Consider the following 228830-nt stretch of genomic DNA (forward strand, 5'->3'; position numbering starts at 1 on the left):
ACGCCGTGGCGAACAGTGTTATCGCCCAGCTGCTGTTCCTGGCGGCAGAGGATCCGGACAGGGATATTCATATGTACATCAACAGTCCTGGAGGTTCCGTATCCGCAGGCTTTGGAATTTACGATACCATGCAGATCATCAAACCACAAGTCAGCACCATCTGCACAGGATTTGCCGCTTCCTACGGCGCGATTCTCCTGCTTGCCGGTGCGAAAGGCAAACGGCTGGCTCTTCCGAACAGCGAGATTATGATCCATCAACCGCTTGGTGGCGTCCAAGGTCAGGCCAGCGATATTGCCATCACCGCCAAACGAATTCTGAAGACCCGCGAGAAGCTGGTTCAAATTACGGCCGAGCGTACGGGGCAGCCAGCCGAACGGGTGGAGAGGGATATGGACCGCGATTATTTCATGACCGCAGAGGAAGCGCTGGAATACGGGATCATTGATGAGATCGTAACCAAGCTGTAATGAAACACGGTTCGATCAGTGAACAACATGCCCCGGTCCATTGCTCACGAGTCCATGGCACTATAAATTAAAGGAGTGAAGCTCACGATGATGCTGAAGCATTTGCTGAAACAACAGGCGGCCGTTCATTTTATTGACGGAGGCTGCGTTAGCGGAGGTACACTTGAGGAAATCGAGGACACATTCATTAAATACAAGGATGAGTATGAAATGCTGTACATTCCGTTGTCCGCGATCCGATACGTAGCGGTCGATACGAAGGAAAGAGACAAAGCCCCGGTCGGATTTACCGCCTCCTAGTCCTTCCTCGGGCAGTGCGGCAAAGCCTTCTCGTCCAGTTTGGTTTACCTTTAGGTTTTAGTATAGCTTAGCTTGAGAATGCAGAGAACCGCATGAACCCTATTTGGGCTCATGCGGTTTTATTGGCATATTGACTATTTTATCGATCAGGAAGGAACGAAGGCGCTTGCGCTCCGGATCGCTGCCGTTCTTCTTGTGAAAGCCGATAAACTGCAGTGCGTGAACCATTGAATAGAAATCGATGACGGCCAGCTGGTCCGCATCGGCGCCCCATTGGGTGCACAACTCCTCGATATAAGGCATGCCAGCAGGACCAATATCGGAAACAACGGCTGTCTGGGTGAGGCCGATCATATACAGCGGATCTCCGTAACAGACCCAGTCGAAGTCCACGATCCCCTGCAGTTCCCCATCCCGTACGATAACATTCTTGATCGTCACATCATCCAGAAAACAGATCGGCCGGACTCTCTTAAAGTAAGGCTCATAATGCTCCTTGATGGAAGCCAGCCTGCCAATAAGCTCCTGGTCGATGTCATCCAGGATATGAGGAAGATGACGATCGTAATCCCGCTCAATGATTTCGGACCAAGAGGCATACGGCCCCGGCCGACCGATGGGTACCCATCCGTAGCCTTTCCCTTCAGGGAGCTTGGCTGCTTGGTGTTGAAATGAGATGATCTGTCCGGCTAACACGCGCATCTGCTCTCTGCTCATAGCAGCAAGCTCGTCGCGCAAATCCTGTCCGGGGATTTTCTCAAGGATCATGTAAGCCCACGGAACCTGCTTCTTGGTAAGATCGACCGCAAGAACAGCTGGTACCGGCAAGCCGAGCCTGGCGAGAATGCTCAAGTTGTTCCCCGTATATGCCAGTACCTCTGGCTCCGTATTCGTCCGGATAATCAACTCCCGGTGAGCGAAGACTGCGGCAAACACCTGATTGGTATGCCCGAACGACATTGGCGTTATAGAGACAGGAATCTCGCCGGACCATACCGTCACTAGACGAATCAGCTGCTCTTCCATTCTCATATCTACTCCCCTAGGTGGTACGACGTAAATGTACGGTTAATAATAAAATATCTTCAGTCAGCTTCTTCCCTGTCCCGCTTCCTGCAAGCATAGGCAAGTCGGTATAGCTCGGCGATATCGTCCCGTCCATTCTGAACGAACCTTCGGACTGCTTCGTCCAGCTCCACGGTCTCCACAGCGATAACCTGCTCGGCTCCCTCCGGGTTAAGCGGCTCGAATGCGAGCCTCACCTCCCCGTAACCGACCGCTCGAACAAAACGGGGGTGCGGAATATGGGGCCGAAACGGGCCGGGAGCGCTCGATTCGCAGTGAAACTGTCCGATCAGCCGGAAGGATTCCAGCTCTGCGCCCAACTCCTCCCTCACTTCCCTGCGCAAGGCATCCATATATCCTTCTCCCGGCTCCAACGTCCCTCCAGGAAGCTCCCAGCTTCCGTCCGCAACCTGAAAGACGACGCACCGATCCCCCGCAAAGGGGAGGATGGTCACATTGCTGACCAAGCCTTCATCGAGCTCGTCGTCGCACACATACCGCGCCTTTACAACGCCCCAATGAATGTCGTTCGATAGTGCCGGATACTGGTCCCAATCGATGTCCCTTTTCATTTGCTGTCCAACCTCCTCCGATCCATGGCTTACCGTTCAAAAACCATTGCGGGTCTATCCTATCCCTGCCCCAAGTCAGTTCCCGTAATGGCGGACCATCAGCACCTGTTCCATGGACGTGGCAAGTCCCAGCTGCTCAAGAGACTGCACCAACGCTTCTTGGGATGCCCGGATATTGAAGGCAGAACGTCTCACCGCAAGCTCAGGCTGATACACCTCCGACAACGCCGAGGCAATGACCCCCTTGACGTCAGCATGGCCAGGGGCTGCTTCACAACGGAACAGCGTAATCGACGCGGGCTTTCCGCTCGGGTCGAAGGCTCGCTTAAACAAAGCATAGCCCACCATTTCCTTCCCTGCATAGACGAGGACGCATTCGCCGTCCTGAATGCAAGGAAGATCATTCTGCCACACATCGCCGGACCGGTAGAAAGGAACCGCTCTCAATTCTCCCGCTTGCCCGCGGGTAACCGTATAGGCATCCGAGGATTCCTGAGCGTTATCTGCTAACGTGCCTTCCGCGGACATGATCAAAAGTCTGTCGATGACGGTATAGCCTACCCGTTCATACAGCTTAATGGCTGCGGCGTTCGTGCTTATTGCTTCCAGATAGGCGCGTTGAATTCCAAGCTCCTCATAAAGCTCCGAATTTCGCTCCATCATGGACAAGCCAATGCCTTTGCCGCGGTATTCCGGTGCAACGGCCGTTCCTCCGTTCCACGCCAGCTTCTTCCCATCTACCTCCCGGAAGCTGTTCATGACGATGCCGGCCGGGTGCCCGTCCACAAAGCAGGCAAGCGACCTTTCCATACACAGTCCTAAATGGCTTGCTCGGGCAATAAAACGGTCAAGCGGCATGGATGCCTGGACCATATAACCTTCGAACGAGCGATTCCATATCTCGGAGGCTTCCTTCACCGGAAGCTCGCTCAGCGGTTTATACGTAATCATGCGATAAATCCCCCTTCATAAGCAGCATCAGCGATGCCGATGTAATTGTTCTCTATTCAAAGAACATGCAGGAAAAGCAACGAGGCATAGGAAGCCGACCGCTGTTCTCCTGCATGTGTACAAAATTTCTATTAGAGCTTGGTATCGTCCACGCTATCAAGCCAAGCCTCAATGCTGCCGATGACCGACGTGACACAGCCGTCCTCGAACGGCGAGATCAATCCCGCAACCTTCACCAGCTCCGTGAAGGACTTGCTGCCGCCTTGACGGCACAGATGGAGGTAATCCTTCCATGCTTCCTCACGGTTCTCATGCATCTTCTTCCAGAACTGGAATGCGCAGATTTGGGCCAGCGTGTAATCGATATAATAGAACGGGGTGTTGAAAATATGCCCCTGCTTATGCCAGAAGCCCCCTTGCTCCAAATAGGCGTTATCCGCGTAATTGCGGTGAGGCAAATATTTGCGCTCGATTTCGCGCCATGCCTGCTTCCGCTCAGCCGGCGTCGCATCCGGGTTCTCGTAGACGAAATGCTGGAATTCATCCACCGTCACGCCGTACGGGATAAAGATCAACGCGCTTGCCAAATGTTCGAAGCGGTATTTGTCGACTTCCTCCTTGAAGAACAGATCCATCCACGGCCAGGTGAAGAACTCCATGCTCATCGAATGAATCTCGCAAGCCTCATAGGTCGGGAAGCTGTACTCCGGCACGGCGAAGCTGCGGCTCTCGTAAACTTGGAAGGCATGCCCCGCTTCATGCGTAAGCACGTCGATATCCCCGGACGTACCGTTGAAGTTGGAGAAGATGAACGGCGCCCCATATTCGCTGATATAGGTACAATATCCGCCGCTTTGCTTGCCCTTCTTCGCAACGAGGTCCATCAGGCCGTTCTCCTGCATAAAGGTGAAGAATTCCTTCGTCTCAGGGGACAGCTCGGCATACATCTTCGCTCCGTTCTCAACGATCCACTCGGGATCCCCCTTCGGCGTTGCATTTCCCGATTTGAACGCAAAGTTCTCATCATAATACAGCAGCTGGTCTACGCCAATCCGGTTCTTCTGCCGTTCCTTGAGCTTCGATGCTACAGGAACGATATGCTCCAGTACCTGGCTCCGGAAGTTCGCTACCATCTCGGCATTGTAATCGGTGCGGGCCATCCGTGCATAGCCGAGCTCAACATAATTCTTGAAACCCAGCTTCTTCGCGATTTTCGTTCTGACCTTGACCAGATCATCATAAATGCGATCGAAGGTCTCCTCGTTCTCAGCCATAAAGCCGCTCGATGCTTCCATGGCGCGTTTGCGCATATCGCGATCCGTCGATTGCTGGAACGGAATCAGCTGGGACAGCGTGCGTTCCTCGCCCTCGAACTGGATTTTGGCGGAGGCGATCAGCTTCGCATATTCCGTCGTCAGCTTGTTCTCCTGCTGCAGGTCCTCAATCACCTCAGGGCTGAACGTCTTCAGGGAGAGCTCAGCCAGCTGGAACAGCTGACGGCCCCATTTCTTCTCCAGCTCGCTGCGGAACTTGGAGCCGACCAGCGCCCGATAATAATCCGTAATATATTCCTGAACGACCGGACCGTTCTCATCGAAGAAGTCCTGCTCCGCTTTATAGAATTCGTCGTTGGTATCGATCGAATGCCGAACGCTTGCGATCTGCTGGAGCGTATCGAACTCGCTGCGAAGCTTGTTGATTCCTTTCATTGCCTGATCCTGCTCTTCATATGATCCGGCGGATGTGAAGGCATCCAGCAGCTCCTTAAATTTCTGTTCGAAAGCTTTGACGTCAGGCCGCTCGTAGTGATACTCGCTAAATTTCATGACATACACCTGCCCTTTCCATATAAAAAATACAACGATTCATCCATTCGGCATCTAAACGATAAAGTTATAGAACCCAAACGATTGTAATTTCGATACAGGTAGGGCATTATCCTGCTGACGTTCTTCGAAATTATGCGGAAGGTGACCTGGCTTTAATATGGCTTACGAAAGTGTCTTCAGACCGATTGCAGAAACCAGAATCAGTCCGATGAACAAAAGCCGGCGTCCTTCCTTCGGTTCCCCGAAGGCAAACATTCCGAGCAGCGTACTTCCGGCCGTCCCCATCCCTGTCCATATGGCATAGGCGGTGCCCATGGATATCTTTGTCATGGACAAAGTCAGCAGCAGGAAGCTGGAGCCCAAGGCGATTGCCAGAAAGAGATACGAACCGAGCGTGCGGTTAAGGGTTACCCGTCTCAGTGCGATAACGCCAAGCACTTCACACAGGCCGGCTCCGACCAGGGCGATCCATTCCATTACGCATCAGCCTCCTTTCCGCCCGCCTCGGAATCCTTCGTGACCAGCTTAAGCCCAAGCACGCCTGCCGCCAGACCTGCAATGAACAGGAGTTTCAGCGGGTTGGCCTGTTCTCCGAATACGAGGATCTCAGCGATGACGGTCCCTGCCGTTCCGAGGCCTGTAAAAATGACATATACGGTCCCGATCGGCAGCTTGGCCGCCGATTCAAGAAACACCTTGAAACTGAATATTATGGAGGCGACGGTTATCAGCCAGTGCCACCACAGCTCGGAATGCTTAAGCCCCGATACCCACACGACCTCCAGAGCGCCAGCAAGCAATAAAAGCCACCATGCTTTTCTCATCTTTACACTCCCCTCCATCACATGATTTTGAACATCATCGATGCCAGTGTTATGTGATGTAGTGATTGTAATCAAAATCTGGAATTAAGTATAATGATAGATAATTATGGCAGCATCAATTTTATTGATACCACTTGCGGAGGTGAGGACCGTGGAATTAACGGATCTGAAAATTTTTGTGAAGATAGCAGAGGAAGGAAACATATCGCGTGCAGCTGAAGGACTAGGGTACGTTCAATCCAACGTAACGGCACGGATCAAAAAGCTGGAAGCAGAGCTGGGCGTTTTGCTGTTTAACCGGCAGCCGCATGGGGTGACGCTTACGGAGAAGGGGGCGCTATTCCGGGAATATGCGTATTCGATTATTCGTCTTTCAGAGGAAGCGGTGCACGCAATGGAGGACGCTCCGTATCCAAGCGGAAGCCTATCGATCGGGATTGTCGATACCCTTCACTGCGGCAGTTTTATTCGGGCTCTTTCCGATTACCAGGCGAAATATCCGAATGTCAGCCTCAGCTTCATTACCGGAAGCTCGCCGGACCTCATCTCCAAGCTTCTGAATTATCAGCTGGACGGAGCGTTTGTAACCGGAGAATTTCCTTCGGCGAAGCTGGTCACCGAGTACAGCGAGCAGGATGAGGTTCGTCTGCTGACAACATGGAACGCTCCCTCCCTACCCGATCTGTCACGGACTAAGTGGGTGGTGTCTCCCGTTGGCTGCCCCTTTCGCCAGGCGCTGGAATCATGGCTGCGGAGCGAAAGCATCCCTTTAACGAACATGATTGAGGTTTCGTCGCTGGATACGCTGTTAAGCATCGTAAGATCCGGACTGGCATCCACCCTTCTTCCAAGTTCCGTGCTCTCGGAGGAATATGCGGACCTGAACAGTTTTCCGGTGCCGGAGGCGTTCCGCCATGCAACGACCAGCCTGGTTCGTCGCAATGACCGCTTTGGCAGCAAGGCGTTCTCGGCATTTGCCGAGCTGGTGAAGGTTAATTTTGCACAAGGGACGGATTAAGGATGGAATAGATCAAAATATCTTCGAACCGGTCCTTTACCTTCAAATACGAGCGCAGCCTGCCCTCTTGCTTCATGCCGGTCTTCTCCATCACCCGGAAGGAGCCCGCATTGTCCGGATGGCATTTGGCCTCAATCCGTACCAGCTGCAATCGGTTAAAACCGAATTCGATAACGCGGCCAATCGCCTCGGTCATGTAGCCACGATTCCAATAACGGTTCGAGAGAACATAACCTAGCTCGGCCTTCTGACTCCGGTTATCCCATTGGATGAAGCTGCAGGTTCCAATCAAAGCGCCTGATTGCTTGTCCTCGATGCCCCAGGGGCCGACCTTTTGCTGATCGTAGCGCTGCATGATAAATTCGATAAACCGCCTCGTATCATCACGGGATTGATGGACGTCCCACACCGTGTACTTCGAGACCTCCGGCACGGAGCAATAATCGTACATGTCCTCAAGATCGTCCCAGCGGATGCGTCTTAGACGGGTCCGATCCGTCTCAAGTTCCGGGAAAGGCTCGAAAGCATCCTCAATTTTCTTCATAGGTTTCGCTCCTTCCTTATTCAAGGCTATAAACCGGCATCCATCCGTAATGCATCCTCCGTACCTGCTAGCTCCAGCTGCTTCCGGATGTAGCGCGCCACCCCGTCGGCATCGTTCGAATCCACCACCAGATCCGCCAATTCCTGGATTCGCTCGTGCGCGTTCCGCACGGCAATTCGGGTGCCGCCCGCTTCAAACAGCCCCAGGTCATTGAGATGATCACCGAAGACAACTGTGTTCTGGAGCGGAATCCCCATATGATCAGCCCATAGGCGAAGCCCGTCCCGTTTGTTCCCATTCACGTGGCTGAATTCCAAAAAGTAATGATTTCTTATGTAATAGTCCGGCATCATATGCGCATGCACCACATCTCCGAAACAATCGTTGACCTCCCGGCGAATCGGCTCCAGCTCATCGAACAGGCCAATATACGTCAGGGCCAATGTTCGGTGCCCCTCTGGACAATGTAAGGCTGCTACCTCCATAAATCTCGGATCATTCACGCGGCTTTGATAAAATGCAGTCTCTCCCTCCCGGCAAAGCGTTTCATGGAGCACGCGTTCCCGGTGATCGGCATCCAATGAAAAGTAAAAAGGCGTCAGCCCGTGTTTCTTTCCGATCCGGATGATATCGCTCGAAATTTTGTGATCCAGCCAATACCCGTCAATGACCGTCCCATTATGGCCGTTATAGATCAAAGCCCCGTTATACAGGATCAGAGGGTGCTTCCAAGGAATGTCCGCAACAACTTGCATAGCGCTGACATATCCGCGCGCCGTTGCGAATGTAACGACAACATCATGCTGCAGCGCTGCCTCGATGGTTTCCAACGTATAAGGGGAGAGCGTCTGATCCGACCTTAGAAGCGTCCCGTCCAGGTCTGTAATAAATGCTTGATGGTTCAATCGGATAAGCCTCCTTGTAGTAATATGATGATGTCTAAGCCTGAGTCCCAACCATGTGGTGTAGATGGAGACACGCAGGAGTTTGCAGCTTTTTTATGAGATCCAATGAAAAAAAGCTTCCCGAATCATAACCCATATGCTACTGCACAAACGCCATGACGTCCCGAATATCCTGAATGTCCGCCAATGGCTGAACGCCCATGCGATTCATTTTGGAGATATCTCCCCGGTAGGCAATGAACGGTATGCCGGCACACTCGGACGCTTTGCCGTCCACCCATGCATCGCCAACAGAGAGCCATTGGCTTGGAGTGGTATGCGCAAAAAACTCCAGCACCCGCAAGTAGCCATCCGGTGCAGGCTTTAAGGAACCCATCTGTTCTCTTCCCACGATCAGGTCAAAATACGATGCGATTCCGTTCTCCTCCAAAGCCGTCAGGGCTGCATCCCGCGCATTATTCGTAACTATGGACAAATGTAAACTTCCATGCAAATGACGGATCAACTCCAGCGCGCCATCTTCAAGCTCGGCGCCGGCCATCCCCTTGATCTCATGCTGTTTGGCGATATCCCACATGCGCCGGGACAGTTCATCCGTCATATGACCGGTCTGCATCGCCTCCGCGATGACCGTAGAGGTCGTATGGGTGTCCATAGACAGACCTTGCGGGAGCACCCGATGGTCTACAAGAAAAGTGTAAATCGCCCATTTCATGGCGTTAAAGTCAATGCTCGACCGCAGCAGCGTGTTGTCCATGTCGAATACAATGCCTTTCCAGTTGCTATTCATGGTATCACACTCCTGTCATCCGAATGCTACGAAGCACGAAATCTTCCGGCCACTCCTTTTTGTTCATGCGAATAAGCGCAGTAACGTTCGCTTCACCCGGGTAACCCTCGGTTACCTCGTCATGAGATGGCGATAGCTCGATGAAAAGGCTGGCAGGTTGAGCTCCGTCCGCTTCCGCAATGCTCATCGACACAATCTCGAAGCCTTCGGAAGAGGGATGCTTTCCTGCATGGATCATCAAATAAATCTCTTCTTCGGTTTCCTTGAGCACGCTGGCTCCCGGAACGCGGTTGTGCTGCGCTTCGTATTGTTCTTGAATATCCTGATCCACTTGATTGTCCGTCCGAAACTCCCATACGTAATCCGGTGAGGTTTTCGTATAAGCAAGCTGCGCATACGCGATCGGAATGAGCTTGCGGTCATGAACGGCCTCGACCGTTTCCGCTTCGCTAACCGGCGGTTTAGACCGGTCTGAATTTTCCATAATGCAGCCAGTGATAATGAGTGTGACCAATGCGATCATGAGACTGATGTAGGCAGGTTTCCGCATGGCTAACCCCTTACAACTTCCGTGCCTGCAATGAAATCATGAATGGCGCGTTTGTCCTCCCGCAGTGCCACCATCAAGATGCTGGCGATGAAACCAATCCCAAATGTCAATATATACACGAGTCCGGCAACGACATTGCGAAGCAGCATCGTTCCAATGCCCGGCGGATTCAGCGTATCGTATTTGCGAATTCGAATGCCGCATATCCGCTTCCCGACCGTGTACCCTTTCCAGTAAACGGGTACCAGGATGCCGTACAAGGCTAACAAAAAATTGCTGATCGGTTCATTTTCGAAATCGCCTGTCAGTATTCCAAATAGAATGCTTATTGGTAAAGAGACGATCAGGGCATCCAACAACCAGGCCCCAAAACGTATCCAAAAGCCCGCTTCTTCATTCATAACGCATCCCCCTCATCGATCAGGTATCCGCTGTTAAGGATTCCGCCCTTCACTGCCAGATTCATCAAGTTCCTTCCAGTTGCTCTCGATCCGATTTAAATCCTTCTTATACCATTGAACAAATACGAACCATAGACGTGGTATAGCCCGATCGCCAAGCTGATTATGCTCAGTATCACAGGAGCCTTTCCTACGTCTTGTAGAGCTTCATCGAAAAGGATATACACTTGTGAATTTATCGTTATGATGGCAGCGGTCAAATAACGGATTCCGAAGAGCACCACGGATATACCGATGAATACTGCGCCTAGCGTCCGATTATGCACAACATCCCTCCTCATACGACTTTTTAAGGATTGCTATGTGATGTGATCCACTCTTCAACCCGCTTCATCTGGGCATTGAACCTCGTACTCCTGTAACAGCAGGTATCACCATGTATCCTATATCACAATATTTTCCACTCCCTTCATTGTAAACTTCTTCCGTTCATCCAACAACAGGTTTTCCATGATTTCCCACACGGATTAAGCGTACAGGCCAGATTTGTGCATAAAAAAGAACAGCTAACACGTTATCGTGAAAGCCGTTCTGTCATGGTATCCTGATGGACCGCGGGTGGAGGTCTTGCCCCTGCGTGGCAGCTTAATCCACTTATTTGTCATCTGTCTGCACGTCTCCATATGTACCCGATGGTTCGAAGAAGACCGTAGCCGATCATAACGCCGATCGTATTCAAGATCACATCGTCAACATCCAGACTCCCCCGGCGAGTAATGAGTTGTATAAGCTCGAGCAGTAAAATTCCAGGCAGAAAATAAGCGATGGTCTTGGCAAAGCCGGCTTGAATTGCCAGCGGAATGAGCACACCGAACGGGAGAAACACACCGATGTTTCCGGCAATATTGATGAGAGCTTCCATGGAATGAATCGGAATGTAGTGACGGATGGTAGCAAGTGGAATGATATTGTAGCTGTACTCCAGCAGCCGTGTCCTTCCATAACCCCAAAGCATCCAGTAGGCAAGCAGTAAGGAGTATGCGATTAATAAAGGCCAAGACCACTCAATTCGATATCGGGATTTCATGGATTAAAATAAGGCTCCAACTGATGATCCTCGATCAATTCAATATTTTTACGTTCCGTTGCGTATTTCTTAATATGTTGTTTGATGTTGGGGTACAGCACGATGTCATCCAATTGTGAAAGGGGGATCCACCGTACGGAGGATTGGTCAGGATCGGGAATATCAGGCAGCCTGGCCACAGAACCAGCCTGAGGGCAGCATTCCAAGACAATATATAACGTATGGATATTCGACGTATTATTACCGGAATGATGATGCGGGGCGTATTCGTACACAAAGGCGATTGGGCCGGCAACAGCTGTTATCGTAGTCTCTTCATATAACTCCCGCAGCACGCCGTCGGTAATGGTTTCGCCGGGCTCTGCCCCGCCACCGGGCAGATTGTAATGAATCCCGTTCGCATCCGAATACTCGACCAGCAGGATCCGCTCATCTTGAATCACTAATGCCGTGGGCCGTACTCTTATATGGTAACTCATGGAGACACCTCGTTTCGGTTGGTCGGTTCATAGGTATATGCAATACTATCCTTCTGCAAATGTCTTATGTCGTTATACAGCGAACATTCCCAATGGTCGCCGACTTGGGTGATGACGGTTAGAGAAGCGTTATCGATGTAGGTGGCTCTAAAACGATGGGGCATCAGATATTGCAAGGTTAAGCCAATGACCGCGCCATGGCTTACTGCGAGGATGTATTGGTGATTAAGCTTGTTCGATATGTCATTCACGAATCGGCTTCCTCTTGCCGCGACAGCCTCATAGGGCTCCATCCTCAAATCAAGATCCCGCCACTGCTGCCCCCAGGTTTGAATCCGCTGTTCTTCTGTCGTTCCCTCGATCAGACCGCAATCGATCTCGCGGATGCAGTGCTCCTGGATAACATCCCGCACACCTAGCTCATGCGCAATGATTTCGGCCGTCTCCTTCGCCCGAATTAACGTACTCGTAACGATCGCCTCCCACGGCCCGTTCTTCAATCTTTCAGCTAATAATTTGGCTTGTTGTCTTCCTTCACCGTTAAGCGGAATATCGCTAAGTCCTTGGGCGCGGCCCAGTGCATTCCAGTCAGTTAACCCATGACGGACGAAACCAATGGTTGCCAACACAATCCCTCACTTCTCGAGTATTCTGTGTTCAAGGCTGCATTTTCCACCGGATAATGATGTACCGGTTCACTAGTAAATTATTTCCAGCACAAACCGCAGGCCGAGGTTGATCACGGTATACATCCAGTGATCCCCTTATGCTTCGAGCTGCTTCTTATGGTGAATCATGTGCTCGATATAATCATCGAACAGCCACTCCAGCGTAACCTCCGTGCCATCGTCAAGGATGCCTTTTTTGCGGTAATCAGCTTCCCCCGCCTGCTGCATGACACGAACGATCATCCGGTTCAGCTCCCGCCACAATGTAAGAACCTCACCCGGCTGATATTGGTCTTGATACCCCTGAAGACGAACCCAGTCGTCCTGCGTATATCCCTGAATGTGGATTGGTTTATCGGACAACAGAAACCGTACGAACCGCTGATGATTATTCAGCGCGGAGTCGCATAGATGGCCAAGAATTTCCTGCTTCGACCACTTCTCGATAGACGGTTTCCGAGTAAACGCCTCCTCCGTCATGGCCTCAACGAGCTCTGTTACTTCTGTGATCAATGATTTCAATCGATCGAGTGCTTCCATGTACCTTCCGCTCCTTTATTCGAAAATGATGAGCCTTTTCTTGCTATATGTCGCTTACAATCAGCGGTAGACCCAGAAATTTGGCATATCCCTGGGCGGCCGCGAGAATATCCTCCTTCCGTTCTTCAAGGGGAGTAAAAGGCGCAAAAGTGACCTCGACTCCGTTACGCTTGATCTCCCTCCTCCATACGCCGGCAATTCGGCCGTCCACAACGATCATTGGCTGAAACACTCCGTTGCGATATGGCGCGATCTTCGGATCGTGTTCCGGTTCAATTACGGCATCCCGCGCCTTATAGCCCAAGTAATACTCATCGAATCCCGGTAAAAGGTGGACAGCTGGCTGCTCCTGCTGATGCTCCGGTAAGGAAGCCGACATCCAATAAACTGCGTTGTCGAGCTTGATCTTCTGCAGAACATTCGAAACAGACTCCACGCCGCGCTTTGCTTCAGACAGCGAAAGCCCGGTCCACCATGCAAAATCCTGAACCGTAGCAGGACCGTGCCCGGTAAAGTAACGCAGGGCAAGCTCGGCCAAAGCTTCCTCGGTTGTCAGCTCCTTTAATTGACCGACCCATGCTTCGAGCAAAACAAAGGTTTGTTGATTGCCTTCCCGCGGTCCAAAGCAGAGCATGCCGTTCCGGCTCAAATATCCAAGGACATAGTTCCCCAAGCCATTCTTCGTCGAGATGCCGTCTTCCTCCAGAACCGTCATCAAATCCGGGCGTGGTACGGGAGTTCCATCATGCAGCGCTCTTTCGATTAAGCTTCTGCAGCGCTTCAGTATTTCTCCATCGAGTCCGAGCTCCGCCTGTTTCCGCTTGTCATGAGCTTGTAATCGAGGGGCGGTCAGCTTCTGCATCCATAGAACATCCTCGGCCGGCACCATAAAAATCGTTCCCCGCATCGGCCAGGTAAGCACGATTTTCCGCTCAGCAATTGCCAGCTCTACATCCGGCAGCCCGGCGGAAGCCGTTCGCAAACCAACTCCCCAGACCGCCTGGCCGAAATCCTGGGCTTGAACCGCGCCTAATCCTTTTACGACTTGTTCCGGTGTATTAAACTTCTTGTTCCCGATCCCCTGGGACGACAGCCTTAAGCTAGCAATCGTTGGATTTGTCAATTCCGCAACACTCCCTAGACATCAAATAGAACCGCAGGTGCCGTTAAGCAGCCTCCATCAAACGAATGAGCAAGCGTACTTCTGAGCTTGTAAGTGACACCCTGATTTTCACGAAAGTTTGCCTATGATAAATCGGGAATCGACATCCAGGCCCGCTCGTTCTGCCAGCTCACTTCGACCGGCGTTTCGAAGAAGGCGGTCAGATTGCCGCTGGTCAGCATATCCTTGGAGCTTCCCTGGTTAAACACGCTTCCCCGCCGGATTAAAAGGGAATGCGAAAAAATCGGCAATATTTCTTCAATATGATGCGTCACGAACAGAAGCGTCGGAGCATCCGGCTTCGAGGCAAGCGCCGTAATGCTGGACAATAGCGCTTCCCGAGACAGAAAATCCAGCCCGTTGCAGGCTTCATCAAGAATCAGCAGTCTCGGGGATGCCATCAGAGCTCTGGCAATCAGCAGCTTTTGCTTCTCCCCTTGCGAACAGGTTTCATATGTACGTCCAAGCAGATGATAACAATTAAAATCCTTCATCAGCTGTTCCGCTTGCGCCCGGTCGTCCTCATCAATCTTCTGATATAAACCAATGGAGGCGTGCTTGCCGCTGATGACAACGTCAATCGTCGATTCGTTCGGGCGGATCCGCTCCTGGAGCGAGGAGCTCACCCAGCCGATTGATTTCCGGAGTTCTCTTAAATCTACCGTACCGAAACGGTGGCCGAGTACGGAAACGCTGCCGCTTGTCGGCCAGATGTAACCGTTAATCATATTCAGGATCGTTGTCTTGCCTGACCCGTTCAAACCCAGAACGGCCCAATGCTCCCCCGGTTTGACGGTCCAATTGACCCCGGACAGCACAGTCTTCTGCTCCCGTCTCCAGGTTACGTCGTTCAATTCAATTATCGAGTTCATTGCTGCTCCCTCTCCTTTTTCTGCTTCGTTTCTGCTTTTCTCTTTTCAAGGATTATATCAGCAATTACATATTCCTCAATAGCGAAAAGAGGGAACCTCAATTATTAAAAAGCAAAATGGACTATTGCCAAAGCTAGAATCATTATATCACGCCAGAATTTGGATCATATCGGAAGTTTGCCGGCGATTATCCAGCACAACACCACGCCTCTGCCCTCCTAATTCCTACTCAAACAGCAGCGCGTATCTATAACGTCGCGGCATGTTCTTTTTTTGGCGTCGAATCCAAGAAAGATCTTATCTCTGCACTATCTCCCGATCTCATCCTAAATCATTCAATAATGAAAGAATTTGTACATCTATCGCCTACAGGCCTAATTTTCATCAAGATACAATGGGAGCTATCAATAGGCGAGAGGTGATTAATCATGAATGCACAAACGGTGCAGACGCCGGACAAGGCCGGACTGTACAAAGGCATGGAAGCGGTTGCCAACAAAACATTCAAAGGGCGCTGGAACGCTCCGCTAGCCGGTTACCTGTTCATCGCCCCCTGGCTGCTGGGCTTTCTCATTTTACAGCTGTGGCCCATTATTCAGTCCTTCTATCTATCCTTCACCGAATATTCGCTGTTGGAGCCGGCCCGCTGGATCGGTATCAAAAACTTTCAGGATATTGCTCACGACCGGCTCTTCTTCAATTCATTGAAAGTGACATTTCTGTACGTGATCGCTTCTGTGCCGCTGAAACTGTTGGTAGCGCTGGCTATAGCCCTGCTGCTCAACCGGAACATTCGGGGCATATCCTTCTACCGAACGATCATTTACCTGCCTTCCCTGATCGGCGGAAGCTTGGCGGTCGCCGTACTGTGGCGCAATATTTTCGGTCTGAACGGCTTCATTAATCAGCTCGCGATATGGGTCGGAATCGCCCCCAAAAACTGGATTGGCACCCCCTCCACCGCCCTCGGCACCCTGGTACTTCTAACGGCATGGCAGTTCGGCTCGTCGATGATTATTTTCCTTGCCGGCCTTAAGCAAATCCCAAGCGAGTTATATGAAGCCGCATCCGTGGACGGGGCCTCGCCGCTTCGCAAGTTTATCCGGATTACCCTGCCTATGTTATCACCGGTTATCCTCTTTAATCTGATCATGGGCATCATCAACGCATTCCAGATGTTCACATCGGCATTTGTGGTCACGAATGGAGGACCGGTCAATTCAACCGAGATGTTCGCCCTGTTTCTGTACAATAAAGCCTTCGGATCCCTGCAGATGGGCTACGCATCAGCCTTGGCCTGGATCTTGCTCGTTATCATTGGCATCGCCACGGCGCTTAATTTTATCGCGTCTAAATACTGGGTCTTCTACGAAACCGAAACGGAGGGTCGCAAATGACAGGTGCTCATAATAAACAAAACTGGCTGGTCCATGTGCTGATGATTGCATTCTGTTTTGTGATGTTTTATCCCGTCCTGTGGTGGATCGGCGCCTCCTTCAAATCAACACCGGAAATCAGTCTACCCACTCTGTTCCCCAAAGTATGGTTGTGGCAAAATTATACGGAAGGCTGGATGGCACTGCCCAAGTATACATTTACACGCTTCTTTATGAACAGCCTTAAGCTCAATGTGGCGACCACGATCATTCATGTCATTTCAGCCAGCCTGGTGGCTTTTGGCTTCGCTAGGCTGAACTTCCCGCTGAAGGGGTTATGGTTCTCCATCCTGCTGATGACCCTGATGCTTCCGGGACAGGTCACGCTCATCCCGCAGTATACGATGTTCCATTCCTTCGACTGGATCAATACCTATCTGCCGCTGATCGTCCCTTCAGCCATGGGCGGAGCCTTCTTTATTTTCCTGATTGTCCAGTTCATCCGCAGCATTCCGCGAGAGCTCGATGAGTCCGCGAAAATCGACGGCTGCTCCTGGTTCGGCATTTATCTGCGCATCGTAATGCCGCTGACCCTGCCTGCGCTCATCACGGTAACGATATTCTCGTTCATTTGGGGCTGGGACGAATACTTTGGGCCGCTGATTTATCTAAATACCGTGGATAAGTACACGGTCCCGCTCGCGCTCAGAATGTTTATCGACTCCCAGTCAGCCGTTCCATGGGGGCAGCTGCTTGCCGTATCCCTGCTCTCCGTGCTGCCGCCGGTGGTCATTTTCTTTCTGGCGCAAAAGCATTTCGTGGAAGGGATTGCCACATCCGGGCTGAAAGGATAGATTTCAGAGCGGTAAACGGATACTGTAGCGTGTTCTTCCAGCTCTTCTTCAGGCGGCGGCCAAGCCGGACATCTCGATCATCCGGCTTCCGCCAACGTTGGCAATGAGGCAGCAGCGCGTTCAGCGACCTTATGGCTTCCAAGGGGAGGAGAAAACGCATGAATCCGTTTCGCACGTTTCGCATCGATTACGTTTTTTTCTTCAGTTTTGCCGGTTTTATCGCGGTCCTCATCACGATCATGATGATTGTTAGTTATCGCTTCTCGGCTGATGAGCAGGCGAACAGTGCCTCCATGTACCAGCAGGCGGTGCTGCAGCAGCTCAACAAACAGCTTACCGACCAGATGAGCGCTGTGGAGCAAACCTCGCTAGCCGTGTCCATCAACTCGCCTCTGGTGAACTATTTAACAATGAAAGGAGATTATTATGCACGCAAGAAGGCCAGGGACGAGCTGAATCGGGATTATTTGGCGCCAATGCTGAACAGCTCGCGCTCGATGTTTTCTTTTCAGATTTATATGAACGATCCGCTTCAGGTCGATCCCAACGCCAACATTCAGTACCTCCCGCTGGCCACAGCCAGCCGGGAGATCTGGTATCCGGCCATCGACAAATCCGACTTTCTCTGGATCGGCCAGCGTGAGGTCGGTTCGCCGCAGGGGAAACAGCAGGTGATCAGCTTTGTCCGTAAAATCACTTCACTTGACGGTGTGAACCACGGAATTCTGATTATCAATGTCCGGGTCAAATTTTTGCAGGACATTCTGACGGAAGATAATTCCTTGGCCAGCCGGCTCCTGCTCGACTCCGGCGGCCGGATGATCATGCACACCCGGATTGCTCCGCCTCCCGAGGAAATCAGCGCCATCCTGGAGCGGGTCAGCGGAGACACTGGGCATGCGCGTCATCTTCTGACCGCCGCCGGCTCGCTGCCTGAGAAGAACATGCTTACCGTATGGTCCCGGACATCCCCTGGCAGCTGGATGCTGGTGGAGCTTACGCCCTGGAAGGAAATTACTACCGGAGGTGTCCGCCTTGCGTGGACGATGGCTATTGTGGGAGCCGTCGCCATTTTGCTGTCCCTGTTCTTCACATTGTTCCTTTCCCGGAATTTCACGCGGCCGATCCGGAAACTGATTCAGCTGATGCAGGCGTTCAATCCCGGGAAGCGCAGGCAGCCGTTGCCCAACGAATACCGCAACGAATTCGGCAGCTTGTTCAGCGGCTACCGCAAGCTCACCGAGCGGATCGAAACGCTGTATCAGTCGCTGGAGCAGCAGTATAAGGCACAGCGCGAAGCGGAGATTAAGGCGCTGCAAGCGATGATTAACCCCCATTTTCTCTACAACACCCTGGATCAGCTGAACTGGATGGCGCTTGAAGCCGGTCAAGAGAAAATCAGCCGCGTGCTCGAGCTGATGGGGCAAATGTTCCGTATTGGCCTGTCGGGCGGCGAATCCATGATTTCGATCCAGGAAGAGCTTTTGCACGTGGATTGCTATCTGAAAATCCAACAGTTCAAGTGGGGCGAAGGATTGGAATGGCACATCGATTGCCCGAAGGATTTACAGCATCTGATGATTCCGAAACTCACCCTGCAGCCCTTTGTGGAAAACGCCGTTATGCATGGTTTTCATGGCAGACGCCAAGGACGGATCCAATTGACATGTCAGGAAGAGGACCGAGGCATCCGGATTTGGATTCGGGACGACGGCATCGGGCTGCGCGAAGACTGGAAAACACGGAAACGCCATCCGACGGGCGGATACGGCATCCGCAACGTAACGGAACGTATTCAGGTTTATTTCGGTCCGCCCTTTGGCGTTACGCTTCGCAACCGTGCCGATGTGCCAGGCACCGAAGCGGAGATCTACTGGCCGAAGCTGGATCAACAGCAGGATCAGGAAGGGGGAAAAAATCATGTGGACCATTGCTATCGTGGATGACGACCGGCAAGCGCTCGGCGGCATGTCCCGGTTAATCCCTTGGGAGCAGCTCGGCGTACGGCCCGTCGGGGAGGCCATGGATGGCGAAGAAGGACTCCGGCTGATCGAGTCAAGCAAGCCCGATATCGTCATCACGGATATCTATATGCCGGTAATGAATGGTCTCGACATGATCGAACAGCTCCGTAAGCAGCAATATACCGGCAAAATCATCATTTTGAGCGGGTATTCGGATTTTGAATATGCTCGCAAGGCACTGCGGCTTCAGGTCGACGATTATTTGCCCAAGCCGGCCTCACCGGCAACGATCCGGGAAGTGCTGCAGCGCGTCACACGCGAGTTAACGGAGCGCCGAGCGTTGGAGAACAGAGAGCGGGAGCTGCAAAACCGACTCATGCAGTATGAGCCGTTTCTGGAAAGGGAATGGGTCAAATCCGTGCTCATCGGAGGGTCCTCTTCCCCGCTAACGGATTCCTCCCGTATGCTGGACCGGCTGGGATGGAAGAATGCCCAATTCATGATGCTAGCTTTAGAAATTAAACGCCAAGGACGTATGGAAGGGATCTCCGTCCGGGACTGGCACCTGTTCCGGTTTGCCGTGGGCAACACGGTAGAGGAGCTGGCCGGTCAGGACGGTCTGCGCAGCTATTTCCTGGAGCTGCATAGTCACCATATGGCGCTGCTGTTGTATAAGCCCCTTTCGTGGCCGACCGAAGCGTTCCGCTTGGAAGTTCTGGCGCTGGCAGGGCGAATCATTTCGTCCGTGCATCGATTCCTCAGGGTCAAACTGCATATCGGTGTCGGTCTCCGTAAGGACAACTGGCTTGCCATCTCCGATTCCACCGAAGAAGCCTTCCAAGCACTCGCCGAGCGGCGCGAACCGGATTCCGCCCATCCCTGCGTCTACGTATATAATGAAGGCGGCATTCGGCGTTCAGCACGACGGAACATACGTCCGGTGCGGTTTTTCCAGGAGATGGCCGACGCAGTAAGGACCTTTGACGAGCCTAGAGCACTGCTGGCGCTGGAGGACTTCTTCCGCAAGGACAGCGGCGCGGCTCAGCTTCAGACCGACGAACTAACCGCCATCGGAACACAGCTGTTCGCCATCCTCTCCTTTACTCTGTACGAGTCCGGCATCCGGCTCGACGATGAGCTCTCTCTCACGGACTTGACCAAAGAATTGGGGCAATTGGAAGATGCCCAGCAGTGGAAGGCATGGGTAGCGGACAAAGTGAGCCGAATCTGTTCGCGTTACACGCCCAATGAAAACCTCAAGCATAAGGAAACGGTCGAATATATCATCCAATACATTCATGAGCATTACGCCGAGAACATTCATCTTCAGGATCTGGCCAACCAGGTGTATATCTCCAAAAACTATCTCAGTACCATATTCCGCCAGTTTACAGGTGAAACCTTCGGCGATTATTTAACCAGGGTGCGAATGGAAAAAGCCAAGAGCATGGTTATCGAGAAAAAACTGCTGATTGCAGAAATCGCCGAGCGGGTCGGATATCGGAATGTTCCGTACTTTACCACCCTGTTCAAAAAGCATACCGGGCGCAGTCCCACCGAGTTTCACAAAGCCTAATGATCAGTTCTGTTCTGAAATTTCCGACTCATGAGCATCCCGCCTCCTCATTCGATCATCGTAAAATACTGAAATGATTCGTTGTTTTGTCGCCTACGAGAAAGGTCCTGGACTTGGTACGTTAAAGAAGCAGATCAGTTAATTAAGGGAGGTTCATCCGATGAGAAAATCATGGCATCGTCTCGCTTCTGGCGCTGCGGCCGTGTTGTCACTGTCCCTGGTACTCTCCGCTTGCAGCGGAATCAAGAAAGAAGAAGCCGGATCCGCGGAGCCGGCAGACGGCAAGTCCATCACGCTCCGAATCATGTGGTGGGGATCTCAGGCAAGGCATGACGCAACTCTGAAAGCGCTTGATTTGTACTCCGAAAAGAACCCAGGCATCACATTCGAACCGGAGTACCAGTCATTCGACGGGTACCAAGACAAGCTGTCGACCCAGTCCGCGGGGAAAAACACGCCGGATATTTTCCAAATGGATGCCGCCTGGTTCAACGATTGGGCGTCCAGCGGACGGCTGGAGGATCTCTCCTCCATACCGACGGACCATATCGATAAGGCGCTGCTTGAGACAGGCACCTACCAAGGCAAACTGTACGCGATGCCGCTCGGCAACAACGCTTGGGGCATGGTGTACAACAAGACGATGATGGATAGCCTCGGCGTTCAGCCGCCGAAGACATGGGACGAGTTTTTTGCCATGGCGCGCGACCTGAAGCCGAAGCTGGCCAAGGACCAATACCTCACGCGTGACCTGACTGCGGACGGCGCGTTCTACATGTCGTATCAGCTGAGCATGGGCAAAGGCTTTTCCATGAGTAAGGACGGAAAATTCCATTATGACGAGGCTACCTGGAAGGATTGGATGAACAAATGGGCGGAGCTGCGCAAGGACAATCTCGTGACACCGCCTGACGTCACCGTATCGGATAAAGCGCAGGACGCACAAATGGACCTGCTCATTCAGGAGAAGATTCTGCTTCGGGGCGCGCATGCCGCGGAATTCGGCGGAACGGATGCCTTAAAACCCGGCGTGTTGGCGTTAACGACCCAGCCGAGGGGAACGCAGGCAGGCGGCTGGCTGAAAGCCTCCATGTACTGGAGCGTCAGTCCCAACAGTCAATACAAAGAAGAGGCGAAGAAGTTCATCGACTGGTTTGTCAACAGCGAGGAAGCCGGAGAAATTTTGGGTACTTCGCGCGGGATTCCGGTTAACAAAACCGTAGCCGATGCGCTCCAGCCCAAATTTACGGACGTCGATAAAAGCGCCCTCGGCCTGATTAACGAGGTGTCCAAGGACGGAGCCGCGTTTGACCCCGGTCCAGGGAATAAGGGCGGCTGGGCCAACTTCACGAAGGAATACGACAATATCACGCAGTCGATCATGTTCGGTAAAATCAGCATCGACGAGGGCTGGGACCAGATTGTCAAATTGAGCAAAACCCTGGAGTAATCCATGCCGTTAAGCTGTCTGTTTGAGTTTGGTAAAAACCGCCACGCGATAGCGATGGCACTCCGTAAAGCACCCGAAAATACCGGGTGCTTTACATTATGGAGCTTTGAAGTCTCCATAAGGCCTTTTAATTTTCTTCTTTAATTGGATACAACTCCTCTAAGCTGTTCATGTCTTTACTTCCAAGTACCGTTTCTCTGCCATTGGTGGTCATGTATCCATACTGGGATTGGCCTGAATGTGTAGAAACATTATAGAAAAACAACCGATCATTGCTAATTTGTGGATTCGTGAATTGGTTTACACGTAAGGGTATTCTGTTAGTAGTTTGCCCTATTCTTTGTTGACGTCGCTTCCTCGGAAGAATACGTACACGCCTTGGACGACGATAAGGATCAACCAGATCATCGTAACGAATATCCCCGATTCCTCATGATAGAACCAGATCTTCCCCGTCAGAATGGACTCTTGCAGTCCAGGTAAAAGCGGCGTGTCCATCCGCAGCCAGAAATTAACGATGATGTGAACAACGATGAACAAGGCAAGATGCTGCTTGAAATCCTTACGATTACCGAATTCTTTTTCCAGATTCATGTTCCTTGTCACCTCCCCGATTCGTGTAATGATCCATGATGTGATCGATATAGCGAACCACTTCTTCATCCATGCCGTAGATCAGCGGCGATTCCTGACTGGCTGCGTCGATGAAGCGAAAATATTTGGACTGTAGTTCCTCATCGCCGTTAAACCAACTGGATATGCATGCCTTCCATTGTTCGGCCAAATCCTCCACCAGAGGAGCGTCTTCATCGGCTCGCATGCTCTTGCGAGTCTTCTTGATAAGCTCCAAAGCCGTTAACAGGCGCGGGTCCTCGCTCCCGATTAAGGGAAGCTCCCTCAGCGCGTCGATCTCCTCTTCGGTAAATACATCGGCTGGAAACGTGGCCGGAATCTCGTGATCCACAAAATGCGGACTGTCGATTCTTTCGATGATATTAAAAACATGCTCATCATTTCGCCTACCCGACATTTCAATCGTTTGAATTACGCCTCTCAATATAAACTGCTTGCGCTTCAGATCATCGATCTTCTTCGAAGCCTGCTCGATCTGGGCTTGCAATAGTGGAACCCACGGGTCCGCATCCGACTCCGCTTCCGGTATTTGTTCATCGAATAATGCTTTGATTTGTTCCAGCGAATAGTCCATGGATTTCAAGGACAGGATCGTCTGGAGTTTGATGATGGCCTGATCATCGTAATAACGGTAGCCGTTTTCCCTTGAAATCGTCGGCTTTAAGAGTCCGATCTCATCATAATAATGCAGCGTTCTGCGGCTGATCTTGACTTTATGAATCATTTCTCCAATCGAATACATCATGCCAAGGCTCCCTTATCTTCCATATCTCATTCTCCATTAAAGAATACAACATCCGAAGCGTCGCTGATGAGATAGATTCCGGCGATGGTAGCAATTACGGCAAGAGCTTCTTGAGTATACGGTTCGATTTTTCGATTAATTTTAGACAGGAATCCGTTCGCCTTGTCTCCCACTAGATATCGGAGCGTAAGCAGCAAGCACGGCGGTGCAATCATAACCGCACAGTATGCGGCCAGCATGGGCATCCACTCATAAACCTCGAGCCCGCGCGTAGTCATCAGTCCGATGGCTGACAGAAAGGGAAGCATCGTCGCGGCCTCGATCATGGATACCGTGATTCCTAATTTCATCATGGAAAGATACGTATCCTGCGGTCTGATTCGTTCCAGCTTATAGCTCCTTCCTTTCGGTTTTTTGTCCAGCCGCACGCCAATCAGCACGAGGATGACCCCGAGGAATAGCTGAATGTACGATATGGCAGCATGCTCCTTCCACCCGGATAGCCAAAATTCAAACATCGCCCCCGCTCCGTTCATGAGTGCGATGCCCAGCAAAATATAAAAACCGGCTACGCTCAACAGATACACCATGATGCGAAGAGGACGGTAAGCGTTAGATAACAACAAAAAAATCGTCACGACGATCGATGCAAAGCTAAGGCTATCCAGCAAGGCCAATCCCAGGATGGTAATCCACATATCGTCCCTCCCTTATGTCATGATGCGATCCTATATATTCATAACATTGACGTTAACGTGGAAGTCAACGGCAAAAAAACGCCGCATGGTCTATCAGACAACACGGCGTTCTTCGTTCAGGTACATATGATCTATTGTTGAATCTGTATCCGGTACACCAAGCTGTCAAAATCCCCGCGCAGCGGCAGCTCGATCCCGATGTTCATGAGTGCCCTGCCGCTCCATGTACCGGCCACCCCCTCAATGGCATACGACTGATCGGCTTGCAGCCCGGTCAGCCGCAGTCTCGGCAGCGGCTCGCCCAGCTTCTGGCTGTGCAGGAACGCAAACAGCACTTAGTCGCCGCCGTCTTCGCTGCCGTACTGCACGGCTGTTACGCCTTTATGCCGAAGCGAGTCTAGGCGATACTGGCCGTTCCACAAGCCACCTTTAAAAAATGATATTGACACGACACCAAACGGTGACCTAAAATCGAAGTATCACCAAATGGTGTCCAATTAGCAGCCATGCTGCCAATGCCTTGACCGTTTTTATAGGTAAAGACCATGCTCTTTACAGATGCCCGCATTAGCAAAGTAAACTGTTCCAAAATAAGTAAGGGAGTTGGGGATATTGAGCTTTTTTCAAGACATGTTCGCCGTATTCAAAAAGAGAGAGCTGCCATTGATGGAAAGCCGCAAAGAATCAGAAGACGTATATTCATTTCTATTTGAGAAAGATAAGGATTTAACCTGGAAAGCAGGGCAATATGGTTTGTTTAGCATCACGCATAAGACCATCAAAAATCCTACGAAACCATTCAGCCTAGCTGCCGCTCCCGCAGAGAATATGGTTAAAATCACAACTCGTATTGGTGAAAACCCAAGCGATTTCAAGAAAGCACTGCTAGAATTAAAGCCCGGCATGAAAATCAAAATGAGCGGTCCTGTAGGGTCCTTCTATCTCCAAGATAACAGCCCCTCGCTGCTGATCGCAGGCGGAATTGGCATCACACCGTACCGGTCAATCCTTAAGCAGTTAGAGGCCGAGGGGAGTAAAGACGCGAAGCAGCAAAAACTGCTCTATTTGGATGGCAATAAAGCTTATATTTACAAAGATGAGCTTGATAAATTGGCTACCCGCACTTCACTAAATGTAGCTTATCTTGATTCAAGGGATGACTTGCATGAGGAAATTGAAAGGTTTAAAGCCTTACATAACAACAATGGTAAATACTTTATAGCAGGACCGAAGTCCATGGTGGAGTCTATTTCTAGCTATTTACTAAATCAAAATATATCCAAGCGGAATATTAAAAAGGACGCCTTCTTTGGATATTAGTTCATCTTTGAAACCTTTACTTGAAACCATGCTGCAAAGGTGGTGAAATATAAACGGCGGTCCCCTCAAACATCTTTAGATTACTAACAGCGAAAATCAATTCTTTTAGGAGGGTTGTCGTGATAGAGAATCATTCATCAAGGGATGTGTTTGACGCCATCGCAGATCCCACTAGACGCCAACTGATTCATCTGTTGTCACAGGCGGACGAGAAACCGCTTCATGAACTTACGTCGCAGTTTTCAATGGGCCGAACCGCGGTATCCAAGCATTTGACGGTTCTTAAAGAGGCCGGACTGGTGCTTGACCGGAAAGTAGGCAGAGAAACACGATTTAAGCTGAACGCCGCTCCGCTTCGAGAAGTCCAGGATTGGGTGGCTTATTATAGCAAATACTGGACGAACAATATGTTGCGCCTGGGCCAGCTTTTAGAGGAGGAGAAACATTGAGCTTAGTATTATCCCTGGATTTTCAGTACACCACATCGATCGAGAAGGCTTGGGCGGCCTTAACCGATCCCAACAAGTTGGCACAGTGGATCACGGCCAATGATTTTAAGCCTGTCGTGGGGCATCGTTTTCAGTTTCGCCATGAGCCGAACGAATATTGGGACGGAATCGTTGACGGCGAAGTGCTGATCGTGGAGGAACCGACCCGGTTGTCCTATTCCTGGGCTGCCGGTGACGAACGGCATACCGTTACCTGGACGCTGCAGGATTTAGGAGACGGAAGAGTTAACCTTCATCTCGAACAAACGGGCTTCTCCCATGTTCATGGACTCGAAGGGGCTAGATACGGCTGGACAGAATGGTTCGGCAAGTTTGAGCAGGTGCTGGAAGGATAACCGCATTCAGTACAAAAACTTGCCTTGCTCTTCCCATGGCTAAGTTTTGGGACGATCGTTTGAACCCTTGCTTAGCCCGAACAAATAAACCGGCTGCGTGTGTGCGGCCGGTTTATATCTGTAGTATTGGACATGCCGGCAAGCTCTCATTTCTTTCAGGTTTGTAAAACGAATGATTGACGTATTGATCTTAGGAGGGTACAACATGGAAGTTTTTAAAGAATTTTTAGAGCGTATCGATAACCCGCAGCATCGTGCACGAACGGAAGAAGTGATCGGTTGGGTCGCTTCGAAATTCCCTAATTTAGTGCCTAAAATTGCATGGAATCAGCCCATGTTTACCGATCATGGCACATATATTATTGGCTTTAGCGTATCTAAACAGCATCTGGCTGTTTCCCCTGAACGGGCCGGGATTAGTCAATTCGCTGATGAAATTGCGCAAGCCGGCTATGGTCACACCAAGGAATTGCTGCGTATACGGTGGGATCAACCGGTTGATTTCTCACTGCTTGAGAAAATGATCGAATTTAATATGATGGATAAAGCTGACTGTTCGACCTTTTGGCGGTAAATAGGGCAAACTGGATATTCCGTTCATGGCGAGCCGTCGAATCCTGATTGAGACTTTTTTCTAAATGCCGGGGACCGGGTCTCCCGTATAGCCTAAACACATTAGCTTAGCTATATGGTTTAGCCTAACATATCTAATCGCGTGCGATGATACAACAATCCATACCGTCAGGTCCCGTAAACCAGGCCAAGCGGCCCTCCGACTGAAATGGTTTCATAGAACATCCTCCTCCAGACCGCAAAAAAGCGCACACTCCTCCCAAGGAGTGTGCGCTAAATTGATATGAAATTCATATGTTAAAAAAAACATGGTGAATTTTGTATTTCAATTGGTGCTTAATTCTACTGCCGAGGCTGTCTAATGGCACAAATCAGGATAAATAATGGACACGAAAGCGACTACAATCCTCCTCTTGTGCCGATGACGGAAACGGTGCGGTGGGACAAATGAAGATAAGCCCGAAACGCGAAGTTCCTGGCTTTTCTCCATTTCAAGACTAGTGCACTTAATGGCTTAAGGTGTACAAATAATAACCATAGTCGGTAGGCGTACCGGGATGTCCGATTTGTCTAAGCATGGCGGTTACATTGCCCCTGTGGTACGTCCCGTGATTAACCACATGCTGGATATATTCTAGGGATCTGGCTTTAAAGTCTCCGGACGGATAAACGGTTTCGAGATTTTCATGCAACTCGATGAACTGCCGGAATCGCACCGCCAAATCATCCATTAACTGTCCGAGCTCTTCGATTCGCTTTCCTTCCGTTTCCGCAACAAGCCGATCGATCGACTCCTTCAAATTCTCCAGATACGCAGGCGACATTTCCGTGACTCCGCCCGCTTTAAAGAACGACAGCCATCCGGAATCAATGACATAGATGTGAACCATCGTGTCGTAAATGGATGGAAAGACACTGACAATCTTCTTGCGATATACTTCCTCCGAAAGCCCTTGTAAATATTCGCAAACCTTACGGTTTGCCCATACGTGGTAATCATACTGCTGCAAAATCCATGCTTTCAAATCGATATTCCCCTTTGTATAGACGGGGAAACACGCAGTTTAAGGGCAATTATGCGTTAATCCCCATATTGGTTTGCCCGTTTATAATTGTTGTTTTCATCTCAAACGCCTCCTGATCTTAACCTGATCCAATTATAGCACAATGACGGCTAGGTGTTTTCCAAAAAGTTATTTGAAAGAAAGCTAACATCACTTGGTAAACTACCGTTTACAGGATTATAAAATTAAAGCCAGCTTATCGCCTACTACACTTGCCCCAGAAATTGTATCCACCCTGCTTACAAATTTATTTCTTCGCGGAAGCTCCTTGCTTTGTGTACATCATTCCCTGTATCAGTTTGTATAAAAAACATAGTAAAAGCGAGAAGGCAATCATCATGAAATACGTGTTCCAATTAAAGAACTGATTATTCATATGGATCGATAAAATACCGTCCGTAATGGATTCGATATGAGCCCAGTCTGCTTCACCATATCTTGATTCGAATGCCGCTGCTTGGATCTCCCTGTAAATGTCGAGCCTGTGCAGCTGATAGGCATATCCAGCAATGATATAGCCGGCAAGAGCTATGATCAGCAAGCTTGAAACGCTGGGGGCCATCTTCACATTTTTCAGTATACGAATCCATTGATAAACCAACACCGAAAAAAGAATGCCAAGCGGGATGAGCAGGAGTATAGCCGGATTCCCGTTACCTGAACTGACGCCGGGTCTAGGTGTCATCGCATTTCCGAGCAAAACCAGAATCAAGCAGACCAGCGCATTGATGAACAGACCTGCATATCGTTTCATCCTCATTTATCCCCCCTCGCTCAAGCTTACCTGCACATGATAGCTGGCAGACAGCACCCTAGCGTTGAAGATCCACATCAGAGCCGAATGATCTCCTGTACCGTTAAAGAGGAGCAGCGGCGGATTCTCCGGTTTCCCGGCCGTTATGATGTGCATGATACCCTATTGGGTTGACACACCTACTTCCTTGTAGGCTATACTCTATCCGTCTAACAATCGGTCAGAGGATTCATGGATAAGCCTTCCTTGGTGCCTACGGAATCGGTGATCATTACACATCGCAATAAATCCAATCGGTTTACGTTCTTGGTATTGGCGGTCTTGTGAGAATCTCTATGCTTTGCACGAACCCATGATCATCAAAGTTGATAAACAACCACTCGTTTCGGCCATCTTCTTTTCCGGCCCCCAGATTATACACAGCATGATCGGTTTCATTCACGCTCCACATGGCATTATCGTTAGCACCGAGAGCATTCATGATCTCCGCTTGCGTTAATCCGATCAGATCATGCTCCTTCAACATCGCATCGACCATCTGTGCGCGCTGTTCCGGATAACCGACCCATCGGTTATAGTCAAATCGATGCTCCGACTGAGTCTGTGATAAGGCATATAAAGAGAAAAATAATAGAATCACACCGATGCTTGCAGTAAACCACAAATGCTGTTTATGCAGCTTTATCCATGACACCCGAGCGATCATATAAAGCGCAGACCATAGCGTTATGATTGGCAACGAGGCAAACAGTACCGTGCCGAATGTCATTTCGGCTTGAAGGTGGTAGATGAGCCGGATCCCGATTCCATAGGCGATCAGGTAGAAAGCAGTGATAAGTCCGAGCACGAGGGCATGCGGATTCCATCTTACTTGATATTCAGATGACATTATCTCCTCACCCCCATTACATGCTAGCCGGTTCCTCACCGCGCACCATTCACAGCCAACTCAAAGCCTTCTCATTAGCTCCAATCCGAACTCCTACTGCATGCTGCCCACTTTATCCTCACCCGAAATGACCTTGCATGCAAACACAATGGTCAGATACTCCACCTGGTGTCCATTGCCATAGGTATACCGGCGCTCCTCTCCGCCGTAGACCCCGAGAATCCGTTCAGGAATTACGTCAAGGCCCGTCTCTTCCTTCGCCTCCCGGACCATGGCATCTGCTGGCAGCTCTCCTAATTCGATCGAGCCGGCGATTAATCCCCACTGGGACTCCCGGTGCTTACGCCCAAACAAAATATGACCTTGTTCATTCCGGATAATACCTGCCACGCTTGGCATAAAAATCAGCTGGTTCCCAATCTTCTCTCTCAATGCTTTGTAATAATCCGACATTCCCATTGCTGTGTTCAGCTCCTCTTTTGCAAGTTAAGATTTCTCCTCGAAAAACACGCTCAGAATAAGGACGGATTAAACACCGTTAACGGCAATATATTACCAGCCAGAAGGTTGTCGGAAATCTGCCGCATTACCCCCGCGTCCCGATAATCGATGTGTCCACTAGTAAGATCCTGCAGTCGTACCCAGCGGCTATCCTGAATCTCATCCGGAGCAGGCCGAAGAGCCTCCCCTGCCATTTCCCCGACAAAGTGAAACAGGACGACATGACTGTTCAAGCTGCTAATAAACTCATATACGCCGGTGGTTCCCGTCAGCCGGACATCATATCCTGTCTCTTCCTTGACTTCCCGTACGGCAGCCGCTTGAATAGGCTCTCCCTTCTCGATTCGACCGCCTGGAAAGCTCCACTTATGCCTTACTAAAGGTTTATTCTCCTGAATGAGAAGTACCCTGTCTTCATGGACGATGGATACGTTGACCACCATTACTCTCCCGTTGTCTGCCATGTCTGATCCTCCTAGCGGCCTCATACCATAAAAAAACCGCCTATGGCCAAATGTCACGGGCGGGTTCTGAGGTGAGTTTTCATTATAATTGTTCGTCAAACTTCCTAGTTCTAAATAATTGGATGGATATCGCCAGTTTACCTTTAACAAACATGAATCGCAAGCATCCTCTCGATCCCCTATAGGAATCGTACAGCCCCCGCCCCTTCTTTCCTTTCCCCTCAGATCGTCTCCTTCTCACGAAGGAGCATCCACTTCCGGCCGAATGGATCGATTACATCCAAAAACCAGGCAAAGCCTTCATCCCGGGTCTCCTCAACCGCCGCACCAGCGGCTGATAGATAAGTGCGCAGCTCCTCGATTTCCCGATTGGTTTTGAAAATAAATGAAGCCTCGTAGGATGTGGCATTGTTACCCCGGGGAGCACATTCCAAGATCAGATTTGGACTGTTATATAATGTGAGCATGTAAAAGCCCGGTTCTTCCATTAATGTCTTGAAACCAAAGTATGTACGATACCAGTCCGCAGCAGCGTGAAGCTCCGTCTCAGGAAAGGTCATGCGGATATCCTCTAAAGTCTCAAGAACAGGCTCATCCGTTTCTTCCTCCATCGCAGATGACAGAGGGATCGGCTTGAATCCCCCCTCATAGCACAGGGCCTTCACCTCGCCTGCATGAAGCGCTCGATTGTAAATACGAAGATCGTCAATACTGCCCCGAAAGAAGAAGTAAGGTTCGTCCGTCGATTTTCTGCCAATATACAACGGCTCTTGATGACAAGGCGTAAAGCTTCCTGGTCGTTCTGAGCTCAGAATGCCGTTTACGTACATCCGATACCGGGAGACTGAATAGGTAACCACCACATGGTACCACTGATCCTTTACAATCTTGGCCGGGAATGAGAGATCCGGCTCACGCAGGAAGCCGTGTAAGACGATGCCCGTATCCTTCGTGCTAAGCTGAAGAACCCGATTCCGGTTATGCCCGTCCTGAGAGAGGATAGCGCTATGCCAGCCCCGGAACACGGTCTGCTCGTCATAACGACACCACACGGAGATCGAGAATGCTTCCTGAGGAAGAGTCGGCGGCTGCCTAATCTCAACGAAACTTCTCTTCCATCCAAAGTCAAGGCACTCTCTTTTCGACCGAACCGATCCGGGCCGTAACTTACCTCTGACTGCAAACCATGGTGCCCGCCGCCGCTGCTATCCTTAATTTCCTTGTTAAACAGATATTCTAGGATAAGCCCGTTACGCAAATCGATAGGATATTCCAACCTGCCGAATAACTCGTCAATCGTGATGCCGAACAGATCAGCAAGCATTGGAATGAGCATAATGTCCGGACAAGACTGCCCATTCTCCCACTTGCTGACCGCTTGATAGGTAACCCCGAGCCTCCCGGCCAGCTGCTCCTGTGTCAAACCGAGCTGTTTTCTGAGTCTGACAATATTTCCGCTTATCACATTGTACGCCTGATCCATCTTGCAAGACCACCACACTTTCCTTTGATGAATCCACTATAACCAATGCCTAATCGAAGGTGTATAACGCGGAAGTAGAGCAGTCGCTCTCCCCTTCTCAACTTCCGGTTGAACTGTTGCAAACAAACAGCCGCCCACAGGTTCCCTCCTTCACAAGTTCTCATACCTGTTCCAGCAGCTCCGGCAGCATGTCCAAATGCTTCGCAAGCCAGTCCATTTCCCATGCAAAACGGGCCGGGGGCCCTTGATGCTCAAGAATGTTAGCGTTGACCCACCACACGCTCTCCATATACCACAGCCAGCGAATGCCTTGAACGAGATAGCCTTCCGGCACTTCCCGTTCTTCACGGTAGCCTTCCATAAAGGCGGAAACCAAGACTACATCCAGCTCCGAATGGAGCGCGCATGATAGGACGGCGCGTGCGATATCCAGCTGCGGATAATCGTAGTTGAGCCGGTCAAAATCAAGAATGGCCGCCACCCCTGCAGGTCGAAACAACAAATTATCGACCCATACATCGCGATGAGCCCATCCGGGCTGCATGGGGTTCAACTCATCCCGAAACCGTTCCGTTGCAGTATACTGGGTTTCCAGGGCCGTGAGTACTTCCGGGATCTCACTCTCCGCGGCTTGCTCCATGGCTCTCTTCCAATAGTCAAGACGCTCCATGCGGCTAGGGGGAACGAATTGCGGCTTGTCCTTCACTCCGAGCGAGCCATCGTTCAATACCCGATGCATGAGGGCGACCTCTCTCCCCAACGCCCGCATTTGATCGGCATTCGTTCCCCCGGGAGCAACCAGCTGCCCTTCACAGAATTCCATAACCATGAAACGCTCGCCCTGATCCGACTTCAGGAAATAACGTCCCTCATTCGTAAGCAACGCCGGGCATTTCACCCCTCTAGTTCGCAAGCGGATCTGCTGTGAAAACGCCATCAGCAGCACTTCCTCATCATACAGCTTAAATCGATCCCGGTTATATTGCTTCAGAAGATATGTCCCCTGATCCGTCTCCAATTTCCATTTCAGATTCAGCCAGCCCCGGCGAATCGAAATCGCCTCATGAACGACAAGACCCATGTCGCGTTGAATCGAAACAAGTAAATCCTCCAAAATCATCCTATCCGCTTGAACCTGCTCCACCGTTATAACCAACTCCTACCGAGCATGTTTTTTTATCACACAGGACCTATTCTTCATGGAGACGTTCCGCTCCTTCTGATCATTAACGTACCTGCGAAGCTTACAATATATAAAAGCGGTCAAAACCTAAAAAAATGTAAATACGACGCCCCGCCAACATGGGTTATGATAAGGGCGAATAAGAAAGGAGGTGGGCCTTCGTCATCGGAGTGATCGAACGTCCATAAGATAAAAGGAGGAAGAGGATGAATGAAGTGGGCAAGGAGGATAACCCCCATTATGATCGTGCTCATGTTACTTTCGACCGGATCGCTGGCTGCAGCAGGAGAACCGCATGCAGCGGAAGATACAGAAGCTTCATCTGGCCCCTTGCGGATTATGAGCTTTAATCTGCGCTATGCGGCCAATGACAGCCAGCCTTGGGAGAAGCGGCGTCCCGTTATGAAGCAACTGATTTTGAACCAGCAGCCGCACATCATCGGGACCCAAGAAGGCCTACACCGACAAATCGTCGATCTTGAGTCTGACCTTCCCGGTTATGACTGGATCGGCGTTGGACGGGAGGGCGGAAGCTTAGGGGAGTATATGGCGATTTTTTATAACAAGGAACGGCTGAAGCCCCTGGAGCAGTCCCACTTCTGGCTGTCGGATACGCCTCAGATCATCAGCTCGGCAAGCTGGGGCAACCAAATTCCGCGCATGGTCACTTGGGTTCGTTTCCAGGACCTGCGCAGCGGCAAAACCTTTTATATGGTGAATACGCATCTCGACCACCAATCGGAGAACTCCCGCCAGAAAAGCGCTGAGCTGATCATGGATAAGCTTGCAGCCTTTGACAAGGACATTCCTGTTGTGATCACCGGGGACTTCAATACGCGACCGGGCAGCGATACGCATTCGATATTTACCGGCAGCGGACTGATGGACGGCCATCTCAGTGCCAAAAAACGGACCAACGATCACTTGGGAACGTTCCACAATTACAAGGATCCCACCGGTGGAGGCAGCGATAACCGCATCGACTGGATTCTGCACAGCACAGGGTGGAATGTCCTGCACAGCACGATCATCGACGAGCACGAGAACGGCCAGTATCCAAGCGACCACTATCCTGTCATGATCGAAGCCATCCTGCAAAAAGCAAGCAAAACAACCGAGGATACGGTGCCAAAACAGCCCTTGACGACCTCCCTTCACATCACCGAGGTGGTTGCGAACTCGAACGAGCAGGGGAACTACAATTATGTCGAGGTGTTTAATCCGACGGACCGTACCATCGATTTGGAAGGATATCAAATCTATTACTACTACGATCCTGCCCGGCCATTCGATAAATCCAAATCCAATCGCTGGACGATCACGAAGGATCAGTACAGTACGGACACGACCCTGCGCCCAGGTGAAGCCAAGGTCATCTGGATTAAGAAACAGCCCTGCTGTTATGAGCTGACGATGCAGGATTTTCTGGAAAACTATGAAATTACAGATGAGGCGCTGGACCCGTCGCAGCTGCTGGCCGTCTTCACGCCCGGGAATAATCAAGGTTTGAACGGTACGGCTACGAACGGCCGCGCATTAGGGATTGCGTCCCCGGCAGGCACTCATCAGATTGGGATTATGTACAATAACGGAGGGCTCGATGTCGGAGTCAACGAATCCGTAACCTATCTCGAGCCCGAGTCACTGTCAAGCCTGATGCAAAAAGGCGCAACGCATCAGCTTCCTACGCCGGGAACACCATAATCCTCCCGGATACGCCCTGTCCGAAGCAGGCTTCAGCCTTTCCCTTTTTAAAAGGAAAACATCCCTAAACTTTCAATCCCTGCAGGGGAGCTAAGGGAAAGCGGATCCTTAATAAGAGCCTAATAATGACTAAAAAGCAGGCTAACACAAACCTCCCCCTCAGCGGTCGAATCGACCCGCTGCAGGGGGAGATAAGTGTTCCAAGCCATCCTGCCGCCAGCCATTCATTGCATTGTTCAACCCGCATTTAAGGTTTTCATAAAGCCTCGTTTGGCTCCGGCAAATCCGATCGACTCATAGAAGCGATGGGCATCCGCCCGCTCGTTGCTCGAAGCCAGGATCATATAATTGCACTGATGCTCTTCGGCAAAACGCTGCAGTTCCTGCATTAATCCTTTCCCGACTCCTTTCCCTTGGGCATCTGGTGAAACGACGACATTCTCAATGAGCAAGAACGGTTTGCAGTTCCCCACAAGATCTATGCATACGATACCCATGGCAGTCCCGACCAGCTTCTCATTCCGATAAGCGCCGGCTACATAATATTCCGGCTTCGCGGATAGTCGTTCGATTTGCTGCTTCATCGCTTCTATATCGGATTCCTTCCCGACAAATTCTGTGAACAATGCGGATAAAACCGCTGCATCTTCTGTCGTTACCCGATGATACGCTATTGTCATAGTTTCATCCTCATTTCGCATCAATCTAGTTGTCCTTCGATTCATTTCCAGCGCTCAGGCTGCCCGAAAGATCAAGCTTGGCCACAACCTCCCCCATCGACCACGGCATGATTCCGATTTCCTCGAATCCCGCTTGCGCATAGAGTGCGCTGGCATGCTTGTTATCCGGGTGATAGCTCAGCATGATAACATCGGTTCGGTCTGGTTTCGAGCGAATATGATCGACAACCTGCTGGAGAGCTTGCCTGCCATACCCGCGCCCTTGATATTTCGCATCGATCATCAATCGATAAATCCAGTAGTTACCATCATCCTCATCCGGACCATACATCGTAAATCCGACCATCGTCTCTTCCGCATAAATGGCCATCGCCACAAAGCCTTCGAGAAACTGAACCTGGGCAATTGAATAAAGATTAGAGGCAATAAAGCCGGCCTGCTCCGGCTTGGCTTTTAGTTGAATACACGCTTCCCAGTTATTCGCATCCACCGGCCTAAGCTCAATACTCATGAAATCCCCCTTAATCTGTAACCATTGTTTCGGCCGTGCTTAAGTCGATTTATTCCAATGACGGTAAATGGCCTTTAAGCACATCATAGCATAAGGGATCCTATCAAAGCCGGTATCAAACGGTTTAAAAGATACCTAACCTGTGTGCCGGAGAAAGAATTATCCATGGTATCCTTCAACAACAAACCAATAAATCAACATCTGGCCAAAATACATCGTTCCGTCCCTCTGCAGATCTAATATCGTCGTGTTGTTTGTTCATGATATATCCAATTTCCACCCTTGCGTAGCACATCTTCTATAAACCTCTCATTTAATATATGGAAATCCTATTTTCATATATTGAGGTGAAGCCAATGAGTCAAGTCGATGCCGTTCCTCAGCCAGACCTGGTGCTGATCAGCTGGTCAAGAAACCCTCTGGTTCCCGGCTCCGCCCGCCGAATCGTCGCAGCCCGCGTGATCGGCAGCGCTGTCCCTTGCCGCAGCGATTTGAGACCGAATGCCCTGCTTCGTACGGCGCTGGCCTGCTTACTGGATAACGATGTAGGATTTAAAATCGTCTTCCGCAAGCAGACCTCCCCGATCAGCGGGTACCTTCTGCTGCAGCGTGAAGGATAATCACGGAAGGAGCAGCATCATGCTGCTCCTTCCGCTGTTTAAGGCTGCAATCCAATAGACATCCAGGGACGATGCAAAGGAGGTCGTGAGCAACTCCTCCTACCTCAAATAAGCGTTCGCCTCATCAGGCAGAGTCAGTTTAGGAGGCTCGTTCGTAGGCCTAGTCGACATTTGTTCATGGAAATCTCTGAGTTATTCTTTACGATTCAAATCCTGCAGTTGTTGATTCAGCTGGTCAAGCGAACGCTGCATCTGCTCCATTCGGCGCAGCCCGGAATATTGGTTGCTTATGATGCCTGCCAATCCTACGAACAATAAAATAACAATTAAAGTCATCATTTCGCATTCATATCCTTTCTATCAATCGTTTCTATTAAAATACTAAATTTACAACATCATCCAAATTATACCCTTCCATTACATTACATCATATCATACTTCCTTCCCAAATTTGATTCAGATTGCCCAGGAAATATTACGTCAAAAAAAGCCTGCAAGGCTAACCGTTTCAGGTGCTTGCAGGCACATTTTCTCCATTGAAATGGGTCTCCGTTATTTCGTTTTGACAACATGGACCGCAATCTTTTCCAGCTGCGATTGACTTAGGGAGTGATCCGGAGAGCTAATCGTGACGAATCGGTCATCCAATTGAAAACCGAGCATGGCGGTATCGTCCGGGGTATACCATTTTGCCTTCGTACCGTTAGATAAAGTGACCGGCTTGCTGTTATAACCGTGCGAATAATCTCTTGGCGAGATATTGACCGTCATGTGCTCGAACACGAGGTTAACTCCATCTCCCGATGCCACTGTTTTACGATAGGCGTCCCCCTCCACCATTTGGACAGGAGCATAAGCTGTTTCAAATCCATCGAATTTTGCGAACGCGTTCCGGATTTCCCGCAGCTGCGTTTCACTGTATTTTACAGATACAAGCTCGTTGGACTGACCTTGGTCCGTCCCGGTTCCGATCACCACTTGCCGGTTCATTGCATCATACCGAACCGGTACGTCCAGCACATCCGCGATCGCCCGCACCGGCAGATAGGTCGTATTTTTATACGTGATTGGCGTCATATTTTTGCTCGTATCATAGACCTTGCCATCCACTTTGATGCTGATGCTGTGGTTCAAGTACGCGGTAATTTTCTGCAGATTTGCCCCTGCAAATACGCCAGCAGCTCCACTTAAGGTCATTCCCAATACAGCCAGTGTTATGATCGATTTTTTATGCTTCATGATCTCATCATCCCTTTCTGATATAAATACAATCCATATTTTTACATTTTTTTATTTTGGAACGATCATCTAAACTCAACAACCTGTGTCACCAGCAAGCTCTCCTTATCCTCCGTCGTAATTCCAAGTTTCTTTCCGGAGGGGCTCCAGCTGAGTGGGTATACAGGGTGCGCTGCCGGATGAACCGATGAATAGTAAGGGGCCAGCCAAGTCACCTTCCCGGAAGCCGTGTCGAACACATATACGCCATTCATCCCGCTCTCATTCTCGGAATACACATCGAAGGCAAGTTTTGTTGAATCCGCTGACCAAGATACATAGGATATCAAGTTCCCTTTGCCGATCAGGGAGCCCTGCAAGCTGCCGGACGCGTCATAGATCAACAGCTCACTGCCCTGATCCCCGGCGGACTCCGCCGTCGTCGTTACCGCGATATATTCGCCATTCGGGGAGATTTCGAAGCTCCATACATGATCGATCAAATGCACCGGCTCCGTCTGACCAGGTTCAATAACCTTAAGAACATGGTTCATATCCGTATAATAGATCCGCCCCTTGCTTGCACCGAACGAAAGGTAGGATTCAACATGCTCATCCTCAATTTGCATGACCGAATAGGAGCCGTCTGATGCAATGAGCCGGACATCCCCTCTCCCTTGCATTGAACCGGCAGCCAGCACGTACGTATCCGAATCCAGCCAGCCTCCGATCTCCATGTAATTATCGCCCTTGACCGGTATCAGCTCACCCGTTTGCAAGTTCTTGATGAAATTGTCGGCTGTGTACTTATCCCTCCACTTCTGGACGAAGCTGTATTTTCCATCCGGCGACACCTGCTCTTTGACGAGCTGTGATGCGGGCGGCTGTATCTCCCGCTTCGAAAGCTCGCGGCGTTCACCGGTACGTAAATTCACGGTCGCCGTGGTGTACGCAAATTCCGGCTCCTCCGTTTCGGTAGCCGCCTTCACCATTTCCGTCAATGTAATCCGAACCTCATCCTCCGACAGCCAAGCTTCAATGTTGGCAGCTGATATCCGATGCGTTCCGTCCACCTTTAGTTGCTGATCATTTGGCCCGGACGATCCCTCCACGACCGTAAGCTTACGCTCCCCTTGCCTGCCTCCCGAATCCGGTGCGCTCTGCTCTGGAGGTTGACTGCCGCTCGGTTCGACAATGGTCAGCCGTCCCTGCGACTGGCATGCTGCGATCAACGACATGACGACAAACGTGGCAAGCAGCTTCAAACCAAGTGGTCCTACATGACGCTTCATAAGCTGGTTCCTCCTATGCCCTTTGCCAAGGAGCTCGGCGCTGTCCTCTTAATCCGGCAGCCGCCGTATGTTTCCCTGCCTGAGCTTAAGTATAAAGAACGGATATCTCCAAAACATATCCGGCTTGTAACGAACTTGTAAACATCGCTGATCATCCAGCGGTAACGATCCAATAGAGATAAAAAAAGCCCAGACCTTAATACAAGTCTGAGCTAACTTTCGAGCAAATAATCCGGTGCTGTATCGGGCCGGTGAATCGGAAGGGTAACGGCAAAGGCAGATCCTTCAGGGCCTGAATGCATCAGCTGCACGGTGCCGTGCTGTTTCTCGGCCAGGCTGCGTACAAGCGACAATCCTAACCCCGTCCCGCCGCGGGCTCTCGACCGGTCGCTGCTTACCGTGTAGAACGGATCGAAAATCCTGTCCTTGGCTTCCTCCGGTATGCCGATTCCCGTATCTTTGATCGTAATGACCATTTGCTCCGCGCCTTGCGGGTCCACAGCGCGGTGATTGGCAATCGTTACGGTTCCGCCGGGCTTGTTGTATTTCACCCCGTTATCCAGCAGATTCAGCACGATATGCATCAAATTGTCCGGATCTGCCCAAACCGTTCCTTCCGTCAGCGAGGTATGGATGGTCACGCTGAGTTGCTCCGCCTTGGCTTGAAGTCGTTCAGCAGCCTCATGCAGGATGGGCACGATCTGAACGATTTCGGCCTTTGTTTGAAAATCATAAATATCCAGAGACGACAGCTGGAGCGACTTCTCCACCAGGCTGTACAGCCGGCCCGCCTCCTCGCGAATCCGCTCCCTCGCTTCCTCCAATAAATCCGAATCGTCCCGGTACATTTCAAGCAGATCCGCGTATGCGATAATGGAGGTGAGCGGGGTTTTCAGTTCATGACTGATGTTCCCGATAAATTGCTTCTGCTGCTGTTCCAGCTCCTCCAATCTTGCAACGGCCTCAAGCAGCTTCTGCTTCTCCTCCGTCAGCTGACGGACCGAGGAGGAGATTCTGCCGCTCATCTCGTAGATGCCTTGAGCCAGCTCGCCAAGCTCATCCCCCCGCTTTACCGTCGGTTCGTTCAGATACTCTCCTTCGCCGATCTTCTGTGCGGCCCTATTCAGCTTGCCGATGATATGCGCCTGACGCCATACGTACAGATAGCCGATGAGGAATCCGGCAATCAATACCGCCGCTCCGGTGACGACAAACAATCTCTGGATCCGATGATAGAATGCATGCTGCTCCGCAAGGGAGGCGTGAAACTGAATGGTACCGATCTGCTCGTCCATCAGATAGAGGGGGGCCAAGTATAATAGCTGGTCGCCTTCCGTTATGTAAGCCGACCTTCCTTTCGCCGTATAGGTCAACGCATCCTGAACATCCGCCTTCGGCTGAAACGGCAGCGACGTGCCGGCAAGCGTACCGTCAAGCTTATACAGCGTGACCGCCATCCCGCTTCGGGCGCCGAGATCCACCGCCAGCTGCTGGCCCGACAGCTCCATATAGTCGTCCGGCGACCGGTTGGCGTTCACTAGATAGTCCTGATGCGTCCGTACATTGGCCGCCTCCGCTTCCTGAGCGAATGTATGCTCCAGACGGACGCGCTGGTCCTCCCTTATGCCTGCGAGCACCAGCGAGCTCAGCACGACGAGAATCGAGATGAGGAGCAGGGCAAGCAGAAGCGCCGCCTTCCATTTCAGGCCAATGCGCAGCCGGGCTTGGCTCATGACGGGTTCTCCGTGCTTTTGTAGCCGATCCCGTATACGGTCTGAATGACTTCATGCCAATCGCCCAGCTTTTTCCGAAGGCGCTGTACATGAATATCCACCGTTCGCGTTCCGCCCGCAAATCCCATATCCCACACCTGCTCGAGCAAATCTTCTCTGGAAAATACCCGCTCCGGATTTCGCGCCAGCAATGCCAGCAGGTCGAACTCCTTCGGCGTCAGCTCCAGCTGCTTGTCATCGGCCTGAACGGTACGGCTTAACAAGTTAATCGACAGGCCGGCAAGACGGACGAGCTTCTCTTGAGAAGCAGGCGCTTCTGCCGTTTCATGCGCTCGGCTGCGCCGGGACAAGGCTTTAACCCTGGCAATAAGCTCCCGCATATCAAACGGCTTGGTCATGTAATCATCGGCGCCGAGCTCCAGGCCCAGCACTTTATCGACAATGTCATCTTTTACCGTCAACAGCAGGATCGCCGGCCGCTGACGATCGCCAAGCCGCCGGCATACATCATATCCGTTAAGCTTCGGCATCATGACATCAAGCACCATGACATCCGGATCGAACGATTCGACGCGATCAAGCGCCTCCTGACCGTCTCCGGCCGTTTCAACCGTGTGGCCTTCCCTGCGCAATGCATAAGCAATCGCGCTGGCTATACTAAATTCATCATCTACGACAAGTATTTTTGTCATCAGCTTAATGAGCTCCTTTTTACTCGCCTTTCGTTGCTCTATGTATAGCATATTTGTGAGCGGATTTCATCTTTCGTTTGTTACGCATCCTTTGACCCACCAGACAATTCGACATACAGACGGGTTCCGCGTACAGCAATAAGTCCTTTCTCCACACGATCAGGATATCCCCCGTTTTCGGTTGTTGGCATGCTACTCCCCTCCGATATCAAGCTGGCGCACCCAATCCGAATCTTGCCTGGCCCTCTCAATGACGGAGCGGATAAAATCATCCTTCCCGTTCGTATAGCTTACCCGGTCATGCTTAAACTGTGCCTCAAGCTCCTTTTTTAAGTTAAAATACTGTTCGCGCGTCGCAGTATCCTTTTTCAAATACTCCCTAAATAAAAGTTGATCAGCCCAGTGCTTCCCTTGATACCGGTAGATATGCAGATGATGCGTCCCGGCCCGCCACAGGCCCCGTCTAAAAAACATACGCTCAGGGAACTCCGGTTTGGGGACATATTCGTAACCGATCTGCTCCAGGCGCCGAATATAGCGCTCATCCACTAGCCCCAGTTCACTAACGCCTGCCATGATATCAATCGTCGGCTTGGCTCCCAATCCTTGAACCGCTGTACTGCCGATATGTTCGATGCGGACCTCAAGACCTGTCATAGCGGACAATATCTTTATTTTTTCTTGCGCAAAAGCATGCCGCCATTCCGGCTCGTAGTCCATGACTACAACCTCTTCCATATTAGTCCTCCTATATTAAAGAGCGCTTGATTCGATCACCATCATTCTGTGAGCTCCTGACAGCCCAAAAAAATTCTTCACATCCGCCTCCGTCGTATCTTCAACCGCCTCCAGACACACCCTTGGACATTCCCTTGGAACATAATAGTGCGGAGCGTGATGGGCATCGATCGCCCAGGCTCATCGTGCTGGCTGTATAGGACTCTCGGTTCGAACCTCGTAATACCCGAATCCTCACTGAAATGATAAAGCACCTCATTCCCCCTCTTCTTCTGATTGCTCTTCCTGCTATTTTAAATCGTACGCTTTAGCTTCATTTCAAATGACGGCTTCGTTATGTATTCCATATAAGCGATCGTACCGGTAAACTCCAGATAAGCTTGGAACCGTGTACGGATCGCCGGTGCCGTTATGTATTGGAGAACGTCCGATTGCGGTACCCAGCGGCAGTCCGATGTCTCATCCGATGTGCACAATTCCCCTCCGCTATAGGTACACACGAAATCCATCATGACTTTTGTCGGTACCATGTCCACCCCGTTGTATCCCGGGTAAGTTGACGTATTGGAATACACACCGATCAGATGGGAAACGGTGATATCGATACCGCTCTCCTCCTTGATCTCCCTCATTAATGCTTCGATCAGATTTTCTCCGACTTCGACTTGCCCTCCGGGAAAGACCCAGCCATTTCGGACCTTGACCAGCAAAATCTCGCCTTTCTTATTCTCAACGATTCCGCCAACGGCAACAATATGGGTTGGCATGATCATGGCATTCGCCTCCGCTCGTTATTCTTGCTTATCATCAGCTTTTCGAGGAATAAACCTCATTGTAATTCACGATGGCTCCAGGGGAATGCTCTTCATCTAAAATGCGAAGCAGATGTTCTCCAATCTCGGCAGTAGACAGCAGCTGCCCTGATTCAAAGGCCTGGGAAAATGCACCGGCCAGCTCAAACTGCTTCTCATCCTGTCCTCTGGCCATGCTCTGCATTTCCGTATCCACCATGCCGGGATTGACGGCAATAATCTGAACCGGGTTCTCTCGGCTTGCTTGCTCTGCCCCTACGCACTGCGTGAACATATTCAGCCCGGCTTTTGCGGTACAATATGCGCTCATGGAAGGAGCGGGGTATACCCCCGGACCCGAAGAAATATTCATTATTTTCCGCCGTGCCTTATACCTGTTTGTTTGGTTCAAAAAGCAAGAGGTTAGAATCATCGGCGCAATAAGGGTGATTTGGACATTCTTCGCAATCTCGGCTGCGCCGCATTGTTCAATTTTCCCGAGTGGTTCCAGCATCGAGGCATTATTAATGAGGTAGAGCGTATCTGTATCCGCAAGCTCAATGCTTCTTATGATATTCTCCATGAGCTGCTCGAGACCCGAGGGGTCACTCAAGTCATACACATAATGAGTGTAACGCTCATAACGATCCAGTGTCATCGAATGGTTTCTCGCAATTCCGTAGACGGCATGTCCCTGCTGAAGAAGCATCAGTGCAAGCTGTCCTCCGATCCCTCTCGACGTGCCCGTTATAATATAGTGTCTTTGGCTCATCTTTCGCACCTCCATTTTATCTCATCCAACCGCCTTGCATGCTTTTCATCAAACATGTTGCCCTCGCGCTGGATGGAGACCTTCTGATTGGATGAATATTCCACACCATATGGATTTCCAGTTTCAATTGCTATTCTCCTGCCTGTGGCCTTCGTAGATTTCGATGTCGCCCTTAATCTTGGGCACCCTGCGAGATACATTCTTAGCAATTTAGAAGAAACCGCCGTGCTGCGGCTATGGTACGATGGGATCAGTAGAAACCCATTCCCGTAGATTCGAAAGGAGCTGCATCTGATGAATCCCACCATTCAGAGGATATCGCCAAACCTGTGGTTCAACAACGAAGCTGAGGAAGCGGCACGTCATTACGTTTCAATCTTTAACGATTCTAAAATTACAAGAGTTACGCGTCACGGGTCGGAGCAGAACGAACATCACCCGGTGGAAGAAGGCAGCGTCATGACGGTGGAATTCCAGCTGGAGGGCCAGCAATTCGTCGCTTTGAACGGGGGGCCCCAGTTCCATTTTACAGAGGCGATTTCATTTATCGTCCATTGCGAGAGCCAAGAAGAAATCGATTATTATTGGGAGAAGCTTGGGGAAGGCGGAGATGAAAAAGCCCAGGTATGCGGCTGGTTAAAGGACAAATTCGGCGTGTCCTGGCAGGTTGTCCCTGCAAATCTGAGCACGATGATCACCAATCCGGATCGGGCGAAAGCGGAGAGAGTCATGAGCGCGCTGCTGCAGACCAAAACCAAAATTGACCTGCGAGCATTAGAGGAAGCTTATGAAGGGTAAGCGATGAGTAAAGGGTGCCGAGCGGCACCCTTTACTTTTCCAGATCATATTACGGAACGCCTGCAGCTGGCAAACGGCCCATGGCTTGTCATCGATTATAAGTTTCGATTGTGTAGAATCGGTTCCCTTCACTTTGAAAATATTCGCAAACGAGAGCAATCGTTCCGCATCAGCCGCTGTAATCATCTTGTCTCTGTCCTCCCAGCTTAAGGCAATGGGTAATGTTCAAGTGCTGCGGAGATTCTGAGAAACCCAAGCTGATGTAGAAATCCCCGGCCTGCGTCTGATCCGTTCGCAGAACCAGCCAGCTGTAATGATCAGCGGCCGCTTGGATGACTGCTTGCATCAGCATTCTCCCGACCCCCTGTCTCCGAAATTCCGGCAGCACATACATTCTCCGCACCCTGCCGGTGTCCCCGCCCGAATCGGGCGTTTGATTCAGCCCGCAAATGCCGATGATTCGACCTTCGGATCTGCATACGAACAATGCTTCATGATTGCGGTCAAACCGGTTAACACCAGAGATATACTCATCCACGAGCCGGCGGATATGCCTGAAACCTTCCCTGCTGCTTTCGGATACCAGCTCATCTAATTCACCAGGATGGAATCCCTGAACTTGATAGACCTGCATCTGCTTCCCTCCTCTAATCAGCCTTATGTAACCGTCCATGGTTCCGCCCCCTGTTCCATCTTGATCTGCAACGGTGAATCATCCAGAGCACACGTGTATACGGTATTATTATACTTCTTCTTTAATTACGAAATGGCTTCCGATATCACTGCCAGGTCAATCGCTTGTTTTTGAAAAAAAACTCCTCCAATAAACCTGGCGGGCAGCCCACGTTTATTGTAAGGAGTGCTCTTCATTTCTTCCGGTCATAGCCGGATCTTTAGTTCATGAATATTCTTCCGCAGCCATCGCGGCTGCCTTCGTCTCATGCACGGTGCCAAAGGGATGCTCCGGAGGCGCATAGATTACATAGACTTTCAGAGGCTTATTGCCTGTATTTGTTACGTTGTGCCACTTTCCGGCCGGGATCATGATCGCATCATCGTCACGAGCTTTCTTCACAAAGCTCAAGTTGTTCCTCGTATCCCCCATTTGGACAAGCGCTTCGCCCTCTTCGATTCGAATGAATTGGTCCGTCTTTGGATGGACCTCAAGACCAATGTCACTGCCAACATCTATACTCATCAAGGTGACTTGAAAATATTTCCCCGTCCATATCGCTGTACGAAACGTGTCATTTTGTTTTGTAATTTTTTCAATATCGACAACGAAGGGTTTCATGCCCTGATCCGTCAATACCTCCTCGTGCATAGCCCCAAACCGTTCCGCATACTCGATCTCACTGGTGGCAGCGTGCACAAACACCTCTTGAATAGCAGGGTTACGATAGGATGATCCCTGCTCCTGGTATGTTTTATACCCCTCGATTCCCGACTCGTACGCCATGTTCAACCCTTCTAAATAATGACCAAACGCAGCGTGATTAATGATCTCGCCATCAGGCTGATTGCCGGTAAGCGCAACATAAAGATTCATAAATTGATTTAGCTGCCTGTTTCTGTGCTGTAAAGCCTGAGCAATCTGCCTCTTATGGTTGGGAGTCGGCGCTGCTTCTGCCAATTTCGTATACAGGTCAATCACGGCGCGCTCTCTTCGTACACTCGAAAGAATTGCCTCCGATATTTGATAGAGCTGATCGGATTCGATTTTATTCATAATGTGATTAATTCATTCCTCTCCGCGGGTGTTCATAAACCCATCGTATGCCTAGTTTTTGCAAATGTTCCTTGAATTTCAGGTTCCGACGGGCATGGCCATCCATTAAACGGTTGAAATTTGTATTTTCATACAGAATGTTTGTAAAATTTCGCATAGTCATGTACTATAGGCTTGATTGCCAAAAAGAGAAAACAAAGGAGGTCTTCAATGGACGACATGATGTTTGAGGTTGGAACCGCTTTAATTTTGGTTGCCATCGCCTCCGTTATTGCCGGAAAGCTTAAATTTTCCATCATCCCCTTCTTGATTGTTCTCGGTATGCTGGTGGGTCCGCATGCGCCGACCATCGGTATCCTCGACTTCAAGTTTATTGACAGTCAAGGCGTTATTGATTTTTTAGGACAAATCGGTATTTTATTTCTATTATTCTATCTGGGACTTGAATTCTCGGTTCAGAAATTAGTGAAATCTGGGCGAAACATTGTGACTGGAGGAACAATCTATGTCACGTTAAATTTCGTGCTGGGGCTTGCTTACGGTTTTTTGGTCCAAATGCCGCTTTATGAAACGCTGATCATCGCAGGGATGCTCTCCGTTTCTTCCACGGCGATCGTCGCCAAAGTACTGGTTGATTTGCGCAGGACCGGTAACGCGGAGACGGAGCTCATCCTCGGCATGATTTTATTTGACGATATTTTCCTCGCTGTGTTCTTGTCGGTCATGTCCGGCTTATTGCTCGGGGGAACGGCTTCGATCGGAGCCACCATCTTGTCCGTTGGCATCTCCATCGGATATATGCTGCTGTTCTTCGTGATCGCAAGGAAAGGACCGCCTATCCTAAACAAATTGCTGCGTATTACATCGAATGAAATTTTTATCATTGTTGTTTTCTCGACCATGATCTTTATCGCAGGCTTCTCGGAAAAGCTTCACGTTGCAGAGGCAATCGGCGCGCTGCTATTCGGGCTTGCGTTATCGGAAACGGAGCACAGTGAACGGATTGAACAGCTCGTCGTTCCGTTCCGCGATTTTTTTGGAGCGATATTTTTCTTCAGCTTCGGGCTCAGTATTGATCCGTTATCATTAGGCAATGCGTTCTGGCTTGCGATCGGCGCCGTGATTCTAACGATTATCGGCAACCTGATTGCCGGAATGATCGCCGGGCGGAAGGCGGGACTGTCGCATAAATCTTCGCTTAACATTGGACTCACCATCATGGCGCGCGGCGAATTCACGATCATCGTAGCCAATTTGGGTGTGGCCGGCGGATTATCTGCCTTGATCAAGCCATTTTCCGCACTATATGTTCTCGTTCTCGCTATTTTGGGACCGCTCTTGACGAAAGAATCGAAGCGGATCTACCGCGGCGTAAACCGGATATTCAAATGGAGCGAGCCGGTGGAGAAAGGGAAGAAAAAGCATTCCAGCGTGAGTGAGGTCAGCGAGGTCAGTGAAGACTCGAAAATCAAACTGGATCAATAAACATGGAAGGAGGAACTCCATATGAGTTTCATTCGTGAGTCCGAACTGCCGGGCATCGGGAAAAAGTTTCTCATTCAGACCCGATCAGGAGATAAATTGGCTGTCATTATTCATAACGACGGCCGAAGAGAGATGTATCATTTTGAGGACGATGATCCTGAAGAAACCCTCTCCCAGATTTCTTTGGACGATGACGAAGCAAGACAAATCGCTGCGATCGTCGGGGGGATGGTTTACAAGCCGAAAGAGCTTGAGACTATTGAAGTGTCGCTTCAAGACCTGATCATCGAGTGGATCCGCGTAGAACCGCATTATCAAGGAGCGGACAAATCGATTGAGGAGCTCGAAATACGTAAAAGGACGGGGGCCAGCATCCTTGCGATCGTCAATCGCCACCAGCAAAAAATAAACCCCGGGCCGGAGCACATCCTTTCCGTCGGTTCCACGCTCGTACTGGCTGGAGAAAGACAGCAAATCCGGCAGTTCAAAGAGCTTCTGATGGGCAAACGAACCGGCGAGCCCGATCAAGTATAACATCTGCACTCATTCTATATGATCATGTAATAAGGAATCTTCCTTAATCTAAAAAGCACCCTTCGGATGGACACCGGGTAATCCCAGTCGTGCATCACGTAAGGGTGCTTTTTAAAATTGCGGGCTTCAATCCAAACTTGCTTTTCCCTGCATCAGGCAGGCTATTGTCCCCGCGCTGTAGGCCCTGATCTTGATCAGCTAAGCTCAGCTCCAATGCCCTGAGCCTCAAGCAAAGGTGCAGCTCCGCCTGCCGCCTGCAATCATATTATGCATGTGCCTATATCAGCTTTTTGACGATAATATCCACGATCATGAATACCAGTGCGGCGCCGACACCAAACGTCCAATACAGCAAATGCTCCGATTGACCGAAGTTTACGGAAGCATCGGAAAAGATCAGCATCGAGACGAGCAGGCCGAGTACGCCATACAGCGCCACCGTTATCAACGCCCGAACGATGGCCTTCCGGGGTCGTATCCGTTGCAGAATTAGCTCGATACCAATCGAAATCGGGACCCCAATGAGCAGCATAATCATTACGCTGTAGATGCCGACGACAACAATATAAAAGGTAAATCCGTAATGTAGGTTCATCATGACAAGCGCCATCACGGATGTAAAGATAAAGGACGCAGCGATCCCCGAAATGCATTTTTTGATCAGCATACTCAGCATTCTATCGCTCCATTCCTTCATGAATATCGGCCTATCCTTCAATTGGCTTCATTTGCAGCCAGGTTACCGGCTTCCATCGCTCCGTAAATCGTGAGCGCCTTCTCCATCTTCTGAATGTACGCTGCCGAGCCGCCGGAGCACAGCAGCTTCACATCGTTCCGTCCGCTGCTGCCAAGCAGGCCGCGTTCTCTCAGCACCTCGACTAGTCGTTTGACGGTCCCCATGCTGCCGTCGATGATCCGAATGTGCTTCGGCAGCAAATCGCACAAGATGTTCCTGTAAAAAGGATAATGCGTGCAGCCCAGCACGACGGTCCCATATTGCGACAGGTCGAACCCTTCCAGCTTGCTCCTGAAATACGCCTTCATGACTTCCGGGTCAAAGTTCAGGGCCTCGCAGTGCTGGACGAGCTCAGGGAGCGGCAGGGAATCCACGATATGCCTGTCGTCCACGCGATGCACGAGCTCCCGGTATTTGGCTTCCTTCAATGTAAGCGGCGTCGCCAGGACTAGGATTCTTTTCCCGGTGTCCCGGTTGATTTGTACGGCCGGTTTGACGGCAGGCTCCATGCCGATAATCGGAATGTCGTATTTCTTTCTTAGATCTGAAACGGCGAGGCTCGTCGCGGTATTGCACGCAATAACGATTGCTTTGACCTCTTCTTCCATGATGGTTTCGATGGAATGCTGTATATAGGTCTTCACGTCTTCCGCCGCCTTCGAGCCGTACGGTACATGAAGCGTGTCGGCATAGAACAAAAAATCCTCCTGCGGCAGTCTCTTCATGGCCGTCGATAATACGGTCAATCCGCCCAGCCCCGAGTCAAAAAAAGCAATTCTCATGATTTTCACCTTCGGTATGTTCGTTGTGTTCGTATCGCCACCTGGTCGAATACGTTCTTAAGTAAACCATATTCGCGGGCGGTTTGAAAAGCCAATTGGCCCAGGTCCGAGCGGAAAAGTAGCCATACTCCAAAAAAATCTTCTTCCCTCGAAGCCCGTTGACAGCTCATCTATGCGAATGAAGACATGAACAATCCTTGTTATGTGAACGCTCTGACATCGTGGTCTCCCGACCTTTGTTGCCACATTTACAGAACCATCTTTTCGATCAGACCGCCGCTCTGGAATACAGCAGGGCACCGCCGGAGCCGAGGATCACGAAATGTTTGCCGGATGGGGAAAATCCGCACCTCACGTTTCCGTCCAATCGGTTCAGATCCAACATGACGGTGTCCTTCAAGTACTCGTAACCCTGCCTGAAGACGTTGTCCAATACGACGGAGGACCTCGGCCACCATGGATAGATGACCTCCAGCATCCATCCGTCATTCGTAAGCCGAATGCCGTCCCCGGATTCGAATCCGAATATCGTGATCAGCTGCTCATCATGCGGAATGCGGAAGGTCAATCCATCCGGACCCATTCCTTCCTCCGTTGCATTCTCATCCCGGTTTCGATGAAGCAGCTGCCCTGTTCCTGGCTGCGTTACGCTGTAACCCGAGCTGCTGATCAGGACGAGATTTTCTTCCTGATCCCAGCCGCAGGCCGTACAGCCTGAAGCAGGAACGACGATCTCGGCTGCCCATGGGTGCGGAGGCTTTGCAGGCTCCATGGCTTGCGCGCGCTGAAGCAGCTGAAGCTCATAAGATGTGCGGATTTCTTTCTGAGGACTTCTTCCAAATTTCATGCATGATTCTCCTTCATTCGGTATGATAGGCACCTTTCCCTCATTCCCTCAATATAGTGTAAAAGGGAAGGACGGGATGAAGTATGGAACTGAACTCGGCGCAAGCGCAGCGGGCGATTTTTCTGGCGGCCGTCTGCAGTCAGACGTATGCGCAATTTTCGAATCCGGACGGATCGTTTGTGCTTCCGGCGAATTACTCGCTCTACGATACCATTGAAGCCAGATCCTTACTTAGCGTATGGGAACGGTTCGGGTTTATTCTTGAGTCGGACGAAGAGATCGTCATTGCCTTCCGGGGAACCAGCTCGACAAGCAACTGGATCGCTGACGCGATCGCCTCCCAAAAACGGTTCAGCTATATCAAGGACGACGTCCTCGCCCACCGCGGGTTCACGGGTATCTATTCTTCCGCCCGCAAGCAACTTACGGCTGCGCTTCGGCGGTTGGATCCTGACAAGCCCTTGTTCCTGACCGGGCACAGCCTGGGTGCAGCCCTTGCAACGTTATGCGCAATAGACGTCGCCGCGAATACGGAACGCGCTCCCTTCCTGTTTACGTTCGGGTCGCCGCGCGTTGGGGATCACGCTTTTTCGAAAGCCTTTGCCCAATATGTGCCGAACAGCTACCGGATCGCCAATCTGCTCGATGTGGTAGCCCATGCCCCGCCTCCTGTCTACAAGCTTCCGAAACGGAACAAAACCTATGACTACAGCCATGTTCCCTCCCCCTGCGCGCTTAACTTTCAGAACGGCTCCGTATCCGCCAATCATATCATCGGGAATTATTATGCCGAGCTTGCCAAACGGGAGCCTGAATTTGCCGGGTTATTGTCTGAGACGAATCCCGGCTTCTGCCCGGGTACGGAATTCATGATCCCTCAAATAGCGGGGAACTAGTACGCTGCATCACGGTATCCGGCCATAGTGGGGCATCAATTCTCCCTAAATTTGCATTATGGTCGCTTCCGGTTCAGGGGAGTGATTCCTCGGATGGCGTCAGCATCGGAAACAGCCGCTTGATTTCATCCGCGCTCGGCCTCCTGCTATAATCCGCTATCTCAAACGGCTCTGCATATTGGATCTTCGCGGCGTGCTTCTCACCGTACCCCTCCACAATCGCAGGGATCATCTCATCCGACACGCGCAGGAAGGTTTCCCAATGCTTCAAAATAAATTGACGCTTCTCCTCCCAGCGCTCCGGAACATCCTGCAAGAAGCCTCCTTGCCATGGCGCAAATTCATAAAACTGGGAGGCATGCGCGTCACACGCCAGCAGCTTACGCTCCATGACATCCCCGGCGTCGATAACGATATCCGGCTTGTACGAACGCCTTGCCGCATAATCCGGCATGAGCAGATATAGGGGCGACTTCGTCAGCGCCGGAACCTCCGGAACGGCGTTAGGCACATTGGCAACGAAATCCGCTGCATCCCGCACCGCCCTGCCCGCATTCCGATTGTCCGCATGGCCGGGACCTTCCGGATGGAAGGTGATGACGATATCCGCCTGCCACCCCCGGATCAGTCGGATCACTTCTTTGCGCACCTCTACGGTCGGCATCAGCTCCCCGTCCGGGATGGGAAGCACGGTATATTCCTGAACACCGAGATGTCTGGCCGCTTCCTTTGCTTCTGCAACCCGGCGATCGATGAGCGCCTGCCCGCTCATTTCGTGATGACCGCAGCGGCCGTCGGTTAGCGTCACGAATTTCACCCGATGCCCTCGATCCGCGAAAGAAGCCGCAAGCGCTCCGGCATAAATTTCAGGCTCGTCGGGATGGGCTGCAATGACGATGACTTGAATGGGATGAGACATATTTCTGGTTCGCTCCTTCTGCTTCAGCGTATTGTTCAGCGGATCTTTTGGATTATACACACAAGGCTACTTCGTTCTTCTCATAAGAGGGTGATTCTCATTCAACTCCAGCAAGTCCCACAGGTTTCCGTAGAGATCCTTGAACACGGCCACCATTCCATAAGGCTGCTTTTTAGGCGGCCGGACAAACTCGATTCCCCGCTGAACCATCTCCTCGTAATCCCGCCAAAAATCATCGGTATTCAGAAACAGAAACACCCTTCCTCCGGCTTGATTGCCGATAAAAGGCTCTTGCTCCGGCTTGGATGCCCTGGCAAGCAAAATGGTCGTACCGACCGATCCCGGCGGAGCAACAACGACCCAGCGCTTATCCTGCTCCGGCTGGTATGTGTCCTCGAGCAATGTGAAATTCAGCTTACGGGTATAGAACTCAATAGCTTCGTCGTAATCTTTTACAACAAGCGCGATATGTACGATGGATTGGATCATATTCAGGGGCCCCCGTTCGTTTTTTAATGAAATTTTTTATACATAGTCTTTGTAGCTGCAATGCTCGGCCTGCCACATCTTGGGCCAAACGTTTACGATTGAACCACAAGGTTTCGCTCCATTAGTCTTCATGCCTTGTTCAAACGGGTTGGGAATATGTCTTCAATCGCTGCCGGAACACGTTACCATAATGCTCTATGGTTTTGGGATAAGCGGTGTTGTCGATCAGCTTTTGCAAAATATATTGCCCTTCTTCATAGTGAATAAAGGTATCGCTGCGGTCGTACAGCTGTCTAACCAGCTGCCGAACGACTGCAACCTTCTCCTTCGTGCAGCCGAATCCGATGCGAATCAGATCCAGCTGATCGACGGGATCCCTGTACGTGTCCAGCACGACAAAATGATCACCATGACTACGGGAGGCATACATTAAGACGTCGCCGGAATGAACCGGCGCATCAAGGTATCGCTCGTAAATCGTGGTGACCGGAATATCGATATCCAGCGCTTTTCTAAGGTCCATGAAGACGGGATCCTCCACATATTCGTCGCTATCATCGTCGATGTAGGTAACCAGCTCGGTTATCGGGATCGTCATTAAAAATTGGTAGGTTTGCATGCGATTTTCACCTCGTTGAATCGGGTCGTTTTCATGTGGAGCATGAACCAGGCCCGACATCTGTTCCTATGCTCGGCGCTCTAAGCTTCGCCGCTGCTCCTCAATGTAGTTATACACTTTGCGTATTTCCGGCTCGTAATGCTGGTCAATCTCGAAATACGGGACATCATGTTCGGCACATTGCTGCCTGAAACGCTGATGTTCACTGATATGCTGGGACACCGTACGGTCTTCCGGATAAGCACGTGTCTCAACCACATTGCGATGCGTAATAATCTTGGAATCGAAGTTATCCTCGATATAACGTTCCGAGAAACCCAGAAACACCGGTATGACATGCTCAGCATATGTCTCCTCCAACTCCTTCACATGCCGCGGCAGTACATAACAGCCTTCAATGATCAGATGCTGTCGGTTTTCAATGGCCGTCATGATCATCCCTTTCACGATGGGCCATAGTTTGCTGCCGATCTGCTCCGTGCTGTCGAGCGGTGTAAATCCGCAGTCCGGATTCCCCCGATATAACCCCATTTTCAAATGATCGATTGATACATAAGGAATATGGTACGTCTCAAGCAAGGTTTGGGCCAGCAGCGTTTTTCCGGTACAGCTGCTGCCGCTGATCAGGATGATCATGTTATCGTTCCTTTCCGCTTATCCTAGTAAATCAACCGTTCGTATGACTGACCTGGATCGGATCAAGAGGCTTCCACTGTTTTCAAAATTCAAAATATTCCCTGTTCATTATACCACTCTATCAACTGACGAGCGGCTCTCTATTCGAAATTAAAATCGTCTTTAAGGCTTCTTAGCTTGTGATCCCGGTTTCGAAGTGTTATTTTTATTAGGATAACATTTGGTTATGAATGAGATGAGAGAGCAGGAGCGTTTATGTCAAGAAAAGTATCGATCCGGGTCCTCGCGGAGGAGCTCGGCTTATCCAAATATGCGGTTTCCCGGGCGCTAAGCGGAAAGTCCGGAGTCAGCGAAGCTACGCGGCAGCGCGTAATGGAACTGGCTAAAACGCTGGGATATCAGCACCGGCAGCAAGCTCCGGCCTTGCAGATCGGGGAACGGGAACAAGCATCGTCCGCCCCGTACATCCTCGTGTGCATGAGTCATGCCCATTCCGCCAACGCCGTTTATTGGCAGCGGGTCTTGAACGGATTGCTGCGCAGCTGCGACGAGCTGGGATATCCGACGATCATCGTGTCCCCCGAGCCGGAACCGGCCCGGGCCGACCAATCGCCGCAGCAAGCGATCGCTCCCCATCTCGATTGGTCCCGGTGCGGCGGCATCGTGGTGATGGGCAACCTTCCCGAGGCGGTTCTCAGCCTCATCGCCCGCGCGGAGCGTCCGTACGTGCTTGTTGATCATACAGATGACCTGACCTCCTGCGATAAAGTAAACAACGATAATATCGAAGCCGGAGCGGCTATCACAAGGCATCTGCTCTCCCTGAAATGCAGGCATATCGCCATGATCACGGATGAGACCTGGTCGCCCAGCTTCGAGGATCGCCTTACGGGTGCCAGGATAACGATAAGCCGCCAGCCCGAAGGGGCGGTCAAGCTTACCGAATGGAGAATCCGTTACGGAGCTCCCTGGGAGCAGTCATTATATGAAAGGATGCTGGAGCTTGGGCCGGCATCGCGCCCTGACGCGTGGATCGGCGCTAATGACGATATTGCGATCCGCTGGATGCGCAAGCTTCAATCGGAAGGCCATGCCATTCCAGCGTTTACACGGATCGCCGGCATCGATAACGTGGAAGCCGCAACCCTTGTCACGCCTTCGTTGACTACCGTCAATCTGTGCAAGGAGGAGCTGGGACAGCGGGCAGTCGAAGCGCTGATACGCCGCATGGAGCGTCCCGGCGCTCCTACGGAGACGATCCATCTATCGACCCGGCTAATTGTCCGGGACAGCGCCTGAATGTTCTTGAGTAATGTAAAGGTGCCCGTCATCCCATGACGGTTGGGCATTCCTAACATATGCTTCAACAGACAAAGAAACCCGCTTCAAGAAGCGGGTTTCTTTGTATTAGTACTGGTCCATTCGGAGCGCCCTTCGTTACACCAAGCCCTTCTTCATTCCTTGCAAAACAAGCTGCGCAAACAGGCTGTTGGACCAGGCAAACCAGGAACGCGTATACTGATCCGGGTTATCGGCGTGGAAGCCTTCATGCATAAACCCGGTTCCTGCATCGGTAGTCTCCAGCATATCGATCATCGACCGGAGCTCCTCATCCGTCGAAGCCGTTAATCCCTGCATGGCGAGGGCCATATGCCACACGTATCCGGGCGGCGTATGCGGACTCCCGATCCCCTTGGCGGCTGATCCTTCATAATAATAAGGATTTTCCTTGCTCAGGATGAAGCGGCGTGTATTTTGATAGATCTCGTCGTCTTTGTCCGCGAAGCCCAGATATGGTATGGAAAGCAGGCTCGGTGTTCCGGCATCGTCCATCAGGCAGTAATTGCCGTAACCGTCCGTTTCGTAGGCGTAGATCAGGCCATATTCGGGATGCCGGTAGGTGCCGTATAACCGGATTCCGTGCTCCACCTCTTCTTCAAGCTTCGAGATGGTGTTAACCAGCGCTTCGTCGCGGAACACCCATTTAGCGATGTCCTTCATTTGCCGCAGGGACACGACCGCGAACATATTCGCCGGGATATTAAAATGGAATTCGCAAGCGTCGTCGCTGGGCCGGAAGCCGGACCAGATCATTCCCGTATAATTGACCGGCATGCCCATGCCCTCGTTCCGGAGCGTATCGATCGACGGGCAATTCCGGCGCTCGAAGCGGTAGGCTGAACGCTCGAAATGCCGCTGCTCAGTCTGCCAGAGGCGTATGATGCCTTCCATGACCCCCTTGAACCGCTCGTCGAAAATATCGCTCCGTCCCGTTTCCTGCCAGTACGCATAGGCAAGGCGGATCGTAAAGCAGAGGGAGTCGAGCTCGAATTTACGCTCCCACACCCATGCCGACATCTCGGTCTCGTCATTGGCATCCCAATGCCAGCCGTTGGCGGATTCGTTAAATGCATTCGCGTACAGGTCATGGCTTGCATACATCATATGCCGCTTCACAAGCCCTCCGATGATCCGCTGCAGATCCGGATCCTCCTTGGCCAAAGGCACGTAATGGATCACCTGCTCGACGGAATCGCGCAGCCACATCGCCGGAATGTCGCCTGTAATAACGAATGTGGTGCCGTCATCCATCAGCTTCGTTGTCGTCTCCAGGGTGTTCGAGAAGCAATTCAAAAACTGCTGCAGCAGCCTTGGGCGATGCGCCAGCTTGACTCTGGCCTCCTCCATCGTCGCCTGAACAGCAGCCGGCAGCTTCATGTCCGGGATGTCAATCTTCGGGAGTTTGTATTGAATCAAGGTTTGTGATCCTCCTCGTTGTCATAAATTTCTTCCAGTCGCTAGCCTTCAACCCGTAAGTTCACGGCTTCTCCCCGCTTCGAATCGGGACCGACCCGAATGCGGAATTCTCCCGGCTCCACAACGGCCTTCATGTCGGGACCGATCAGCTCCAACTGCTCGGGTCCGACCGTGAATGTCACCTCCCGGGATTCCCCGGCTTTCAGGAACACTTTGCTGAAGGCCTTCAGCGCCTTCTCCGGCCGGGTTACCGACGCGGCCAGATCGGAGACATACAGCTGAACGACTTCAGCGCCATCCCGAGGGCCGCTGTTGGTTACGACGATCCGGACCGCAGCGGAGCCGTCAGCCGGAATAACGGCAGGCTCTACGTTCAAATTGCCGTAATGGAAATCCGTATAGCTTAACCCGTAGCCGAACGGATATCTCGGCTCCAGATCCGTTTCGAGATAACGCTTGCCACGGGTCCGCTTCGCATTGTAGTTGATCGGCAGTTGGCCGACCTCCTTCGGAATGGTCAGCGTCAGGCGACCGGACGGGTTGACGTCACCGAACAAAATATCCGCGATGGCGCTGCCACCCTCCTGACCGGGATACCATGCTTCGAGGATCGCCGGAATATGCTCGTCGATCCACGGCTCGGTAATCGGTCGGCCGTTGATATAGACGACCACCACCGGTTTGCCGAGCTTATGGATTTCCTGCAGCAGTTCCAGCTGCACGCCCATTAAATGCAGGGTGGAGCGGTCGATGCCTTCTCCGCATTCCATATCGCTCTGGGCAAGCCCGGTTACGACCGAAGCGCCGGTTCGGAGATCGATCGTGCCTTCCCCGAAATCTCTCGCGCTGGAGCCGCCGATCGCCATCACGATGACATCGGCCTCCGCCGCGCATGCCAGCGCATGGGAGAAGCCCTCTCGGGAATCGCCTTGGATTCGGCATCCGGGCGCGTACAGAACGCGCGTGTCCGCATCCTCGCCAATGTATCTGCGGATCCCCTCCAGCACGGTTATGATCTGACCCGGCGGCTGCGGGGAGGTATAATCGCCGAGCTGGTTGTATGGCGCATTGGCGTTAGGTCCGATGACCGCGATTTTACCGGTCTTCGGGTTCAGGGGCAAGACGTTGCCTTCATTTTTCAGCAGGACAATCCCCTCGGCCGCTACGCGGCGGGCTAACTCAATATGCTCCTCGCACCCGATGACCTTCTCCGCCCGTTCAGGGTCCGTATAGGGACGGTCGAACAAGCCCAGCCGGAATTTCATCGCAAGAACTCGGCCAACCGCCGTGTTCAGGTCGTCCTCGGTGATATGTCCCTGCTCCAATGCCTGCCGGAGATACACCCGGAACATCGATCCCGACATCTCCATATCGACGCCGGCCGTGAGAGCCTGTGCCGCGGCTTCCTCCCCGGAAGCGGCTGTATTATGGCCGCTCTTCAGCATGTCGATCGCGCCGCAATCGGTGATGACGAAGCCGTCGAAGCCCCACGCTTCGCGCAGCACGTCATGCAGCAGGTACCGGCTGGACGTGCACGGCACTCCGTCGATTTCGTTATAAGCGGTCATCACCGATTGCGCGCCTGCTTCGACGGCTTTCCGAAACGGCAGCAGATCGATTTCGTGCAGCTCGCGAAGCCCCATATGGACGGGCGCCCCGTTGCGCCCGCCTTCCGAGGCGCCATAGCCCGCGAAATGCTTCAGCGTAGCCAGCAGGCTGTCCTCCGCATCGAGGCGGTCGCCCTGCAGCCCCTGCACGGCTGCCACCGCAAACTCGGCTACCAGATGCGGATCCTCGCCGAACGTCTCCTCGGTGCGGCCCCAGCGGGGGTCACGCACAACGTCCAGCACCGGCGAGTACGTCGCTGCGCCGCCTTGGCTGCGGGTTTCGGCGGCAACGGCGCGGCACATGCTCCGGAACAGCTCCGGATTCCAGGTGCTTCCGATCGTAAGCGGAAACGGAAATACGGTCGCGCCGATCGCCATATGCCCGTGGGAGCATTCTTCCCCGAACAGAATCGGAATGCCGAGCCGCGAATGCTCGATGGCATAGCGCTGGATCACGTTGACCGCTTCCGCCCCTTCCCGCGGGGATAACCCGTTTTCAAGCGTCACTTCGGTCCATGGATCCGCCCGCAGCGTTCCGTATAAAGAGCCGATGCCGCCTTCCGCAAGCTGCTGCTTAAATTCGTCCGTCACCCGAATCGTACCGTCATCGCTTCGGGTATAGGCTTTCCAGCCGAACGGCTGAATGAGCTGACCGATTTTCTCCTCGACCGTCATTCGCGCAAGCAAGTCTTCCACACGCCGCTCAATCGGCAATGAAGCGTTCTTATAATTCATCGGGCACCTTCCTTTTTCATGAATGATTGAATGTCATCATAAGAATGTCTTAGTTGCTATCGTTATTTTTGTTAGGTTAATTTGTGATAACGTTATTACCGACTAGTCTACGTTCTTTTTTATCAGCCGTCAATGCGGGATTTATAATAGCTGCACCTCAAGCAAACCAAAGCTTGGGAGCATGAATAAAGAGGCTCGCCGGCACGAGCGAATCGGCCGGCGAGCCTCCCTTAGACGACGGACAGGTCTTTAGCTGCCGAAGCCGCCTCCCCTATCTACAAAAAGCCCCCTCATCCCGATTAATGGTATAGCATGGGCATGCGGTCCAGGTCTAATATCAGGCCTGTTGATGCTGCACGATCCGCACCTCTTCCGGACGATATACGGTCTGTACCTGCCCTTGGGAGTCGGCCGTGAACATAACGGTTCGCTCCCGTTCCAACGGAAACCGATAGGCCGCTCCGGAATCAGGGTCTCGTACCTCGATATCCGTTGTAACTCCATACTCGGAGATGAAGATGTACAGGCTGCCCCGTTCAAACGCCAGCTTGCGGCCATAAATGCCCGGCAGCCCGCCTCCTTTCAGCCATTCCAGCTCCGGCGAAACGGCGGCCGCTTGAATCGCCTCCGAATACAATGCCTGAATCGGCTCCCAGCGCTCGTTCAGCTCGACCGGCAGCGGACACCAGATGAACCGCCCTGACCCTAATGGAACCGTAATCGGCGCAAGCTCGCCGTCCGGATGCCCTGCGGGGCGATCCACCGCCAATGTGCCGATCTTCCGCTCGCCGAACGAAACGGCATAACGATCTCCCGCCAGCTGCAGCGTCTCTTCCCGAAGAACATTCGCATGAAACGTCTCTCCAAGCTCCGACTGCAGGCGCTCCTGTGCCGTTCCCCAGTACGCATCGGTACGGAGCGGCCCGCTCCAGAGAACGGTGCTGCCGGCTCTTGCCAGCTCGAGCAGCTCCTCGAACGCCGCATCGTCGAAATTATGCGCGCTCGGCACGATGATCAGCTTGGCCGGATGCCGCTTCAGATCGGCCAGCTGATATTCGCCGGTGCCGCGCGGATGCACATTCATGCCGAAGGTAAGCGTACGCATGGCTTTTGTCGTTGCTTCATACGCCAGCTTGCGGCTCGAAAAATCGTTCGAATACGGAAATACGACCGCGATCTCCTCCAGCTGCCGGTTATCGTCGAAGATGCCCGCCGCTTCGTTCATAAAGCGTCCGAAATCATAGGACACGTCAGCCTCCGGCTTCTGCGTGCCGTCTGCCCTAAGCGCTCCGATGTTGGATTCGTTGGCGTTATCCATGAAGTAATTGATATTCCAAATCCATTGCACGGCCCCCGCTCCCCCGGTCGAAAAAGCGTAGGCATATTTGCGCTCCAGCATATTGCGCAGCTCCTCTTCCGTCCGCTTGGCAATGCCGTCGGGACGCTGCACGTGCATGATACCGGTCTCCTGGACCAAATTCGGCTTGTCCGGCGTCTTCGTGAAAATGCCGTCCCATGCAAGATGATCGTTCTGCCACCAGGAATGGACCGTCGTGTAATCGACGACGGGGCCGTAGAAGGACGGCGACGGACGCTGGGAGCAGATGCCCTCATCCTGCCCGACCGTAACCAGCTGGTTCGGATCGCAGCGGCGGATCGTCCCGATCAGCTCGGAGGCCCAGCGATTATGCATGTCCATCGTGAACAGCGTGAAGTCCAGCCACGGCCCCCATTTCTTCGGCTGCAGCACGCTGTTGAACAGCTTGTCGTCCGGACTCGGAGCCATAGCTGCTTCGAACGAAGGGAGCTCGCCCGGCGTCATGTTCCAGCGCTCCTGGAGCAGCGCAACATCGCTGCCGTGCCGCTGCCGGAGCCACTCGGCCCATGCCTTCCGCTCGAACCGGTCTCCGATCGTGACGGGACCTTCAAAGATCCGCTTCGGATCAAATAGCGACGGCTCGTTGATCAGATCCCAATGCACGTTGGTCGTCCCCCGGTGTCTTGTCACGATGGAAGCTACGAATCGCTTCTGCGCCTCTACCGAGCGCGGGTCCAGGTAAGGGTTCACGCCTTCCCATGCTTCCGGTGCAAACGAGAAGAAGGTAAAGGTCACTTCCAGCTCATGCCGTTTGGCCGTCAGAATAAAAGCGTCGATCGCCCGCATCACATCCTCGGCCGCATGGCCGTCGGCGAACATGATCATCCGGTATCCCGTCCATATCCCCGTCCGGATCAGATTGATGCCGGCCCGCTTCATTTCGGCCATATCCGCATCCCACCGCTGCACGTTCGGCAGATGGAGGAACTTGCGCGCAACGTCGGAGGTCATATACGTCATACCGACGATGGGGACGGTTCGGCCTCCCCGGCGGAAATAGTCGCGTCCGCACTCCAGCCGATCTCCAGCCTGCAGCAGGGAGCGGTCGACGCCCCATACCGCCTGGGTCAGATTGCGCCGTTCACCGGACTCGGAGACGGCTTCGCACGTGATCCGGTAAAGGCCCGGTTCCAGCCGCACGGGGATGGATAAGCGAAGCTGCTGCAGATCCCGCTGGGGCGCGCCGGCTTCGGACCTCGCCTGCCCGGACCATACGGGCTTACCGGAACCGTCCTTGATGAGGCGTACCTCGAACTGCCATGCCTGAGCCGGAACGGACGTCCGCGACAGCGCCTGCAGCTGAATCGTCACTTGCGGCGATTCGCCCGGCTCATATGCGGCATAGTTCGGCTTCAGCCAAAGCTCGGTCACGCCTCTGCCGGCATATTCAGCCAGCTCCCGCAGCGCGGCCGCACCTTCCGCTTCCCAGAATATGGCCTGCAGCTGCTGGTTGATCAGAATCCAGCGGCCCCCGGCATAATCGCCCTTGTGCTGCTCCAGCATCACCACCGGAGCGCAGCGCTCCCGCTGATCTCCGTCCTCGCCGATCAAGAGCGGCGAGATAACCGCGTCCATGGGACCGCATGCCCCCATCTCGGCGGGAATATCGCTTGCCTTGGTTGGATGCAGCGTCAATCCCCACGTCGGTTCAATGCCGAACAGCTCCTCACGCCCCTGCAAAATCGGAAATTCGGCAGATGCCTTCAGCTTCCTTACCCGCGACACATCCACCGCCAGCGCGTCGTGAATATCCATCCGCTGATGATAGGCCAGCTGCTCGCGTTCGGCATGCCACGATCCGTTCAGCTCGCGGACCGGCCGCCGAAACGGCACGCCACCCGCATGGACCAGACCGCCGCCGTCCTTCAAATGGGATTCGATCGCCTCCCAAGCCGCTTTTGGAAAATACGGCCCGTGAAGGTGAATCAACGTATCCCAGCCGCCTTCCGATAACCGACCGGCTAACGTCTCGGCGCTTGCGACCTCTGTCCATTCCATCATCCGCTCCAGCGCGTCCGCGGTTGGCCGCTCGCCCGGATACGGGAACTGCTCGTCGTAAAATAACAGCGTTCTCATCATCCTTTACTCCTTTCCGGCTCCGTCTCTCGGCTGGCCGTCGGCGTAGACGGATGTCCCGCGCGTTCTCGCCCAATCGGCAATTCGGGATGGATCTCCCGTCCACAGACGCTCCCGTCCCCACTGGTTCGTCTCGGGCCGGCTCTCGCATTCGATGCGGATGACCGGGAACAGCTCGGTCGGACGCTCCTTCGGCAGTCCTTCGATCCAGAGCACGTCACCCTCCTGCCGGAAATCCAGCTCCTGTCCTGTCGTGAGCAGCGTTACCCGGTTTACGGGCGTGATGAGATCCGCCAGCCGCAGCACCGGTCCTCCGTCCCAGAACCGGATAATGAGATACAGATGATTGTCCTTCATGGTCTGCCGTCCGTAGGTAATAAACTCGGTCAGGTTTCCGCCGTCCGAGCCATAAATCGCCTCGCCGTGCACCTCCAGCCATTGCCCGATCTTGAGGGCACGCTCGACGAACGCAGGAGGCAGCTGCCCATCAGGCTGCGGCCCGACATTGAGCAGGAGATTGCCGCCCACCGTGCCGCCCTTCTCCGCGCACTCGCACAGCATGTCGAGCAGTACATCGGCCGGACGCCAGCGTTCGCCGTTCGTATAGCCCCACAGCCGCCACGTCGTCACCTGGCTGGACTCCCAGAGCCGCTTCTGGTCCGGGACGATGACATGCTCGGGAGAACCAAAGTCGCCCAGCACCTCGGAATCCCCGGATCCGCCGCCTCCGTCGGCATGCAGCTTCTCCTCCTCGGACAGCCCTAGACGGTTATTCACCAGAATGTCGGGCTGAATCGACTTCATCCGCTCCACCAGCTTCACGCTGTCCAGGTCCTCGGCCGTTCTCGGCCACACCCCGTCGAAGAAGAAATGATCGATGCGTCCGTAATTCGTAACGAGCTCTTCCACCTGGGTATGCAAATAGCGCTTCATGACCTCCCAGCCTTCCGGATCCTTCTCCGGTCCGTCGAAATAGGCCGGGATCCGCCAATCGATCCAGGAGTAGTATAAGCCCACCCGAAGCCCCTCCGCTCGGAAGGCGTCGGTGAATTCCCGGACAAGATCCCGGCCGGGAGCCTGCTTCGCGCTGGAGTAATCCGTCGTGGCTGTATCCCATAGGCAGTATCCGTCATGATGGCGCGTCGTCAAGCATGCATACTTCATGCCGGCCTTCCGGGCCGTGTAGGCCCACAGCTTGGCGTCAAAAAACTCCGGATTCCACTCGCAGGCCCTCCGTGCATATTCGTTCTGGTCCAGATGCTCCCGGAACAGCACCTGCTCGCCGCGTCCGTATTGGGCATATGGCCCGAAATGAATGAACATGCCGTACCGGCTTTCCGTAAACCATTTCCACCCTTCCCGGATGGCTGGCGCCTGATTGGTCATTCTTCATGTCCTCCTTAAGGCTGATCCGCCGCTTGGCAGGTCAACCGCGATTATGATGGGTTCGCCTCGATAAAGAGGCTTGGTATGAGCTTTACTCTATCCCGTAGAGGCCTGTCTTGAACACTTTACTTTTGAGGGAAAACTTCGAAAATGGCCAATATCGATCGATTGAAGTCTCATTTCCAGGCAGCCTGCTTCATGATTCGCACCAACCAAAAAACAATCCCTCGTCCGGCTGAAGCCGGGCGAGGGATTGCCTTGTTTCTAATGGATGTATCGCACCCCAGGTGAGGAGCGATTATTGCTGACTCGCTCTCCATTCATCGAATTGCCGCTTGTATTCCGCCACGACCTCGTCAAGACCCGCAGCCTTCATGGAAGCAAGCATTTTGTCGTAACCGTCCTCGTATTTCACAACCCCGTGCATGACCGGATAGACGCTCGTCTTCAGCTCGGCAATGCAGTTGGCGTACTGGGAGGCGACATTCGTCGGATCAAAGGTGAAGCCGATCGTAATACTGTTCACGGCATCGTCCGCGATGGTTGTACGGCGTTCCAGGCGCGCCGGGTCGGTATTCGTCGGATACCGGTTCATCTGGACGTGACCAAGCAGCCAGTACGGCAGCTCGTACGTCGGAGAACCGTTCTCGTTCTTGGCGAGATAATCCTTGGTATTCTTGCCGGTATCCTTCCAATGCACGTCCTTCACGCCGCTCTGCACGAGATCCATGTTCTCTTGGCTGCTGTATACCCAATTCAAGAACTGAATGGCGGCTTCCGGGTGCGGAGACGTTGCCGATACCCCGTTCGAGTTCCGGATCGCATACGATCTGAACTTCGGCTGGTCAGCCAAATAGTAAATATCCAGCTTGGCATCCGGGAAGGATTGAAGGATGGCGTCGCTCAAGCCGACATCCCCCGGACGGTACAGATAACGTCCGGCCAGCTCTTCCTGGTTGATGACTTCCGTAGGCGTCGTCAACAGATCGCTCATGATCAGTCCGCGCGCATAGGCTTCGTTCATGTACTGCACGTCTTTTTTGAACTCCTCGGTCTCAAGCCAGGACTTCACGATCCCTTGCTGGTCGATGTAGATCATGTTGTCGGCCACCGTAAACGGATAGGTGTCGTAGGTCGTGTGCAGGAAGTAGGCAGGCTCCTCCAGCATTTTGATATATACGTTCTTGTTGTCCTGCGGCCAGTTCTTCTGCAGCGTCTCTGCCGCATCAAGCAGCTCCTCCGGCGATTTCGGCGGCGTCAGGCCATTGGCCTCAAGCAAATCGGTCCGGATCGTGAACATGCCGTCATTATAAGCGGTGTCCGCCCAGAAGTTCGGCACGTAGGTGATCTTGCCGTCGATTTTCGCGGATTCCCAAATCCAGTCCGGCATGGAGGCTTTCAGCTCGGTGCCGTATTGGTTCAGGAGATCGTCGATCGGAATGATCCCGCCCGTCCCGGCAAGCACGGTCGGCCCTTTCGTATCGTGCATGATGGCGATCAGCTCGAATTCTTCGCCTGTGGACATCATGAGGTTGGTCTTCTGATCCCATACGTCCCATGCGATGTACGTCGGTTCATACGTAAGGTTCAGACCGTCGGCCTCAAGCTTTTCGTTAATCGCTTTAACCGCGGTATCCAAATCCTGCGGCGCGGTGCCCGGGAGCAAGTACCGGACGGGCAGCTTCTTCTCTCCGCCGCTCTCCCCGTTTGCGGAGCCCTTCTCCCCGCCGACATCTCCTCCGCCGGAGCAGCCCGCGATCACGGAAATGATGAACATCGCGGCCAACCACATTGCTAGCGCTTTCCTTTTTTTCATGCCTGTCTCCCCCTGACTTCATTTGGTTTGGTCTTGCGGTACGATTCCTATCTTAAGGAGACATCGGCGATTGCGTATACTTCAAAATGATCGATTTCGCCATTTTAAAACGCTTGAAGAGAGGCTGTTCAATAAGTCCTCTATCCATCATGAACCAGGTCAGGAAGCAGCCTGAACTTCAAAATTTGAACACGCGTATTAACTTTCCGTCACTGCGCTTTTTTCGTCTCAATCGCATGCTGGCTTCGGAACTGCGCAGGCGAGATTTGGTAATGCTTTTTAAACAGCGTATAGAAATAAGTCGTATTCAAAATGCCCACCTTCTCGCTGATCGATTGCACCGACTCCTCGGTGCTCACGAGAAGCTCTCTGGCTTTCTCCAGGCGGACGGCATTCAAGTAATCGTTGAACGACAGCTCGCAATGCGCCTTGAACAGCTTGCCGACATAGCTTCGGGACAGCTTGACCTCGCCCGCCACCTGCTCGAGCGACATATCCGGCCGTGCATAGTGCTTTCGCACGTACATCTGAATGAAGTCCACGACCTCGGCATGCCGCACCGCGCCCGACTCCTCGGACAGGCTGCAAAGCCGCAGGGCGAGCTCCTTCAAGGCATCCGCGGTTTCCTGCAGCGTCTGGAAACGGGTAATGCGCCGCGTGAAGCCAAGGAACAGCTCCGCACTCTCCCGGCTCTTCACCGTGTGGACATTGAGCTGCTTGTACAGACCGCCGATGAACTGATTCATGAAAAACATTACTTCATGGTAGTTGTAATCCCGGATCTCCTTGATCCACAGGTCGATTTCCTTCTCCAGCTTGTCCCGCTGCTGCAGCTTGATGGCCTCGATGATCCGCTTCTCCCGCTTGTCCGGATACTGCGCATCCGACCGCTCCTTCTCCGCGGCGACGACCGGATCGCAATGGAACAGCCTGCCCTTGCCTTCGAAAAACCGCTGCCGGAAGCAGGACTGCGCGTAATCGAACGACTCACGCAGCTCCTCGTACGTCTGCGCGGCCGTTCCGATTCCTACCGTGACGGATACGCGGAGCGTACGGAGCATTTCGCCCTGCAGCTCCTCCAGCATGCCGGTTACCCGGATCGGCGGACGGTTCTGCTTGATCGGCAGAATAACCGCTACGACGCCTTCCCCGACCGCGGCCACCCACGCTCCCTCCGGCTCCAGCATCTGCTGGGCAGCCCGGGCGACGGCGGCGCAGGAATACGATTGCAGCTCCCCGTCCTCACCGCCGGGCGAGCCGTCTTGGCTATCGAGAAGGAGGGCTGCCGCCAGGAAAAACGGCCCCTTGCCGTCTCTGGCCAAGCGCCGGAATGCCGTCTCATCGCCGCCGCTGAGCAGCTGCAGCACCTGGGCCTCTCGGGCGACCGAAGCTTCGGATTCCATCGACCGCATTCGTTCCGTCATCTCTGCGTAGGTCGTATCGAGGATAGCGAATTCGTTGATTTGACGGCGGTTTTCCTTCATTTTCGGAAGGGGGATCATTTTCTCCAGCAGGTGGCGAATCGGATTGTACGCATGATGGGTCAGCCAGATCGACAGGAAGATGCTGACGACAAAGCAGGCCAACGCAAGGATCAACGCAGTCGTTCGCAAGGTCTGCATGTTGAACAGCAGATTTTGATATTGGCTCACGCTGATAAACGTCCAATTCATATCCTTCGATTTGACGTAGGTGACGATGCTCTTGCTGCCGTCGATGGAGCGGGTGAAATAGCCGCTTTCCGAGGTGGAGGACAGAATGGACTGCACATACGATTCCTGCGAAATATCCTCCATGAAGCGGGCCCGGTCCGAATGTGTAATGATCGTTCCATGATCATCAATAACATACAGCGAATCCACCGCTTCGTTCCGGTATCCGCCAATGAGCTCCTGAATGGTGGAGGTGCTCATGTTGATCACAATGGCGCCTTTGGAGCTAAGCGGCGAATAGTAGCTCGGAAGAAGGACAAAGGTTAGCACGTCTTCGCTACGGCTTGGCGAACTGGCGACCGATATCCTGCGCGGGAAGAGGTGAAAATACGTCGTATTCTTGCTGTTGATCTCCTCAAGCAGCTCCTTCTCCTGCTCCTTGGTAATCCCTTTCGTGTTGAGATACGTATTGTTCGAGCCGTTATAGATTCCAATGGAATGAATGAACGGGTAAGTGGACTGAATTCGGTTCAGCGTGCCGAACACGCCGTACTGCTTGAGCGGATCGGCTTTTTTATCCAACAAGGCGTTCACGATCTCCTTGTCGCTGAGCAGCAGGTTGCCGACATTATAGATCTGATCGCGGATGACGCTGGATACGGCGCTGTTCTGCTTCAGCATCGACTCGGAGATTTTCCCGACCTCTTTCGCGGTGCTCCAGGAGAACATCGTAAACAGGACGACGGTTACAAGGGCAATCATGGCTGCCGTAAGCAAAACAAAACTGAGAAACATGTTGCGGTACACTGCATAACGGAACAATCGCTGCCGGATCATATTCTCCCCCCTTGCCATTTGTCTTTTATGAAGCATCGCTGTCATTATATGTAATATCTATGTCAGATTATTGAAGCAATCAACCCACCGGATCGCTGGGTTCGGATCCGCATTTTACTCTCATCTTACATTTGCAGCGTGCATTCATCAATATGAAAACGCATTCTTATATTTCAAAGCTTTCCATTCCATCTTTGGCCTCCCTACTCAAACCCCTTATAAAATCAGGCTTTTACCGCTATTCTTTCAATCTGGAGGCGCAGACCTGAATACGAAAATTCGAAGTTTTTTCCCGTTTTTAAAGTCCGCTTCTTGCCTTCCAATCCGCTCAAACCCCATTTTCATAGTTTACGGGTCACGGCAACTCTCTTTACACTCGAAACAGAACTGCTGACGCTTGCAGCCCCATCATAAACGAAAGGACGTGCCTCCTATGAAAAAAAGCCGCTCCGGCTTTCTGCGTGAAATCCGCTCGAACGGCTCCGCGTATCTGCTCATCGTACCGGCCGCCATCTATACGCTGGTCTTCGGCTATTTCACGCTCCCGTACATGCTTATCGCGTTTCAGAAATTCAACTTCAAGACCGGGCTCTTCAACTCGGACTGGGTCGGCTTTGACAATTTCAAGTTCTTCTTCTCGTCGCCCCGGGCATGGGAAGTCACCTTCAACACCCTGAAGCTCAACTTCTTGTTCATTATCGTCGGCACCATTGCCGCTATGGCGCTGGCTATCCTGTTCAACGAGCTTCGCAGCCGCTGGTTCTCCAGGGTGACGCAGTCCACGATTTTGTTCCCCCATTTCTTGTCCTGGGTCATTGTCAGCTACATTATTTACAGCCTGCTGTCGACGGACTACGGCATCCTGAACCGGATCCTGGCGTTCTTCCATGTCGATCCCGTCAACTGGTACGCATCGCCGAAATATTGGACCTGGATCCTCACGATCGCGGCGGTCTGGAAGGACCTCGGGATGAACCTCGTCATTTATTTGGCCGCCATCACGGGCATTGACGACAGCTATTACGAAGCCGGGCGGATCGACGGCGCTACCCGCTGGCAGCTCATCCGCCATATCACCATTCCGCTCATGCTGCCGACCGTGTCCATTCTGACGCTGCTGGCGCTTGGCAAAATTATGTACGGCAGCTTCGATATGATTTATGCCATCGTAAAGGACAACGGCCTCCTGTATCCGACCGTCGATGTCATCGACACGTACGTATTCCGTTCCCTTCGCACCATCGGGAACCCGGCACAGGCGATGGCTGTCGGCCTGTACCAGTCTGTGGTCGGCTTCATCCTCGTGTGGGGCAGCAACAAAATCGTGAAGAAGGTGAATCCGGACCATGCGTTGTTCTAATACGAGCCGGAACCGTTCGGAAAGGAGCGAATACCGATGACGTCCAGACCTAAATTGTTCAACACCGTAAACGCCGTTCTGATCGGCATCATCTCCATCCTGTGCATCTTGCCGATGCTGCTCGTGCTCATGGTGTCCTTCACCGATGAAGCCAGCATTAAACAATTCGGCTACCAGCTGTTTCCGACCGAGCTGTCGCTCGATGCCTACAAATTGCTCCTGTTCGGCAGCACGCCGCTGTACCGGAGCTATATGATCTCGATCTTCGTCACCGTGGTCGGCACCATCCTGGCCGTAACGATCACGTCCATGGCCGGATATACGCTTGCCGCCAAGCACATCCGTTACCGCAACCGGCTCGGATTGTTCTTTTTCATCACGATGGTATTTAACACAGGGCTTGTCCCTTGGTACCTCATTAACCTTAATCTTGGATTGAACAACACGATCTGGGCGCTGATCATTCCATCGCTGGTATTCAATCCGTTCAACCTGTTTCTTGTGCGCAATTATATGTCCCAGATCCCGGCATCCCTCACGGAGGCTGCGAAGATCGACGGCGCCAGCGATTTCTATATCGCGTTCCGGATTTTCTTTCCGCTGTGCATGCCCGTCCTTGCGACGATTACGCTGTTCTACGGCATCGCCTACTGGAACAACTGGTTTAACGCCATCATGCTCGTGGATAACGAGAAGCTCTACCCGCTTCAGTACCTGCTGTTTAAACTGAACTCGGAAATCAGCATGATCCAGCAGATGCAGAGCAGCGGTGCCATTCTCGGCACCCAGACGCTGCCGCAGGAATCGGTCAAGATGGCTACTGCCATTTTGACGATCGGTCCGGTGGTGCTGTTCTATCCGTTCCTGCAGCGGTATTTCATCAAAGGCCTGCTGATCGGCTCGTTGAAGGAATAGGGCAGTGATTGATACAATGCTGCTCAGATGCAACAATAAAGAGGCTAACCGCTATAGCGGTTAGCCTCTTTATGTCGTATTGAATGAGACGGGATTGAACAGCGAGAGACGCCTCATCCTGTTTCGATCTCATTTCCGCACTTCGGACAATATTGGTACAAATCATTGTCGATGGATCTTCCGCAATAAGGACAAAAGTTGAAATCACCTTGGGGAACCGGCAAGTCGCCCTTATGATCCTGCCTCGAATCTTGACCAACATATCGATCGAAGGGATCTGGTTCGTTATCCGTAATATCGTACACCGACATGCGGTTAGCGCCCGTCGCATTTTTATAATGGAAAATCCCTTGCACAATTGCGATGCCGACAAAGACAATCCCGAAAATGACTATGAATACAGGAGCCCCCATGTTCGCGGCCGAGATCGTCCAGAACACGCCGAACAGCCCAACAACAACGCTTCCAGCCGCTCCCATGGCTGACGGCCCACGTCCTGGCTTTATGCTCCGCATCTATCTCCCCCCCTCTCATCGACACGCCTCACTTCATTAAAAAGACAAGGTAATCCGTCATTACCCCCTGATAACCGAAGGATCGAAGCATGGTCGTTATATTGCCTCTGTGATAGGTTCCGTGATTCACGACATGCTGAAGGATCTCGGCGATTGAATTTTCCATTTGCCGTCCACTTGCCATCGTATACGAGACCTTCTTCTCCGCATCGGTCAGCGATGATACGTAATCGCGAATTTGCGACTGTAATTCGTCCATCTCCTGGCGCGCTTCCTTAAGATCCGTGAATGCTTTCTTTGCGAAGGTCGAGACCTGTTCTTCTTTGATTCTGTTTAACCATATGTTATCCGCAGAGACGAGGTGACTAACCACTTCGGCAATGGATTTAAACCCTAGATCGACTTCCCTTAAGAAGACTTCGCTTGGCAGCGTGTCAAGATGATCCATCACTCGCTCGTTCGCCCATACGTTGTAGTCATATAGTTGGATCAGTTGTTTGTTCATCACTATCACTCCTTGGTGAGAAACTATTAACATTCCAATCATTACCAAACCACCCCGACCTTAAAATGCCCTTATCTTGGGCGGAGGTGGTTGTGGTTAGAGCTTCTTCCATGATTATACATCTTGAAGGGCGCCGAAGTATAGACAGTGGAACATGGACTTCTCACAAAAAAAGACCAGGTAAATCGGTTTCTTTCTACTACTTCTATTAAGCAAATCAGCCATCGTTAAAGAACGAAGGATGCTAAAGTCTAAGCACCATCCATTCCTCATCAAAGTATTGGCCTTCGAACTTAAGGGCATTTCGCTCTAATCCAAACGTCTGAAATCCGATGGACTGATATAATTGCTTAGCAGGATGATTATCGGAGACGACCGTTAAATTAATCTGTTCGATCCCTTCCGCCTCCCTGGCTCTTCGAATCAGTTCCTCCATCAATTGTCTTCCGACCCCCATTCCCCGCTTCTCGGGAATCACATACATTCCAAACACTATGCCCTTATGTAACGTCTTCATGCCGCTCTCTCGCATAAAGGTTACGATTCCAACTAGTGATCCATCCTCCTCAAAAGCCCCTAAAACAAATTTATCCCGACTCGGTTGTATTCTTTCCGTTACCGTTTCCAGAGAGAACTTCACTTCCCGATCGTAGGTGGAGCCAAACGCATGGGGATCCCTTCTTAGCCCGTCTAGTCGAACCTCTTGATATGAGGGAGCATCCGCTCCATTTAACACGGAAATCTTCATGATCTTCTGCCTCCTTGCTTTCTACTTCTCGCAGCGTATTCCAGAAAGGATCGGCTCTACTTGATGGAGCCATTGATGCTTATTGTCGGCAAGTAGAGTGTTCCAGCCGAGCTTTATAGCGGGGATCAGATTCTTTTCTTGATCATCGATATAAAGAACCATGGGATGGGAGGCGCCATAATCATCAAAATATTGTGCTACATGGTGATATATTTGGATGTCTGGCTTCGATAAGCCTACTTGATTAGAGATGGTGATGCTTTTGGTATGAGGCTCGATTTGGTCAAGAATCGGTTCCAGCCATTCCTTACAATGATTGCTTAAAACATGAATATCTGCGATCTGGCTCCACTGCCCTAAGGAGTGAATGGCAGGAAGCGGCTCCAGTGACTGAATCAGCAGCTTCCGGGCCTCTTCTCTATTCACCCATTTGATGCGGTTGCATAACCAAATCCAAAAATCGCCCTCCCTGAGCTTCCCGGTCCAAAGATCTTTTCGCACTTCGTCAAATTGCTCCCGAATACGCTGAAATGAAAGTCCTGACTCTCCGAATATCGCTGGCCAAAAAGTCGATGAAAAATTGCTCACCAATACCCCCGCTAAATCTAATACGAGCTGAGGCTTACCATTCACGGTTTCTGCCCCCTTTATTTTATATGTAACCTTTGAAAAAGATTGGGGGGCATGGAGCCTGCTAATCTTCGCCTCCCTCTAGTTCCGCTGCATTGCGGTCTAACTATAGTCCTCGATGACCCTTAGCTTGTCATCCTGCACAAGAAACATTGATCTTCCTGTAAGTTTCAAAGATTCCCCGGCTTTCATCCCATTCGGCAGATCCACAGCCAATACCCCTTCGTAATCCACCTCAATCTCAGCTTTATCACCTGTAATCGTGATCTGCTTCATGGTCTGGCATCTTTGTGAGAATATCGTCAGCGACTGTTCAGCTAAGGCACGAAATTGCTCGATTCCTTTCGTTTCCGTATCCACTACACCGTTATTGACGTTTCGAAATTCAATGTCATCATGCAAGAGCCTGATCATTCCTTCAATATCAAAGGAGTTATAAGCATTCAAATAATTTTCAATGAGCGATTGAATTTGTACGTCCCCCATAAGAATATCCCCTTCCCCTATCAAATAACATTTGGAATATGTTTCGTTCTGTGGCGGAGGCGGAGCCCCCATTGGGCACCTTCCTTAGAGCTCCAGCTTTAATGCCTTATAATTATTTCTCATGTACATATATCCTGAATATACGGTTAAGATAGCTGCCATGAGCATGATCGTATAATCAACCCGAAAGCTCGTGATGTATGTAAATGGATCATTGCGTAACAGCACAGCTGCAATTCCAATAACCTGAAGGACTAGCTTGAGTTTCCCATGCTGATCAGCGGCGAGCACGATTCCTTTCGCAGCAGCCATGATGCGAATCCCGGAAACAAACACCTCTCTCCCGATAATAATCAAAGCAATCCATGCCGGGATCAACCGCTGTGCGACCATCACGATCAAGGCAGCTGATACTAATAGCTTATCTGCGAGTGGATCCAATAATTTTCCTAGATTCGTAATCTGGTTATATTTGCGGGCAATATCCCCGTCTAATTTATCCGTAACCGATGCAATAATAAATATGGATACAGCCCAGTAACCCCCATACTCGTTCAAATATTGAAAGACTACGGATTGATTCACCAACCAGGAAGGATACGGCTGGCAGGCCAAGAAGAACAGAGGGATCAAGCCAATCCTTAATAACGTTATTTTATTGGCAAGATTCATGTCCCAGCCTCCACTTCAACGATGCCAACGGCCGAATAAGGATAGTCAATCTGCTTTTTTACCCTATCCGCAGCTTCCGTTCCAGCGAATAATTCAATGACATAGACCCCTAAATCGATAGATGTCGCTACGCCTCCTGCTGTTATAACTTTACCATCCTTCACAATCCGGGACTTGACTACTTCCAAGCAGTAAGGTTCCAGTAGGCCATAAACATTAGGATGGGTGGTGGCTTTCTTATTCTTCAAGAACCCTGCTGCCCCCCACAACAAGGATCCGGTGCATACCGAGACTTTGTACTCAACGGATTCGGCGGTCTTGATCCAATCCATGAAATCCTTGTCATGTATGAGCTTTCTGGTTCCCATTCCTCCCGGAAGGAATACGAAATCATATTCAGATAAATCAGGCCTGATGACATTCACCTTTACCGTCATTCCAAGTTCATCCGTAACCTCCTCGGTCAAGCCGCAAATATCCCACGTTGTTCCTTGGGACGAATCAAACTGATTAAGACGATAAATCACGTCATAGAATCCAACAAAGTCTAGAAATGTAACGCCGTTAAATAACACTAAGGCGATTCTCATCATTCCCACCCTCTCTTATCGTCCGGCTGCCGGAGCAGACCAAGGCCATATGGATTGCTTTTGAACACATCAGTGCCTGGAATCTAAGCTTCATCATCCTGCATTATTTAATGGTGTCATATAAATCAACTTCAATATCACTGATCCGATCATGTCCCCATTCATCTGATATCTCCAGATGCCATGCCCGATGAATCCGCTCGAACTGATGATCATTGATCCATCGATGCAGCTGCTCATAGGTGCTTCTGATTTGATGATTGGGTCCTTTATGAGTGATAACAGCATATTTTTGTTTGGGGACCACTAAAGAAACCATGCCTTCAGGGATCTCTTTAACTTCACTTACCTCGACGCATACCCAGTAACCATCTTCCTCTTCGGAGTAATCTCCAACAATAAAAGCCCCTACAAGTTTCGCCGGATGAATAACTTCCTGGATTTCGCCCACTGTGCTTGAGCATAACAGAAGCTTTGGGGATTTCATTGGCATATTGATCACCAGGACAGACTACCCGTATTCCTACCAGCTTTTTTTCATCGAGCTCGACTACTTTCATAGAAATGACATCTCTCCTAAACGTATTGTTCAACCGGACCTTTTGCCTGATCGATCATGTACATTCCTTATTCCATTTCTATATTCTCGTAATGTTCAACGACCGGGAAGGGATCATAATAATGGTGCAGCAATGCTTTCCATTGTTGGTATTCCTGCGACTCTCTAAAACCAACGGTATGATCCTCCAAGGAATCCCATCTAACGAGCAATATATATTTGTTCTCCACTTCCAGACATTTTTGAAGCTCGTGATAGATATAGCCTTTCATACCAGAAATAATATTTGATGCTTTTCTAAAATCTGCTTCGAAATCCGCGCTGAGTCCTGGTTTTACGTTTAACATAGCTACTTCAAGGATCATACTATCCCCCCCTTTTTACTTCATTGGACCTCGTTTATTCACTTCAGGAAGCCGTTAAGTCGCTCATTTTATTGTTCTTCACAAAACATAATCCGATTTCCTTCACTATCATTGACCGCAAAGAACCTTGGACCATTAGCTCCTTCAATAGGCGAAACAATATCTACTTTCTTGGACTTCATAAACGCATAAGTTGCTTCAATATCATCCGTATCGAAGAAGAATAGATGATTTTCGCTTGGCTTGATCTCATCCCGATGTATGCTGTCGAGCAACAGGCTCGTATTTCCTAATGGAATCGAGTAGATCGTTTTTACATCAGGATCCGTATTCCGGGTATACTCCTCATCTTTGGGTAACCCCAGGATTTCCCGATACCATTCAACCGCTCTAGGCATATTATGTACAATGACAAATACCGCTCCAATTTGTTTTTTCACCGGACTCAAGGTCTTCATATTTATTCGCTCCCTATGTACGTTATTTAATAACTGTTCCCTTAACGCGCCTTCTCACCACACTGCAGCTAATCCAATTGAATGTTTTCTTTTAATTCTTCGTATGCATCAGCCAACCAAGGATGAATCACCTTCAAGGTTTCTTTTCGTTCCCATAAGTAATTGATATATGTAAATGCGCCGTGTGTTAGGGATTCCTGTAAATTCTTTTTCAGTTCATTTAGATAAGGAGGCGTTCCTTTCTGATCCCAGGAGATCTTGTCGGCGACAAACAAAACCTGGTCAAGCAACGTGGAGTTGGACCTCAAGGTTGTATGGCAGCCAACTGCATTTAATATTTCCTCATCTGTAACATGAAAGACTTGTTCCGCCATGACCTTCGAGATTTTCTGGTGAATAATCATCGGATATTTTTCTTCTTCAGGTAATACGTCAATGGCTAATTGTCTAGCTGCATCGATTCTGGCATGGTTCGGAAAAACTACGCTAATGTCATGCAACCAACCTGCCGTCTCGGCCGCGACCGGATCGGCATCAAACAATAATGCAAGCCTCCTAGACTCTGCCCCAACATCCGAGCAATGCTTAGCGGTTTCTGAACACTGATTGAGTGTAAGGAATTGCTGAATATCTGTCTTCAAATTCCCTGTAAAATGGATATGTTCCGTCAATGGCTTGAAAATAGAATGCATCGTTGGAATCCCTCCCATGGTTTACTTTGTCCAACAGACCTGATGTGTTTTCCTTCGAATAAAGCATTACCAGAAAATCAATCTCCTGACCCGAAACCTTACTCTTGAAGGACTGGCCTTTAATGAACCCAACACGTTCATACACTTTAATGGCTCGTTCATTGAACGCTACTACAACTAATTGGACATCCGATTTATCATATTCTTCTTTGATAAATTGAAGACTGCTCATTAAGAATTGTTCACCGTATCCCTTCCCCGTCAGTTCCGGTTTTAGACCTAAGCCCAAATCGATGTATTGCTCGTCATTATAGATGCCAATTAGGTAACCTCCCGGTACACGTGCCGAGTTTCCAGTGCATATATATCCTACTAATTCATGTGTGTCATCTAATGCATAGTAGTAGTCGCCATTCATAAGCTCGGATATATCGTCCAAACCTCCCTCCATGCTGTATAGCGAGTAAGGTTCTTCATATGTCCACCCTGCGATTAATGCGGCGTATTGCTCCGTCATTTTAAAATACTGAAATGATGACATGATTAAGCTTTGCTCCTTCACATATATTTCCTGATTACTATTACTTCCTCATCCCACACTTGCACTTCAATATATCTTTCCGGCCCTTTATCTCCATCTGGATTCCAGGCTTGGGGTAATCCATATTCATCAATGATTTTCATAATTTCATAAAATGTATAAATCTGCTCTCTATACGGTTTACCATCTTTATACCTCATGGTAGGAAACAGCTATTTCTTGAATCATAATCCCTTCGATTTCCCTAATCATTGAAATTTCTACTCGATCTGTCGTTGTGATAAATCCTAACTGCTCGTGGGCTGTCGTCAGTAACCATACTTCTTTGTTCTTAAAGAAGCATAAATCCTCTAGCAAATCAGGATGTCTCCATCGATATAGTCCCTTCGCTTTATTGATTAACAGTTCTTCCAATTCAGGCTTGCAATTGAAATAATATATGTCCGCATGGTGTCCCAATAATCGCGTTCCCGGCCATTCCTCTTGTTTCTTCACCGTATTAACGTATGGCTTTAGTTCTTCGATTAGTATTTTCGTCTTCTCCGTTAACTCCAGTTGCTCTCTTTTAACTAAAATGAACTCATCACATATTTTAAATGCCAATGATATAAGCTGCTTATAAGTGCTTCCAACGGGTTCTTCAAGGATCTGTATCATTTCAATATCTCCTATGATCTTAATAAAGTTGTTACTTGTTGCTTTAGGTCTTCAAATAAAGGTCTTTGTACTGTGCTTATTTCTTCAATTTCAATGTCTTCTATACTTTTAAATTCTAATTGTAATGATTCTTGGTTCTGGTCGTGATAAATTAAGGTTTTATTGTCCGAGGCAATTCGCCATTTGAAATCTACTTCTGCATTAAAAATGAACATTACAAATACAACTTCATTCCCGTCTGGATATTTATATTTCATGCGTGAGCCACTATAAATCGTATAAAGTTCATGTCGTCTAACCTTTAGTCCTGTTTCCTCAAACACTTCGCGGATCATAGTTTCTTCAATGGATTCACCTGCTTCCATTCCACCTCCTGGAAGCCCCCAGTCTCCATAATCTGATCTTCTTTGAAGCAATATCCTGCCTTGGTTATCTCGTATGATGGCTCCTCCAGTTACGATTATCCTCAATCTCGCTACTCCTTTCTCAGATGTTTTGTAGAAATACCGACGTAATCTCCTTTTTACATAGCTTCCTCACCTAGCATACTTTGTTTTCTTGTATCAAAAAAATAACCCAGCCATAGATAACTCATATCTTAGGCTGGGTCATTGGTTGACTATAATTCTTTTAATTATACATCTGACTTAACTCATAACCAAGCGTTATAACAACAAAACCTGGATGCGTGTAATTTCCACAGTTACTACGTTTGATTTGTTGGAAGACAGGATTTATTCTAACCCCAATAATCTTCCATTAATTTCTTAGACCATTCCGGCTGCTTCACCTCGCGGTGGGGAAGAAACTCCTTCATAACCGGTTTAATATCAATGATGGGCGTACCATCAATTGCATCTAAATGTTTTACGATCAATTTTTTATGATGATGCTCCAGCAGTTCGACTGTAGTCAAACCTAATTTATTGGGTCTGTTCTTTCCACGCTGGGCAAATATCCCCACCATGGGAAATTCCTTATTATTTCGTGGATGTCTCGCCTCATATTGAATTTTGTCATCCGCTACTTTATCGAAGTAAAAAATAATCTCCAAATGTGAAAAATCGTCTATTCCTTCAAGCGATGACCCATTTAAATCATCTATCAGCTCAATTTCAGATACAATGGAGCCCCATTGATCATCTTCCATTTCCGTTCGTGAATTACGTACATAGGCAATTGGTTTAATGATGAATTCCATAAGTTAGCCCAACCTTTTGATTTGAATTGAAATGATTATACCATGTTTTGGAATTCCATATCGACATCGTTTCAGCTTATGTACTACGGCACCGAACGGATGGTCTTTAAGATTCCAGTGTCTCGAACACGCTATATTTCTTGAAATCATTGGCAATGGGATGCGGCAGGTAGTTCCTGAGCTCAGAACTGGTTACCCACTTATAATCACTATGTTCGTCTGAGAGTTTGATTTGATCATCTGTTGTCCTGCACAGATAGGTAAGAAGCACGATCTGTCTGAGCGGGTCTGTAAAAAAAGTAGTTGCAAACAATAACTTCTCAACGTTCACTTCAATTCCGATTTCTTCTTTCACTTCACGAATCAGGGCTTCTTCCAACACTTCACCAAATTCAATTTTCCCGCCGACCGTTTCCCAGCTTCCCGCATCTACCTCTTCGGTTGATGATCTTTTTACGATCAATGCCTTGCCGTTTTTAGCTATCACGCCTTTAACTACAACGATGATTTTATTCTCCAAGCTGCCCCCACCTCGACCATTCCCTTTCTTATGCACGATTTATGCTAGATCTCTTGGCGAAATATATAGATAATACATTAAATTCAATATGAAGCAGACAAGACAACAAAATCGAATGCGTCACGTCTGTAATAGCGCCAAAGAATATCCCTCCGATAAAAGCAAACATCATATATCGAATACTCTGTGAAGATAGCTTGTAGTATTGCAAATGAGAAATCGCAAACAGCAGCGCTGATATAACTACCGGAATCGTTACGGGCAAAAACATGACTTCCATAATTTCTGCGGAATGAACGGATTGCTTCAAGATCGGAAGGATCAGCCCTCTAAAGAGAACTTCCTCAATAATCGGATAAGTAATGGCGAAATTGATTATATTGTATCTACCGATTGGATGATATCCCGAATATCGTGAGAATATATAATTTCCAACCAAAAGAATGGCAAACACAGGCATTATCGCAAATATATTTACTGGCGGGCTGTAAACATTATTTTCTGTAAAAAATGGCACTGCGATTAATATGCCGACTGCCCAAAAGTATAAACTGTACTGTCCCAGCTTGTGAGATTGAAAAGTCCTGAACAAGATCTCCATGATCTTATAAGAGAAAGATAAAATGAATGATAACCCTAACGATAAGAACATCATTAAGCTCCTTGTTAATAGAATTTCACTTCATGAAGCCTAATAAAACTCAACATAGGTTATACCTCTATCCAAAATCGATTGACGATGTTTCCATCTTCTTCAATATAATCATGATCTTGAATTCCGCCGTTCTTCATAATCGTTTTCTTGGAAGCAATATTATCGGCATCACATACGACTAACACTTTACGTATTCCCAGTTCTTTGGTTTTCTCTAACGCTAAGGATAATAATTGGGTTGCGTACCCTTTACGACGTTCAGAAGGCCGAATCCCATATCCAATATGACCGCCACAATTCAATAGCTTCTCATTTAGCTGTATTCCGAATTAGCTGTCTATATTCCCAAGCTTCCGCTTATATTTTCGTTATAAAAAGATTATACCATGTTTTGGAATCCTCCCTTCTTCAGCATGTAAAGTGACAAAACGTTTGAATAGCGGGGCGATGGACAGCTGATAATTTAGGACTCAAAGGGCTCGAATACGTTGTATTTCTCACAACCCCGAATCTATCACCGCTTATCATGGATTTTAGATATCATAGTCGTATGCACAGTTTTATGCGTAGGATGCGAACGGTTCGACTCAGATAATCGTCAATTAAATAGAAGGAGATCCTAACAACAAGGAAGTGACAAAAGTTGGATGACAGGCAACTGTTTGAAACGTATAAGGAGACGGTGTATCTATTTTGCCGCTATATGGTGCAGAGCCGGGCGGATGCCGAGGACCTCTGCCAGGATGTTTTTTTCAAAGCGATGATTGCTGACCGGACAAACGTGCAGAACACGAAAGCTTGGCTGCTACGGATAGCGGCTAACGAGTGCAATACGTTCCTAAGGAGGAGACAAAACGGGTGGGCCAAGGAGCTCCGCTCCTTCATGTTGGGTATGCCGCTGCGGACCCCAACCGTCGAGGAGACCTTCGAGCATAGGGAAATGGTACATACTCTGCATCTGCAGCTGGACAAGCTGCCTAAGAAAACCAAGCTCGCCTTTGTGCTGCATTATTCCGCTGAGCTTTCGCTGCCGGAAACAGCCGAGGTGCTTAATGTGCCCCTGGGCACGGTAAAATCTCGGATTAACCGTGGTCTTAAGAAAATGAGAAAAATGCTGAAAGAAGACCCATCGGGTAATTGGAAAGGAGAGGAGACGCATGCCGGAGCTAAAGGATGATTTTGTAAAAAAGCTGTCTCGCTACCCGGAGGAACAACCGGATTTCGAAGCCATGTTTCATACATTGGAGGAGCGTAAGAGGAAGTGGAAACGAGAAACAGGAGGTCAGGCTGTTCACGCGGAGATCCCATCCTCCAAGACTCGTTACAGGCCGGCGGTTCTACTGGCGAGTGTGCTGGGCATTGCTGTACTTGGCATCACCGCGCAGCAGGCAGGACTGTTGAACTCACTGCCGCAGATGATAAATTTTCAAAATGCGGCCGTGGGACAAACGTTAAATGAACACACCGAACAAAGCGGTGTCAGCTTGCATTTGAATCGCGTCTTTAGCAGCCCTTCGACGTTGAAAAATGATCTTACTGATCTGGAATTCCATCTTTCTCTGGAGATTCCCGATCGTTCCGGCTACGATTATGCATTTTTTGACACCGGAACCCTGACCAATCTGGATACTGGAGAGAAAGAAGCGTACATTGCCAACCAGATCAATTTTACTCAACGTGAAGGTAAGCTTGCCTCTTATTTCGTAGCCCAGGGCAAAGAGCCGTCCAGCATCTCGGGGCGCTATCAGCTTGAGCTTCAAGACCTGTATTTGCGGAAAACAGTCAAAATGCCTCTTAACGGGAAGCTCGATGAAATGAATGGAAGGGCTTATGATTTGAAGGGAGATCGTTTTCCTTCCGTAACGATCAAGTCCTCGGCACGTGTAGGCAATGATTGGGTCGTTCGTTATTCAATCCCTGGGAGTATGAATTCACACAAGGAATTCCTCAACGAATGGAGAAATTCGACCGAGCAGGACAATTATCAGATGGTGCTCGTGACAGGAAATAAAACAATCGAGCCTACAAACAGAGGAACCGCTTCGGGGCTGCGTTCAGAAACCTTTGATATCTCAGGTCTCGACGACCGGGAAATTGCTGAAGCAAAACTGTATTTCACCTTTCCGGAAACGGTAAGGATGGTTGAAGGTGACTGGGATCTGACGTTTACTGTTGATGAGAATCAGGCTTCCCAGCCTTTGAGCACCATTCCCCTTCAGATCGATCCAACCAACGTGAAAGGGTTTGATTTTGTACCGACAAACTTGATTTACACGCCAGCCAGCATCATTGTCCAGATTTCAGGATATTCGGCAGAGCCCGTTTCGGGTCGGTATTTGCTTGATGATGTCAAGCTGAGCGTCGGAAATGTTACCCTCAATGGATTTGTGGCAGACAATAATCGCCTGATGTTTATGCTGGACCAGCCCTATCAGGACTATTCTAATGAGCCAGTTATGCTTGAACTGGATAAAGCCCGGATTGTTCATGAAGACCTGTCACAGAATTGGACACGGCTGAAGGAACCTTCAAGCCAAGGAGCAAATTGCGGAGTATAAGCTGGATGCTAATCAGGTGATTCAGTATAAATATTACCGGAAAGGCGATGGGTTAATGGTCATAACGAAGCTAAAGAATGGCAGTACTTTCAGTTTCCTAGGAACAAGTCTTAAAATTAACGGATACAAGATTCAACCTTCTGAAAATCAGTCAAGGAACTCCGGAGAAAGCAAGCGATTTGATTATTATGACAACATACCGGAAGGTGCCGAGCTTGAGATTAATCCAGGCTTGTATATCGTTGAAAACGACAGCTACTCACAAAAAATCAAACTGAAGTAATCCTTCTGGTTCAAGGATGATAGCACTAGGGACGTTCCTCATGAGAGGAGCGTCTTTGCTGTTCTCACTCACACTGCTCATCATTTACGGAAGTTCCCGATGCAGAAACGGAAATATGCGATCCTTGGTTTGCAATAAATTCACAGAACAAAGGAGCCCCAAGAGGAGCTCCTTTGTTCATGACTTAAGTATCATCATATATCAGGTGTTACGTCATTTCATTGCTCAATCCTAAAGCCGGAGAAAACGCCTTTGGAGTTGAAGTAACCTGTTACAGTTGGAGAGCCCTTCTTGGTAAAGATGACGGCATCATGAAAAGCAGATGGGGCTCCGCTATTTTCCTCACGCGCTGCTTGGTACCCCGATAAATCCAGATTCATGATCTCCTTGGCCTGCTTTACGGCTGCTATTTTTAACTTGTCCAGGCTAAATGAATTTACCTTCTCGCGAATGGCCTGCGTTTCTTTCTCAGGATTTTCCACGCTTACTTCGGACAGCTCTTTAACCAGAGATAAAGCTTGCAATTTGATCCCGAGCAGTCGATTGGTTGATTCTTCAATTTCAAGCTCAATATTCCCTTTATTCGTCTTGTACTCTAACGCATACACTTTTTTCTTGTTCAGCTCGATCACGAAGCTTGCTCTCGGGTTATCTTTACCTTGTTTCGCTCCAACTCGGGAAAGTGCTTGGGCTGCCGCTTTTTGGATCGGAGCTGGGACCTCTTTCAACTCCCCTCCGCCACGAGCCGCCTTCCCATCCACAAGGTTAACAAAATCATTATTACTGTAAGCGATGATATCCGTAGAGCCGCCTTCTTCCAGATAATGAACATTCAGTCGTGTATAACCATCTGCAGATTTATTAAAGATCTGTTTCCAGGCGGCATTCAGCTTGGATTTTGTGGAATCATTCAGTTCTACGAGCTTCGGATTCACATAGAGCTTCACTACTTTGCCGTCAGGCTTTACCAAGACCTCGCCGGCCAAAGTACTCTTCTTCTCCCAGGAGAAGCTGATCACTTCACCACCATAGTCGACGGTTTCCGCCTTACTGAAAGAAACAGGGGTCATAATGAACTCCTTTAGCTTCGCCTGCGCGGCATCAACCAGCTTCTGATCCGATGTCAGCTGGTTAACTTTGTTCGAACTGACCGCATTCCCAGCCTGTTCGACTTTACCGCCCTTCCCCGCCTGAACCGCTCCTACTGCTCCTACACCGGCTAGAACTGCAGCCAAGGCTGCCGTGCTTACTACTTTGTAAATTTTGTTCATACCTATCTTCCTCCAAAAAAACATTTATTCGTGTCTAATCCCGAAATATGGGCGACACAATAATATTGACTAATAACAAGGAGGAAGAGTTCCCTATTTTAATCCTCCCTCCAATTCCTTGACCGCCTTTGCTCATTCATCATAGCCTTCACGTTCCTCCTTATGCTCTTAAATTCAGATTCATCCAGGATCTTTGCCAACGCCTTGAACGAATTTAAATCTGTGGTTAAGTTAGTATAGGTTTTAAATGGATAAGGCCCTTATCTGCCGAGGTTTCGATATATCCGACGATTTGGTCAAACGTAAATACATGGAGCTTTTCATCTAAAGCGTCCTGATCATACTCCATATCGCCCAGAGCGGAAGGAATAAATTGTTCAACTTCACTTGCCTTCACTTCCTGCAAATCCATGATGGTCGGTTGTATGCTAAGCCAATTCCTTAACTCATCCTTGACACCATAGTATTCTAGTAACTTCCCGTTTAGTAATCGAAAATCATGATGGTATAACTTATACAATCCTTCATCTGCTTCCATTCTATTTTTCAGCCAAGCAAGATTAAATCCCTGCAACCAAATATCATCGGCGATTAAATGCGTAAAATATCCTAGTACATAATAACTTTCTCTCTGTGAACGGTATGTATGTAAGAACCCTTGATAATCAATGTATCTTGTATAATTTTGAACTTCGCCTTTGAAGAAGTGGGATGTGTCTTTGGCGGGGACCGCGTCAGGAGCTATGCCACCTATTAAAAAGGACGCCTTATCTTTAATTGCTAGACTGTCTGCAATTTTATTAGCAATAATCAAATGCATAATTCTAGAGCCCATGCATCCACCACCATGTATTTTTTGTTGGAGCTTAGTTACGGAAATAACTAGGCTCTTAAGTTAAATCTTTATATAGAAACTCTCTGTATTTCTTAAAACCTTGCTTATGATAGAACCTTCCAGCAGTTTCGTTGTTGACCCAGTAATCAAGCTCAATTTTGGGGATTCCGTGTTCAAGCGCAAATTCGCATACTTTATCCATCAGAAGCGTACCTAATCCCTTACTCTGAGATTCTTTAATTATGCTTAATTGGTGCACATAAATAGATTTGAATGATTTCTTAAAAGCACTCTCATGATACTGTTTTATTTCAAACAAAATGTACCCTAATGCTTGACCACTCTCATGAAGAAGATAAAAGTAATGATTCGACGTGTTATCTGCCATCAATTTTTGAAAAAATTGATTAATTTCTTCGTAATTGTATGCTTTAAAATACTCAGGAAATAAAGAGTAATGTAGATCATGAACGGCTTTATTCAGACGAGCGATCGTACTAGAATCTGTAGACCGAACCACTTCCATGTTGAGTTCCTCCATCTTTACCTCAGTAACATGCGCAAATATTTTTTTGTTATAGGAACCGGATTCCTCCACTACTCCCCTGCCCCTAATGGCTTCATAAGTAATCAAAGCTCTCCATACGAGCGATACATAATCGTACTCTCCTTCAACTCTTACTTCTCAATCAGTTCTTTAATAAATTCCGATATGCTGGAGAATTCATAATCAGGCTTTATTAAAAACTCGCTGCTATGAGAATTGTCGAGCCAATTCACTCCTACAGTCTTCACCTTGGCTCTAACTCCAGCTTCAATATCTGCCTGACTATCTCCGACAAATAACGTTTCTTGAGGTGAGCATCCCAATAGCTTCATTGCCTTTATAATCCCTTCCGGATGAGGCTTTGGATCAACAACATCGTCACCGGTTATCGACACTTTGAACAGATCATCTGGAAATAGATGCTTTACGGATATGTCGTAGCTTCTTCTTGCCTTTCCGGTTACGATACCTGTCGAGATCCCTTTGTGGTGAATGTGATTTATCAATTCGAGGATTTCTTGGTTACCGGATACCATTCTGTCGTGTTCTCTTTCGTAGTGCAAATAGTAATCATCAATCGCTTCATGAATCCGATCTTTACATCGTAAATTCTGCTGAATGATACCAACCTCGGATGGTCCGAACATGGCAACAATATCTTGATCCGATAATGTTCGCTGATCATAGGTAGCAAAGACCTTTTGAAACGAATAAAAACAAATAGGCAATGTATCTGCCAATGTACCGTCAAAATCGAACAAAATTGCTTTATACTTCAAAGTGGTCACCTCAATTAAATCTATATTTTAGATCCGTTATTAGTCTTAAGGTTTTTTCTCTTGTTATTTACGACTCCAAATGGAACATGATTTTCTGGCTACTCCCTCGATATGACCTACTTGATCGTCAAAGAATATATGTGGCATAAAAACATTCAACACCCTTATTTTTTCGACTCCTCCAAGAAAAAACGCTTCATCCACTCGAATATCAAGCTTTCTAAGTGTAGTAATCATTCTTTCATGGGCAGGCGCATTCCTTGCAGTAACAATAGCTATTCTAATTCTAGGTTTATAGGTGGGATCATTTTGGTTCTTATGTATCTCTCGTTGCTGAAGTTTGGAGATTTCTGTGAAGAATCTTAATAGCGGCCCCGCAGGCAAAGGCTCACTAGCCATCTCCTTCTCATGTGAATGAAATTTATCTAAAGCACCACTTTGAAATATAGACTCAGCCGAGTCATCAGCAATGATACCATCGAAATCAAATGCTAATCGTATTTCATTATCCTGTTCATCATCGACATAGTCCGAAGGATAGATACATCCTGCAGGGTACCCATGTTCAACAGCTTCTTTAACGTCATCTGGATTACCGGATAGAAAAAGGGTTGCATTAAAGGCTGCCATATATTTAAAGGGATTGCTTCCTGCCACAAAAACAGCTCTACTAATGGTTAATCCATAACGTTCGATAGACTTGAAAACGCGCAAACCCGTATCAGGATCATTTCGAGAAAGAAGGATAACTTCAACGATTTGATCTTGAGGAGTATTTATGCTTAATAGCCTTTTTATTAGCGGATATGCAACACCAGGCATTAGTATTTCATTCTCATGTTCTCTTTGGTACGCTCGATAGGCTTCTTCTCCTTCTTCGCTAAATACACGATGGGACTCTGTTAAATCAAACAATGCACTTGAAGCCACCGCAATTACAAATTTACTCTCAATATCAAATGGCATAGTTCTTTCGCCCTTTCTGCTTCCTGCTGTAATACTAAATTTTTTTAATTTTATAATCGCTTGCTTGTGAAATGATAACTGGTCACCTACTTCATGGGTTTAATCCCAAAATTCCATTGCTCTATGATTCTCTCGATCTCGAGCAAATCTCTGACCATTCCATCATAATCAACCGGCTCTGTATAAAAACCATCTTTCTTCCAGATCCCTTTCATTCCCGCGTTCTTGCTCGCAGCAATGTCATTCCAGGATGATCTCCTACATAAACGCAGGCTTGAGGTTGTACCCCCATCCGTTCAGCTGCCCTAAGAAATATGGCTGGATCGGGTTTTCGAATGCCTTCGATCTCGGAAATCAGAATCACTTCAAAATACTTTCGAATGCCAAGAGCCTCAATATTACTTGACTGGAAGTCCCCAAATCCATTCGTAATGATTCCTAGCTTAAAGCCATAGTTTTTAAGTCTTTCCAAAACCTCGTGCGTATTCGGAAAGGGTACAGCATGTTTACTGAATCCACTCGTATAATCAGCTAATAGTTCATTCCAATCCAGCGGCAGCTCAAACTCCTTGATCAACTCCTGGTAGACTCGATCCTTCCACACATAGCCGCGATGATCTAATTCAATGAATCGGTTTGTATATCGCTCCATTCCTATACTTTTAGCGTTATGTATAATTCTCGTATATTGATCAACAACAAAGTGATATAGAGAAGTGCTGCGGTCTAGCAATGTCCCATCAAGATCAAAAATAACAGCTCGAATCATAGGATATACCGCCTTTCATAACGATGACCTAAGGACCTCTACGTTACCGAATTACATGCTCTTGATGTCTTCCTTTATTCTGTACTTTTCGGTTTTATTCGCTCGATAAAATAAACTAACGGTGGACACAGAAAACGTGTGGTTATTTTCAAAGTCAAGAAGGATATCCTTTCTCATCTCTTCAATGGTAGCTTCGGATAACCTTGATTTTCGTGCTACCGTAATATGAGGCTTATAAAGCTCTAGTTCAAAACATTTCTTAATACTTTCCTCGTTTGGCTTAAACACCGACACAAGTTGTTTATGCAGCTCAATCAGCTCATCTGACTGAACATCCAGATACAATACATCTTTATCTCCAAAATATCTCGGCCCACCAACAGTAATCTGTAAGTCCCGAAATCCTGAAATGACCTTCCGGCATGCCGGAAACCAGTTCATATCCTCTGTTAATCCACACGAAGCTTTGACGGTGATATGAGGGTCCGATCCATCGAGATATTTATATTTTTCTCTTACGTTCATGACCTTCTCATAAATATCCCCTTCGGGAACAATGCCAAAAAAGAATTCCATTTGTCACGGCCTCCTTCGCTATGCAGTTTCTTTCAGCGGTCTTCAAATGTACTTTCCCAGAACGGTCCTTCTTCTTTATTAAAATATCTCTGAATAACCTCTCTTACGGGGTATGGCTGCAGATTATGCTGCTCCATGTCATTCATTCGAATCCAGTAAAACTCCAAATGGTTCTCTTGGGATTCAGGGTTTATTGAATGATCGATATGTGGCAACTCGACTCGAAATAAATGATTGAGTTCCTGATGGTAGGTCGTGGGAAGCTCAAAATCAGCTTCAACACATCCTATATATTCCCCCACGATACTCTCTTGTCCAAACTCCTCTTTAATCTCCCTGGATAACGTGGTTCTCATGCCTTCCTTAAACTCTACGTGACCGCCTGGAAGAAATGTGTTGTCCATGCCCTTACAGTGCGCGACTAATAGGTTACCATCCGAGAGAATAACCCCTCTGGCGAGCACATGATATTTTTGATTGTTGATATCCCTATATTTCATAAAAAATCATCCTTATCAATTGGTTTGAGCCTCATTATTTCACCAGTTTAGCCCACATTCCTGTTTAGCCCACATTCCTGCGTTCTTACAGGACTTATTTAGCTCTGAGGTGTTCTTTACATTTCTTAGGTTCTCTGTAATCTATAGAAATGACCCAGCCACAGATCGCTATTAATCCTAGGCTGGGTCGTTGGTTGTTTATAGCTTACTTCCTGAATTATACATCTAAATGTCAAAAGACGGTAGATTCATAGGAAAGGACTCCTCCATCTAGGCATCTATGATTCTTGTTACAAGTCGGAAACATTTTAGATATTATTTCGACATGTTTCTCCTATATACTCTATGTGTAATGGGATCAGGAGGGATACAGCATATGAAAAATAGCAAATTAACGTCGTTCATGCCGAAAATCGTCATCGGTTCCTTGGTCGCAAGCTTGGCTTTAACCTGCATGCCTTTTCCAAAGGGAGCTGATCAAGCGATTGCCGCTGCATCGCGCTCGTCGCAGAGCTTCGCGAAATTTATGCAGATGAACGCTCCGAGCCGGACCGTGAAAACCATAGGCGGAATTCAAACGGTCACGAACCTTTCCAGCACGGTTGTACTGGTAAACAAGCAGAGAAATCTACCTTCCACTTATGTTCCGAAGGATCTGGTCGTTCCCAATGTTCCGTTCAGCTTCTCTGGGCCAAGCCCTAAGAAGCAGTTGAGAAAAATCGCGGCCAATGCCTTGGAGGATTTATTCGCTGCTGCTAAAAAGGACGGCATTGAGCTCAAAGCTGTCTCCGGCTACCGTTCGTACGCCACGCAAAAATCGATCTTTGAACGCAACGCCAGCATCAAAGGCGAAGCCGTAGCGAACAAGACCAGCGCGCGCCCGGGACAGAGCGAGCATCAGACCGGTCTAAGCATGGACATCTCCAGCGCCTCGGTTGGATATGCACTGGAGCAAAGCTTCGGCAGCACGAAGGAAGGCAAGTGGCTGAAAGCCAACGCCCATAAATACGGCTTCATTATTCGTTATGGCAAGGGTAAGGAAAAGCTTACCGGTTATTCGTACGAGCCTTGGCATGTTCGGTATGTCGGCGTTTATATTGCGGGAGAGATCACGAGACAGAACTTGACGCTTGAGCAATACTTGCAGAAATCCATCTGACTTTAAGAACGGGCAGCCCTGCTGCCCGTTTCGTGTTAAGCGCCTCTTAGACATGAACATCATCTAACTCATCAGGACAAATAATAATGTATTATTCCATTTCATATTGATCATAGTTCAATTCCGATAGCGTAGTATGGAAGCTTTCCCTTTCTGCATCGAAAATTTCTTTCTCGATGATTTGAAAAATCACAAAAGCAGCCCATCCTCTAATGAGGAGTGAGCTGCTTTTCGTTGACCATGAATCCTACATCCTAAATTACACGGTTCCATAATGCTGATGCATATTGCCAACCAAATCGAGAGTTCCCTTTTGCAGGAATTACTGTCTTATGATGAGGATGTCTCTAGGCGGTCTGCCTGTGCTTTGAATTTGAGAAATTTCAGCATCCGTAAGATTTCGTCCTACCAAAATGAGCGAAGATGTTACATTATCAAAATTGCCTAAGTTCGCTACATTTTGGCTTCCCCGGAATACACGGAATGATCCCTGAAAGTTAATTCTCGAAAATAGTACAAGGGTTACTTGAGAGCTTTCCACTACATTTCTAAGCCGAAAACTCGAAAGGATGTTGTCAAATCGAAATGCTCCAAGATCGCGAATTGCAACACCTCCGCGTCTGAAGAGAATCCTACGAACAGAAAAATTAGGGCCAGACCAAAGAGCAAGACGTAAATCGCTGTTTGCCATCTATACCACTCCTTTTCTTGGGAATGATATAGTATATTACCAAGTTGAGAGAATGGTATAAGGCAAAAATATCAGTTTAAAAGTTTGTTTTTTCGTATAAACATAGATTTCGTTATCCTTAAATCCTCTCAAGTCTATTTACAAGATTCATAGTCATCGATTTAACTATTTAAGGAAATCCGGACAATACAACAACAGGAACCTTTCTCACCCAACTTCTGATATCCCAAGTTGTTATGGGTAACTCCTTACATGTGCTGCTTTCCGCTGCATGATACGAGGTGAACTTATCAAAACGATATTGTAACCTCAACTTTGACGAGGACTGGTTCCATGAACAGCTTGCTGGTTATGCGGCTGCATAAGCTATTTCCCTATTTACGCTAAAAGACCTCCCAGCTCTAGACATACGCCCGTTCCAGCTGAGAGGCCTATTATTTTTTTATCATAGACTTTCCTTATTCCAAAGTCTCTTCCTTCTCAAGTGCTTGGCAGCCTTCGCATAATCCATAAACCTCAAAGCGATGCCGCAAGACTTTGTAATTCCCGGGTAATACCAAACCGTGGTCCATTGGACAGTAATCAAAGGGAAGTGTTTTTTCGCAGTTAACGCAAATCAAATGATGATGGTGGTGGGTCGTGCAGTTCTCTTTGAACTTTAATCCCCCGTCCATAAAATAGAAATGCTCCAAAACCCCCATCTCACTTAACATGCGAAGATTACGATAAACCGTATCCAGACTCATGCTCGGGTAATAGACGGACATTTGATCATATACATCTTTGGGTGATAAATAACCGTCGTGGTCAGCGAAGATCTGAGCTAACGTCCTTCTTTGTTCCGTTACTCTCCATCCATTTCGCGCCATCGTATTCAGCATGTCTTTCACTTTGGCTTGGCTGTTCTCCTTCATTACCATACGTTCCCTTCCTGAGTATACAAAACATCCTGCATAATACCGTCTCCATGTTTTGAAAAAGATTTATCCTTGTATTTTATCAAGAATGAAGGGAAATGTCATATATGGCTACTATCATGAAATGAATGGATGTCAAACAATGAGTACGTTAGCCCTCGCCCTCTATCTTTACTCAAACGTGCGTCTTACCAGCTGGACTTCTTGATACCTGGAATTTGTCCTTTGTGGGCTAGCTCGCGAAACACGATCCGCGACACGCCAAACTTGCTAATATAGCCTCGGGGTCTGCCGGTCACCGCGCAGCGATTGTGAAGTCTTGTCGAATCTATTCATTTAAAGCAGCCTGCAGCGCTTGGAGATTTTGGCGCATGATCGCAATATAATCAAGCTGTTTGGCAATATCCTCTTCCGTCAACCCTTCAATCGGATTTAATACAGCGGTGGTTGCTCCGATTTCAGCGGCAATCGTTTCTGCAACGTTTGAAGCGACAAGCGTTTCAAAGAAAATGGTGTTTACGTTATTTTCCTTAGCGAATTCAATAATCTTGGCCATTTGCGATGCCGATGGCTCCTGATCAGGGGACAGGCCTGCTATCGGTACCTGGGTTAAGCCGTATTCTTTGGCCAAGTAACCGAACGCAGCATGCTGGGTGATGAAGTCTTTTCTCTTGGAATCCTTCAAGCCTTCTTTAAACTCCTGATCCAACGCCTCCAGCTTACTTACGTAAGAATCTGCATTCGCTTTGTAGGCATCCTTATGCTGAGGATCTGCTTCGGCCAAGCCTTGTTCAATATTACGCACTTGCTGAATAGCAAGAGCAGGTGAAAGCCACACATGGGGATCAAGACCGCCGTGATCATGATGGTGCCCGCCTTCTGCGCCATGGTCATGGGCATGTTCATCTTCTTGGCTATGTTCACCTTCTGCGCCATGGTCATGCGAATGGGAATGCCCTTCGCCTTCCATGATCTCTATTCCTTGGCTTGCCTCAATTACCTTCAGATCGCGATCTTTAACGCTATCCAGTACCTGATCAATCCAACTCTCCATACCGGCACCGTTATACACAATCACGTCAGCATCAGCAATGCCTGCCATATCCTGCGGCGTAGGTTCCCAGTCATGCGGTTCAACCCCTGCCGGTACCAAATTCTCAACATCCGCCAAATCGCCGGCAACTTGGCGCGTAAATTCATACATCGGATAGAAGCTTGTTTTAATCTTTAATTTTGCTGCTGTTGATGTATCTGTTACTTTGCTATTTGTTGTATTCATGCTTCCATTGGATTCACTTGGCTTGGCAGAACCGCAGCCCGCGACAGCCAATGCTGCGGATAATGAAAAAGCGGCAAAGATTCGTTTATAACTCTTAATCATGATTAATAACTCCTCTTACTTTCGGTTTGTTTATTTGTACAGATCTTCGATTTCGCAATTGCAATAGCTTCTGAATGAATACAGCTATGAGCAAGAACCCTAACAAAATGAGAGCAATCGTGCCACCTGGTGGTGAATTCAAATAATAGGAGGCGGTTAGCCCCGAGAAAATGCCAACCCATCCTGTAATGACGGCTACGCCCATGGCAGCTATAAACCCGGGAGCAATCCGGAGTGCGATCGAGGCTGGAAGCACAATAAGCGCCGATACTAGCAATACGCCAACGATCGGCATGGAGGCAGCGACCGTCATGCCCGTAAACACGGCGAATGAAAACGAAAGAAGCGAAACCCGAGTTCCTGAGATTGCAGCAGTCTCCTCATCAAAGGCGAAGTTATACAGGGGCCGGCGTAAGGCTACAAAAAACACCAGCCCTAATGCGGCTACGATGGCAATCAAAGCGAGCTGTGTATCACTGACCGCAACGATGGATCCAAAAAGGTAGGAACTGAAGCTTTTGTTCAAATGCGGATTCACACTCATCAGGACGACGGCCACTGCCAGTCCGGACGTCATGATAATGGCTACCGGCACCTCGGTGTAGGTTCGGTATACCCTTCGAAGCTGTTCAATGACAAGCGCTCCGATGATGGCGACGACAAATCCGCTTATCGTCGGATTAAGATGCAAGAACGATCCTAATGCCACCCCTGCCAGCGAAACATGGGAGAGGGTATCAGCCATAAGCACCTGCCGACGAAGCATTAAATATACGCCGAGGATCGGAGCGATTACACCGATCAGGCCTCCTGCCCAAAAGGCACGCTGCATGAATTCGTAACCGAGCATCGCCATCCCGTATCCTCCTTTCGTTCCAGATGGACGACCCGGTCCAGGTAAGGATCGATTTCCTCCAATGCATGAGTAACCATGATCACCGTTTTTCCTCTTTGTTTCACATAGCGATCCAGCAGCTCGTATAACTCTTTACGGCTCGCTTCATCCAGCCCGGTTGTTGGCTCATCAAGGATCAGCGCCTCCGGCTCCTGAGCCAATGCTCTTGCAATACAAACCCTCTGCTTCTGACCGCCTGACAATTCACCAATCTTATGGTTGCGATATTTCCACATTCCCACTTCCATCAGGCTTTGCTTGACGGCCTCATGATCGCTGGCTGCAAACCGTTTGAACAACCCGAGACGATGATAACGGCCTGAACGAACAAGTTCGATGACTTTGCTTGGGAAACCGGCATTAAACGAAGCCACAAGCTGGGGAACATAACCAACCGTTATTGGTGATCCGTCCTCCGATACACGATTCATTTCAATCGTTCCGCTCCAAGGCTTGGTCAAGCCCAGCATCAATTTCAGCAGGGTCGATTTCGCTGCACCATTGGGACCTGAAATCGCGATAAATTGCCCGGTATGGATATCCAGTGACAAGTTCTGGATGACGGTTCGATCTCCGTATCCAAACACGACGTCGCGCATGGAGGACAAAATCATTTCAATCTCTTCCTTCCTCATGACAGAACATTCAACACTGTCTTGCGTAATAATTACGATTAATAACGCTGCTTATATTAACGTGTCTCGCGATGCAGCGTATATCTTTTCAATCTAGGGCAATACTTGCGCATTTCCAAACGCTCAGGATGATTTTTCTTATTTTTGGTTGTCGTGTAATTGCGATCTCCTGTTTCGGTGCATGCCAGGGTAACGATGACTCTCATATTTTGCACCCTCCTTATTAGTAATGTTTACGATTAACAATGCTAATCTCTATGTGTATCCTTTGTCAATCCCCAATCGGATGATGACTTCTATTAATAAGCAGCGACAATTATTGGTTTATACTCTTCAATCGCGTTCTGCATATGCTTCATCTGAAGAGGCATTCGCTCAATAATCGCTTTACGTTTTGCTTTTAGCACAATCTGCTCGATATCAGCAAAGCTGCACCTTGCAAGCTGCCGGCAAGTTTCAGTGAGAATTGACGGATCATATTCAAACTCGCCAATGAGAATTTCAATGTATAACTTCCTTTGCTCCTGCTCAGGCACGGTATAGATTAACTTCGTATCGAATCGGCGCCATATCGCCTGATCCAGATCTTTTTCCAAATTGGTAGCGGCCATAATAATGCTCCGGTCTCCAAAGTCATCCAAGCATTGGAGCAGCGTGTTTACCGCACGCGCCATCTCCTTGACTTCATCATTGTTATCTCGAGTCCGGGCAATGGCATCGAATTCGTCCAGAAACAGAACGCACGGGAACGCGCTGGCATAATCGAATATCTTACGGATATTGCTTCCGGTCTCCCCCAAATGACTGTGGATGATCGCATCCAAACGAACCAAAACAAGTGGAAGCTCAAGTACCTTAGCCATGTAAAAAGCCGTTAACGTCTTTCCTGTTCCGGGAGGTCCGTACATGACAATTTTGTTTGGAACCGGCACGCCATGCTGTTCAAACTCCTCCCTCATCCCTAAAATTTCAATAAATTCTTTCACAATTCTTTGATTGACTTCTGACAAAATGAGATGCTTTGCCTTTTTGGCACAGTCTTTGGGTGAATATAGATTTGCCATGTCAATTCCCTTCGCACGGGGAAGACGCTGGCTCGCATTACTTTTACTCATGAATGGCTGCTGCTCCTTCAGTGTATATAATCAGTTATGCAATCCAAGGCAATGGATTCTCAAAGCGCGCCCAATTCAAGCTCATTTCCACATCGGTAAGCAGACACTGATCCAACGCAGCCTCAATATGCTCTCGGTCCATATCGATCCCGATCATCACCAACTCGGTTTGCCGGTCTCCCCAATGGGTGTCCCATTTCACCCGTACATCCTCCTCGGTTCGTAAAATCTCCTCTCTTTCGGCTGCAGGAAGCGCGGCAACCCAATATCCGGCGGGTCCAAACTGAATCGAAGGGCCAGCTTGGCTTAAGCTTGCCGCAACATCTCCATCTGCAGCCAACCACACCAGTCCTTTGGCTCGAACAACCTGTTCAGGCCATTCCCCCATGAATTCAGCCAACCGGGATGGATGAAAGGGCCTTCTGCGGCGATACACGAAGGAGCTGATTCCATACTCTTCGGTCTCCGGGACATGCGCTTCTTTTTGCAATTCCTGGATCCATCCGGCTGACAAACTTACACGTTCAAAATCAAACAATCCCGTATTCAAGATCTCCGACGGATCGACCTGTCCATGCAGGGTACGAATGATCTTGGCGCTTGGCTGCAGCTTTCGAAGGACAGCTTCAAGCTTGTTCAATTCCGCGTCATCCACGAGATCACATTTATTTAGGAGCAGTACATCGCAGGTTTCTATCTGATCGATCAGCAAATCCACGACATCACGATCATCTTCGCTTCCCGCGCCCTGATTGCGGTCCAGAAGGCTCTGACCGGATGCGAAATCCTGCCAGAATCGATTCGCGTCCACGACGGTGACCAAACAATCGAGCTTGGCCAGATTCGTTAAATCGATCCCTGTCTCTTCGTCGGCATATGTAAATGTTTGAGCGACCGGGATCGGTTCGCTGATGCCTGTGGATTCAATCAGAATGTAATCAAACCGTTGTTCGCTCGCGAGTTTTTCGATTTCCTTCATTAAATCATCTCGCAGCGTGCAGCATATGCATCCGTTGGACATCTCAACCAGCTTCTCTTCCGTGCGGGATAAGGACGCCTCTCCCTTAACCAGTGCTGCATCAATGTTAATCTCGCTCATGTCATTTACAATGACAGCGACCTTCAGGCCTTGCCGGTTATTCAGTACGTGATTTAATACCGTCGTTTTTCCCGAGCCTAGATACCCGCTGAGTACCGTTACGGGGATTTGTTGTTGTGTCATTGCATTCTTCTCCTTGTGACTTGATATTGGACTTAAAATAGACTAATCCATCTTATTCGTAATGATTACGATTTATGACAACCCTAATATAATTGCTTTTATTCAAAATGTCAAACGTCCATATTTCGATACGGCAGTTCGTTAGGATCACAAATCATCTTGGCTCCAAAAAAACCACAGCGAATAGACCAAAGATGATCATGGATCCCTGGTCTACCAGCCCTTGATTTTGTAAGCGTTGAGCAATTCCTCATCCTTCACGATGAACGACTGAATGGGGCAGGAATATGGGCGTTCCCGCCACAGGATCCTTCAACACCGTAGCGTGTATTCCGAACACTTCCTGCAGCACAGCTTCAGTCAGCACTCGATCCGGCGTACCATCCCGTACAATCCGCCCGTCCTTTAGAACAACCATGCGATCCGCGTATCTCGCCGCCTGATTCAAATCATGAAGCACAACAATGATCGTAGTCCCCCTCTCCTGGTTCAGCCTCCTAACGAGCTCCAGTATCTCCAACTGATGTCGAACATCCAGAAATGTCGTGGGCTCATCCAGCATTAACACGGGAGTCGACTGCGCGATCGCCATGGCAATCCACGCTCGCTGCCTTTCTCCCCCCGAGAGAGAATCCAGCGGCCGCTGCTCGAAAGCTTGCATACCGGTAACTTCAAGCGCTTCTTCGATCGCAGCATGATCCTGCTTTTTCAACATCCGCAGCGGACCTACATGAGGATACCGTCCCTGCTCTACCAGCTCTCTGACCGTAATGGCCATCGGAACCTCCGGTGACTGAGGGAGTATCGCCATCTTCCTTGCCAAGGACCTCGGAGATTCTTTTGCAATGGCATGCCCATCCAGATATACACACCCTTTCTGCGGCATAAGCAGCCGTGCCATGGTTTTAAGCAGCGTGGATTTGCCGGATCCGTTGGTGCCCAAGAGCGCAGTCACACCACCCGATAGGATATCCATAGACAGCTCTTTGAGGATGGGTTTGTCGTTATATCGCAGCTCTATGTTCTGAGCTTCCAGCAAGGGTTTTTGGGATTGATCTTCTTTCATCTTCGTCTCTGTCTCCTTGTTCGTTGAAACATTCAATGTGATTTTCTTTTTTGCTTAATGAGATACAGAAAAAAAGGAGCCCCCATAAAGGCGGTAACTGCCCCTACCGGAAGGGAAACTTGCGAGCTTAAACCGAATACATGCAGCTCGAACGATACGGCCTGGGCAATGACATCGGCGCCGAGCAGCAGCACGCCTGTGACAACCGTACTGAAAGGGAATAATCTTCTTGCATCTTGGCCTACCAGTCTCCTTGCAATATGAGGACCGATAAGACCAATAAATCCGATCGCGCCAACAGCTGCAACCGCTCCTGCGGTCAGCACTGCCGCCAGGATGAGCATCATCCATCTCATTCGACGAACAGACACGCCCAGACTAGCCGCCGTAGACTGCCCCAATTGCAACGCATTCGCAGCTCCAGCGCTAAGAAGACCGAGAGGGATGATGACTAATGCCCAAGGCCAAAGCATATCCCAATGCACCCATACCCGGCCATTAAGGGAGCCGATCATCCATAACAAGATGCTGCCGACCGCTTCCGTATGCCGGAGCAGTATCAATGAGGTGCAAGATTGCAATACGCTGCCCGTTAGTATTCCGACTAACGCAAGCCTGGTGATATCCATTCCCTTGCCAAGACTTAATGCGTTAACAAAAAGGACGGTGCCGATGCCGCCGGTCCATGCAACCAAAGGAAGATACCTCGTCGCATCCCCTAAACCGTCAGCAAATGTGATCCAAATGACGATCATCAACACCGAGCCTGCCGATACGCCGAGTAATCCCGGCTCTGCCAACGGGTTGCGGGTTATGGACTGAAGAATCGCTCCTGCCAAGCCCAGCATGGCGCCCGCTACAAGCGCAATCAAAGTCCTTGGCAATCGAAGCTGCCATATGATTTGTCGATGGTGTTCCTCTTCTTGTACGTTCGCCAAAGCACGCAGAATATGCTGCGGTGAAATCACCACTTTGCCAAATGCGATATGCATGACACACAGAATCAGGACAAGCAGCAAGGCTGCCAGGAGTCCGATCTTATATGTCATCTCATAGGGATTGCGATTACGGATCAGCTTGTTCATTCTGAAGGCCGCCCCCCAAGCTTACGCAAAAATAATGCGATAATAACAGGTCCGCCGATTAGAGTCGTCCAAAGCCCGACAGGCACTTCCCTGGGCATAAACATGGTTCGTGCCAGGATATCGGCCGTTGTTAACAGGACGGCTCCGAGCATTGCCGAGAATGGAAGAACGAACTTTGCGTCATATTGCTGTGATAAGCTCCGTATCAGGTGTGGAGCGATCAAGGCAATATAGCCAATAGGTCCGCACTGGGATACAACCGCTGCCGTCATCGCGCAGCATACGATGAGCAGATAAATACGCACCCGCATGAAATGAAGTCCCAGTCCTTCGGCCGTCTCGCTCCCCAAGCGCAGTACGTTCAACGATCTGGCGAAGCTTAAGGAAAGGGGAATCGTAACGAGCGCCCAAGGCAACAGATGACCGACATGAGTCCAATTGCGGTTCGCCAAATTCCCCATCAGAAACGTAAACAAGAGGCTCGCACTATTGGATGACCCCATCGTAATCACCCATACCACCAATCCGTTCATGATCGCAGTGACAGCAGCGCCGATAAGGATAATATGTATGCCTCCATTTCTTCCCCCGGCTGCCAAAATAACCACAGCCCCGCCTATAAGTCCTCCAAGAAGGGCAAACCATGGCTGCATGCCATAGGAGACGGGAACATGTAAAACCGTAACAAGAGCCATCATAAACGAAGCTCCCGAAGAAACACCTAACAACTCCGGACCTGCTAATGAATTTCGAAGTCCATCTTGCAGAAGAACGCCGCATAACCCCAGCATCGCTCCGGCCATGCATCCTAATACGATTCGGGGAAACCTGATCTCCAGAACGGACACCCTCTCGAGTTCGGTTCCCCCGTTAAAGAACAGCAGCTGCTGCAAGCTTGACCAGGATATTTCCGGGTAGCCATGCTTCATGCCTATTGATATCACAGCAGCCATCATGAAAAACAATGCAAAAAAAGGGGCGCTCCCCCTATTTTTGCTCTCTTGATTATGGTGGGATCGGTACGCTGCAAAGCTATTCCACCGCTTTCTTATAAAGCTCGGGATACATGTGGCTCATCGCTTCGTCTAAAATGATGCCGAGCGAACGCGTTCCCCTGCCGCTGGCCCATACGGATGTGCGCATCTCATGAACCTGTCCATTCTTCACCGCGCGGAGTCTGGACCACAGCGGGTTCGTCTTGAATTGCTCGGATAATGGCTGTGAATCGGGGCTGAACGTGAAGGTCTCGACAAAAATATAATCCGGATCGTTCTCAAGCACCTTTTCCAAAGAATAAGCCATCCCCCCTGCTTGATGGCCGCCATCAGCCTCGGGTGCAGGCCATGGGTATTGCGTGACTTCCGCCAGCACTGAGCCCACAAGCGACCCGGCCGTATCGATCCCGAAATTTACATCAGACCCGTACATCACCAATGCGGTCTTATCCTTCGGACTGTGTTCCTTGTAGTAATTGAATTTATCCAGCAAGCGCTTCTCGGCCGCTTCGGCTTCCGTTACTCTTCCGGTCAGCTGGCCCATATGCTGCAGGAACTCGATCGATTCTTGCATACTCTTGGGCTGGACGATGTACAGCGGAGCAATGCCGGCTAAGCCTTCCCGCAACCCTTCATGGGTTCCTTCCAATCCAATGACAAGATCCGGTCCCGCCAACGAAATATCCTCCAAATTGGGTTCAAAGAAGCTTCCTCCGATTATTCCGAGGCTTGCTGCTTCCTCACCATAAAATTCCGGTTCTGGCGCAAGTCCTCCCGCCGTTACCGCAGCAGGTTTCAATCCCAGCTCAACCAGGGCATCTACACAGATCTCTGTTAAACACGCGACCTTCTCCACCGGCAAGTCAACGGATATCTCCGTTCCGGTTACATCCTTGAATGTCGATTTGGCGCTTGTTCCTTCCTCATTTGACGCTGTCTCCTCAGCATTTGACGCGGCCCCTTCACCATGTGGCGCCGCCCCTCCAGCATTTAGCGTTGCCTCTTCATCACTTGGCACTGCCCCTCCAGCATTTAACGCTACCCCTTCAGCATTTGGATCCATTCTGTCCGTTGCGGTCTCAGTCGCCGTTTTTTGAGGAACACTGCCGCAGCCAGAAATGAGTGCTGCAATTATCAAAAATACGATACCTAGACGTTTGCGCATATGGTACATCCCCTTACCTATAGTTGTAATAATTACGAATTAGATGCATGAAATCACTGAACTGCCCATGAAAATGATATGTATTCCCTTCTTAATCACATTGATCTCCACCACCTAAAATACATTATCGAGGTAATTAAATTGTAATTATTACTATTAAATTCGAAAGAAATATAGCATGCCGCCATGAAATAGTCAACATATTTTTCCAAGAAGATTCGTCGCGGAATTAGACAAAAATCCCGATCGCTTACATACAAAAAAGCCGCGGCAACGCGGCCTCTTGGACTAATATGCTATTGTCTTCTCACCGTTACCGATCCCTCGCCTCTATTAAAACTTCCTTCAATTCTCCATTCTTCCGACCCGCCGACATCAGTGGCATGCTGATCCCGTTGTCCTTATTGATCTTGCAGTTTCTTTCCAATCGGATCATTCGATAGAATTACCTGAATCGATAAATCGTTAATTAATTTGATCTTAACAAAAGAGTCATTCGCCGAATGGTTGATCCCTGACACATGTACGCTTCCTTTACTTCTCGGGTCATCGGGATTATAAATAAAGGAAACTTCATAATCGGAAGCCCCTTTTTTGTACACATAGTTATACACGTATTCATCTGTGTCATTATTGAATGAATGAACAAAAAACTGCCCCTCTTTCCCGCTTTGTCTAGCTTTAGCCAACCAATCACGGACCTGCTCACTATGTTCAGGTTCAACTTGATTTAACTCGTAAGAAATAATCTTAGACATCCTATTGTCCAGATCAGGCACGTTGGCTTCTTTGCCTGAACATCCCGTCATCAACAGCATCAGCAAAATGAAACCTATAATGTATTTCATCGCTCTCCCTTTCATCCTTTGATTCCAATTGTTTTCCCGAAGTCGCATCTTGGTGCAAAAACAGCCCGCCCCCAACGTAGATTAGCTAATCTAATGTCCGGGGTCGTGCCTTTCCAGCACGGAACCATTCACCTGAATGTAAAAAGTATTGAACCCAACATAGCTTTAATGGTGTTCATTTCGTTCAGTGCCGTTCAAACCTAAACACCGCCCAGCTCATACTTAAACCTCAACTCGGACAGGAGCAGGTTCCCTCAAGTTTCTCCGCTCATTCTACCATACTATAACGGATCTTGGGGAAATTACCATTCAGTAGCAATCGGAAGCACCTTCCGTATGCGGAGTGATGAATTACCTTCACACTTCGAAGCTACACCTGCACTCCCCACTGAGCAACCTCCACTCAGCGAAGCCTGCACTTGCACGCCCCGCTGAGCTACCTTCACGCATCGAAGCCCCACCAACAGCACAGCAAAAAGCCGCTCAGGACGTGTACACCTGAGCGGCTTTCCCCCTTCCCCCACTGATATGGGGGAAGGGCCGCTTCCACCAACGGTTGGCCTCGAACGGTAAGACTTCAACGGAGCAGGCGGAATGGGGCTGGAGAAACGAAGTGGTCGCCTTTGTCTCCGGATTTCCCCATTTACCAATCCCATTCAAGAAATCCGGTGACAACAGCGATCGGAGGCACCATCCGCATGCGGAGTGATGAGCTACCTTCACACTTCGAAGCTGCACCTGCACACTCCCTGGAGTGCCCTTAACGCTTCGAAGCTGCACCTGCCCCCCACTGAGCAAACCTTCACGCATCGCAGCCCCACCACCAGCACAGCAAAAAGCCGCTCAGGACGTATACACCTGAGCGGCTTTCCCCCTTCCCCCCACTGATAGAGGTGAAGGGCCGCTTCCACCAACGGTTTGGCCTCGAACGGTAAGACTTCAACGGAGCAGGCGGAATGGGGCTGGAGAAACGTGAGTGGTCGCCTTTGTCTCCGGATTTCCCCATTTACCAATCCCTTTCAAGAAATCCGGTGACAACAGCGATCGGAGGCACCATCCGCATGCGGGGTGATGAGCTACCTTCACGCATCGAAGCTGCACCTACACGCTCCACTGACCCTCATACTTCGAAGCTGCACCTGCACACTCCCTGGAGTGCCCTTAACGCTTCGAAGCTGCACCTGCCCCCCACTGAGTAAACCTTCACGCATCGCAGCCCCACCACCAGTTCAGCAAAAAGCCGCTCAGGACGTATACACCTGAGCGGCTTTCCCCCTTCCCCCCCACTGATAAGGGGGAAGGGCCGCTTCCACCAACGGTTTGGCCTCGAACGGTAAGACTTCAACGGAGCAGGCGGAATGGGGCTGGAGAAACGAAGTGGTCGCCTTTGTCTCCGAATTTCACCCATTTCCCAAACTCATTTCAAGAAATACGGAGACAACAGCGATCGGAGGCACCATCCGCATGCGGAGTGATGAGCTACCTTCATACATCGAAGCCTGCACCCACACTTCCCACTGAGCAACCCTAACACTTCGAAGCTGCACCTACACGCTCCGTTTGAGCATCCTTCAATAGTTCAGAGCCTGCACCTTCACACATCGTAGCCCCACCAACAGCACAGCAAAAAGCCGCTCAGGACGTATACACCTGAGCGGCTTCCCCCCTTCCCTACCTTGATATGGGGGAAGGGACGCTTTCACCAACGGTTAGGCCTCGAACGGTAAGACTTCAACGGAGCAGGCGGAATGGGGCTGGAGAAACGAAGTGGTCGCCTTTGTCTCCGGATTTCCCCATTTACCAATCCCATTCAAGAAATCCGGTGACAACAGCGATCGGAGGCACCATCCGCATGCGAAGTGATGAGCTACCTTCACACTTCGAAGCTACACCTGCACGCCCCACTGAGTTCCCTTCACGCCTAGGAGCATCACCTACTGAAGCACCATCCGCATGCGGAGTGATGAGCTACCTTCATACAGCGAAGCTGCACCTACACGCTCCGTTTGAGCATCCTTCACATTTAACCCGCAATCTTCTTCCCACGCTCAAGCCGGACAATTTGCTCTTCACCGCTGTCAGCCAGCTCTCGGAACTGATCAATCGTCTCGCGCATCTTCGGAAGGGCCTGCTGCTTAAAGGTGCTGATGGCCTCCATCGCCTCGAATGTATCGGCAAACGCCTTCTTCAGCACATCCACCGAAACACTGCTGTTAATGGCTTGCTTCTGGATGGCCACCCCTTGGGATTTCAACATCTTCGCCGTACCTTCGATGAAGGTGTTCGTCGTCTTATTCAGCGCTTCAATCTTCTCTAGCACAATCTTCTGATTGTACAGGGCGCTCGCGACCGTGACCGCGACACGCAATGCCGACACGGTAACCGTCTTCGCCCGATCTACCCCGCGAATCAGCTCCTTATTGTTGCGGATCAGAACCTCAAAGGCCAAATAGCCCTGTTGATTCACCGCAAGCATCTGCTGCATATCCATCAAACGCTGACGCAGAGGGAAGAGGACCTCTTCCGAGATAAAACGAACCTTCTCCGGATCGCCGCCGCGCTCCTGCTCCAAAGTCAGCTCCTGCTCAATCCGCTGGTCCATGAACATTCCGAGCTGAATCTCCTTCTGAAGCTGTTTCGTAAGATCGCGAAGAAACTGCTGTTCAATCTCAAGCGTCGTGTTATCGTTTTTGAGGGTCGCCTTGCCTTTATCCAAGGTTTCTACGATTTCCGAAATGACTTCATCCGCCTTCTTGAATTTCACAAAGTAGGCACGAACCGGATTAAAGAGCTTTCCGAGAAAGCCTGTTTTGAGAAAATCTATCCCGCTGGGATCCAGATCCTTCAGATGGAGATGAAGCTCCGTGAGTCCCTTGGCTACAGGCCCGCCTTCATCGCCGGCCTTCGACAGCTTACCGACGGTTACTTTGAGCAAGGAGTTTTTGTCAGAGGACTGGCGCATCGTGCCCATCCCGAAAGAATCGATGCTGGTCAGAATACCTCGGCGCTGTTCAAGCGAGTCCAGGTCAATGTCCATCAAGGACTTTACATTGGTCTCGGCCTGCGTCATCAGCTGCTTCATTTCTTCATCGACAGGAGCGACTTGTTCCTCCAGCACCGTCTTGATTTCATTCTCATTTGGTACAGTCATTGTAAAAGTCATACAAAAACCCCCTTTAACCGAATATATAATGTGTTACATTTGCACATTCAGCAATTGGCCGATCTTATAGACAACGTCGTCGGTGTCGGCATTGATGCTTGCAGCTTCATTGATGCTTGAAATCTTCTGAAGGGCTTCAATGTCCGCGTTGTAGCCGATCGTGTAAATCGGAATTTTAAACGCCTCAATCAAGCCTTGGACATCCTTTAGCTTACTGCCCCGGTTCGTATCCCCGTCGCTCAGTACGAAAATGACCGGCTTCGTATTCGGATTCGCGGCGATTTCATCCTGCAGCAGCTTCATGGCTACGACAATCCCGTCAAATGTAGCGGTGTTGCCCTCCGGAACCAGGTTCTCGGCGGCACCGACGAACAGGGACTGCTGGTTCGTGTCATACTTCCCGATCGGGAGGTTGATGGTGACATCATCCGAATAGGAGACAAGACCGATGCTGTTCTGTGAACCCAGATACTTCTGACCTTGAATCAAGGATTGCCGTAAGCGATTAATCGGTTCACCGGACATACTGCCCGACACGTCGGTTACAAACACAGCCGTAATGGAGGCTCCGCCATTTTTCTTGTCCTTCCAAAGCTTCTGCGCCCGGGAAATGGTTCCGCCGTTCACGACTTTGGCTTCCGGTTTATAGTCTGCCAGCTGGTTAAAACCGTATTTGCTCGCGCTCTTTTGATATTTATCCTGAGCGGCAAAGTCGGCAAACTTCTTCAAGATTTGTTTCTTAAGCGCCGGGGTATCCCCAAGGGCATACAGCGGGCTGTCGTGTCTTACGCCAAACGGAACGAATTCATAGGCTGACCGAAGCTCGGCTTCATTAAAGAAGGTTTGATATTCCAGAACAAAAGCATCCAATCGCCCGGATTCGGCGGCTTCCCTCATCTGCAGTGTGGTTAATGCAAGGAATGGGACGTTGGCCTGGAATTTTTCAAATCCTTCGACGGCCTTGTCACTCAGCAGATTTTTGCTGTCGAACGCGCTAAGCGCAGCGACCAGGAAATTGAGTCCGGTCGAGCTGGCAAACGGATCCGTGTAGCCCATCGACAGCTCGCTGGCTGCAATCGCTTCCGTTACCGTTTTGATGTTAACCTCTCCATACTTGCTCTTCAGCTCATCATATTTTCCTTTATCGATCACGATGCCCGGAACATTCCCGTTCAGGCTCTTCGAGATCCGTTCGGTCTTAATACCGCCCGATTTGATCATCTCCATCCACAATTCATTGGATGGCGTAAAGGCATCCGGCACGTATTTGCCGGACTTTATGTAGTCTGCCGCAGTTCCCGAGTTAATGCTTCGGATCATCACAGACACAGGCTTTCCATTGACGGTGACTTTGGCTTTATTGAAATCCGTCGCCACCTCATTCAACCATCCGTCGACCCCTGACCCTGCTTTCTCGGGTGAAGAGAAGATTTCAACGAAATGAGGTGTGGAGTTTTTGACCGAGACCGGGAACTTATCGATGTCGGGCAGGGATTCCGCCACGTCCACCGGATTTAAATCAATCTGTCCTTTAATGGGCTCTGGTGTTTTGACTTTAATCTTACTGTACAGCTTATCAAGCTTCTTCGCGGCCTCCTCAGGTGTTAGCGGCTGAGCCCCGCTCCCGAGATTCGAAGTGGCACTGATTCCGAAATAGACGACTGCAAAAACGACAACTACAATTGCGGCAAGAAAACCAATGACTTTACCTCTGCCGGACATTCCATGACCCCTTTCAGTCTTTGTACAGTTTGGTTTGGCTGATCAGAGCATCGATTTCTTTCATGCAAGCCATGTTTTCAATGCTCTCTAAATCCAAGCTTCCTAGACGAGCAATCTCAAGAAGGAGCTTATCTAGCTTTAATAAAATTTCTTCATTCGTATTTAAGGATTCATTCACAAAATTAAGGTACTCATTGTAAACCTCGATCTTCTCCTCAATGATTCGCGCTGAGAGCTTTTTGTTCTTTCGCAAATCCGCAATCGCGGCAAAATCAGAGACACTGAACACGCCAAGCTTATTGAGAATGCTTTTGATATTCATGTAAAACAGGTTCTCGACCTCATGGATTACGGAATTGAACTTTTTATAGCTCAATTCGGACGCATCAAATCGCTGCTCCAATACCTCCAGCAGTTTCAGCTTCCGGTTCTTCATCCGGTCCAGCTGATTTAACGCAAGCTCTACATCTTGCTTAAGCACCGCAATGGAACGGTAGCGGCTCATGGCCTCCACGTAGTCCTCATGCGTAACAACCTCTTTCTTCGTCTTCACAACCGGCTTCGGTTTAAACAGGTATGTATAACTTCCATAAACTAAAGCGATCAAGCTCGCTGCAAGAAAAGCAGCCCCGAAAGCAACGATCAGGGGACTCTCGGCTTTAAGAGATACCCCAAGAAAGCCTCTGGACCAAACCAATATGTTTGTGACAATGACGATTGTGATCAAGAGGAAGAACTTTTTGAACTTAGGCTCGCTCAATACCCATCACCAACTTCACGCATCGTTATAAAACCACCCTTTTGATGTCCTGTTTTGTTAGCAAATTATACCATAGACAAGCCTACTTTTCTTTGCATTTTAATCGAGAATTGGAAGAAGTAGTCACTTTTTGGGGAGAAAACTCGAATGAACCTCTCCGCATTTACCAATATTATACGGTCCTCCTGCCCGGAGGTTTCCTGTTAGTTTCGTAATGGAAGGAAATCCGTCTTAACGGTATAGAGGAACCGCAACAATCTCCCAATAAAAATATAGAGCTGCACCCACCTGATTCAGAGGGCACAGCTCTATTTCATATTTAATAAATTCAGCTATCATCAACGCCGAAGATGATTGGCAAGAGCAGCTAAGCGATAATATGCCGGCTTCGGCCTGTGCCGCTCATCGAACAGCAGCGGCCAGTTTTTGCGCCCACGTACCGGAAAATCGCTGAGCCAGGTGTGGTCGTCCGCAGCTCCCCAGAACGTCACCGCGCTAATTACATCGCTGTATTCCTTAAGCAGCTTGAACACGGCTTCGTAGAATTCAGCCTGCTGTTCCAGCATTCCCGGTTCAGGCTCGGTCAGATCGGCCCGCTTATCTTCGAAACGGAATACCGACACATCCAGTTCCGTGAGCTGGAGTTGCAATCCTAGCGAAGCATATTTTTCGATGGCTGCCCGGATGTCATCCAAGGACGGGTTGAACAGATTCCAGTGTGCCTGCAGGCCAATGCCGTGAATAGGTACTCCCCGGTCCAGAAGAGACTTGACCAAGGTATAAATTTTATCCCGTTTGCTTGGATGGGACTCATTGTAGTCGTTGTAGAACAACAGCGCATTCGGGTCGGCAGCATGCGCGTATTCAAACGCTTTGGCGATGAATTCGTCCCCGGCGATTTCCGTCCAGCTGGAGGTACGCAGCAACTGATCGCCGTCATCGGCAATGACCTCGTTCACAACGTCCCAAGCGTAAATATCGCCCTTATATCTGCCTACTACCGTTTGGATATGCGAACGGATTCTTTCATAAAGCACGGCTTTGCTCACGAGCTGATTCTGCTCGTCGCGGAACAACCAATCGGTGGTCTGGTTATGCCACACCAGCGTATGTCCGCGGACAGCCATCCCGTGTTTGCGCGCGAAGTCCACGATTTGATCCGCTTCCTCGAAGGTGTAAAGCTCTTCCTCTGGGTGAACGCTGGCGAACTTCATTTCGTTTTCCGCCGTAATGCTGTTAAAGTGATGCGTAAGCAGACTCTCCTGCGACTTGATCGTATTACTACTGACCGCCGCACCTATATGGAAGTCTTCCGCGAATATGTCTTTAAGTGCGGACTCGGCCGGTACCGATACATTCATATCTCTTCCTCCTTACCAATCCTGGTCTCAAACCAGTCAAAGCTGGCTGAGCCCGAAGCGGGTTTCCCATTACCGCTTGCGTAGAATCCGATAAGCACTCCGGTAAAGCACATTTTGTTTACGAAATCCTCCGGTGACAGCGGCTTGGCGGCTCCCTTGCCGAGCCGGATCCACTCAAGCCCGTCCAGCGAATAGGACAACGAATAGCCGGTTACGTCCGAGCTAATCTTTAAATATACCGAGTCCGCATGGACCGGTACTTCCGCCGCCAATTTGGATTCGCCTCTTACGGTCAGTCTGGCGCCGATCATCTTCCGCCCATCTTCCTGCTTTAGAAAAATTTCATAATGGGCGTCCTCATCCCTTCTCGCGCATATCCCCGCTTCCTCGCCATCGCGGATCGCACCGAATTCAAGCAAAGTCCTCCATTCCGCCCGGACATGTTGTTGGCGTCTGCCCACAAAAGCAACTTGACCCACGTCATTTAAGCCGGCGGACTGTCCTCTCAAGGTAAGCCAGCCTTCTCGCTCGGTTAACGACCAGCTTCCTTCCGCCGGGTTCCGAAGGAAGGTCCAGCCATGCCGGAGCTTAGGCTCATCAAAATCATCCTTGCCTTCGAACAGGGCCATCGGCCCGGACTTTATCCTCTCTGGCGTCCCCGGTAACCGTTTTACGCGCATATCGAGATTTACGGTGCCTTCATTGTTGTCGATCATCGGCCATCCCTCGTCATTCCAGGTTACAGGAGCAAGAAATGTCTCCCTGCCGAGTACGCTGTATCCCGAATCAACAAGTCGAACGCCAAGAAATACTGCCCACCAATCACCGTTCATATCATCCACGAGGTCCGCATGGCCTAAATACTGAATGGGATGCTCGATCCCCCGGTGTGTCAGAATCGGATGCGGATACAGCTCGAACGGCCCATAGGGACTCGCGCTCCGTCCGATAATTTCCCGGTGATCCTTCGCCGTGCCTCCGGAAGCGGACATGATGTAATACATGCCGTTTATTTTGTACAAGTGGGGCCCTTCCGTCCATGGACCGCCGTCCCCCCTCCAGATGACTACCGGCTCGGACAACGCTTTTCCGGTGGCAATGTCAATTTCGTACTGGATGGCATGGGAGTCGTAATCAGCACCCTGCTGGGCGGTCACATATACTTTGCCGTCATCGTCGAAGAACAAAGAGGGATCGATCCCGCCATACGGGACCAGGATCGGATCGGACCATGGGCCAGCCGGATCCTGGGTGGTTACGTAAAAGTTCCCAATTCCATATACATCCGTTGTAATCATATAAAACGTTCCGTCATGGTATCTTAGCGTCGGCGCATAAATTCCGTCCGAGCTTCGCCGTGCCCTCAGATCCAGCTGGCTGTCCCGGTCCAGCACATGCCCGATTTGTTCCCAATCCACCAAATTGCGGCTGCGAAAAATCGGCACGGCCGGGAAATATTCAAATGAGCTGCAGACCATATAAAAGTCATCCCCGGCCCGGGTGATGCTCGGGTCTGGATAAAACCCCGGAAGAACCGGGTTTGCATAACCGATTGCATGTATCGTCATGGTTTACTCCTTAACGCTGCCGACATTCAGACCGACAACAAAATACTTTTGCATGAACGGATAAACGAGCAGAATCGGAACGGATGCCACGACCGTTACGGCAGCGCGAATTGAAATCGGCGTTACCATGTTCACCGCAGCGTCCTGCGTCATCCCGGCTCCGGCAGCCACTGCCGGGTTGCTGTTCGCGTTCATACTGGATGACAGCAGCTTCATCAGCTCATACTGCAAAGTGCTCAGCTCTTGGCGGGAGGAGGTATAGATGAATGCATCAAACCAGGAGTTCCAAGCCCCCACGGCCACGAACAGCGCAATGGTTGCCAGCACCGGCTTACACAGCGGGAAGATGATCCGAATGAAGATTTTAAAATCTCCGGCTCCATCAATTCTTGCCGATTCAACCAAGCTTTCCGGAATCGTTCCGATATACGTCCGGATAACGATCATATTGAATGCGCTGATCATCGACGGGATCACATATACCCAGAACGAATTCAGCAGGTGCAAGTCCTTCATCAGAAAATATCCAGGAATCAAACCGGCGTTAAAGTACATCGTCAGAATAAAGATCAAGGTAATCGGCTTGCGGAATACATATTCCCGACGGCTCAGCGTATACGCCAGCATCGTGGTCAAGACCAGATTCAGCAGCGTTGAAAGCACCGTTCGTGCCACGGAAATCCAGAACGCGTCATATATCGTTCCCGAAGCGAATACCGCCTTGTAATTCTGCCAAGTAAATTCCCTCGGCCAGAGATAGATTCCCCCCCGGATCGTATCATTCCCCGCATTCAGGGAAACGACGATCGTGTTCAGGAACGGATATAATGTGACAACGACAAGACCAATCATAAACAAGGTATTGAACGTATTAAAAAGGATCGGCTCTACTCTTTTTTTTCTGACGGATTTAGGCGCTGCGGCAGCAGTTGCTGGCCCAGGGCTGATTGTTTGATTTGCCATTATAGCAGCCTCTCTTCCCCTAGCCGTTTCGCGACTCCGTTTGCAATCAATAACAGCGTCACACTAACGACCGTTTTAAATATACCGGCAGCCGTTGCTAATGAGTAATTGCCTTGGGCAAGCCCGTACTTCAGTACGAATATGTCAATCGTTTGCGACCAGTCGACAACAAGACCGTTGCCCAGCAAGTATTGAACCTCGAAGCCTGCCTCCAAAATGTGACCGACCTGCATGATCAACAGAATGATAATCGTTGGCTTAATGCCCGGCAAAGTGACATGGAACATTTTCCGATAGCGGCTTGCCCCGTCCATATCGGCAGCCTCATAAAGCGCCGGGTCGATGGATGCCATCGCAGCCAAATATATAATCGTATTCCAGCCGACTTCTTTCCAAACATGCGACGCTCCGACGATTCCCCAGAAGTATTTGCCTTCACTGAGCCATTGGATCGGCTCCTTGATGAGATGCAGCTTCATAAGGACATCATTGATGATTCCGTCTGAAGCCAAGCTCGTCGCCACAATCCCGGTTACGATGATCCAGGATAGAAAGTGCGGAAGATAGGAGATCGTCTGTACGGTTCTTTTCCAAAATACTTTCTTGATTTCATTCAGTAATAACGCAAGAATAATTGCAGTCGTAAAGCCGAGAATCATATTGATAACACTCATTGCGAGCGTATTGCGAAGCACTTGCAGGAAACTATCATCCTTAAAAAGAAATTCAAAATGTTTAAATCCTACCCACTTCTGTTCACTAAAGTCTCTAGCCGGCTTGTAGTCCTGGAAAGCCATGGTCCATCCCCAGATGGGAACATAGGCAAACAAGATGATGTAAGCCATCAGAGGCACTGACATATAGATCAACTGTCTCTGTTCTTTGAGGACGGCCCAGGTGATTTTCTTGTTTTTCTTAGGCTTCCGGACGGCAGAGTCTTTGACAAAGGTCTCTTCCATAAGTTTGTTCTCCCCAAAACCCCATATTTCGTAAACAAGGAAGGCATGAAGCCTTCCCGTTTCCGATTCATGTATCTTCCGCTGCCTTACTTAACAGACCAAGTGTCTCTTCTCCATTGCAGCACTTCATTAATCCGATCTTCATAAGCCTTGATGTTGAGCTTGCGGATTTCAGTGACGTACTCATCCCAGACGCTGTCGAATTCTTCCGGTTTAGCTAGAATGGCTTTCGGTAAGTACTTCGTGGACAACTCATTTTGCTTCGTATTCACGATTTTCGCTTCAGATCCGTCTACCAGGTCGACAGACCATGCCGGGTACGCGATGTCGTTCTCAGGAGCCGGACTGAAGAAGTCGACATAGCTGTTGAATCCGTATTGGGCGAGGAAGTTCTTGTCATACTCTTTCATGCCTGCCAGAATTTCTTCAGGCTGGGCAGCCGCATCTGTCGCGTTGCCGTCCGAGAATAAACCTTCCATTTTTGGGGCTTGGCCGTAGAAGGAATCGGCTTTATTCGCGAGCTTCCAGGTTGCATCGGTAAACTGGTCGCGCTGCTCTTGCGTTTTCATGAATCGGCCGTCTTTAACGATGTAATCTTCCCCTTCGATCCCCCAGGCCAAGATTTTTTGCCAATCTTCTTGAATCAGCGTATCCAACAATTTGATAATTCGGATAGCCTGTTCTTCGGATGCATTGACCGTAATCCCGAACCCGTTATTGAGGTTCAGAGCCGGGCGGTCTTTGTAATGATCCCGGATGCCTTCATCAAAGACAAGCGGAAGACCGACATATGTTCTTTCATCTTTCTTCTGGGTAATCAGCGCGTTTTCAGCGCTTTGGAAGTTCCAGTGCTGGTCAAACATACCAAGGACTGCGCCGCTGGAGATTTTCGCCATATACTGGTCGAAGTTTTGAGTGAACGTTTCTTTGTCGATGATGCCCAGGGCATTCATCTCGTTCAGCTTTTTATAATAGCGTTTGGCATAGTCCTTATCGGCAAAAATTTCCGCCTTGCCGTCTTTAACGACTACGCCGCCATCGTTCGGATGACCGATCAAATGCTGAGGAGCATTGAACAGACCCCAGTTTTTCCAGTCATAGTTCAGAATTTCAAAGCCGATCGTCGGCGTACCGTCGATGGTCGGATGCTTTTCCTTGTATTGTTTAATCAAGTCAAAATATTGATCCAAGGTTTTAACCTCTGGATATCCCGCCTCTGCCAAAACGTCCTTCTGAATCCAGAAGGCTGGGCCCGAATACCAAGACGAGGTAACGTCAGCATTCGTTACGCCGTAGTTTGGTAGATTGTAAATATGACCGTCGTTCGGGTCTTTCATCATGTTCCAGTACTTCTCATAATGCTTCTTCAAGTTTGGCGCATGCTCTTCAATCAAATCCTCGAGCGGGATAAAGGCACCGGCAGCTGTCAGCTTTTGATTCGCTGTCATCATGTCCGGATAATCGCCCCCTGCGATCATAACGCCGAGCTTCTGGTCAATATCGCCAGCTAGGAACTCGAATTTGAAGGATGCCCCTGTCTTTTCTCTGATTAATTTATAAATCTTGTTGTCAGGTGTTGGTTGCTGGTCGGGCTGACCGATGAAAACCGAAATTTCAAACGGCTCCACTCCATTCGCGACATTTTCCCCGGCTTCCTGTCCGTTATTATCGTTCTTGGCGGCTCCCTTGTTGTTACCGCCGCTGCAAGCCGATAGTACGAGACCGAGCGAAAGCAGCAGCACCATGCTGAACCGGAGTACCGACTTTTTCTTTCCCCCCATTTAAAGCACCTCCGAAATGATATGGTTACTTCAAGGACTGTAAGCCCTTTCAATAACTTATCTTTATTGTAAAAGCGCTGCCAAACGCGAACTATAACACAATTAAAGCTTTTCCCCTAAAAACTTTAGTTCCTGTTTTTGTATTCATTGGGGGACATACCCAATCGTTTTTCGAATTGTTTCAGAAATTGGCTGTAGTTCACATAACCTACCCTTTCCGCGATTTCGCTGTTTTTATATTGGTTTAGCCGAAGCAGCCGGGTGGCCTCCTCAATCCGGAGATTATGCACCCATTCGTTAAATCCGACACCGTTCTTCTTCATGAGCAATTGCCCAAGATACACCGGGTGCAAATAAAAACGCTCGGCCAGCTTCTTGATCGTCAGTCCCTCCCGGTAATGTTCCCGGATGTATTCGTTGATCTCCTGAATGATTCCCTGCGATTTACGAGCCTGCTCCCGGCTCAGCAAATCAATGCACTCGAGGCCGAAGTTAAGCAGAAGATCAAAAAGATCGTTCAGATTCATCACCGAATCGGCCAAAGCGGATACATCATATTTCGCCAGCACATCCGAAGCCTGCTCGCCGGATTCCTCCATATACTCTTTCATTTTGTACATCAAATGAATGACAGTCTTTTTCACCGTTTCAGGGGCGAGCCGCAAGTTGCGAAACCTCTCCGCTTCCGCAGCGATCGTATCTTGATAACCGGCGGCATTTAGAAGATTGAACGCCTCCATCACGCTGTCCACCAAGCGTATCGAGGCGTAACGATATTCCAGCTTTCTGTTATCGACCGATTCGTAAGAAATGACCCCGGCATAATCGGGGTCATAGAACTTATGCTTTATCGCCTCTTCCGCGGTGCTGTAGCAGCTGGCAAGACGCATGATCGATTGTTCCGGTGAGCCCACGGCCATAAACACCCGGTGACCGGCGAATCGGGCAGACAAGTCAGCAAGCATCCGGAGCGCGGGATCCTCCTGACCGTCATCCGGCGAATACCCGAGAACGATGCCGAAGCGGTTCTTGTCCAGGTCAATCAAAAACATGGCACTTTGCTGCTCAACCAGGGAGCTGGCGATTCCCCTCAATTCCGCGTAACTCGTTGGCTCCGTTTGAACCAGGCAGATGTTCCATGCGTCCCGGCTGGCTGACAAAGGCTCCAGACCGTCCGGTCCGTCCCTATCCGGAGCCGGACTGTGCCCTAGCAGCTGACGGATCTTTGAAACTTGCTCTTCCCGGGAAGCAATACTGCTCCATTGTTGCTTCTCGGCTTCATGCAGCAATTCACGATAAATCTCGCGCAGTACGTGAGAGGCTTCTTCCGCTTCAATCGGTTTCAACAAATAGTGCGCGATTCCGTAACGCATCGCTTTTCTTGCATACTCGAACTCGCTGTATCCGCTAACGATGGCGAAGCTGATTGCTTTGTTGCCGTTCTTCTGCCACTCCCCGATCATTTCAAGGCCGTCCATGAGCGGCATATGTACATCGGTGACCACTAAATCCGGCGCAAGGGAAGCCATCAATTTCAGCCCCTCCGCGCCGTTGGCGCATGTGCCGCATATGTCAAAGCCAAGCTCCTCCCAATTGATCCATAATTGCATGCCTTCCAAAGCTCCGGGTTCGTCATCGATCAGCAGAACTTTAAATCTCAATTCCGTTCCCCTCCTTGCTCGTAATCCTGATGATCCAACAGACTGACGGGAATCTCGAAGAACACCGTCGTTCCCTGATCCGGTTTGCTGTAAATATCAAAGCGGACGAGGTCGTTGTAATATAGCTCAAGCCTGCAATATACATTGCGGATTCCGATGCTGGTGCCGGACGTATTCTCGTTGCGCATGGAAATAAGAACCTCTCGAAGCTTTTCCGGGACCATGCCTTTGCCGTTGTCCTGCACGGATACACGAAGGTTGCCGTCTATTACCGTCGCGCTGATTTTGACCACGCCTTTCCCATCCACAGCCTGAATGCCATGCTTGCACGCATTTTCCACCAATGGTTGGATACTCATCTTCGGTATTTTATAAAGCAGCGCTTCCCGGTCGATATCAAGCTCATACTCAATCTTGTCCCTGAATCTGAATTTCTCGATCTTCAGATACATTTCGATGAACAAGATTTCTTCCTCAAGCGTGACGATGTCCGCTTTCCAGCTAAGCAATCTGCGAAGCAGTCTGGACAGGTTCTTGATGATATCCGTCACGTCGGAATAATTGTTTTTCGTACAGACGACCAATATGGCATTCAGTGTGTTAAACAAAAAATGCGGATTCATCTGACTTTGCAAAAAGTTCAGCTCTGCCCGTACCCGCTCCATCTCCAGGTTCTTCTTCTGAATTTCGAGCTTGTACACATTGTTGATCAAAGAGTTAATCTCGGCTGTCATCCTATTGAAATTCTGGATCAAGCCACCGATCTCGTCCCGGCCCTCATCCATTCGGATCAGGTCGAACTTCTCGTTGGTAACCTTCTGCATATGTCTGGACAACCGTTTAACCCGATAATTGTATGATCTGAGCATGATGTAAATAAATATAAACGAAAACAGTGTAATGACAGCTGCGATCATCCCCACATAAAGCTGCATTTCGCGCATGGCTTGGGATAAACGGGTTCCCTGCGTCACGCCAACCAGCTTCCAGCCCTTTACGTAACTTGCCGTTCCGATGGAGACGACATGTACGTCTTTGTCCTTGTCGTGATCAGCAAGCTGAAACACAGGATAAGCATCGGTGACGTCCCGCTGGTACCCGCTGTCCGCAGACATAATGATTTGGTTATGCTCATTGACCAGATAGAGATTTAAATAGTCCTGCTCGCGCAGGATGACATCGTAAATTTTGTTTAAGTCAATATCGATCCGGAGCAATTTATCATACTTGCTATATATGTCAAAATAGTCCATTTTTTCGATAACACTCAGATAAGGGACCGTAGCTGTGCGGTTATTTGCTTCTGTCGCCCTGTAAGCCGCTACCATAACAGGGGACGTCGATTGTTCCCACAGCCGATACCAATCGCTATTCTTCGCATTGGCATCGAGCACTTGATAATTCCCGCCGGGCATGATCGTATCATTCTCCGTAAATATGCTGATTCGCTGAATCTGATTGTTGACGGGAATATAACTGGTCACCCGGTTTCGAAGCTGTTCGTCGAACGTTTCGTAAAACTGGATCGGACTTTCGTAAGTTCGGTCCAGCGTTTCATACAGCAGCTTGTCCGTATTGAGCGCATGACTGACCGCTACACCGCCGTCAATGAACTCATGAATATCTTTTCTGGCCCGCTCCAGCGAGATCTGGAGGTTTTGTTCCTCGCGGTCTTTGATGATGCCGGTCATCCGGTCCATAAACGCGATATTGATAACCGCGATCGGGAGCAGCACGCCAATCACGTAGATGAGTATGAATTTATAGTTCAGCGGTATATCGTTAATAAATGATCGGAATCTGAAACGTTTTTTCATGATTTTGGCACCGTCCCGCCGTTCAATCAGCCGGCTCCCTCTCGGTTTTCTGCTTGTACGCCGATGGCAGCACTCCTGTAAGGCATTTAAATTTGATGATAAAATAGTCCGTATTCGGATATCCGACCTGAAGCGCAATGTCCGAAATTTTCATTTGGGTGCGTCTTAGCAATCGCTTTGCTTCCTCGATTCTTTTCTCGTTAAGATAGTCGTTAAACGGCTTACCGGTCTCTTTTTTGAACAACTGGCCCAAATAGGCGGTGTTCATGTGAAACATTTTGGCCAGATCCTGCAGCTGAAGCTTGCTGCGGAACTCCCGGTCCACATATTGAATCACGTGAAATATCGTATTGTTCTCGTTCTTGGCCTCAAGCCTTGCCAGGATATCGGCCGCCTCCAAGCAAAGTTCAAGGACATAGGTTTTCAGTGCGGAATAGTTCCCGAAACTGTCGATGGCGCCATGGCCGTCGTGAAGCTTTCTCATCAAAGCATCCGGATCCCCGTTCATTTCTCCGATCCGCCTGCAAAGACTCCACTCCAGGTCAGCCACATGGGAAATGGCCTCTTTCAAATCAAGCATGCCTTCCAACATGGAGTCCAAAGCGGCTTCAACAGCGGCATGAATCTTGTTGATTCGGGACGCCGTCACAAGCTCCGTAAGCTCCTTGAATTTCTCCTTTGCGAGCTCCTGCGATTTTCCGCCTTGCCTTAAATCCCTATAAAGATACACACCTTCTCTGCCTTGACAACGTTTGCATTTATTAACCTCCAACGCCTGTAAATACAGCTCTCGAATCGACTCGATCCCTTGCAGAACGCCGCTGATCGTCACGATGACCGGCTGGCTTGACGGATCCTCAAGCTCCCTGTGGAGCTGCACGCTGAGCTCATGTACCCGGCAAGAGGGGAATTCATCATCAGGCAGAATCACCCCGATCCTCCCCGCGCTGTCCTCGAAAATACGATCGGGTTCCTGCTTGAAATATTTCTTAACCCGTCCGGCCAGAGCGTCGGATGGCCCGGAAGCTTCAACCACAACGCACCGCAGCTTCGAATCCTTCTGCAGAAGAAGGGCCTTTGCAGCCTGCAGCTTAAGTGATTCGTTGTCTTCGCCTTGAATTAAACGGATCAATAGATTGTTGGTAAACAAAAATTGCATGCGGCTATGGCATTGCTCCGCTTTAAGCTCCTCTTGAATTTTCGTGCGCAGGCGTATCAGGACTGCCTCAATTTCTTCTTCGTCGAATGGCTTGAGCAAATATTCCGTGACCCGCTGCTGCATTGCGGTAAGCGCATAATCGAAATTATCGTAACCGCTCAATATGACGAACTTCGGTGGTCTTGCCAGCTTTTGGTTCGAGCGCTCGATCAGCTCCAATCCATTGATCACCGGCATATTGATATCCGTCAGAACCAGCTCCGGTTTAAGCTCTTGAATCATACTGAATGCTTCGGAGCCGCTCGAAGCCTCGCCGCATATCTGGAAACCGAAATTTCTCCAATTCACCATCGTGCGAAGCCCCTCGATTACCCACGGCTCGTCATCCACCAAAAGCACATTCATCATCGATATCGCTCCCCTGAAGTTGGACTATATTGCTAATTTGTAAGCGCACTCATGATTTAGGCTAACTTATGACAACTCAAGAACAGGGAAATCTGTATCCTCAACCTATATTAGAACTTACGTAATCGTCTATAGCCGAAATAAAGGTCATACCCGGTAAATTTTAGTTTTCGCCATCATTTAAGCGAGCCTATTGCTGCTGCATACCGAACAGTACAGGCTTCATCCTATGGAATAATTGATGCGAATCTACCTTTTCGTAATTCCATAACATGATGATTCGTAAATCACTTGCAGGGTAGTACCAGATTTCTGAGCGAAATCCCGGGGTACCTCCCCCGATCAAGCGAAAGTCCGTCCCCAAGAACCAACCATATCCATAATTGAGGTTCGGGTCAAAGCTTGTAACATAGTAGGGCGTGAACATCTTATCCATAGTTTCCGGTTGAAGCAGCTCCCCCTTAAAAAGGGCCTCGCACCACCTGTCCAAATCATGAACCGTAGAATACAGCTCTCCCGGTGCTTCAATACCGCTTAATTTATCGTTGTCGGCATTGGCGATTTTGCCGTTCTCCAACGTGTGTCCGTATGCTCGTCCAAGGGTTATCTTCCGCGGGTTATCCAAGCTGGTGGAGCTCATCTTCAGCGGGGCAAAAAACCATGTATGCAATACTTCCTCATACTTCATCCCTGTCACTGCTTCTATTATATATCCTAACATGATAAACCCCGTACTGTTGTAGCTCCACTGTTCACCCGGATTAAACTGCTGCTTAAGGCGCGTTAAATAATCGATAAAATCTTGGTTCTCCACTTGCAATCGACTCATCTCAAAACGCAAATTAGGCACGCCATAAATATCTTGCAGCCCCGACGAGTGGCTCAATAAATGGTGAATGTTAATCTTCGGGTGAAGAACGTTGAATTTTTCAACATATTTGCCAGGATGATTTTCAAGATCGATAAGCCCTTGCTCATAGAGCTTGAGGATGGCAGCGGCAATAACCATCTTCGTTACGGATGCAATATGGAACTTCGTATCCAGCATATTGGGAACCCCTAGTTGAATGCTCGCCTGACCGAAGGACCGGCTAAACTCCTCTTTTCCCCCTCTTGAAATCAATAGGTTGCCCGATACATAATTTTCCTTGCTAAACGCTTCCACGATTTCGTCTACATTTTTTAGCATGGAGCTCCACCTCATTTTTTTATTTTCTAGTTCACATTCTCTCTTCACCATACGGATAAGCCGGTTCTTGTATCGTTTGCATCCGTTATGTACCTTATATGATCGTATCCTCGATGCTGCGCATTCTTAAATAGGTCTTCTATCAACTTATTGTTCTTGCAGTAGATACTGACGAAGCAGCTATCAACCACCAGAAGCACGAGCTGACAATCACTATTTAGGAATTCCTCATATGTTTTTACTTCTACGATGTCTTTTCCTTGAGGAAAGGCTTTCAAGTCCTGGAAGATGATATAGTATTCGTTATCCTCCAGAAGCTTTTTTAAGGTTATTCCATCCCAAATCTCCCCCGCCCCTGCAAAGAGCGCTTCCTCAAATTGACCGTCAACGATGAAATAGGCTTCCTCACCACCAACAAGCCAGTTATACTCATCGGTTTCAAAGGGCTTTAATATTTCTCCAAGGAGCCTGCCATGCTTATTTGGTATTTCAAAGCTAATTCCTCTTATCATGTGGCTGTTCCTTCTACTCTCTTAGCCATTAAAATATCTGGTTTTCCCATTCCATTTGCATCCGGTATAATCCCGACAATGACATATCCCAACTTGAAATAGAAATTTGCGGGATGATCTTCACTTCGAAATTCTTTAATGAACGCAGGAACATCTGTATAGATATTCCGATTCGACAAGTTCGTTTGATTATGTTCGTCATCCGAGCCTAGCATGATCGTAACTCCGCCTCTTTGGGCTTTAGTCAGATCCACTATTTTCATTCACAAGTATCCTTTCATTTTAAATTCTAGCCAGCTTCGATTGGAATTTAATAATATATGAATGTTTTTGAAAAAATCTCGATAATCCCATAAATAATAATCCGCTCCGGGTGTATTGTTTTGAAACAAACAGGTTTTAATACCTAAGAGCTTTCCAGGGATAATATCAATTTCCCGATCACCGATAACAAGGTCAATTTGATTTCTCTTATGCAAATACAGGTAAGATTCCGGATCTGGCTTTCTCGCGAACCCATCATCACCTGCAACGAGATCTACAAAATATCGTTCCCACCCATAATGCTTAATAATAGACTCCACTTCCCTCCGAGGCTTATGAGTCATGATAACGCTCTTATTAGCCGCTGATAGTATGTTCTCTACATGAGGAAATGGCGGGGTTTGTTCAGGCAGGAGCCGTTCTTCTCTTCTAAAAATTTCCCGAATTTGCGATTCGGATAATTTAAAGTGCTTCACAGCATGGGTGAATGATACTTTTAGATAGGTCAGAATCTCCTCTTCCGCCTTGTCTTCTTCCATCACGTCTTTAAAAATAGCGGCATAAGCAGGATAAGTATTGAATAAGGTCCCGTCGAAATCCCATAGGATATTTATGATCGCACATCCCCCTTATAAGTAGTGGATTTATAGAAGCGGAAGCCAAGGGCCATCAATTCATTGTTAATTTAGGCCACTACAACCATATAGTTAGTACATCGTAACCCTTAAGCCATTCAACTTTCCATTATTATACATCCCATTGGCGAAGGGTGATAGCATTGTATGCATGAGCATAATGTGTACATGGTCGTTCCTCTCGATCACGATAAAAAAAGGATTGGGTAACGATCGGAGTTCAACCCGATGTCCCAATCCTGTTCTTGTTTACTTCACGATAACCTTGGCAGCAGTACTGCGGTTTCCAGCAGCGTCTGTCGCATAGACGGTTAAACTTTTCCCTGCCTTCTGTGCCTTGATGGACACAGTAAAATTGCCACTCTTATTCGCAGTTCCTTTGCCAATCAGCGTTTTTCCGGAATATACCGTTACAGTAGAAGATGGCTCGGCCTTGCCCGTGACCTTGGTTGACTGGCTTTTCAGTGCATTCACTTTAGGTGCTGCCGGCGGAGTCAATTCCTTCATTCTCAGGCTATAAGCTCCGGTGTTAGCGCCGTATTTTTTCACCTTGACATAATACGTGCCTGGTTTAAGCTGAAGCTTCTGTACGACTTTTTTCGGCTGATCGTCACTAGCGTAGTACACATCATTTTTATACAGTTCTGTCACACCATCGTTTGCAAGGAGATAGACAAGGACTTCGTTAATCTGTGACGTGAAATCCAACTGAACGGGTCCGGTTTTCGGTACCGTAAATTTGTACATATCCACATCATCCGACCAGGAAATCCAGCCTTTCACCAGTTGATTGGTCAATTGGATCGACTGCGCCATTTCCTTCGTATCATTCGGCTCAGCATCATGTCCATTATAGGCTTTATAGTTCGCTTTTAACGTATATTTTCCGGTGTTGCTGCCATATTTCTTGACTTTGATAAAGTACGTACCGGCTTCAAGATCAAGCGACTCGTTCCACTTTTTCGGCTCTTGATCACTACCATAATACAGGTCGGCTTTATCAATTTCGGTCGTACCATCAGCGTCCAGTACATAAATTAACACTTCTCTAATCTGAGAAATGGCCTCCAAATCGATTTGCCCTGCCTTTGGCAGCTGGAATCGGTAAACATCTACGTCGTCGGATTCGGAAATATAGCCAGTCTGCGCTTTGTTGTTGGTCTGGAGCGCCTGCGACTGTTCCGTGTTGTTGTTCGGCTCCGCATCATTTCCTTTCACCGGAGTATGATTCGCTTTAATTGTATATTTTCCGGTGTTGCTGCCATATTTCTTCACTTTAAAATAATAGGTTCCCGCTTCCAAATCGAGGGATTGCGTCCATTTCTGCGGCTCGTCCAGGCTTCCATAATACAGGTCCTGCTTTGTGATTTCCGTCGTCCCGTCGCCATCCAATACATAGAGTAAAACCTCTCTAATATATGAAAATGCCTCCAAATCGACTCGTCCAGCCGACGGCACATCCAATCGATAAACATCAACCGAGTCGGACTCGGAAATAAGGCCCTTTTGAACGGTTCCCTTTAAATTCAGAGGCTGTGCTGCATCAGTGCTATCATTTGGCTCGATATCCTGGCCATTGGCCGGTGTGTGGGTAAGTTTAAGAGAATAGGCCCCCGTGTTCTTGCCATACTGCTTAACCTTGATCAAATATGTACCTGCCTCAAGATCTAACCATGTGTCCCATTTCTTCGGCTCGGATTCACTGCCGTAATAGAGATCTTCCTTAGCAAGCTCCGTTGTACCGTCGGGTGCCATCACATAGAACAGCGCTTCTCTGATTTCAGAGAATACTTCTACATTTACTCTTCCTGCTGAAGGAACGACAAATGAATACTGGTGCAACTCATCACCTGCATTCGTGATCGCCCCCGTAATCTTGTTGTTGAATGTCAGCACTTGGGAACTGTCTGCCGCAACGAGCGAGCTTGGGAATAAGCTGAAAACTAATAATAAAGATAAAATTAAACACCATGATGATTTCTTCATCTGACTTCTCTCCCTTGATGTAGGATCTTGCCTTTCGAATTGCAAAAAAAGTGCTGACAGATCCCCCCTTGAGAATTAGATAATTCCTATCCTGGTAATGAAAAATAACAGGCAATTCCAAAATGATGGGTACCTCGCGACCACTCATGTTCCTTAGCAGAATATTAGAACTTTCAGCCCGCTTCTTATGGCACAGTTTTCATTTCACAAATCATCATTTTGATAGTTTTTTCCTAACTTTAGATAGGACAAAAGAAATACATGAAAATTATAGTACGAATTCTAAAAAAGAACAATTAAAATAATTCATCAAGCTTGCCCCGAAAATAATGAGTTCTATTTTTATGGATGGATTCTTGCAATTCTGTAATTGCACGCAACAAAAATGGCCCAGCCTGTGAGCGCAGACTGGGCATTTATGGTTTGTGCTGTTTTCCTTGACTAAGCGAAAGCTATTCATCGTAAATACATTGTTATATGAAATACTACATCTTACTAAACCCACCACTTACTCTGTCTTAACAGTTGAACCTCCACATTCATTTCATGCTCGATCCATTGCAGCATTTGGGTTTTCATCACAAAAAACTCAGAGGCTGCGTGGGATAGACCAATCAATGACATTTGAGTCTCCTCAACATATTCCTTCATCCGGTTATATTTGCTCTTTCCATAATCATTATGAATGTGGCAATGGATTTCTCCTGTCACATATGCTTGTGCCCCTTTGCGCTCAGCCTCTTTCATATCGGAAACAACATCCCCACATCCAGCAATGATGGCAATTCGCTGAATCCGTTTATGGTTTTTCCCTTCAAAATCAACATAGGGTATCTCAAAAAGCGGAAGCAACCTACCAATCAATTCATCCGTGGTTGTTAAAGCAATATCGCAAATCACCCCCGCGTATCCGTTACCGTATGGGCAAAACTCATCTACGATCTCGCCTCCAAGTGCTTCTGAAATCGAAATACTTGTACCAATCTTACGATTATAATCTAATGGCGCATGACAAGTGTAGATCGAGAGATGTCTTCGTGAAATCTCATCTAGAAGAGACGGGGTTACTGGTAAAAAACCTCTCCCCCACTCTCCTTGAGGATCACCGCATTCCATTGGTATGGGATGATGCATTAACAAAAGATCACCTTCATAGGCTTCCTCAATAAACTGTAATAGGATCTCATCCGTCGGAAAAGAAGCTAAAAAAATCCGCTGGAGCTCCGGACTTCCCTTCATCATTAGACCATTAAAGCGCTGCGTAAAATCTTCTTCAAACTTCGCTTTCCAGTCAAAACCAATTGGATCATATACCATGGGGATAAATCTGCTGAAAGCAGGATCTTTATCTAACTGATAAATGTCAAAGAATAAATCAAGTTTCCTTTGTACATCATGTAGTAATTCCACTTTTTACAGCCCCCCCCTTTTTGTTTTGTTCATAACTTAGACCGACCCTTTTACTCACAAAACATGTTTTCCATTGGTTCTTTACAATGCTGGTATCCATGTTTCTTGTAAAAATCAACACCCTCATCACTAGGCCACACAATGATAAATTCATATCGGTTTTCTTTTGCCCATTCATTGATTTTAGATATCAACCGACTACCAATGCCTTTTCCTCGAAAATCTGGCTTTGTATAGACATTCGTCATATAGGCAAATGGATAGGTGATTCGTCCAGGTCTTGGTACCTTGTGAATAAGTTCTATGTACATATTGGAGACTAGCAAGCCGTTTTCTTCAGCAACCCATATATACCAATTCCCGCTTTCAAATGCATCTAATAAAAACTCCATACACTCATCGTAGAAGTCATCATATTTTTCATTTTTCAAGTTGCCATCCACATCGTCTTCAAATGTAAAATCCCATCTCATGCGAATAAGCTGATCCATATCTTCCTTCGTTGCAGTTCGAATTATCATGAAAATCACCCCTGTTTAAAAATTACAGCCAAGCTTAGTCCATCGCTTCTTCTTCGTCCCAAATGGCATACTCGCCATAGCCTAAATACTCGCGCACCTCAAGAACTTTGCTGCCCCGTATAATGATCTCCATGCCATTTTCAGCGTCCCATTCGGTTCCTCCACCCAGAATGGCTCCGAATGTATCATCACTTCGGTCGTAAGGGTTTCGATAAAGCTCAACATCCCCTACGGACATAAAGGCCAATATCTCTCTCCCACTGGCTTCAGCCAAGCCGGTCGGATAATCAGCCGTATCACTGGACATTTTTTCATTTTTCCACTCGCATGCTCGCTCGCATATTTCATCAATCGTTTCAGCCGACAAAGCATTCAACACGGTATCAATATATGCTTCTGCTTCCTTCACACGCATATCTTCCGTATTAAAGTGATATTCGACTTGGCATTGGAATAAAGCAAGCTGCCCAAACCCGGACATTCTGCATTCATCTTCTGGATCTTCTGATCCAACTTGTTCTAAATGAAATCCTTCCGTCATAATACGCCCTCCTCCATAATCTACGCATCCCAGTACACAGTGATAACCGATTCACCACGCCTTCAGGCGTAATATCCTCCATGCGTTAAATATTGGCCTGTTTTCTTGTAGTGTTTAAAAATTTTACTGAACGCCCGATTGGCCATTGCCTGACTTTGCTTATTATTTAATAAGATAACAACCTGTTCCATGGGTGTATCCCATGTAATCTCTCCGCTTACCAGCTTTTCAAGATCGACCTCAAAAAGGCCGGTCAACTCGTTCAAACAGCTTCCAAACCGATATTCGGCAGCTGATCCCTTCAACTCTACTAATTCGAATTCAATACATATCGCCATAGAAAACGTCCTTTGATTGTATTCTCATGTTTTAGATCCTTCTTGTAAAAACAAATTTAGAACCCTTTTTAGTTATGGTTATTCAAGAAACACCCAAGCCTCTAATAGCTCTTGTCTTTGGCTTGGGCGTTTGTAGTCTGAGCATTCTTCTTATGGATTTTCCTCTTTAAGCTTTTTCATCTCGTCTAACGTCATCTCATTACATTGCTTGATGAACTTCAGTATAAATTGCAGCTCTTGATCCGTATATTGACCCATGATCTGAAGAGTCGATTGCATGAGCGATTTAAATACAGGCGCAACCTGCTCGGAACGTTCCGGAACGAGCTTGACGACGACGCGTCTTCGATCATTGGGGTCCTTGTCCCTGATGACATAACCCGCCTGTTCCAGCCGATCAATCACACTGGTAACAGCTCCTGTCGTAAGCCCCGTTAATTGAGCCAGCTGCCCGGCCGTTACAGGCCCAGCCTGATTTATAAAGTCCAGGCATTTATGATCGGTAGCGTTCAGACCCATTTTCTCAGAGATTAAATCATGCAACATGACCGCACGTGCGCTGTTCTGGCGCAACTCAAGCAGCAATTCCTGCTGCAAGGACGAAACATCCGGTAAAACATTGTCTCTTGACATCGTGAAACCTCCGCGGTAAGATAAAAACATCTTGATTGATCAAGATATTTAATTCATTAAGATTATTTATCGATCAAGATTTTATTTGTTCACAAGTATAGCACAAGGGTTCTGTACCCGCCAAACCAAATTAACTATGGAGAGGACTGGTTCAAATGGCTAAACAAGAAGAACTGAAAGCGATCAGTGATTTATTCGCAAGCTTAAGCGAGGCTTGGAACAAGGGCGATGGAGCAGCTTACGGGAATTGTTTTACCGAAGACGCCGATTATGTAACATTCGCCGGCCAGCACCTGAAAGGAAGACAACAAATCGCCGACGTCCACCAAATGCTGTTTAACGGACCACTGAAAGGCTCTGTCCTCGTGTCCCGTTCGTACACGGATCTGCAGCCGCGTTTTATTACACCGGATGTAGCGATCGTTCATGCGATCGGGGAGGTTCAACTTGCCGAGCCTGATCAAGATCCGAATGACCGTGGGTCACTCAATTCCAATGTGATCATCAAACAAAATGGGGAATGGAAAATAACCGCCTTCCACAATTGCCGCATTCAAGAGATGCAGCAGGGCAAACCGGCGTTCATGCAAGGCTAGTGCTTGCTTGCTCAAACCTCCATCATCAAGAAGTCTCATAGATGAGCTGGCTGCTCGCTTCAATTCGATTAAATAACATGTAGTTATACAGCCACCCGGCCGGGGTATCGCCTGTGTATATACCCGATGCGCACGCAGGCGTCCTCGTCGACGGCAAACTTAGACAGAACCAGCTCGTTTACATCCTCGCCCGGATGCGCCTTAGCAACGAGCTCCAGCGCAAGGTCATTCAGTTCGTTCATACGCTCCCACGCCTTCTTGATAGCGGCGACAGCCGCTTCATATCCGATTCGACCGACACATCCGCTCTCGCCGGAATCTCTATCTTTTGTAGACGCACATCCCCCTCCTTTTTCCCACATGATCCCTATCATTTAACTTAGCCTTGGTCTCTCATTTTAAAGTCAATTACGCAATGGCTGACGGGAGGTTTCCCGGTTTTTCTACGGTTTGCTGCGCTGATATCAATATTGCCCCCCGTACCGGATGCGGCAATTGAAGCATATGAATTCGTCCTTCATTACCTTATATTACGATTTTGTAAGGAAAGTGTAAGGTAATTCAATTCCGATATCATCCAGCGAAATGTATAATGTTCATTCGTACCGAATGTTACAGTGACGGACTCGTCCCGATGGAGATCATCTGTTAAAGTGCTGTGGCACTGATTTTATGAGGTTAGGATGGTTCTAGAACGATGAAAAAGAAATGGTTAAAGATATTTTCGAGCGTATTGTTACTTAGTGTGGTAGCCGTCATATCGTATTATCTCTATTCGATTGTCCACTTCACGAACAGCATCTCCATTGCATCGAACCGGCCGCCAATAGCAACGTCGTCGAATTCCTCCACGGATGGTGATCAGACCATTGAGATCCCGAAATGGGAAGGAAAAGAGCGTATCAATATTCTTCTGCTCGGAGGAGATTCCCGCGGGGAGGATTCCGGGAGATCGGATTCGATTTTGGTGGCATCCATCGATCCCGTTTCGAAAAAAGTCCATCTATTTTCAATTCTCAGGGATACTTACGTAGACATACCGGGACATGGAAAAGGAAGATTAAACTCGGCGTTTGCCTACGGCGGTACGAATCTAACGAGACAAACCGTCAGCGAGCTGCTGGATATCCCGATACATAAATACGTCTATACCGACTTTGTCGGCTTTATTGCTCTTGTGGATGCACTTGGCGGGGTTGACATCGAAGTAGAGCGAGATATGCATTACACAAGCAAAGCCGATCAGCACCTATACGACATCGATTTGAAAAAAGGGTACCAGCATCTTGACGGTAACATGGCCCTGCAATACGTGCGTTTCCGGAAAGAGGCAAGGTCGGATTTTGCGCGTACGGAGCGTCAGCGCAAGCTGATCTCTGAAATCGCTAAGAAAATGCAGTCAACCACGGGTCTGATCAAGCTTCCCGGTATTCTGGAATCCATCAGCCCCTACATCGAAACCGATTTATCACCAAAAGAAATGCTGAAGCTGGCCGCTTTAGGTTTCGATCTCGATCTGGACCATATTGATGAGCAGCAGATTCCCCCTTTCTCGTTGTTAACGAATGAAAAGGTAGGACATGCCCAGGTGCTCGGCGTGAATAAGAGCAAGCTCCAAGCCTATGTTAAGGAATTATTTAATGCGGATACGAGCGCGAACGAATAATGGGATAAGGACCTTACATTATAAAAGGTTCTGTTCAATCACTGCAGCAGTGTTGTTGGGGATTGACAGGGTATTCCTTTGGGTGATGTGACGTATGATTCCTGTAATGGACAAAGAAGCTTAGGGATTCCCTAAGCTTCTTACAGTTTTCCGCGATGTTCTGACCCTTGTGATCAGCAAAGTAATCCCTCGCGAGCTCAATCGCTTGAGTATTCTTCTAGTAACTTATTAATGAAGGATATCGATCAATTTATTTCGTTCATCCTCATCTAATAACAGCTTGTAATGCCCATTATCATCATGATCCACAAATAAATCTTCACCCTGATCCAGCCATAACGATAGCTTCTTCGTTTCTCCATTCTTCATTGCCATTTCAACCACATTATCCGCTGGACCAATATCAAGCTGTCCGATCTCGTATACGCCACCATGAATTATATTCATAAAATCCTGCAACTCTGTTGGGGACAATGTTCTATTTGCTTCATCCTTATCCTTTATGATGATATCAATTATATCTCCACTTCTAATAAGATGATTACTTCCCCAGTTATCATCTTTAGTGTCATTGTTCTGACAACCCAAAAATAAGAAGGCCATAAGTAGAAACATCACGGAGATCTTCTTCATGATTCACCTCGATCCGCAGCGTTTTGAAAATCTTTTTTTTAACGGCTACAAATATTTTATCTGGAGGCCTATTCTCTACTTATACATGCAGCTGAACCCAGCGGGCATTAACTGGCCTTGCAGCACGAACATCACTAGATGGCGTTATAATGAATGTTTTTAATGTAAGTATAATCTCCATACCGAATCTCTTTGGGATAATCCCCGCTGCAGGTCTCAAGCTTGAGCAAATCATCATAACTTTCAATGAATTTACTCGTGAGCTCTGCCTGGGAGTATATCTGGTATAGCAGGTTCCTGATCTTCTCATCCAGCTTACTGTCGCAACGAACCCCTAATTTCACCATGTTATGCTGATCGGTAAAGCCGTTAAATAAATCAATGAATATAAAGCTGTCCCTATCGTCTTCCTTGATAAATACAAAAATATCTCCTTTTCCTGCCCCATAAGAAAGATATCGCTGATATAACGCGGTTATATCGAAACTTATATGCAGCTGCCCCATTAACTGTTCGAATTGGGATCCCTCATCGGGATCATCGATCAAATCAAAAAACGGCAGGTAAAAAGAAAATTCAGTATATTTCTTCATTCGTAATTCCTTTCATGCGTTCGTTTTACATGACTAAGCGGCTCTTCAATCGCAAGATTATGACCAGTACCTTTTATAAAGTACCTCTTATAGCCTATCTAAGTGCGTATCTTTAAAATCCGTTGTATATTTCAATCCATACCCCATTAGTCTATCAATTCCAATATGTGCGGTCCAAATGATTCCTAGCTGAATCAAAATATCGCTTTTCATTATGATCCCTATTACTAAAACAGATCCGCTTAATAAATATGTATGAAAAAGATTGTAGGTTACAGCACCTGCTTTGTTTCCTTTTATATATCCGATCATGGATAAATCCGGAAATAGCAGAAGTACAAAAAACCAAATTAACTTATAATCATTAAGAACAAAAGCATAAATACAAGCTAGAAAAACCAATAATCCTTCAAGTCTTATGATCTTCTTATTCATATTGTCCCCCCGCAAATAGTTTCACTTGCTTCGTTCTGTCTTAAAACGTTTAATGGCATCCACGACGAGACCCGACCATAGATAGCTCTTATCTTAGGCCGGGTCGTGTGTTGTTTCAATATTCATCTGTCTCTGAGAATTTTTCGAGTACAATGTACGGCTAAAAGGGCGGTTGGCTAGTCTCCATGAAGGGAGGTGATGCCCATGGAGGTCTATGACACACTTTCCTTAATGTTCATGTTCGGCATGTTCATTCTGGCGCTCCTAACCTACATGAAAAAGAAATAGACCGCCCTCCCTAAGGTAACGGTCTATTTCGACCACCACTTAGCGGCCGACTGCTCTTTATGCAGTTATTGTACACTGGAGTCGTGTTCCCGCACGACTCCTTACTTTTTCTTACCTCAGTATACTTCATTTTATAACATATTTATAGGGGTTATTTCTTGAGTTAATTGTCCATTTTATTATCACAATCCGCCTTAATTCCCTTATTCCCCTTCAACCGATGACAATGAATGCGCCGTGAAATGGTAAAACGCCATCGCATCCTCTTCAGTGGCAAAACCGGCCTGCGCCATGTTGTCGCTTCCTCCGCCTTTACCATTATAATTAGCTAGATGCTGCTTGAAGAACGCACCGCAGGCGAGCTCGCGCTTTCCCCCTTTAGCAAGAAGCACCTTGTTGTCTGCATTGGACACAAAAAGCACGATAACGTCAGTTTGGTCGGTGAGCTTGGCCGCCAGGTTCTGCATATCCTTCAGAGGCTTGTCCGCAAACACATGCTTGATCAGGCCGCTTTGACGTCCAGCCAATAGCTTCTCGGCCAGGTAGGCATCATTCTCGGCTTTCACGGCGTTTAATTCCGTCTGGAGCTGCTTTTGCTCTTGATCCCATTTTGCAATCCGGTCCAGAATCTCTTCCTTCGAGGTATTGAACCTAGCGGATAGGCTGCTTAGAATGTCCATTCCGGCATTGAATTCCTTCAACGCACGATAACCGCATTTAAAATAAATGCGCAAATGTCCCTTCTGCTTCTCTGCTCTCAGCAGCTTGATCATGCCGATCTCACCTGTGGCTGAGACATGGGTGCCTCCGCATGGGTTATATTCGATCCCTTCAATTTCAACGATCCGGATATCCTCAGATACCTTTGGCTGTTTCACCAGCGGGAGGACGGCTGCCTGCTCACGGGTCACAAAATAACTCGTCACCTTGCGGTTCAGGTATATCTGATCATTGACTTCGAGCTCGAGCATCATCAACTGGTCCGGAGACAGATCCGCTCGTGCGATATCAACGGTGGCGTAATCCTGGCCCAGGTGGAAGCTGAGCGTCTCCGCCTCGCAAACCTCCAAACACATGGCGGACAGCAGATGCTGACCGCTATGATGCTGCATGTGGTCAAACCTCCGGTCCCAATTTAAACGACATTGAACCTCTTCCTTCTCAGGGAAACGCTCCACTTTATGCAGAATCTCTCCTTCTTCAAGAACGACATCCAGCACCGGGATGGCATCGATCCATCCCAGGTCACACGGCTGCCCTCCGCCGTGCGGATAAAATGCCGTCGCCTCCAAGACCAGATAAGCTCCATCTTCCCGCTCCCATTTGCGCGTGATTCGCGTCCCCCACTCCCGAATATAGGCTGATTCGTAATATAGCTTCTTTGTCATCTTCTATGTCCTCACTATTCTGGATGATTTATTTTAGTATGATTTTCTTATTTAAAAGTACAGCGCTTCAGTATGTACGGACCCAATATCTATACCCATCTAAATATTTTCCCGCGAATTACAGCAATTCCATTTTCACGTGCCCACACTGTTAATTCCTCTAGATTAGTCTCTTCCTTATTTTTGAACCTGAAATGTAAATCCATTAGAATTAACCTTTTGCCGTATCGCTTGATACCAATGCTCTGTGTAAAAGAATCGTCGATGATGACCTTTTCAATGTCTTCCTTAGAGACTTCCTTCCGATTGATCCGAATTTTATTAGGGGTAATTTCCAGCTCACTGTTTCTTCTAAGCATTCTTGGGATTAAGACGGCTATTCCTCCTACTTGAACCGAGATCAGGAAAGATAGAAATACCGCAAGGAAAAATGAATCAACGACGAATACCAGCTTAAACATCAACAATGAAACTATACTATAACAAATGACTTGAAGATACATCGATAAGGGAAATTTGATTTCATACTTCTGGTTCATATCCGCTTCCAAAACACCCTCCCCCTCTTCCTGTTATAGACAAACATTTGGGATTCACAAAACGGCGACTCTTATCATTGCTTTGGTCAATTTGATAACATCGATTTTGCATGAAGAATATTGCCGATAAGATACGAACACTCATGAATAGGTACGCCCTGTTGCAACTCATCACACAACCATACTGTCGTTTCGATATATAGACAGATCTTAAGGATGCTACAAGGAATATGTAGTGATTTTGCTAATGCGGATATAAAAGCTTCAATTTCCAGGTATAGATCTATAGAGAAGGTATCATTAAACTCATTAAGGATGAAACGTGAAATATCAAAGACAGGATCACCGGTTACTCCTTTCGGGTCGATGATGATGTATTCGCCGGCATGGTTGGAAAGGATATTTTCATGATGAAGATCACCGTGTAGCAGCATGTTTCGTGCATACTTCTCAGTGATTGACGAAAATAGTTCCTGCGCTTTTTCTATATGGGGAAATAGATCCGTACAGTCTTCTCTTCTGCTAATGTAGTTAATACTCCTGATTACCCAGTCTTTATAGGTTGGATAATGGCCGGGATTTTGTGGAGGAATGTGCATATCCTTAAATAAAGAGCTAAAAATGGAAATTCTTTGATCACGCGAAGTTCCATGGAATAAGGATCGTCCCGGTTGTATTTCCTCTTCAAGGATCACGCCGTTTGAGATGTCTGCATCGTACACTTTACATAGACGCCAGCCATCGTATTCACGCAAAGTATGGTATTCGGCGGTTACCGCTCTCTTCGATCCCCCAATTTTTAAAACCGCATTACCATAATATTCTGAGTAGCATTTGAATACGCAATTCATCGAGTACGAAGGTATAAAATCAACATCTTGTAATTTCCATCGACTAGAGTAGATATTGAGATGCTCCACCAATTTCTCATAATAACTCTTGCCGAAACAATCGATAATTTTCTGGCGATCTTCTTTTCTTAAATAATCATTCATGACTGTCGGGCTGCCGACGAGAATGTTTGTATAGGACCTTCCCAACCCTCTTCTCGTATTTCCTGATAGTTTCCGTCTGTATAACGGTCAATTGTTTTTCTCCAGAAGTCTTGAGCTGGTTGATTCGCCTCAATTTGAGCAACTTTCCAAATGCCGCTAAAGCGATTAAACAACTCATGTGCAACGGTTTGTCCGACTTTTTGTTTTCGATATTTCTTCATGACAAAAAACTCGGCCATACTATAAATGTTTTCATTTAATTCAGTACCATGCATCCGTACTAAAGCAAACCCCGCCAGTTTATCATCGACCTTGATGAAAAATGGGTATCTTCCGTCTTCCGTCCAATAATGGTCCAAGTATTTATATTCATATAATCCATTGGCATTCAAGTCATCTTCTGGATCAAATTCACTAAAGTCGTATTTATATAATTCGAGGAGATTGCGTAAGATGGACTTTTGTTCGTATTCAATTTCTTGGATTGAGATCATAGAAATTCTCCTTTATACGCACACAATTTTCTTCCATTTTCTGATTTTGGTTCGAAAGCTTTTAAACGGAGCAACAGAATTAATATGAATCCATTTGCATATTGGCCAGTTTGCGCTGGTGGCAGCCCACTTTCGTTTGCCTGGGGAGAAAAGTTCTTCATCTTCAAGCTGCTCAATCCATTGACATACCTCTTCTACGCGTTGTTGGAGTAGAGCGCGCAGTTCATGCAATGAACTACCGGCATAGGTATCGTAAAAGTGCGCATACAACAGCCCTAACTGGTTCCACTTATATAGTGGGGACGGGGTGATCACTTCCAGGCCAGCGAATTCATCCCTTTCCCAGCTTAATAATAAGGTCAGCCAGCCTACCTGATAGGCAAGCATTTCATGAGGAGTCCGGTCTACCTCTTCGACTCGATAACATTCACGATCTTTAGGCACGGCGTCGAACTCTTGATCAAGTAAATGATAGGTTCTCACAATTTCATCAATAAGCGCTTGTTTATTTTCATATGTCGGCATCCTAAAACTCCTTACACCTATCTTTGGTTCTATATCCCTTCTACTCTCCAAATCAACTTCCATTATTACAAAGTATACATCCATGGCAACTTAAATAGATATTATGTTGTTCACATTTAGGGTATCCTCTTGGGATCGTGGGGTTATCGTCACCCTCTTCAATTTCTGCCCACTCTATATAATTGTTCATGCTCACATCTTCTTGATTAAACGCCTGAATCATGAAGTCAAACTGCTTCAAACAATGAACAACCTGGTCTTGACGTGGTTCATAGCTTAATTTCTCCCACCCTAAGCCTTTTGCCGCATGCGAAATCGTTCGCATCATAAAATCCTTCTCACTTGCAAAGGAATTGACCGTCCAAGGCATTTCATCGATATCAAAACCAACGGTCCCTATTCCAACGACGGACTGATCCCTTTGTGCTAGCCAGATAATCAGTTCTTTTTCTCGATTTGTTCCAGCCAGCATGGAACCGCTAATAACTAAAACCTCAATAAACACGGAGGTTAATCCATTTGACATACTTATTGGTTCAACTACATCCTTGAATCTTGGGGGTAGTGAAATCGTGTTTCCCATACCGTCCTCCAGTACTTGTTGCTTCGTTCAATTTATCAAGCAGCTTGCCTTTTTTCCGTGGGGGAAATAAAATCCTACCTTTCTTCAAACCACGCTTTATCTATTAATTCGTCCCATTCCATAATCAGTTTCTTGTATTTGATAACCCAATATCCAAAATCAGAATTGTACTTTTTTGAAGTTGTTCCATCAAATCTATGAAATAGATAATTCCCCTCCTTATTGAGTACCTCATCCTTAAGCACTTCAAAATCAACTAACAAATCAGAATAATGAAGTTCCCTCTTTTGAGCATTTATTTCTACAACAATTCTTCTCTTATTCTTCACTTCTGAAGTATCAAATAAAATGGACTCCACAATTTCAAAATCCACAAAAGTTAACGTTGCTTCTCCAGAATACATAGCCATCCCCGTGTAGTTAAGAGGGTGATCCGATAAAACATCTATGTGCTCAAATGTTACCGATAAATTCTGCCCTTCAGTTGAGGTTGATGCAATGATGCAGTCATGCAACGAGATATGGGCAATCGTGTTCTCTGATTTATATTTAATAGGTAGCCCTCCTTCCGTTACAGTATAGTCTCAATGAACACTCTCCCACATTGATGTTTCTTTAAATCGACGCCTTTAAATTTTCCTTGCGACCGAGAGTAGATCGAGGCAGCTCCGAAGCGAGAATACATGTCAATTGCAAGTGAGTCGAGTCCTTTCTCTCTTCTGAATATTCGCCGAAACAAAAAAATCCCAATGAAGAACAACAATGTTAAGAAGTAATCACGGACGAAATCTGGTGCCGTATATGAATACCAATATAAATAAAAGGCATCAGTGATATCTGTATTTATAACGATCTCTTGACCGAATAGATTTGGATCGTGATTTTGTTTTGAATTTTTTATGTTCGTGCTGATTTCTAAAAAACCAAGGTGAATGATTGGAACTAGCAAGGACACACAAGCTGCAATTAGATAGCTCTTACCTTGTTTCATCGTAACCTCCAATCGAAAGCAAAGGATCGACTCTGCCGCCGATCCCTCATTGAATTGCTTTATTCTTTATTCTCGATGGCAAGTCCAAAAACCTTTCTCCGGCAGCGGACAGATCCTTTACGATCCACCTCAATTCCGTCAAATTCATTCTACCCATCACGCATCTTCGTTGGCAGCGAAGGCCCTCATAGATGGATCAGTCATCAGACGCTTTCCACCTCGACGATCAGAAATCAGGGCAAAGGGGATCCCTAGCAACAAAAACCATCCGCCCGCATGGAAAGTCCGACTGAAGGAGGCAACGAACGCATCCTGCAAATCCGTGCTCACCTGGGATAATTGCTGCCCCAGCTCTTGCCGCTGCTGCGTGAAAGCAGCTTGGAGCTCCTGCTTTACCGATTCATCCGCCTCGGACAATAGAGCCTTCTCCATGGTATCCAGTTGAAGGAGGATCGCCCCCTCGGCGTTCTTAGCACCGGCTGAGGACTTCTCTTGTACCATACGCCCCACCTGCTCCAGGATGACCTCCTTGGCCTCCGCCGAGAGGTCGGCGCTGCTCTCGATTTGCAGCTTTATTTTGTTCACAGCCTCCCCACTGTAATGGCTTAACGCCGTATTTAGCACAGAAACCAAAATAGCTACGCCCAGAACTGAGCCGATCGCTCTAGACATATTCATGATACCCGAGGCGATGCCGATCTTCTCTTCCGGCACGTTGCGGATGGAGGCGCCCATAACGGGAGCGACAGAGAGACCTATGCCCACACCTGTCAAGATCAGCCGCCAGACCACGCTCCATTCGGTGGATGCCGCATTCAGCGATCCATACAGATAGAAAGACAGAGCTAATATCCCCATTCCCGCGGTGACAAACCAGCGGCTGCCATACTTGTTGGACATTCCTCCGGCTATTGCGGAAATCACCATTGAAGCAAGTGACATGGCAGAGATGGTGATCCCTGCTTCCAGGATACTATTGCCCAGAATCCCGGTCAGAAAGTACGACATCAGGTAGGTTGAGGCAGTAATGCCCGCACCAATCATCACAAGTGTGAGCACTGCCCCGTTGAAGGGGAGTATGCGCAGCAGCCACAAGGGCAGCATAGGCACAGACGTACGAAGCTCAACGATTAAGAAGAGAACTATAAAAACGAGAAAAGCAGCCATGTACCCGATAAATTTCAACGAATCCCAGCCCCATTCGCTCACGTTAATCAATCCGTAGGTTATGCAGAACATCGCGGCAGAAAGGGTCAACACGCCCAGCCAATCGATCTTCCGTCCCGCGGAAGTGTCGAAGGATTCACGGATCAACGGGATTGCCAGGCAGATTGCAGCTATCCCAATAGGGACATTCACGAAGAAAATAGCTTCCCAACCGATGGAATTGGTTAAAATGCCACCCAAGGTAGGTCCGCTGGCAGCAGCCAGACTGGAGATGGCCCCCCAGATGCCGAGGACCATGCCGTGTTTTTCCTTCGGAAACAAGTCAGCTGCCAAGGGAATCGTAACCGGAACGACAATCGCTGCAGACATGCCCTGCAAGACTCGGTAGAAGACCATCGTTTCGACAGAGGTTGACAGTCCGCACAGAATCGAAGTAACGACAAACAACGCTGTACCGACGAGGAAAAGACGCTTACGACCGAACTGATCAGCGATTCGGGAAGCCGTGATCAAGAAGACGGCAAAGGCCAGGTTATAACCATTGACGATCCAGGACATATCGTCCATGGCGGTGTTGAATTGCCGGGTCATCTCCGGCAAGGTGACGTTAACGATAGTCGTATCCAGGAGTGCCATGAAGTACCCCAAGATAATGGCGGCAAATGCAATCCCGCGGCGGATACCGGTAAGCTTAGACAAAGTAACCCTCTCCTTTTTAACATGAACTTTAGTTCACGTTTTAATCGGATTATATGAACTAAAGTTCATTTTTGTCAATAAAAATGTGAACTATGATTCATAATTTCGTTGACTTTGGATAAGGAGGAGAAATACAATTAGGCGTAGGTGATGAAAATGGCAGAGAAAGATCAGGATAAGACCCGCGTGCCCCAGCAGCAGCGAAGCATGGAAACGAAACAAAAGATCGTTGCGGCGGCCATGAAACTCTTCTCGGAGAAAGGCTTCCACGCCACGAATACAAAGGAAATCGCGAAGGAAGCGAATGTAGCTGTTGGCAGTGTCTATTCCTATTACACTGATAAAATGGAAATTTTCAAAGACGCATTGGCTCTCTTCCATGAACGATTCACAGGGATTCTCCGAGGTCACGGCGCTCTTCAACTGAATAGCAGCCAGAACAAACGGGAACTGATCCGGGACGTGATCGAGATCATGATTAAGGCTCACGAGGTGGACATCGGTTTTCATCGGGAAATGGACATCATGGCGCTGTCATATCCTGAGATTAAGGACATGGCGGACAAGGAGATGCGGTTCTTCTATAAGTTTACGGCCCGACTTCTTCGCTCCTGGCAGAAGGAGACTCGAATCAAGGACCCGGACGCAGCGGCGACGGTCCTTATTCTTGCAGCGCATGGGGTGGTTGAAGCCGTAGCTTTCGGCGGTACGGGCATCAGCCGGGAGCGTTTGATTGAAGAAACGATCGATATGCTGCACTCTTATTTGTGGCCGCAGGAAGCTCTGCAAGAAAGGCAGAACGAAGAGCTCGGACTATCTATGGAGGAGTAGCGAGGAAATTCCTCTGGAAATAGGAAAAGCTGCCCGCATAGCTGGGGGCAGCTTTTATTGGTTCAAAGAATAGACAATGTTCGAAACACATAACTTCATCTTTAGATTCAGTTTAGCTCCTGTTAGATAATACTTTGTTATCTGCTGTTCCTAGCCATTGTTGGCTTTGCCCTCTTCGATCTAACTTTATAAAGCAGCCACGTCTTTAGCAAGGACTCGTTATCCTTATGGGTTGAAACCTTATCCCGAAAATAGAAATCTTCAATTCCAACTTCCAATCGGGCTATCGGCTTAACATGCTCGTGTGAAACCCACTCATTAAAATGAACTATATTGTTATCAGACTTTTTAAATTTGTCTTGTGGTAATATGTATATCGTTCCTTTTGTCCAAGGGTTATTCAGCATTGTCGATGCGTTCAATGAATAAAAGTGATACTTTTTATCTTGAAAATTAAACATCCATTTCTAAACTTCCGTCTTGTTTACTTTTATCAAATACAGCATGAATATAGACCATGTCGGATCGATATCAATTTGTGAGTTATTTGATCCGTGAAACAAAACATGATTCTTTAAAGCTAGATACTTAAGAAAACGATATTTAGGATAAATTGAGTCATAGCCAAATTCACCGTTAAAGAGCCTAGGTATCATTCTTTCGTACTCAATAACCTCTAGTTCAGTAAAATCTGAATTTGGTGAAGGGCTTAATAGAAAATTCAACAGATGTTTTATCATCTTCTATTTTGATATCCCCCTTGTCTTACCTTGTTGTCCTTATTCTTTTTATTGCATCCAGGCTTACTCAACCATTATATAAGTAGCATGAAAATTCCGAGATGCCTCCTTGACGAACGAGTAGCCGTGAGGATTCAATGCGAGAATAGACTGCTAGCAGAGGTTGGTGACTTCCTTATCCAAAACAATCTTTTATATTGTCTCTATCTGCCGTAATCTTACTGCATCGTAATAAATTAATTTATTATTCTCAAGGATACACTTATGTTCAAAACATTCAGCGCTGCTTAAGACCTTCGGTAGGAATTGTGGAATCATCTCCCCGACCCCCAAATTCCCTTCCGACAATATCCACTCAATATCCTTCCAATCTAAAATACCTTCATCTACTTTTTTGGGCGTAATATATTGATAATCATCTGGAATTACTGCTATAAAAACATACATCCCACCTGAATAACTTGCATCTGCAATCCAACTGATAACGCCTTTATACGCTACATTCTCTAAAACAATTCCAGTTTCTTCAAAGGATTCTCGTATTACACATTCAGTTGGTGATTCGTTCCCTTCAATTTTTCCTCCTACTCCATTCCATAATCCTTTTGTCGGAGCTGAATCTCTATTCAACATGAGTAATTTACTTCCTTTTTTTATGAAGCAAAGTGCATACTTGTACATTTAGCCCCCCTATATATATTTATAAAAACAACCTTGAATCTTTTGACTTTTCAGCAATTTCACCTAACAACTTATTCCCAAACTTCATTACAACTCCCATATTACGTGTATTCCCGTCCCTAGTAAACACCCCTAGTAATAGACTTATGCCCCATCATCCAAGCCTCTTTATAGACTTGATTTATCCCCTTCAGTTTGTATGGCTTGCTCTCTAAGGAGAAAGCCTATCTCATCCCCATCTGAACCCCAAGCACCAGCAACCCACCGATCTTTCGAACTACTTGTTTCATTCCAAAGCAAAATGGGTATTGGTATTAAACATATTATTGCGGGCATACGGACCTATTCCTAAGGGACAATTTGCTAGCTTATGCATTTTGCATAGATCCATTGGGGCTGGGGAAGGCAGTTGATTAGAACATAGCTGCCTGACTTCAGGCATATCAGAGATTCATGTATGAGACACATACTTTCCCGTGTACGACCAGGGGGTCACAGTCTTGGCATACATTTTCGAATGGGTGTAATAAGGGATTATACTGTTGGGACAACTACACTGCAGATAAAGGTGGAATTTTTTCGATATAAGTCAATGCCGTAACGAAGATTATTGGGCTTACATTGTTAGTCCCCTCCGGGCTTCCTCTTTGATTCTTTCTCCACCATTAAAAAAAACGCGTCTAATCCTATCCATTTTGAGGCTTTTGCTAACTCGTTCGCTTCATTTTCTATGTCTACATAACAAGGCTGTCGCCATCTAGAGCTCTGATACTGAACTTCCCCCACAACGAATTTGGGATCCCCGTGGATGATATGCCAAATGCTCCGCATAATATGGATACTGCTTGTAAAGGGGCGATTGAATGATAGTACTGGAGCATGTAAACAAGGTTTATGAAAATGGCTTTCACGCGTTGAAAGACATTAATCTTGAATTCAAAAAAGGGGAAATTACCGTCCTCATCGGACCGAGCGGCTGCGGCAAATCGACAACGATGAAGCTGATCAATGCGCTCAACACGCCATCATCTGGCCGAGTACTGATTGACGGCAAGGATATCTCCCGATTGAATCCGGTTGAACTGCGGCGCAATATCGGCTACGTCATTCAAAGCGTTGGATTATTTCCGCATATGAATATCGCCAAGAACGCGGGAGTGGTTCCGCGTCTGAAGAAGTGGGATAAAGATAAAATCGAACAAAAAGTAAACCAGCTGCTCGACATGGTCGGGCTTGACCATACAACGTATGGCACACGCTATCCATCCGAGCTAAGCGGCGGGCAACAGCAGCGTGTGGGCGTCGTACGTGCGCTTGCGGCCGATCCGGACATCATCCTGATGGATGAGCCGTTCTCTGCTCTTGATCCCATCAGCCGTGAGCAGCTTCAAGATGAGCTGATCCGGCTGCAGCAGGAGCTCAATAAAACCATTATTTTTGTGACGCATGATATGGATGAAGCTATTAAAATTGCGGATACCATCGTTCTGATGAAGGATGGTGAAGTGATTCAAACGGGCAGACCGGACACCATTTTACGTCATCCCGCAAATGATTTTGTACGTGACTTTATCGGCTCGAAGCGTCTGCAAAACGAAAGCACCTATGAGATTCCGCTTGTAGATGAAGTCATGATTACGAACCCGGTCACTGCATTCCCGAGTCGAGGATTAGCGGAAGCCATCAAGATGATGGAAAGTAAGCGGGTCGATTCGCTGCTGATCGTAGACCGTAACCGGCAGCTTCAAGGAGCGGTTTCGATCTACCGGGTGCTCGACCAATACGGCGAGGAAGGCAAAACCGTAGCGGACGTTATGCATCCCGTTCGTTATTCGGTGGCTTCGGGAAGCACGCTTGCCCAGGCTATTGAGATCATGGACAGCCATCAGCTCAGCAACCTTCCCGTAGTCGACAGCAATAACCGGTTCCTCGGACTCATTACAAGAGGCAGCGTCGTTAAACATCTGGCAGAGGTATATCCAACGATCGTTCCTCCGGAGCAGAACGGAGAGGGTGAGTGATATGAACGCATTTTGGAGTTTCATCACGGATCGTTATCCGGATATCCTGAAGGCTTTGCAGGAGCATCTGGTCCTCTCCTCCTCTGCCGTGCTTTTGGGGACGGTCATTGCCGTACCGATCGGCATTCTGCTCGTGTATAACCGGGTAGGCTGGATCAATCGTTTCGTCTTTTTTATTGCAAACCTGTTTCAAACGGTTCCCAGCCTGGCGCTTCTCGCGATTCTGATTCCGCTGCTCGGCATCGGCATGAAGCCGGCCGTACTAGCCCTGTTTCTATACTCCCTGATGCCGATCCTGCGGAATACCTACGACGGATTTCACTCCGTGGATAAAGGCGTGCTTCAATCGGCCAGGGGGATGGGATACAGCACTGCTCAAACGATTTTGAGAATTCAGCTTCCGTTATCGCTTCCTTACATCATGTCCGGCATCCGCATTACGACGGTGTATATCATCAGCTGGGCAACGCTGGCTTCCTTGATTGGCGCTGGCGGGTTAGGCCATCTTATCGTATCGGGACTTGGGGTGAACAAGCCCGAGATGATATTCGTCGGCGGCATCGGTGCGATTCTCCTGGCACTTGTAGCTGACGCGTTGCTTGGCCTGCTTGAGGGCTGGCTTAGCAAACACTACCATCAGAACCAGACCCGGGACGCTGCGGTATGAGTCACATCAGCCGTAGGCAGCAAACCGGACGGAACAAGGAAGGCGTGATGAATCTGAACAAGCTGAGATGGATCCCGATGTTAGCCTGCATGTTGACTTTGGCTGCTTTTACCTCCGCATGCGGAATTCAAAGCGACATGACAATCGGGACTCAAACCTATACCGAAACCAAGATTATTGCCGAGATGTACAAAGCCCTGATTGAAGACCAAACCGATCTCAACGTGGATATTATCCCGGATCTGGCATCCAGTTCATTGGTCATCAATGCGATGAAAGATAACGATGTTCAAATGGCGACATTATATACCGGTGAGATTTTCAACAACCATTTCCCGATCAGCGGCAGCAAAGACCGTGCCAAGGTCTTGAAGGAAGCGCAAGAAGGATTTCAGGAACACTTCGGATTCACTTGGATGAATCCTTTGGGCTTTGAGAATACGTACGCATTCACGGTAAGAAAGGATCTTGCCGAAACCAATGGGTATACCAAAATTTCCGATGTCAAAAAAGACATGGCCAACATGAAGCTTGGAGTAGACACCACCTGGCTGGAGCGAAGCACCGATGGATATCCGGCCTTCTCCAAAGCGTATGGCATTACATTCGGACAGGTTTTCCCCATGGAGATCAGTCTGGTATACAGCGCGGTAGCCAATCAGCAGGTGGATATCGTGCTAGCCTATTCGACGGATTCCCGGCTGAAAGCCTACGAATTGCAAACCCTTAAGGATGACAAGCAATTCTTCCCTCCTTATGATGCAAGCCCGGTATTGCGCTCAGACCTATTGAAAAAGCATCCTGAAATTGAGGAGGCAATTGCGCCTTTAATCGGTCGCCTGGATGCGGATACGATGATATCGCTTAATTATCAGGTGGACATTGAGAAGAAAAGCGAGCGGGAGGTCGCCATCGCGTACTTGAAAGAGCAGGGTCTCTTGAACAGCTAAAGGAGGGTAAGCATGGAAAGTGAACATTTAACATTTGCAGACTTTTTGTCGTATATATCACGAAATCAGGGGTTGCTCTGGGAGTACTTCCTCCAGCATATCATGATGGTCGCTATCGGTCTGGGACTGGCATTCATCGTCGGCGTGCCGCTGGGCATCCTGTGCTCCAAAAGCAAATGGGCAGCCAAAATCATTTTGTTTATCACCAACATCCTTCAAGTGGTGCCGAGCTTGGCCATGTTAGTGGTGCTCATGTTATGGATGGGTCTCGGAACGACAACGGTCATGGTTGGACTCTTCCTGTACTCATTGAATCCCATCACGCGCAATACGTATGTTGGGTTACAACAGGTGGAGGCCAGCTACCTAGAATCGGGAAAAGGCATTGGCATGAGCCCCTTCCAACTGCTGGTCCAGGTGCGTTTTCCGCTTGCACTGACGTATATCATGTCGGGACTGCGCATTGCAGCCGTCATTGCCATCGGCGTAGTCACGATTGCTCCCCTCGTTGGAGGAGGCGGGCTGGGGCGGGAGATCTATGCTGGGCTGAACAGCAATAACTCCCTGCGAATCTTTGCAGGCGCCATTCCTGCCGCGGTGCTGGCGATTGTCGCGGATGTTGTGCTTGGTATTTTGCAGCGTAAAATGGATCTGTCCAAACGAAAGTCAGACGGTGCGGCTCCATCTGCTGCGAAAGCACAGAAGCCGGCCTAATGGTTGATAAATGTAAAAGCGCATTACTACTGCACGGGGTGTCCTGAAAAGATCTAAGATCTTGCGAGGTGCCCCGTCTTTCGGGTGTCGGATGCTCCGCTTGGGTGACATCACTTGAAAGTGATATCAACAGATTGAGCATGTCATAGTGATGGCTCGGACCCTTCAATGAGTTCAGAATATTGAACGGGAATTGTTCAACCCTTGCTAAGGATTCAAACAAAATGCTACAATATACCATATAAGCACACGTCGACTATAGTCTTTAGAACGCTTAAAGAGCCATTCTTTGAGCCGATCTAAAGGCTTTTTTTGTTGTGTCTGCATGTTTGAACGCTAGGGATTATAATGGAATGGAGATGATGGAGATGGAAAGTTTGCCTTGTAAAGGCTGTAAAGGGATGTGCTGCGGACCTGTTCCGATTACTCAACAAGAACGAGTGAAAATTAAAAAGGCCATCCGGAAAATGCCTGCTAAACAACGTTTGGAATTACGGAACCAGGAGCGTTTTCCCGGAACATGCATCTTCTTTGACGAACGACATGATCGATGCGGCATTCATTCGGTACGGCCATCCATTTGCAATGCATTCGGTTTTTATAACAACTTGGTCTGCTTTAAAAGCCCCCAAACGGCCTCTGCCCAAAAATACGAAGCTAACGAACGGCCGATCGGTCTATTAAGCGTGGATTTCACTTGGAAGGATTTTGATTGAGGCGATTCCATAGTGCTGTTATCGATACTTCGACCAAATTGCGAAGCTCCCCTTACGGCACCAGGTTTTATTATTTCTATCGCCGAGGGGAGCGAATCACGATCTTGCGAGACGCCCTTTTCTTTCGGTTGACGCTCCGTGCTGGGTTGGATGTCCTGATTAGTGGTTAGCATCGAGTGACTTCAATTTCTTGAAATATTTCCTCCAGCCTCGTCCAGTTCTCTCCTATCTTCAAGTCGGGGATTCCTTCAACCAGTCATTTAAGCCATTGGTAATCACTTATACTGCTTTAGCTTAAATTCTTCTATAATTTCAATATTTCTCTTGTTGTTCACATAATCCCTAATATGATCTTTAATGTTTGGATAGAGTACTATATCATCTAATTTATCGATTTGAACCCATTTAACGTTGGTCTGGTTATGATCTGGCTTCGCTGGTAAAGCTGGGCTTCCGGACGAAATTCTGCAATCAAACATTAAACTCAAGCTATGCCCTGTTCCATGATTATAAGCGTTTAAATGAGGGGCATATTCATACACGAAAGCTAATGGCCCCACTTCAACGTCTATATTTGCCTCTTCACGCGCTTCTCGCTTGACGGCTTCAACTATGGATTCACCTGGTTCCGCTCCACCTGCAGGTAAATTGTAATGAACGCCATGTTCATCATTAAATTCAACTAATAAAATCGAATCATTCTCAATGATTAGTGCACATGCTCTAACTCTTATATGGTGCATGTTTTTCTCCTTCGTGTTATATAGCTTCGCCTCAGCCGGCAGGCAGCGTAAGCCATTGTTATGGATGTTTATGCCTTACATCAAATTGTCTATGCCTCATCTCGAAATTGCAACACATTCCCTAACGGTTCTTTCAAGTACCTCGATGACTTCTTTCAAATCAAGAATCTCTAATTCTTGCTCCTTCGCCTCATCTTTCTTAGCAAAATCAACTTCAATATCCTTAATTAAATCTGGGAGGTATCTATAATCAATCTCTTCAATCTCTATGGGCTTTACTTCCATCGGTCTATAAGAGACGGAATAATGGTCAATCAGTTTTCCATTTAGTCTCCAAAAATCTCGATAATACTTTAACTGCGCTTCCTTCTTTTCCGGTTGAGGCAGCCACTTGATTTTCTTGTTATAAATGTCTTCGACCCAAATAACATCCGATATTAAATGATAGAAGTATCCGCGGTAAAATGGTTCATTCATAGAACTCAGGTACTTATCTTTGAATCCAAGGTAATCTGCTGTAATTTGCCCGTCATTATTAGTCTTCACAAAATGAGAAATTGCTTTTGGTGTATTCATATTTTTATGTACATCTGGCGCGATCCCGCCTAAGTAAAATTGGTCATCATCAATCTGTAACTCTTGAGCAAGACGTGCAGTTATACAATAATGCATGACTCTAGATCCCATGGTTATCTCCTTTGCATAGTTTTTCTGAGAGCGTTTCTTACCCTTCATGAATCTCCGATTTAATTGAAAATGTATCTTTAAACTCAAAGTAAAAGTGAAGCAACTCATATTGAGTTGGTTCAGATCAGCTATTGAGGAATACTGAACTGCTTTTTTGTACATTTTATTCAACACGACACCGCATTAAGTATACCGTTTATATTTATTTTAATTATGTAATGGTTCTATTTTTTATTAATTTATTTCGTAACTAATTACCCAATAAAGCTGTTACTAATAATAAGAGAAAGGAAAATCAATGATTTAAATTATTGAAATTATTAACGATTGAAAAATCTACCGAATTGGATTATTGCCAACAATATTATGAAAACCTGATGTAATGTAGTTCAAATTAAGCCCAGTGTGTCAAATAAACACCATGAAGCACATGGATTAGACTTTTTATTTAAAATCATTGTATCTAATATACTCAAAAAATAGTTACTAGTTATAAAGTGTTTACATTTCCAGCATTGTTTGGCAACATTTAATGCATACTAACGCTCTTTCCCCCATATAAGGAAGGATGTGTAATTTTATTAGTTTCTTCTATATATCAACTTGGGACATTTACAACTAGGGAATTAAATTGAAATATTTCAAGTTTAAATAGTGGAGAAAAATTACTCTAATATTAGTAGTACTTTGTCATAGTATTCTTAGGTAGTATATACAATACTTTGAATTTCTGTGAACTAGAGGTGAAAATCAGCTATGAAAAATAGAAACATAACAGGTATTGTAGTGGCCGTAATTTATTGTATTGTCCTTTATGCGATTTTAATTGATGCACCCCCTGGTGAAGTTCCAAATAATCCGCTATGGGTATACTCATTGATTCCACTTGGAGCTGTTGTAATTACCTCTCTTTTTGATTATGTGATTAAGTTCGATTTCTTCAAAAAAAAGAAAAAGTGAATGGAGTTTAAAAAATGACAAAATTGAAAATTTGCTAACACATTTTTGGCAGCAATTCTACTCTCTACATCTATTTCAATCCCAGCTTTCGCTCAAGATCAGGAAAACTCACCATATTCTTTGCCAGTATCACAAATGGATCAATTTGTGAGTTTCTCAGACTTAGTTAAAAGCACAACCAGTAATTCTGTTACTTTTACAGATGGTTCTAAATTAGTTCAATACGACAACTACTATATTGCAACAGATTCAAATGGAGAAGAAGAGTTCAAAATCACAAAAGTTAATGATAATAAAGTAAAGACTGAAAACCTGCAAACCGGCGAAAGTGAATTATGTAATTAAAGAAGTTGAAACCATTCAAGAAGATCTCAGTTCCTCTCCACAAGTATTAGCAGCTGGTTTTGTATATAAAGGAGCGAAAAAAAATTCAACCGAACTACAATATGCCACTGCCTCTGCGGTAGCAGGCATACTTGCTTCCTTTATAGGGGGACCTTTTACTGGACCAATAATGGGGATTCTCGTTAGTTTTGGTGGTTATTACCTTTCCATACATGCACCAAGGGCCTATTGGATAACAAAAACATACACTAAAGAAGAAAGGGTAACTGATGCTTATGCGACTCTAACCATTAGGAAAGACCACCACTATTATAAATATCATGATCATACTGGTTTTATTGATACTGCTTCCACAATTCAGGTCTGCATGCCTTATGGTTGTGGTCCAGTCGAAGAATATTAATATATAAATCTTTGTTTCTTATTAAGGTCGGCGGGCTCATTTTTCTGGCTCCTTTACATTCCATGATTGGAAAACAACGATCAAATGCTATTTTTTGATGTCCACTATACTTTGTTCGCACATCTGTTCTACTTTCTAAAGTTTTCTTGCCTTGATAACGAAGGTTACAGGGAACATCTTCGCTCTTTTTACGAAATTATTGTTTTCATCCTGCATTTGTATGATTTCACTGTCGGTTTCTTCAATCATTTGTTCAATGACAAACCCTGCCTTCGCCAACGCATTGATATAGGTTGATAGTTTTCGGTCAGATAAGGTTAGGTCCCCTTGGCAAAAATCAGGAGATACCGGATACCACGATTCATCGAAATAACGCTTATTCAAAACAAATCTATTATTTTCTTCAACAACACATTTATGTATAGGATGAGACCAACTGAAGATAAAGACGCCTTCTTTTTTTAAATAAGAAGCGATCCGACTAAACGTGCCTTCAAGGTCGGTTGTCCAGCCAATGGCATAGATCGAATAAACGAAGTCAAAATAATCCTCGGGTATGCCGCATTCTTCTTCCATCGGAGAACGGATCAAATTTGCCGAAAGTCCGCATGCCGTCAAATGCTGCTTGGCCTTTTCAATCTGCTTTTCCGATATATCTATCCCCCATAGTTCGGATGCTTGGCGTTCCCCATGATATTGCAAGGATTGACCGTTTCCACAGCCTATTTCAAGCATCTTTTTTCCTGAAACATCGCCAAACAGCTGGCATTTCTCTTCTGAAAGAGGTATTAACCGACCGGACATGATGCTAAATACTTTAGCACTTCCTTCAAAGAATACTGTTTCGTACTTTCTTTTGATATGCAAACCATCCTTGTTCTCTCTATATCTAAATCGGTCGTATTCTTTTTGTGGGACTTCCGTATACTCCTCTTCATTTATGTTATAGGTTACTTTATCTTTGTAGCCCTTTAGATTTTCCCTAATTTCCTTCCACTCATTAATATTGAACTGTAATGAATGATGGTACAGCACTAAATCATTATTAGATGAATCCCAGAACCATCGCTGTAAATACTCGGTTAACGGGTTATCTCTGATCGGTAAATATAATATTTTATCAACATTTCTACTAATTAAAACAAGCTTAGAGGCGAGCATTTTTAATCCATGCCCGTTGGAAAAGATCATAAAATCATTCTTTCGAAACTCCCCAACATACATGTGATTCAATAAAAACTGGGGGACTAGAATCTGATAAGCTCTATTCCCTATGGTGATTTGTTTTGCATAAAAGGATAAAGTCTTCATATACCTCTGCTCAGCCCTTCCCTTACAATTCGCATTAATTCTTCTTTATGATCTGGGTGGCATGCGATTAAGTAAGGCTCCTCATTCATTCCTGTAAATAAATTTCCTTCAAAATCGATCACGACACCTCCGGCTTCCTGTACCATCAATACGCCTGAATATAAATCGTCTCCTTCAGAATTAAAAAGTACAATTCCATCAATATCTCCCTTAGCGAGCATGCACCATTGAAGGGTTGGTGCCCATAATCTCATCATCCTTTTAAATCGGACATCGATGAATTGCCTTAGCTTAACCGCTCTTGGATCATTTTGCACTTTGTGCCCTTGAATCCAACCAATGTTTCCTTTGAATAGATTGGGCTTAGACTTCACCTGTATTGGTTTATCGTTACAATAAGTGCCTTCACCAATAACCGATACGAACAATCGATCTGTCATCGGTTCATATACCACACCAAGCACCGGTATTCGCTTGTACATCAACGTAATCGAAGTCGTAAAGACAGGCAGGCCAATTGCAAAATTATTAGTTCCGTCTAAAGGATCAACCAGCCATAACCAGTCGTTCTGCAAACCAATAACCCCAGCCTCTTCGCTATGTATCTGATGAGTTGGAAATGCAGCTTGAATCTGTTTAATAATAATCTCCTCAGCCATATGATCGACTTCCGTCACTACATCCCCAAACTCATCTTTGGATCTCAGCTCAATAAAATTATCAAACCTGTCTTTGGCTATCAGGCCCGCTTCTCGAATCATTTTAATCGATATTTCTTTTGCAAGTTGGATAGTCTGCTGATCCATTTAGCACCTCATATTTTATTAATTGGATAACACTCCTGAATTCATGACGTCTATCGCAATCGGATATCAGCACTCCACATGTGGATTGTTCTTACGATCTCTGTTGCCCTCGGATTTCGTTGAATTCCTGAGTTCCTATGGTGAAATCCGAGGACAAAGGAGAACGCTTCGCTTCTTCAGAACAATTCCGCCTGCTCCGTTGAAGCTTTCCTGGTGGGCAAGTCCCTTTTGGGACTTGCTTGCTTCTTTGCCTGGCAGCCCAATTTTTTATATTATTGTTCGGGGCATCCCCGACACCTACTCATAGTTTTTTGTTGTTAATTCAAGCATTTTGGATTCATAATGAAAACCCAGAATACTCAATTCTTTAATTATATATTCATTTAATTCTTCAGTACGATTTGTCATAACACCTGTTTCTTGAAGGTCAACGATACATGCCAGCTTATTTTCCACACTTGCTTCTCGAAAGTATCTTTGGACTTCATTGATTAATTCTCGATAATCAACATCTAGATCAATACTATAGACCGGTCCCAACTCCTCCGACGAGATTCTTTTAATACCAATTCCATTTATGGTTTGAAGGGCTACTTCTTTCGAACGCTTCTCTAACATATCTTTACGATATTTTTGGGGATCCTTTGCTGAAATCCCTAATCCCTCAATTAACTTTTCTTTAACATATAATAAGTGAGGATCTTCGGAAGGATCCGTATTATCATCAATATCAGGCTCATCGTCCAAAAAGAACAAACTTGTTAAATCCCTATATGAAAGAAAAAGTCCTAAAAAATCAATAATATTATTTGCAAGTAGTGTTACGTGATATTCTTCGAAAGGTAATGCTTGTACAAAGACAATTGGAGCATCTTCTAAATCATCAATAGAACCGAAATCGGTCAAAAATCCAAAATGTTCCCCGCCAATTGCCGTTAATGCAAAGGGGATGACATCTAGCGGGTGACCATTATAAGCAAATTCAGGATCTTGATTGCTAAGATCATAATCGATATAAACATGGAGGATATCATCTAGCTCCACACCTAAATCGCTGCTTACCTGCCTATTAATTTCTTTCAATTTCTCTAAGGTTTTTGGGATCGGGTATCTTCGGTCGCCTCGTCCAAACATTTGGTTTTCCTCACTTTTCTTTTCATCTGTTTATTTTCTTGCTTATTCTTTGTCTTCGCGCTGATTTCCCATAACGTTTTTGTAAATAACAACTAAACAGCTGTCAGGATTTGATGCGAGAAGGGCTTTCCTCCTGTCATGAACACAATACCTATCTGATCCTCATGGCTTCAAGAGAAGCTACCACACCTCTTAATCCTTCGAAAATATTCTTCGATCTGAAATAATGGTTCCAAGCACATATCTAGAATCATATTTTATTTTGACTAAAATCTCTTCATCTTCTTCACCCTTAATACCAACAATATGTAAAGGGCCTTTGGAATCCATGGAATCGGCAGAAAAAACAAACGTTATTTCAAACGCTTTGTAACCCTTAGCAAATACATAGTCATACCCGTATCGCTGTTGGTCATTCGAAATAGAATGAATACTGATCGGATGATCACTAAGTCTTGATTCACTAATCCATTTTGTTATTAAATCGTTATGTTCAGACTCTATGGAGTTATACTCATACGAGTAGATGTCATGTAAATCAAAACTTTCATCGGTTTCAGCATTTCCATTACAGCCAATGGTAATAAAGAGTAGGCCAAAAATAAGATGAATTTGCAAAGATTTTCTCATGGATTCTCCTTCGAACTTGAGATTCAAAGCGTCCTTGACACGACACAGCCTTATATAGCTCTTATCTTAGGCTGGTTCGTTTGTCGCTTGAGTAATATCTGTACTTGATACCTGGCAGCCAAGGGGCGAATGCCCGCTAGGTGCGTGTTGTTTTATTGGACAGCTGAATCTCCTTTTTATTTAATCTGAAATCGTTTTGCACCAAACAAACATCTTTCCTAACTCATGAAATCCGACTTTAGTGTAGACGCGCAACGCATCGTCCGGCTCAGGATCTAAAGTCCACATTCCCCCGTGATTTATATAGAGCTTACTTACACCTAATCTCTTCAACAAATGCATACATTCATATAACAAATTGGTAGCTAAACCTTTTCTTCTATGGGTTGGAGCAGTTCCAAACGGCTCAATAATTGCAATATGGTTATGGGTGTCATGCCATATATTTGCGAACCCTACCACTTGGTTTAGTTCATCAACAACTACTAAATCTAATTCCTGCCTGTACGTTGGAGTAGTCATTAATCGGTTGTATATGTCCATGTTGGGCTCGGTTAGTCCAGCTGACCCGCTCATGATTATAACCTTTTGATATAGATCACTCGATTGAATTGCTCTTACGGTATATCCTTCGGGAAAATGCGGCTCCGGTATGCTGGATGCAAGATCCATTACACCGGAATACATATACCATGTATGTTGAACAAATCCCCTGCTCCTCAGAATCATTGATCGGGCCTGATCTTCTGGATAACCCCATATGTACACTTCTTGCCCACTTCGATCCTCAAGCGATGTGCCATAGTATGTTGTTTCTGCCCATGCAAAAATCTCATCCTCAAGATGCGCATACCTAGGGCAGGTAACGCAATATAAGATCCGGTAATATCCTGGCCATATTGCACCGATTATTGTGTTGTCCTCTATTGCGATAATTACTAACTTTTTGAAAAATTCCTCACCGCCAAACGAACGGTTGTAATCCATGTCACCGAGACTCGGATAGAATCGTCTGTTGGGTTCTTCAAATTTTCGGACGATGATGTCGCGTATCGCCTCATAATCATCTTCACCTGCATAAGGCCTGAACACAATACTCATATCTAAACCACCGTCCCTTGGATTTTTAGAGATATTGAATCTATTTTTAGGACTCCACGCGATACAAAAGAAGCCAAGGGCCAACCCCTCTGCAACGTAAATAAATTGTTATATCTAGTTGGCGCCCCCAAGAAATCCTTAAAAGATCCCTTCGACTATGGGCACTCCTTCTTCCAATCTTTCTTGGCTCTCAGCAATGTAAGTACTAGTCCAATCATCTAAATTTGAAAGATCAAAACTCCGGTACATTCCGATATAAACGATAAACTCCCTTAGTCGCAGAAATAAACTCAAATTATTTAATGATTCATCATCAATATTTCTGTATCGTTCATATCCTTTAAGAAAACACTTTAAAAATTTCCTGGCCTGTTTATTCCGTTCCGGTATCGAATCATTAAGCACCACATAAACCATGTAAAAAATTTGAATTGCGATATCTTCTTCGTACCAGCTATATTGGCATTCATCAAAATCAAAAAGCGTCATTTTATTATGATCGATAAAGAAGTTTCCTACATTAATATCCCCATGAATAAGTCCATATTTATCTTCTTTTTTTAAATTATTTATCTGACTAGTGAGTTGCTTGAAACTTTCAAACACACGATCCTGATTCGAGGGAATATATTTCTTTATATCCTTTAAATAAGAGTTCTCCGTCCAATCATGACTCATGAATTCTTTTCTGCTTGGTACATATGTTCTTGATAGTTTATGAATTTGTCCTGTTAGTTCCCCGCACATCTCTGAGAGGGGATCATTATTCATACACTCAGGGTAACAAATCTTCTTTCCCGGTGCCTTCTCAAACGAAGTAATAATGAAATAGGAGTTATCAAGTTCCAGAACCTCAACATATCTGTCAGCTTTGGACGCGATTGGTTTACTTACAGACACTCCATTATTATAAAGATATTGGACCCACTCTATTTCCCCACATACATGATTTGAATGCCTGTGGGAACTATGCGTTATTCTTAAAATATATAGCTTATCCTTCTTAGGATATTCATAGACAAAGTTTTGAAAACCACCGATATACTTTAAATCTGACAAATCTATTCCAAAAAACTTCGCAGCATCCTCAAGTATATGCTCATTCATCAGTTCTTTTATATGTTGCTCCATTGCGCTCACCACCAAAGAAATTCTGAACACTAAAAATAACTTGTGCTTCGTGAATATATTGTTAGATGATGCCTCCGAGAGTTCATCGAATCCCCCTCATCATCTACAATTCAATATTGCATCCCTCAAACGGCATATCTCTTTCGATGAACTTAACTGCTTCAGTAATAGCATTCTTTTGAAATATAGATAGATTATCTTCATTCCCATCCCAGTGACCAAGCCACCAGAAAAAAGAACTGATATTTCGATATTCCATAAATAAAGGAATTCTTCGAATCCAATCATAATCTAAATTGTTATTCTTCAAGTAACCCTCTAAAAACGAAGATAGAAAATGCTTGGCAAAATCATTTTTCGATCCCCATTCTTGGTAATGTGAGCCCCACCATACAGCGTGTGCAGCTGCGATTCCGATATCAAGCGCAAACCAACCGTGCAATGAATCATCAAAATCAAATACCGTGATATCCCCTTGATGAATGAGAAAATTATAGGGATGAAAGTCATTATGAATTAATCCATAGGAGTCATTGTTCTTAGACAGAGACGCTAATTGTTTTTCAATGGATAAAAGTTTCCCAAGAAGTAACGAATAGTTACCTTTATGTAAATGCGGGTTATTGATCTCCGCTGGTCTCCATTCCATCCTTTTTAGCTCTGGTTCACCTGGGTCATACGATCTTGTTAATCTATGCATGAGTCCCATTGTCGAGCCCCATCTATAAAGCAAATGCGGTCCCCATAACTTCGGGGACTCATTAAAGAACTTTCCAAAAGCCCCTTCAAACACAACTGCTATAAAGCATTTTTCATGATCTCTGCAACTTGTCGTTAGGCTTCCTTCTAATGTTTGGATTGGTAATGAGGCGCGAACACCATTCTCAGCCAAATACCGAACCCAATGAACTTCGGACTGAATCATCATTTCGTATTCGACTGGTTTTTCCGACAAACGTAGAAAGTAGCTCTTATTGCCTTTAATGTATTTGTATACCTCGTTTGTTGAGTTACTTACAAACTCTAATGAATGCATATCAAATCCGAAAGCACCAGCCGCTTGCGAAAGTATTTCATTACTAACCAATGCGATCCCACTTCCTTCTCTCCATAGCCGCCTCCAAACTCAGCTGCAGCCCCTCGGTTACTTCCGAGGTTGAATTTTACTTATTTCTATGAACTCGCTCGGTATAGCAATGCCTTCCCCCAGCCTTACAACTTGAACTATCGGGGCATGGTGTTGATCGATGTATTCATGTATATCGATATAGGAATTCACATAGGCTTGTGTGCATTCTCTACCATTACTGCAGTCATATTCAAAACCAATCCCTATCCCTTTTTCTTCCTCAATCATTTTACATTCAAGGATATGAGCATAGTCAGCAATATATATTGGGAAATCCGCCATTGGAAGAGAAATCTCAAGCAACACGTCCCCAATATATTTTCTTGTAAGCTCGTACCCCAAATCATTGTAATATTGGCTTTCGGTTAACCATGCCGGCAGAGGATCAATAAAACCTTCAACAAGATGACATCCGAATAACTCTTCCGGTGGATCAGGACAAGCTACTTCACGTCGTGCCCACAGACCTTCAGCCATGATGTTTGGGATATTTCCTTCATAAGTATAATGATAAAAGGTAAAATAGCCCTCTGTACTTACATTTAATTTTGCCTTGTCGGTAGAATAATTTAAGTCTTTTAAGGTCCTTTTTCTGTTCTGCAAAAAGGTTTGGCCCAATCTCAAAACGTTCACTCTCCTTACGAGGGGATTACAGTTTCCACGAAAAGACCCAGCCTTAGATACTCTTACTCTTATCTTAGGCTGGGTTGTTTGTTGTCTGAGCTTCTTCCATGATTATACATCTGGCAGTCAAAGGGCGATAGCCCCTTAGCGTGATTATGGTACTATGCAAGAACAGCGGTGACCCAAAAACATATGGCCGTAATCACGGATAACGGTGTAAATATGTACTTCTCTTTTTTACTTTTAGATAAAGCGTTCATTACGGAATTGATGGATAAATATACGGCAAAGAAGAAACATAGCCCTTTTGTAATTCCACTTGAGAATATGAAGGGGATAAGTCCTGCTGTTTGTAACAGGATCAATATTGCAAACCATTGAATCAATACAGAAAAGGCACACATATATCTCATGCTGGTCGGCATAATTCTATATTTACCTCCCATGGCAAACTCTCCATAGGGCAATCCTAATGCAAGAAGAATATATAATATGGATGCGATAAAAAAAGCCACACTTCCTATAACTGCTGCTATCATACGATCCCTCCAATCGCTATAATATCTATTCGCATTGAACGTTGCGTATTCACAAGACCTGGCAAATGCCAAGGTGTCTGCTATGAACGCCTCGCTCCCGCCTCTCAGAGTCCATCTGTCTGATGCCTTTTCCAATGCGTAAATTCCTTTATTTAGTACAAAGGTCAATGTGCCGTTTTAGAGACATCATGATCCACTATAACTGCATTCGTTTGTTTAAATATTTGTTTTGCTCATGTTGATTTTCCTGATCCCGGAAACCCTGACATTTGTAAAAAGAACATAATGTTCCTCCTCACAAAAAATAAATGTGTTCAGGCATTAAATAGGTATCAGATGATGCTCCGGTCTTCCTTGAAATTCTATAAAATTTCCCCTAAATATGTTTTTATGTGGGTTCCTTTACTATAAGAATTAATAAGACTTCTGATTCCTACAGGAAACAACGGTTCTTCCATTATGTTTTCAATTTCTATCCATTCAATTCCTATCTGATTCTTGTCCATTACTGCCCCATCTGTTACACCAGATTCTTTCAGAATCCCACTAAATATAAATTCAACTCTATGAATATCTTCATCTAGAAAGCATTCCCTAACAAATAGCAATTCATGGACCTCTATTTCATATCCTGTTTCCTCTGTACATTCTCTGACCAGACATTCTTTAAGCATCTCGCCAGGTTTTTGCCCTCCTCCAGGCAATAAATAAAATACTTCATTCTTTTCTTCTAGCTTGGTTACAAGTAATTTATTATTATGTATGATTAGCCTTGGATGAATTCCTTATCTTCATTGAAATCTCCCTCGGTATATTTACTAAATTATTAGAAGAATGTGTTAATAACATGTTAACTGAAGCAATCCCCTTTTCGAATCACCCATCTAATCATTTGGATCCGGATAAACGGATTAAAGGCTTATGCCTTTACTGGACCAGATCCATTATTATGGGAAATTCCGTACAATTGATTCAACCCGCTGCTCAGAATACTGGTAATCATAAGTGCAATGGTTCGTGGAGATTGCTGCATTCCAGTTTCGATCCAGTTCAGAAGAATGCTGAGATTGGAGGCAGCCAAGTAAGCAATCATATAGTCCTTCGGAACGATCGTGTCGGCCAAATCAGGTCGGATATCGAGGATTTTGGAGAGATGGTGTTCTTTCAAAAATTCCTTAATTCGAACGGCAAACGCAGGATCTCCATTAGGACCAAGGATAACCTTGAAGAAATCGGCGTGCTCGCCGTAATATTCGATAACCTTCACCATTGCGGGATCAGGTTCATTTTTGACAGCGTAGGAGAGATAGTTGTAAGGATTCAGATTCTTCATCCTCTCTGACAAGCCCGCCCATATGTCAGCCTTCACCCGTTCGAGTAAATCGATTGCATCTGTATAGTGTAAGTAGAAGGTGCTGCGGTTTAAACCGGCATTCTCCGTTATATCACTAACGGTAATACGGGAGGGTCCTTTTTCCTCCAGCACCTTTATGAGAGCTTTGTATAATAGTGCTTTTGTTCTTACCTTTCGTCGATCCATTTTCTCAGCCATACCGATCCACCTCTGATTTTTTTTGAGAAAATCTACAGTTCTTATCGCAATTATCGATTAAGCGACAGATCTGAATATTATCAATGATTGAATAGGTCATTAATTTTTTTTAATATACAATCATACAATATGTTATTCAACAGTTTGTCGATTAACTCTGATCGATTTCCTAAAAATTCATGAATTGGAGGCAAGACTGACATGGGCGTATGGGATTACTTTACACCTGAGCAACAGGAAAGACTTAGTAAGAGAATAGAACAAGTCAAAAATGAGTTGGGACTGGAGGAATTTAAGCGATTAAGAAGGGAGTCAAATGAAGTCGTCTCCAAACTAATCAAAGGATTTGAAGAGGGAGTCCCTCCCGAAAATGAAGAGATTATAGCTTTAGCCAAACGTTTAGATGAAAGTCAGGCTATATTCAATGAACGAGATCCTGAGATTGAAGGAACGATTGAACGATTTCACATTGAAAACCCCGATGAGAAAGATCATGGGATGGATTTGAAAATCTACAGATATATTGAGAAAGCGAAGTCTTACATATAATAAGAGGCCGTCATGCCTCCTCTAGAGCATCCCATCATCAGAGTAGCTCCAGTGCAGCGGTGGCTGACGACCTTTTTTTCTATATAGTCACACTCGAGTCTGTCAGTTCAAAATACCACTCTAGAAAGTAGTTAAAGCTTTTCCATTGCGGATCCAATGTACCAGCAAAAAAATCCGCCATCTGCTGGCCTAATCCTAAGCCTAACACTGCGTCAGTGCTCTTATTATAAAAAAAGCCAAACTCCCCTTCAAAGTTATCTAACGGAATATACTCTTGAGGCAGCTTTAAAACAACATGAGTTCTCTCCATGCCTAACCTATAATCCGAAGAATTGATCATAAACCAACAAATCTGATAGATTTGACGTCGTCTACTTAAGAAAGTCGGCCCATCCTCTGCATGCAAATAAAACGCTGCAAAATCTGAATCCAAATCGATCCCTAACTTTACTAATGCGTGTTCATATTCCTCTGTAGTGTCTTCAAACCACCAGTTTTTGCTTTTGCAATAATTGATCACTTTTTCTGAAAGCATCTTCACTGCTCCTTCGATAATGTTATCGTTTATAGCCAGGCTGTTCTAATGTTATAGGCGTTGGATTGTTGAGCACCCAATGAACTGCCAGCTCGCACAATCTTGCAGGTTCATCATTTCCATTTCCGCTTTGAAGCTCCCTTGCTAATGTTACTGCCTCCTGAAGTGAAGCGGGATTTAACGGTATACCCAGGCTAAAGTAATGAATCAAACTACTGAGCATTTTACGAAAATGATTATCCCAGTTTATACCGCCATTATCTAAAATTTCGTAAGACACCTTACCCGTAATCCGGATAACTTCACCTTGTACGGTTGCCGCGTGGCCCTTTGAAGGTATAAGTAAATTCCAAAGTTCATGATGCTGCGCCTGCCATCCCTTGGTTGATACGGTTATCGTAGAGACGCCGTCATGCGTCTTTCGCTTCTTTACTGGGGGAACATCAAATAACTCATATAGTCGTAGAAGTGCCTCATCGGTCTGACTCAAATATTCTTTATTAAACCCTTCTCTGTGAAATTCAAAGTCGTTTCCGATTCGCTTAATCGAATCTTTCATTTCCGGCGTTACCGTTGTTCCAGCGTTCAGCAAAAGCTCGGCAACCTCCGCCATACTGACAATATCCGCATTCCTGCACGTTGCCAAAGCCTTTTCTAGTGGATTCTGTCTCATCTTATTCTTTGCGTTAATGTTTGCACCTTTAGTAACCAACGTGTGAACCGATTTGGATTTAAATGAACCGGCGGCTGCAAATAAAGGGGTCTCGTCTTGATAATCAGCGGCTTCTATGTCTGCACCCAAATCAATAAGCAATTCAGTATTACCGTTCCAGCTCATGGCATGTTTATGTAAAGCCGTTCTTCCGTAATTGTCCCTAGCATTTAGATCAGCCCCCTGTTCCACGAGCCATCGAACCAATTCATCCGGAATATTGAAAAAGCTCAAGGCCGTTGATTTGCTGTAGCCGCCGCGGGCATCCCATTCGCATTTGGTAAATACCTCTTTTAATGCCGCTATATCGCCTGCATCGATTAGCTCGTCAAAATTTCTTGGTAAGGTTTTTTTCTTCTTGCCCAATATGCTTTCTCTCCTTACGTCAGAGTTTATATATTTTCTTCATCACCATATAAACCCTACATTTTACCATCTTTTTAATTTATGTAGTATTGTTGTATTAAATATAAGACTTCATCTTCCTTATCAAAACGCAAACCAATGCAAAATTTTAGTTATGATCATTCCTTAAAATGTTCATAACGGACATAAAACGCTCTAATATAAATGCACCCTATTCTTGCTTTTCCATCAGGCTCAATAAAATAATCAACTTGAGCTTTGTCATAATGTGGGGTCCAATCGTAGCCCCCTTCAAGATACTTTAAGATGAATGAGTCGAAGTCAAAATGTATACAAGCACAGTTACCATCATCTATTGTTCCATGCTTTCTTATGTACTCAAATAATCTGTCTTTTTCTTCCTTAGGAATAACTGCGATAAAACCATAATCGAGTCCCATCAACTATCCCCGCCTAAGTCATTTTCTGAAACAGACATTTCTCAAAAATTCTGTATTCACGAAGCGAGCCTGCCTTAGATCCCTCTATACTTCTTTTGTGAACTAACACTATTTCCAGCCGTTAATTAAGTTATTTGTTTGATTTTCCTTGTGTAGAAAAGTAGATGATCGGATTGATTATCCCCATACCTGTAATTGCTAAAAAACTATAAAATAAAGCAGGGTCTCCATTTAATCCAATCTCGTCAACAATGATCCCACTACTATATAAAAGTTGGCCAGAAACTAGAATCGAAATCGCTGACAAACTAAGGACCGTGAAACCGTTAATCATTTTATTTTTTTGTTTAAGGATTATCATTATAAAAAATAAAATTAGGGATGCAACCAAAAAAGAGATAAAAATAGGTATTAGCATAGTGAGAGTTCCAATAGTTTCAATCGATTTATGTGTGTACATTTCTTCTACCTCTCTTCCAATACATATTCTTATACTTCAATTTGCTCTACCACCAAACTTATTAATGGAAGTCAAAGCGCTTTATCGAAGCAGTATGAATCTTTGTCATAACCATTATGTTCATAAAAGGCATGGGCATCTGTGCGTTTGAATCCACTACATAAGATGATGCTTGAAATTCCTTTTCTTTTGGAATATTCCTCAACATATTTAAGTAATTTTGTTCCTATTCCTTTATTCTGAAGCCCTTCTTGCACAGCAAGGCCCTGAATGTGTAAGTAACCAAATTCATCTCCAATTGATAACGCGTGTACCGTTGAAATAAAACCAACCACTTTATTTTCAAATAATGCTACAAATGTCTTATAGTTCCCATCTCTATTCATTTTCTCTAACGTCACTGAAAAATTATCAATATTAACCTTGCGGTTTCCTAACACATTAATCCATAACGATACTACCTCAGGATAATCACTTACTTCAATTTCACGTATTAAAACTTCCATATTCACACCGCCCAAAATATTAATAATAAAGGTTGCGAAGAATAATAATATACATTCTGGCAATGGTTATATTGTAGTTGAACTAGTTTCTTGAGATCTGGTATGTAAACATTTTAATCCCGGCATCCCGTATTCACGACGTTCCACCGATTTAAGCACCACCAGGGTCCGGCCACGGCGCAAATGTATCCCCTGAGCCTGCTTCTCTGACGATCGCTACAAGCAGACCGAGGAGTCAAAAAACGCGGATGCGTGAATATAATGTTAGGCGAATTGACTTTGCTTTCTATCTAATGCACTTTATAGTCTTTCTTAAGAAATGCATATATGACATTATCAACAAACCGATTCCTCCAAAAATAATGTTCCTTCAATAACCCTTCTTCTCTAAAACCGACTTTCTCTAATACCGTTCTTGATCCCACATTCTCTGGTTCTACAAATGCTTCAATTCGGTTCAATCCTAGATCATTAAATCCATATTCAATTATCTTTTCAATTGCCTCGGTCATAAAACCTTGACGCCAATATTCTGGCGCTAATTCATATCCTATTTCAGCTTTATAATGGTTTTTCTTCCAGCCATGAAATCCACATGTTCCGATTACTCTGTTTAACGACTTCAGAGTGATACCCCAACGAATGGCTTGACTTCTTTCAAATCTTTCATTCCATCTTTGAATTAGTTCTTCTGCTTGTCTTATGTTCGTAAAACTCTCCACATCATAAAATCTCGTTACTTCATCCAATGAAAAATATTGAAACATATCTACGGAATCATTTTTTGTTATCTGTCTTAGCACAAATCTTTCTGTTTCTAATTCAGGAAACTGAGGCATAGAACTTTCTCCTTTAGTGGTTTAGGTCACATCATCTATCGTTCCTGTATTCACGGACCCAAGAGTCTACAAGGAGCAAAACGACTGGGACGTATTCCAGGAAATCCAATGGCCGAACGGTCTGAAGCGTGAATACGATGTTATCAATTGCTAATACTGTCTCTGAGATACCTGGAAATAAGATTAAAATGTTTTATAGTGTTCTTTAAAATAGTGTTTTCCATTGGTTCAACTTCTTTGATTAAACCTGTCATCACATGGTTGGCCAGAATATATTCATCTTCTGTGATTTGATTGTTAGTTATGGCTTCTTCTAACTCATCCTCATCTTTTATACAGAAATCACCACTTGGAAAGACAATTAGATCTAGATAAAGATCATCCCAGAAAGGTATACCTCGCTCATTAATCCCTACGTTCTTGGATATATCGAAATACCATTGAACGATTTCTTTTTTCTCATTGAGCATTGTTGTAACACAATAATTAGAGCCAATAGGAAAGTGTTGCATCCAGTAGTACCCATTATCAACCAGACAAACTTCTTGGCCGCCTATTCTTCTTACTAGAGGTTCCTTTACCTCGTGAATACGAATTAATGATATATGCCCTTTAAAATCCCCGTCATCGAAAAACCTGCATATATAATCCCTCTTTAAAACACGTTTCCAATCTAAACGGTCAGCATATTTTCTCTTCATCTCGCACCTCTGAATTAGTTCGTCTCATTCTTGACTTACATTAATTTCTGTTAGTGTTCCAAGCATCTATGAACCTAATTACAAGTGCATTAGCCATTTGTGTTTTCCATTAACATGATTATACATCCGCGGCATCTCACAGGTATATGTTCTTGTATTTCAATAATTTGCCAATTCAGCTTTTACATGTATGTTCCGATAAACAAATCAAACAGCCTGCCACAGCGGCAGGCTTATTTGTCTGTTTTAAGCTTTTTGTTTTCAAGTTATCTGACTACTATGAAGAATAGTTAATAATTATGCCTTCCTGCGTACCTTCATCGTAAGCAATCCACAACTCATCCCCCACCACTACACCATATACTGGTTCAATAGTCTGTTTAATGTGGTAGGTAATTCCGTCTATTTCTGCGGTAATCATGGCCAATGGCCGTTCCCCTTGCGTTCCGTCATAATGAACGGAGAGAACCTTAGCCGCACCTTGCTTGCCTTGAAGTAAACGGGTTTCTCTCTGGAAATCTTCCTTCTGCATGTTAACCGGAATGACGGCGCCCACATTCACCGACAAATTTTCAGGTACAAAGAGACTATTGGCTTTACGGATTCGGTCTGCCCCTCTAGAAATCATGACTTCCAGAAGCATCAGCTGCTTATTTTCAATAATGATCGGCATTTTCTGCACATGGATCACTTCGCCCTGAAGAGAGAGTTGGTCCGTTTCCTTTACTGTGCTCCCATTGCCGCCGTACCTAAAGATTCTCGCCATTCCCTGAATCAAAATGAGTTTCGCTCTTTCACCCGTACGATATTCAAATCCGAAAGGTTGAACGACCGGTACGGTATAATCCCGTCCTTCGGCTGTGAAGTAAAGCTTAAGGGCTTGCCCCCGGTTCACTTTCCCATGTGGTTCAATACGAGTAAGTATCGCATTTTCAATGATGACCGGTTTAGACGACTGCGCTGCATGTTTAAGATCCTCCTCTGTGATAAATACAGCTTTGTGCTTCTTTCGGTCGTAACTGATCATTACGGTGTCTCCAATTTGAATAGGACTCAGATAGGAGATGACCTGCTTGATTTCAACCTCTTTCATCCGACCTTCATCCTCGAACTGAACGATAAATCGGACCTGTGGCTGTTCATTCACATATAAGCCTGATTCCTCCATATCTATAATCCGGCCCTGAATATGCTGGCCATCTCTCATTTTTTTCATTCTTGATCCCGCCAACATGCGAGGGGCGACTGCGACGCTTAGGAATGTGAGTAGAATGATGAAGACCCAGACCGACCAGTTAATAACAATCGCTCCGCCTTGCTTATAATAATTCCAGAAACTTTGAATCGAGACTTTGTTTTCGGCTTCTGTGAGCAACCATTTCTCGACCTGATCGCTTGATAGAACCTTAGCTTCCTGGAGTTCCATCTCAACATAACCTGCCGTTCGATCTCCACCGCGATAGTAAAGGACGTCACTACCTAAATTCTTATAAAATTCAGTATCGCTATTTTTCAAATTCTCGTAGGACAGCTGCTCCAGAAGAGCAGAGGCATCTTGAAATTGTCCGGATTTCTCATTGAGAACATATCCAATAACGGATCCATTTAATTCATCTTCTACAGTAGATCCGGCAATCAGAACTTCTTCGTCATTCAACAGGAATACGGAAGCTTGATATACCGGCTTTGGCGTTGGAACCGCAGCTCCCCAATGATTCTCGTTAGCGTTATAAAATGATGCTTCTTCAGGATAGTTCCCATTTTCGCGTACCAACTTGGCGTTATTGAACCCAAAGACTTTGGCGAAGCGGGCGCCAGCCCGATCCTGTGCAGCAAACGTCCCTTCATCCTTGTTCTGAAGCAGCACGGATAAATCACCGTTTTTGTCTAAAATCCCGCTGACAAATGCCGTTCTATCGTCCTTTAAATCCACTGTAAATACGGGAACTGCCTGGTCATTCTCAAAGCTCCCGTGCACTTCATCTATTCGAACTGGTCTGGACGGAAGTTGATCCTTCTCGCCTAAATTCACTTTATTCAGCTTTCCGTCCTTCACCTGAGCTATGTACCATTCTGAATTTGGCGATTCCCCTGCTACAATGAGTCTGCCACGCCAGGCGTAAACATTTGAACTCCATGAGGGTGGAAGGTGCATCGTACCCTGAGCCAACTCTTCAACCTTGCCAGTTGAATGGAAGTAATTGATTTGCAGCCCGTATGAATCGTCGTAGGTCGGGATGATGATTCCATCTTGCTGATAAGTCGCCGGCCCCAGCCCGGCTTGGAAATTGGTATGTATCGTAGTATCTGTAATTAAGTTTTCCTTATCGGGATCAAAAAGATAAACATCATACTGCTCTCCAACCGGGTGTTTTGCCAAGCCAATTAATTTCTTCCCCTCATCCAGCATATAGATGCGCTCAAAGGAAGGTTGATACTCATCAATGTATCTCTTGTAATCATTCCACATGAACACACTTAACAAAATGACTGGAATCAAAAATACCAAATTGCCGAGAGATATCGCTCGCTTTTTATTCAATCTGTTTCTCTCCTTTTTATATGTCCGTTGTTATTTGTTATGTAAAGACCTAATAATCGCGATGGTAGATACCACATTCTTATCCTGGTTCTTATGTTATAGCCACTTATATGAAATTGTTTATAAGAAGACAACCGTATTTCTCTTTGGGCGGGAGTATGTGCATGAGTTCGGCAAACAATAAAATAACCACTGATCAAACTTCAGTGGCTTGATGAGATTCATTCTATAATTGCCTTGATTCAATTCTTTACCATACCTGCTCCCTGTGAAAGCCCTATTGTTCAGAGTTTAATAAGATTCTCTATTATTCTACAACAAATTCCATATTTAAGGTATGGAGATACTTTAAAGGCATTTGGGTGCTTCAGATAGGTTTTCCATATTCACGATGTCCATTCACCCTTATCTGCATGAGACGTGCGAACAGGAAGACCTAAGCTGACCAAACCGTTTGAATGAGTAGGTTGTCAACTATATCTACCGCCATGATAGCAACCTTCAAAATGTACTTACTGAATGTTCTTAATATAAGCCCCAAACACTAAACTTATCAGAGAACTCGATAATTACTTCAAGTCATCAGGTATATACCGAAGGACAGCGCGGCTGGCCCAATGCGTGAGTTTGTTGTTAGAAGATGCTACTGCCTTTTATGAGTTGCTTCCGAGAATCCATATCACTGCTTCTTTAAGATCCCGTGCAATGTAATTCGGCTCAGTTTCTTTCCATTTGTGTCTATACGCGTTTAAGGATCCTTCGCCCCACCCGGTTCTTACCAGTATCTTACTTGCTCCGACAGCATGTGCTGCCAGCATATCGGTATCACCGACGTCGCCTATCACTATACATCTTGTTAAGTCCAATTTATATCTCTTTGCAGCTGCGAGGAGCATTCCAGAGCTTGGCTTCCTGCAATTACAACCATCATCAGGACCATGAGGACATATAAAGGAGTCATCGAATCCAAATGAATAAAACTGTTTTCGGAATTCATCGACTGTCGCTTGTCCACGTGATATCCTATGTTGATTGGTAAATGCAAATACCTTAAGACCTGCATCTTTGAGCTTATTGATCGCTTCTTGAGCCCCTTCAAATAATGTAAAATCTCGTGGATGCATGAAATGTCCTGTACCACCAATGGTTCCATCCCGATCGATAAATACAGCTTTCCATTCTATCAACATTCATACCTCCTCGAATGATTTTAATAATACACTTTTTTGGATTTCGCCTAACCTTACTGTATTTCATGGCACGAGTCAGCCTTAAATCGCTCTTTTCTTAGGCCAGCTCGTGTGTCGTTAAAGGTATCCTCCATAATTGGGATCGGACGAATCAAGGGGCATAAGGCCTGCTGCGTGAATATCCTTTATCTCCCCTCAAATTCTCTGTCTAGTATTCCATCAATATAAACTTTATATTTTGTCTTCCTAAATCCAGCCAGTACCAACTTTCTGATTTTTTCAACCTTAACTTGGTGTTTTTCTTCATTTCCAACTTCGAATTCATAGGTTTTAATCAATTTAAATGAGAACGTTCTAAAATCATTGATTCTATCGTTTCCGTCCACTTTAATACTCAGGTTTCCTAAGAATTGATTAAATTCAAACTCCACAATATGCTTTTCTGAATGTCCAACTTCGAATGAAAATTTCATTCAGCCACCTCTTCCCTGGATATTGATTTAATCTCCGAGATTTCAAAACACGCTATTTCCTGCCTCTATTTGGAATTGTATCCCATTCTCCTTCTTGTTTCACTTCTTAGACTTTGTTAAACAGCTTTATTTATTTTTTTCATTAAGATAACTGGCAGAATAGTTCCATGGATTGCATGAATGCCGCATGCGAAAGACAGAAAAAACGATTGACATTGGAGTTTACTCCAATGCTAATCTGAAGATATGGAAAAACAATATTCTATACAAGAGGTTTCACGAATGCTTGGTATCCCGAAGGATACGCTGCGGTATTATGACCGGATTGGAGTCGTATCACCGTCTCGGGGACATAATTCTTATCGCAAGTATTCGAGGGACGATATCGTCGATTTGATGAATATTCAAATCATGCAGTATGCGGACTTTTCACTAGAAGAAATCAAGGGGAAGTTTCAGTTCCACCGAATGCAGAGTATAGATCCTGCGTATTGTGAGGAGGTCGCTGACTTCCTTGAAACCAAAAAGGCAGAAGCACTCAAGAAAATCGCACATCTTGAAAAGGTCAGTGAGTTACTCGACGTAGCAGCTAAAACACTAAGGGACTTTAACCATGAAAATGACCAGCAGCTGGCAGTGTTCGTTCGGGAGATTTACCGGGATCTTCACAAGAAGGAACCTGAAATAACTAAGGAGGATTGTGATGGACATCAAAATTAAAAATTATTATTGCTTGATTGCTGGCGTTCTTGCCATACTTTTTGCTGTTACGCACGCATGGAACGGGCAATCCGTTGTACTGCCGACGCTCTTGGTAAATGATTTAGCCTTGAATGCACGGATAACATTTACGTATATCTGGCACATTATCACCGCTGAAAATCTGGCTTTCGGCATAGTATTCATTATCCTGTCATTTCAAAGCGAGAAATCGAAGATCCGGTTTGCTGCGTTAATTTTGGCGTCACTTCTACTCATTCGTCTGTTGGTCATTCTCGGTGTAACGGCATTTTACGATACTTCGGCACTTACGAATACGTTAATCGATTCAATTGCCATCTTAATCTATGCCGCTTTCATCATACTGGGCACAAGAATAAAGAAAAAAGAGTAAAGGGTAAGAAGGTTAATATTTGGATCTAGCCCCATGCAAACAAGATAATTTAAGTAATGCTGTTTCTTGTTTGACTTACTGAAACTAAAGTTGTACTTATCTGTCTTACAATGCTCTTTCCGGAGATTTCATCTAACGTTTCTTGTATTCACGACGTCCATCTCCTTTAGATGGCTCTTATCACAGGGAGATGGATGTGTTCGGGTGATTTTGCTTACTTGCTTATTCACTCCCACCGGCCCGAGAGCCACTAGGTTCGAAGCATGAATATGTTGGTTATCTTATGGATCGGCCTTCTTCGAATTATCTAAATTCACTAATAACTTTTATTTGTTGAATAATTTCCATGGTACTACTGGAGTCCTTAATGTCAAATAGATAATTCGCTTCATCTTTACTAGGTTGTATTAATGTCGAATTTTCTTGTCTCTCCAATACTTCCAAAAAGCTCGAAGCACTTCTAAATATAGCTTTACTTCTTTGAGTTTTTATTACACGTTCTTTCAGTAAATCTGTTGGTAGATCAAAGTAAACGATAATGCTTTCAAATCCTTTGTCCTGAAAGTGTCGGAGTACATTTGTTCTTCCGGATTTACTTAAATTGGAATTACTCAAGATAATGTGGAAATTGCTTTCCTCAATAGCGTACTTAACAATCGCATTAGTTACAGAGAACTTTAAAGTGTTAGGACCCTCTATAGGGCGAAGTTTCTTATAATGGCTATTAATAAATTCAGCATGATTATCTTGATCAATAACAACGGCTTGTTGTAATACAGATTCTAATTCTTTAGCAAAAGTGGTCTTTCCACTATGCGTTTTTCCAACCGTCATGATTACCAGGCGCCTCATAAAATACTCTCCAATCAATGATCTGATGAACACTATAATGTTTTTGCCAATCTTTCAGATAACTTCTTTGAATCAACTTTCAAGACTGTCATTGGGTGTCAATTTATTTTTAAAATAAATCTAAAATACAATAGAGTATGTAGGTTCACCATACGTAAGAGTGTTTTCTGAAGTAAATCCAAGCTTTGTATAAAATTTTATTCCGGCATCATTGTTAGGATGCACTGTTAATCTAATGCGATGACAATTAGGATGAAATTCTTTAATGAAATTAATTAGCGTGTTTATCGTTTCTGCTCCTATTCCCTTTCTTTGAAACCTTTGATCAATAAAAAAATGAAAGAGCCAATAATCTTCTTTACTAGCAGGTGTATAGTGCAAATTGAAGAAGCCTACCATTTGATTTTGTTTGTAGACCCCATAAGGTTCTACTATCCTACCATCCGGTCTGATATAAGCCTTCGCAAGAGCAATTGCAGCGGGAGGTGTTACCGAAGCAACAAATCTTTGTTGTTCCACACTTACAGATAATTCAATAGCTTCTCTCCAGTTCTCAGAAGTAATCTTTTTTAGTATGACTTGAGACATGACTGTTATCCTCCAATAATAAAACCACAGTTGGGTTATTCATATTATCGTTGCGCTGATTACCGATAACCTAAAAACCTTTGATCAAGATTCCAACTCTATTTTTCACTTTGGTATAAAAACTCAACTTCACCATCTAGCAAATATCGATATTCAAATAATTGCATTGTTCTTTCCCTAATTCTCTCCCGTATAACCCTGCCTAGGCTTACCGATCCTTGTGATCCAAGGTTACCATTATTAATAAATGTCTTCTCTACAAATTTTGTTTCCCTTAAGTGATACTGTAACCATTCTTTTTGCGATTCAATTAGTGCTTTTCTTGGTTCTTTATCCAACTTAGAAAGAAGCTTCTTATATATTTGATTCAACTCTTTATCCCAAGTCTCTGCATATTTGCTTTCCAACGCCCCCCATCCCAATGTTGTAATCTCTTTGGAATTTTGAAATTCATTAAATTCCACTTCATAATCATGATCTATAGGATTTCGAAGCATTTCATCATAAAATTCCCCAGTCAATTCATAGTTCCCAATGCTCATGGATAACAATTTATTGTTAGCAGGATCTGATCGACCTTCAGATATTTTTTTTGATTCTGTTTCATTACCTGTACTCACCACATCGGAAGGCAGTTCAGAATTCTTTATTGATTTAGTTTCGCTGTTCAAGGTAGTCGATTGACTAATATTCTGACAAGATGAAAACACGATCGTAATAAAAAATAATAAGAGTATCTTACTCTTCATAAACGATCTCCTTAAATATTATCCATAATATTTACCGGTAATGGCGCATAACGTCCCTGTGTTCACGACCCCTCACCGACTTAAGTGACCGCAGGGAACGGCCGCGATGCGCTTCAATAGAAGTTGAGCCGATATGATCTATTCGAATAGCTAGCTCGCCAAGTGCTTGTCGAATCTCTAAACCAATACTTTTAAATTCTTCTTTCCAAGAAGGATTATAGGGTACTACAATAATCGGACCTGACATAATAACCTCCGCTAAGATTTGTGGACTAGTTCCGCTTAGTGCAGGGTTGTCCACCTGATTCACTTCCTTGATAAACCCCGGGCGGCCCCAGGGAACGAAGGTGCCGCAACGTAAATACGGTGTTAGACGGAGTTAACGCTCCTTTGCGGCTGTCCTCAAATAAGGGGTGATTATCTAATTTTTTACCAGGTTCCGCTTTATTCGTTTATGTATTTTCCAGGTTCACTTCTTTTTCCAATTGTGTTATCATACTTTTAAAGATGCCGAGTGCGGCAAACACTCGGCTTGACAATTGGCTTGGATGGGACTCCCCTTCTGAGTCGAATAGGAACAAAAACCCACCTGGGCGCTAACTTTTGGTGGGTTTTTACTTTTTCTTGTTGTTGGAATTGAGGTATGTTAAAAGGGCAAGAATAAACGATCCAAATAGAAACATGATCGTCAGTGCATCCTTAACTTGCATGGATTCACCTCCTTTCGAAGGGAAACCATGCCCACCCAAGATTCAATTGCCCTTCCTATTGTACCATTATCTCCCAATGGGGTGAAGAACAATCGTTCGATATTTTTATGGTTTAGATGTCGTTAATTTCTGATAACGTTTCCGTGTTCACGACCTCCCACCAACTTAAGGCTGAGCCAGCAGCGGCCGCGATGCGGTTAGTCGGTTCGGATGTGTCCGCTGAATCTACCACCCTGCCGATACTTCTCGCGGACGGAGGAGTCACAGGTTCCGATGCGAGATTATATTGTTATATGATGTATGGCGCTTCTTCGAGTTACTTAACAAATTATTGTTTATTATATGTATATAATTTCCCGTTTCTAGGCTTTATATCTACCTTCCCCTTATACCCTCTGCGATCCAACTCTTTTGTTAAAGTTTTAATAAATGCTCCGTGACTTACTATTAATACATTTGTTTCTGAATATTTTTGTTCTATTTCATCTAATATCAGCTTAGCTCTACTAAGAGTTTGTAACTTGCTCTCTTCTTGTGACTTATGCGACAAAAACCAAGCTATTCGAGCTAGGATCAGCCAAATAGTGAGATGAAGTTTTATTTTTGATTTACTTACTGCTGTAATTCCTATTTCTCTTAGTTGATCAGTAATAATAATTTCACCATCAAAAATTACCTTGGCCGTTCTAGTTGCTCGAGATTGGTTACTACAATAACATACATCCCATTTCCTATCGTTACTAATATTATTTGCGATTTGTATTTCTGCTTTATCATATTCTTCTACCCAATTATTAAATTGTTTAGCTGTCATCCATTTGTTCTCAGGTTTATATGTGACCTTAAAATGCCTTACTATTCCAATCATTTCAAGTCTCCGTTTTGATTATTTATCTCGCCACCGCATCTATGACGCGACCCGGCCTGAGATAGTTCTTATCTTAGGTCGGGCCGCGTGCTGTCTGAATATACGCCTATGGGATTGCTTCTGGCAACCAAGGGGCTAATGCCCCGCAGCTTAGATGCATTGTTAAGTGATGTTTCTGCCTTCTCTGTATTACATTCTCATATAAGTTTTACAGATATATTTTTTCTTATGTATTCTAGTTATTTATAGTATTTTAGTAGTATTTCATCATGTCCTCTATGTTAAAATTCTCTAGTACAATTTACGGATTTAAGGGCGGTCGGCTAATCTCCCAGAAGGGAGGTGATGCCCATGGAGGTCAAAAATGCATTTTCCTTAATGTTCATGTTCGGCATGTTCATTCTGGCATTGCTCACCTACATGAAAAAGTAATAGACCGCCCTGGCTAGGATAACGGTCTATTTCCGACCCATCTTACGTGGCCGACTGCTCTTTATGCAGTTATTGTGCTTAGAAGTCATGTTCCAGCATGGCTCCTTACTTAATTCTTACCTCAGTATAACTCAATTTATAACGCTTTTATTGGTTTTGTTGAATATTTTTTATATAAGGTCTGTAATGTTGATTGCAGTAATTTCACTTAACGTCTTATGCATTCACGAACCCGAGAGGTTTAAGCTTCCACGGCGATAAAACGAAGTGGTCGCCTCGCCGGGTCGAAGACTTCGCCTCGCAGGTGTTGTCCGCTGAACTGAAGCTGCTTCCCCGAAATGCCTCCAGTGGACCGAGGGGGCGACAGCGTGAATGGCGTTGTTAGGAGATGCCGCCCTGAAATACCCTCATTATATCTTTTTTACTGGACAATATATCTTGATTTCATTCTTCTCATTATCATTTTCTATTATTGTTTTCTCATCGTATTTCTCAAAGTAATATGCCACATCATCATACGTATATCCATTTTTATGTATCCATCTTGAAGTATACTCATATGCAGTTTCTGTCTGACTAATCGGACCAACGTAGTGTGTTAATGAATAAGTTCTAGGAAGTAGATGGATATGTACCATCTCATTGGGCAATTTACTGAATGGCTCAACTTCATAGCAGCAATAGAAGTCCACCAGTCCCTGGTTCTCTTTATAGTTAGGCGGGGTTATTCCAAAGGTGACATTCGGATTCTTAACGTTTGGTATTTCTTCCCTTCTTCTCGTTAATTCAAGGAAACCTTTATTTATATTCTCTCCCAGCATAGAGATATAGGCAGTTGCTCGAATCCCAACATATGTCGTGATATCTTTTGTTTCTATGATTTCTACCTTCATTGTGATCACCTCATCGTTATTCTTCTGGCGGTTTCGCCTAACGTTCCTGTATCTACGAACGCGAGAGGCTTAAAAAGGGGCGCCAGCGACTGGGTCGATTGGACTTAGCTTCGAAGGGTTGTGAGCTGATTCGGCATCCTTGCTTACCACTTCTAACGAACCAAGGGCGTGGCCCGCAGCGTAGATATTGTGTTATAGGATGTTAGCGCCTTCTTCGATCAACTTTCATTAGATTTATTGAAATCATCTTTATAGAATCTAAAATAGTTAAATGCTATTTTTTCATCACAGTAGTTCTTAAGTTCCTTCATCCCATTATTTATAAAACCAGCTTTTTCAATAACTTTCAATGATGGAGTATTATCTACCGAAATTGTGGCCACTACATATGGAAGATTAAAGGTTTCTATTGCCCAATTTGTTAATGTTACTGCTACTTCTGTAGCATACCCATTTCCTCTATGCTGCTTTGATATACCATAAGCAACTTCAGTCTCTTTCAATTCATCAATAACACCAATATGACAATGTCCCACGAATGTTGAATCTTCCAAAAGTTCAATGGCTAAAGGGACCATATCATTGATTACGTCAAAGCGTTCGTACTTGTTGATCTGCCAGTCAAGAAAATTAGAAGCCTCTTCCTTACTCATATTCCAGCCAGAAGGCCAATCATTTGTTTTACTCTGAAGACAAAGACTATAAATATTATCACAATCTTCTCTAGTCAGCTTTCTAATCCTAAGTCTCTCTGTTAATATAGGTAACTTGTATTGGTTTCATAATATTCTTCACCTCAAAGACATCATCTAAGAAATAATTGTTTTATTACGCGCTGATTTCCTATAACGTTTCTGTATTCACGACGTCCATTCACCTAAGCTGCACGAGTCGTGCGACCAGCACGATCTCGGACTGCCGCGATGCGGTTGGGTGAATGGATGTGTCGCCTGAATGCACTTCCCCGACTTATCTCCTGGCGACCGAGGCGGCTTGTCCGACGATGCGTGAACATATTGTTATGTGATGCCCCTGCCTTTACTGATTTACTTACAACATATCTTTATAAATCCGATCTTATTGCGTGATATTAATTCCTTGTTCATCAAAACTAAGAGTAAAAAACTTATTCTGACCCCATGACTCGTATTGTGCATCAATTTCAATTTTGTACTTGCCAAGATCCGTCAAATAAATATCCTCAATTATTTCTTCTTTTACATGTAAGTCAATTTCTTCGTCCAATATTGTTTTATTCAGCTTTTCAGTTTGTTTCCCATCATGAAGAGAATAAATTTTATATTGAAGTTCTACATTTCTGTGCAATTCAGTATTCCTATTCACTGTCATTATCAATTTTATAAATGCTTCCTTATTTCCTACGTCAACTGAATAAATACTAAGTCGAGCACTTAATTCGATCGGGAAAGGATCAAGAGGCATCGGTTCAGACGGTGTACTATTATTTGGTTCTTTATTCGAGCAAGAACTGAAAACAAAGACTGAAAGAAAAAGTATAATAAAAAGATGCCTCTTCAATCTTTCACCGCCTTTATCAAGTATTTAGCAGGGGTTTCACCTAACGTTTAGGTATCTAACGAACCCGAGAGGCTTAAGGCGCATATGCGCCGGGTCCAGTGGACCTAGTCTCGCAGGGTTGTGAGCTGATTCAGCTTCTCCGCCCACCACTTCTTGCGAACCAAGGGCAAAGCCCGCAGCGTAGATACTATGTTAGGCGATGTATCTGCCTGCTTTGATTACACTTTCCTAATAATGATCCCTTCTTCAAAATCCTCTATATTATTAATGTTTATCCAAATCTCCTCTGATTCTCTTAATCTATGAAAACGTAAAATTGTGTCATCGTCATGATAAGTTAAGATAAGTATAAATCAGGTATCCATGATAACATGCTTGCATGAATTCTTTGTTTTTGTTTGAATTCTCCTTCAGTTAAATGCCCATCAGTAAACCGATCCTCAAAATGTTCTAAAGGATATTTGTCGATTACTCCTTGTATAATTTTTGACTGAACTAATGGATCTGCTTGAGATAATATTGCTATAAATTTTTCTCTTGTTGTTCCACTAAATTCACTAGGATCAATATCTAAGCCACAATATGCAGGATAGAATTCAGCGTGAGAGGCGTATGAAAAGTTTCCTAAGTAGCCACCGCTGACTCCAATATAAGCGACCACACTATTCACTTCTTTTCCACTCAATCTTTCCATAATTGATCAACTCCAAAATCTCTATTTATCGGATTGTCGAATTTCAACTAACGTTTCTACATTTACGAACCCGAGAGACTTAAGGCGCGTAGCGCCGGGTCGAAGACTTAGCCTCGCAGGGTTGTCTGCAGCCACAACTTCCTCGCCTTATCTTCTGCAGACCAAGGGGCCGTCAGAGCCCGCAGCGTGAATGTGATGTTATCTGCTGTTCCTCACTTCTTCGACTAAACAGTAAGTAAGTCTTTCATTAACCAATCGTTGTAGTTTCCATCCTTCGAGACAAACCATACATTCGTATATTTACTTGGCTTATATATCAAGTTTTTTTCTCTTAGAAAGCAACTCATTCCAAATATAGGGGAGGCATTTCTAATTAATAGTGTTATTGGATATATAGTTTCGTACTTAAGTATCTTCTTTTCTTTTTGTTTTAGTAGTCCATTTAGTGTTTCTATATAATCTTTGGAGTTTTCTAATCCATGTATTTCGTTTGTAGATCTGCCTAGTATCATTTTTGCTTCTTCGGAATTATAAAATAAGTGAGCTACTTCAAGACCCATGAAATCGCCTTTCTCGTTTTTTAGTACAAAATCCGGACACTCACGTCTTTCTGCTATTTCCAACTTATCTTTGTGGTTTAGATTATATAGGTTCATATATATGCTAACTGCTGCTTCTTCTAATGCATATTTCTCATCATTATGATTGTTCATATCTTATAGTTCCTTTTATAGGTTTTGAGGAATTGCAGATAACGTTTCCGGATCTATGACGCGACCCGGCCTTAGATAGCTCTTATCTTAGGTCGGGTCGTGTGTTGTCTGAGTTAACGTCTATGAGCTTGCTTCTGACAACCAAGGGGGAAATGCCCCGCAGCATAGATGCATTGTTAAGTGGTGTTACTGCCTTCTTTGTATTTACATTCTCATATAAGTTTTACAGATTTATATTGTTTCCTATGTATTCTAGTTATTTATAGTATTTTTATGGTATTTCATCATGTCTTATATGTTATAATTTTCTGGTACAATATGCGGCTTGAAGGACGGTCGGCTAGTCTCCCGGAAGGGAGGTGATGCCCGTGGAGGTTAAAGATGCTCTCACCTTAATGCTCATGTTTGGCATGTTCATTTTGGCGCTTCTTACCTACATGAAAAAGAAATAGACCGCCCTCCCTAAGGTAACGGTCTATTTCGACCACCACTTAGCGGCCGACTGCTCTTTATGCAGTTATTGTGCTTAGGAGTCGTGTTCGCGCACGGCTCCTTACTTATTCTTACCTCAGTATAACTCATTTTATAACGCTTTTATAGGTTTTGTTGATTATTTTTATCTATAGGGTCTGTAATGTTGTCTGCAGTAATTTCGCTTAACGTTCTTGTGTTCCTGACGTCGATTCCCCTTAGATAGCTCTTAACTTAGAATCGATGTGTCTGCCTGATTATGCTTCCTTGAATTCCCTCGGGCAAACCGAGCGGCGTAAGCCGCGAAGCTGGAACACGTTGTTATCCATGCCCCTGCTTATTTGAGTCGCTAACATACTATTTACGACTATTTATTATTTTTGAATAATGATTTGATAATAATTTCTGCACATTCTTCTGGCGTATTCAAACTCGTATCGACTGAACAGCTATAGCGAATGTTCTTTGACATTATTTTATTTTGCTCATCTGATTGATCTTCTCTTCTGTCACCACGTTCTATACTTCTCTTACGACAAAGATCTAAAGGACAATACACCTCAACTATATCTAAAGGATACCCATTAAAAATATCTTTGACCTTATCGTAATGTGGATTTAACTCAGGTCTTTCAACAAGTATCCCATCGATTAAAACATTCTTTCCACTATCCGAAAATAATCTTGCTGTGTAATACATCATTATTATTACTTCACTTAAGTACTTCCAGTAATCTTTCCGCAGATGTTTATCACCAATCGTATTTTCAAAAAAATCATTGGCAACAACATAAAAAAATGGTTCAGAGTAAGTTTGCATAGCTTCTACTATTGAAGTTTTACCTGAACTTGTTACGCCATTCAAAAATATAATTCTCCCTTTATCCATATTTCTCATCTTCCTTTGTTATGTTTTATAAGATTTCGGGGGTTTCTGATAACGTTCGTGTGTTCACGAACCCTCACCGGCTTAAGCCCGTAGGGCGGGTCGTCAGACTTAGCCGGTGTCTTCATTGAATAAACTTGCATAATCTTGTTCAATTATTAGAGCACCTTTATCTATCATTATTGTTTTGTATTTACTCTCTAGTCTTTCCAGCTTTTCAAAAGGCTCAGAGCCTATTATTGAAAATGGATCTGTTGATGCTAGCTCTCCCTTTAAAATCCTTCTCAAATTAACCGGGGCACCCAGTTCTCTATATGTTTGTACAGTATTGACTCTATGTTTATTCCAAAGTCTTATCGAAAGTTGTAATAAAGGGGCAAGTTGTGACCCATCAAATCTCCAAGTATTATCATTTAACTCAACCTCGTCTTCAGGTAATATCAGGTGTAATGTAATTTCGTTTGAGTGATAAATCCAAAATAATCTCAAATGACTATATTGATCAGAGTGCAACAACATTTGTTTGTAATCATTTTTTACGTGCTGATTGAGCCCCAACTTAAATTTTTTAGACAGTAACTTAGAGTTCCACGATATGATTTCTTCAAGGCTGTTATTCTTAGATTCCCAATAACCCGATTTAAAAGGGAAGAACTCAAATATAGTTTCATAAACATTCTTCGTAAAATTACTGGAGAAGTAATCATAAGGAAATGAATAGTGCACTGAGAAATATGGTGGCATTGTTCCTCCTGGTTTTACATGTTCTACAGATGATTTCACATAACGTTCCTGTATCTACGAACCCGAGAGGCTTAAGGGAGCGTCAGAGACCGGGTCCGACGGACTTAGCCTCGTAGGGTTGTGAGCTGATTCCACTCCTCTGCCTTATTCAACTTGCGAACCAATGGCCCTTGGCCCGTATGTAGATACGATGTTATGCGACGATCTACGCTTCCTCGAAATACTTGCTATGACTTCTGAAATTTCGCCCTTTTAAGCGCCTCTTTATAACTCGTAATTATCCATTATCCAAGGAACATATAATACCTGTTCAGGTTTTATTAGTCCTCGTCCGCGAATCTCATCATTCGGTTGAATATCATCTAAATGAATGATATTAGACCAGAAGAATACCATATAGTTCTTAGGAAAAGGGTATTTGTAATTGTCTGGTTTCTCTCCGAACATTTCAATTTCCACAAACCCCAATAGCCTCAGGTCATGTATCTTTGCTCCTGTCTCTTCGTATAGTTCTCTTATTACTGCTTCTTCTGCAGATTCTTCTCGTTCAATGTGTCCACCTGGTATATCCCAGCCTCTAGCATGCAAATCAGTTAGAATAATTTCTTCATTTGAAAATGCTAGAACGAATGAACAGGTTATTAAATGCCTATCAGGCATAACGTCAGATATAATCGTTGTGATCTGGTTAGGTTTTGGAAGCCAATCAATGTCTTTATCTATTTTAATTATGCGCATTCAATATCTCCTTCTTTTATATATTAGTAGAACGTCGTATAACGTTCCCGTGTTCACGACGTCCCACCACCTTAAGCCCGAAAGGCGGCCGCGATGCGGTTAGGTGGTGTGGATATGTACAGTAGATTCCGCTTCCCTGCTGCTGAAATGCCTCCTAGAATCCCATCTAACCTCTGACGGACCGAGGGCAAATGCCCGAAGCGTGAATATGTTGTTAGGTGATGTCCCTGTCTTATTCGAGCTACATCCCTTCTCTTTATCTATAATCTGCACACAGTGATCTCAATAGATTATTTTTTTTACTCTTCCCTATTGTAATTTGTCAGACCACATCGAATTTCTGGCATTGCTAATTTATTTAAACTGGCCGGCCCTGCCATTGAGATCTCGTTAATCCGAAGCCTTCTTTATGTATGAACCGACGATTGGCACTACTGAGTTAATAGGATATACTTCACCTTATAAAATAACTATAAAAATTTTTTCTCTGATGTCATTTCTCATACAAGAAACAGAGGTGTACTTATGAGTAGAAGACTAGTTTACTTTAGCCTTTCCTTAATGTGTATTATTTTCTGTATACTTATAGTTTTGCTCTTTAGTGAAATGCCGTTCATAAGAGGATTGGTTGGGGATGTTATTATTGTAGTTTTTATATATTATTTTATTATGACTCTGAAAGATTTTAATTCGATTTATGTTGTAATCTTTACTCTTGTATTGGCTTTTATCACAGAAGTGCTGCAGTATTTTCACTTTGCTTCAATTCTAGGTCTTCAACACAATAAAATTGCACAGCTAATAATTGGTTCTATATTCGACCCTATGGATATGATCGCATATACAATTGGAGGTATTGTTGCTTTCATCATCGATACGAAAATAATTAAGAAGCCGAAAAACACCCATATCCGCACGTACTAAGAATGCAGCAAGTATCAATTGAGTTGTACAAGAAGTGCGACTATAGAGAGAGACTTCCTTACACGGGTCTTTCTTTTAGTTTTCACCCTACTAAGGGGAAACATCAATCCAAGAAGTTATACTTCCCCCGGCTCAGTCAAGAAATAAATGGAGCTCCGCAAATAACCACCGCGGTTTTGCATCCGCAGAAATAATAATGAGCCAGTTAGTATTCCTAAGGCGTAGTAAATAAGTTTTTCTTGATTTCTATTAACTCCATCGAATTCACTCTATCATAGTATTACTGGGATTTCACCTAACGTTCTTGTATTCGCGACGCCAACCACCTTAAGTCCCAACGGGACGGCCTCGATGCGGTTAGATGGTGCGGGTGTGTCCGGCTGAATATGCTTCCTTGCTACTGAAATGCCTCTCCGAATTCACTTCTAACTCCTGCCGGACCAAGGGCCGAATGGCCCGAAGCGTGAATATGGTGTTAGACGAAGGTCTCTCTTCTCTGAATTACTTTCAAAATTGCTTTAAATTATCTATCGTATTTCTAAGTTTTTCATATGCATTTAGAGGAAATTCTGAATTCCATCTTTCTTGGAGTTCCTTAAATCCTAGATCCTTCATTTTGGTTAGTTCTCTATGTATTATTCTAAGTGGCCTAATTGTTTGTAATTGTTCTGTTATTAATAGTTTGCCTTCTTCATTTAATTCGCAACTAAAGTTATCACTCATTTCATATGCCTGAAAATTACATAACGAATTTGTGATTCTCGTTATTTTGAACCTGAATTCACCTGGTTCTGTCTGCATTGTAATTATGACTTCATTGAAATCCTTATCCAGAAGGGAGGACTTATCGGCTAATTCATGAATTGAATCGGTCAAAAATGAAACTGGAATTTCGATTATTTCACCTTCACTGGAAGTTATCGATATATCTAACCAACCATGGGGTTGAAGATTCATTATGATATCCATGAGTTCCCCCTATTTTGAATGTATTTAGAGACTTTCGTATAACGTTTATGTGTTCCTGAACCCGAGAGGCTTAAAGGAGCGTAGCGACAGGGTGGCTCCGCCACTTAGCCTCGCAGGGTTGTCTGCCCTGATTATCCTCATCGAAAATCCTCTGGCAGATCAAGGAGCGGACGCGACGCAGCAGGAAAACGATGTTATACGCTGGTTCGTTCTCCTTCGAACTCACTATCATTGAATGTTTCAAGATGGGGTTGTACAATGAATATATAAGTATTTTCGGAGGTGTTCATGTATGAAATGGAGCCATATCCGTGAAATCTACCCTAATCGTTGGATTCTAATTGAAGCTCTTGCCACTCATTCAAATAACCATATAAGAACAATTGAAGAAATGTCAGTTGTTGCTGATTATGACGACCCTAAGCGTGCATGGGCTTCATATAAGAAACTTCATATGTTAGAACCAACTAGAGAACTCTATGTTTTTTACACCGGAAATGAATGTATTGAAGTCATCGAGCAACCCTTTACCGGGATTAGAGGCCTTCGATGAAAATCCATCTTGTAAATGGTTTGCCTATTGTTTCTCTCCCTTTATCTTACAATAATAAATCAACTCTTCTGAATAATGTACTCTTGGATACCGGATGCTCCACAACTATTTTTGATACTGATGTTGTTGAACCAATTGGGATAGATATAGACTTTATCAACGGAAAATCGGTACGGATGTATGGAGTAGGTGGTTTAAGTGAATTATGTTATCAGCAAATTATTTCAGATCTCTCTATTGATAACATTGTGCTTAAAGATTTTACTATCCAACTAGGACTTACCAAAGAACCATATGGCTTCGATGCAATATTGGGTGTCGACTTTCTTTACAAATATGGTTTAAAAATAGATTTCGAGAAATTAGTTATTTCATAAAGGTTTAACGAACTTGCACATAACTCCAAATCTACGCACTTAACTTGCATATAACTCCATATCTACGCACTTCGCTAATACTACCATAATATGAATATTACCGTATTTCGTAAACACCTGAATAGTTGCAGAATTAGCGAAGCTATTGCATTAAGACAAGCCACGCCAAAATTCAAACATTCTAAATCCTAGTCCTTCCTCTCCCTACAGATCCAGCGGACGTTTAGATTAACATGTATCGTTCCGTCGTGCGACTGCTTTCGTGACCTAGAAGTTCCTGAATGTAACACAAGTCCGTGCCTGCCCAAGCAAATGGGTTGCAATCGAATGACGTAGTGTGTGCAGGCTGGCCTTTTTTTGCAAGTTGGATTGCAGCAATGCTTGTTCAAACACCTTTTGTACCATTCTTTCCGTTATGTGCTTTTCTTCGGCTTGGCCGGGAAACAACCATTTCTGAGGAGGGTGTTGTTCAATGTATTTCTGAAGAACATCAAGCGCAGATTGCGAAAGTATAGTATAGGGGTCTTTTTTTCCTTTTGCCTGCCTGTCCTTGAGTAAATAACGCTCCACGTCGATGTCTCCTGGTTTTAAACGAACCACCTCACTAACCCGTAGGCCGGAGGAATACGTCAGATACAATATGGCCTTATGTTTCAGGTTGTGTACGTGTCCCAACACCTGACGAGATGGAACAGCAAAAAGGCCGTAACCGCAAGGATTACAGCCTGCTCATTTTGTGGGCCCCGCACATAACGGCATACAATTTATGCAAACACCGTTAGCAGCACCCCAACTGTGTTGGTCAACCCGTGAACGATTATGCCGGGGATCACGGAACCCGTTTTTTCATACGTCCAGGCGAAAATCAGACCGCTCGCAAAATTGAGAGGAAGCGTGTTATAAGTCGGGATGTGGGCGATCGTAAACAGTGAGGAGCTAAGGAAGAGGGCCCACCCCGCCCCGTAACGCGTCCGAAACCAGCGGTAGAGAAAGCCTCGATACAATATTTCCTCATAAATTGGCGAAATGATGCCTCCGACCGCAACTGCGATCAGGATGCCAAGAACATTGGCATGGGTTTGCAAATTTTCGGTTTTGCTGTTTTCGTATCCGCCACCAAGCAGCGTCATCAGCAGCAGCATAACCGTCCCGAGCGCCAGCACCGCAACGGACCACAGCAGAATGTCCCTCCAATACTTGCGCGGAAAAGAACGAAGCCCCACCTCGGACCATCCGGCTTTATCCGGATAAAGCGCTATAAAATAGAGGCTTGCCATGTACACGATGCTCAGGACAAATCCCATTAGCGTACCCGCATACAACGCGTTGCCCAGCCATTTTTCCAGCAAAGCGTATAATTTGACTTCGACCAGCCATGGCACCAGTACAAAAGACAATAAAACCATGATGATCAGCTCTTTGGCTGACCAAGGATCTTTTGCCCAAACTTGATTATGGTTTGCTTTCATTTTGCGATTCCCCCTAATTTATCCTTCGGTTAAAATGTAGTCTACAAGGTTACGCAACGTAACCTGCAAGCACGAATTTTAAACGATAAGAAAGAGGGGACTGTACGCTATGAGTCAAACATGGACCACCGGACAAGTGGCCGCAAAACTAAGGGTGTCCATCCGTACCATACGCTATTACGACCAGATCGGGCTCGTAACTCCTGGCAAAAAGGAAGCAGGCGGCCGACGGCTTTACACCGAAGAGGATTTATTGCGGCTTGAAAAAATATCGCTGCTGAAGTCCTTGTCGCTTCCGCTGGATGAGATCCGGCAAATGCTTGATGAACTATCCATCGGACAGATTCTCGAGGCTCACCGAAAGCATTTGAAATGCCAGCTGGAACATCTGCAGGAAAGTCTGAATAACACGAATGCGTTGCTGAATTTGCTTGAAGCCGAGGGTAAACTCCGGTGGGAAACGCTGCTGCCGCTGGTAAAAGGATCGAAGGAGCGTACCGTAAGCTGGGAACATTTTTTTGAAGAGGACGAATTGGATGTACTGAAGACGAAGCTGCCTCGCCTGGAGGACAGCGATGATCTGACGAGCAGTTGGATACAGGTCATTGCCCGGGTCGAGCAGTGTTTACGGAAAGGTCAGAAACCGGAATCCTGTGAGGGAAGAGCAATTGCCGAAGAAATCGAGCGGCTGTCCGTGCTTACCTTCGGCGGCGACCGGAAGCTGATGGATAAGTTTTGGGAACTGCGCAGGGACCCAGCCTCGGCGAAGTATGGACTCGCCCCGATCCGGGAAGAAGTGCTTATTTTCGTGGAGGCATGCCTTGCATCCCATGATGACTGACTTCCATTAGCCATCTCCATAAATCGCAGCAAGGAACCTCTTCTTGAAACAGAAGGGAGCGAAAATATGACTGGTAGCGCGCGCGGGATTTTGTAGTAACGGTGCGGGGCAGTAACAAAACCAGCACAAAAACAAGTACCCCGCCGCAGGCCGGTCCTCAGACTCAGTTACAGAACCAACAGCACTGCAGAAAGACGTGAAGATTACACAAAAAAAGACCCCCAGCCCATCATTTCCATGACCGGGCTGCAGGCCTTCCGTGCTTCGAAGCCTCTGCTTGTCTATATAAGTTGAACTATTGTTTGGATGCGATAGGGCAGCCGTGTGAAATGTTCTTGCGATCGCTGTTGTTCCCGGATTTCTTTTGATTGTATTCATTCAAAATCAGTAGAAATCCGCTCACAAGACGACCACTACCGTTTCTTCAGAATCATTTTCCACTCTTCCTGACTCGCTCCTTTCTTTAGTTCATCTTATTTAGCTTACATGATGATCAAAATAGCTTTCCCATTCACGAAGGAAACGATATTGAAATTGGAATATCCCCACGTTTCAATGGTTTTTCCACCGCCGGAGGTAATGTCTTTGGCAGCCGGGTTGCCCCATGACAGCTGTACCTGCTCCTTCGTCATGCCGAGGGAAACCTGTCCGGCCTTAATCTGCTTCCAGATGGACGCGGACCATTTGTATTTTTTATAAGGGTCGTAAGTTAATAAGGAGGAACGGTCTGCGAACAGCTGCGTCACTTCCGAAGAGCGCATTGGGTAGCTTTTTACCGTTTTCCCTGATGCCGTCTTGAAGATGACGTTGAATTCACCCTTGTCGTCAGGCAAAATGTCGGTTACCGTCAATTTCGAGAAGCGTTCCAGGTCCTCGAATTCGTTCACCCAATACGTCCGGCCGATGAATTTAACCAAATTGCCTTGCATCGTTTTTTTGATCAATCCAGCCGTTTCGCTGGAAACCACGGTCATGGTCGCATCCTTGCCAAGGGAGATATGCGCTTGCTTCCACTTGGCATCCCAGGTAGTTTTAGCCCCCAGCGCGTCGGATAATACCGAGGCCGGGATGAGCAGCTCGCCCTTGTCGTTCATGGGCGCAGCTTTGAGACGGATGAAGCTTTCATTCAGCTTGGCCTGGCTGCTGCCTGCTTTGAACGAGAGCACGGTCTGTCCGAACTTCGCCTCCACGCCTCCGCTTTTGGCCGAATAGGTTCCGCCCAATGCTTGGATTACGGATCTCGCCGGAACCATGACATTGCCATTGACCTGTTTCGCGTATTTCAAATTGTTACGCAGGCTGGACGACACCGTTACCGATTTGGACTGGCCGCCCGATGTTACCGTAATCTGCGTCTTGCCGACTCCGGCAGATTTCAACGTGCCGTTCTTCTGCACGCTCAACAAATACGGCTTCTCGATCTCGATGCTTGCATCTTTAACCGGCACCTTGATCTTGGCCCCGTTGGTGTAGTTCTCCTGGATGCTCACTTCCAGCGACTCTCCTACATAAGGGGTCGCATTGGATATCGCAACGGATAAACTTTTAACCACCGGTACATCCACATTCTTGTTCTGCCCATCCTTATGGTGTACCCAGCTACCATCACTTCGCTGCGCATAGAAGCCTTCCGACAAATCCTTCGCATTCCCGTAAATGGATGTCCTTACGATCCCGCTAAGCCCCGAGATCTGCTCCTTGAGCTTCCAGCGGTCTTTATACGTTCCGGTGGTCCACACGGTTCCGTCCTGGAGTGTCACGATCAGAAGATCCGTCGGCTCATTCGATACATAAACGATATGAGCTGCCTGTTGAGCCACGGTAACCGGGATGATCCGCCCGTTATCGTCGAAGTTGGACGTCTCATATACAACCACATCGCCGTTATCATGCAGCAGGGCAACGCGTCCGCTGTGTACGGTCATGGATTTAACGGAAGCCGGGCTTTCCACGATCCCTAGCTTTTTAAATTGATCGTTCTTGTAGTTATCCTCGAGCAGCAGTTCTCCGCTTGAGGACAATGCAGCCAGCTCCTGATCCGCATTGGCAATCAGCAGAATGCCGCTGAGATTGTTTACTTTTACATTGCCGCTCCATACGGTACCATCCGACTTCAGCCAGTAGGAACCCGAAATCTGCTTCACGTCGCTTGTTCCCGAAACGACCTGGGGTCCCTTGCCGATGCCCCATTCCACTAAGCGGCCATCCTGCGTCATCCCGATGCCTCCGTACTCATAACCGCTAATGGCTGCGACACTACCTGGCGTACGAATGCTATGGCGCCCGTCAATCAGGGACCACATGGAGCCGTCACTCATCAGATAGGTATTCTTTCCCGCAATGTCTTTGATCTGGAGCTCGGCCCCTTCGGCAGAGACGCTGCCTTGGTTCGTCCCCGCCAATCCGAGTCCCACCAGCAAGCTGAACAAAACGAGAACATACAACGTTCTTTTCACTTCCATGACCTCTCTTCACTGTCCAAATAGGAATATTTTTCTAACAACCTCGATTGATTTCGACAAAATAGGTATAAATTCCTGCATGAAACAGCGGGACATTAATTAAAAAGCACTAAAAAAATAACGCTCCCTTTTGGGGCGTTTTGCAGATTACGCAAGATGCATGTGGGAAAGTCTGCATGTGTTCGAATAAGACCACTAACTAGAAAGTCCGGAGCAAAAAAGGGACGCAGTCCCATCCAGTATTCGATTCGCATTCAAGCTAAACGAAAAAGCCAGCCACCGGTTAGATACCGGCGACTGGCTGCTTAAATGTGACGATAGTCTTTGTTTACTTAATAAGGGAGCATGCCGAAATCGGCTGCTTGTTCCATCATTTATAATAGCGAGGTTGCGAACTTCATCTCGGGAAAGCGGCTATCCGGTCCTTTCATTAAGTTTCCGCCTTGATTTTTCAGATACATGTCAAAGAAATCCAGCATATAGGCATTAATAACGGTGCTCGCTCTTTCAGGTGCAGTTTTTCCCGTAATGCCCAGCAATTTGAAAATAGGAGAAATGAACTGGACATCGGTAAAATTCAAATGCTCCGTATTTTCAATATAGAGGACTTGTCCCCCTTCGCCGACCGTTTCGCGCATCCGTTTAAGCTCCAGCTTTTTATCTTCCGTTACTTGATCCATCCACTCTCTTGTTGAGCCCATACGGTCAAGCTCTGCATCCGTGTAAACCCGGTCATCCCTCACCATTTTTAATCGTTCATATTCGGTTTCCGAGTGGATGAATAAAAACGGCTTTTTCAGCCCCTCTCTGTCACGCAGTCGGTAAAGGCCTCCGTCCAAGTCTATTCCAGCCGTGATTCGCGGATCGAAAGCAGCGTCATAGGCCGTCGCTCCGCCGATGGAATGACCAAACACCCCGACATGCTTGAGATCCATTTTCCCTTTAAAACGACTTGGAATCTGCCCCGATTGGATAAGCTCGAACTGGTCCAGCACAAAGGCCACATCATCTGTTAAAACTTTTCCCAATTTGTCGCGATTTCCGCTTTCGGTTCGGTAATCGTGGTCGGGCGAAAATAAGTCGTTGGTTGTGCTGGTCGTAATTCGACCGTCCGGAAACTCTGTTGCAAATGTATTGAAGGTATGGTCGATCACGGCGACGATATATCCGTGACTCGCGAGATTTTCGGCTTGCGACGTATGGAGGAACCTGGAGGAGCCAAAGCCGGGATTCGCAAGGATCAGCGGGTATGTAGTCTGTGCTGAAGAGACTTCGGCCTCGGAATAAGCATGACTGGATACGTACTTCAAGTGTTGAAAAGTAAACCCGGGAAGGCCGTAGTTCGCCGCCATGTAACTTAGAATCCGGGTATCAGGGATAAAAGGAGCGTACTGCCCGGTGCCGGCTTGAGCCGGATACCATACCTGAACCATCAATTCCCTCTTCCCTGTCGCGGTTGTACCGAATGTCTCCTCCCGGCTTGAATCGATGAAATGAAAAGCTTGCGTGCCTACCTTAAACTCGCCGGTTGGCTCCGGAAAGCTGAATACGGGAAACACATACTGAAAGCACGCTGTCGCGATTAACCCCATCCCAATAAAAAGGCGGCCCAGCATCCCGCGGATTCTCGAAGCAGTCTGAACGACTGCCGGTGCTTTGAAAGCGTCGATCAGTGAAAGAATAAGCATCAGGAGCGTAAATCCGTATAAAAACAATAGCTGAACCCTGTATCCTTCGACAAGCAAATGGATCACTATAAAAATGGAGCCTGCTCCGCTTGTCAGGAGCAAAGCTGATCTTCGGATACGTGGATTGACTACGAACTGGAATGCCAACAAACACGCACTCGAAAAGAATAGCAGTATTTCAAAAAACCTCACGCCAACTCCCCCTTAATAATAATCCTATCCAGGGAGTATTTTAGAGGAGCCGCCAGGTTGGTACCATTGATTTAGGTGACATATCCCTTACACGCTTGTAAGGATGCACGATGATGTGCGGGAAAGGCCCGGATCATCCATGGATATTAACGCCGATAAGACGTTCTTTAGTCATTAAAATAACCCGCGCAAGGCGCGGGTTCCAATGGACGATTTCCTTGTCTATCGACAGTCTTGAATGCGTTCGACGAAATGCAGAGGCATCCACGAAGACAAGGATACGTATAAAGATCGGTATTTGATCGAATACATTCTTAATAAAACGAAAAATAATCGGCGCTTGGCGACCCGCTATGACAGGTCAGCGTTTCACGACCCTTCCCTAATCAAAATAAACGGTTTTTCCTGTTTCCGCCGATATATATACCGCTTCTAATATTTGCGAAACAATCATCGCTTCCCTCGGTTTAACCAGGGGCTCGGTATCGTTCACGATACTGTGAATCCATTGTTTGGCTTCATATTCGAAATCCGTTAATTCTTCTCCCCTGAACAGCTCTCTTGCATTCGGATTCACCTCGATTTTATTGAGGAACAAGCTTCCGTCCCGCTCGCCGTTGATCCGCAGTTCATTTTTGGCAAAATCCGCCCCGCCCTTCGTTCCGCACAGCAGGTTGCCGCCGCTTTCCGCAATGTTGAGGGCCCAACTGGTTTCAATGATGACCGTCGCACCATTTTTAAATTTCACATACCCGAACGCCGAATCTTCGACCTCGAATTCGCTCGGATCCCAGGATCCCCATTCGTTCGCGGCATTTTCGGTAAACTTCAGCTTATGGAAGGTACTACCGACGACGCTCTCCGGCTCATAGTTATCCATCAGCCACAGGATCAGATCCAGGGAGTGGGTTCCAATATCGATCATCGGACCGCCCCCCTGCTTCTCTTTATCCAGAAACACGCCCCAGGTAGGCACGCCTCGTCTTCGGGTAGCGACCGCTTTGGCAAAATAGATATCCCCAAGCTCCCCGTCGGCGATCATCTTCTTTAGCAGCTGGCTCTTGGCGTTGGAACGGTTCTGGTATCCGACGGTGAGCTTCTTGCCTGTTCGCAAGTGGGCTTCGTACATCGCTTTGGCCTCGGCGCCTGTGACGGCCATCGGTTTTTCGCACATGACATGTTTGCCGCTTTCGAGCGCATCAATGGAAATTGCCGCGTGTGAGCTGTTCGGTGTTAGCACATGAACAACCTCGATCTCTTCCATCGCCAGCAGATCCTTGTAATCCGTAAACACCTTTGCGTCTGGCGTGCCGTATTTTTGGGCGGCTTCCTCGGCTCGTTCCGGCTTCAAGTCGCAGAAGGCCACCATCTGTACGTTATCCAACTTGGACAAACATGGCATATGCTTCCCGCCCGCAATCATCCCGCAGCCGATAATCCCGACTTTTACGGTTCTCATGGAATCCCCTCCCCCGCGTTATTTGAACTCCACCGTTCGGTTTTCCTTATGTGCGATGTAGGCCCCTTCCAGCAGCTCCGTCAATTTCGTCCCGTCCTCCAGTCCGAAAGGCATCGGCTTGTCATCAAGCAACGCATCTGCCCACTGGATGATCGGAAGCGGCTGCTCTTTAGGGAGCTGAGTCGGTGAGATCCATCCCGAAAAAGGTAGCTCGAGCTTCTTCGAGATGACTCGAACGGAATCATCCGAGATCATCAAGGTGCCCTCCGTACCGTAAATCTCAAGGGCCGAAGGGGTTCTGTACGTCACAAGGCTCGTTTCGACCAATGCGACCGCGTTGTTGACGAACTCAATGGAGCACTGCGCGTTATCCTCTACTGCCCGATGGGTGAAGTAATGGAACATGGATGTGATTCTTTTGGGCTGACCCAACATCCAACTGGCTAAGTACATCGGATGACATCCCAAATCCATCATGGCTCCGCCCCCGGTTTGCTTCTCATCATACCAGTAGTCGGGGAGCCAATTATTCAGAGCACCGTCGTGGCCGTTTCGAATGCGCAAAAGCGTCACGTCCCCTAATACATGGTCATCGATCAGCTGCTTCGCAAACAATTGGTGCGGCCTTGTACGGGCGGGAAAAGAAATGCAGAACTTGACGCCTGCTTTGCGTACCGCCGCAGAAATCCGATTGCATTCTTCAACAGTAAGAGCCATCGCTTTCTCGGTAAAAATATGCTTGCCGGCCTCCGCGGCAGCGACCATGACGTCGGCGTGCATGCTTGTAGGGGCATCCACCACAACGCCGTCGATGTCTTCCCGCCGTAGCAGCTTATCCAAATCCGCTTCAAAATCCGCTCCCAATCGGGCAGCCCATTCCCTTCCGCGTTCAGGCTGTTCGTCCCAGACGGCCGCGAGCTTCACGTTACCGTGAGATTGCAGCTTTCTTGCATAATCCTCTGCATGCACATGCCACTTACTTAGCATCGCAACGTTCAACATGCTTCTTCCCTCCGTAACCGTTTATATTTTTTCACCGAATTTTACACACTCAAAGGGAGGCGGCGATATAAACAAGGTTAAGAAAGTGATTGGGGATGGAGCGGCACCATCCACACCATCCCGCAATCTTCCTTCATTAGAACCCTACATCATCCCGTTCCGCAGCTTTTTGAGCCACGAACTCCGCCATTTCCTCCACGCCGGCCGCTCTGAATTTTTCCTGAACACTATGAAGCATATTTAGAGCCTCTTCATCGGACGCCGCAAAAAAGGCCTTCTTAAATTCCTCATCAAAATTCAAACTGCTGGTTTTATCGATATATTCCTGATATTTAGGCCACTCTCTTGCAAGGTAGCTCACGCTTACTTTATCTATGATTTTGATCGGCATTCTTGCTGAGAAGCTCTCCTCCAGCTTTTGCCACTCGGTTTTTTGATCCTCAGGCGTAGGCCAAGTGACTTCCGAGGAGAAGGCCCCGATAAATCTTCCCGGAAGATAATTGAGCCCTGCGTCTCTTTTCAGATCCGGGTTGTCATCGAATTGCTTTTTCACATCCGGAATCCATTGAGGGATCCCGTTTTCCATCGTGTAGTGCGTTCCTTCGATCCCGAAATACGCAAGCAATCGGCCCTCTTCGCTGTTGACATAATCAATGTACCGCAATGCCGCATCAGGATCTTTAATGTCCGCGCTTAAGAACAGGACAGGGAACCCGGAACGGCCCGGCTTTTCCACTTGCGTTCGAATGTTTCCGCTCTTGTTCTTCATCGGTCCGAGCAGCTCATATTGCATTTCCGGATTCGTCTTATACAGCGTTTTTTGTAAATCCGCCAGCATCGGCTGGGCTCCGAATACGGCAAGCTTGCCGGTCGTCAGCTTTTCATTCGCCGTTGTGCTCGTATTGTTAAAGGCTTCAAGATCGAACAAACCTTCCGTTATTAATTTTCTCATGTATAACAGTCTGGCTTCATGATCCTTGGATTGCGTCCAGTGGATCAGTTTTCCGTCGACTTCACGGTAGTCCGAAATCGTGTAATCCGTCCACCCGGCAAGGAATTGGCCGTAATCCCATCCATTCCACATGGTTCCGGCCGGGATAACCGGCTTTCCGCCAATATCCTTGAAACCGCCATCCCGGATCTTGACCAATAGCTCATATAGCTCTTCCTGCGTATCAATATCCTCCGCTTTCACATTTAAGGCTTTCAGGATATCTCCCCTGGCAAACAGGCCGTAGTTCCAATTATGAATGCTCTCCGGGGTTCCGTCCGGGGTCTCCGTAGGAATGAGATATGTCTTGCCCTCAAATTCGGGGCTGTTGAGATCGAACTCGGCAAAATCCTTCGCAATCCCGGTCGTCACAAGTCTTTTTACATTCGGGTATTTATCGAGATAAGGGGTTAAATCCAGAAGCTGTCCTTCCGTGGCCGCCTTCTTGATGACTTGTCCTTCTCCTCCTGTCGTAGACCAGAAAGGTGCGTTTACGATATCCGGAACCGTACCGGAAGCAAAGATGGTGTTCAGTTTCTCGACTTCGCTCGTTGTAATGGATTCAAGTTTTAATGTGACCCCGGTTTTCTCCCTGATCTGCCCGGCAACGGGATTATTCTCCTGGTCCTGCGGGAAACCGGCTCCGCCGCCATTCCAGGCACTGAGGAAAGTCAAGGTGACCGGCTTTATTTCTTCAGTCCCTGACTCTTTTGGACCCGGTTCATTCGTGCCTGCTTCCTCTTTACCGCCCGATCCTGTGCATGCCGTCATTGTCATGAAAAGCAGCAAAGCGATTAGTGCCATGCCAAGAACACTCCTGCGCTTGTTCTTTCTCATCCTACAATCCCCTTCCATTGGAAGTTTTATATAAGAGGCTTAGCCTTTTATACCAGCTACTCCTTAAGAGAACCGACCAACACGCCTTTGACAAAATATTTCTGAAGAAATGGATACACACAAATGATCGGGGTCGTAATAATGATGACGAACGTCATCCTCAAGGCTTCCGGCGTTACGCCTCGCAGCTCCATCTGGGTTTCGGTCATGTTCTGAATCGCAGATCCGCTATTTCCCGACGACGACGTCATCGACTGGAAGGACGCTTCGCTGATCATCTTGTTCAGGAACGTGGCGGCAGGCTGCAGGTTCTCATTCTGTATGAAGAACTGACCGGTAAACCAGTCATTCCACACGCCCACCCCGACAAACAAGGCAATGGTAGCAAGCACCGGCATCGAGAGAGGCAGGATGATTCTTGCAAATACGGACAACTCGCTTGCTCCGTCGATTCGGGCCGATTCCGAGAGCCCCTCCGGGATCCCGTCAAAGAAGGTTTTCATAATAATCGCATTGAAGAAATTGTATAACGATGGCAGCACCAATACCCAAAACGTATCCAGGATGTGGATTTGCCGGAACAGGATAAACGTCGGGATAAGACCTCCGCTGAACAACGTGGTGAAGAAAAAGAAGAATACGATATATTTTCTTCCGGGCAGCCCTTTCCGCGAAAGCGCGTAGGCTAATAAGGCCGTCAGAAATACGGAGACTACCGTTACGACAACGGTTCGGGTAATGGAAATGAAGAACGAATTCAAGATCAATGAGTTGCTGAACGCTTTCGCATAGTTCTCTAATGTAAACACTCTAGGAAAAAAATAGATTCCGCCCTTCATCGCATCGTAGCCGTCATTGAAAGATAGGGCCAGGAAATAGATAAATGGATATAGCGCCGTAGCGCAGAATAAAAACAGCACCGTATAGTTGAGCGTCATGTACATTTTATCTGCCGGCGTCAGCCTCCTCGCACCCATACACACACCTCCTTATCTTGAGTACCAGCCTATTACCATAGCGATACGTTACTCACACGTCTGGATATATTGTTGACAGCCACAATGAGCAGCAGCGAAATCGCGGACTTGAATAATCCTATCGCCGTGGAATAGGCGAGTTGCCCCTGCTGGAGGCCGGTTTTTAAGACATAGGTGTCCAAGATCTCCGAGACGCTTAGCGTTGCCGGGGACTGCATCAGCCAGATTTGGTCAAAGCCGGCGTTCAGGATTCCGCTGAGGGAGAAGATCAGCAGTATGCCGATCGTTGGAGTAAGGCATGGCAGCGTGATCTTAAATAGCTTGCTCCACCTTCCTGCCCCGTCGATTTCGGCTGCCTCATACAAATGCGGATCGATATTCGTTAACGCGGCTAAATAAATGATCGAACCCCAGCCTACACCCTTCCAGATGTCGGAGATGATAACCAAGGGATAGAATAATTCCGGCTTTCCCATAAAAAAGATCGGATCCAAACCCATTTGGAATCGAATGTCATTGATAAGCCCTACGTTCGGAGACAGGATTTTTTGAAGCAAGGTCACGACAACGACCCACGACACGAAGTGCGGCAGATAGGAAATCGTCTGAAACACTCTTTTGATTCTTTTGTGCATGACGGCATTGAGCATTAAGGCCAGGATCAATGGTGCCGGAAATCCGAAAATAAGTTTCAGGGCGCTAATGGATAACGTATTTCGGAGCACATCGTAAAAGCTGGAATCGTTCAAAAACTGTTCGAAATATTTAAAGCCTGCCCACGGACTCCCCAAGATCCCCAGATTGAATTTGAAGTCTTTGAATGCGATTAAGATGCCGTACATCGGATAATAGGCAAACACCAGAAACCAGATAATCGCAGGAAGCAAAAACAAATAGATGTGCCTGAATTGCCAGATTTTAGAGAGCTTCTTATTCTTTTTTAATTGCTCAAATCCAGGGATAACAGCACCTTTGGGTACCACTCTCCGAACACCTCCTCTACCTTCGTCGGATCGGATGGTTACGAATCCATTCCCGATCGATTGGGAATAGAGCCAATGTCATTGGCTTCGATTTTCGATTATATATATCGACTGCCCCCTCCTTACTGCAAGCGGTTTCATTAAACGTTAGTTTAAATATATTCAATATACTGTTGAAATCATTCCATAATTTCTTCATTCCGGTAAAAGTATTTTTTGGCCGATAAAAGTACGGGTGGTTTCGTTGATTAATAATCGGGGGTTACATCAAAAAGAAGCTGCTGGTGGCCTAGAGTGACCTCCTGTTCTTTAGGTTATTGAGAAATGGGGGGGGGTCTCCTTCTCCACCTTTCAGGCATTCCTTAAGCGAAGGCACATTATATTCAATATATCCACATGAAATTGTGTGATCAAAAATGTGGTACGAAGTCAAACAGACTGGACATGGTTGGGAGGGCTTCTGCTGAATTTCTTTATGGAGCTAGGACTTCTTATGGGAGGATTTCATGGGATGGAGTTGCAGATGACCTAGTAGAAGAGTCCGGGGAGCCGTCGCTTCCATGGTCAGATTCGATCGAAAGCGCGTCGGACTCGTAATTAGGTTCCTTTTATATAGAGGAGACGGGGGTTGATATCACAAAGCGGAGAAGACGTTTGTTCCCGTCGTCTCGCCAATCACCAATTCCGGCTCCACGAGGGTTTTGAAATATTTTCCTTGATGTCCGTCATCGCCGTTAATGACCTCAAGCAGGGTATAGGCCGCACGGTAGCCCATGTCCCGTTCAAACTGTTTAACATGCGTAAACGTGCTGTAGCCTTCGATGATGGAAGTCGGATCGTCAAAGCTGATGATGGAAATGTCCTCCGGCACCTTCAATCCAACCTGACGCGCAATCTGGTAGATTTTTACGGCAAGACTTCCATTTAGCGTAATATAGGCCGTTGCCATCCGGTTTTTGATATAGCGGTACAGCGGATGGGTTTCTGCTTGCTCCAGACTTCCAAGTTCAAAGCCGGTTACGATGTGGGCTGGGTTAATGAGTGCTCCCTTTTCCTTGAAGGCATTCATATATCCATCGATCCGCTCTTGGACGGTAACGGTTTGTATGGGCGAATCGGAGCAGATGGCGATTTCACGGTGCCCCAGCTCCCACAGGTAATTGACCGCCATGTTAGCGCCGAGCCTGCCGTCTGATGCTATATAGTGCGTTTCCACCCCGGGAAGATAACGGTCAATGAGAACAAACGGAAACCCCGCAAATTTCATGCTTAGGATTTCCTCGTTGAATAATTCCTCATCAACCGGGAAGATCAATAAGCCTTCCACTCCGATGCTACTGCATGTCTTGATCGCTTCTTTTTCCTTATCAATATCGCCCTCCGACAAATAGATCACGCAGCGGTAATCGTTCTCGTTGAGTGCTTGCTGAATGCCTTGTATAAGCCGAATCGTAAAATAATCATAGATGCTGGGCAGAATCAGGCCTATTAGCCGCGTCCCCATTTCTCCGCTAGCTTTATCGACAGGCTTCACGGAGTTTATTGGAGAAGTCGCCGACATTTCAGGTTCAGGCTCACTTACAAAAGTCCCCTTCCCGGGCACCCTGGTTATGATTTTTTCGTTAACCAGGCCGGCCAGGGCATTAACGACCGTAATCTTGCTGACTCCGAAACGCTCCATGAGGTCTTTTTCCGTAGGAATACGGTCTCCAACCTTCAATACATTCGACGATATCAAGTCGCGTATATACTCTTGAACCCTCTGATACAAAGGCATTCTTTCCGTAGAGCTCAATCGAATCACCACATTTCATTGAATATGTTTAATATATACATTACGAATGGCGCAAGCGTTTTATTCCAAGTCACCATCAGCTTGATAAGCTGCTATTGGTAATATCATTATGGCATAATCTGTAACATTTCCTCAATTCTCCCGCTTCTCGAAACTCAGGCGAATCCTGATTTCGGCTAAAAAATTTCAAGAAAATGTAAACCTTTTTATATCTTACGTCGTCTAATTATGCAAGGCAATAAGTACGAGCTTAGACAGAAAGGCGTGATTGTACTGAATCATTAGGGTATGATTTTCATGAAAGTGTAAAGGCGCTTTTCCTTATACGTGTTCGAGAACCGCTGCCTGCCCAGTATGATCTGAAGCAGCTTGAAGCTTCGGGCACAAAGGAGCTGGAACGTTTCGGCGAAGTATCCGATTTTAGCGGAGAGCTTGTCGAGCATCCTTTGGGTTCCGCTGAGCTCTATCTCCAAGCCTCGAGCGGTGGAGGAATCAGCGATTATAGTGTGGCGGTCAGACACAGGAGACGCTTTCCTGTTCCGCCTCCACAATCCCAAGGGTGAGGAAGCTGGGATTTCGCCGGTCCGGTCCTCGTTTCGTTATCTACGGTGCAAAGCGATTCAAAATAAAGACTTGCGCATTAAAATATCCCATGGATCAACTTTTACTGTTAATGCACCTTCTTAGTTGCATCCTATAATCGACTCTTCACTCCAGGGTTTTAATCAGAACCACCCGTCAAACGGGTGGTTTGCTCTTGGGGTATAACCCCTTGTTGCCAAACTGCGCCTAAAGACGCTAGCCTGACAATAAAATTGTTCAGGCTCAGTGTAATTTGTCACTTTCACTTACCAGTTAAACTGGTTTACTTCTTCTTGCTACTGTTTTTGCTGAATGGGTCTTCATACTCTTTCACACTCAGTTTATCAATTGCCTGGTCGTGTGCTTCTTGCTCACGGATATATTTGGCCACGGTGGCTTCATTCAAGCCCACTGTGCTGACGTAGTATCCCTCCGCCCAAAATTTTCGATTACCATATTTATACTTCAAGCTAGCATGCTTCTCGAATATCATGAGTGAGCTTTTCCCCTTCAGGTATCCCATAAATGATGATACTGAGATTTTTGGGGGAATTGCTACCAACATATGTACATGATCGGGCATCATGTGGCCTTCGATTATCTCCACTCCCTTGTATTTGCATAATCGTTTGAAAATTTCGATTAAGTCTTTCCTCACTTGATTATAAATCTCTTTCCGTCTATACTTCGGGGTGAACACAATGTGGTACTTGCACATCCACTTCGTGTGAGCTAAACTATAGCTCTTGTTTGCCATCTAAGACCATTCCTTTCATTATTGAGCCTGAACATCTCAATTTTATCGGAATGGTCTTGTTGGTCAAACCCTCGATCCCTCCACCCGCATAGCGGGTGGTTTTTTGTTTCGCACGCTTCGCGAGCTCAACTGGCTAAAGCCATAATCAAAAAAAAGACCAGAGCAACAGCAGCTGTTGTCTGGTCTTTTTCTCTGTATGTGTATGAATATTAATTTTACAGCTTCCTTACACCCTTACGAGCACTTGCTATACCCGCAGTTCCCGCAAGTCTTACATCCCTCGATGTTGATCAGGGACGCGCCGCCGCAGGACGGGCACAGGTCCAGCGACATCGAGCCGCCGGCGTGAGCGCCGTGGCCGCCGTGGCCATGGTCGGCTGCTGGTGCGCCGTGGCTGGCAACCGCAGGCTCGGCCGGAGCCATGGTGGCCGCAACCGGCGCAGGATCATGGTCATGATCCGGTGCTCCGCTTGCCACATGCGTCTCGAGCGCCTTCGCTACGGCGTCCGCGATGGACTCCACGCGGTTCGCGCCGAAGCCGATCGCCCCGGTGCCGCCGATGCCCTTCAGATGCTTGATCAGCAGCTCCACCTTGTTGCCATGGTCACCATACCGTAGGAACAGGGAGCAGACGCGTCCAAGCGCCTCGGCCATCGCGAACACGTCCGAACCGGCTTTGCCGACGTTCAGGAAGATTTCGCTCGGGATGCCGTCCAGGTCGTTGATCGTAATGTACGCCATGCCAAATGGCGTGTTCATTTTATATGTTGCGCCGCGCAGCACCTGTGGACGCTTCTTGTACTGCTTATCGAGTCCGCTCTTGCTTCCAACCGGTGCCGCAGGGGCAGCTGCTGATGGCTGTACGCCGGCGGCATCCTCTGTTGCTTGACCTGCCGCGCTTTGCTCTAGCGCCGTTTCCTGGGAAGACGCCGTTACAGCTTCCGCTGCCTTGTCTTCTTTCTTCTCGGTCTGCAGCACTTGGATGTCGCGGCTGCCGTCGCGGTAGATCGTTACCCCTTTGCAGCCAAGGTCAAAGGCCAGCTCATAGAGGCGCTTCGTATCCTCAACCGTGAAGTCGGCAGGGCAGTTGGCCGTCTTCGAAATCGAGCTGTCCACCCAGCGCTGGATGGCAGCCTGCGCCCGGATATGATCCTCGGCGGACAGATCCATCGCCGTCACGAAGTAATCCGGAAGCTCCTCACCCGGATGGCTGTCCAGCCACTCCTGAGCGATCGGCACGAACTGCTCGTCGAAGCCGAGACGGCTTTGACGGAAATATTTGAAGGCGAAGTACGGCTCGATCCCCGTCGAGGTGCCGACCATAGTGCCGGTACTGCCTGTAGGGGCTTGCGTAATGACCGTAACGTTCCGTGCGCCTTTGGCACGTACAGCCTCAGCCACTTCCGGATAAACCTCCGCCATATTTTTCATGAATCCGCTCTGCAGGTACAGCTCAGCATCGAACGCTTCGAACGAGCCTTTCTCCGCCGCGATGTCGGCGGATGCCAGATACGCTTCGCGGGCGATGAAACCGTACAGCTTATCGAGGAATTCCAACGATTCCGGGCTGCCGTAGCGAATTTTCAGCTTGATCATCAGCTCGGCGAGACCCATCGTTCCAAGGCCGACGCGGCGTTCTTTTTTCTGATTCGCCTCGTTCTCCTCAAAATGGTAAGGCGTCCGGTCGATGACGTTATCCAGGAAGCGAACGGAGTAACGCGTCGTTACCGCCAATTCGTCCCAAGCAACGTCGTGCTTCTCCTCGTCGTAGAACTTCGACAGGTTCATCGCAGACAGGTTGCACACGCCCCAGCCCGGAAGCCCCTGCTCGCCGCAAGGATTCGTGCAGATGATCGGGTTGAAGTACCAGCTGTTCGACATTTGGTTGTAGTATTCCATGAAGACAACGCCCGGCTCGGCCGATTTCCAGGCCGATTCGATAATCGTATGCCACACTTCGCGCGCTCTTACCGTACGGTATGGAATGACCTTTCGTCCGGCCTTTTTCCATTTGTCCAGATCGCCGTCCCACACCTCGTCGTAATCCGGATCGGTCGTGTCCGGGAATACCAGCTCCCACTCCAGATCCTCCTTCACGGCCATCATGAAGCCGTTGCTGACGCATACCGACAGGTTCGCGTTGGTCACCTGGCCCATCGTCTGCTTCACCGTAATGAAATCCAGCACATCCGGGTGCCAGTCGTTGATCATGAGCATCAGCGCGCCGCGGCGGCTTCCGCCCTGCTCGATAAGTCCTGTCGTGTAGCTGAACAGGCCGCCCCAGGATACGGCGCCACTGGAGGAACCGTTCACGCCCTTAACGATCGCGCGGCGAGGACGCAGCGATGACAGGTTAATACCTACGCCGCCTCCGCGGGCCATAATTTCGGTCATCTCGGTCAACGTCTCCATAATGCCCCCACGGCTGTCCTTTGGAGAAGGGATGACATAGCAGTTGAAGAGCGTCAGCTCATCGCTGGCTCCCGCGCCTGCTGCAATCCGGCCGCCCGGAACGAGCTTCCAGTCATCCAGAATGTAACGGAACTTCTCCCGCCATTCCTCCTGCAGCTCCGGTGTTGCCTCAACCGATGACATCGCGGCCGCAAGCCGATCCCACATTTCCTCCGGCGTCTTCTCGATGGTCAGCGTCAGCTTCTCCACCTCCGACTCCACCAGCTCGCCTTTGCGCGTACGAACCGTTACCTTCCGTCCTTCACGAGCCACGATTTCGCCGACTTCCTTCGTCGGGAACTTCGGGTCGTCCTTCGTCAGAACGAGCACCACATCGCCGACCTTCGCATTATTGGTGTCCGCATCCTTCCACGCATACCGGTCCAAAAAGATCTTCTCGCTCAAACCTTCCAGCCTCTGACTTTGCATCGTACTCAAGAGCAACTCCTCCTAATTAAAATATAACGATTATAAATAAAACGTTGATCGACGTTCTCTAAGAAGACAGACCGCGTTTAAAAACGAACCGCCCTGAGCGGTTATCCTGCGTCGATATCAGATGCCGTGATCATGTACCGATCCGGGCAAATTCCGATAAGACTGCCAAAATTTCCGCAGTTATGCCGCAGTAGTAAGGATCCCCGTGCAGCTGCCGCTTTTTCACGAATACTGCTAGCGGGCTCACCATCAACATAACCTCATATGTAGCGGATCAAACATACAAAACGCCGAAACACACCATATATAGTGCAATGAATTCATTATACTACACTATATATAGTAAAACTATGCCGATAATGTGAAAATTAAGGGCGAAACCCCATGCTTGTCCGCTCCTGCTTCCGCTTTCTTCGTCCCGCTCTCTTTTTCACTTGTCTCCTATGAAAAACACGTTGAAAATTGCCAATTCCAGCAGCCGTGCGCTCTCTCCGCCCTTTCGCACCCCATAAAGGGAGGTGCAAGTTATGAAGACTTCTTTTTTCGTCCATACTACTCATACACCGCTGTCCGGAAACTTTCATAACAGGAGGGGATCACCATGAATCATCAGCCATCCACTGCCGGTCCAGACATGACGACGGATCCGCGCCTGCCCGTACCGCTTCAGATGGACCGTTCCTGGCTGGACGATCTCGAAGGGCGCCTTGAGAAAGGCGGTCCGTGGGGGGACTTCAGGCTGTCTCAGCTAGCCGTTGAGGGCGAGCAATCCCGCCTGGTGACGAGCTTCGAAGAGCTTCAGTGCCTCAAGCACCTGGGTGATTTGTCCCCGCTTCCGCATCAGACCGACACCGCCAAGCGGGTGCTGTTCGAGATGTCGGGCCGGGCGATTCTGGCCGATGAGGTTGGACTCGGGAAGACGATTGAAGCCGGTCTTATTTTAAAAGAATATATTCTCCGCGGGCTCGTATCCAGAGTGCTGATTCTCGTACCTGCTTCCTTGGTGCTCCAGTGGGTCCGGGAGCTGAACTCCAAGTTCGGCATTCCGGCCATTGCGCAGAAAAAAGCCTATTCCTGGGCGAATGACATCGTCGTCGCCTCCATGGACACCGCCAAACGGGATCCGCATAGCGAATATCTCCTGAATCAGGAATACGATATGCTCATCATCGATGAGGCCCACAAGCTCAAAAACAAGAAAACATCCAACTACCAATTCATTCAGAAGCTGCGCAAAAAATACTGCCTGCTCCTCACCGCTACGCCTGTACAAAATGACCTCAGCGAGCTGTTCAACCTGATCACGCTCCTGAAGCCAGGCCAGCTTGGCGGCCAGGGGCAGTTTGCGGCCAATTTCGTTGTGGATAAACGAAAGCCGAAGAACCAGGAGCAGCTCAAGGACGAGCTGTCCAAGGTCATGATCCGAAACCGGCGGGGCGAAGGCGAAGTGAAGTTTACGAAGCGTTCCGTCCGCAATGTCGGGCTGACTTTATCGCCCGAAGAACAGTCATTATACGACGGGGTCACGTCCTTCGTCAAAGATCAGTATCAGGCAGCAGGGGGAAATTTAAGCAGCATGCTGTCCCTCGTCACCCTCCAGCGCGAGGTGTGCAGCAGCCGGGATGCGGTCTTTGTTACGCTCGTCAATCTGTCCAAGAAGCTGCCGGAGGACTCCCCGCTCCGCGATAAAATCTGGGAATTGGTGTATCTGATCAAAGCGATTAAAGCCAATACCAAGGCCGAGAAAACGATCGAGCTCATCCGCCAGATGAACGAGAAGGTGATCGTGTTCACCGAGTACCGGGCCACCCAGGAATATCTGCTTAACTATTTCCGGGATCACGGACTCATATCGGTGCCGTACCGGGGCGGCATGAACCGGGGGAAAAAGGACTGGATGATGGACCTGTTCAGGGGGAGAGCTCAGGTTATGATCGCAACTGAAGCCGGGGGCGAAGGAATTAACCTGCAGTTTTGCCACCATATGATCAATTTCGACCTGCCCTGGAATCCGATGCGAGTGGAGCAGCGGATCGGACGCGTGCACCGTCTCGGCCAGACCAACGATGTGCAAATCTTCAACCTGTCCACTGCAGGTACGATCGAGGAGCATATTTTGAATCTGCTGCATGAGAAGATCAATATGTTCGAGATGGTTATCGGAGGACTGGATGTCATTCTGGAACGCTACGAGAAGAACGAATCCTTCGAGAAGAGCCTGTACAAAATCATGCTGGAGTCCGGCAACGACGAAGAGATCCGGAGGCGCATCAATACGCTCGGCGACTCGCTGCACCATATCAAGCAGGATATCGAGCAGGAAGCGAGCGGAGAAACCTTAAGAGAGGAAGAAGCCTGATATGACCATGACGCCGCAGGAGGTGCAGAAGCACTTCATGGCCTATTTGGAAGCCACCGAATGCACCGTCATTGAAAAATCACCGGAGCATGTTACCGTGAAGCTGTCGCCCCAAGCCGACAAAATGCTCACCAACCGCCCTTACTACTGGAGCTTTGTGGAACGTACCGGGGCGCCGGCCGAGACTCTCTCCTTCCAGTTCGTGTTCGATCCGGAAGCCTACGACGAGCGGATGGCCAAGGCCAAGCTCGCCGAGAGCAAGGCGCAGCTGTCCGCGCCGCAGCAGGACCCGCTGCTGGCCCGCTTTTACGGCAACGCTCCCGTGCTCCCCGTGCTCGGTCCCGGCCGCATCCAGCGCGAGAACGTCAGCTACGGAAGCAGCAGGCTGGCTCAAATCTGGAACGCGGCCCGAGAGGAAGGCAAATGCGTGTATCTGTTCCAGCAGCCCGTCACGGAGCCGCGCCCACGGGCAAGGTCAACGCCGTACGAGCAGTGGCTCGGCGTCTGCTTCAAGGTAGAGTTCAGCTGTGATCTGAAGCGCGAGGAGCTCCATTATGTTGGCATCTCGCTGTCCACCCGGAAGATCGTGACAGATTTCCCGGCTGTGCTTAATGGCCGCGAGCTGACGCCCCGCCTGCCCGAAAGCGTGCACGTCCGTCCTGCGGCCGTTTCGCTGCGCGAGGCGGCGGGGCTCCTTGAGGAGCATCTGATCGTCAGCTTAAGCAAGCTGGATTATACATGGGCATCCAAGGCACGCGAACGACTGGCGGAGGAACTTGCGGTGATCGACAGTTATTACGAGGACCTGCTGAAAGAGCAGGATGAGGAAAAGAAAGCTCAAATCGAGGAACAATACCGGAACCGGAGGTCGGAAATGCAGTGGCAGTATGAGCCGAAAATCAGCTTCTCCGCCATAACCTGCGGCCTCTTTCACCTGTGTTCGCCCGTGAGCGCGTCCTCTTGACGCTCCTCTACAAAACAAGGCAAAAAAAGAACCGTTCCCTTCTGTCCTGGCGCGACACCTTGCAACAGCGTTTGCACAGCTTGTCCGATATGATAGAACCACCATATCCCCCATCGCTTAGGATGGCGGGAAGGAAAGGCGGTTGATCCATTTGTTGCATTGGCATAAAAATAACGTCCTCCATGGAGGCTCTTTCAATAACGAAAACGACAGCCGGTCCAATCGATCCCGCGCAAGGTCTGCCCTGCTGCTGGCGGCCATATGTACGGCGGCCCTCATCCATCCGCTTGCGGTCGCTGCGGCCGGCAGTGAAGCGGCGATAATCACTCCCGCTTCCGCCGATCCATCCCTCTCCCTCGCGGATGACAGCTCCATTCGGAAGTCCGCAGTCTCCGCCGCGGTTCCGCAGAGCTTGCTCCATTTCACGGAGGACACCGTGGAGCAGCTCTCGGCCCATGTGCCGTTTACAGCCTGGAGCGAGGCCGAGCTGGAATACACCCCGCTCGGACCCGGGACGCACGGCTGGCTGGTCACGGTAACCGATGAAGGTTTGCCTCAAGGTTACCTCATTATCAGCGCCTCCGAGGATGGAGGGTATGTGCTCAGTGAATATGGAATCGGCGGTACCCTCCCCTTCAGCTTGGGACCGCTGGAGCAGCGTCTAGCCGCCGAGGGGCTTACCGATCCCGAGGGATCTCTCCCGCAAGGCAGCTTGATTCGTAAACGATATACGGGAGCTCCTGTATGGGAGGTCACCCTTCCAAACCAAGATACGCTTTATATCAGCGGCTTCAATAGCGAGCTGCTCCCGAACGTCTCGCTGGCCTCCGGCACATTGGACCGCTCCGGCATCAGCAAAGGAGTTGTTGCAGCCGGATCTGCACATGGATGGTCGGCGGACGCTCCGTCCATCACGGAGCATCGTCCCGACCCGTATGATAATCTTCAATGGCTGACCTCATCCAGCCTCACGGCCCGAAGCAGCAGCGAGCTCAGAAGGCTGCTGCAAAAGCACCCTTCACTGGTGTTTAAATCGAAGGGCGATGGCAATGCCGCTTTCGGTGCCCCGTTCAGCTTGACCGGATGGCAGCGCTGGTCATCCGTCTCCGGCAGCGCTGCTGATGCTGCAGCCATCTATGTAGCGATTCCGCTCCGGAATACGGACACTACCCGGTTTCTGCCGGCACCCCGATTAGTGGGTCAAGGCAAGTTCTATGTTTATCCGGGAAAATCAAATTAAAGACATGAATGACCGAAGATATGCCGGTTTCTTATCGAACAATAATCCAGGCTACATTCAATTTCAAAAAAACAAAGACGGAAATTATAGGTGGCAGCATATAGAAGTAAACGTTAATGAAGCATTTAGCGTCTTCGCCCCAGAACCTCTCTTGTTTTTGATTGTCACTAATGAAGAAAATAAAATAGCGAAAATGCAGGTAAGCGTAAATGGACAGGAAATAGAACAAGAGTTTACGCCTTATAAGGCCAGTGTCACCTGGATGTCTCCCCCTAAGACTGGAAAAAGTCATTATTCATATAAGTATTACGATAAAGATGGAGAGCTAATTTATTATTTTAAATAAGATGTTTTCAAACATGCTTGCGGATTTAGGTAAATCAGACAAAAACAAACACCGGAAAAAGCATCCATTCCGGTGTTTGTTTCTTTGTCATGAGGGTGCCGACGTCTCATCGTGTGCTATTAACCATCCTTTGGCCTGGTCACGTCACCCTATTTGGTTTTTCGCTTACGCTTGGATGACATGTCCTCTTTCCACAGCGATACGGAGAACGGAATCATGCCGAACCATTTCGTTGTCCACGATTCCTTCACCTTGGACTGGCGGCGGATCTCCTTCGGTGTATCTATATAGGTTACGAATCGCTCCGTAATGTATTTGATCAGTTCATCTCCGCTGGCCATCTCATCATCTCCTTTGGATCTTCTTAGGGTTTATCCGCATCCCGTTATCAGTTTGCTCCGTTTCAATCGTTTCTAGACTCACAGCTTTAGGAATCGGGATGATTTTCCGCAAATTGCACATTCTAAAGAAGTCGAAATCCACGAGAAAGAAGGAGTCCATCATGGTTAAGGCAGCAGGAATATGGATGCTTCTCCTGGCATTGGCATGCCCGGATCATATGGCAGCAGCTTTCCATTCGGAGCATGTTCAGGCCGTGGGCCAGGCCGCAAGCCACAACAATCGCACACAGGCCGCCGCCCGCAGCCTGCATATAGAGATCCCAGAATCCCCTGTCTCGTCAGGCCGGGAAAACAACCAGCATCACACACGCCACCTACATCCTTTTGCCCAGGACGTCGTACTGATCGATGCGGGGCACGGCGGCATCGACGGGGGAACCTCCCATGGCGATATTTTGGAAAAGGATATCAATCTTGAAATATCGCGCAGGCTGTTTATGCTGCTCCGGCAGCAGGGATATCCTGCCGTGCTCAATCGCGACGGCGATTACGCTTTAAGCGACGACAACCGGTGGCACAGGACGTCCTCCAGGCATCGGCGCGACCTTTCGCAGCGCAAGCAGCTTAGCGAAGAGATCCCGACCAAGCTTGTAGTAAGCATCCATGTGAACTGGGGCCGAAACAGCTCGAAACGCGGCGGCATCGTGCTGCATCAATCGGAAGGGCGCAGCAAGGCTCTGGCCGATGCAATCCAACAGCAGTTGAATCAAGTATACCGAAACCGCAACCAGATCATGGTCGGCAAGCCGTACTATTTGCTGAATACGACCGACGTTCCCGCCGTCATTGTGGAGACCGGCTTCATCAGCAATTCCGAGGACCGGCAGCTGCTGACGAGCCGCAACGGGCAGATGAAGCTGGCCGAAGCAATTGCGGCAGGCATTGTCCATTATTTAACAGCCCTGTGAGTCGGCCCGGGGCCTGCCTCATGACCATGGGCCGAACACGATCCAGCAAAAATAGACCGGCGCCCGCTTAAGCGGTACGCCGGTCTGGTTCATGTCATTTCTTTATTAAATCATCCAGCCGGACGGTGTGCCCCTTGGAGACATTTCCGGAATGGTCCACGGCTGTGAAGGTGACGGTATGGTTCCGGGGATTTCTCACCTCCGGCAGGAGCGCAGTCTGAATCCCGCGCCGTACCTCAAGCGTATCGCCCACCTGCTTTTTGTTCTTGAACAGGCGGATCTGTACAAGCTTGCCGTCCATATCGTACGGCCCATCCCAGTACAGCCGGATGTGCCCGTTCTCCCGAAGGGCCCGGACGTTCTCCACCTCGCCCGGAGGCACATCGTCCGGCACAGGCGCCGGCAGAGTAGTCGGGGCCGTAAATAAGGCCGGATCGCCGAACGTAAATTTGTCCAGGTTATACAGCCAATCCGAGCCTTTGAAAATCAGGAACACGATATGTTTGCCAGTGACGGGTGTCGCAATGTTCGCCGAGAACACTTCAAAGTTATGCCAGCCGCCGGTGCCGTCGACCTTAGCGGCGGCAATCAGCGGGCCGTTCATGCTGTCGATTCGCACTTCAATCGTGCCGCCGCCCGTATCACTGGCCGCATGAACATGGAACTGTTCCGGGCTCGTATCGCCAAAGTCGACGTAGTTGTACATCGCGTAAGGCTGGTTAGGGCCGAACAGCCCCGCCAGATACGTCTGCCCTCCGCCCTGCTCTGTGCCGAACCCGTTGCCGATCGTATAATGCTCGGCTTCGAGCTTGCCGAAGGCATCCCGGCCCGTGCCTTTAACCGTCGTGAAATTGAACCAATCGAGATTGCAAGGATAATCCTGGCCGTCCGTCCCGTGAAAAACAAGATACACGTCATGAATGCCGACAGCCTGTTCCCCATCTACGAGCGCCATCAGATCGACCCAGTCGTCCCAGCCGCCCAGGGCAGGAATCCGGGCAACGCCGACGGTCGGTCCGTCCAGACTATCCAGCTTCACCTCGATCGAGCCGCCTTTATGGCCGCTGGATACGCGCATCGTTACGCCGGATGCACCGCTGCTGCCGAAGTCGATATCCCGATAGATGGCATGAGCGCCGTCCGCAATTCCCTCCAGGTAGCCGTGTTCGGCGTTAACGCTTAAGCCCGAGCCGCCATCCAGCTGACCGGCCCGCAGCTTGGCATAGGCATCGGTTTGTCTCGGATCGTTCTCGGTAAACCGAAACCAGTTCAAGTTAAACAGATATTCGTCGTTGACTTGGTTAAACACCAAATATACGTCATGCGTGCCAGTTACGGTCACAGGATTCCCCTGCTCATCCTCAAGCACGCCGACTGCATCGATAAATTGATGCCAGCCGCCGGTGCCTTCCACGCGGACCGTGCCGACCCGCGGTCCATCCAGCCCATCCAGCCGGATGTCGATATTGCCGCCGCCCGTCCCGCTGGCGGCCCGGGCAATAAACCCGATCGCGCCGTCCGTTCCGAAGTCAACGTTCTTATAGGCAGCGAAATGGCCGGAACGGATGCCGCCGAGCTGCAGCGTGCCTTCCGGGCTCCCCTCCAGCACGAACCCTTTACCGATATTGTATTTTTCCGCTTCGATTCTTGAATAGGCGTTCCTAACCGGATAACGCGGAGCAGCCTCCTGCGGCTCCACAACCGTAAGTGCTTGAACCGCGCCCGCGGACGACCAAGACTCATAGGTGCCGGAGAGCAGTTGTCCCACCCAGTTCCCGTCAACGATCCCCTCTTCGCCGCGATGACTCCAGGCCGTAGCCGTATTAAAGGCCAGCCAGGCGTCGAATTCGCGCTCAAAATCGTCATAGGCGCGGTCATCGAGATCGTCCAGCGTCTGCTGCAAATAAGCCAGGTTGCGGATCAGAATCGTTTTGCCGCCTTTCAAATCCCCGTTCGGCCCTTCATAATTGAGCAGCCGGTTGTCGTCCACCAGCCGGTCCATCGTAAACCGGGCACCCTTCACGGCATCCTCCAGATACGTCTCGTCCCCGGTTGCCCGGTACAGCCCCACCGCCGCACCGACGAATGTCCCTTGATTATAATGCGTGGAATCCGGCACCGGACCGCGCTCCAGCTCGATCCGGTCGAACACTTTGCCGTTCCCGTCCGTCAGCATCGTTTTTCCCCAGCTGAAAATGCGGGTCGCCGCCTCAAGATAATGCCGATCTCCCGTAATTTCGTACAGGAATACAGCCGCCTGGGCAGCCGGGAAATTAATGCAGGCGTTCTTCGTGTTGTGCTCGCTGTTCAGCCACCAAATGCCGCCGCCCGCAAACTCGTCGTCCCACTGCGTATCGTACACGAAGTCGAAGTAATACTTGGCCTTCTCCAAATATCTGGCTTCGCCGGTAATCTGATAAGCCCGCGCGCTGCCCATTGCCCACCACATGATGTCATCGTTAAACGGATTGTTCGTCCAGTCCTCGCCGTGCTTAGCCACCGTGCCGTCAAAGATGTCGTCGATCTGGGTTCGAAGCTCGGCCTTCAGCTTCGGGTCTGATGTGTTCAGATAGGCGTCCATCACCATCTCCCACAGCTCCGCTTCGACCCAGAAGCTCTGGTAATTGTCGCCGCGGTTCGAATTGGCCCAGAAGTACTTCGCTTGCGGGTCCCAAAACTTGGCGTTGAACGCTTTAATCGCCGCGTCCGCGTCGGCCGGTCCGAACGAGGCGGCACGGACCGGGGCGGCCCCGATAACTGATGTCAGCAGAAGGGCCATGATCAATGGCAATGCAGTCAACCTCAATAACGACCTTTTTCCCGGATTCCCTTTCACGACATTACCTCCGTTTCGATTTGCTATTTCAAAACTATCGCATTTTGATTTCCAAACCGCACAGGCTTAACACAAATTCAACGAACATGGCGTTGGACCAGGAGAACCACTCCCGCGTAAATTGCTGCGGATTATCTTTATGGAAGCCCTCGTGGACGAGCCCCGTATCGGCATCCGTCCGCTCGAACATGCCCAGAATCTCCAGCTTCTCCGCTTCCCCGGTCGCCGTGATGCCCTGAATGGACAGGGCGATGTGCCAGATGTAGTCCTTCGGCGTATGCGGACTGCCAATGCCTCTCGCATAAGTCCCTTCGTAATAATAAGGATTGCGGCGGCTGAGGATCAGCTTGCGCGTATTCACATAAACGGGATCGTCTTTGGCGCAATAATCGAGATAAGGCAGGGACAGCAGGCTGGGCACATTGGCATCGTCCATCAGATTGACCCCGCCAAGTCCGTCAACCTCATAAGCGTAGACCTGACCGAACTCCGCATCCTCAATCAAGGCATGCTCCTCGATGCCCTGCCGGATGTCCTCCCGCAGCGCACGGACCTCCTCCGCAAACGCCTCGTCCCGGTAAAACTGCTCGTTTACCTCCAGCAAATACCCCAGCACCACGACTGCAAACATGTTAGACGGCACCAGATAACCATACTCGCAGGCGTCATCGCTTGGGCGGAAGCCAGACCAGGTCATGCCGGTATAGGCGGTTTTCCCTGCCAGCGTATTCGTAGGGCCGCCACCCGGCCGTTCAAACGTATAGGGAGACATTTCCTCATGCCGCTGCTCCGTCCGCCACGTGCGCACAATCAGCTCGGCCGCCTGCTTGAACGCTGCCGTGAAATGCTTTGTCTCTCCGGTGTTTTTCCAATATAAATAGGCCAATTGAATCGGATAGCACAGCGAATCGACCTCATATTTGCGCTCCCAGATCCAGCCGGACATGTCGGTGAGATCGTCATGGTGGCCGTGGAAGTTCTCGAATTCATTAAATGCATTGGCATAGGGATCCCGCAGGATGCACTCGCACTGTCTTTTCAGCACGCCTTCGATAATCTCCCGCAGTCCCTCGTCCCCGGCTGCCGGAATCAGATACGGCCGCAGCTGATTGACGGAGTCGCGCAGCCACATGGCCGGAATATCGCCGGTCAACATGAATACGGTGCCGTCTTCATGACGGCGGATCGTCGTTTCCAGCGTATTTTCGTAACAGCGTTTAAACATGTCTACAATCTTCGGGCGATGCCCCATCGTTTGTTCAACCAGGGCGATAATCTCGGTTTGACTAAGGGGTTTGGTCATGCTCATTCTCCTCTGCTCACTTCCATTATTCTTTTACCGACCCCAATACGATGCCATGGATGAGATACCGCTGCAGAAACGGATAGATCAGCATAATCGGAATCATCGACACAAGGATTTTGGCCGAGTTCAAGGTCGTATTGGAGCACATTCATCATCCCGCCATCTCCTTTCACGGTTGATCACTCCCCGCCTCCAGCGCAGCCGCTGCCTCCAGCAGCATCAGTCCGCTAAGCTGGACGCTGAGCTGCACCGGCAGACGCGGCGGCTTATCCCAGCCAGGCCCGCACATCAGCGGCGAAGGCTGCATGCCTTCGCGCCACAGGCGCTCCGCATTGGCCGCGATGATGCCGCGGACCCGGGGAACCTCCGGGTCGAGCCGCAGCAGCTCCAGCAAATAGCGGATCAGGATGCCCTTGAACAGCCCGGTATCGTCGATCCCTTCATCGGGCAGCAGGCCGCTGTCCGGATCGGCAAGCTCGTCAAAACAAGCTTGCGCGGTCCGCCGGGCGTCCTCCAGATATTGCGCGCTGCCGGTACACTGGTACAGCTCGACCCCGGCACCGATGAACACGCCCTGGCAGTAGGTGAATTTCCAGTCCTTGTCGATCCGGCCGTCGCCCAGCCGGTTGAGGCCGTCCCAGACAAAGCCTGTCTCCGGATCGACAAGATGAGCCTTGTTCCAATCGTAAATGCGCTTAGCCCAGGACAGATCCGCTTCATCGCCGAAGCGCCGGTAGAGTCTTGCCGCCAAAATGGCGGCCGGGGCGTTGGCCGGGGTGTTTTTGTAATCGAGCTGGTCTTTCTTCCAGGCCATTCCCCCGCCGCAATGCCCGTTCCACGCGGTTTGGATATCCGCCCACAGCTCCAGTGATTTTTTCTTGTACCACGGGTCGCCCAATGCGTCATAGGCCCGCAGCAGCGCCAGCGCCGTCCATTCCATATCGTCGTAATAATTATGCTTGAACGTACCGCCGTTATAGCTTTCCAGACTGCGGCAGAACCGCCCAATCCGCTCCGGCAGTGCCGGATCGCCGCTGCGCTCATAGGCGTCCACCAGGACGTCGAGGACATGCGCCTGCCACCAGTAGTAGAAGTTGTCGCCAGGCCGGTTCTCCGAACGGGGATACCATTGATCGAGAATACCGGTCTCATCGTTCATATAGCAGGCGAACATGTCCTGATGCATCCGGGCCGCCCGCTCCGCCCAAAGGGCGGCCTGCCCGGCCGCCAAACGCCCGCTTCGCTGTGCTTCCATCCCTTTCCCTCCTCTTCCTATCCCTGCAATCCGGGCTTCAGCTCCGCTGCCGCTTCCAGCAGCATCGCGCCGCTAAGCTGCGCGCTAAGCTGTACCGTCTCGTCAGGCTCAGGCCTGCGCCCCCAATCGGTGCCAAAGAGCGGCTGCTCCTCCGCATCATCCTGCGACCGCCAGGCCGCCTCCGCCTGAGCCGCGATGAACGCCGCAACGTTCCCCGCTTCCGGCGCGGATCGGGCCAGCTCTGCCAAATAACGGATCAGGATGCCTTTGAACAGCCCGGCATCCCCGCCGCCTTCATCGGGCAGAAGACCGGTCTCCGGTGCGGTGAATTCGCTTTGCACCACACGGAACGTCCGCATGGCCGCCTCCAAATAGGCGGGCTGCGCGCTTTCCCGGTACAGCTCCACCGCAGCCCCGATGAACACGCCCTGGCAATAGGTGAATCTCCAATCCTTGTCGATCGCTCCGTCCCCGGTCCGGTTCATGCCATCCCAGACGAGTCCCGTCTCCGGATCGACGAGATTCGCTTCCTGCCATTCGTATATCCGCCGCGCCCATGCCAGATCATCCGGATTGCCAAACTCCCTATGCAGCCGCATGGCCAGAATGGCCGCGGGGGCGTTGGCCGGGGTATTTTTATAATCCAGCTGCGATTTTTGCCAGGCGATCCCGCCGCCCATCTGCTCGTTCCAGCCGGTCTTGATGTCCTCCCATAACGTCTTCACAGCTGCTTTGTACTTCGGCTCGCCGGTTGCTTGATACGCCCGCAGCCAGGCAAGCGCCATCCATTCCATATCGTCGTACAGCTCGTTGGGCCAGACGCAGCCGTTCCGCGCCAGAATACCCTCATGGAAATTCCGCAGCCGCTCAGCGTAACGCTGATCCCCGGTGCGCTCAAGTCCGTCGACCAGCACATCGACCGCATGGGCCATCCACCAATAATGAAAAATATCATTGCACTTCCCGCCCTCGCACGGCGTCTCAATGTTGTACATACGGATCGACTCGTTCCAGAACCGCTTATCGAGCGCCCGCTGAACCCGGTCCGCCCGCTCTTGCCATACCTCTGTCATCGCTGCATTCATCTTGATCTCTCCTATCTCCTAACCCTTGATTCCGCTAAATGCAATGCCCTGGATAAAATACCGCTGCAGCATCAGGAACAGAACCAGGATAGGCAAAATCGCCACCAGCGCCCCCGCCATCATCGGTCCATAATCCGTCTGATAATTGTAAGAGAACGCCTGCAATCCCATCTGAATCGTCGCCTTGGCCGGGTCGTTCAGCACGATCATCGGCCACAGGAAGCTGTTCCATCCTGCCTGAAAGGTGAAGATGCCCAGCGTAGCCAGCGCCGGCTTCGTCAGCGGCAAATAAATTCGCCAAAATATTTTGAATTCGCCGCAGCCTTCAATCCGGGCCATTTCCATCATGTCCTTCGGCAGCGTCAGGAAGAACTGGCGCATGAAGAACACCGCAAACGTCCCCGAGGCTCCCGGCAAAATAATGCCCCAAAACGAGTTCATCAGTCCGTGACCCCCGCTGCCAAACAAATCGTTACCGCCGACAAACGGAATATGCCGCAGCACGTACACGCTTGGAATCATCGTCACAATCCCTGGAACCATCATGGACACCAGCAATATCCGGAAGAACGGCTGGTTCATCTTGAAATCCAGTTTGGCAAATGCATAGCCGCTCAGCGAGCCGAAGAACAGGTTGAGCAGCACCCCGGCTGTCGCAAGCACAAAGGAATTCCAGAAATACAGGCCGAACGGGACCGTTGTAAACGCATTGTAGTAATGCTCGAACGTGATATTGGTCGTTATCCATTTGATCGGCATGCTGAACATCTCGTTGTCCGGTTTAAAGGAGGTAAGCACGCTCCAGTAAAAAGGCAAAAACATCATTACGGCAATCACGCTGCTGATCAGGTAAAAAATAAAGTTCAGCCCTCTCTTTCTCGCCGGCGCTCCCAGCCTTTCAGTACCGGGCCGGGGATGCCCGTTCGATTGGGGAACATGTTCCGCCATCATCGCTTTCGACCTCCCTTCCGCTGCTGGCTCATACGATCGGCTCCTCCGCTTTGGTCAATCTCATGCTGATGATTGAAAACACGAGGATCGCCATCGCCAGCACAAATGCCTGTGCCGAAGCATAGCCCATCTGCAATTGGTTGAAGCCCTGCTGATAGATCAGGTAGACCGGCGTCTTGGTCACGTTGGCCGGACCGCCTTGCGTCAGGACGAAGGCCTGGTCAAACAGCTGCAGTGCACCGATGATCGCCATGACGCTGACGAGAAACGTGGTCGGGCGCAGCTGCGGCCAGGTGATGTAGCGGAAGCAGGCGAACCGCGACGCGCCGTCCAGACGGGCCGACTCGTACAGATAATCGGGCACACCCTGCAGGCCGGCCAAATAAATGATCATATTCGAGCCGACCGATTGCCATAGCGTCATGACGATGATCGACAGCATGGCCGTTTCCGTCTGCGATACCCAGGCTGGTCCCGTAATGCCAAAGTACCCCAGCAGCCCGTTGATCAGGCCATATTCCGGGTGCAGCATCCAGATCCATACGGTCGCGGCAGCGACGGCCGAGGTTAGCGTTGGCAAGTAGTAAAATGTGCGAAACAGCTTGACCCCGGCTTTTCTTTTGTTAAGCAGCATCGCCAGCAGCAGGGAAATCATCAGATTCAGCGGCACAAACACCACCGCGTAATACATGACGTTCAGAAACGTCTGCCACAACAGCGTATCGCCCGCCAGCCGCCGGTAATTATCCAGCCCCACCCAATCGTGACTGCTCAGCACGTCGTAGTTGGTGAAGCTGAGATAAAGGGCCATTACGACGGGAATGACCATAAATACGGCAAACAGCAGCATCGTTGGCGTGATGAACAGATAGGCCATTCGGGCTTGATGCCGCCCCAGCTTATTGACGGATGCCATAGTTTCCTCCCCTTTCATCGGCCCGTTTTATTCCACGGACGCATTGTCCGCAAGCAGCTTGTCGCCTTGCTCCTGGGCTTTTTTCAGCGTATCGTCGAGGCTTTGCTTGTTTTGCATGAACAGCTCCAGATTCGGGATCACGGCGTTCTCCTCCATTACGGAGTAGCCCGGATGCGTCGGACGTGTCTTGGCAAACTCCAGCGTCTCCGTAAACGGCTTCCACAGCGGGTCCTCCGTGAAGAACGGATCCGCAAGCGCCGGCTTGAAGCCCGGCATATTCAGACTGGTCTTGGCCCACAGCAGTGCATTGTCCTTATTCGCCGTCCACCATTTGATGAACTCCCACGCTTCCTCCGGATGCTTGGAGCCTTGCGGGATCACCAGGCCGAAGCCGCCCATTACGCTGCCCTGATCTCCGTTCGGCCCGCTCGGCGGCGGCACGATGCCGTAATCCAGGTCCTTGCCGTATTTGTTATAGGTGCTCATCATCCAAGGTCCGGTGTACAGCATCGCCACTTTGCCGGTAACAAATGCGTCGTTGCCTTCGCCAAGCCCTTCCTCAAAGCCGATTTTGTAAACTTTGTCCTCGTTCAGCAAGCGCTGCCAAAACTCCAATACTTGCTTGCCCTGCTCGTTGTTGAAATTCGTCTTTCCGTCCTCGGTCAGCATCTGGCCGCCGGCCTGCTGCAGATACATGTTAAACAGTCCCGGATCGCCCATCGAGAAGCCCGCGACCTCCAGCTTGCTGCCATTCCATTTCGTCAGCGTCTTGGCCGCCTGCTCCAATTCGTCCCATGTTGTCGGCGGCTGTAATCCCGCGTCCGCAAACATCTTCTTGTTATAAAACAGCGCGCGTGCATCAACCGTTAACGGCAGGCCGTAGAGCTTGCCATCATGCGTGAGCTCCTTTAACGATTCCTCGTAAAAATCATCCGGGTTCAAACCATCCCTGGTCATGTACTCGTCAATGGGCCGCAGCACGTTCTTCGGGGCGTACAGCGATGTTCTCCAGCGGTCCCAGAACAGAATATCCGGCGCGCCGCCGCTCGTTGCAGCCGTCAGGAACTTGGTGACCATATCCTGCTGCAGCATGTATTTGACTTCGATTCGGTCCTGGGACTTGTTGAACGCATCCACCATCGTCTCAAACTGCTTCTGCCCCTCTCCGCCCCAATCGCCCCAAAAGGTCAATTGAACCTTACCGCCGCTCTTACCGTCGCCCCCGTTGTCGCCGCCGCTGCTGCTTCCGCCGCTTCCTCCGCAGCCGGCGAGCAGCCCTCCGAACATAACAACCGTCAGCATCATGATCAGCCACTTTCTCATACATAAACCTCCCCTTTGATTTAAGTTCATCAAGTTGATTATAAAGCGCTTTCAGTAAATATAGTATATTAACCTCATATCATTATGTCAATAAAGAAAAACGGGGTTGTCCTGATATGGAATATATAGGATGAGTATGTCATTACGTCAGCCTATATATTTTTTTTGCTAGCTTCTGCAAACGTGATGGAGTTATTTTCGATAAATCCAACCTGAAAGTCCCCTCTGAACCCTTCGGCAGGTCCATATCATGTTATGTAAATGATATAGGTTAAAGGAAAACGTAAAACGAGCGAATGTGTGACGGAGAGGTGTGTCTGTAGAAAGCTCCGAGTAAACACGATAACCACACTTAAGAATGGTTAAGGATGGTTAAAAATGCGCAGGACGGGTGGCAGTGCTTAATAGGTACGATGATAAGGGTGTGTGGGGTGGAACTATTTCTTGCTCTGTCCATAACTAACTCTTAGGGTAACGTTCCAGTCTCCATTTAAATTTCGGAAATGAAAAGGGGGACTTCACATTTCGAAGTCCCCCTTTTGGCTTCTGCTATAGGATCTGTTAACCACGTGCACGGTATGGTCGAATAACCGGCTATGCGTGTCCCCCTTATTTGCTACTTCCCCACATCGCGGGCAGGACCGGTGGATTCCCCGTGGATGAGCTGTGCAGGAAGCTTGATTTTGTTCGCGACCGTTTCCTGCTCCATGATCGCCAGCACGTTTTCTACGGCCAGCTTGCCCACCTCCTCCTCGCTTTGTCGCATATGCGTGAAGGCATACCCTTCTCCGATGCGGAATTGCGGGCTGTCAAAGCAAATAATCGAAATATCTTCCGGGATGCTAAGTCCAAGGCGGGTTACCGCTTCTTTCGCCAGGAGCGCGATATAGTATTCGATGGCAAAAATAGCCGTAATCGCCGGCTGCTCCTGCAGATGCTTCATAATTCTCCCGATATCCCGCTCGATGTTCTCGTCGTTGAACGAGTTGGGCAGCGTGGAGGTCAGATCGCAAATCCACAAGCTCCGGTCTGCGGCCACGCCGCGACCGGCATGGGCCTGGACGAAGCCCTCAATCCGATCCTCCACCGCAGACGTATCCACCGGAGGCGGGGACAATAGGGCAATATGGGTATGCCCGAGATCGAACAGATGCTCCGCCGCCTCCGTTGCCGCCTTCGTGTTGTCGGTGCTGATCGACGCCGCGGCCACTCCCTTGATCTCACGGTCGATCAGGACAAGCGGGAATCGCTCGATCACCAGCTTAAGGATCTCGGCATTAAAGAACTCCCCTTGCGCGGGAAACACGATCAGTCCGTCCACCCCAAGCTGCAGCAGCTTGCGGATCGTGTCCTCCTCGTTCTCCTGAACGCCGAATGTCCGCCGCAGCACCAGAAAGCAATCCCGTTCCCGCGCGGCATCCTCCATCCCGTAGATCAGCCGGGTGCCGTAGCTGCCGGCAAAATCGGTCAGCACAACGCCGATCAGCTTCACGGTCTGCTCCTGGCCATGCCCGTTTACTCCCCGGCTTCCGTCCTGCCGCCCGGGCGCTGCCGCCTCCTGCATGCCTGTCTCCGGATCGGCGACAAACGAGCCGCGCCCCGGCTTCCGCACAATCATCCCTTCGGCTGCCAGCAGCTCCATCGCCTTTTTGCTCGTGATCCGGCTCACATTGTACGCTTCGGCCAGCTCCTTCTCCGAAGGAATCCGGTCCCCGGGTCTATAGCTATTGGACATAATTTGGTGCTTCACATCATCGAATATCTTCTCGTACATCGGTTTGGACGAGGTCGTTTCATTCATGACAATCCTCCCGTGTTTCCTCCAAAAGAAATTGATATATGTTATAATATATCATGATATATTATCGTTGTCGAATCGTTGCGAACAGCCAGCCGTATCTCCCATGTTAGTGATAACGCGGCGACAAGGAGTCAATCTTGCAGGAACATCGTGTGAAAAAGAAAGAGGCCCGTGACTTGGCTGAACCTGTCACAGACACTCTTGTTAATCCCGTGCTGAAGCCCCCGAGCTGTGGCGCTTATGCTCACTCTGGTCGAGCCTTAACTTCATCACACTCCGCTGGCATGGTTATCAATACTACAGTACAATATAGATGTAGTATTTTTTGGAAAAGCTATAAGAATTGAAAGCATTGCTTAAGAATTGATCATGAATTAAAGGGAGAGATGTATCATGTATGCAACCGTCGAACAATTTCTGAACGATTGGAAACAGGAAGCTGATCTTACTCTGCAGGTGCTGGACAAGCTGACAGACGCCTCATTGAGCCAGGCCGTGTCAGAGGCACAGCCGCGTACGCTCGGCGAAATCGCATGGCATATCACCCAGAGCGTCAGCGTATTCTTTAATCAAATCGGGCTGGAGCAGGAGATCCCGGCAGCCGAGGGAAGCTCCGCGGCGGCCATCGCCCAAGCTTACCGCCGTACCAACGAATCGTCCATTGCGGAATTCCGCACGAAATGGGAGGGTCAGGAGGACAAGCTGCGGGAGCCTGTTAAGCTGTTTGGCTTCATCGACACCACCAATGCCGGCGTATTGGACAAAATGGTGCGTCACCAGATCCACCATCGCGGCCAGCTCACGATCCTGATGCGTCAAGCCGGACTGGCAGCGCCGGGCGTGTATGGACCGAATGAGGAAGAGACCGCAGCGATGAAAGCGGCAAGAGAGCAGGCTTAAGTTTTGTCGCTGTGGCAGGAGCAGTGCTCACTGCTTCGCTGTTTTAAACGGATTGCTATATTAACGGTGGGAGAAAAAAGGGCTGCCTGGGGGGCGGCCCTTTTTGTTGTTGCTGCAGGGGACATGGAACATTCCGGTGGGGAATAGTTAAGACATTCGGTGTATTACCACTTGCTTCTGTACTGCAATTTACTGCAAAACTGCGAATCACACAAAAGATAACCAACAGCTTTATGTAAAAGCTATTAGTTGGATATTGGAATAATAAGCGCAGGATTGCCGCTGTTACAAATTGCAGTTGTTCCTTCGGCGGGAGTGCAATCGTCCTAACGGAGCTCAATCCTCAAGCGCTTGAATCTTCTTTCGCTCGGTTTCCAATTCGTATACTTTACTGCTCCCGTCTCCATAATGAAGTGTAAATTCAAGGACTGCCGAGATCTCATATATCCCCGGATTTTTAAACCGATAAGAATGCTTCTCTACTATTACCTCTTTCATATCTATAGTCCGTACAATTCCGATATCCGTTCTGGCAACCGTATTTATAGCCTTGCCCGTGCTGTCCCGAATAATATAGTAAAACACTGGATCTCCAGTAGTAATTTCAAGCATTTCATCCGCTGTATTTTTAATTTCCGCATTCATCGTAAAAGACTCGTTAACCCCCACTTGCTCCGGAACAATAACATCAACCGCAACTGGATACTGCTCTGCTTCTGACGTAGATGAAGGAATGGTCTCTGCTTTATCAGCCAGGGATCGTTCGGATTCAACAGACTGACAACCGAGTATAAACAACAGGAAGATCATAGCGAACTTTTTCAAGATTAAACACCTCCTAATCACACTGACGTAATAAGAGGTGCTTTTGTTTTCAATTGGAATATAAAAAACAGATATTTGTTATAGTTTGGGTAATCCCCTTCGAAGAAGCTGACAAAGAGCCTGCCTGGAAGGCAGACTCTTGGATCAGATTTATGGATTCTGAGATTTACTCGATATGATGCTCTCCGCAATCGATACGAGCGCTTCTTTCGTCAGAGGACTTGTCTTATAGGTAGAAATCTCGTATTCCAGCCCTTTTTCCGGGTCCTCCCATGTTAACTTCGTGGAATAAAGAGCGTTCGAGTTCGTAGCGTATAGAGCATCGACCCCTTCTATGCTCAGCCTTTCAAACTTCTCGCCTTTCCCGGGCACCCGTGTAATTTCGGTAACGAACGGGTATATCTTTTTGGCGCTGATGCGGATGATATCTGAATCTCTCGAGAAGAGGAGAGCCGCTCCCCCTGCTTCGCTCCATTTTACTTTTTTCGCGTAATATTTCTTTCCTTTCGCTTCGGCCTTGAGTTCCTTTAGCATATCTTGATACGGTTCGCTATAAGAATCGTAGTATGGAGGGACGATATCGCCGGATTGAAAAGCATACCCTTCCGGAAGCCATTCCGGCTGCTTTAACGCCGGGGCTTTGTATTTAGACACCAGCTTCGAATAATCATCGTAATCCGTGCTGGTTATGGAGTAAAAGCTAAATGAAAGCGTATTGTCAGTCCCATCATACATAACGGTTAACTCGCCCGGCTTCTTCGCTTTGGAGTGTATGGCAAATGCTTCTTTTTTTTGCAGCTCGAGACGCTCCTTACTCGAAGCGGTCTGGGCTTTGGACGCTTTCTGCGGTGCGGCGGCGGCACCCGCCGTATAACCGCTTGCCGAGCTCAGCGCCAGCAGGAAACCTGCAGCGACAATAATCGTTTTTTTCGTAAGATTCACGGGTAAATCTCCTTTCGGCCAAAACAGGCACATGGTTTTATTTCCTTCGGGTTATTTGCAAAACCCTTACTTGTATAACACCTGTACCGCCTGAAAAGGGACACTTTGGAATGATATTATTGCACCATGCTTGCTGCGATCCGGATGAAATCGGACTTGGACAGAGTGCTGCCCTGATTATCGAAAACGCTATAAAAGACCTCACCCTCCTCATCAAGCCATTCCAGCTTATGTTTATAGTAAACTTCGTCAACCGATGCAGCTGCCGATGCCTCCATATAAACCATCTCATGCCCGCCTGCCGTCAGCTTCTCAACGGACACGCCCTTGGGATTCCTGGTTACTACCGAGGAGGGTTGTTTTTTCCGTACGAAGGCGGTTATATGGATCGTATCCTCCCCGTTGGTATAGCTGACATTCGCACTGCCCGCTTTATTCCAAGACAACTTCTTGATGAACAATTTGGTGCCGTTGGAGGAGGATTCCGCCATCCGGATAAATTCCGGCTCCAGCTTCTTCAGATGATCCAGATCGGCCTCCCCTTCCGTAATACTAGGAAATAACTTACCTGCTGCAAAGGTGTAACCTTTTGGCAAATATCTGGGCTCAGGAAGCAGCGGCCCAGCCGTGTTTTCAAGCTGCTTCTTCAATTCCGCATAAGTTTTGTACACAATCGGTTGGTATACGGTCTGAACCCTATTGCCTGTATCGTAAGCATTCAGTGTTTCGTCATGGACATAATAAGCCGCCAGTTCTCCCGGTTTGAGCTGCTTCAGGACATCCTCTTTGTATGCGGACCGCATCTTCATATACGTCTTGGCATGCGGCGTATACTTATCTTCTCGAATTTCCTTCGTTTGAACGACCACTTCCCCTTTGGAGTTCAAAATTTGCACATACCGGGAAGCCGCGTAGCCGGTTAAGGAGGTCAGCACAAGAACGAGACAGGTGATTGTAACAACAGCTCCAGTCCGGTGCCGAGCCTTGTTTTTGCCGCTGCGCCGCTCATGAATCTCCCGAACCCGGTCCATCACGTTTAGGCGTACATCAATGGGTTCCGGCTCCCCCCGAACGAGAAGTCCCTTGATCGTTTCATCTTGAAGTGTAGCTTTGGCCTTGCGCATAACCTGCTCCTCCCTTCTGCTCCATCAGCTTCAACCGGCCGTATTTTTTCTTGACCGCTCCCTCACTCTTCCCCGAAATTTCTCCTATCTCGGCAAAAGACTTCTCTTCAAGCGCCCGTAAGATCAGCAAGCTGCGCTCCTCCGCATTTAACGAGGTGATGGCGGAAGCCAGCGGTTCCCCGAATAAGCGTCCGGTTATCGTTTGCTCTGCGCTTTCGGTTATTGTATCCTGCCGGAACCAACGCTGGAACTTGCGCTGAACGCTACGCTTACGAAGTAAATTCAGACAATGGTAATATGCGATTCTGTATAACCAGGATGAAAAGCTGCCTGTCGGCTCATACCCTTCTATTTTTTCAAACGCTTTGATCAAAATGTCCTGCACTGCATCCTCCGCCTCCTGCCGGTTCCCCAACATCCGGGTGCAGTAGCGGTACAGCGGAGCCTGGAATGCTTCCACGATATGTACATACTTCTGAATTTCGCCCGCTTGGACTTCCATTACGCATTTTTCCGCAGACTCCATGAAGCCGCCTCCTTCCTACTATAAAACACTTCAGCGGCAGCAAAAGGGACACTTATTCCCGCTTTCGTTATTTCATGAACGATGCTTCCAATAGACGCCCCATAGGGAAGCCATGCGGACAAACGCGATGACCGCTTAACCGCGCAAAAAAAGAGACGACCCTCCTAATGCATGGCCGCCTCTTCTTCATCCTTTGATGTAACTATGCTTTGGCCCAAAACCGAAATCCTTCTTCTTCCAATTTAGTTCGGAATATGGATTTCGTCAACAAATTAGCTATCTTCGTTGATTCCCATCTCAGAATTAGCTAATATTTCATTAAATTAGCTAATTCGAGGTGAAATGTATGCGAGTGCCTTCCACCGATATGCAAAACCATTTCGGAAAATATCTAAAGTTTGCCGAGGCGGGCGAGGAAATCATCGTGACGAAGAACGGCAGAGATGTTGCCAAATTAACAACCTATACCGACGCAAATGAACTTGTACTAAGGGAGGGAGCTGCGAGGTATACGGCTGACAACGACAGAGTCACCTACGAGGAATTTCTGGAGCTGACCGAAAGCTCGGAACAGCGCTACGAGCTGATCGACGGGATCGTCTATAACCTGGCCTCCCCTTCATACAAACACCAACACGCGGTCACTGAACTGCACGGCAGCTTTTACAACTGGTTTAAAGGAAAACCCTGCACTCCCCTGACTTCTCCATTCGATATTACGTTAGAGAAGGAGAAGACAAACATCTGTGTCGTGCAGCCGGATCTGGTCGTCATTTGCGACAAAGATCGGATCGATGAGAGGGGAAAATATATGGGCACGCCTGATCTCGTCATCGAGGTGCTATCCCCGTCCACGCGAAGCAAGGACATGATCCCGAAGCTTGATCTCTATCGGCAATGCGGCTTGAAGGAGTATTGGATCGTCGATCCGATGAAAGCTCTAGTCACGGTGTATTCCTTGTTAGACGGGGAGATTGCGGATGTGAGCTATTACGCGGGGGCCCATGATCCTTTTGTGGAATCCGCACTTTACCCGGGCTTACAGGTTTCAACGCAAGATTTATTTGCTTGAGCTTTGCATATAAAAAAAGCAGGGGCCCCTTCGGCCACCTGCTTCCTAGCTTATGAAACCGCCGCTACACTGCGATAAAAGATTGGTGCTGAGGCTGGTAAGCGAAAACGCCGGTTATTGCCGCCATATTCGCAGATCTGTACAAAAGGGACCAGCTTTCCCTTAAGATCAGTTAACTGCTCGGTTAACTACCTTCCGGAATCAGGCATACCTGCTGCTGTTTACTTGGATAAATCTTGCATGAGGGCGTTTTGGTCTTTCGGCTGCGCTTCAAACCATTTCAGGAAAGCTTCGGCAACCACCGCACCCGCAAGCCCGTTCGGATGCGGATCATCGGAAGAGCTCATATACTTCGGCTCGATCTGATGCTCCTCCGGAGCCGGGCAGGACAGGATCTCCGCGATATCGAACACGGCGTCCACGCCTTCCGGAGGACGGGTGCGAATCACTTCATTGACGGTACGCCATACCTCTTCCCTGTCTCCGGTAAAATTGAAACGGAGGTACAGTGAAGAGGATAATCCGCGGTTTCGTCCCGTCCTCCCTCTGCTTTAAGCGTCTTACAATCGCGGACAAGTCATCCAGCAGTTCCCGGGAGCTTCTCGCTCCGATATCGATATCGTTGACGCCGAGCGCGATCGCAACAACGTCCCCTTTCGCTGCCTTCGCGAGCCACGGGCCATCTGCCGAAGCGTCATAAGCTCTCGCCCAGCCGGAACCCAGATTCCATACGCTGTAGTCCGGCGATAGGCCATCCGCAATTCGGGCTACCCAGTAATCGTAGCCGTCTTTAGCCGTTCTTACGCCTTGGGTAATGGAATCGCCCAGGAAGATCATCCGCTGCTTGACCGGTCGGGCGTATCCTATAAATGCTGGCATGACCAAACGGTTCTCTGCCGGCATGAACGCTGTTCCAAGCTCGTCATCCGTCAGGTTTCCCTCAGCCTCATAAGCTGATACGAGCAGCCCCTCCGTATTGTACGGCACCGATTTCCCCGGGGAGAGCGTCCTAATCGTCCACGTGAACGCCAGATCATGTCCATCGGGCAGTTCGAGCTGTACCGGATCGCTCCAGAACGTCTCGCCGGGAGCCACCTCCTTACCGGACTTCCCGTCAAAAGTAATTTGTACGCTGGTTCCAGGTACAACCTGTCCATCTCGGCCCATGCCGCCATCGGCAGCATAAGCCGCTTCAATGCGCCACGCTCCCCCAGGCATGCTCCCTTTTGCGACCGAACCAACATCCCAAGTAGAATCGACCGAGTTGCTATGCCAAAATCTCAGCTCCAGCTGCCCGGACTCTCTCGGTTTCATATAGGTTCGATATGTACGTGTACTTCCATCCCCTTGCTCCATAATAAAATTGGTTGCCGTTGATACTACCGTTAATGATGCATATCTTCCTCTCACAATGTCTCACCCTCAGCTCTATGATCTTGGGAATCTGCGGGAATCGTTTGCAGTTCCGCTTCTTGCTTAATCTATCGTCGGCCTCGTTCCCCACCGGCATCGACTGCTGATAATCGGCCGATGCTCATGGCCGCCAGTTGTCCTGTTATCCGGCCTAATGCTCATTGTAGATCAATCCGGTGGAATTGTGTTCATTTTTTTACGCATCATGATGCTAACAGCTTGCCCGGCGCCTCCTGGAACCCAGCAACCAGTTTAAGGCTTTTTTGGGAAGCACACAAAAAAGCTCTTGAACTCCCACAAGGGAAATTCAAGAGCTTCTTCATGGTAAATAAGGTATGCGGTCGAGAGGACTCGAACCTCCACGGGGGTTAGCCCACACGGACCTGAACCGTGCGCGTCTGCCAATTCCGCCACGACCGCGTATCATGTTCTTCGCTATTCGGAGACAAGCTCTTATCAGCGGCGACAAGATATATAATATCACGGTAATAATAGGGAGTCAACACTTTTTTTAAAACTTGATTAAACCATGGATGTTCGGTTAAAATAAGAACATAAGTTCGTATAATATATCCAATTTCTATATAAAGGCGGTGAAGTTAATGGCCATACCGGCTGTTACCTCAGAGGAGCGGGCGTTGATTAAGAGCTACCTGCTTCTGATGTTCATTCATAAGGTGTTTGAGCGGGATTGCCGAATCATTCAGGAGAGCGGTGTCTTCAAGACCCCGCAATTGT

Annotated in this window: 247 protein-coding genes, 1 tRNA gene and 7 pseudogenes (2 of these 255 running past the window's edge); 55 read left to right on the forward strand and 200 right to left on the reverse strand. The window is 47.7% G+C overall.

The genetic code is table 11. The annotated features are described in order from the left end of the window. Together clpP and J2Z18_RS11705 are read left to right on the forward strand one after the other, a co-directional pair. Positions 1-470 carry the 3' portion of an ATP-dependent Clp endopeptidase proteolytic subunit ClpP gene (gene clpP / locus J2Z18_RS11700; protein WP_007127988.1) on the forward strand. Its footprint begins 112 nt before the window's first position, so 470 of the gene's 582 nt are visible here — the last part of the coding sequence; the start codon falls outside the window, past its left edge; it ends in the stop codon at positions 468-470. 87 nt (positions 471-557) lie between these two features. Continuing rightward, a complete protein-coding gene (locus J2Z18_RS11705; protein ID WP_007127987.1) occupies positions 558-770 on the forward strand; it encodes a hypothetical protein in 213 nt (70 codons plus the stop codon). 99 nt (positions 771-869) lie between these two features. On the opposite strand, the gene J2Z18_RS11710 is transcribed toward J2Z18_RS11705, so the two are convergent. The 6 genes from J2Z18_RS11710 to J2Z18_RS11735 all read right to left on the reverse strand — a co-directional run bounded on the left by J2Z18_RS11710 (position 870) and on the right by J2Z18_RS11735 (position 6011). Continuing rightward, entirely contained in the window at positions 870-1802 is a 933-nt protein-coding gene (locus J2Z18_RS11710; RefSeq protein WP_007127986.1) for a phosphotransferase family protein, read from the reverse strand. Positions 1803-1855: 53 nt separating this feature from the next. Continuing rightward, positions 1856-2407: an NUDIX hydrolase gene (locus J2Z18_RS11715; RefSeq protein ID WP_007127985.1), complete on the reverse strand. Its 552-nt coding sequence runs from the start codon at positions 2405-2407 to the stop codon at positions 1856-1858. A gap of 75 nt (positions 2408-2482) precedes the next feature. After that, positions 2483-3358 (reverse strand): GNAT family N-acetyltransferase, encoded by an 876-nt coding sequence (locus J2Z18_RS11720; RefSeq protein ID WP_007127984.1) that lies wholly within the window; start codon positions 3356-3358, stop codon positions 2483-2485. Positions 3359-3489: 131 nt separating this feature from the next. Then, positions 3490-5184 carry a M3 family oligoendopeptidase gene (locus J2Z18_RS11725; protein WP_007127983.1) on the reverse strand — a complete coding sequence of 565 codons (1695 nt, stop codon included), beginning with the start codon at positions 5182-5184 and terminating at the stop codon, positions 3490-3492. A gap of 165 nt (positions 5185-5349) precedes the next feature. Continuing rightward, positions 5350-5664 (reverse strand): DMT family transporter, encoded by a 315-nt coding sequence (locus J2Z18_RS11730; protein WP_007127982.1) that lies wholly within the window; start codon positions 5662-5664, stop codon positions 5350-5352. After that, positions 5664-6011 carry a DMT family transporter gene (locus tag J2Z18_RS11735; protein ID WP_007127981.1) on the reverse strand — a complete coding sequence of 116 codons (348 nt, stop codon included), beginning with the start codon at positions 6009-6011 and terminating at the stop codon, positions 5664-5666. Before J2Z18_RS11735 ends, J2Z18_RS11730 begins: the two co-directional genes overlap by 1 nt. A gap of 151 nt (positions 6012-6162) precedes the next feature. On the opposite strand from J2Z18_RS11735, the gene J2Z18_RS11740 reads away from it, so the two are divergent. Further along, entirely contained in the window at positions 6163-7029 is an 867-nt protein-coding gene (locus J2Z18_RS11740) for a LysR family transcriptional regulator (protein ID WP_007127980.1), read from the forward strand. On the opposite strand, the gene J2Z18_RS11745 is transcribed toward J2Z18_RS11740, so the two are convergent. The 11 genes from J2Z18_RS11745 to J2Z18_RS11795 all read right to left on the reverse strand — a co-directional run bounded on the left by J2Z18_RS11745 (position 7004) and on the right by J2Z18_RS11795 (position 15027). Beyond that, positions 7004-7573, reverse strand: a complete 570-nt coding sequence (locus J2Z18_RS11745) for a GNAT family N-acetyltransferase (RefSeq protein WP_007127979.1) — start codon at positions 7571-7573, stop codon at positions 7004-7006. The two genes, J2Z18_RS11740 and J2Z18_RS11745, sit on opposite strands and share 26 nt — an antisense overlap. 26 nt (positions 7574-7599) lie before the next feature. Then, positions 7600-8478, reverse strand: coding sequence for a Cof-type HAD-IIB family hydrolase (locus J2Z18_RS11750; RefSeq protein ID WP_007127978.1), 879 nt, complete (start codon positions 8476-8478; stop codon positions 7600-7602). A gap of 139 nt (positions 8479-8617) precedes the next feature. Continuing rightward, the gene (locus J2Z18_RS11755) at positions 8618-9268 is read right to left on the reverse strand and encodes an HAD family hydrolase (protein WP_007127977.1); all 651 of its coding nucleotides are present in this window, start codon (positions 9266-9268) and stop codon (positions 8618-8620) included. 4 nt (positions 9269-9272) lie between these two features. Beyond that, complete coding sequence (locus tag J2Z18_RS11760; RefSeq protein WP_007127976.1) at positions 9273-9818, reverse strand: hypothetical protein; 546 nt, start codon at positions 9816-9818, stop codon at positions 9273-9275. A gap of 2 nt (positions 9819-9820) precedes the next feature. Further along, the gene (locus J2Z18_RS11765) at positions 9821-10219 is read right to left on the reverse strand and encodes an RDD family protein (protein WP_210094728.1); all 399 of its coding nucleotides are present in this window, start codon (positions 10217-10219) and stop codon (positions 9821-9823) included. Between the two features lie 661 nt (positions 10220-10880). Further along, positions 10881-11306: a VanZ family protein gene (locus J2Z18_RS11770; protein WP_210094729.1), complete on the reverse strand. Its 426-nt coding sequence runs from the start codon at positions 11304-11306 to the stop codon at positions 10881-10883. Beyond that, complete coding sequence (locus J2Z18_RS11775; protein WP_007127972.1) at positions 11303-11785, reverse strand: NUDIX domain-containing protein; 483 nt, start codon at positions 11783-11785, stop codon at positions 11303-11305. Before J2Z18_RS11775 ends, J2Z18_RS11770 begins: the two co-directional genes overlap by 4 nt. Then, positions 11782-12411, reverse strand: coding sequence for a histidine phosphatase family protein (locus J2Z18_RS11780; protein ID WP_210094730.1), 630 nt, complete (start codon positions 12409-12411; stop codon positions 11782-11784). The genes J2Z18_RS11775 and J2Z18_RS11780 overlap by 4 nt, the downstream gene beginning before the upstream one ends. A gap of 138 nt (positions 12412-12549) precedes the next feature. After that, positions 12550-12993, reverse strand: a complete 444-nt coding sequence (locus J2Z18_RS11785; protein ID WP_210094731.1) for a DinB family protein — start codon at positions 12991-12993, stop codon at positions 12550-12552. Positions 12994-13036: 43 nt separating this feature from the next. Beyond that, positions 13037-14116 carry a winged helix DNA-binding domain-containing protein gene (locus tag J2Z18_RS11790; protein WP_210094732.1) on the reverse strand — a complete coding sequence of 360 codons (1080 nt, stop codon included), beginning with the start codon at positions 14114-14116 and terminating at the stop codon, positions 13037-13039. 122 nt (positions 14117-14238) lie between these two features. Then, a complete protein-coding gene (locus J2Z18_RS11795) occupies positions 14239-15027 on the reverse strand; it encodes an ABC transporter ATP-binding protein (protein ID WP_007127967.1) in 789 nt (262 codons plus the stop codon). 428 nt (positions 15028-15455) lie between these two features. Here J2Z18_RS11795 and J2Z18_RS11800 point away from each other — a divergent pair, with 428 nt between their 5' ends. From J2Z18_RS11800 to J2Z18_RS11820, 5 genes are all read left to right on the forward strand, one after another. Further along, complete coding sequence (locus tag J2Z18_RS11800) at positions 15456-16424, forward strand: carbohydrate ABC transporter permease (RefSeq protein ID WP_210094733.1); 969 nt, start codon at positions 15456-15458, stop codon at positions 16422-16424. Further along, a complete protein-coding gene (locus J2Z18_RS11805; RefSeq protein WP_210094734.1) occupies positions 16421-17257 on the forward strand; it encodes a carbohydrate ABC transporter permease in 837 nt (278 codons plus the stop codon). Before J2Z18_RS11800 ends, J2Z18_RS11805 begins: the two co-directional genes overlap by 4 nt. A gap of 158 nt (positions 17258-17415) precedes the next feature. Next, complete coding sequence (locus tag J2Z18_RS11810) at positions 17416-19203, forward strand: cache domain-containing sensor histidine kinase (RefSeq protein WP_210094735.1); 1788 nt, start codon at positions 17416-17418, stop codon at positions 19201-19203. Next, positions 19178-20797, forward strand: coding sequence for a response regulator transcription factor (locus tag J2Z18_RS11815; protein ID WP_210094736.1), 1620 nt, complete (start codon positions 19178-19180; stop codon positions 20795-20797). Before J2Z18_RS11810 ends, J2Z18_RS11815 begins: the two co-directional genes overlap by 26 nt. A gap of 160 nt (positions 20798-20957) precedes the next feature. Then, positions 20958-22247: an ABC transporter substrate-binding protein gene (locus J2Z18_RS11820; RefSeq protein WP_210094737.1), complete on the forward strand. Its 1290-nt coding sequence runs from the start codon at positions 20958-20960 to the stop codon at positions 22245-22247. Between the two features lie 333 nt (positions 22248-22580). Here J2Z18_RS11820 and J2Z18_RS11825 read toward each other — a convergent pair whose 3' ends face one another. The 4 genes and pseudogenes from J2Z18_RS11825 to J2Z18_RS11840 form a co-directional block, all read right to left on the reverse strand. Next, positions 22581-22841 (reverse strand): 2TM domain-containing protein, encoded by a 261-nt coding sequence (locus J2Z18_RS11825; protein WP_007127960.1) that lies wholly within the window; start codon positions 22839-22841, stop codon positions 22581-22583. Continuing rightward, positions 22816-23625: a MerR family transcriptional regulator gene (locus J2Z18_RS11830; protein WP_040737896.1), complete on the reverse strand. Its 810-nt coding sequence runs from the start codon at positions 23623-23625 to the stop codon at positions 22816-22818. The genes J2Z18_RS11825 and J2Z18_RS11830 overlap by 26 nt, the downstream gene beginning before the upstream one ends. A 26-nt stretch (positions 23626-23651) precedes the next feature. Beyond that, the gene (locus J2Z18_RS11835; protein WP_007127958.1) at positions 23652-24323 is read right to left on the reverse strand and encodes a GAP family protein; all 672 of its coding nucleotides are present in this window, start codon (positions 24321-24323) and stop codon (positions 23652-23654) included. Between the two features lie 131 nt (positions 24324-24454). Beyond that, positions 24455-24742 (reverse strand): annotated as a pseudogene (locus tag J2Z18_RS11840) (GH36 C-terminal domain-containing protein); the annotation flags it as partial. 193 nt (positions 24743-24935) lie between these two features. Here J2Z18_RS11840 and J2Z18_RS11845 point away from each other — a divergent pair. The 4 genes from J2Z18_RS11845 to J2Z18_RS11860 all read left to right on the forward strand — a co-directional run bounded on the left by J2Z18_RS11845 (position 24936) and on the right by J2Z18_RS11860 (position 27061). Continuing rightward, positions 24936-25643 carry an FAD-dependent oxidoreductase gene (locus J2Z18_RS11845; RefSeq protein ID WP_007127956.1) on the forward strand — a complete coding sequence of 236 codons (708 nt, stop codon included), beginning with the start codon at positions 24936-24938 and terminating at the stop codon, positions 25641-25643. A 119-nt stretch (positions 25644-25762) separates the two neighbouring features. Further along, complete coding sequence (locus J2Z18_RS11850; RefSeq protein WP_210094738.1) at positions 25763-26092, forward strand: ArsR/SmtB family transcription factor; 330 nt, start codon at positions 25763-25765, stop codon at positions 26090-26092. After that, positions 26089-26487 (forward strand): SRPBCC family protein, encoded by a 399-nt coding sequence (locus tag J2Z18_RS11855; RefSeq protein WP_210094739.1) that lies wholly within the window; start codon positions 26089-26091, stop codon positions 26485-26487. Before J2Z18_RS11850 ends, J2Z18_RS11855 begins: the two co-directional genes overlap by 4 nt. 205 nt (positions 26488-26692) lie before the next feature. After that, a complete protein-coding gene (locus tag J2Z18_RS11860) occupies positions 26693-27061 on the forward strand; it encodes an iron chaperone (protein WP_007127953.1) in 369 nt (122 codons plus the stop codon). Between the two features lie 505 nt (positions 27062-27566). Here J2Z18_RS11860 and J2Z18_RS11865 read toward each other — a convergent pair. The 8 genes and pseudogenes from J2Z18_RS11865 to J2Z18_RS11895 form a co-directional block, all read right to left on the reverse strand. Further along, entirely contained in the window at positions 27567-28085 is a 519-nt protein-coding gene (locus J2Z18_RS11865) for a DinB family protein (RefSeq protein ID WP_210094740.1), read from the reverse strand. A gap of 286 nt (positions 28086-28371) precedes the next feature. Beyond that, entirely contained in the window at positions 28372-28878 is a 507-nt protein-coding gene (locus J2Z18_RS11870) for a hypothetical protein (protein WP_244869150.1), read from the reverse strand. A gap of 298 nt (positions 28879-29176) precedes the next feature. Continuing rightward, positions 29177-29767 (reverse strand): hypothetical protein, encoded by a 591-nt coding sequence (locus tag J2Z18_RS11875; RefSeq protein ID WP_210094742.1) that lies wholly within the window; start codon positions 29765-29767, stop codon positions 29177-29179. Between the two features lie 93 nt (positions 29768-29860). Next, positions 29861-30226 (reverse strand): NUDIX domain-containing protein, encoded by a 366-nt coding sequence (locus tag J2Z18_RS11880; protein ID WP_210094743.1) that lies wholly within the window; start codon positions 30224-30226, stop codon positions 29861-29863. A gap of 53 nt (positions 30227-30279) precedes the next feature. Beyond that, on the reverse strand, positions 30280-30732 hold the full coding sequence (locus tag J2Z18_RS11885) for an NUDIX hydrolase (protein ID WP_210094744.1): 453 nt from the start codon (positions 30730-30732) through the stop codon (positions 30280-30282). A gap of 221 nt (positions 30733-30953) precedes the next feature. Next, positions 30954-31784: a LamG domain-containing protein gene (locus tag J2Z18_RS11890; RefSeq protein WP_244869151.1), complete on the reverse strand. Its 831-nt coding sequence runs from the start codon at positions 31782-31784 to the stop codon at positions 30954-30956. A 290-nt stretch (positions 31785-32074) separates the two neighbouring features. Next, a pseudogene (relB, locus tag J2Z18_RS30400) lies at positions 32075-32215 on the reverse strand (type II toxin-antitoxin system RelB family anti-toxin); the annotation flags it as partial. A gap of 160 nt (positions 32216-32375) precedes the next feature. Beyond that, the gene (locus J2Z18_RS11895; protein WP_210094745.1) at positions 32376-33359 is read right to left on the reverse strand and encodes a phosphotransferase; all 984 of its coding nucleotides are present in this window, start codon (positions 33357-33359) and stop codon (positions 32376-32378) included. Between the two features lie 279 nt (positions 33360-33638). Here J2Z18_RS11895 and J2Z18_RS11900 point away from each other — a divergent pair, with 279 nt between their 5' ends. After that, on the forward strand, positions 33639-35102 hold the full coding sequence (locus J2Z18_RS11900) for an endonuclease/exonuclease/phosphatase family protein (RefSeq protein WP_244869152.1): 1464 nt from the start codon (positions 33639-33641) through the stop codon (positions 35100-35102). Between the two features lie 236 nt (positions 35103-35338). On the opposite strand, the gene J2Z18_RS11905 is transcribed toward J2Z18_RS11900, so the two are convergent. Both J2Z18_RS11905 and J2Z18_RS11910 read right to left on the reverse strand, forming a co-directional pair. Continuing rightward, on the reverse strand, positions 35339-35782 hold the full coding sequence (locus J2Z18_RS11905; protein WP_210094747.1) for a GNAT family N-acetyltransferase: 444 nt from the start codon (positions 35780-35782) through the stop codon (positions 35339-35341). A gap of 25 nt (positions 35783-35807) precedes the next feature. Next, complete coding sequence (locus tag J2Z18_RS11910; protein ID WP_007127942.1) at positions 35808-36293, reverse strand: GNAT family N-acetyltransferase; 486 nt, start codon at positions 36291-36293, stop codon at positions 35808-35810. Between the two features lie 356 nt (positions 36294-36649). Here J2Z18_RS11910 and J2Z18_RS11915 point away from each other — a divergent pair, with 356 nt between their 5' ends. Beyond that, positions 36650-36913 carry a hypothetical protein gene (locus tag J2Z18_RS11915; RefSeq protein WP_210094748.1) on the forward strand — a complete coding sequence of 88 codons (264 nt, stop codon included), beginning with the start codon at positions 36650-36652 and terminating at the stop codon, positions 36911-36913. 192 nt (positions 36914-37105) lie between these two features. Here J2Z18_RS11915 and J2Z18_RS11920 read toward each other — a convergent pair whose 3' ends face one another. From J2Z18_RS11920 to J2Z18_RS11955, 9 genes are all read right to left on the reverse strand, one after another. Beyond that, positions 37106-37252: a hypothetical protein gene (locus J2Z18_RS11920; RefSeq protein ID WP_210094749.1), complete on the reverse strand. Its 147-nt coding sequence runs from the start codon at positions 37250-37252 to the stop codon at positions 37106-37108. Positions 37253-37465: 213 nt separating this feature from the next. After that, on the reverse strand, positions 37466-38152 hold the full coding sequence (locus J2Z18_RS11925) for a stalk domain-containing protein (protein WP_210094750.1): 687 nt from the start codon (positions 38150-38152) through the stop codon (positions 37466-37468). 65 nt (positions 38153-38217) lie between these two features. Further along, a complete protein-coding gene (locus tag J2Z18_RS11930) occupies positions 38218-39423 on the reverse strand; it encodes a WD40 repeat domain-containing protein (protein WP_210094751.1) in 1206 nt (401 codons plus the stop codon). 212 nt (positions 39424-39635) lie between these two features. Next, complete coding sequence (locus tag J2Z18_RS11935) at positions 39636-41156, reverse strand: sensor histidine kinase (protein WP_210094752.1); 1521 nt, start codon at positions 41154-41156, stop codon at positions 39636-39638. After that, positions 41153-41848, reverse strand: coding sequence for a response regulator transcription factor (locus J2Z18_RS11940; RefSeq protein ID WP_007127936.1), 696 nt, complete (start codon positions 41846-41848; stop codon positions 41153-41155). The genes J2Z18_RS11935 and J2Z18_RS11940 overlap by 4 nt, the downstream gene beginning before the upstream one ends. 192 nt (positions 41849-42040) lie before the next feature. After that, on the reverse strand, positions 42041-42586 hold the full coding sequence (locus tag J2Z18_RS11945) for a GrpB family protein (RefSeq protein WP_210094753.1): 546 nt from the start codon (positions 42584-42586) through the stop codon (positions 42041-42043). Positions 42587-42601: 15 nt separating this feature from the next. Continuing rightward, positions 42602-42757 (reverse strand): DUF6886 family protein, encoded by a 156-nt coding sequence (locus J2Z18_RS31025; protein ID WP_373872039.1) that lies wholly within the window; start codon positions 42755-42757, stop codon positions 42602-42604. Between the two features lie 122 nt (positions 42758-42879). Then, a complete protein-coding gene (locus J2Z18_RS11950) occupies positions 42880-43359 on the reverse strand; it encodes an NUDIX hydrolase (RefSeq protein WP_144870211.1) in 480 nt (159 codons plus the stop codon). Positions 43360-43393: 34 nt separating this feature from the next. After that, on the reverse strand, positions 43394-44149 hold the full coding sequence (locus J2Z18_RS11955) for an SDR family NAD(P)-dependent oxidoreductase (protein WP_210094754.1): 756 nt from the start codon (positions 44147-44149) through the stop codon (positions 43394-43396). A gap of 294 nt (positions 44150-44443) precedes the next feature. On the opposite strand from J2Z18_RS11955, the gene J2Z18_RS11960 reads away from it, so the two are divergent. Further along, entirely contained in the window at positions 44444-44947 is a 504-nt protein-coding gene (locus J2Z18_RS11960) for a VOC family protein (protein ID WP_210094755.1), read from the forward strand. 169 nt (positions 44948-45116) lie between these two features. Here J2Z18_RS11960 and J2Z18_RS11965 read toward each other — a convergent pair whose 3' ends face one another. Both J2Z18_RS11965 and J2Z18_RS11970 read right to left on the reverse strand, forming a co-directional pair. Then, entirely contained in the window at positions 45117-45581 is a 465-nt protein-coding gene (locus tag J2Z18_RS11965) for a GNAT family N-acetyltransferase (protein ID WP_210094756.1), read from the reverse strand. 264 nt (positions 45582-45845) lie between these two features. Continuing rightward, positions 45846-46676 (reverse strand): cupin domain-containing protein, encoded by an 831-nt coding sequence (locus J2Z18_RS11970; RefSeq protein WP_210094757.1) that lies wholly within the window; start codon positions 46674-46676, stop codon positions 45846-45848. Positions 46677-46886: 210 nt separating this feature from the next. Between J2Z18_RS11970 and J2Z18_RS11975 the strand changes: the two genes are divergently transcribed. Continuing rightward, positions 46887-48161 (forward strand): cation:proton antiporter, encoded by a 1275-nt coding sequence (locus tag J2Z18_RS11975; RefSeq protein ID WP_028404659.1) that lies wholly within the window; start codon positions 46887-46889, stop codon positions 48159-48161. Positions 48162-48182: 21 nt separating this feature from the next. Next, entirely contained in the window at positions 48183-48695 is a 513-nt protein-coding gene (locus J2Z18_RS11980) for a cation:proton antiporter regulatory subunit (protein ID WP_007127928.1), read from the forward strand. 277 nt (positions 48696-48972) lie between these two features. Here J2Z18_RS11980 and J2Z18_RS11985 read toward each other — a convergent pair whose 3' ends face one another. The 3 genes from J2Z18_RS11985 to J2Z18_RS11995 all read right to left on the reverse strand — a co-directional run bounded on the left by J2Z18_RS11985 (position 48973) and on the right by J2Z18_RS11995 (position 51060). Further along, a complete protein-coding gene (locus J2Z18_RS11985) occupies positions 48973-49371 on the reverse strand; it encodes a hypothetical protein (protein WP_007127926.1) in 399 nt (132 codons plus the stop codon). Positions 49372-49409: 38 nt separating this feature from the next. After that, on the reverse strand, positions 49410-50213 hold the full coding sequence (murI, locus tag J2Z18_RS11990; RefSeq protein ID WP_210094758.1) for a glutamate racemase: 804 nt from the start codon (positions 50211-50213) through the stop codon (positions 49410-49412). 268 nt (positions 50214-50481) lie between these two features. Further along, on the reverse strand, positions 50482-51060 hold the full coding sequence (locus J2Z18_RS11995) for a hypothetical protein (protein WP_210094759.1): 579 nt from the start codon (positions 51058-51060) through the stop codon (positions 50482-50484). An 83-nt stretch (positions 51061-51143) separates the two neighbouring features. On the opposite strand from J2Z18_RS11995, the gene J2Z18_RS12000 reads away from it, so the two are divergent. Then, complete coding sequence (locus tag J2Z18_RS12000; RefSeq protein ID WP_210094760.1) at positions 51144-51956, forward strand: lipase family protein; 813 nt, start codon at positions 51144-51146, stop codon at positions 51954-51956. Positions 51957-52029: 73 nt separating this feature from the next. On the opposite strand, the gene J2Z18_RS12005 is transcribed toward J2Z18_RS12000, so the two are convergent. The 4 genes from J2Z18_RS12005 to J2Z18_RS12020 all read right to left on the reverse strand — a co-directional run bounded on the left by J2Z18_RS12005 (position 52030) and on the right by J2Z18_RS12020 (position 54619). Then, entirely contained in the window at positions 52030-52935 is a 906-nt protein-coding gene (locus tag J2Z18_RS12005) for a PIG-L deacetylase family protein (protein WP_244869153.1), read from the reverse strand. Positions 52936-52941: 6 nt separating this feature from the next. Beyond that, positions 52942-53364: a VOC family protein gene (locus tag J2Z18_RS12010; protein WP_007127921.1), complete on the reverse strand. Its 423-nt coding sequence runs from the start codon at positions 53362-53364 to the stop codon at positions 52942-52944. 139 nt (positions 53365-53503) lie between these two features. Further along, positions 53504-53983, reverse strand: a complete 480-nt coding sequence (locus tag J2Z18_RS12015; RefSeq protein ID WP_210094761.1) for a hypothetical protein — start codon at positions 53981-53983, stop codon at positions 53504-53506. A 66-nt stretch (positions 53984-54049) separates the two neighbouring features. Next, a complete protein-coding gene (locus tag J2Z18_RS12020) occupies positions 54050-54619 on the reverse strand; it encodes a P-loop nucleotide/nucleoside kinase family protein (RefSeq protein WP_210094762.1) in 570 nt (189 codons plus the stop codon). Between the two features lie 255 nt (positions 54620-54874). Here J2Z18_RS12020 and J2Z18_RS12025 point away from each other — a divergent pair, with 255 nt between their 5' ends. Continuing rightward, positions 54875-55918, forward strand: coding sequence for a LacI family DNA-binding transcriptional regulator (locus J2Z18_RS12025; protein ID WP_210094763.1), 1044 nt, complete (start codon positions 54875-54877; stop codon positions 55916-55918). A 138-nt stretch (positions 55919-56056) separates the two neighbouring features. Here J2Z18_RS12025 and J2Z18_RS12030 read toward each other — a convergent pair whose 3' ends face one another. From J2Z18_RS12030 to J2Z18_RS12055, 6 genes are all read right to left on the reverse strand, one after another. Continuing rightward, positions 56057-57376 (reverse strand): glycoside hydrolase family 125 protein, encoded by a 1320-nt coding sequence (locus J2Z18_RS12030; RefSeq protein ID WP_210094764.1) that lies wholly within the window; start codon positions 57374-57376, stop codon positions 56057-56059. Positions 57377-57417: 41 nt separating this feature from the next. Further along, positions 57418-59718 carry a glycoside hydrolase family 3 N-terminal domain-containing protein gene (locus tag J2Z18_RS12035; protein ID WP_210094765.1) on the reverse strand — a complete coding sequence of 767 codons (2301 nt, stop codon included), beginning with the start codon at positions 59716-59718 and terminating at the stop codon, positions 57418-57420. Positions 59719-60055: 337 nt separating this feature from the next. After that, positions 60056-63172 carry a glycoside hydrolase 5 family protein gene (locus J2Z18_RS12040; protein WP_210094810.1) on the reverse strand — a complete coding sequence of 1039 codons (3117 nt, stop codon included), beginning with the start codon at positions 63170-63172 and terminating at the stop codon, positions 60056-60058. Between the two features lie 6 nt (positions 63173-63178). Next, positions 63179-64558, reverse strand: a complete 1380-nt coding sequence (locus J2Z18_RS12045; RefSeq protein WP_210094766.1) for an alpha-L-fucosidase — start codon at positions 64556-64558, stop codon at positions 63179-63181. Between the two features lie 298 nt (positions 64559-64856). Further along, positions 64857-66374: an extracellular solute-binding protein gene (locus tag J2Z18_RS12050; RefSeq protein WP_210094767.1), complete on the reverse strand. Its 1518-nt coding sequence runs from the start codon at positions 66372-66374 to the stop codon at positions 64857-64859. A gap of 209 nt (positions 66375-66583) precedes the next feature. Then, the gene (locus tag J2Z18_RS12055; RefSeq protein WP_210094768.1) at positions 66584-68863 is read right to left on the reverse strand and encodes a helix-turn-helix domain-containing protein; all 2280 of its coding nucleotides are present in this window, start codon (positions 68861-68863) and stop codon (positions 66584-66586) included. 433 nt (positions 68864-69296) lie between these two features. Here J2Z18_RS12055 and J2Z18_RS12060 point away from each other — a divergent pair, with 433 nt between their 5' ends. Together J2Z18_RS12060 and J2Z18_RS12065 are read left to right on the forward strand one after the other, a co-directional pair. Then, entirely contained in the window at positions 69297-70223 is a 927-nt protein-coding gene (locus tag J2Z18_RS12060; protein ID WP_007127911.1) for an ABC transporter permease, read from the forward strand. Positions 70224-70259: 36 nt separating this feature from the next. Continuing rightward, positions 70260-71138, forward strand: a complete 879-nt coding sequence (locus J2Z18_RS12065; protein WP_144872022.1) for a carbohydrate ABC transporter permease — start codon at positions 70260-70262, stop codon at positions 71136-71138. A 113-nt stretch (positions 71139-71251) separates the two neighbouring features. On the opposite strand, the gene J2Z18_RS12070 is transcribed toward J2Z18_RS12065, so the two are convergent. The 19 genes and pseudogenes from J2Z18_RS12070 to J2Z18_RS12160 all read right to left on the reverse strand — a co-directional run. Further along, entirely contained in the window at positions 71252-71653 is a 402-nt protein-coding gene (locus J2Z18_RS12070) for a zinc ribbon domain-containing protein (RefSeq protein WP_210094769.1), read from the reverse strand. A 28-nt stretch (positions 71654-71681) separates the two neighbouring features. After that, a complete protein-coding gene (locus tag J2Z18_RS12075; RefSeq protein ID WP_007127908.1) occupies positions 71682-72158 on the reverse strand; it encodes a DinB family protein in 477 nt (158 codons plus the stop codon). Between the two features lie 244 nt (positions 72159-72402). Beyond that, entirely contained in the window at positions 72403-72906 is a 504-nt protein-coding gene (locus tag J2Z18_RS12080; protein WP_210094770.1) for a GNAT family N-acetyltransferase, read from the reverse strand. 21 nt (positions 72907-72927) lie between these two features. Then, positions 72928-73539: an HAD family hydrolase gene (locus J2Z18_RS12085; protein ID WP_210094771.1), complete on the reverse strand. Its 612-nt coding sequence runs from the start codon at positions 73537-73539 to the stop codon at positions 72928-72930. A gap of 99 nt (positions 73540-73638) precedes the next feature. Further along, positions 73639-74022, reverse strand: coding sequence for a nuclear transport factor 2 family protein (locus tag J2Z18_RS12090; protein WP_210094772.1), 384 nt, complete (start codon positions 74020-74022; stop codon positions 73639-73641). 84 nt (positions 74023-74106) lie between these two features. Continuing rightward, the gene (pgsA, locus tag J2Z18_RS12095; protein ID WP_210094773.1) at positions 74107-74694 is read right to left on the reverse strand and encodes a CDP-diacylglycerol--glycerol-3-phosphate 3-phosphatidyltransferase; all 588 of its coding nucleotides are present in this window, start codon (positions 74692-74694) and stop codon (positions 74107-74109) included. Next, entirely contained in the window at positions 74691-75284 is a 594-nt protein-coding gene (locus tag J2Z18_RS12100; RefSeq protein ID WP_210094811.1) for a DJ-1/PfpI family protein, read from the reverse strand. The genes pgsA and J2Z18_RS12100 overlap by 4 nt, the downstream gene beginning before the upstream one ends. Before the next feature lie 103 nt (positions 75285-75387). Continuing rightward, the gene (locus tag J2Z18_RS12105; RefSeq protein ID WP_245255957.1) at positions 75388-75771 is read right to left on the reverse strand and encodes a GyrI-like domain-containing protein; all 384 of its coding nucleotides are present in this window, start codon (positions 75769-75771) and stop codon (positions 75388-75390) included. Between the two features lie 140 nt (positions 75772-75911). Continuing rightward, positions 75912-76208: an antibiotic biosynthesis monooxygenase family protein gene (locus J2Z18_RS12110; RefSeq protein ID WP_028404678.1), complete on the reverse strand. Its 297-nt coding sequence runs from the start codon at positions 76206-76208 to the stop codon at positions 75912-75914. A 68-nt stretch (positions 76209-76276) separates the two neighbouring features. Further along, positions 76277-76666 carry a VOC family protein gene (locus J2Z18_RS12115; protein ID WP_210094774.1) on the reverse strand — a complete coding sequence of 130 codons (390 nt, stop codon included), beginning with the start codon at positions 76664-76666 and terminating at the stop codon, positions 76277-76279. Positions 76667-76734: 68 nt separating this feature from the next. Continuing rightward, a complete protein-coding gene (locus J2Z18_RS12120; protein WP_312889600.1) occupies positions 76735-77208 on the reverse strand; it encodes an HD domain-containing protein in 474 nt (157 codons plus the stop codon). A gap of 43 nt (positions 77209-77251) precedes the next feature. Then, positions 77252-77899 carry a GNAT family N-acetyltransferase gene (locus J2Z18_RS12125; protein WP_210094776.1) on the reverse strand — a complete coding sequence of 216 codons (648 nt, stop codon included), beginning with the start codon at positions 77897-77899 and terminating at the stop codon, positions 77252-77254. Positions 77900-77916: 17 nt separating this feature from the next. Further along, positions 77917-78099 carry a hypothetical protein gene (locus tag J2Z18_RS12130; RefSeq protein WP_245255958.1) on the reverse strand — a complete coding sequence of 61 codons (183 nt, stop codon included), beginning with the start codon at positions 78097-78099 and terminating at the stop codon, positions 77917-77919. Next, on the reverse strand, positions 78089-78556 hold the full coding sequence (locus tag J2Z18_RS12135) for a hypothetical protein (protein ID WP_210094777.1): 468 nt from the start codon (positions 78554-78556) through the stop codon (positions 78089-78091). Before J2Z18_RS12135 ends, J2Z18_RS12130 begins: the two co-directional genes overlap by 11 nt. A gap of 11 nt (positions 78557-78567) precedes the next feature. Next, positions 78568-79026, reverse strand: a complete 459-nt coding sequence (locus tag J2Z18_RS12140; protein WP_007127895.1) for an NUDIX domain-containing protein — start codon at positions 79024-79026, stop codon at positions 78568-78570. Between the two features lie 269 nt (positions 79027-79295). Beyond that, on the reverse strand, positions 79296-79757 hold the full coding sequence (gene tsaA, locus J2Z18_RS12145) for a tRNA (N6-threonylcarbamoyladenosine(37)-N6)-methyltransferase TrmO (RefSeq protein ID WP_210094778.1): 462 nt from the start codon (positions 79755-79757) through the stop codon (positions 79296-79298). A gap of 106 nt (positions 79758-79863) precedes the next feature. Next, positions 79864-80277: an NUDIX hydrolase gene (locus J2Z18_RS12150; RefSeq protein ID WP_007127893.1), complete on the reverse strand. Its 414-nt coding sequence runs from the start codon at positions 80275-80277 to the stop codon at positions 79864-79866. Positions 80278-80305: 28 nt separating this feature from the next. Then, positions 80306-80932, reverse strand: a complete 627-nt coding sequence (locus J2Z18_RS12155) for a CPBP family intramembrane glutamic endopeptidase (protein WP_276825296.1) — start codon at positions 80930-80932, stop codon at positions 80306-80308. 56 nt (positions 80933-80988) lie between these two features. Next, positions 80989-81249, reverse strand: a pseudogene (locus J2Z18_RS12160) (GNAT family N-acetyltransferase); the annotation flags it as partial. Between the two features lie 326 nt (positions 81250-81575). On the opposite strand from J2Z18_RS12160, the gene J2Z18_RS12165 reads away from it, so the two are divergent. Genes J2Z18_RS12165 through J2Z18_RS12175 form a run of 3 tightly spaced genes read left to right on the forward strand, consistent with a single transcriptional unit; the run spans position 81576 to position 83773 of the window. Then, positions 81576-82109 (forward strand): RNA polymerase sigma factor, encoded by a 534-nt coding sequence (locus J2Z18_RS12165; protein ID WP_007127891.1) that lies wholly within the window; start codon positions 81576-81578, stop codon positions 82107-82109. Next, the gene (locus tag J2Z18_RS12170; RefSeq protein WP_007127890.1) at positions 82090-83490 is read left to right on the forward strand and encodes a hypothetical protein; all 1401 of its coding nucleotides are present in this window, start codon (positions 82090-82092) and stop codon (positions 83488-83490) included. Before J2Z18_RS12165 ends, J2Z18_RS12170 begins: the two co-directional genes overlap by 20 nt. Before the next feature lie 16 nt (positions 83491-83506). Beyond that, a complete protein-coding gene (locus J2Z18_RS12175) occupies positions 83507-83773 on the forward strand; it encodes a hypothetical protein (RefSeq protein WP_040737888.1) in 267 nt (88 codons plus the stop codon). A gap of 218 nt (positions 83774-83991) precedes the next feature. Here the strand turns inward: J2Z18_RS12175 and J2Z18_RS12180 are convergent, their stop codons facing one another. The 8 genes and pseudogenes from J2Z18_RS12180 to J2Z18_RS12215 all read right to left on the reverse strand — a co-directional run bounded on the left by J2Z18_RS12180 (position 83992) and on the right by J2Z18_RS12215 (position 90016). After that, entirely contained in the window at positions 83992-85044 is a 1053-nt protein-coding gene (locus J2Z18_RS12180) for a hypothetical protein (RefSeq protein WP_007127888.1), read from the reverse strand. A gap of 226 nt (positions 85045-85270) precedes the next feature. Next, complete coding sequence (locus J2Z18_RS12185) at positions 85271-85879, reverse strand: zinc dependent phospholipase C family protein (protein ID WP_007127887.1); 609 nt, start codon at positions 85877-85879, stop codon at positions 85271-85273. Positions 85880-85934: 55 nt separating this feature from the next. After that, complete coding sequence (locus tag J2Z18_RS12190; protein ID WP_007127886.1) at positions 85935-86405, reverse strand: GNAT family N-acetyltransferase; 471 nt, start codon at positions 86403-86405, stop codon at positions 85935-85937. 152 nt (positions 86406-86557) lie between these two features. Then, the gene (locus J2Z18_RS12195; RefSeq protein WP_007127885.1) at positions 86558-87205 is read right to left on the reverse strand and encodes an HAD family hydrolase; all 648 of its coding nucleotides are present in this window, start codon (positions 87203-87205) and stop codon (positions 86558-86560) included. 20 nt (positions 87206-87225) lie between these two features. Then, a pseudogene (locus J2Z18_RS12200) lies at positions 87226-88171 on the reverse strand (5'-nucleotidase). 211 nt (positions 88172-88382) lie between these two features. After that, positions 88383-88940, reverse strand: coding sequence for an HAD family hydrolase (locus J2Z18_RS12205; protein ID WP_007127882.1), 558 nt, complete (start codon positions 88938-88940; stop codon positions 88383-88385). Between the two features lie 51 nt (positions 88941-88991). Further along, positions 88992-89516: a 2'-5' RNA ligase family protein gene (locus tag J2Z18_RS12210; protein WP_007127881.1), complete on the reverse strand. Its 525-nt coding sequence runs from the start codon at positions 89514-89516 to the stop codon at positions 88992-88994. A 32-nt stretch (positions 89517-89548) separates the two neighbouring features. Beyond that, positions 89549-90016, reverse strand: coding sequence for an NUDIX domain-containing protein (locus tag J2Z18_RS12215; RefSeq protein ID WP_007127880.1), 468 nt, complete (start codon positions 90014-90016; stop codon positions 89549-89551). Positions 90017-90392: 376 nt separating this feature from the next. Between J2Z18_RS12215 and J2Z18_RS12220 the strand changes: the two genes are divergently transcribed. Beyond that, a complete protein-coding gene (locus tag J2Z18_RS12220) occupies positions 90393-91175 on the forward strand; it encodes a M15 family metallopeptidase (protein WP_007127879.1) in 783 nt (260 codons plus the stop codon). A 322-nt stretch (positions 91176-91497) separates the two neighbouring features. Here J2Z18_RS12220 and J2Z18_RS31030 read toward each other — a convergent pair whose 3' ends face one another. The 35 genes and pseudogenes from J2Z18_RS31030 to J2Z18_RS12390 all read right to left on the reverse strand — a co-directional run bounded on the left by J2Z18_RS31030 (position 91498) and on the right by J2Z18_RS12390 (position 128541). Then, a complete protein-coding gene (locus J2Z18_RS31030; RefSeq protein WP_007127878.1) occupies positions 91498-91866 on the reverse strand; it encodes a hypothetical protein in 369 nt (122 codons plus the stop codon). 458 nt (positions 91867-92324) lie between these two features. Next, positions 92325-92786, reverse strand: a complete 462-nt coding sequence (locus J2Z18_RS12225; RefSeq protein ID WP_007127877.1) for a Fur family transcriptional regulator — start codon at positions 92784-92786, stop codon at positions 92325-92327. A 185-nt stretch (positions 92787-92971) separates the two neighbouring features. Then, positions 92972-93106 (reverse strand): annotated as a pseudogene (locus J2Z18_RS12230) (uS14 family ribosomal protein); the annotation flags it as partial. Between the two features lie 5 nt (positions 93107-93111). Continuing rightward, complete coding sequence (locus J2Z18_RS12235; RefSeq protein WP_210094779.1) at positions 93112-94164, reverse strand: metal ABC transporter substrate-binding protein; 1053 nt, start codon at positions 94162-94164, stop codon at positions 93112-93114. Beyond that, complete coding sequence (locus tag J2Z18_RS12240; protein ID WP_210094780.1) at positions 94157-95020, reverse strand: metal ABC transporter permease; 864 nt, start codon at positions 95018-95020, stop codon at positions 94157-94159. Before J2Z18_RS12240 ends, J2Z18_RS12235 begins: the two co-directional genes overlap by 8 nt. Further along, positions 94966-95673 (reverse strand): metal ABC transporter ATP-binding protein, encoded by a 708-nt coding sequence (locus J2Z18_RS12245; protein ID WP_007127874.1) that lies wholly within the window; start codon positions 95671-95673, stop codon positions 94966-94968. The genes J2Z18_RS12240 and J2Z18_RS12245 overlap by 55 nt, the downstream gene beginning before the upstream one ends. A 77-nt stretch (positions 95674-95750) precedes the next feature. After that, positions 95751-95900: a 50S ribosomal protein L33 gene (gene rpmG, locus J2Z18_RS12250; RefSeq protein ID WP_007127873.1), complete on the reverse strand. Its 150-nt coding sequence runs from the start codon at positions 95898-95900 to the stop codon at positions 95751-95753. A gap of 93 nt (positions 95901-95993) precedes the next feature. Then, on the reverse strand, positions 95994-96809 hold the full coding sequence (locus J2Z18_RS12255) for an AAA family ATPase (protein WP_144873114.1): 816 nt from the start codon (positions 96807-96809) through the stop codon (positions 95994-95996). A 34-nt stretch (positions 96810-96843) separates the two neighbouring features. Next, on the reverse strand, positions 96844-98031 hold the full coding sequence (locus tag J2Z18_RS12260; protein WP_007127870.1) for a GTP-binding protein: 1188 nt from the start codon (positions 98029-98031) through the stop codon (positions 96844-96846). A 250-nt stretch (positions 98032-98281) separates the two neighbouring features. Further along, positions 98282-99097, reverse strand: coding sequence for an ABC transporter ATP-binding protein (locus J2Z18_RS12265; RefSeq protein WP_028404706.1), 816 nt, complete (start codon positions 99095-99097; stop codon positions 98282-98284). A gap of 32 nt (positions 99098-99129) precedes the next feature. After that, the gene (locus tag J2Z18_RS12270) at positions 99130-100182 is read right to left on the reverse strand and encodes a FecCD family ABC transporter permease (protein WP_007127868.1); all 1053 of its coding nucleotides are present in this window, start codon (positions 100180-100182) and stop codon (positions 99130-99132) included. After that, the gene (locus tag J2Z18_RS12275) at positions 100179-101111 is read right to left on the reverse strand and encodes a FecCD family ABC transporter permease (protein ID WP_210094781.1); all 933 of its coding nucleotides are present in this window, start codon (positions 101109-101111) and stop codon (positions 100179-100181) included. Before J2Z18_RS12275 ends, J2Z18_RS12270 begins: the two co-directional genes overlap by 4 nt. A gap of 103 nt (positions 101112-101214) precedes the next feature. Next, the gene (locus J2Z18_RS12280; protein WP_232239285.1) at positions 101215-102342 is read right to left on the reverse strand and encodes an ABC transporter substrate-binding protein; all 1128 of its coding nucleotides are present in this window, start codon (positions 102340-102342) and stop codon (positions 101215-101217) included. A 401-nt stretch (positions 102343-102743) separates the two neighbouring features. Next, positions 102744-103190 carry a hypothetical protein gene (locus tag J2Z18_RS12285; protein ID WP_210094782.1) on the reverse strand — a complete coding sequence of 149 codons (447 nt, stop codon included), beginning with the start codon at positions 103188-103190 and terminating at the stop codon, positions 102744-102746. A gap of 2023 nt (positions 103191-105213) precedes the next feature. Then, positions 105214-106353, reverse strand: coding sequence for a toxic anion resistance protein (locus J2Z18_RS12290; protein WP_210094783.1), 1140 nt, complete (start codon positions 106351-106353; stop codon positions 105214-105216). A 33-nt stretch (positions 106354-106386) separates the two neighbouring features. Beyond that, complete coding sequence (locus J2Z18_RS12295; protein ID WP_210094784.1) at positions 106387-108075, reverse strand: substrate-binding and vWA domain-containing protein; 1689 nt, start codon at positions 108073-108075, stop codon at positions 106387-106389. A gap of 13 nt (positions 108076-108088) precedes the next feature. Continuing rightward, positions 108089-108835, reverse strand: a complete 747-nt coding sequence (locus J2Z18_RS12300; protein ID WP_007127861.1) for a hypothetical protein — start codon at positions 108833-108835, stop codon at positions 108089-108091. A gap of 338 nt (positions 108836-109173) precedes the next feature. Then, the gene (locus J2Z18_RS12305; RefSeq protein ID WP_210094785.1) at positions 109174-110196 is read right to left on the reverse strand and encodes an endo-1,4-beta-xylanase; all 1023 of its coding nucleotides are present in this window, start codon (positions 110194-110196) and stop codon (positions 109174-109176) included. Continuing rightward, positions 110193-111764 (reverse strand): glycoside hydrolase family 43 protein, encoded by a 1572-nt coding sequence (locus J2Z18_RS12310; protein WP_210094786.1) that lies wholly within the window; start codon positions 111762-111764, stop codon positions 110193-110195. Before J2Z18_RS12310 ends, J2Z18_RS12305 begins: the two co-directional genes overlap by 4 nt. 3 nt (positions 111765-111767) lie before the next feature. Beyond that, positions 111768-112727, reverse strand: coding sequence for a carbohydrate ABC transporter permease (locus tag J2Z18_RS12315; RefSeq protein ID WP_007127858.1), 960 nt, complete (start codon positions 112725-112727; stop codon positions 111768-111770). Further along, the gene (locus tag J2Z18_RS12320; RefSeq protein ID WP_007127857.1) at positions 112727-113686 is read right to left on the reverse strand and encodes an ABC transporter permease; all 960 of its coding nucleotides are present in this window, start codon (positions 113684-113686) and stop codon (positions 112727-112729) included. The genes J2Z18_RS12315 and J2Z18_RS12320 overlap by 1 nt, the downstream gene beginning before the upstream one ends. Before the next feature lie 86 nt (positions 113687-113772). Next, positions 113773-115467 carry an extracellular solute-binding protein gene (locus J2Z18_RS12325; protein WP_007127856.1) on the reverse strand — a complete coding sequence of 565 codons (1695 nt, stop codon included), beginning with the start codon at positions 115465-115467 and terminating at the stop codon, positions 113773-113775. A 125-nt stretch (positions 115468-115592) separates the two neighbouring features. Further along, positions 115593-117128, reverse strand: a complete 1536-nt coding sequence (locus J2Z18_RS12330) for a response regulator transcription factor (RefSeq protein ID WP_007127855.1) — start codon at positions 117126-117128, stop codon at positions 115593-115595. After that, positions 117125-118945 (reverse strand): sensor histidine kinase, encoded by a 1821-nt coding sequence (locus tag J2Z18_RS12335; RefSeq protein WP_007127854.1) that lies wholly within the window; start codon positions 118943-118945, stop codon positions 117125-117127. The genes J2Z18_RS12330 and J2Z18_RS12335 overlap by 4 nt, the downstream gene beginning before the upstream one ends. 22 nt (positions 118946-118967) lie before the next feature. Continuing rightward, complete coding sequence (locus J2Z18_RS12340; protein ID WP_007127853.1) at positions 118968-120512, reverse strand: response regulator; 1545 nt, start codon at positions 120510-120512, stop codon at positions 118968-118970. Between the two features lie 190 nt (positions 120513-120702). After that, complete coding sequence (locus J2Z18_RS12345) at positions 120703-121752, reverse strand: serine hydrolase domain-containing protein (RefSeq protein WP_232239286.1); 1050 nt, start codon at positions 121750-121752, stop codon at positions 120703-120705. Then, positions 121746-122213 (reverse strand): DUF2691 family protein, encoded by a 468-nt coding sequence (locus tag J2Z18_RS12350; RefSeq protein ID WP_007127851.1) that lies wholly within the window; start codon positions 122211-122213, stop codon positions 121746-121748. The genes J2Z18_RS12345 and J2Z18_RS12350 overlap by 7 nt, the downstream gene beginning before the upstream one ends. Further along, complete coding sequence (locus J2Z18_RS12355; RefSeq protein ID WP_007127850.1) at positions 122210-122476, reverse strand: hypothetical protein; 267 nt, start codon at positions 122474-122476, stop codon at positions 122210-122212. The genes J2Z18_RS12350 and J2Z18_RS12355 overlap by 4 nt, the downstream gene beginning before the upstream one ends. Then, positions 122477-123091, reverse strand: coding sequence for an HAD-IA family hydrolase (locus tag J2Z18_RS12360; protein ID WP_050953986.1), 615 nt, complete (start codon positions 123089-123091; stop codon positions 122477-122479). It abuts the gene before it with no gap. A 270-nt stretch (positions 123092-123361) separates the two neighbouring features. Next, positions 123362-125098: an Ig-like domain-containing protein gene (locus tag J2Z18_RS12365; protein ID WP_007127848.1), complete on the reverse strand. Its 1737-nt coding sequence runs from the start codon at positions 125096-125098 to the stop codon at positions 123362-123364. A 495-nt stretch (positions 125099-125593) separates the two neighbouring features. Further along, on the reverse strand, positions 125594-126508 hold the full coding sequence (locus tag J2Z18_RS12370; protein ID WP_007127847.1) for a Nif3-like dinuclear metal center hexameric protein: 915 nt from the start codon (positions 126506-126508) through the stop codon (positions 125594-125596). Positions 126509-126558: 50 nt separating this feature from the next. Beyond that, positions 126559-127029 carry a GNAT family N-acetyltransferase gene (locus tag J2Z18_RS12375; RefSeq protein ID WP_007127846.1) on the reverse strand — a complete coding sequence of 157 codons (471 nt, stop codon included), beginning with the start codon at positions 127027-127029 and terminating at the stop codon, positions 126559-126561. Positions 127030-127063: 34 nt separating this feature from the next. Next, on the reverse strand, positions 127064-127570 hold the full coding sequence (locus J2Z18_RS12380) for a DUF6985 domain-containing protein (protein WP_007127845.1): 507 nt from the start codon (positions 127568-127570) through the stop codon (positions 127064-127066). 62 nt (positions 127571-127632) lie between these two features. Then, positions 127633-127908 (reverse strand): hypothetical protein, encoded by a 276-nt coding sequence (locus tag J2Z18_RS12385; RefSeq protein WP_007127844.1) that lies wholly within the window; start codon positions 127906-127908, stop codon positions 127633-127635. Between the two features lie 150 nt (positions 127909-128058). Continuing rightward, a complete protein-coding gene (locus tag J2Z18_RS12390; RefSeq protein WP_007127843.1) occupies positions 128059-128541 on the reverse strand; it encodes a MarR family winged helix-turn-helix transcriptional regulator in 483 nt (160 codons plus the stop codon). 155 nt (positions 128542-128696) lie between these two features. Here J2Z18_RS12390 and J2Z18_RS12395 point away from each other — a divergent pair, with 155 nt between their 5' ends. Continuing rightward, a complete protein-coding gene (locus tag J2Z18_RS12395) occupies positions 128697-129137 on the forward strand; it encodes an SgcJ/EcaC family oxidoreductase (protein ID WP_007127842.1) in 441 nt (146 codons plus the stop codon). Positions 129138-129220: 83 nt separating this feature from the next. On the opposite strand, the gene J2Z18_RS12400 is transcribed toward J2Z18_RS12395, so the two are convergent. After that, positions 129221-129379, reverse strand: coding sequence for a hypothetical protein (locus J2Z18_RS12400; protein ID WP_167324074.1), 159 nt, complete (start codon positions 129377-129379; stop codon positions 129221-129223). Positions 129380-129834: 455 nt separating this feature from the next. Here J2Z18_RS12400 and J2Z18_RS12405 point away from each other — a divergent pair, with 455 nt between their 5' ends. Continuing rightward, complete coding sequence (locus J2Z18_RS12405) at positions 129835-130803, forward strand: LCP family protein (RefSeq protein ID WP_007127840.1); 969 nt, start codon at positions 129835-129837, stop codon at positions 130801-130803. A gap of 228 nt (positions 130804-131031) precedes the next feature. Here the strand turns inward: J2Z18_RS12405 and J2Z18_RS12410 are convergent, their stop codons facing one another. The 3 genes from J2Z18_RS12410 to J2Z18_RS12420 all read right to left on the reverse strand — a co-directional run bounded on the left by J2Z18_RS12410 (position 131032) and on the right by J2Z18_RS12420 (position 132464). Beyond that, entirely contained in the window at positions 131032-131436 is a 405-nt protein-coding gene (locus J2Z18_RS12410; RefSeq protein WP_007127839.1) for a YhfM domain-containing protein, read from the reverse strand. A gap of 134 nt (positions 131437-131570) precedes the next feature. Beyond that, the gene (locus J2Z18_RS12415) at positions 131571-132029 is read right to left on the reverse strand and encodes a hypothetical protein (RefSeq protein ID WP_007127838.1); all 459 of its coding nucleotides are present in this window, start codon (positions 132027-132029) and stop codon (positions 131571-131573) included. Between the two features lie 87 nt (positions 132030-132116). Continuing rightward, positions 132117-132464 carry a DUF4260 domain-containing protein gene (locus tag J2Z18_RS12420; protein ID WP_007127837.1) on the reverse strand — a complete coding sequence of 116 codons (348 nt, stop codon included), beginning with the start codon at positions 132462-132464 and terminating at the stop codon, positions 132117-132119. Between the two features lie 204 nt (positions 132465-132668). On the opposite strand from J2Z18_RS12420, the gene J2Z18_RS31035 reads away from it, so the two are divergent. Further along, positions 132669-132752 carry a putative holin-like toxin gene (locus J2Z18_RS31035; RefSeq protein ID WP_138919308.1) on the forward strand — a complete coding sequence of 28 codons (84 nt, stop codon included), beginning with the start codon at positions 132669-132671 and terminating at the stop codon, positions 132750-132752. A 203-nt stretch (positions 132753-132955) separates the two neighbouring features. Here J2Z18_RS31035 and J2Z18_RS12425 read toward each other — a convergent pair whose 3' ends face one another. From J2Z18_RS12425 to J2Z18_RS12465, 9 genes are all read right to left on the reverse strand, one after another. After that, entirely contained in the window at positions 132956-134140 is a 1185-nt protein-coding gene (locus J2Z18_RS12425; protein ID WP_007127836.1) for an alanyl-tRNA editing protein, read from the reverse strand. Positions 134141-134229: 89 nt separating this feature from the next. After that, entirely contained in the window at positions 134230-134691 is a 462-nt protein-coding gene (locus tag J2Z18_RS12430) for a hypothetical protein (RefSeq protein WP_007127835.1), read from the reverse strand. A gap of 74 nt (positions 134692-134765) precedes the next feature. Beyond that, positions 134766-135674 carry an aminoglycoside phosphotransferase family protein gene (locus J2Z18_RS12435; protein ID WP_007127834.1) on the reverse strand — a complete coding sequence of 303 codons (909 nt, stop codon included), beginning with the start codon at positions 135672-135674 and terminating at the stop codon, positions 134766-134768. Further along, positions 135671-136168 carry a GNAT family N-acetyltransferase gene (locus J2Z18_RS12440; RefSeq protein ID WP_007127833.1) on the reverse strand — a complete coding sequence of 166 codons (498 nt, stop codon included), beginning with the start codon at positions 136166-136168 and terminating at the stop codon, positions 135671-135673. Before J2Z18_RS12440 ends, J2Z18_RS12435 begins: the two co-directional genes overlap by 4 nt. Before the next feature lie 12 nt (positions 136169-136180). After that, entirely contained in the window at positions 136181-136693 is a 513-nt protein-coding gene (locus J2Z18_RS12445; RefSeq protein WP_007127832.1) for a ClbS/DfsB family four-helix bundle protein, read from the reverse strand. 52 nt (positions 136694-136745) lie between these two features. Then, complete coding sequence (locus J2Z18_RS12450) at positions 136746-137276, reverse strand: hypothetical protein (protein WP_007127831.1); 531 nt, start codon at positions 137274-137276, stop codon at positions 136746-136748. A 74-nt stretch (positions 137277-137350) separates the two neighbouring features. Then, a complete protein-coding gene (locus J2Z18_RS12455; protein WP_007127830.1) occupies positions 137351-137680 on the reverse strand; it encodes a hypothetical protein in 330 nt (109 codons plus the stop codon). A 167-nt stretch (positions 137681-137847) separates the two neighbouring features. Then, positions 137848-138267: a hypothetical protein gene (locus tag J2Z18_RS12460; protein WP_040737880.1), complete on the reverse strand. Its 420-nt coding sequence runs from the start codon at positions 138265-138267 to the stop codon at positions 137848-137850. Positions 138268-138423: 156 nt separating this feature from the next. Next, positions 138424-140133, reverse strand: a complete 1710-nt coding sequence (locus J2Z18_RS12465) for a DHA2 family efflux MFS transporter permease subunit (protein WP_007127829.1) — start codon at positions 140131-140133, stop codon at positions 138424-138426. A gap of 156 nt (positions 140134-140289) precedes the next feature. On the opposite strand from J2Z18_RS12465, the gene J2Z18_RS12470 reads away from it, so the two are divergent. Next, positions 140290-140964, forward strand: coding sequence for a TetR/AcrR family transcriptional regulator (locus tag J2Z18_RS12470; protein ID WP_007127828.1), 675 nt, complete (start codon positions 140290-140292; stop codon positions 140962-140964). Between the two features lie 932 nt (positions 140965-141896). On the opposite strand, the gene J2Z18_RS12475 is transcribed toward J2Z18_RS12470, so the two are convergent. Then, on the reverse strand, positions 141897-142385 hold the full coding sequence (locus J2Z18_RS12475; protein WP_007127826.1) for an NUDIX hydrolase: 489 nt from the start codon (positions 142383-142385) through the stop codon (positions 141897-141899). A gap of 863 nt (positions 142386-143248) precedes the next feature. On the opposite strand from J2Z18_RS12475, the gene J2Z18_RS12480 reads away from it, so the two are divergent. The 5 genes from J2Z18_RS12480 to J2Z18_RS12500 all read left to right on the forward strand — a co-directional run bounded on the left by J2Z18_RS12480 (position 143249) and on the right by J2Z18_RS12500 (position 147453). Continuing rightward, complete coding sequence (locus J2Z18_RS12480; RefSeq protein ID WP_007127825.1) at positions 143249-144406, forward strand: ABC transporter ATP-binding protein; 1158 nt, start codon at positions 143249-143251, stop codon at positions 144404-144406. Between the two features lies 1 nt (position 144407). Continuing rightward, complete coding sequence (locus tag J2Z18_RS12485) at positions 144408-145073, forward strand: ABC transporter permease (protein ID WP_007127824.1); 666 nt, start codon at positions 144408-144410, stop codon at positions 145071-145073. A 47-nt stretch (positions 145074-145120) separates the two neighbouring features. Beyond that, on the forward strand, positions 145121-146023 hold the full coding sequence (locus tag J2Z18_RS12490; protein ID WP_100085151.1) for an osmoprotectant ABC transporter substrate-binding protein: 903 nt from the start codon (positions 145121-145123) through the stop codon (positions 146021-146023). Between the two features lie 12 nt (positions 146024-146035). Continuing rightward, entirely contained in the window at positions 146036-146737 is a 702-nt protein-coding gene (locus J2Z18_RS12495) for an ABC transporter permease (protein WP_007127822.1), read from the forward strand. 368 nt (positions 146738-147105) lie between these two features. Beyond that, complete coding sequence (locus tag J2Z18_RS12500; protein ID WP_083832582.1) at positions 147106-147453, forward strand: YkgJ family cysteine cluster protein; 348 nt, start codon at positions 147106-147108, stop codon at positions 147451-147453. Positions 147454-147728: 275 nt separating this feature from the next. Here J2Z18_RS12500 and J2Z18_RS12505 read toward each other — a convergent pair whose 3' ends face one another. Together J2Z18_RS12505 and J2Z18_RS12510 are read right to left on the reverse strand one after the other, a co-directional pair. Next, positions 147729-148196 (reverse strand): NUDIX domain-containing protein, encoded by a 468-nt coding sequence (locus J2Z18_RS12505; RefSeq protein ID WP_007127821.1) that lies wholly within the window; start codon positions 148194-148196, stop codon positions 147729-147731. Between the two features lie 96 nt (positions 148197-148292). Further along, positions 148293-148883, reverse strand: coding sequence for a hypothetical protein (locus tag J2Z18_RS12510; protein WP_007127820.1), 591 nt, complete (start codon positions 148881-148883; stop codon positions 148293-148295). A 756-nt stretch (positions 148884-149639) separates the two neighbouring features. Between J2Z18_RS12510 and J2Z18_RS12515 the strand changes: the two genes are divergently transcribed. The 3 genes from J2Z18_RS12515 to J2Z18_RS30415 are packed head-to-tail and all read left to right on the forward strand — an operon-like array spanning position 149640 to position 150591. After that, positions 149640-149843, forward strand: coding sequence for a hypothetical protein (locus J2Z18_RS12515; protein WP_007127819.1), 204 nt, complete (start codon positions 149640-149642; stop codon positions 149841-149843). 45 nt (positions 149844-149888) lie between these two features. Continuing rightward, positions 149889-150188, forward strand: coding sequence for a hypothetical protein (locus J2Z18_RS30410; protein ID WP_244152626.1), 300 nt, complete (start codon positions 149889-149891; stop codon positions 150186-150188). Next, positions 150172-150591, forward strand: coding sequence for a hypothetical protein (locus J2Z18_RS30415; protein ID WP_244152625.1), 420 nt, complete (start codon positions 150172-150174; stop codon positions 150589-150591). Before J2Z18_RS30410 ends, J2Z18_RS30415 begins: the two co-directional genes overlap by 17 nt. Positions 150592-150726: 135 nt before the next feature. On the opposite strand, the gene J2Z18_RS12525 is transcribed toward J2Z18_RS30415, so the two are convergent. The 12 genes and pseudogenes from J2Z18_RS12525 to J2Z18_RS12575 form a co-directional block, all read right to left on the reverse strand. After that, positions 150727-151458 (reverse strand): class I SAM-dependent methyltransferase, encoded by a 732-nt coding sequence (locus J2Z18_RS12525; RefSeq protein WP_373872041.1) that lies wholly within the window; start codon positions 151456-151458, stop codon positions 150727-150729. 440 nt (positions 151459-151898) lie between these two features. Further along, entirely contained in the window at positions 151899-152708 is an 810-nt protein-coding gene (locus J2Z18_RS12530; RefSeq protein ID WP_007127816.1) for an inositol monophosphatase family protein, read from the reverse strand. Positions 152709-153005: 297 nt separating this feature from the next. Continuing rightward, on the reverse strand, positions 153006-153842 hold the full coding sequence (locus J2Z18_RS12535) for a hypothetical protein (protein ID WP_007127815.1): 837 nt from the start codon (positions 153840-153842) through the stop codon (positions 153006-153008). Between the two features lie 192 nt (positions 153843-154034). After that, a complete protein-coding gene (locus tag J2Z18_RS12540) occupies positions 154035-154472 on the reverse strand; it encodes a hypothetical protein (protein WP_007127814.1) in 438 nt (145 codons plus the stop codon). A gap of 180 nt (positions 154473-154652) precedes the next feature. Then, positions 154653-155573: a GNAT family N-acetyltransferase gene (locus tag J2Z18_RS12545; RefSeq protein WP_007127813.1), complete on the reverse strand. Its 921-nt coding sequence runs from the start codon at positions 155571-155573 to the stop codon at positions 154653-154655. Between the two features lie 138 nt (positions 155574-155711). Continuing rightward, entirely contained in the window at positions 155712-156704 is a 993-nt protein-coding gene (locus tag J2Z18_RS12550; protein ID WP_007127812.1) for a phosphotransferase enzyme family protein, read from the reverse strand. 103 nt (positions 156705-156807) lie between these two features. Continuing rightward, positions 156808-157791 carry a phosphotransferase enzyme family protein gene (locus J2Z18_RS12555; protein ID WP_040737868.1) on the reverse strand — a complete coding sequence of 328 codons (984 nt, stop codon included), beginning with the start codon at positions 157789-157791 and terminating at the stop codon, positions 156808-156810. 57 nt (positions 157792-157848) lie between these two features. Next, positions 157849-158457: a hypothetical protein gene (locus tag J2Z18_RS12560; RefSeq protein ID WP_007127810.1), complete on the reverse strand. Its 609-nt coding sequence runs from the start codon at positions 158455-158457 to the stop codon at positions 157849-157851. 161 nt (positions 158458-158618) lie between these two features. Beyond that, a complete protein-coding gene (locus J2Z18_RS12565) occupies positions 158619-158996 on the reverse strand; it encodes a hypothetical protein (RefSeq protein WP_210094787.1) in 378 nt (125 codons plus the stop codon). Between the two features lie 170 nt (positions 158997-159166). After that, a pseudogene (locus tag J2Z18_RS30420) lies at positions 159167-159280 on the reverse strand (AAA family ATPase); the annotation flags it as partial. A gap of 78 nt (positions 159281-159358) precedes the next feature. Next, positions 159359-159778: an NUDIX domain-containing protein gene (locus J2Z18_RS12570; RefSeq protein WP_083832570.1), complete on the reverse strand. Its 420-nt coding sequence runs from the start codon at positions 159776-159778 to the stop codon at positions 159359-159361. Between the two features lie 137 nt (positions 159779-159915). Further along, the gene (locus tag J2Z18_RS12575; RefSeq protein ID WP_007127807.1) at positions 159916-160548 is read right to left on the reverse strand and encodes a TetR/AcrR family transcriptional regulator; all 633 of its coding nucleotides are present in this window, start codon (positions 160546-160548) and stop codon (positions 159916-159918) included. Positions 160549-160749: 201 nt separating this feature from the next. On the opposite strand from J2Z18_RS12575, the gene J2Z18_RS12580 reads away from it, so the two are divergent. Beyond that, a complete protein-coding gene (locus J2Z18_RS12580; RefSeq protein WP_007127806.1) occupies positions 160750-161097 on the forward strand; it encodes a TipAS antibiotic-recognition domain-containing protein in 348 nt (115 codons plus the stop codon). A gap of 79 nt (positions 161098-161176) precedes the next feature. Here the strand turns inward: J2Z18_RS12580 and J2Z18_RS12585 are convergent, their stop codons facing one another. The 10 genes from J2Z18_RS12585 to J2Z18_RS12630 all read right to left on the reverse strand — a co-directional run bounded on the left by J2Z18_RS12585 (position 161177) and on the right by J2Z18_RS12630 (position 169861). Then, on the reverse strand, positions 161177-161632 hold the full coding sequence (locus tag J2Z18_RS12585; protein WP_210094788.1) for a hypothetical protein: 456 nt from the start codon (positions 161630-161632) through the stop codon (positions 161177-161179). Positions 161633-161654: 22 nt separating this feature from the next. After that, the gene (locus tag J2Z18_RS12590; RefSeq protein ID WP_007127804.1) at positions 161655-162710 is read right to left on the reverse strand and encodes an ankyrin repeat domain-containing protein; all 1056 of its coding nucleotides are present in this window, start codon (positions 162708-162710) and stop codon (positions 161655-161657) included. A 158-nt stretch (positions 162711-162868) separates the two neighbouring features. Continuing rightward, positions 162869-163153, reverse strand: a complete 285-nt coding sequence (locus J2Z18_RS12595) for a hypothetical protein (RefSeq protein WP_138919302.1) — start codon at positions 163151-163153, stop codon at positions 162869-162871. A gap of 127 nt (positions 163154-163280) precedes the next feature. Next, complete coding sequence (locus tag J2Z18_RS12600) at positions 163281-163610, reverse strand: hypothetical protein (protein WP_007127802.1); 330 nt, start codon at positions 163608-163610, stop codon at positions 163281-163283. Between the two features lie 71 nt (positions 163611-163681). Then, the gene (locus tag J2Z18_RS12605; protein WP_007127801.1) at positions 163682-164116 is read right to left on the reverse strand and encodes a GNAT family N-acetyltransferase; all 435 of its coding nucleotides are present in this window, start codon (positions 164114-164116) and stop codon (positions 163682-163684) included. Between the two features lie 290 nt (positions 164117-164406). Continuing rightward, a complete protein-coding gene (locus J2Z18_RS12610; protein WP_007127800.1) occupies positions 164407-164955 on the reverse strand; it encodes a GNAT family N-acetyltransferase in 549 nt (182 codons plus the stop codon). Between the two features lie 143 nt (positions 164956-165098). Continuing rightward, the gene (locus J2Z18_RS12615) at positions 165099-165656 is read right to left on the reverse strand and encodes a ribonuclease FAU-1 family protein (RefSeq protein WP_007127799.1); all 558 of its coding nucleotides are present in this window, start codon (positions 165654-165656) and stop codon (positions 165099-165101) included. A gap of 277 nt (positions 165657-165933) precedes the next feature. After that, a complete protein-coding gene (locus tag J2Z18_RS12620; protein ID WP_007127798.1) occupies positions 165934-168198 on the reverse strand; it encodes a hypothetical protein in 2265 nt (754 codons plus the stop codon). Between the two features lie 653 nt (positions 168199-168851). Continuing rightward, positions 168852-169388: an HAD-IIIA family hydrolase gene (locus J2Z18_RS12625; protein ID WP_210094789.1), complete on the reverse strand. Its 537-nt coding sequence runs from the start codon at positions 169386-169388 to the stop codon at positions 168852-168854. A gap of 185 nt (positions 169389-169573) precedes the next feature. Continuing rightward, positions 169574-169861 (reverse strand): hypothetical protein, encoded by a 288-nt coding sequence (locus tag J2Z18_RS12630; RefSeq protein ID WP_007127796.1) that lies wholly within the window; start codon positions 169859-169861, stop codon positions 169574-169576. A 246-nt stretch (positions 169862-170107) separates the two neighbouring features. On the opposite strand from J2Z18_RS12630, the gene J2Z18_RS12635 reads away from it, so the two are divergent. Next, positions 170108-170581 carry a MerR family transcriptional regulator gene (locus J2Z18_RS12635; protein WP_050953983.1) on the forward strand — a complete coding sequence of 158 codons (474 nt, stop codon included), beginning with the start codon at positions 170108-170110 and terminating at the stop codon, positions 170579-170581. Then, on the forward strand, positions 170565-170975 hold the full coding sequence (locus tag J2Z18_RS12640) for a hypothetical protein (protein ID WP_007127794.1): 411 nt from the start codon (positions 170565-170567) through the stop codon (positions 170973-170975). Before J2Z18_RS12635 ends, J2Z18_RS12640 begins: the two co-directional genes overlap by 17 nt. 303 nt (positions 170976-171278) lie before the next feature. On the opposite strand, the gene J2Z18_RS12645 is transcribed toward J2Z18_RS12640, so the two are convergent. From J2Z18_RS12645 to J2Z18_RS12665, 6 genes are all read right to left on the reverse strand, one after another. Next, positions 171279-171827: an ATP-binding protein gene (locus J2Z18_RS12645; RefSeq protein WP_007127793.1), complete on the reverse strand. Its 549-nt coding sequence runs from the start codon at positions 171825-171827 to the stop codon at positions 171279-171281. A 120-nt stretch (positions 171828-171947) separates the two neighbouring features. Continuing rightward, positions 171948-172415, reverse strand: coding sequence for a GNAT family N-acetyltransferase (locus J2Z18_RS12650; RefSeq protein ID WP_007127792.1), 468 nt, complete (start codon positions 172413-172415; stop codon positions 171948-171950). A 98-nt stretch (positions 172416-172513) separates the two neighbouring features. Beyond that, positions 172514-173164, reverse strand: coding sequence for a lysozyme inhibitor LprI family protein (locus J2Z18_RS12655; protein ID WP_007127791.1), 651 nt, complete (start codon positions 173162-173164; stop codon positions 172514-172516). Between the two features lie 31 nt (positions 173165-173195). Continuing rightward, positions 173196-173411: a GrpB family protein gene (locus J2Z18_RS12660; protein ID WP_085978398.1), complete on the reverse strand. Its 216-nt coding sequence runs from the start codon at positions 173409-173411 to the stop codon at positions 173196-173198. A 367-nt stretch (positions 173412-173778) separates the two neighbouring features. Next, the gene (gene comI, locus J2Z18_RS30425) at positions 173779-173874 is read right to left on the reverse strand and encodes a competence inhibitor ComI (RefSeq protein ID WP_007127790.1); all 96 of its coding nucleotides are present in this window, start codon (positions 173872-173874) and stop codon (positions 173779-173781) included. Positions 173875-174202: 328 nt separating this feature from the next. Continuing rightward, positions 174203-174742 (reverse strand): histidine phosphatase family protein, encoded by a 540-nt coding sequence (locus tag J2Z18_RS12665; protein ID WP_007127789.1) that lies wholly within the window; start codon positions 174740-174742, stop codon positions 174203-174205. Positions 174743-175126: 384 nt separating this feature from the next. On the opposite strand from J2Z18_RS12665, the gene J2Z18_RS30430 reads away from it, so the two are divergent. Next, a complete protein-coding gene (locus J2Z18_RS30430) occupies positions 175127-175174 on the forward strand; it encodes a putative holin-like toxin (protein ID WP_244152637.1) in 48 nt (15 codons plus the stop codon). 410 nt (positions 175175-175584) lie between these two features. Here the strand turns inward: J2Z18_RS30430 and J2Z18_RS12670 are convergent, their stop codons facing one another. The 6 genes from J2Z18_RS12670 to J2Z18_RS12690 all read right to left on the reverse strand — a co-directional run bounded on the left by J2Z18_RS12670 (position 175585) and on the right by J2Z18_RS12690 (position 179013). Further along, positions 175585-176067 carry a GyrI-like domain-containing protein gene (locus J2Z18_RS12670; protein ID WP_007127788.1) on the reverse strand — a complete coding sequence of 161 codons (483 nt, stop codon included), beginning with the start codon at positions 176065-176067 and terminating at the stop codon, positions 175585-175587. 218 nt (positions 176068-176285) lie between these two features. Continuing rightward, complete coding sequence (locus J2Z18_RS12675; protein ID WP_083832568.1) at positions 176286-176828, reverse strand: GNAT family N-acetyltransferase; 543 nt, start codon at positions 176826-176828, stop codon at positions 176286-176288. A gap of 316 nt (positions 176829-177144) precedes the next feature. Continuing rightward, positions 177145-177606, reverse strand: a complete 462-nt coding sequence (locus J2Z18_RS12680; protein WP_167324073.1) for a hypothetical protein — start codon at positions 177604-177606, stop codon at positions 177145-177147. A 218-nt stretch (positions 177607-177824) separates the two neighbouring features. Then, positions 177825-177956, reverse strand: coding sequence for a PM0498 family protein (locus J2Z18_RS31120; protein ID WP_514130577.1), 132 nt, complete (start codon positions 177954-177956; stop codon positions 177825-177827). After that, positions 177944-178300, reverse strand: coding sequence for a hypothetical protein (locus J2Z18_RS12685; protein ID WP_245255959.1), 357 nt, complete (start codon positions 178298-178300; stop codon positions 177944-177946). The genes J2Z18_RS31120 and J2Z18_RS12685 overlap by 13 nt, the downstream gene beginning before the upstream one ends. A 224-nt stretch (positions 178301-178524) precedes the next feature. Next, positions 178525-179013, reverse strand: coding sequence for a hypothetical protein (locus J2Z18_RS12690; protein WP_007127783.1), 489 nt, complete (start codon positions 179011-179013; stop codon positions 178525-178527). 362 nt (positions 179014-179375) lie between these two features. Between J2Z18_RS12690 and J2Z18_RS30775 the strand changes: the two genes are divergently transcribed. Then, on the forward strand, positions 179376-179465 hold the full coding sequence (locus J2Z18_RS30775) for a putative holin-like toxin (RefSeq protein WP_260067501.1): 90 nt from the start codon (positions 179376-179378) through the stop codon (positions 179463-179465). A gap of 386 nt (positions 179466-179851) precedes the next feature. Here J2Z18_RS30775 and J2Z18_RS12695 read toward each other — a convergent pair whose 3' ends face one another. From J2Z18_RS12695 to J2Z18_RS12705, 3 genes are all read right to left on the reverse strand, one after another. Next, on the reverse strand, positions 179852-180373 hold the full coding sequence (locus tag J2Z18_RS12695) for a phosphotransferase-like protein (RefSeq protein WP_007127782.1): 522 nt from the start codon (positions 180371-180373) through the stop codon (positions 179852-179854). Positions 180374-180481: 108 nt separating this feature from the next. Continuing rightward, positions 180482-181153 carry a hypothetical protein gene (locus J2Z18_RS12700; RefSeq protein ID WP_244152623.1) on the reverse strand — a complete coding sequence of 224 codons (672 nt, stop codon included), beginning with the start codon at positions 181151-181153 and terminating at the stop codon, positions 180482-180484. Positions 181154-181378: 225 nt separating this feature from the next. Continuing rightward, a complete protein-coding gene (locus J2Z18_RS12705; RefSeq protein ID WP_007127780.1) occupies positions 181379-181852 on the reverse strand; it encodes an NUDIX domain-containing protein in 474 nt (157 codons plus the stop codon). Between the two features lie 606 nt (positions 181853-182458). Between J2Z18_RS12705 and J2Z18_RS31040 the strand changes: the two genes are divergently transcribed. Then, positions 182459-182776 (forward strand): ribosomal maturation YjgA family protein, encoded by a 318-nt coding sequence (locus J2Z18_RS31040; protein WP_376773068.1) that lies wholly within the window; start codon positions 182459-182461, stop codon positions 182774-182776. Positions 182777-183283: 507 nt separating this feature from the next. On the opposite strand, the gene J2Z18_RS12715 is transcribed toward J2Z18_RS31040, so the two are convergent. Then, entirely contained in the window at positions 183284-183745 is a 462-nt protein-coding gene (locus J2Z18_RS12715; RefSeq protein ID WP_007127778.1) for a hypothetical protein, read from the reverse strand. A gap of 292 nt (positions 183746-184037) precedes the next feature. Between J2Z18_RS12715 and J2Z18_RS12720 the strand changes: the two genes are divergently transcribed. Continuing rightward, a complete protein-coding gene (locus J2Z18_RS12720; RefSeq protein ID WP_007127777.1) occupies positions 184038-184298 on the forward strand; it encodes a hypothetical protein in 261 nt (86 codons plus the stop codon). Continuing rightward, on the forward strand, positions 184295-184675 hold the full coding sequence (locus J2Z18_RS12725; protein WP_007127776.1) for an aspartyl protease family protein: 381 nt from the start codon (positions 184295-184297) through the stop codon (positions 184673-184675). Before J2Z18_RS12720 ends, J2Z18_RS12725 begins: the two co-directional genes overlap by 4 nt. A 267-nt stretch (positions 184676-184942) precedes the next feature. Here the strand turns inward: J2Z18_RS12725 and J2Z18_RS12730 are convergent, their stop codons facing one another. Together J2Z18_RS12730 and J2Z18_RS12735 are read right to left on the reverse strand one after the other, a co-directional pair. Beyond that, a complete protein-coding gene (locus J2Z18_RS12730) occupies positions 184943-185353 on the reverse strand; it encodes a tyrosine-type recombinase/integrase (RefSeq protein ID WP_244152622.1) in 411 nt (136 codons plus the stop codon). Positions 185354-185439: 86 nt separating this feature from the next. Next, positions 185440-186144, reverse strand: coding sequence for a CPBP family intramembrane glutamic endopeptidase (locus J2Z18_RS12735; protein ID WP_007127774.1), 705 nt, complete (start codon positions 186142-186144; stop codon positions 185440-185442). A 109-nt stretch (positions 186145-186253) separates the two neighbouring features. Here J2Z18_RS12735 and J2Z18_RS12740 point away from each other — a divergent pair, with 109 nt between their 5' ends. Then, on the forward strand, positions 186254-186985 hold the full coding sequence (locus J2Z18_RS12740) for a MerR family transcriptional regulator (RefSeq protein ID WP_007127773.1): 732 nt from the start codon (positions 186254-186256) through the stop codon (positions 186983-186985). A 482-nt stretch (positions 186986-187467) separates the two neighbouring features. On the opposite strand, the gene J2Z18_RS12745 is transcribed toward J2Z18_RS12740, so the two are convergent. The 8 genes from J2Z18_RS12745 to J2Z18_RS12780 form a co-directional block, all read right to left on the reverse strand. Continuing rightward, a complete protein-coding gene (locus J2Z18_RS12745; RefSeq protein ID WP_210094790.1) occupies positions 187468-189441 on the reverse strand; it encodes a stalk domain-containing protein in 1974 nt (657 codons plus the stop codon). A 380-nt stretch (positions 189442-189821) separates the two neighbouring features. Then, positions 189822-191327: an alpha/beta hydrolase family protein gene (locus J2Z18_RS12750; RefSeq protein ID WP_210094791.1), complete on the reverse strand. Its 1506-nt coding sequence runs from the start codon at positions 191325-191327 to the stop codon at positions 189822-189824. Positions 191328-191709: 382 nt separating this feature from the next. Further along, the gene (locus tag J2Z18_RS12755) at positions 191710-192786 is read right to left on the reverse strand and encodes a Gfo/Idh/MocA family protein (protein WP_007127770.1); all 1077 of its coding nucleotides are present in this window, start codon (positions 192784-192786) and stop codon (positions 191710-191712) included. A gap of 18 nt (positions 192787-192804) precedes the next feature. Continuing rightward, on the reverse strand, positions 192805-193788 hold the full coding sequence (locus tag J2Z18_RS12760) for a Gfo/Idh/MocA family protein (RefSeq protein WP_007127769.1): 984 nt from the start codon (positions 193786-193788) through the stop codon (positions 192805-192807). 136 nt (positions 193789-193924) lie between these two features. Further along, complete coding sequence (locus J2Z18_RS12765) at positions 193925-195616, reverse strand: extracellular solute-binding protein (protein ID WP_244869163.1); 1692 nt, start codon at positions 195614-195616, stop codon at positions 193925-193927. 56 nt (positions 195617-195672) lie between these two features. After that, positions 195673-196593: a carbohydrate ABC transporter permease gene (locus J2Z18_RS12770; RefSeq protein WP_007127767.1), complete on the reverse strand. Its 921-nt coding sequence runs from the start codon at positions 196591-196593 to the stop codon at positions 195673-195675. Between the two features lie 32 nt (positions 196594-196625). Continuing rightward, positions 196626-197576, reverse strand: a complete 951-nt coding sequence (locus J2Z18_RS30440; RefSeq protein ID WP_034273928.1) for an ABC transporter permease — start codon at positions 197574-197576, stop codon at positions 196626-196628. A gap of 634 nt (positions 197577-198210) precedes the next feature. Continuing rightward, positions 198211-199353 (reverse strand): LacI family DNA-binding transcriptional regulator, encoded by a 1143-nt coding sequence (locus tag J2Z18_RS12780; protein WP_210094814.1) that lies wholly within the window; start codon positions 199351-199353, stop codon positions 198211-198213. Positions 199354-199712: 359 nt separating this feature from the next. Between J2Z18_RS12780 and J2Z18_RS31125 the strand changes: the two genes are divergently transcribed. After that, positions 199713-199934 carry a DUF8580 domain-containing lipoprotein gene (locus tag J2Z18_RS31125; RefSeq protein ID WP_487717860.1) on the forward strand — a complete coding sequence of 74 codons (222 nt, stop codon included), beginning with the start codon at positions 199713-199715 and terminating at the stop codon, positions 199932-199934. A gap of 302 nt (positions 199935-200236) precedes the next feature. On the opposite strand, the gene tnpA is transcribed toward J2Z18_RS31125, so the two are convergent. Together tnpA and J2Z18_RS12790 are read right to left on the reverse strand one after the other, a co-directional pair. Continuing rightward, complete coding sequence (gene tnpA / locus J2Z18_RS12785; RefSeq protein ID WP_007128375.1) at positions 200237-200710, reverse strand: IS200/IS605 family transposase; 474 nt, start codon at positions 200708-200710, stop codon at positions 200237-200239. 234 nt (positions 200711-200944) lie between these two features. Then, entirely contained in the window at positions 200945-203590 is a 2646-nt protein-coding gene (locus J2Z18_RS12790; RefSeq protein WP_373872043.1) for an adenosylcobalamin-dependent ribonucleoside-diphosphate reductase, read from the reverse strand. 610 nt (positions 203591-204200) lie between these two features. Here J2Z18_RS12790 and J2Z18_RS12795 point away from each other — a divergent pair. The 4 genes from J2Z18_RS12795 to J2Z18_RS12810 all read left to right on the forward strand — a co-directional run bounded on the left by J2Z18_RS12795 (position 204201) and on the right by J2Z18_RS12810 (position 208508). Further along, positions 204201-205958: a DEAD/DEAH box helicase gene (locus J2Z18_RS12795; RefSeq protein ID WP_007127762.1), complete on the forward strand. Its 1758-nt coding sequence runs from the start codon at positions 204201-204203 to the stop codon at positions 205956-205958. Between the two features lies 1 nt (position 205959). Further along, entirely contained in the window at positions 205960-206922 is a 963-nt protein-coding gene (locus J2Z18_RS12800) for a YqhG family protein (protein WP_210094793.1), read from the forward strand. Between the two features lie 142 nt (positions 206923-207064). Continuing rightward, on the forward strand, positions 207065-208162 hold the full coding sequence (locus J2Z18_RS12805) for a hypothetical protein (RefSeq protein ID WP_244869164.1): 1098 nt from the start codon (positions 207065-207067) through the stop codon (positions 208160-208162). Positions 208163-208166: 4 nt separating this feature from the next. Then, on the forward strand, positions 208167-208508 hold the full coding sequence (locus J2Z18_RS12810; protein ID WP_210094794.1) for a hypothetical protein: 342 nt from the start codon (positions 208167-208169) through the stop codon (positions 208506-208508). Between the two features lie 149 nt (positions 208509-208657). Here the strand turns inward: J2Z18_RS12810 and J2Z18_RS12815 are convergent, their stop codons facing one another. Then, the gene (locus J2Z18_RS12815; RefSeq protein WP_210094795.1) at positions 208658-208849 is read right to left on the reverse strand and encodes a YqzE family protein; all 192 of its coding nucleotides are present in this window, start codon (positions 208847-208849) and stop codon (positions 208658-208660) included. Positions 208850-209010: 161 nt separating this feature from the next. Between J2Z18_RS12815 and J2Z18_RS12820 the strand changes: the two genes are divergently transcribed. After that, a complete protein-coding gene (locus tag J2Z18_RS12820) occupies positions 209011-209817 on the forward strand; it encodes an N-acetylmuramoyl-L-alanine amidase (protein ID WP_210094796.1) in 807 nt (268 codons plus the stop codon). Between the two features lie 94 nt (positions 209818-209911). Here the strand turns inward: J2Z18_RS12820 and J2Z18_RS12825 are convergent, their stop codons facing one another. The 9 genes and pseudogenes from J2Z18_RS12825 to J2Z18_RS12865 all read right to left on the reverse strand — a co-directional run bounded on the left by J2Z18_RS12825 (position 209912) and on the right by J2Z18_RS12865 (position 221290). Next, positions 209912-212653: a carbohydrate-binding protein gene (locus tag J2Z18_RS12825; RefSeq protein WP_210094797.1), complete on the reverse strand. Its 2742-nt coding sequence runs from the start codon at positions 212651-212653 to the stop codon at positions 209912-209914. 34 nt (positions 212654-212687) lie between these two features. Beyond that, complete coding sequence (locus tag J2Z18_RS12830; protein ID WP_210094798.1) at positions 212688-213956, reverse strand: glycoside hydrolase family 125 protein; 1269 nt, start codon at positions 213954-213956, stop codon at positions 212688-212690. A gap of 25 nt (positions 213957-213981) precedes the next feature. After that, positions 213982-214101: pseudogene (locus J2Z18_RS12835) on the reverse strand (carbohydrate ABC transporter permease); the annotation flags it as partial. Positions 214102-214128: 27 nt separating this feature from the next. Next, complete coding sequence (locus J2Z18_RS12840; RefSeq protein WP_210094799.1) at positions 214129-215214, reverse strand: glycoside hydrolase family 76 protein; 1086 nt, start codon at positions 215212-215214, stop codon at positions 214129-214131. A 17-nt stretch (positions 215215-215231) separates the two neighbouring features. Further along, on the reverse strand, positions 215232-216299 hold the full coding sequence (locus J2Z18_RS12845) for a glycoside hydrolase family 76 protein (protein WP_007127748.1): 1068 nt from the start codon (positions 216297-216299) through the stop codon (positions 215232-215234). Between the two features lie 18 nt (positions 216300-216317). Continuing rightward, entirely contained in the window at positions 216318-217250 is a 933-nt protein-coding gene (locus J2Z18_RS12850; RefSeq protein WP_007127747.1) for a carbohydrate ABC transporter permease, read from the reverse strand. A gap of 28 nt (positions 217251-217278) precedes the next feature. Further along, complete coding sequence (locus tag J2Z18_RS12855; protein WP_007127746.1) at positions 217279-218166, reverse strand: carbohydrate ABC transporter permease; 888 nt, start codon at positions 218164-218166, stop codon at positions 217279-217281. A 27-nt stretch (positions 218167-218193) separates the two neighbouring features. Beyond that, positions 218194-219489 (reverse strand): ABC transporter substrate-binding protein, encoded by a 1296-nt coding sequence (locus J2Z18_RS12860; protein WP_007127745.1) that lies wholly within the window; start codon positions 219487-219489, stop codon positions 218194-218196. 616 nt (positions 219490-220105) lie between these two features. Further along, on the reverse strand, positions 220106-221290 hold the full coding sequence (locus J2Z18_RS12865; protein WP_007127744.1) for a GntR family transcriptional regulator: 1185 nt from the start codon (positions 221288-221290) through the stop codon (positions 220106-220108). A gap of 393 nt (positions 221291-221683) precedes the next feature. Here J2Z18_RS12865 and J2Z18_RS12870 point away from each other — a divergent pair, with 393 nt between their 5' ends. Beyond that, positions 221684-222190, forward strand: coding sequence for a DinB family protein (locus J2Z18_RS12870; RefSeq protein ID WP_007127743.1), 507 nt, complete (start codon positions 221684-221686; stop codon positions 222188-222190). A gap of 336 nt (positions 222191-222526) precedes the next feature. Here J2Z18_RS12870 and J2Z18_RS12875 read toward each other — a convergent pair whose 3' ends face one another. The 4 genes from J2Z18_RS12875 to J2Z18_RS12890 form a co-directional block, all read right to left on the reverse strand. After that, positions 222527-223015 (reverse strand): hypothetical protein, encoded by a 489-nt coding sequence (locus tag J2Z18_RS12875; protein WP_007127742.1) that lies wholly within the window; start codon positions 223013-223015, stop codon positions 222527-222529. Positions 223016-223165: 150 nt separating this feature from the next. Next, positions 223166-223957, reverse strand: coding sequence for a hypothetical protein (locus tag J2Z18_RS12880; protein WP_210094800.1), 792 nt, complete (start codon positions 223955-223957; stop codon positions 223166-223168). Between the two features lie 116 nt (positions 223958-224073). Beyond that, a complete protein-coding gene (locus J2Z18_RS12885) occupies positions 224074-225081 on the reverse strand; it encodes a DUF4367 domain-containing protein (protein WP_210094801.1) in 1008 nt (335 codons plus the stop codon). Further along, on the reverse strand, positions 225050-225607 hold the full coding sequence (locus tag J2Z18_RS12890; protein WP_210094802.1) for an RNA polymerase sigma factor: 558 nt from the start codon (positions 225605-225607) through the stop codon (positions 225050-225052). The genes J2Z18_RS12885 and J2Z18_RS12890 overlap by 32 nt, the downstream gene beginning before the upstream one ends. Before the next feature lie 346 nt (positions 225608-225953). Here J2Z18_RS12890 and J2Z18_RS12895 point away from each other — a divergent pair, with 346 nt between their 5' ends. Further along, on the forward strand, positions 225954-226679 hold the full coding sequence (locus J2Z18_RS12895; protein ID WP_210094803.1) for a type II toxin-antitoxin system prevent-host-death family antitoxin: 726 nt from the start codon (positions 225954-225956) through the stop codon (positions 226677-226679). Positions 226680-226900: 221 nt separating this feature from the next. Here the strand turns inward: J2Z18_RS12895 and J2Z18_RS30445 are convergent, their stop codons facing one another. The 3 genes from J2Z18_RS30445 to J2Z18_RS12905 all read right to left on the reverse strand — a co-directional run bounded on the left by J2Z18_RS30445 (position 226901) and on the right by J2Z18_RS12905 (position 228512). After that, positions 226901-227128: a hypothetical protein gene (locus tag J2Z18_RS30445; protein ID WP_245255961.1), complete on the reverse strand. Its 228-nt coding sequence runs from the start codon at positions 227126-227128 to the stop codon at positions 226901-226903. A 1-nt stretch (position 227129) separates the two neighbouring features. Next, entirely contained in the window at positions 227130-228089 is a 960-nt protein-coding gene (locus J2Z18_RS30895; protein ID WP_276824952.1) for an SGNH/GDSL hydrolase family protein, read from the reverse strand. Between the two features lie 339 nt (positions 228090-228428). Continuing rightward, positions 228429-228512: transfer RNA gene (locus tag J2Z18_RS12905), tRNA-Leu, on the reverse strand. Between the two features lie 182 nt (positions 228513-228694). Here J2Z18_RS12905 and J2Z18_RS12910 point away from each other — a divergent pair. Further along, positions 228695-228830 carry the 5' end (the start) of a YhjD family protein gene (locus tag J2Z18_RS12910; protein ID WP_028405202.1) on the forward strand. 281 nt of this gene lie beyond the right edge of the window, so the window shows 136 of its 417 coding nt (coding positions 1-136); its start codon is at positions 228695-228697; its stop codon lies beyond the right edge, outside the window.

It is taken from the genome of Paenibacillus lactis, from assembly GCF_017873605.1.
Classification (GTDB): Bacteria; Bacillota; Bacilli; order Paenibacillales; family Paenibacillaceae; genus Paenibacillus_AQ; species Paenibacillus_AQ lactis.

Bases quoted from the DNA above. Each gene is read 5' to 3' on its own strand.
- J2Z18_RS12575 (WP_007127807.1), bottom strand. From the start codon at position 160,548: ATGGCTGAGAAAATGGATCGACGAAAGGTAAGAACAAAAGCACTATTA.
- J2Z18_RS12355 (WP_007127850.1), bottom strand. From the start codon at position 122,476: ATGAAAATAGTGGATCTGACTAAAGCCCAAAGAGGCGGAGTTACGATC.
- J2Z18_RS12725 (WP_007127776.1), top strand. From the start codon at position 184,295: ATGAAAATCCATCTTGTAAATGGTTTGCCTATTGTTTCTCTCCCTTTA.
- J2Z18_RS12540 (WP_007127814.1), bottom strand. From the start codon at position 154,472: ATGAGAAAATCTTTGCAAATTCATCTTATTTTTGGCCTACTCTTTATT.
- J2Z18_RS12315 (WP_007127858.1), bottom strand. From the start codon at position 112,727: ATGGCAAATCAAACAATCAGCCCTGGGCCAGCAACTGCTGCCGCAGCG.
- pgsA (WP_210094773.1), bottom strand. From the start codon at position 74,694: ATGAATCTTGCCAATAAAATAACGTTATTAAGGATTGGCTTGATCCCT.
- J2Z18_RS11765 (WP_210094728.1), bottom strand. From the start codon at position 10,219: ATGAATGAAGAAGCGGGCTTTTGGATACGTTTTGGGGCCTGGTTGTTG.
- J2Z18_RS11910 (WP_007127942.1), bottom strand. From the start codon at position 36,293: ATGAGTATTGAGCTTAGGCCGGTGGATGCGAATAACTGGGAAGCGTGT.
- J2Z18_RS12895 (WP_210094803.1), top strand. From the start codon at position 225,954: ATGCGAGTGCCTTCCACCGATATGCAAAACCATTTCGGAAAATATCTA.
- J2Z18_RS12255 (WP_144873114.1), bottom strand. From the start codon at position 96,809: ATGAGTAAAAGTAATGCGAGCCAGCGTCTTCCCCGTGCGAAGGGAATT.
- J2Z18_RS12365 (WP_007127848.1), bottom strand. From the start codon at position 125,098: ATGAAGAAATCATCATGGTGTTTAATTTTATCTTTATTATTAGTTTTC.
- J2Z18_RS11805 (WP_210094734.1), top strand. From the start codon at position 16,421: ATGACAGGTGCTCATAATAAACAAAACTGGCTGGTCCATGTGCTGATG.
- J2Z18_RS12715 (WP_007127778.1), bottom strand. From the start codon at position 183,745: ATGGATATCATAATGAATCTTCAACCCCATGGTTGGTTAGATATATCG.
- J2Z18_RS12070 (WP_210094769.1), bottom strand. From the start codon at position 71,653: ATGCGGAGCATAAAGCCAGGACGTGGGCCGTCAGCCATGGGAGCGGCT.
- J2Z18_RS12190 (WP_007127886.1), bottom strand. From the start codon at position 86,405: ATGGAAGTGGTTCGGTCTACAGATTCTAGTACGATCGCTCGTCTGAAT.
- J2Z18_RS12685 (WP_245255959.1), bottom strand. From the start codon at position 178,300: ATGGAAAGATTGAGTGGAAAAGAAGTGAATAGTGTGGTCGCTTATATT.
- J2Z18_RS12585 (WP_210094788.1), bottom strand. From the start codon at position 161,632: ATGCTTTCAGAAAAAGTGATCAATTATTGCAAAAGCAAAAACTGGTGG.
- J2Z18_RS11880 (WP_210094743.1), bottom strand. From the start codon at position 30,226: ATGGGAATGTCGGATTATTACAAAGCATTGAGAGAGAAGATTGGGAAC.
- J2Z18_RS11935 (WP_210094752.1), bottom strand. From the start codon at position 41,156: ATGAGCCAAGCCCGGCTGCGCATTGGCCTGAAATGGAAGGCGGCGCTT.
- J2Z18_RS12275 (WP_210094781.1), bottom strand. From the start codon at position 101,111: ATGAAGCATGGCTACCCGGAAATATCCTGGTCAAGCTTGCAGCAGCTG.
- J2Z18_RS12050 (WP_210094767.1), bottom strand. From the start codon at position 66,374: ATGAAAAAAAGGAAAGCGCTAGCAATGTGGTTGGCCGCGATGTTCATC.
- J2Z18_RS11835 (WP_007127958.1), bottom strand. From the start codon at position 24,323: ATGTGGATTACCATCCTGGGATTGGCCTTGCTGGATAGCCTTAGCTTT.
- J2Z18_RS12025 (WP_210094763.1), top strand. From the start codon at position 54,875: ATGTCAAGAAAAGTATCGATCCGGGTCCTCGCGGAGGAGCTCGGCTTA.
- J2Z18_RS12310 (WP_210094786.1), bottom strand. From the start codon at position 111,764: ATGACGATACATGCAATCGGTTATGCAAACCCGGTTCTTCCGGGGTTT.
- J2Z18_RS12420 (WP_007127837.1), bottom strand. From the start codon at position 132,464: ATGAATAAGAAGATCATAAGACTTGAAGGATTATTGGTTTTTCTAGCT.
- J2Z18_RS11810 (WP_210094735.1), top strand. From the start codon at position 17,416: ATGAATCCGTTTCGCACGTTTCGCATCGATTACGTTTTTTTCTTCAGT.
- J2Z18_RS12445 (WP_007127832.1), bottom strand. From the start codon at position 136,693: ATGCCGACATATGAAAATAAACAAGCGCTTATTGATGAAATTGTGAGA.
- J2Z18_RS12605 (WP_007127801.1), bottom strand. From the start codon at position 164,116: ATGGAAGTTTTAATACGTGAAATTGAAGTAAGTGATTATCCTGAGGTA.
- J2Z18_RS12440 (WP_007127833.1), bottom strand. From the start codon at position 136,168: ATGATCTCAATCCAAGAAATTGAATACGAACAAAAGTCCATCTTACGC.
- J2Z18_RS12040 (WP_210094810.1), bottom strand. From the start codon at position 63,172: ATGAGAACGCTGTTATTTTACGACGAGCAGTTCCCGTATCCGGGCGAG.
- J2Z18_RS12415 (WP_007127838.1), bottom strand. From the start codon at position 132,029: ATGAAGAAATATACTGAATTTTCTTTTTACCTGCCGTTTTTTGATTTG.
- J2Z18_RS11960 (WP_210094755.1), top strand. From the start codon at position 44,444: ATGAATCCCACCATTCAGAGGATATCGCCAAACCTGTGGTTCAACAAC.
- J2Z18_RS12545 (WP_007127813.1), bottom strand. From the start codon at position 155,573: ATGAGTATTGTGTTCAGGCCTTATGCAGGTGAAGATGATTATGAGGCG.
- rpmG (WP_007127873.1), bottom strand. From the start codon at position 95,900: ATGAGAGTCATCGTTACCCTGGCATGCACCGAAACAGGAGATCGCAAT.
- J2Z18_RS11800 (WP_210094733.1), top strand. From the start codon at position 15,456: ATGAATGCACAAACGGTGCAGACGCCGGACAAGGCCGGACTGTACAAA.
- J2Z18_RS12495 (WP_007127822.1), top strand. From the start codon at position 146,036: ATGGAAAGTGAACATTTAACATTTGCAGACTTTTTGTCGTATATATCA.
- tnpA (WP_007128375.1), bottom strand. From the start codon at position 200,710: ATGGCAAACAAGAGCTATAGTTTAGCTCACACGAAGTGGATGTGCAAG.
- J2Z18_RS11830 (WP_040737896.1), bottom strand. From the start codon at position 23,625: ATGATGTATTCGATTGGAGAAATGATTCATAAAGTCAAGATCAGCCGC.
- J2Z18_RS11730 (WP_007127982.1), bottom strand. From the start codon at position 5,664: ATGGAATGGATCGCCCTGGTCGGAGCCGGCCTGTGTGAAGTGCTTGGC.
- J2Z18_RS12210 (WP_007127881.1), bottom strand. From the start codon at position 89,516: ATGGAATTCTTTTTTGGCATTGTTCCCGAAGGGGATATTTATGAGAAG.
- J2Z18_RS12740 (WP_007127773.1), top strand. From the start codon at position 186,254: ATGAGTCAAACATGGACCACCGGACAAGTGGCCGCAAAACTAAGGGTG.
- J2Z18_RS12385 (WP_007127844.1), bottom strand. From the start codon at position 127,908: ATGGCGATATGTATTGAATTCGAATTAGTAGAGTTGAAGGGATCAGCT.
- J2Z18_RS12345 (WP_232239286.1), bottom strand. From the start codon at position 121,752: ATGGTGAAGAGAGAATGTGAACTAGAAAATAAAAAAATGAGGTGGAGC.
- J2Z18_RS11860 (WP_007127953.1), top strand. From the start codon at position 26,693: ATGGAAGTTTTTAAAGAATTTTTAGAGCGTATCGATAACCCGCAGCAT.
- J2Z18_RS11720 (WP_007127984.1), bottom strand. From the start codon at position 3,358: ATGATTACGTATAAACCGCTGAGCGAGCTTCCGGTGAAGGAAGCCTCC.
- J2Z18_RS12295 (WP_210094784.1), bottom strand. From the start codon at position 108,075: ATGTCCGGCAGAGGTAAAGTCATTGGTTTTCTTGCCGCAATTGTAGTT.
- J2Z18_RS12770 (WP_007127767.1), bottom strand. From the start codon at position 196,593: ATGGGTGCGAGGAGGCTGACGCCGGCAGATAAAATGTACATGACGCTC.
- J2Z18_RS12735 (WP_007127774.1), bottom strand. From the start codon at position 186,144: ATGAAAGCAAACCATAATCAAGTTTGGGCAAAAGATCCTTGGTCAGCC.
- J2Z18_RS12515 (WP_007127819.1), top strand. From the start codon at position 149,640: ATGAAAAATAGAAACATAACAGGTATTGTAGTGGCCGTAATTTATTGT.
- J2Z18_RS12110 (WP_028404678.1), bottom strand. From the start codon at position 76,208: ATGATCCTTGAAGTAGCTATGTTAAACGTAAAACCAGGACTCAGCGCG.
- J2Z18_RS12580 (WP_007127806.1), top strand. From the start codon at position 160,750: ATGGGCGTATGGGATTACTTTACACCTGAGCAACAGGAAAGACTTAGT.
- J2Z18_RS12655 (WP_007127791.1), bottom strand. From the start codon at position 173,164: ATGAAGAGTAAGATACTCTTATTATTTTTTATTACGATCGTGTTTTCA.
- J2Z18_RS12205 (WP_007127882.1), bottom strand. From the start codon at position 88,940: ATGATTCGAGCTGTTATTTTTGATCTTGATGGGACATTGCTAGACCGC.
- J2Z18_RS11970 (WP_210094757.1), bottom strand. From the start codon at position 46,676: ATGAATAAAATCGAATCCGATCAGCTCTATCAAATATCGGAGGCAATT.
- J2Z18_RS11725 (WP_007127983.1), bottom strand. From the start codon at position 5,184: ATGAAATTTAGCGAGTATCACTACGAGCGGCCTGACGTCAAAGCTTTC.
- J2Z18_RS12815 (WP_210094795.1), bottom strand. From the start codon at position 208,849: ATGGCCAGCGGAGATGAACTGATCAAATACATTACGGAGCGATTCGTA.
- J2Z18_RS12010 (WP_007127921.1), bottom strand. From the start codon at position 53,364: ATGATCCAATCCATCGTACATATCGCGCTTGTTGTAAAAGATTACGAC.
- J2Z18_RS12180 (WP_007127888.1), bottom strand. From the start codon at position 85,044: ATGAACAAAATTTACAAAGTAGTAAGCACGGCAGCCTTGGCTGCAGTT.
- J2Z18_RS11705 (WP_007127987.1), top strand. From the start codon at position 558: ATGATGCTGAAGCATTTGCTGAAACAACAGGCGGCCGTTCATTTTATT.
- J2Z18_RS12705 (WP_007127780.1), bottom strand. From the start codon at position 181,852: ATGCGCATAATTAAAATAGATAAAGACATTGATTGGCTTCCAAAACCT.
- J2Z18_RS12225 (WP_007127877.1), bottom strand. From the start codon at position 92,786: ATGGTAATGAAGGAGAACAGCCAAGCCAAAGTGAAAGACATGCTGAAT.
- J2Z18_RS12890 (WP_210094802.1), bottom strand. From the start codon at position 225,607: ATGGAGTCTGCGGAAAAATGCGTAATGGAAGTCCAAGCGGGCGAAATT.
- J2Z18_RS12760 (WP_007127769.1), bottom strand. From the start codon at position 193,788: ATGTTGAACGTTGCGATGCTAAGTAAGTGGCATGTGCATGCAGAGGAT.
- J2Z18_RS11955 (WP_210094754.1), bottom strand. From the start codon at position 44,149: ATGAGCCAAAGACACTATATTATAACGGGCACGTCGAGAGGGATCGGA.
- J2Z18_RS12020 (WP_210094762.1), bottom strand. From the start codon at position 54,619: ATGATCATCCTGATCAGCGGCAGCAGCTGTACCGGAAAAACGCTGCTG.
- J2Z18_RS12690 (WP_007127783.1), bottom strand. From the start codon at position 179,013: ATGAACAATCATAATGATGAGAAATATGCATTAGAAGAAGCAGCAGTT.
- J2Z18_RS11945 (WP_210094753.1), bottom strand. From the start codon at position 42,586: ATGGAAGAGGTTGTAGTCATGGACTACGAGCCGGAATGGCGGCATGCT.
- J2Z18_RS12135 (WP_210094777.1), bottom strand. From the start codon at position 78,556: ATGATACAGATCCTTGAAGAACCCGTTGGAAGCACTTATAAGCAGCTT.
- J2Z18_RS12630 (WP_007127796.1), bottom strand. From the start codon at position 169,861: ATGAAATTTTCATTCGAAGTTGGACATTCAGAAAAGCATATTGTGGAG.
- J2Z18_RS11820 (WP_210094737.1), top strand. From the start codon at position 20,958: ATGAGAAAATCATGGCATCGTCTCGCTTCTGGCGCTGCGGCCGTGTTG.
- J2Z18_RS12530 (WP_007127816.1), bottom strand. From the start codon at position 152,708: ATGGATCAGCAGACTATCCAACTTGCAAAAGAAATATCGATTAAAATG.
- J2Z18_RS12615 (WP_007127799.1), bottom strand. From the start codon at position 165,656: ATGAAGAGAAAATATGCTGACCGTTTAGATTGGAAACGTGTTTTAAAG.
- J2Z18_RS11785 (WP_210094731.1), bottom strand. From the start codon at position 12,993: ATGGAAGCACTCGATCGATTGAAATCATTGATCACAGAAGTAACAGAG.
- J2Z18_RS12410 (WP_007127839.1), bottom strand. From the start codon at position 131,436: ATGAAGAAGATCTCCGTGATGTTTCTACTTATGGCCTTCTTATTTTTG.
- J2Z18_RS12485 (WP_007127824.1), top strand. From the start codon at position 144,408: ATGAACGCATTTTGGAGTTTCATCACGGATCGTTATCCGGATATCCTG.
- J2Z18_RS12105 (WP_245255957.1), bottom strand. From the start codon at position 75,771: ATGAAATCCCCAAAGCTTCTGTTATGCTCAAGCACAGTGGGCGAAATC.
- J2Z18_RS12125 (WP_210094776.1), bottom strand. From the start codon at position 77,899: ATGTCATCATTTCAGTATTTTAAAATGACGGAGCAATACGCCGCATTA.
- J2Z18_RS12610 (WP_007127800.1), bottom strand. From the start codon at position 164,955: ATGCCTCAGTTTCCTGAATTAGAAACAGAAAGATTTGTGCTAAGACAG.
- J2Z18_RS12885 (WP_210094801.1), bottom strand. From the start codon at position 225,081: ATGCGCAAGGCCAAAGCTACACTTCAAGATGAAACGATCAAGGGACTT.
- J2Z18_RS11980 (WP_007127928.1), top strand. From the start codon at position 48,183: ATGAGTTTCATTCGTGAGTCCGAACTGCCGGGCATCGGGAAAAAGTTT.
- J2Z18_RS12535 (WP_007127815.1), bottom strand. From the start codon at position 153,842: ATGTTTGGACGAGGCGACCGAAGATACCCGATCCCAAAAACCTTAGAG.
- J2Z18_RS12865 (WP_007127744.1), bottom strand. From the start codon at position 221,290: ATGAATGAAACGACCTCGTCCAAACCGATGTACGAGAAGATATTCGAT.
- J2Z18_RS11900 (WP_244869152.1), top strand. From the start codon at position 33,639: ATGATCGTGCTCATGTTACTTTCGACCGGATCGCTGGCTGCAGCAGGA.
- J2Z18_RS12660 (WP_085978398.1), bottom strand. From the start codon at position 173,411: ATGTCAGGTCCGATTATTGTAGTACCCTATAATCCTTCTTGGAAAGAA.
- J2Z18_RS12455 (WP_007127830.1), bottom strand. From the start codon at position 137,680: ATGTATTCTGGAGAAGCAACGTTAACTTTTGTGGATTTTGAAATTGTG.
- J2Z18_RS12850 (WP_007127747.1), bottom strand. From the start codon at position 217,250: ATGATGGCGGAACATGTTCCCCAATCGAACGGGCATCCCCGGCCCGGT.
- J2Z18_RS11905 (WP_210094747.1), bottom strand. From the start codon at position 35,782: ATGACAATAGCGTATCATCGGGTAACGACAGAAGATGCAGCGGTTTTA.
- J2Z18_RS11940 (WP_007127936.1), bottom strand. From the start codon at position 41,848: ATGACAAAAATACTTGTCGTAGATGATGAATTTAGTATAGCCAGCGCG.
- J2Z18_RS11715 (WP_007127985.1), bottom strand. From the start codon at position 2,407: ATGAAAAGGGACATCGATTGGGACCAGTATCCGGCACTATCGAACGAC.
- J2Z18_RS12425 (WP_007127836.1), bottom strand. From the start codon at position 134,140: ATGACAAAGAAGCTATATTACGAATCAGCCTATATTCGGGAGTGGGGG.
- J2Z18_RS30775 (WP_260067501.1), top strand. From the start codon at position 179,376: ATGCCCGTGGAGGTTAAAGATGCTCTCACCTTAATGCTCATGTTTGGC.
- J2Z18_RS12510 (WP_007127820.1), bottom strand. From the start codon at position 148,883: ATGGGATCTAGAGTCATGCATTATTGTATAACTGCACGTCTTGCTCAA.
- J2Z18_RS11760 (WP_007127976.1), bottom strand. From the start codon at position 9,818: ATGCGGAAACCTGCCTACATCAGTCTCATGATCGCATTGGTCACACTC.
- J2Z18_RS11745 (WP_007127979.1), bottom strand. From the start codon at position 7,573: ATGAAGAAAATTGAGGATGCTTTCGAGCCTTTCCCGGAACTTGAGACG.
- J2Z18_RS12060 (WP_007127911.1), top strand. From the start codon at position 69,297: ATGAAAAAAAGCCGCTCCGGCTTTCTGCGTGAAATCCGCTCGAACGGC.
- J2Z18_RS12170 (WP_007127890.1), top strand. From the start codon at position 82,090: ATGCCGGAGCTAAAGGATGATTTTGTAAAAAAGCTGTCTCGCTACCCG.
- J2Z18_RS31040 (WP_376773068.1), top strand. From the start codon at position 182,459: ATGCCGTTCATAAGAGGATTGGTTGGGGATGTTATTATTGTAGTTTTT.
- J2Z18_RS12280 (WP_232239285.1), bottom strand. From the start codon at position 102,342: ATGCGCAAACGTCTAGGTATCGTATTTTTGATAATTGCAGCACTCATT.
- J2Z18_RS11920 (WP_210094749.1), bottom strand. From the start codon at position 37,252: ATGATGACTTTAATTGTTATTTTATTGTTCGTAGGATTGGCAGGCATC.
- J2Z18_RS12860 (WP_007127745.1), bottom strand. From the start codon at position 219,489: ATGAGAAAGTGGCTGATCATGATGCTGACGGTTGTTATGTTCGGAGGG.
- J2Z18_RS11915 (WP_210094748.1), top strand. From the start codon at position 36,650: ATGAGTCAAGTCGATGCCGTTCCTCAGCCAGACCTGGTGCTGATCAGC.
- J2Z18_RS12015 (WP_210094761.1), bottom strand. From the start codon at position 53,983: ATGCAAACCTACCAATTTTTAATGACGATCCCGATAACCGAGCTGGTT.
- J2Z18_RS12855 (WP_007127746.1), bottom strand. From the start codon at position 218,166: ATGGCATCCGTCAATAAGCTGGGGCGGCATCAAGCCCGAATGGCCTAT.
- J2Z18_RS12795 (WP_007127762.1), top strand. From the start codon at position 204,201: ATGAATCATCAGCCATCCACTGCCGGTCCAGACATGACGACGGATCCG.
- J2Z18_RS12035 (WP_210094765.1), bottom strand. From the start codon at position 59,718: ATGAATTATAAGAACGCTTCATTGCCGATTGAGCGGCGTGTGGAAGAC.
- J2Z18_RS12635 (WP_050953983.1), top strand. From the start codon at position 170,108: ATGGAAAAACAATATTCTATACAAGAGGTTTCACGAATGCTTGGTATC.
- J2Z18_RS12475 (WP_007127826.1), bottom strand. From the start codon at position 142,385: ATGTACAAGTATGCACTTTGCTTCATAAAAAAAGGAAGTAAATTACTC.
- J2Z18_RS12350 (WP_007127851.1), bottom strand. From the start codon at position 122,213: ATGATAAGAGGAATTAGCTTTGAAATACCAAATAAGCATGGCAGGCTC.
- J2Z18_RS12650 (WP_007127792.1), bottom strand. From the start codon at position 172,415: ATGTCTCAAGTCATACTAAAAAAGATTACTTCTGAGAACTGGAGAGAA.
- J2Z18_RS12550 (WP_007127812.1), bottom strand. From the start codon at position 156,704: ATGGAGCAACATATAAAAGAACTGATGAATGAGCATATACTTGAGGAT.
- J2Z18_RS12260 (WP_007127870.1), bottom strand. From the start codon at position 98,031: ATGACACAACAACAAATCCCCGTAACGGTACTCAGCGGGTATCTAGGC.
- J2Z18_RS12840 (WP_210094799.1), bottom strand. From the start codon at position 215,214: ATGGAAGCACAGCGAAGCGGGCGTTTGGCGGCCGGGCAGGCCGCCCTT.
- J2Z18_RS12450 (WP_007127831.1), bottom strand. From the start codon at position 137,276: ATGGGAAACACGATTTCACTACCCCCAAGATTCAAGGATGTAGTTGAA.
- J2Z18_RS11815 (WP_210094736.1), top strand. From the start codon at position 19,178: ATGTGGACCATTGCTATCGTGGATGACGACCGGCAAGCGCTCGGCGGC.
- J2Z18_RS12800 (WP_210094793.1), top strand. From the start codon at position 205,960: ATGACCATGACGCCGCAGGAGGTGCAGAAGCACTTCATGGCCTATTTG.
- J2Z18_RS12500 (WP_083832582.1), top strand. From the start codon at position 147,106: ATGGAAAGTTTGCCTTGTAAAGGCTGTAAAGGGATGTGCTGCGGACCT.
- J2Z18_RS12290 (WP_210094783.1), bottom strand. From the start codon at position 106,353: ATGACTTTTACAATGACTGTACCAAATGAGAATGAAATCAAGACGGTG.
- J2Z18_RS12285 (WP_210094782.1), bottom strand. From the start codon at position 103,190: ATGAAATACATTATAGGTTTCATTTTGCTGATGCTGTTGATGACGGGA.
- J2Z18_RS11885 (WP_210094744.1), bottom strand. From the start codon at position 30,732: ATGGCAGACAACGGGAGAGTAATGGTGGTCAACGTATCCATCGTCCAT.
- J2Z18_RS12245 (WP_007127874.1), bottom strand. From the start codon at position 95,673: ATGATTTTGTCCTCCATGCGCGACGTCGTGTTTGGATACGGAGATCGA.
- J2Z18_RS12480 (WP_007127825.1), top strand. From the start codon at position 143,249: ATGATAGTACTGGAGCATGTAAACAAGGTTTATGAAAATGGCTTTCAC.
- J2Z18_RS12045 (WP_210094766.1), bottom strand. From the start codon at position 64,558: ATGACCAATCAGGCGCCAGCCATCCGGGAAGGGTGGAAATGGTTTACG.
- J2Z18_RS12270 (WP_007127868.1), bottom strand. From the start codon at position 100,182: ATGAACAAGCTGATCCGTAATCGCAATCCCTATGAGATGACATATAAG.
- J2Z18_RS11795 (WP_007127967.1), bottom strand. From the start codon at position 15,027: ATGAACTCGATAATTGAATTGAACGACGTAACCTGGAGACGGGAGCAG.
- J2Z18_RS12090 (WP_210094772.1), bottom strand. From the start codon at position 74,022: ATGGGGGACGTACAAATTCAATCGCTCATTGAAAATTATTTGAATGCT.
- tsaA (WP_210094778.1), bottom strand. From the start codon at position 79,757: ATGGAATTCATCATTAAACCAATTGCCTATGTACGTAATTCACGAACG.
- J2Z18_RS12080 (WP_210094770.1), bottom strand. From the start codon at position 72,906: ATGAAGATTTCCGTGTTAAATGGAGCGGATGCTCCCTCATATCAAGAG.
- J2Z18_RS11710 (WP_007127986.1), bottom strand. From the start codon at position 1,802: ATGAGAATGGAAGAGCAGCTGATTCGTCTAGTGACGGTATGGTCCGGC.
- J2Z18_RS12375 (WP_007127846.1), bottom strand. From the start codon at position 127,029: ATGATAATTCGAACTGCAACGAAGGAAGATATGGATCAGCTTATTCGC.
- J2Z18_RS12820 (WP_210094796.1), top strand. From the start codon at position 209,011: ATGGTTAAGGCAGCAGGAATATGGATGCTTCTCCTGGCATTGGCATGC.
- J2Z18_RS12765 (WP_244869163.1), bottom strand. From the start codon at position 195,616: ATGAGAAAGAACAAGCGCAGGAGTGTTCTTGGCATGGCACTAATCGCT.
- J2Z18_RS12130 (WP_245255958.1), bottom strand. From the start codon at position 78,099: ATGAGGTATAAAGATGGTAAACCGTATAGAGAGCAGATTTATACATTT.
- J2Z18_RS11965 (WP_210094756.1), bottom strand. From the start codon at position 45,581: ATGCAGGTCTATCAAGTTCAGGGATTCCATCCTGGTGAATTAGATGAG.
- J2Z18_RS12790 (WP_373872043.1), bottom strand. From the start codon at position 203,590: ATGCAAAGTCAGAGGCTGGAAGGTTTGAGCGAGAAGATCTTTTTGGAC.
- J2Z18_RS12265 (WP_028404706.1), bottom strand. From the start codon at position 99,097: ATGAAAGAAGATCAATCCCAAAAACCCTTGCTGGAAGCTCAGAACATA.
- J2Z18_RS11875 (WP_210094742.1), bottom strand. From the start codon at position 29,767: ATGTCATCTGAATATCAAGTAAGATGGAATCCGCATGCCCTCGTGCTC.
- J2Z18_RS11950 (WP_144870211.1), bottom strand. From the start codon at position 43,359: ATGATCATGCCAACCCATATTGTTGCCGTTGGCGGAATCGTTGAGAAT.
- J2Z18_RS11770 (WP_210094729.1), bottom strand. From the start codon at position 11,306: ATGAAATCCCGATATCGAATTGAGTGGTCTTGGCCTTTATTAATCGCA.
- J2Z18_RS12780 (WP_210094814.1), bottom strand. From the start codon at position 199,353: ATGCCTTTGTATCAGAGGGTTCAAGAGTATATACGCGACTTGATATCG.
- J2Z18_RS12645 (WP_007127793.1), bottom strand. From the start codon at position 171,827: ATGAGGCGCCTGGTAATCATGACGGTTGGAAAAACGCATAGTGGAAAG.
- J2Z18_RS12460 (WP_040737880.1), bottom strand. From the start codon at position 138,267: ATGAAACAAGGTAAGAGCTATCTAATTGCAGCTTGTGTGTCCTTGCTA.
- J2Z18_RS12640 (WP_007127794.1), top strand. From the start codon at position 170,565: ATGGACATCAAAATTAAAAATTATTATTGCTTGATTGCTGGCGTTCTT.
- J2Z18_RS12665 (WP_007127789.1), bottom strand. From the start codon at position 174,742: ATGATTGGAATAGTAAGGCATTTTAAGGTCACATATAAACCTGAGAAC.
- J2Z18_RS12240 (WP_210094780.1), bottom strand. From the start codon at position 95,020: ATGGCGATGCTCGGTTACGAATTCATGCAGCGTGCCTTTTGGGCAGGA.
- J2Z18_RS31030 (WP_007127878.1), bottom strand. From the start codon at position 91,866: ATGGCAAACAGCGATTTACGTCTTGCTCTTTGGTCTGGCCCTAATTTT.
- J2Z18_RS11925 (WP_210094750.1), bottom strand. From the start codon at position 38,152: ATGAAGCATAAAAAATCGATCATAACACTGGCTGTATTGGGAATGACC.
- J2Z18_RS12600 (WP_007127802.1), bottom strand. From the start codon at position 163,610: ATGTACACACATAAATCGATTGAAACTATTGGAACTCTCACTATGCTA.
- J2Z18_RS12810 (WP_210094794.1), top strand. From the start codon at position 208,167: ATGAATGACCGAAGATATGCCGGTTTCTTATCGAACAATAATCCAGGC.
- J2Z18_RS11825 (WP_007127960.1), bottom strand. From the start codon at position 22,841: ATGAATCTGGAAAAAGAATTCGGTAATCGTAAGGATTTCAAGCAGCAT.
- J2Z18_RS12320 (WP_007127857.1), bottom strand. From the start codon at position 113,686: ATGGAAGAGACCTTTGTCAAAGACTCTGCCGTCCGGAAGCCTAAGAAA.
- J2Z18_RS12115 (WP_210094774.1), bottom strand. From the start codon at position 76,666: ATGAAGACCTTGAGTCCGGTGAAAAAACAAATTGGAGCGGTATTTGTC.
- J2Z18_RS11870 (WP_244869150.1), bottom strand. From the start codon at position 28,878: ATGAAACGATATGCAGGTCTGTTCATCAATGCGCTGGTCTGCTTGATT.
- J2Z18_RS12000 (WP_210094760.1), top strand. From the start codon at position 51,144: ATGGAACTGAACTCGGCGCAAGCGCAGCGGGCGATTTTTCTGGCGGCC.
- J2Z18_RS12065 (WP_144872022.1), top strand. From the start codon at position 70,260: ATGACGTCCAGACCTAAATTGTTCAACACCGTAAACGCCGTTCTGATC.
- murI (WP_210094758.1), bottom strand. From the start codon at position 50,213: ATGAGAATTGCTTTTTTTGACTCGGGGCTGGGCGGATTGACCGTATTA.
- J2Z18_RS12390 (WP_007127843.1), bottom strand. From the start codon at position 128,541: ATGTCAAGAGACAATGTTTTACCGGATGTTTCGTCCTTGCAGCAGGAA.
- J2Z18_RS11975 (WP_028404659.1), top strand. From the start codon at position 46,887: ATGGACGACATGATGTTTGAGGTTGGAACCGCTTTAATTTTGGTTGCC.
- J2Z18_RS12235 (WP_210094779.1), bottom strand. From the start codon at position 94,164: ATGATTAAGAGTTATAAACGAATCTTTGCCGCTTTTTCATTATCCGCA.
- J2Z18_RS12215 (WP_007127880.1), bottom strand. From the start codon at position 90,016: ATGAAATATAGGGATATCAACAATCAAAAATATCATGTGCTCGCCAGA.
- J2Z18_RS12695 (WP_007127782.1), bottom strand. From the start codon at position 180,373: ATGGATAAAGGGAGAATTATATTTTTGAATGGCGTAACAAGTTCAGGT.
- J2Z18_RS12400 (WP_167324074.1), bottom strand. From the start codon at position 129,379: ATGAACGAACTGAATGACCTTGCGCTGGAGCTCGTTGCTAAGGCGCAT.
- J2Z18_RS12220 (WP_007127879.1), top strand. From the start codon at position 90,393: ATGAAAAATAGCAAATTAACGTCGTTCATGCCGAAAATCGTCATCGGT.
- J2Z18_RS12870 (WP_007127743.1), top strand. From the start codon at position 221,684: ATGTATGCAACCGTCGAACAATTTCTGAACGATTGGAAACAGGAAGCT.
- J2Z18_RS11985 (WP_007127926.1), bottom strand. From the start codon at position 49,371: ATGCTGAGTATGCTGATCAAAAAATGCATTTCGGGGATCGCTGCGTCC.
- J2Z18_RS12340 (WP_007127853.1), bottom strand. From the start codon at position 120,512: ATGATGAATGTGCTTTTGGTGGATGACGAGCCGTGGGTAATCGAGGGG.
- J2Z18_RS12845 (WP_007127748.1), bottom strand. From the start codon at position 216,299: ATGAATGCAGCGATGACAGAGGTATGGCAAGAGCGGGCGGACCGGGTT.
- J2Z18_RS12505 (WP_007127821.1), bottom strand. From the start codon at position 148,196: ATGCACCATATAAGAGTTAGAGCATGTGCACTAATCATTGAGAATGAT.
- J2Z18_RS11755 (WP_007127977.1), bottom strand. From the start codon at position 9,268: ATGAATAGCAACTGGAAAGGCATTGTATTCGACATGGACAACACGCTG.
- J2Z18_RS11735 (WP_007127981.1), bottom strand. From the start codon at position 6,011: ATGAGAAAAGCATGGTGGCTTTTATTGCTTGCTGGCGCTCTGGAGGTC.
- J2Z18_RS12155 (WP_276825296.1), bottom strand. From the start codon at position 80,932: ATGATGTTCTTATCGTTAGGGTTATCATTCATTTTATCTTTCTCTTAT.
- J2Z18_RS12405 (WP_007127840.1), top strand. From the start codon at position 129,835: ATGAAAAAGAAATGGTTAAAGATATTTTCGAGCGTATTGTTACTTAGT.
- J2Z18_RS12325 (WP_007127856.1), bottom strand. From the start codon at position 115,467: ATGGGGGGAAAGAAAAAGTCGGTACTCCGGTTCAGCATGGTGCTGCTG.
- J2Z18_RS12435 (WP_007127834.1), bottom strand. From the start codon at position 135,674: ATGAATGATTATTTAAGAAAAGAAGATCGCCAGAAAATTATCGATTGT.
- J2Z18_RS12625 (WP_210094789.1), bottom strand. From the start codon at position 169,388: ATGTTGATAGAATGGAAAGCTGTATTTATCGATCGGGATGGAACCATT.
- J2Z18_RS12075 (WP_007127908.1), bottom strand. From the start codon at position 72,158: ATGAACAAACAACTGATCCAACTATATGACTACAACGTATGGGCGAAC.
- J2Z18_RS12185 (WP_007127887.1), bottom strand. From the start codon at position 85,879: ATGGGCTCTAGAATTATGCATTTGATTATTGCTAATAAAATTGCAGAC.
- J2Z18_RS12055 (WP_210094768.1), bottom strand. From the start codon at position 68,863: ATGATCCGGCAGCGATTGTTCCGTTATGCAGTGTACCGCAACATGTTT.
- J2Z18_RS12755 (WP_007127770.1), bottom strand. From the start codon at position 192,786: ATGAGAACCGTAAAAGTCGGGATTATCGGCTGCGGGATGATTGCGGGC.
- J2Z18_RS12490 (WP_100085151.1), top strand. From the start codon at position 145,121: ATGAATCTGAACAAGCTGAGATGGATCCCGATGTTAGCCTGCATGTTG.
- J2Z18_RS12100 (WP_210094811.1), bottom strand. From the start codon at position 75,284: ATGAGAATCGCCTTAGTGTTATTTAACGGCGTTACATTTCTAGACTTT.
- J2Z18_RS12380 (WP_007127845.1), bottom strand. From the start codon at position 127,570: ATGACGGAAGGATTTCATTTAGAACAAGTTGGATCAGAAGATCCAGAA.
- J2Z18_RS12305 (WP_210094785.1), bottom strand. From the start codon at position 110,196: ATGAATGTATCGGTACCGGCCGAGTCCGCACTTAAAGACATATTCGCG.
- J2Z18_RS11775 (WP_007127972.1), bottom strand. From the start codon at position 11,785: ATGAGTTACCATATAAGAGTACGGCCCACGGCATTAGTGATTCAAGAT.
- J2Z18_RS11930 (WP_210094751.1), bottom strand. From the start codon at position 39,423: ATGAAGCGTCATGTAGGACCACTTGGTTTGAAGCTGCTTGCCACGTTT.
- J2Z18_RS12830 (WP_210094798.1), bottom strand. From the start codon at position 213,956: ATGACCAAACCCCTTAGTCAAACCGAGATTATCGCCCTGGTTGAACAA.
- J2Z18_RS12470 (WP_007127828.1), top strand. From the start codon at position 140,290: ATGGCAGAGAAAGATCAGGATAAGACCCGCGTGCCCCAGCAGCAGCGA.
- J2Z18_RS12670 (WP_007127788.1), bottom strand. From the start codon at position 176,067: ATGAAGGTAGAAATCATAGAAACAAAAGATATCACGACATATGTTGGG.
- J2Z18_RS31035 (WP_138919308.1), top strand. From the start codon at position 132,669: ATGGAGGTCTATGACACACTTTCCTTAATGTTCATGTTCGGCATGTTC.
- J2Z18_RS12565 (WP_210094787.1), bottom strand. From the start codon at position 158,996: ATGATAGCAGCAGTTATAGGAAGTGTGGCTTTTTTTATCGCATCCATA.
- comI (WP_007127790.1), bottom strand. From the start codon at position 173,874: ATGCAAGTTAAGGATGCACTGACGATCATGTTTCTATTTGGATCGTTT.
- J2Z18_RS12720 (WP_007127777.1), top strand. From the start codon at position 184,038: ATGAAATGGAGCCATATCCGTGAAATCTACCCTAATCGTTGGATTCTA.
- J2Z18_RS11995 (WP_210094759.1), bottom strand. From the start codon at position 51,060: ATGAAATTTGGAAGAAGTCCTCAGAAAGAAATCCGCACATCTTATGAG.
- J2Z18_RS12395 (WP_007127842.1), top strand. From the start codon at position 128,697: ATGGCTAAACAAGAAGAACTGAAAGCGATCAGTGATTTATTCGCAAGC.
- J2Z18_RS12335 (WP_007127854.1), bottom strand. From the start codon at position 118,945: ATGAAAAAACGTTTCAGATTCCGATCATTTATTAACGATATACCGCTG.